The sequence below is a fragment of the Streptomyces sp. NPDC053493 genome, from assembly GCF_044544825.1.
Taxonomy (GTDB): domain Bacteria; phylum Actinomycetota; class Actinomycetes; order Streptomycetales; family Streptomycetaceae; genus Streptomyces.
The window spans coordinates 1-228,047 of record NZ_JBITXS010000001.1 but is presented as its reverse complement, the minus strand read 5'-3'; the positions used below and the strand labels follow the sequence as shown (position 1 = coordinate 228,047).

Here is a 228,047-nt window from a genome sequence, read left to right as displayed (position 1 = left end):
TTGTTGCACCGGCTCGCCCCGAAAACGAGTCAAACCCTCCTGAAACGCCTCGCACACCGCCTCGCACCACACCTCGCCAAACCCTCTGCTTCGAGAAGAGAACGCTGATGACCGAGCAGGCCACCGGGCACCATCCGCAGCCGCGCACCCGTGGCGGAGCACAGCCCGCCTCCCCCGTCGAGCACGTCACGGGTGCGCAGTCCCTCATTCGCTCTCTCGAGGAAGTGGGGGCCGACACCGTCTTCGGCATCCCGGGCGGCGCCATCCTCCCGGCGTACGACCCGATGATGGACTCGAAGCGGGTGCGCCACGTCCTGGTCCGCCACGAGCAGGGCGCGGGCCACGCCGCCACCGGCTACGCGCAGGCCACCGGCAAGGTCGGCGTCTGCATGGCGACCTCCGGTCCCGGTGCCACCAACCTGGTCACGCCGATCGCCGACGCCCACATGGACTCGGTCCCGCTCGTCGCGATCACCGGTCAGGTCGCCTCCAAGGCGATCGGCACGGACGCCTTCCAGGAGGCGGACATCTGCGGCATCACGATGCCGATCACCAAGCACAACTTCCTGGTCACCAAGGCCGAGGACATCCCGCGGACGATCGCCGAGGCCTTCCACATCGCCTCCACCGGCCGCCCCGGCCCGGTCCTGGTCGACATCGCCAAGGACGCCCTCCAGGCGAAGACCACGTTCAGCTGGCCGCCGCAGACCGACCTGCCCGGCTACCGCCCGGTCACCAAGCCGCACGCCAAGCAGATCCGCGAGGCCGCCAAGCTGATCACCTCCGCCCGGCGCCCCGTCCTGTACGTCGGCGGCGGCGTCCTGAAGGCCGGCGCCACCGCCGAGCTGAAGGTCCTCGCGGAGCTCACCGGCGCCCCGGTCACCACCACCCTGATGGCCCTGGGCGCGTTCCCCGACAGCCACCCGCTGCACGTGGGAATGCCGGGCATGCACGGTGCGGTCACCGCCGTCACCGCGCTGCAGAAGGCCGACCTGATCGTCGCCCTCGGAGCCCGCTTCGACGACCGCGTCACCGGCAAGCTGGACAGCTTCGCCCCGTTCGCCAAGATCGTCCACGCCGACATCGACCCGGCCGAGATCGGCAAGAACCGCGCCGCCGACGTCCCGATCGTCGGTGACGCCCGCGAGGTCATCGCCGACCTGGTCCAGGCCGTCCAGGCCGAGCACAGCGAGGGCCACAAGGGCGACTACACCGCCTGGTGGAGCGACCTCAACCGCTGGCGCGAGACCTACCCGCTCGGCTACGACCTGCCGGAGGACGGCAGCCTCTCGCCGCAGCAGGTCATCGAGCGGATCGGCAAGCTCGCGCCCGAGGGCACGATCTTCGCCGCCGGCGTCGGCCAGCACCAGATGTGGGCCGCCCACTTCGTCGACTACGAGAAGCCGCGCACCTGGCTCAACTCCGGCGGCGCCGGGACGATGGGCTACGCGGTCCCGGCCGCCATGGGCGCCAAGGCCGGCGAGCCGGACCGCACGGTCTGGGCGATCGACGGCGACGGCTGCTTCCAGATGACGAACCAGGAGCTCGTCACCTGCGCCCTGAACAACATCCCGATCAAGGTCGCCATCATCAACAACGGCGCCCTCGGCATGGTCCGTCAGTGGCAGACCCTGTTCTACAACCAGCGCTACTCCAACACCGTGCTGCACTCCGGCCCGGACGACGTCAACCCGGAGGCGCGGGGCACCCGCATCCCGGACTTCGTCAAGCTGTCCGAGGCCATGGGCTGTGTCGCGCTGCGCTGTGAGGACCCGGCCGACCTCGACAAGGTCATCGAGCAGGCCAACGCCATCAACGACCGCCCGGTCGTGATCGACTTCATCGTCCACGAGGACGCCCAGGTCTGGCCGATGGTCGCCGCCGGCACCTCCAACGACGAGGTCATGGCCGCGCGGGGCGTCCGCCCCGACTTCGGCGACGGCGAAGACGACTGAAGCGCAGAGCGAAGGAAGAGACCCACACCATGTCCACCAAGCACACGCTCTCCGTCCTGGTCGAGAACACGCCCGGCATCCTCGCCCGGATCGCCGCCCTGTTCTCCCGCCGCGGCTTCAACATCGACTCGCTCGCCGTCGGTGTCACCGAGCACTCCGACATCTCCCGCATCACCATCGTGGTCAGTGTCGAGGACCTGCCGCTGGAGCAGGTGACCAAGCAGCTCAACAAGCTGGTCAACGTCCTGAAGATCGTCGAACTCGAGCCCAGCGCCGCGATCCAGCGCGAGCTCGTCCTGGTGAAGGTCCGCGCCGACAACGAGACCCGCTCCCAGATCGTCGAGATCGTCCAGCTGTTCCGCGCCAAGACCGTGGACGTCTCGCCCGAGGCGGTCACCATCGAGGCCACCGGTTCGAGTGACAAGCTGGAGGCGATGCTCAAGATGCTCGAGCAGTTCGGCATCAAGGAGCTCGTCCAGTCCGGCACGATCGCCATAGGGCGTGGCGCCCGGTCCATCACGGACCGGTCCCTGCGGGCCCTCGACCGCAGCGCCTGACGGATCCCGGCGATCCGTCCGTCGAGCCTGGCGGTGCCTCCGGTCCAACCGGCGGTCCGCCTGGCGAGACCCGAAATCCTTCCTCCCGCACCCCGCCGTACGGTGGGAGCAACACCAGCACCTCAAGGAGATTCCCAGTGGCCGAGCTGTTCTACGACGACGACGCCGACCTGTCCATCATCCAGGGCCGCAAGGTCGCGGTGATCGGTTACGGCAGCCAGGGCCACGCCCACGCGCTGTCGCTCCGTGACTCGGGTGTCGACGTCCGCGTCGGTCTGCACGAGGGCTCCAAGTCCAAGGCCAAGGCCGAGGAGCAGGGCCTGCGCGTGGTGACCCCGGCCGAGGCCGCCGCCGAGGCCGACGTCATCATGATCCTGATCCCGGACCCGATCCAGGCCCAGGTCTACGAGGCGTCCATCGCCCCGAACCTGAAGGACGGCGACGCGCTGTTCTTCGCGCACGGCTTCAACGTCCGCTTCGGCTTCATCAAGCCCCCGGCCGGCGTGGACGTCGCCCTGGTCGCCCCGAAGGGCCCGGGCCACCTGGTCCGCCGCCAGTACGAGGAGGGCCGCGGCGTCCCCGCGATCGCCGCGGTCGAGCAGGACGCCACCGGCAACGCGTTCGCCCTGGCCCTGTCCTACGCCAAGGCCATCGGCGGCACCCGCGCCGGCGTCATCAAGACGACCTTCACCGAGGAGACCGAGACCGACCTCTTCGGCGAGCAGGCCGTTCTCTGCGGCGGCGCCTCCGCGCTCGTCAAGGCGGGCTTCGAGACCCTGGTCGAGGCCGGCTACCAGCCGGAGATCGCCTACTTCGAGTGCCTCCACGAGCTGAAGCTCATCGTCGACCTCATGTACGAGGGCGGCCTGGAGAAGATGCGCTGGTCCGTCTCCGAGACGGCCGAGTGGGGCGACTACATCACCGGCCCGCGCATCATCACGGACGCCACCAAGGCCGAGATGAAGAAGGTCCTCACCGACATCCAGGACGGCACCTTCGCCAAGAACTGGATGGACGAGTACCACGGCGGTCTGAAGAAGTACAACGAGTACAAGACCCAGGACGAGAAGCACCTCCTGGAGACCACCGGCAAGGAGCTGCGCAAGCTCATGAGCTGGGTGAACGACGAGGAGGCGTAAGCCTCTCGGCACGGGGCCGGACAGTCCGTCCGGCCCCGTGTCACATCCTTGGACAGCCCGTCCAACCACGGACGGGTGATCCTTCCATCGAGGCGTACGAGGTGCACGGACGCACCACTACACTTCTCAACAACATCGCGTCTGGCCCACAGCGTCGTGCGCTTCCACGCGGCAAGCCCCTCCACCGCCTGCGGCCGTCGGGACGGCCGTCCGCACTGCCCTTGTGAGGACTCACGTGAGCTCGAAACCCGTCGTACTCATCGCTGAAGAGCTGTCGCCCGCCACCGTCGACGCCCTGGGACCGGACTTCGAGATCCGGCACTGCAACGGCGCCGACCGCGCCGAGCTCCTTCCCGCGATCGCCGATGTCGACGCCATCCTGATCCGCTCCGCGACCAAGGTCGACGCGGAGGCCATCGCCGCCGCCAGGAAGCTCCGGGTCGTCGCCCGCGCCGGTGTCGGTCTCGACAACGTGGACGTGTCCGCCGCCACCAAGGCCGGCGTGATGGTCGTGAACGCCCCGACCTCCAACATCGTCACCGCCGCCGAGCTCGCCTGCGGTCTGCTCGTCGCCACCGCGCGCAACATCCCGCAGGCCAACGCCGCGCTCAAGAACGGCGAGTGGAAGCGTTCGAAGTACACGGGCGTCGAGCTCAGCGAGAAGACCCTCGGCGTCGTCGGTCTCGGCCGCATCGGTGTCCTGGTCGCCCAGCGGATGTCCGCGTTCGGCATGAAGATCGTCGCCTACGACCCCTACGTGCAGCCGGCCCGCGCCGCCCAGATGGGGGTGAAGCTGCTGGCCCTGGACGAGCTCCTGGAGGTCGCCGACTTCATCACCGTCCACCTGCCCAAGACCCCGGAGACCCTCGGTCTCATCGGCGACGAGGCGCTGCACAAGGTCAAGCCGTCCGTCCGGATCGTCAACGCGGCCCGCGGCGGGATCGTCGACGAGGCGGCGCTGTACTCGGCGCTGAAGGAGGGCCGGGTCGCCGGCGCGGGCCTCGACGTGTACGCGAAGGAGCCCTGCACGGACTCCCCGCTCTTCGAGCTCGACCAGGTCGTCTGCACCCCGCACCTGGGCGCCTCGACGGACGAGGCGCAGGAGAAGGCCGGTATCGCGGTGGCCCGTTCGGTGCGCCTGGCGCTCGCCGGCGAGCTGGTCCCGGACGCGGTCAACGTCCAGGGCGGTGTCATCGCCGAGGACGTGAAGCCGGGTCTGCCGCTGGCCGAGAAGCTCGGCCGCATCTTCACCGCGCTCGCGGGCGAGGTCGCGGCCCGTCTCGACGTCGAGGTGTACGGCGAGATCACCCAGCACGACGTCAAGGTGCTCGAACTCTCCGCGCTCAAGGGCGTGTTCGAGGACGTGGTCGACGAGACCGTGTCCTACGTCAACGCGCCGCTGTTCGCGCAGGAGCGCGGTGTCGAGGTGCGTCTGACGACCAGCTCCGAGTCGCCCGACCACCGGAACATGGTCACCGTGCGCGGCACGCTCGCGGGCGGCCAGGAGGTCTCGGTCTCCGGCACGCTGGCGGGCCCGAAGCACCTGCAGAAGATCGTCGCGGTCGGCGAGTACGACGTGGACCTGTCGCTGGCCGACCACATGGTGGTGCTGCGCTACGAGGACCGTCCCGGTGTGGTCGGCACGGTCGGCCGGATCCTCGGCGAGGCCGGTCTGAACATCGCGGGCATGCAGGTCTCCCGTACGGAGGAGGGCGGCGAGGCGCTGGTCGTCCTCACCGTCGACGACACCGTCCCGGCGAACGTGCTCGCGGAGATCGCGACGGAGATCGGCGCGGCCTCGGCCCGCTCGGTCAACCTGGTCTGACGCACCGCCCTCCCGAGGGCCCGTACCCGGCCGCTATACGGATGTCTTAGACAGTCGTCTAGCCGCCGGGTACAGTGCTGTCCATGGGACACAAGGAAGACCTGCTCGAAGGCGCCAAGCGCTGCCTCCTGGAGAAGGGCTACGCCCGCACCACGGCCCGTGACGTCGTGGCCGCCTCCGGCACCAACCTCGCCTCCATCGGCTACCACTACGGCTCCAAGGACGCCCTGCTCCAGCAGGCCTTCCTCGCCCTCACCGAGGAGTGGGGCGAGGCCGCCGGAGCCGCGGGCGCCGAAGGCCGCAAGGCCCTGCCGGCCGACCCGTACGAACGCTTCCGCGCCGTCTGGGAGCAGGTCATCGCCGGCGCCGCCGCGGCCCGCCCGGTCTGGAAGCTCCAGACCGAGGTCGTCACCCGCATCGACGACGACGACACGCTCCTCGAAGCCATCAAGGAACCCCAGCGCGAGGGCCGCCTCGGCATGGCCCAGACCTTCCTCGGCATCGACCCGGACCAGGATCCCGAGAAGGCCCGCGTGGCCGGCCTGCTCTGCCAGGCCCTCGCCACCGGCGTGATGATCCAGTGGCTGGTGGACCCGGAGACGGCGCCCAGCGCGGACGACCTGACGGCAGGTCTCAAGGTGCTGATGGGCGAGGACTAGAGCCGCGCCGCTTTCAGGGCCATGTGGAGCAGCAGCCGGTCCTCGCCCGCGTCCAGGTCGAGGCCGGTGAGCTGTTCGACGCGGGAGAGGCGGTAGTAGAGGGTCTGGCGGTGGATGCCGAGGGCGCTCGCCGTGCGGCCCGCCTGGCCCGCGTGGTCGAGGAACACCTCGGCGGTGCGCGCCAGTTCGGCGTGGGCCGGGGCGAGCAGGGCGCGGACCGCCGGATCGGGTTCGGCCGGCGGGAGGGCGGTCAGCATCCGGTACGGGCCGATGGCGGACCATTCCGCGAGCGGGCCCAGATGCGGCTGGGCCGTGGCCGCGCGGGCGGCCGAGGCCGCCTCCCGCCAGGCGACGTCCAGGTCCGCGAGCCCGCGGCGGGGACCGGCGATGCCGGCCACGGCCGCCGGGCCCGCCGTGCCGCGCAGGCGGTCGGCGGCGGTGGCGGCGGGGGAGAGGTTGTCGGCCGACCGCAGCCGTACGAGCGCGGCGAGCGCACGGGCCGAGCCCGGGTCGTACGGCCCCGCCCCGGGCCCGGTCCCCGGATCCGGAGCGGCGCCGGCCGCGCCGCGGCCCGTCACGGACTCCTGGCCCGGGCCCGCGCCCGCGGCCCCGCCCGGAGGCGCCGTGGACGCGCTCCGGCCGGCGCTCCCGGCCGGCTGCCGCGCCGCGCCCCGGCCCGCACCGCTCCGGCCCGCCGCGCCCCGGCTCGTACCGCCCCGGCCGCCGCCGCCCGGCTCCGGTGCCGAGGGCGTCGGCGGCGCTCCCGCCGGTGGCCGCCACGGCACCGTGCACAGGGCCGCCGCGCCCGGCACCGTACGCGGCGACGGGGTGTCCTCGCCGGGCCAGGGCGCCAGGCAGACCAGGGCGTGCAGGCCCTCCGCGTCCGGGCCGAGGGCGGTGCGCAGGGCGGTGACGGCCATGTCGTACTGCCAGCCGCGTTCCGCCGTCAGGGTGGCCCGCAGTTCGCGGGAGAGGTCCGCGCCGGCCCGTTCCTCGTCGGCCAGCAGGTCGCCGATCCGCGCGGCGACCTCCATCGCGGCGCCGAGCCGTTCGTGCGACGGGCCCGGCTCGGCGTCGAGCAGCCAGACGTATCCGAGGACGACACCCCGATGGCGTACCGGCAGACAGATCCGGTCCCGGAAGACGCCCGCGTCCGGCGCGGCCGGGATGCGCACCGGACCGGTCGCCCGGGTGATGCCGAAGCCCTCGAACCAGGCCCGGACCGCCGGCGTCGACTTCCGCGTGAGGATCGAGCGGGTGCGCACCGGGTCCATGGCGCTGTCGTCCTCGCTGTCGTGCGCGCCGAAGGCGATCAGGCCGAAGTCCCGGTTCTCCAGGGTCGCCGGGGCGCCGAGCAGCGCCGAGATCTCGTCCACCAGGTCCTGGTAATCGCCCTTCACAGCGCCCATTCTCGCACCGCCGGATCGATCCTTCAGACAGATGTCTGAGGCCGGGACCACGGATGCGTGACAGCTGTAGATGGCGGACGATCGGAGCGATCCTTAGGTTTCACGGTGGTTATCCGTGCTGTTCCCGGTTCCTTACGGAACACGGTGTAACGGCACCTTTCGTCACCCTGCCCTCTGGAGGTCCCCCGTGCTGGGTCCCGTGATCCTCGCCGCGTCGCGCAGCGACAAGATGCGCCGTTTCGTGTCGGCCGCCCCCGGGACCAAGCAGGTCGTGGCTCGCTTCATCGCCGGCGAGACGGTGAACGACGTGGTCCCGATCGTGCAGGACCTGACCGCCCGCGGCCTGGAGGTCACCCTCGACGTGGTCGGTGAGGACATCACCACCGTCGAGCAGTCCTACGCCGCCCGCGACGCCTATCTCGAGCTGATCGGCCGCCTCAAGGAGCTGGGCCTGGGCGCCCGCGCCGAGATGTCCGTCAAGCTCTCGATGTTCGGCCAGTCGCTGGAGAACGGCCACGAGCTGGCCCTCGCGAACGTCCGCCCGGTCGTCGCGGCCGCCGCCGAGATCGGCACCACCGTCACCCTCGACGCCGAGGACCACACCACCCTCGACTCGATGTTCGCCATCCACGAGGAGCTGCGGAAGGACTTCCCGCAGACCGGCTGCGTCATCCAGGCGTACCTCTTCCGCACCGAGGACGACGCCCGCCGCCTCGCCGCCAACGGCTCGCGCGTGCGGATCGTGAAGGGCGCCTACAAGGAGCCCGCCTCCGTCGCCATCCAGGACAAGCCCGAGATCGACAAGGCGTACGTCCGGATCATGAAGATCCTGATGGAGGGCGAGGGCTACCCGATGATCGGGTCCCACGACCCGCGCCTCATCTCCGTCGGCCAGGAGCTCGCCCGCCGCGCCGGGCGCAAACTGGACGAGTACGAGTTCCAGATGCTCTACGGCATCCGCAGCGAGGAGCAGAACCGGCTCGCGGCCGAAGGGCACCGGATGCGCGTCTACACGGCGTACGGCACCGACTGGTACGGCTACTTCATGCGCCGCCTCGCGGAGAAGCCGGCCAACCTCCTCTTCTTCGTCCGCTCCATCCTCACCAAGGGCTGAGCCCCACACCCCTCCGAAGGAGTTCCGAGACTCATGGACGCTGTGACCCAGGTCCCCACTCCCGTCAACGAGCCGGTGCACGGCTACGCCCCCGGCTCCGCCGAGCGCACCCGTCTGGAGGCCAAGCTCAAGGAGCTGGCCGACAACCCGCGCGAGCTGCCGATGACCATCGGCGGCGTGAAGCGCATGGGCGGCGGCGAGCGCGTCGACGTCGTGCAGCCGCACAACCACAAGTCCGTCATCGGCACCTTCGCCGGCGCCACCGAGGCGGACGCCCAGGACGCCATCGACGCCGCCCTGGCCGCCGCCCCGGCCTGGCGCGCGATGTCCTTCGACGACCGCGCGGCGATCATCCTGCGCGCCGCCGAGCTGCTGGCCGGCCCGTGGCGCGAGACGCTGGCCGCGTCCACCATGCTCGGCCAGTCCAAGACCGCGCAGCAGGCCGAGATCGACACCCCGTGCGAGCTCGTCGACTTCTGGCGCTTCAACGTCGCCTACGCCCGCCAGATCCTGGCCGAGCAGCCGCCGGCCAACTCCCCGGGCGTGTGGAACCGTCTGGACCACCGCCCGCTGGAGGGCTTCGTCTACGCGATCACGCCGTTCAACTTCACGGCCATCGCGGGCAACCTGCCGACCGCTCCCGCCCTCATGGGCAACGTGGTCGTCTGGAAGCCGTCCCCGACCCAGACCCACTCCGCCGTGCTCCTCATGGAGCTCCTGGAGGAGGCCGGTCTGCCGAAGGGCGTCATCAACCTGGTGACCGGCGACGGCATCGCCGTCTCCGAGGTGGCCCTGAACCACCCCGACCTGGCCGGCATCCACTTCACCGGCTCGACCAAGACCTTCCAGCACCTGTGGAAGACGGTCGGCAACAACATCGAGAAGTACCGCTCCTACCCGCGGATCGTCGGCGAGACCGGCGGCAAGGACTTCGTCGTCGCCCACCCGAGCGCCGACCGCGCCGTCCTGAAGACCGCGCTGACCCGCGGCTCCTTCGAGTTCCAGGGCCAGAAGTGCTCCGCGTCCTCGCGTGCGTACATCCCGGCGTCCATCTGGAACGACGGCTTCAAGGAGGAGTTCGCGGCCGAGGTCGACGGCATCAAGATGGGTGACGTCACCGACCTGTCGAACTTCATCGGCGCCGTCATCGACGACCGTGCCTTCGCCAAGAACAAGGCCGCGATCGACCGCGCCAAGGCCGACGCCTCGTGCACGATCGTCGCCGGCGGCACGTACGACGACTCCGAGGGCTACTTCGTCCGCCCGACGGTCATCGAGTGCACCGACCCGGCCAACGAGGTCTTCACGACCGAGTACTTCGGCCCGATCCTCGCGGTGTACGTCTACGACGACGCGAAGTACGACGAGATGCTGGCCCAGATGGAGTCGGTCTCCGACTACGCCCTCACCGGCTCGGTCATCGCGAACGACCGCGCGGCCGCCGCGTACACCATGGAGAAGCTGCGCTTCGCGGCCGGCAACTTCTACATCAACGACAAGTCGACCGGCGCCGTCGTCGGCCAGCAGCCCTTCGGCGGCGGCCGCGCCTCCGGCACCAACGACAAGGCCGGCGCCCCGCAGAACCTGATGCGCTGGACCCTGACCCGGGCCATCAAGGAGACCCTGGTCCCGCCGACCGACTACACCTACCCCCACATGGGCTGACGCCCTCCGCCTCCGCCTCCGGAGGCCTCTGGTCACCGCCCCCCTCCTCGGTCCCCCAACTGAGGACGGGGGCGGTTCTCATGCGGGGGCGGATCGTCCGGGGCGGGCTTAGGCTGCTGGGAAGGGGGCCGGCGAGGAGGTAGGGCATGCCTGGTTCGACGACCCTCGGTCCCGGGCACGGGGTCGACGCGATCGAGCACACCGACGCGCAGCGGATGACCGGGGTGATGCGGGAGCTGCACCGGCTGCTCACCGCCACCGGACCCGAGCGGATCACGGACGCGCAGGCCGCCGCCCTGTGCGGGGGCGAGGCGGGCGCGCGCGGAGAGCTCACCGCCTGGGTGGAGCGGGTGACCCGCGAGCTGGAGCGGGCCACGGCCTGACCGGGACCTGCCGGGCTACGGCCTGGCCGGACCCATGGGGCTGCGGCCTGGCCGAACCGTCCCGGGCTACGGCCTGGCCGGGACCCGCCGGGCCAGGAAGTCGCCGATGAGGTCGGCGATGGCCGGGGCGTGGGTCTCCAGGGCGAAGTGCCCGGTCGGCAGGAGGTGGACCTCGGCGTCCGGGAGGTCGCGGCGGAAGGCCTCGGCGCCGGCGGGGACGAAGACCTGGTCGCCTTCGCCCCAGACGGCGAGGAGCGGGACCCGGGTGGTGCGGAAGTACTCCTGGAAGGCCGGGTAGAGGGCGAAGTTGGAGCCGTAGTCGGCGATCAGGCCGAGCTGGATCTCGTCCTGGCCCTCGCGGGCCATCAGGGCGGCGTCCTGGTGCCAGGCGTCCGGGTCGAGCAGGTCGCGGAACTCGGGCGGGACGCCCGTCTCGTACTGCCAGCGGATGCCGTCGAGGGAGCGGATGGCGCGGACCGGGGCCTCGGTCCTCGGGCTGCGGTCGGCGATCAGGGCGAGGACGGGGGCCCAGGCGTCGGCGCCGAGGCCCTCCTCGTAGGCGTTGCCGTTCTGGCTGACGATCGCGGTGACGCGCTCGGGGTGGGCGAGGGCGAGGCGCAGGCCGATGGGGGCGCCGTAGTCCTGGATGTAGAGCGCGAACCGGTCGAGGCCGAGCGCCTCGGTGAACTCCGAGGTCAGCGAGGCGAGTTCGGCGAAGGTGTAGGAGAAGTCGGCCGCGGCGGGCGCCGCGCTGCGGCCGAAGCCCAGGTGGTCGGGCGCGATCAGGCGGTAGCGGTCGGCGAGCCGCGGGATGAGGTCGCGGAACATGCGCGAGCTGGTGGGGAAACCGTGCAGCAGGAGCAGGACGGGTGCGTCGGCGGGGCCCGCCTCCCGGTAGAAGATCTCGTGGCCGCGGACGGTGACGGTGCGGTGGTGGATCGGCAGAACGGACATCTTCTCTAACCCCTCATGCGGCAAATGGTGGTTACGGAAGGAGTCAACCGCGCAGACGCCTAACCTGTCAATGACGTGAAGGTGGTTAGATGGAAGACTGGGGCGATGGAGATGCTCACCGCGCCCACGCACGAGCTCGGAGCCGGCCGGCTCCGCGCCGTACGCCGTCTGCTCGACGCCGCCTTCGACGGGGACTTCTCGGACGAGGACTGGGACCACACCCTCGGCGGCGTCCACGCCTGGGCCGAGGACGAACGCGGCCTCGCCGCCCACGGCGCCGTCGTGCTGCGGCGGGTGCTGTACCGGCGGCGCTCGTACCGCATCGGTTACGTCGAAGGAGTCGCCGTACGCGCCGATCTGCGGCGGCAGGGCCTCGGCGGGCGGATCATGGGCGAGCTGGAGCGGGTCATCGACGACGGGATGTACGCGTTCGGGGCGCTCAGCGCCTCCGACGACGGGGCCGCGCTCTACACGAGCCGCGGCTGGCGGCTCTGGCGCGGCAGGATCGAGGCCCTCGGCCCGGACGGGATCGTGCGGCTGCCCGACGAGGAGGGCGGTGCCTATCTGTGGCCCGCCGCCGGGCGGGCGCTGCCGGAACCCGCCGCGCCGCTCGTCTTCGACTGGCGGGACGGCGACGTCATGTGACGCGACGTCGCGGAGTCAGGCGTCGTCGCGAGCCGCCTTCTCCTTCTCCCTTTCCTTCTCCTTCTCCTTCTCCTTCTCCTTCTTCTCTTTCTCCTTCGTCGTCTCCAGCTGTGAGGTCCACACCGCCGACACCAGCCCGCCCGTCGCGCACAGCACCGCCAGCCCCGGCAGGCCGAGCGCCACGTACGCCGCCGCCATGCCCAGCGCCCACACCGCGAGCAGCACCTTGGCCCGACGGCTCAGGAACAGCCACCGGCCCGGCGCCGCAGGCGGCTCGGCCAGGGTGCCGGCCGGGCCCGCGGTCGCCGCCTTCGGACGCTTGAAGTAGCCGTACACCAGCCACTCACCGCACAGCTCCCAGCCCTCCGGCGAGAGCTCGTCGAGCACCCGGGCCTTCCGCCGGCCGCCGCCGAGCACCTCGCGGCGGTACTCCCAGAGCAGCGCCGAGCCCGGCGACCGCCGGCAGACGAACCGGCCGAGCGCGTCCAGCGACTCGACCTCCCAGCCCTGGTCGCCGTGGACGGCCAGCATCCGCCGGTCGTTGAAGAGGTCCGCCGTCCACGTCCAGTGCTCCGCCGCCGCGTCCGGCTCGCCCGGCTCGGGAGCCAGGCCGCCCAGCTGCGCCGCGAACCGGTCGGCCGGCCCGAACTCCGCCTCAGGAGCCGTGCCGGTCTCCGCCACGTGCCCGCGCAGATCGGCCACGGTGGCCGCGATCTGCTCCTCCGGCACACCGGAGCCGCGCAGAGCGGCGGACAGCTCGTCGAAGTAGTCGGTCATGATGTGCTTCCCCCTGCGTGCAGCTTGCCTTCCACGGCGCGGTGGAACTCGGTCCAGGCCGCGCTCTCGGCCGCGAGATGCGTGCGGCCCCCGTCGGTCAGCCGGTAGTAACGCCGCCCGGGTCCGCGCTCGGCGGCCCGGAACTCGGCCTCGACCAGTCCCGCCTCCTCCAGGCGGTTCAGTACGGGATAGAGCGTCCCGCCCTTGATCTCGCCGAGGCCCGCCTCGGCCAGGGACCGGGCGATCTCGTACCCGTAACTCTCCTCGTCGGTCAGGCAGGAGAGGACGAGTAGGTCGAGAACTCCCTTGAGCCAGCTGGATCTGCGGTCTACGGCCATGACCGCATTCCATCACTACCTAGGTAGGAAAGCAATCTAGCTAGCGGAGCAGGCAAGGGTCGGGCGCCGGATGATCGCCGTCTCAGATAGTAGGAAGTCCGAGTAATTGTGGAGACAGATGCGGCGCCCTGCCCTAGCTTTGTAGAAGCCGAACGTCCCGCTCCATCGAGCGCAGGGCGGTCGAGAGCGCGACGCCCCGAGCAGGCAATCCCTGCGGCGGCGCTCCCCGCCCCTTCCGGCGCCTTCGATCACCACTGATCTCCGCACGTCCGGATCACCACTGATCTCAAGGAGTCGATCCCTCATGGCCGCTCAGACCGCCCGCCGCGTCCGCCACTCCTCCTCCCGTCCCAGCGACGACGCCCGCAAGGCCGCCGCCGCGGCCCTCCAGCGCGCCCTCGACCGCCGCGACAACGGCGGCGCCACCGGCCACTGACGGGCCCTACCGCGGCCACGGCCACCGGCCGTCGACCGCCGGCCGTCGACCGCCGGCCGTCGACCGCCGGCCGTCGCCCATCGGCCGTCGCCCATCGGCCATCGACCGGCGGTCCCGCTCCGGTCAGGCCCGGGCGGGCTACGCCTCCGCCGTGTGCTCCGGCTTGCGCGCCTCGATCAGCGTGCGTGCCGAGTGCGCCACGAACGGGCCCCGCTCGCGGATCTGCGCGTCCAGCTCGCGCAGCCGCGGCAGCTGCCCGGCCACCGTGAAGCCGGGCACGATCCAGATGACCTTGCGCAGGAACCAGACCACGGCGCCGACGTCGTGGAACTCCATGCGCAGCCGCTCGGAGCGCAGGTCCACGACCTCCAGGCCGGCGGCGCGGGCCGCCGCGGCCTCGTCGTCGGGATGCCGCAGCCGGGCCGCCTCCGGCTGCGGGCCCAGGAAGTACTCGACCAGCTCCCACACGCTCGCCGGGCCCACGTGCTGCGCCAGGTACGTGCCGCCGGGCCGCAGCACCCGGGCGATCTCCGCCCACCACACCGTGGCCGGATGCCGGCTGGTGACCAGGTCGAAGGCCGCGTCGCCGAACGGCAGCGGCGGCTCGTCCGGGTCCGCCACCACCACGACCCCGCGCGGGTGCAGCAGCTCGGTGGCACGTGCGACGTTCGGCGGCCAGGACTCGGTGGCCGCCGCCGTCGCCGGCAGCGCCGGCACGCCCGCGAGCACCTCGCCGCCGCCGGTCTGGACGTCCAGCGACGCCGAGGCGCGGGCGAGCCGCTCGCCGATCAGCCGCTGATAGCCCCAGGACGGCCGCCGCTCGGTCGCCCGCCCGTCCAGCCAGGAGAAGTCCCAGCCGTCCACGGACGCCTGCGACGCCTCCGCCACGAGTTCCTCGAAGGTCCGGGAGTTTCCCACCGTGTGCGTCATGGCTCCATCATCGGCGGCGCGCCTCCTCGCGAGCAGGAGGATCGTCCGCATCCTGGACGTGATGTGTCAGACGATGGGACGAAGAGTAGGGTGCCGACATGTCTCACAGCATCGATCTCGCAGTCATCCCCGGCGACGGCATCGGCCAGGAGGTCGTGGCCCAGGGCCTCAAGGTCCTCGCGGCCGCCCTTCCCCAGGATGTGAAGCTGGAGACGAAGGAGTACGACTTCGGCGCCAAGCGCTACCACGCGACCGGTGAGACCCTCACCGACGCCGACCTCGACGCCCTCAAGCAGCACGACGCGATCCTGCTCGGCGCGATCGGCGACCCGTCGGTCCCGTCCGGCGTCCTGGAGCGGGGCTTCCTGCTGAAGCTGCGCTTCGCCTTCGACCACCACGTCAACCTGCGCCCCTCCAAGCTGCTCCCCGGCGTCGCGACCCCGCTCGCCGGCCAGCCCGAGATCGACTTCGTCGTCGTCCGCGAGGGCACCGAGGGCCCGTACACGGGCAACGGCGGCACCATCCGCAAGGGCACCGAGCACGAGGTCGCCACCGAGGTGTCCGTGAACACGGCCTACGGTGTCGAGCGCGTGGTCCGGGACGCCTTCGCCCGCGCCCAGGCCCGGCCCCGCAAGAAGCTGACGCTGGTCCACAAGAACAACGTCCTGACCTTCGCGGGCCACCTGTGGACCAACATCTTCAACAAGGTCGCGGCCGAGTTCCCCGAGGTCACGACCGACTACCTGCACGTCGACGCCGCGACGATCTTCCTCGTCACCGACCCGGCCCGCTTCGACGTCATCGTCACCGACAACCTCTTCGGTGACATCATCACTGACCTCGCCGCGGCCGTCTCCGGCGGCATCGGCGTCGCCGCCTCCGGCAACATCAACCCGAGCGGCGAGTTCCCGTCCATGTTCGAGCCGGTCCACGGTTCCGCGCCGGACATCGCGGGTCAGGGCAAGGCCGACCCGACGGCCACCGTGCTCTCGGTCGCCCTCCTGCTGCGCCACCTCGGCTACGAGACCGAGGCCGCCCGGATCGAGGCGGCCGTCGCCGCCGACCTCACCGAGCGTGGCGACACGGTCCGCACCACGGACGAGATCGGCGACGCGCTCGCGGTACGAGTAGCGAGCTGACCCGCCGCTGAGCATCTCCACCCAGCCGCCGGGTCGCACACCGCACCCGGCGGCTGTACCTATGCGGTCGCCGGGTGTCACCATCGAACCCTTGGACCGCGCACACACCGTTTCCCGCACCGGTCCCCACGCGCGATAATCGAACGTGGGGCCGCGGCATGCGGGAAAGCTCGGACGTCCTAGCAGTAGTGCCTAGCGGCGTGAGCGCGGTCCGACACACACAACCGGTGAAGGACAAGCACTCATGACGACGCCCACCATCGAGCTCAAGCCCTCCTCCAGCCCGCTGTCCGACGCGGAGCGCGAGGCGATCCTGGCCAACCCGGGATTCGGCCGGCACTTCACCGACCACATGGTCACCATCCGCTGGACGGAGGGCCGCGGCTGGCACGACGGCCAGCTCGTGCCGTACGGCCCGCTCTCGCTCGACCCGGCCACCAACGTCCTGCACTACGCCCAGGAGATCTTCGAGGGCCTGAAGGCCTACCGCCGGCCCGACGGTTCGGTCGCCACCTTCCGCCCCGACGCCAACGCCCGCCGTTTCCAGGCCTCCGCGCACCGGCTCGGCATGCCCGAGCTGCCGGTCGAGACCTTCGTCGAGGCCTGTGACGTCCTGGTCCGGCAGGACGAGCGGTGGGTCCCGGAGCACGGCGGCGAGGCCTCGCTCTACCTGCGTCCGTTCATGATCGCCACCGAGGTCGGGCTCGGTGTCCGCCCGGCGAACGAGTACCTGTTCGTGGTCATCGCCTCGCCGGCCGGCCCGTACTTCCCCGGCGGCGTCAAGCCGGTCTCCATCTGGGCCTCCGAGGACCGCGTCCGCGCCGTCCCCGGCGGCATGGGCGACGCCAAGACCGGCGGCAACTACGCGGCCTCCCTGCTCGCGCAGGCCGAGGCGGCGGCCAAGGGCTGCGACCAGGTCTGCTACCTCGACGCGGTCGAGCACAAGTGGGTCGAGGAACTCGGCGGCATGAACCTGTACTTCGTGTACGGGAACAAGATCGTCACCCCGACGCTCACCGGTTCGCTGCTCGCCGGCATCACCCGCGACTCGCTCCTCAAGGTCGCCCGCGACCTCGGTTACGAGTCCGAGGAGGCCCGCGTCTCCATCGACCAGTGGCAGGCCGACACCGAGAACGGCACCCTCACCGAGGTCTTCGCCTGCGGCACCGCCGCCGTCATCACCCCGGTCGGCACGGTCAAGTCCGCCCGGGGCGAGTGGCAGCAGTCGGGCGGACAGCCGGGCGAGGTCACGATGAAGCTGCGCGAGGCGCTGCTCGCCATCCAGACCGGCAAGGCCGAGGACGTCCACGGCTGGATGCACGAGCTGGGCGGAGCCAAGTAAGGCTTCGGGTTACGACTCCGAGTCCACCAGGGCGCCCGGGACGGCCACCGTCCCGGGCGCCTGCGCGTCCGGGCCCGGCTCCGTCTTCGTCTCCGCGTCCGCTTCGGGGCCGGCGTCCGTGCCCGCGTCCGTGCCCGCGTCCGGCACCGGGACCAGGAGCGTCGGCCGGGCCGGCGTCAGCACCGCGTACAGCAGACCGCCCACGATGCCCGAGAAGACGAAGCTGCAGTCGATCCCGCCGGTCAGCGAGAGCAGCGGGCCCTCGTAGAGCGGGGTCGACACGGCGGCCAGACCGACGGCCGCGCCGATCGCCCAGGAGGCGGTGGCGCGCGGGTGCCAGCCGGCCGCGTACCAGTAGACGCCGCCGCGCGAGCGCCGGTTGTAGACCTGGAGCGCCTCCGCGTCGTACGTACCGCGGCAACGGCGGTGTCCGATCAGCGTGATGACCGCCCACGGCGTGCCGATGGCGGTGAGCAGCAGCACGAACGAGGTCATCGCGGACTGCGCGTCCGAGGCGAAGTGGCCCAGGAAGACGAAGGCGGTGGCGACGCCGGCGACGACGAGGGTCGCCCGGGCGCGGGTGGCCTTCGGCAGGATCGCGTCGAGGTCGAGGCCCATCGAGTAGAGCATCAGTCCGGCGTTGCCGACCGAGCCGGCGGTGGCGGCGATCAGCAGCGGCACCAGGTACCAGACGGGCGAGGCGGCGACGAGCGGTCCGGCGTAGTCGAGGCCGCCGCGGGCGGCGAGCGCCGTGTACGTGCCGAAGAGCTGCGGGACCAGCAGGCCGACGACCAGGCCGAGACAGGTGGCGCGCCAGACCTTCTTCGGGTTGTGCCGGGCGGGCGAGATGTAGCGGGTGTAGTCGCCGAGCAGCGTGATGAACGCCACCGGGCCGCTGAGCCCGGCCGCGACGGCGGAGAGCAGCCAGGTCGGCCAGAAGGAGCCGAGCAGATACGGCGTGTCGGCCACCGGCGCGGTGGTGAAGTCGCCGGCGTAGGCGACGATCCCGATGGCGAGCAGCACGGTCATGCCGACCGCGAGCGCCTTGCTCAGCTTGAGCAGCAGCCGGTAGCCGTAGACGGCGCCGACCACGGTCAGGGCGGCGAGCAGCGCGTAGACGGTGGCGTGCGCCGCGCCGCCGGTGGGCAGGCCGACCAGGCGCTCCAGGGTGCCGACCATCACGTCGCCGCCGATCCACAGGGTCAGCGCGGTGTAGCCGAGCGAGAGCAGCAGGCCGACCACCGAGCCGACGAGCCGGCCGCGGACGCCGAAGAAGGCGCCGGAGGAGGTCGAGAGGTTGGTGGCGGTGCGCAGCGAGACCAGTGCGAGCGGCGCGGTGACGGCGACACCGACGAGCGTGCCGGTGACGACGGAGGTCACCGAGGCCCACAGGCCCAGGCCGAAGGAGACCGGGAGCCAGCCGAAGACGATCACGCCCAGGCAGAGGTTGGAGCCGAGCAGGATCGAGACGAGGTCGCGGGGACCGCTGGTGCGTTCCGCCTCGGGGATCGTGTCGACTCCGCGCTGTTCTATCGCCATGGGGACTCCCGGGGGATGGGGGACGGGGCAGGGGAGTGGGGGGTTCGGGGGCTGAGCGCCGTGGGGACGGGTTTTAGAGTGGCGCTCAAGGTCTTCCAATGTGACCCAGGTGTGTCAGTCACGTCAATGCTTGGAAGATGTGGACGCAACATTTAGAGTGGCACTCAAACAGGAGGTGTACGGAAGTGCGACTGACCCCCACGGAACGCGACCGGCTGCTGCTCTTCGGCGCAGCTGAGCTCGCCCGCGCCCGCCGGGCCCGGGGCCTGCGGCTCAATGTGCCCGAGGCGACCGCCCTTGTCGCGGACACGGTCTGCGAGGCGGCCCGCGACGGCAAGCGACTCGCCGAGGCGATCGAGGCGGCCCGCTCCGTGCTCGGCCCCGACGACGTCCTGCCCGGCGTCGCCGACGTCGTCACCGAGGTCCACGTCGAGGCGGTCTTCGACGACGGCTCACGGCTCGCCGTCGTCTCCGACCCCATCGGCGGAGGCACCCTCGGCGCCGGGGCGCCGGGTGCGCTGCTGCCCGGGCCGGAGTCCGAGGAGGCCGAGCCGGCGCTCACGCTTGCGGTGCGCAACACGGCGACCGTTCCGGTCAGCGTCACCTCGCACTTCCACTTCTTCGAGGCCAATCCGCGTCTGGTCTTCGACCGTGCGGCCGCCTACGGCATGCGGCTGGCCATTCCGGCCGGTGCGTCGTTCCGCTTCGATCCGGGCGGCGAGGCCGAGGTCGGCCTGGTGCCGATCGGCGGCGCGCGGGTCGCGATCGGTTTCGCGGGTCTGGTCGACGGGCCGCTGGACGCGCCCGGCGCGAAGGAGGAGGCCCTGCGCAGGGCCGCGGCCTGCGGCTACCTGGGCGCGGAGCCCGACAAGGAGGAGAACTGATGGATCCCTACGAGTACGCCTCCGTGCACGGCCCGCGGGCCGGCGACCGGGTGGTCCTCGGCGACTCCGGCCTCGTCGTGCGCGTCGAGTCCGACTCCCAGAAGCCCGGCGACGAGTTCCTGGCCGGCTTCGGCAAGACCGCCCGCGACGGACTCCACCTCAAGGCCGCCGCCGTCCGCGAGACCTGCGACGTCGTGATCAGCAACGTCCTCGTCATCGACGCCGTCCAGGGCATCCGCAAGGTGTCGATCGGCATCCGCGAGGGCCGCATCCACGCCATCGGCCGGGCCGGCAACCCCGACACCCTCGACGGCGTCGACGTCGTCGTCGGCACCGGCACCTCGATCGTCTCCGGCGAGGGCCTCATCGCCACCGCCGGCGCCGTCGACACCCATGTCCACCTGCTCTCGCCCCGGATCATGGAGGCCTCGCTCGCCAGCGGCGTCACCACGATCATCGGCCAGGAGTTCGGCCCCGTCTGGGGCGTCGGCGTCAACTCGCCCTGGGCCCTCAAGCACGCCTTCAACGCCTTCGACGCCTGGCCGGTCAACATCGGCTTCCTCGGCCGCGGCTCCTCCTCCGACCCCGCCCCGCTGGTCGAGGCCCTCGCCGAGGGCGGCGCGTCCGGATTCAAGGTCCACGAGGACATGGGCGCCCACACCCGCGCCCTGGACACCGCCCTGCGCGTCGCCGAGGAGCACGACGTCCAGGTCGCGCTGCACTCGGACGGCCTCAACGAGTGCCTGTCCGTGGAGGACACCCTCAGCGTCCTGGACGGCCGCACCATCCACGCCTTCCACATCGAGGGCTGCGGCGGCGGACACGTACCCAACGTCCTGAAGATGGCGGGCGTGCCGAACGTCATCGGCTCCTCCACCAACCCCACGCTCCCCTTCGGCCGTGACGCCGTCGCGGAGCACTACGGAATGATCGTCTCCGTCCACGACCTGAAGACCGACCTGCCCGGCGACGCCGCGATGGCGCGCGACCGGATCCGGGCCGGCACGATGGGCGCGGAGGACGTCCTGCACGACCTCGGCGCGATCGGCATCACGTCGTCGGACGCGCAGGGAATGGGAAGGGCCGGCGAGACCGTACGCCGGACCTTCGCCATGGCCGGGAAGATGAAGGCCGAGCTCGGACCCATGGAGGGCGACGGCGCGCACGACGACAACGCGCGCGTCCTGCGCTACATGGCCAAGCTCACCGTCAACCCGGCGATCGCCCACGGCCTCGCACACGAGATCGGCTCGATCGAGGTCGGCAAGCTCGCCGACATCGTGCTGTGGCGGCCCGAGTACTTCGGCGCCAAGCCCCAACTGGTGCTGAAGTCCGGCTTCCCCGCGTGGGGGGTCGTGGGCGATCCGAACGCGGCCACCGACACCTGCGAACCGCTCGTCCTCGGCCCGCTGTTCGGCGCCCACGGAGCGACCGCGGCCGACATCTCGGTCGCCTTCGTCGCCCGGGCGGCGATCGACCTCGGCGGCGACCGGCTGCCCACCCGCCGCCGCCGGGTCGCCGTGCGCGGCACACGCGGCATCGGGCCCGCGGACCTGCTGCTCAACTCGCGCATCGGAGACGTCCAGGTCGACGGCCGCACCGGCCTCGTCTCGCTCGACGGCTCGCCGATCCGCTCCGAGGCGGCCGAGTCCGTCTCCCTCAACCGCCTCTACTTCCTCTGAACCCGCTTAGGACTCTTCGCCATGACGTACCGCATGCCCGCCGAGTGGACCCCGCACGAGCGCACCTGGATGGCCTGGCCCAGCCCGAACCCCACCTTCACCAACGAGGAGGAGCTGGCCGAGGCCCGCGAGGCCTGGGCGTCGGTGGCCCGCGCCGTGCGCCGCTTCGAGCCGGTCACCGTGGTGGTGGCCCCCGGCGACGGGAACTCCGCCCGCGCCCTGCTCGGTGACGACGTCGAGCTGCTGGAGCGGGAGCTCGACGACGCGTGGATGCGCGACATCGGCCCCACCTTCGTCAAGGACGAGGAGGGCCGGCTCGCCGCCGTGGACTGGGTCTTCAACGGCTGGGGCGCGCAGGACTGGGCCCGCTGGGAGCACGACTCGAAGATCGCCCGCCACGTCGCCGACGCGGCCGGCGTGCCGGTGCTGAGCAGCCCCCTTGTGAACGAGGGCGGCGCCATCCACGTCGACGGCGAGGGCACCGTGCTCCTCACCGACACCGTCCAGCTCGGCGCGGGCCGCAACCCCGAGTGGTCCCGCCAGGAGGTGGAGGCCGAGATCCACGCGAAGCTCGGCACCACCAAGGCGATCTGGCTGCCGCACGGCCTGGCCGGCGACTACGGCCTCTACGGCACCCAGGGCCACGTCGACATCGTCGCCGCCTTCGCCCGGCCGGGCACCGTCCTGGTCCACAGCCAGCAGGACCCGAACCACCCCGACTACGAGCGCTCCCGCCTCTACGTCAACCTGCTGCGCGGCCAGACCGACGCCCAGGGCCGTCCGCTGGAGGTCATCGAGGTCCCGGCCCCGACCGTCCTGAAGGACGAGGAGGGCGACTGGGTCGACTACTCGTACATCAACCACTACCTCTGCAACGGCGGTGTGGTGCTGTGCGGCTTCGACGACCCGCACGACGAGGTCGCGGCCGAGATCTTCCGCCGTCTCTTCCCGGAGCGCGAGGTCGTCCTCGTCGACGCCCGCCCGATCTTCGCGGGCGGCGGCGGCATCCACTGCATCACCCAGCAGCAGCCGGCGGTCTGACCGTCCGGCCGGCCGGACACCGGTTTTCCCCGGACACCGGTTTTCCGGGGCGCCGTACGCTCCCCGGAAAACCGGTGTCCACGGCCGGCGGGCCCATAGCACCATCACCCGGTGGACATGCTGATCTGCGCCGCGTGCGCGCGACCCCTCACCGAAGCCGTGCGGCTCCTGGACACGGTGCCCGAGCGGCCCGGATACGACGGACTGCCCGGACCCGACGGACGGCGGCGCCCGCCCGCGACGATGCCGCGGGCACGGTACGCGGTCGAGCCGGAGCACCGGGGCGCCCCGTTCGTCGCGTGCGAGGACGAGGACGCGTACGACGGGACGTATCCCGGCGGACCCTGGCGGTCGGACGAGCGGGGACTCCTCGTCTCGGCCGGGCTCCGCGGCCAGTACGTGCTGCACCCGGACGACGTCCTGCCGCTCGGCTTCCACCCGGAGATCAGGCGCCTGGTCGGCTGCTGCGGGCCCGCCGGCGACGACGGCGTCAACCGGGTCTGCGCCTGCGGCGCGGAGGTCGCCACCGCGTACGCCGACTGCTGCGGCCCCTACGAGACCCTGTTCGTGCCCGACGCCGTCCGCGTCGTCCCCGCCCCGGAGGCACCCGCGTGACCCGCCCGCATGCCGATGTGACGGCCGCCGCCTTCGGGCGTGGGCCCGACGGCCGGATCCTGTAGAACGTACGAGTGAGTCAGAGCAGCAACCCGACCTCCCACCCCGCGCCCCGCCGGCGCAACCAGTCCGCCCCGCCCCGCGAGGACGTGCTGGCCGCCGCCATGGGCACCATCGCCGAGCGCGGGCTCGAGGGGCTGACCATGGCCGGGCTCGGCCGCCAGGTCGGGATGAGCAGCGGACACCTGCTCTACTACTTCCGCACCAAGGACGAGCTGCTGCTGCAGACGCTCGAGTGGAGCGAGGGCCGGCTCGGGGCCGAGCGCAGCGCGCTGCTCTCGCGGCCCGGCACCGCGCGCGATCGGCTCGACGGATACGTGGACGTGTACGTGCCCGACGGGCCGCGCGACCCGCACTGGACGCTCTGGCTGGAGGTCTGGAACCGCTCGCAGAACGCCGACGACGACGCCCGCGCCCGGCAGGCCGCCATCGAGGGAGCCTGGCACCGCGACCTCGTCGCGATCCTCGCCGAGGGCGTCTCCCGCGGCGAGTTCCGGCCCGTCGACCCGGACCGCTTCGCACACCGGATGCGGGCCCTGCTCGACGGCTTCAGCGTCCATGTCGCGGTCGGCATCCCGGGCACCGGACGCGACCAAGTCATCGCCCACGTCAGGGAGTTCATCGCCGAAACCCTGCTTCCGTGATCTTTAGGCACGTAAGTACTCCCGATCGTTGCCCGGTGCGCCCTTGTCGTCGCGCGGCTGTCTCCGGCACGGTTCGGGGCCATGGGACGAGAGCACTGGAAGAAGATCTGGGTCGGCTCGGCCGGCAACATGGTCGAGTGGTTCGACTGGTTCGTCTACGCGAGCTTCGCGACCTACTTCGCGGGAGCGTTCTTCCCCGAGGGGAACGACACCGCCAAGCTCATGAACACCGCCGGCATCTTCGCCGTCGGCTTCTTCATGCGCCCGGTCGGCGGCTGGCTGCTCGGCCGGGTCGGTGACCGCAAGGGCCGCAAGGCGGCCCTCACCCTCACCGTGACGCTGATGTCGGCCTCCGCGGTGCTCATCGCCGTCGCGCCGACCTACGCCGTCGCCGGCTACGGCGGCGCCGCCGTCCTCCTCGTCGCCCGCCTGCTGCAGGGACTGTCCGTCGGCGGCGAGTACGCCGCCAGCGCCACCTACCTCACCGAGGCCTCCGCGCCGCGCCACCGCGGCTTCGCCTCCAGCTTCCAGTACGTGTCGATGACCGCCGGCCAGATCGTCGGCCTCGGCCTGCAGATCGTCCTCCAGCGGACCATGTCCGCCGAGGCCCTGCACAGCTGGGGCTGGCGCATCCCGTTCGTCGTCGGCGCGCTAGGCGCGGCCGTGGTCTTCTACCTGCGCCGCACCATGCTGGAGACGGAGGTGTACGAGGAGAGCGCCGACACCGGCGTCGGCAGCGGCGAGAAGGGCACCCTCAAGGCGCTGTGGGCGCACCGGCGCGAGGCCTTCCTCGTCGTCGCGCTCACCATGGGCGGCACGGTGGCCTACTACACGTACACCACCTACCTCACCAAGTACCTGTCCAACTCCGCGGGCCTGCCCAAGCAGACCGCGACCCTGGTGTCCTTCTGCGCGCTGATCGTCTTCGCCTGTCTGCAGCCGCTGGCCGGGCGGCTCTCCGACCGGATCGGCCGCCGCCCGCTGCTGATCACCTTCGCCGTCGGCTCCACCCTCCTCACCGTGCCGATCATGACGATGCTGAAGCACGCGGGCTCCTTCTGGCCGGCCCTCGGCCTCGCCCTGCTCGCGCTCGTCGTCGTCACCGGCTACACCTCGATCAACGCCTGCGTGAAGGCCGAGCTCTTCCCGACCGGCGTCCGGGCCCTCGGCGTCGCCCTGCCCTACGCCGTCGCCAACGCCCTCTTCGGCGGCACCGCCGAATACGTGGCCCTGTGGTTCAAGAACGCCGGCGCCGAGTCGGGCTACTACTGGTACGTGGCGGGCTGCGCGGCCGTCTCGCTGGTCGTGTACGTGACGATGCGCGAGACCCGCGACATCGACCTGGGCCGGGTCGGACGCTCCGCGGACGGCGCCGTCGGCGCGGCCGTACCCGCCAGGACGGCGGCCGATTCCGCATCGTGAGATTCGCGTCCGCCGCCGCGCGCGGGTGTGGCAGACTGCCGACGTGCTCGCTACCACCATGATTATCGGCAGCAGCGCGCCGGTCCGCAGTGACCGCTGAACCGTGGGACTTAACCCCCACGGCAGCGGCCACCGTGCCCCAGACCCGCGCGCAGACCTCTCGCACCCGCGAGGGGTTTTTTCGTTTTCCGGCCCCACCACCGCCGGAAACGGACGGCGCGTGAGAATGGGGGCAAGTGGATCCAGACCTTCCGGAGCCACATCCGACAGGAGCCATCACAGTCATGACCACGGAGAACGGCGAGAGCCCGCGCCTCGACGACAGCCATGTCGACGACAGTTTCCACGTCTTCGACACCACGCTGCGCGACGGCGCGCAGCGCGAGGGCATCAACCTCACCGTCGCGGACAAGCTGACCATCGCGCGGCACCTCGACGACTTCGGCGTCGGCTTCATCGAGGGCGGCTGGCCCGGCGCCAATCCCCGCGACACCGAGTTCTTCGCCCGCGCCCGGCAGGAGATCGCGTTCAGGAACGCGCAGCTCGTCGCCTTCGGCGCCACCCGCCGGGCCGGCGGCAACGCCGCCGAGGACCCGCAGGTCAAGGCGCTGCTCGACTCCGGTGCCCCGGTGATCACCCTGGTCGCCAAGTCCCACGACCGGCACGTCGAGCTGGCGCTGCGCACCACCCTCGACGAGAACCTGGAGATGGTCCGCGACACCGTCTCCTACCTGCGCTCCCAGGGCCGCCGGGTCTTCGTCGACTGCGAGCACTTCTTCGACGGCTACAAGGAGAACCCCGGCTACGCCAAGGCCGTGGTCCGCGCCGCGCACGAGGCCGGCGCCGACGTCGTCGTCCTGTGCGACACCAACGGCGGCATGCTGCCCGCCCAGGTCCAGGCCGTCGTCGCCACCGTCCTCGCCGACACCGGCGCACGCCTCGGCATCCACGCCCAGGACGACACCGGCTGCGCGGTCGCCAACACCCTCGCCGCCGTCGACGCGGGCGCCACCCACGTCCAGTGCACCGCCAACGGCTACGGCGAGCGGGTCGGCAACGCCAACCTGTTCCCCGTCGTCGCCGCCCTGGAACTCAAGTACGGCAAGAAGGTGCTGCCCGACGGCGCGCTCGCCGAGATGACCCGGATCTCCCACGCGATCGCCGAGGTCGTCAACCTCACGCCGTCCACCCACCAGCCCTACGTGGGCGTCTCCGCCTTCGCGCACAAGGCGGGCCTGCACGCCTCCGCCATCAAGGTGGACCCGGACCTCTACCAGCACATCGACCCCGAGCTGGTCGGCAACACCATGCGGATGCTGGTCTCCGACATGGCCGGCCGGGCGTCCATCGAGCTCAAGGGCAAGGAGCTCGGCGTCGACCTGGGCGGCGACCGGGCGCTGGTCGCCCGCGTGGTCGAGCGGGTCAAGGAGCGCGAGCTCAAGGGCTACACCTACGAGGCCGCCGACGCCTCCTTCGAGCTGCTGCTGCGCGAGGAGGCCGAGGGTCGGCCGCGCCGCTACTTCCGCACGGAGTCCTGGCGCGCGATCGTCGAGGACCGGCCGGACGGCACCCACGCCAACGAGGCCACCGTGAAGCTGTGGGCGAAGGGCGAGCGGATCGTCGCCACCGCCGAGGGCAACGGCCCCGTCAACGCCCTCGACCGCGCGATGCGCACCGCCCTGGAGCGGTTCTACCCGCCGCTGGCCAAGTTCGAGCTGGTCGACTACAAGGTCCGCATCCTGGAGGGCCGCCACGGCACCGAGTCCACCACCCGCGTCCTGATCACCACCAGCGACGGCAACGGCGAGTGGTCGACCGTCGGCGTCGGCGAGAACGTCATCGCCGCCTCCTGGCAGGCCCTGGAGGACGCCTTCACCTACGGGCTGCTGCGGGCGGGCATCGAACCTGCCGAATAGAGCACCCGGCGGATGGTCCGCTATGTCCTGTTCGATGCCGTTCGGGTAGCGTCGAATCATGAGGACCAGGGCGATATCCGTGTGGTCGGCCCTCGCCGGGCTGACGCTGATGCTGCTGATGGTCCTGGCGCCCTCCGCGGGTGCCAGGGCCACCGGGATACCCGACGCGGCCGCCGCCCTGAAACAGGGCCCGGTGTACGTCGATCCCGGCGCCGCGGGCCAGCTGTCCAAGGGCGACGCGGACGCCCTCGCGAAGAAGATCAAGGACGCCGACAAGCCGCTCTTCGTGGCCGTGCTCCCGGCGAACGCGCAGTTCCCGCCCCAGGACCTGCTGCGGAACCTGCGCACCCAGACCGGGATCACCGGGCTCTACGCCGTGCGCCTCGGCAACGGCTTCGACGCGGGCGCCGACCGGACCGTGATGTCCCGCGACGCCGTCGACAACCTCGTCACCTCCGTACGGCAGCCCGGCGTGGACGCCAAGACCGAGCTGAACAACTTCGTCGACCAGGCCCTGCCGGGCATGCGCGGCTCCGCACCCGGCTCCTGGGGCTCGGTCGGCAAGGACTCCGGAGTGCCGGTCGGCGGGCTCGTCACCCTCGGCGCGGTCGTCGTGGCCGGCGGCGCCGGCGCCTACGCGGTCGTCCGCCGCAACCGGCTCCGCAAGGAGGCCGAGGAGCGCGCCGCCCTCGACCGGCTGCGGGTCGTCGTCGACGAGGACATCACCGCCTTCGGCGAGGAGCTGGAGCGGCTCGACTTCCACCCGGCCGAGGCGGGCGCCGACGACGCCATGCGCGGCGACTACGAACGGGCGCTCGACTCCTACGACCGGGCGAAGTCCCTGATGGGCTCGGTCAGCCGGCCGCACGAGGTGCGCGCGGTCACCGAGGCCCTGGAGGACGGCCGCTACTCGCTCGCCGTGCTGGCCGCCCGCCGCGAGCACCGGCCGCTGCCGGAGCGGCGCGCGCCCTGCTTCTTCGACCCGCGCCACGGCCCGTCCGTCGAGGACCGCACCTGGACCCCGGCCGGCGGCGCCCCGCGCGAGGTCCCGGTCTGCGCCGCCGACGCGGCCCGCCTGGAGGACGGCCTCGACCCGCAGGCCCGCACCGTCGACACCGACGGCGGCCGCCGCCCCTACTGGGAGGCGGGCCCGGCGTACGGCCCGTGGGCGGGCGGCTACTTCGGCGGCGGCATGCTGCCCGGCCTGCTCGTGGGCACCCTGCTCGGCTCGATGCTCTCCACCCCGGCCTACGCCGCCGAGTACGGCGGCGGCGACTTCCAGGACTTCCAGGGCGGCGACTTCTCCGGGGCCGACTTCAGCCCCGGCGACTTCGGGTCGAACGACTTCGGCGGCTTCGACGGCGGTGGTGGCTTCGACGGCGGCGGCGGCTTCTAGAGGGCGACCCCCTAGACCAGCGGCTTCACCGACATCAGCAGATGGCGGTGGGTGCCGGCGCCGCGCTCGCCGTGCTCCCCGTCCTCGCCGGCGTCGGTGATCAGCGCCCGCTGGCCCGGCCCGAGCAGCCGGAGCCGCAGTTCGGGCGCCTCGAAGGAGCCGAGCGCGTCCAGCAGATAGCCCGGGTTGAAGGCGACCGTCACCGCCGCGGCGCCGGTCAGCGCGGCCGGCAGCCGCTGCGAGGCCACGTCGTCCTCGTAACCGGCCTGGAGCAGCACCGTCGTGCCGTCGAACGCGAGCTGTACGGGGCTGTCGCCCTCCGCCACCACCGCGACCCGCTTCACGGCCTCGACCAGCGGCGCCCGCGCCGTGACGGCCACCGCGTGCTCGCCGAGCGCGAAGAGCTTGTCGTGCCGGGGCAGCCGTCCGTCGATGAGACGGGTGGTGGTGCTCATCCCGGCGCTCTCGAAGCCGAGGGTGCCGCCGTCCAGGGCGAGCCGGACCGTCCCGGCGCCGGCGAGCGAGCGGGCGAGCTCGGTGAGCCGGCGGGCCGGCACCACGACGTCCAGGGCCGCTGCGGAGGAGTCCGCCGCGGGCTTCCACTCCAGGGTGCGCACCGCGTACCGGTAACGGTCGGTCGCGGCCAGCGTCATCGTCGTGCCGTCCAGGCCGAGCCGTATGCCCGTGAGCACCGGCAGCGCGTCGTCCCGGCCGGCGGCCACCGCCACCTGTCCGACGGCCGCCGCGAAGGCGTCCGCGTCCACGGTGCCGCGCGGCGCGGGCAGGGCCGGGCGGTCCGGGCAGTCGTCCAGGGGCAGCAGCGAGAGCCCGAAGCGGGCGTCGCCGCCGGTGACCGCGAGCCGGGCGCCGTCGACCGCGCACTCCACGGGGCCCTGGGGGAGCACCTTGCAGATGTCGAGGAGTCTGCGGCCGAGCACCAGTGCCCGTCCTGCCCGCGCCACCTCGGCGTCCACCTCGATGCGCGCCGAGGCCTCGTGGTCGAGGCCGGAGACGCGCAGCCGCCCGTCCTCGCCGGCCTCCAGGAGCAGGCCGCCGAGGACGGGCAGGGGCGAGCGGGCCGGAAGCACGCGGGCGGCCCAGGCCACCGCCTCGGTCAACGCGCCGCTGTCGATACGGAGTTCCATGCCGCCGACGCTAGCGACCGCCACTGACAATCGCGTCGACCAGCAGTTCCAGGCGTCCCGCGGCGAGCTCGGGGCGCAGGCGGCCGCTGCCGTCGAGGGTGGCGAGGCCGTGCAGGGTGCTCCAGGTCAGCTCGGCGAGCGTGTCGGTGTCGCGGTCGCCGGCGAGCGGACCCACCGTCAGGAGGAACTCGGCGAAGGCGGCCTTGAGGATCTCCGGCGAGTCGTCGGTGGCGAACTCGAGCGCGGTGCGCTGCACGAACATCGCCTCGTAGAGGGCGGGATGGGCGCGGGCGAAGTCGAGATAGGTCGTGGCGAGGGCGGTGAGCGCGGCGACGGGCCCGTCGGCGCCGGTGCGGGCGGCGCGCAGGGCGCCGGTCAGTTCCTCGATGCCGTCGGCGGCGACGGCGGTGACGATCGCGTCCTTGCCGGCGAAGTGGCTGTAGAGGACGGGCTGGCTGTAGGCGACGGCCTCGGAGAGCCGGCGGGTGGTGACGGCGGCCCAGCCCTCGGTCTCGGCCAGCTCGCGGGCGGCCCTGACGATCAGCCGGTGGCGGTCGGCTCGTTCGCGCTCTCGGCGCTGCTGCGGTGTGGACATGAAGAAGACGCTAGCACCGCTAGACAATCGAGCGCAGCTAGGGCTAGCGTTGCTATCAGTCCTAGCGCCGCTAGGACGACGAGTGTCCCGTCTCCCAGGGGGTTTCCATGTCCAGCACGTCCACCGTGTCCACCCTGTCCACGGCCTCCCGCCGGTCCTTCGCCCACCGCGCCGGCACCGTCCTGTCCGTCCTCCTCGGCCTCGCCTGCCTCTGGTTCGGCATCAACTTCTCGCTGTTCCCCGAGGCCGCCGCCTCCGGCTTCGGCATCCCGTCCTGGCCCGACGGGCAGGCGGCCGGCTACTTCGGCGTCAAGGCGGCCCGCGACCTCGCCAACGGCGCCGTCGTCCTCACCCTCCTCGCACTCGGCCGGCGCCGCTCGCTCGCCTGGGTGATGCTGCTCCTGGCGATCGTCCCCTTCGGCGACGCGCTCGCCGTGCTCGGCCACGGCGGCACCTACGCCGCCGCCCTCGGCATCCACGCGGCCACCGGAGTCGTCGTCGTCCTGACCGCCGTGCTCCTCTTCGCCACCAGCCGCGCGTCCGGCCGGGAATCCGGACGCGTCCTTGATCGTTCCGCTCTCTGAAGGCAGCGCGCGACGACCAGGGGGAAGGTGCGCATGAGCGAGGTCCACGGCACGGTGGAGCCCGGATTCGAGTCCGTACGGGAGCGGTTCGCCAGCGTCGTCGCCCGGGAGGCCGGTGACGGCGGCGCCCAGCTCGCGGTCTACCACCGGGGCCGGCTCGTGGTCGACCTGTGGGGCGGCGACGGAGTGGACGGCGACGCGCTGCTCGCCCTGTACTCCTCCGCCAAGGGCGCCACCGCCCTGGTCGTCGCCCTCCTCGTGCAGGACGGCGCACTCGACCTGGACCGCACGGTGGCGTCCTGGTGGCCCGAGTTCGCCGCCGAGGGCAAGGGCGGCACCACGCTCCGGGCGCTGCTCGCGCACCGGTCCGGCGCGATCGGCGTCGACGGCGGCTTCAGCCTCGACGAGCTCACCGACGACCGGCTCGTCGCGGCCCGCGTCGCCGCCCACCGCCCGTACTGGGAGCCGGACACGGGCCACGGCTATCACGCGCTGAGCTTCGGCGCCCTGGTCGGCGAGGTGGTCCTGCGGGCCACCGGCCGCACGGTCCAGGAGCACTACGAGGAGCGGATCCGCGTCCCGTACGGCGTGGACTACCACCTCGGCCTGCCCGAGGAGCTGGAGCCCCGCTTCCGCCCGGCGCTGCCGCTGCGGCCCACCGCGGCCCAGCAGGCCTTCCTGGACGCGCGGCCGGCCGCTCCCGGCAGCCTCCTGGCCGTCGCCTTCGACCTGGACGCCGACCCGCCCTTCGACGCCGTCGCGTACGGCAACTCCCGTGCCGTGCACGCCGCGTGCCCGCTCTCCGCCGGCGGCGTCGGCAGCGCGCGGGGCCTCGCCCGGATGTACGCGGCGGTCGCGGGCGAGCTCGACGGGCTGCCGCCGCTGCTGAAGCCCGAGACCCTCGACGAGGTCTCCCGCGTCCACTCCTCGGGCAGGGACCTGGTCACCGGCGAGAAGAACGCCTTCGCCCTCGGCTTCGTCCCGCTCGCCACCCGCCATCCCGAACTGGGCCCGACCGCCGTCGGCCACAGCGGCGTCACCGGTTCCCAGTCCTTCGCCGATCCCTCCCGTGCCCTCTCCTACAGCTACGCCCGCCGCCGCTTCGCCTTCCTCGGCGGCCCGGGCGCCCTGGAGAACGGCCGGCTGATCCGTACGGTGGTGGCGGCCGCGGACGCGCGGTCCGGCGACTGACACGGCGAGCGGACACACGGAGCGCGAACGCCGAGCGGGACCGACGAGCGGGACCGACGAGCAGGAACAGCGCGAACGCCGAGCGCCCGCCTTCCGCGGGGAACGGAGAGGCGGGCGCGCTCAGGAGGGGCCGGGGCGGGCCCCGACGGTCGTCAGGCGGCGTTCTTGACGGCGGAGATGTCGAAGTTCAGCTTGACCTTGTCGCTGACCATGACACCGCCGGTCTCCAGGGCCGCGTTCCAGGTCAGGCCCCACTCGGAGCGCAGGATCTCGGCGTAGCCCTCGAAGCCGACCCGCTCGTTGCCGTAGACGTCGGTGGCGGTGCCGTTGAACTCCAGGTCGATGGAGAGCGGCTTGGTGACGTCCTTGATGGTCAGGTCGCCGGTGACGCGGTACTTGTCGCCGCCCAGGTGCGCGGCCTCGGTGGACCGGAAGGTCATCAGCGGGAACTGCTCGGCGTCGAAGAAGTCGCCGCTGCGCAGGTGACCGTCGCGGTCGGCGATGCCGGTGTCCACGGAGGCGATCTTCACGTCGATGGAGGCGCTGGAGGCGGCCGGGTCGGAGCCGTTCAGCGTCAGCGTGCCCTCGTGCTCGGCGAAGGAGCCGCGCACGTTGGTGACCATCGCGTGACGGACGGTGAAACCGATGCTGCTGTGCGCCGGGTCGATGGCGTACTCGCCGGTCAGGGCGGCGAGCGCCGGGTCGACGGGGAGGGTGGCGACGGCGGTGGCGACGGCGGACTCGTTGTTCTTGCGGCTGAAGAGACCCATGACTGCTCCTTGGGGACGGTGCGCGGGGGAGGCGCTGGCGGGCGCCGGGGTGGCGCTTTGTTGAACCTTCAACGAGATCGACCATAACCCTATTCCGTTCAATTTTCAACATCTCTTCCGGAGAGTCTCTCGAAGTTCACCCGCGCGGCCCCGAGGCCCTCTGGCGGACGCGCGTAGAGCTGCGGCACCATCTCCCTGCGCCATCAGCACCACCTGCACAGCCGTCCCCATCGACACGGTCCACCGCAGGAGGCATCCCCGATGAAGCTCCGCTCGGTCCTCACCGCACTCGCCCTGGTCCTCGGCGCGCTCTTCGCGCCCGGCTTCGGCGTGCTGTCCACCGCCACCGACGCCCACGCCGTCACCAAGATCAGCCACGCCACCGCGACCTCGATGTTCCGCGAGGTCGGCATCACCTGGTCCTCGTCCGGCGGCTGCTCCGACCGCTACAACTCCACCTGTACGTCCTTCGAGCAGCTCAACCTCGCCACCGCCCAGGGCGCCCAGACCCTCAAGCGCGCCAGCGGCTGCGCCCTCAACATCACCGGCGGCACCGAGACCGGCCACGCCAGCGGCACCTACTCGCACTGGAACGGCTACAAGCTCGACTTCAGCAAGTACACCTGCGTCGGCAACTACATCAAGAACACCTTCACCTACATCGGCCTGCGCGGCGACGGCGCGCCGCAGTGGAAGTCCGGCTCGGGCAACGTCTACGCCGACGAGGGCAGCCACTGGGACGTGACCTACTACAACTGCGGCGGCTGCTGAGGCACTTGGACTAACCGGAAGGGGTTGTTGGACTGGAGAGGGCATGCGCGGGCCATCTCGTTGACGGTGCTCCGTCACGCGGGCCAACTAGTGCGCATGTCCCTCGCCACCACACCCCGATTCCGTGCGGCCTGCGCGCTGGCGGCCGCCTCGGCCACCGTGTACGCGCTGGCCGGACCGGCCCTCGCGGCGGGCCCCAGGACCGCCGCCACCGCGACCGCCACCGCCACCGCGGCGTCCGCCGGAGCGGCCGCCACGACCTCCGCCGACTCCGTGGTCATCGGCTCCGACCAGCTCACGGTCGCCGTCGCCGAGGACTTCCCGCGCGTCCTGTCCTACACCGACCGCGCCTCCGGCGCCCGGCTGCTCGGCTCCACCGCCCCGGTCACCCAGGTCGTCCTCAACGGCACCGGCTACGCCGTCCGGCCGAAGGCCGCGCCCGTCGTGACCGCCGACTCCGCCGCGTACACCCTCGTCTTCCCGGCCCTGCCCGGCGTCGAGATCGACGCCCGGATCGGCGTCGGCGGCCGCGCCACCACCTTCAAGGTCACCGCCGTCCGCGACACCGAGACCTTCCGGGTCGGCACGATCGACATCCCCGGCCACGACCTGGTCTCCGTCGGCTCCGGCGACGCCGGGGCCGCCACCGCCTTCACCCGGCTCGACCCCGACTCCACCCGCACCGCCGACGTCTTCACCCCGATCACCGCCGCCACCCCGGCCGAGGCCGCCGCCTCCGGCGCCAGCTACGCGATCGTCAACACCGGCCGGCTCGCCGCCGCCGTCGAGTCCAACTCCTCCTACGACAAGCCCTCCGGCGCCTCGGCCCGCGACGGCGCCCGCTTCTGGCACCAGGCCCGCACCCGCACCACCGACACCGGCGCCACCGAGACCCGGGTCGGCGTCTGGTCCGGCCAGTGGACCTACCGCGGCGCCGGCGCCCCGCAGCCCGAGAGCGGTGACCACCTGCCCTGGGCCAAGGTCGTCGTCAGCCCCGACGCCAACGGCGACGGGACCGTCGACTGGCAGGACGGCGCCGTCGCCTTCCGCACCATCGGCATCAAGGCCCCGGGCAGCGACCAGACCCCGGACCGGGTCATCGCCCACATCCCGTTCAACTTCGCCTCGAACGCCACCCACCCCTTCCTGCGCACCCTCGACGACGTCAAGCGGGTCTCGCTCGCCACCGACGGACTCGGCCAGTTCGCGCTGCTCAAGGGATACGCCTCCGAGGGCCACGACTCCGCCCACCCCGACTACGGCGGCAACTACAACAAGCGCGCCGGAGGACTCGCCGACCTCAACACCCTGCTCAGGGAAGGCAGGAAGTGGGGCGCCGGCTTCGGCGTCCACGTCAACGCCACCGAGGCCTACCCGGAGGCCAGGAACTTCAGCGAGACCCTGGTCGACAAGACCAAGCCCGGCTGGAACTGGCTCAACCAGAGCTACTACATCGACCAGCGCCGGGACGTGAACAGCGGCGACCTCGCCCGCCGCTTCCAGCAGCTGCGCGACGAGACCGACCCCAACCTCTCCACGCTCTACATCGACGTCTACTACACGCACGGCTGGATCGCCGACAAGACGATGCAGGCCGTGCAGGCCCAGGGCTGGAACGTCGCCACCGAGTGGTCCGAGAAGTTCGAGCGCGCCTCGCTGTGGTCCCACTGGGCCAACGACCTCGACTACGGCGGCGCCACCAACAAGGGCCTCAACTCGCAGATCATCCGCTTCATCCGCAACGGCGAGAAGGACGTCTGGAACGACCACCCGGTCCTCGGCCAGAGCGCGCTCGTCGACTTCGAGGGCTGGACCGGCGAGACCGACCACACCGCCTTCACCGCCAACATCTGGCAGCGCGACCTGCCCGCCAAGTACCTCCAGCACCAGCGGATCACCCGCTGGAACGGCAACGACATCACCTTCACCGGCGGCGTCCGCGGCACCCTCGAGAACGGTCGCCGCACCTTCTACGAGGGCGGCCGCAAGGTCCTCGACGGCGACGCCTACCTGCTGCCCTGGGCCGGCGGCACGAAGCTCTACCACTACAACAAGACCGGCGGGAAGACCAGTTGGGCGGTGCCCGCGGGCACCGGCTCCTACACCGTCTACCAGCTCACCGACAACGGCCGCGTAAAGACCGCCACCGTCCGGCCCGCCGGCGGCCGGGTCACCCTCGACGCCGTCGCCGGGCAGCCCTACGTCCTCTACCCGAACCAGGCGCCCGCGCAGCCCGACCCGCGCTGGGGCGAGGGCACCCTCGTCAAGGACCCCGGCTTCAACGACGCCCGGCTCGGCTCCTGGACCAAGGCCGGCACCGTCGTCCGCGACACCGACGCCCAGGGCCGCAACAGCGCGAAGCTCACCGGCTCCGCCACCGCCTCCGTACGCCGGCAGATCACCGGCCTCACACCGGGCGCGCCCTACACCGCCTCCGTCCTCGTCGAGGTCGAACCCGGCAAGACCCGGCCGACCACCCTGTCGATCGGCGGCCGGTCCGTCACCGTCGCCCGCTCCCCACTGGAGGACCGGGTCGCCGCCTCCGACTGGAACGGCACCCGCTTCCAGCGCGCCAAGGTCACCTTCACCGCTCCCGCCACCGGCAGCACGCCGCTGACGATCGAGGCCGCGGGCGGCTTCGCGGCCCAGGTCCGCCTCGACGACGTCCGCATCGTCGCCGGCGGCCCGGCGACCACGGCCGGAGCAGTGGTCCACGAGGACTTCGAGACCGTCGACCAGGGCTGGGGCCCGTTCCTCAAGGGCGACGCCGGCGGCACCACCGACCCGCGCACCCACATCGCCCAGCTCCACGCCCCGTACACCCAGGCCGGCTGGAACGGCAAGGCGGTCGACGACGTCCTCGACGGCGCCGAGTCCCTCAAGTCCCACGACGAGAACAGCGGCCTGGTCTACCGCACCGCGCCCTGGACCGTCCCGATGACGGACGGCCACACCTACCGCGTGGAGTACGACTACCAGTCCAGCCACGCCGGCGCCTACGAGTGGGTCACCGGCTACGACCGTACGACCGGACAGGGCGCGCCCGTCGAGACCCGCCGCACCCCGATCGGGCAGCAGCGCACCACCGCGCACTTCGCGCAGACCGTGACCGCCGGCTGCGGCGACACCTGGACCGGCCTGCGCAAGCGCGCCGACGCACCCGACGGCGCCGACTTCGTCCTCGACCGCTTCACCGTCACCGACCTCGGCCCGGCCGCCGAGCGCGCCGCCTGCGGCACGCTCACCGTGACCGCGCCCGAGACGCTGGAGCCCGGCCGGGCCAACACCGTCACCGCCACCTTCACCAACGACGAGGCCGCCGCCGTCTCCGGCGCCCAGGCGTCGCTGACCCTGCCGGAGGGCTGGATCGCCGAACCGGCCGGGCCCGTCGCCCTCGACCCGGTCGCCGCGGGCGGCACCACCACCGCCGGCTGGCGGGTCACTCCGCCCGTGGACGCCGTCTACCGGCCCTACGACCTGGGCGCCACCGTCACGTACGGCGTCGGCGGCACGCCCCGGAAGCTGACCGCCGCCACCACCGTCCGCACCCTGCCGCCGCCGCCCACCGCCGACGCCTGGGCGAGCGACCTCGACTGGACCTCGGCCGCCAACGGCTGGGGCCCGGTGGAGCGGGACCTGTCCAACGGAGAGACCGGCACCGGCGACGGCGGCCCGCTGCGGATCGGCGGCGTGACCTACGCCAAGGGCCTGGGCACCCACGCACCGGCCAGGGTCCGCTACTACCTGGGCGGCCGGTGCACCTCCTTCACCGCCGAGGTCGGCGTGGACGACGTCCAGACGACCCGGGGCACCGTGCGGTTCGGCGTCCTCGCCGACGGCGTGGAGAAGACCGCGTCGCCGGTCCTCAAGGCCGCCGACTCCGCCTGGTCGCTCACCGCGGACGTCAGCGGCGCCTCGTACGTCGAGCTCGTCGCGGGCGACGGCGGGGACGGCAACGGCAACGACCACGCGGACTGGGGGAACGCGCGCTTCCACTGCGGCGGCTGAGCAAGGGGGACGGGGCAGAAAGCGCTTGTCGTGCTCATTGATTGCGTCGGACGACGGGTGTTACACCGGGCGCCAACCGGTCCCCACCACCTTCCCGGGAGGCTCCCGTGCCCGTCCCCGTCCCCGAGCCCGCGCCCGTGCCCGTCCCCGTCCCCGAGCCCGCCGTCCCCTTCTGGTCCCGCCGCACCTTCCTGACGGCCACCACCGCCGCCGCGGCCGCCCTCGCGCTCGCACCCCCCGCCCACGCCGCCGACGGCGCAGCCGAGGACGAGTTCGAGACGCTGCGGCGGCGCTGGCTCGACCTCCAGCTCGGCTCCGGCTACGACGCCGGGGCCGAGCCCTACGCCTCCCGGCTCGCCGAGACCGGCACCCTCGCCCGCGGCTTCCGGGCCACCATGGCGCCCACCGCCACCTCCCTGTGGCCCGGCTACGCCTTCGACCCGCCGGCCGGCATCACCCAGAGCTACGCCCGGCTGTGGACCATGACCCAGGCCTACGTCCAGGAGGGCACCGGCCTCACCGGCGACGCCGCCCTCCTCGCCGACGTCCTGCGCGGCCTCGACCACCTCTCCGAGCGGATCTACAAGGTGGGCGTTCAGCGCTACGGCAACTGGTGGGAGTGGCAGATAGGTTCGCCACGGCTGCTCATGGACATCGTCGCCGCGCTCCACCCGCTGCTCGGCGCCGACCGGATCGCCGCCGCCTGCGCCGCCGTCGACCACTTCGTGCCCGACAGCGTGCTCGGCTCCTACACCGGCACCTCCACCGGCGCCAACCGCGTCGACCTGTGCCGCTCGGTCGCCCTGCGCGGCGTCCTGGGAGCGAATCCAGCCAAGATCGCGCTCGCCCGCGACGCCCTCTCGCCCGTCTTCCCGTACGTCACCAAGGGCGACGGCCTCTACGCCGACGGCTCCTTCGTCCAGCACACCTGGGTCGCCTACTCCGGCACCTACGGCCAGGTCATGCTCGACGGCCTCGGCCGGCTCTTCACCCTGCTCGCCGGGTCCAGCTGGCAGGTCACCGACCCGAACCGGCAGATCGTCCTCGACAGCGTCGAGCACGCCTACGCGCCGCTCATCTACGACGGCCTGATGATGGACAGCGTCAACGGCCGCGCGATCAGCCGCGGTTACCTGAAGAACGACGAGCGGCAGGTCATGCGCTCCGACCACTTCCACGGCCAGGGCGTCATCGCCGCCGTCGCGCTGCTCGCCGGCGGTGCGAGCCCGGCCGAGCGCGACCGCTGGCACGCCCGGGTGAAGGGCTGGATCGAGCGCGACACCGTCTCCCCGATCCTCGCCGCCCGCCAGTTCGGCGTCGCCGACCTCGCCCGCCTGCACGCCGTGGCCGCCTCGCCCGTCCCGGCCGCGCCCGAACCCACCGGGCACCGGCTGTTCACCGCCATGGACCGGGCCGTGCACCGCCGTCCCGGCTGGGCCGCCAACATCGCCATGGCCTCCGACCGGATCACCCACTACGAGTGCGGCAACGGCGAGAACCCGCGCGGCTGGCACACCGGCAGCGGAATGCTCTCCTGGTGGACCAAGGGCCAGGGCGGCCAGTACACCGACTGGTTCTGGCCGACCGTCGACCCGTACCGGCTGCCCGGCACCACCGTCTCCACCAAGCGGCTCGCCGACCGGGCCGGCGGCGAGTGGGGCGCGCCGCGGCCGGCCGTGAAGTGGGTCGGCGGCACCACCGACGGCGAGTTCGCGGCGGTCGGCCAGCACCTCAAGGGCCTCGGCTCCACCCTGGAGGCCCGCAAGTCCTGGTTCTGCGCCGCCGACACCGTCATCTGCCTGGGCGCCGGGATCACCGCCTCGGACGGCGTGCCCGTCGAGACGGTCGTCGACAACCGCTGCCTCGGCGAGAACGGCACGGCGGCGTTCACCTCCGGGCCCGGCTGGGCGCACCTCGCCGGCCACGGCGGCTGGGTCTTCCCGGCCGGCACCGGAAACCTGCGCACCCTGCGCGAGGAACGCACCGGCGCCTGGAGCGACATCAACACCACCAGCTCCACCGAGCGCCGCACCCGCCGCTACCAGACCCTGTGGTTCGACCACGGTACGGACCCGGTGGACGCCTCCTACGCCTATCTGCTGATGCCGGGCGCCTCGCCGCGCACCCTGGCCGCCCGCGCCGCCGACCCGGGCTGGCTGCGGATCCTCGCCAACGGCGCCGACCGGCAGGCGGTGTCCGTCCCGTCCCTCGGGCTGACGGCGGCCAACTTCTGGCGGGCCGGTACGGTGGACCGGCTCACCGTCTCCGCGCCCGCGAGCGTCCTGCTGCGGCGCACCGGGACCGCGGCGGCGCTGCGGATCAGCGACCCGGCCCGGGCGGGAGCGCCCTTCGAGCTGGTCTGGGACCGGCCGGTGCGGGCCGTGCGCTCCCACGACGCCTCGGTGGAGGTGCTCGGCGCCGGCACGGCGGGCCTGCGGCTGCGGATCACGCCCGGTACCGCGGGCGCCACCCACCGTTGCGAGCTGCTGATGTAGAAACCCTACAATCACATGGGGTGTCTGGCTGTTGACTCGGCCTGGTGGGGCGACGGTTCTGTGAGGCCCCACCAGGAATCGACACGCGAGACTGTACGGAGTGGACGGCGGGGTTTTCTTGCTCGGCTTCGTAGGGTCGGTACATGACCGTTGTGGACCAGATCCCGAGCGAGCCCGCCGACGCCCGAGGCCGGGTGGCCGAGCTGCACGAGCTGCGTGAGCAGGCTCGGCGCGGCCCGAGTGACCGGGCGACCGAGGCCCAGCACGCCAAGGGCAAGCTGACCGCTCGCGAGCGCATCGAGTTGCTGCTCGACGCCGGTTCCTTCCAGGAGGTCGAGCAGCTGCGCCGGCACCGCGCCAGCGGCTTCGGCCTCGAGGCCAAGAAGCCGTACACCGACGGTGTCATCACCGGCTGGGGCACGGTCGAGGGCCGCACGGTCTTCGTCTACGCCCACGACTTCCGGATCTTCGGCGGCGCCCTCGGCGAGGCCCACGCCACCAAGATCCACAAGATCATGGACATGGCCATCGCGGCCGGTGCCCCGCTGGTCTCCCTGAACGACGGCGCCGGCGCCCGCATCCAGGAGGGCGTCTCCGCCCTCGCCGGCTACGGCGGCATCTTCCAGCGCAACACCCGGGCCTCCGGCGTCATCCCGCAGATCAGCGTGATGCTCGGCCCGTGCGCCGGCGGCGCGGCCTACAGCCCCGCCCTCACCGACTTCGTCTTCATGGTCCGCGAGACCTCGCAGATGTTCATCACCGGCCCGGACGTCGTCAAGGCGGTCACCGGCGAGGAGATCACCCAGAACGGCCTCGGCGGCGCCGACGTGCACGCCGAGACCAGCGGCGTCGCGCACTTCGCGTACGACGACGAGGAGACCTGCATCGCCGAGGTGCGCTACCTCCTGTCGATGCTCCCGCAGAACAACCGCGAGAACCCGCCGACCGTCGCCTCCGAGGACCCGGCCGACCGCCGCTCGGACGTGCTGCTCGACCTCGTGCCCGCCGACGGCAACCGCCCGTACGATATGCACAAGGTCATCGAGGAGCTCGTCGACGACGGCGACTACCTGGAGATCCACGAGCGCTGGGCCCGCAACATCATCTGCGCGCTCGCCCGGCTCGACGGCCAGGTCGTCGGCATCGTCGCCAACCAGCCCCAGTCGCTGGCCGGCGTGCTCGACATCGAGGCCTCCGAGAAGGCCGCGCGCTTCGTCCAGATGTGCGACGCCTTCAACATCCCGATCATCACCCTTCTGGACGTACCCGGCTTCCTGCCCGGCGTCGACCAGGAGCACGGTGGAATCATCCGCCACGGCGCGAAGCTGCTGTACGCGTACTGCAACGCGACCGTGCCCCGGATCTCGCTGATCCTGCGCAAGGCGTACGGCGGCGCGTACATCGTCATGGACTCCCAGTCCATCGGCGCCGACCTGACGTACGCCTGGCCCACCAACGAAATCGCGGTCATGGGCGCCGAAGGCGCCGCCAACGTCATCTTCCGCAAGCAGATCGCGGAGGCCGAGGACCCGGAGGCCATGCGGGCCCGCATGGTCAAGGAGTACAAGGCCGAGCTGATGCACCCCTACTACGCCGCGGAGCGCGGCCTGGTCGACGACGTCATCGACCCGGCCGAGACCCGCGAGGTGCTGATCAAGTCCCTCGCCATGCTCCGCACCAAGCACGCCGACCTGCCGTCCCGCAAGCACGGCAACCCGCCTCAGTAAGAGGAGCCCACCGAAGTGACCACGCCTGCCACAGCCAACCTTCTCCGCGTCGAGAAGGGCCACGCCGATCCCGAGGAGCTCGCCGCCATCACCGCGGTCCTCCTCGCCCGCGCCGCCGCCCAGCCGGCCGAGTCCGCCCACCGCGGCCGCTCCACCGCCCGCTGGCGCCGCCTCGAGCGCGAGAACGGCTTCCGCGCCCCGCACAGCTGGCGCTGACGCCAGGGACGCACGAAGGCCCCCGCCGCCCTCCCGGGCGCGGGGGCCTTCGCCGTGTCCCGGCACGCCGCCGTCCGGTGCCCCGGGCACGGGAAAGGGGCCCCGCACCATCCCGGTGCGGGGCCCCTTTCCCGTACACGTAGCCCGTCAGGGACTACCGCAGGCGGGCCATGAGGGCGTGCTCGACGAGGGTGATGAGCGCGCTCTTGGCGTCCGCGCGGTGGCGGGCGTCGGTGGTGATGATCGGGGTGTCGGGGCCGATCTGGAGGGCCTCGCGGACCTCCTCGGGAGCGTACGGCTGGTGGCCGTCGAAGCCGTTGAGGGCGATGACGAAGGGCAGGCCGGAGTTCTCGAAGTAGTCGACCGCCGGGAAGCAGTCGGCGAGACGGCGGGTGTCCACGAGCACCACGGCGCCGATCGCGCCGCGGACCAGGTCGTCCCACATGAACCAGAAGCGGTCCTGACCGGGCGTACCGAAGAGGTACAGGATCAGGTCCTGGTCCAGGGTGATGCGGCCGAAGTCCATGGCGACGGTCGTCGTCGTCTTGTCGCCCGTGTGGGTGAGGTCGTCGATGCCCGCGGAGGCGGAGGTCATCACGGCTTCGGTTCGCAGCGGGTTGATCTCCGAGACCGCGCCGACGAACGTGGTCTTGCCCACGCCGAAGCCACCCGCCACCACGATCTTCGCGCTGGTGGTTGAACGGGCCGCGCCGCCGTTAGAGCTTGCGAAGTCCACTGAGCACCCTTTCGAGCAGTGTCACGTCTGGCTGACCGCCGGCGGCCTCGTCGCCGCCGGGCTGGTGGATGGCGACGAGTCCGGCCTCGGCCAGGTCGGCGACGAGAATCCGGGCAACGCCGAGGGGAATGGAGAGAAGAGCCGAGATCTCCGCGACCGACTTGATCTCGAAGCACAGCCGGCAGATCCGCTGGTGCTCGGGCAACTGCCCCTGCAGCCGGGCCGGATCGGCCGTCGTGCTGACCAGCGCCTCGATGGCGAGCTGGTAACGCGGCCGGGTCCGGCCGCCGGTCATCGCGTAGGGACGCACGAGCGGGTTGTGCCCGCCCGAACCGCCCTGACCGCCCTGCCGGCCGGCCGGTGCGGCGGGCGCACTCGGCGAACCTGCGGGCGTGGGCTGGGTGTGCGGCTGCCGATAGGGCTGCGACATGCCCTGTCTGCTCGGGGCGGAGGGAAAGTTGTAGCGGTTCTGCGCGGTGTCGCCCAGCGGCGCCTGATGCGCGTCGAATCCGTTGTAAGGGCTTCCGCCCGGGGGTGTGCCCACGTCTCCTCCTCCGACTGCCTCGCGGCCCCATGTCCCTTGGAACCGCGCCACCGCACCCTACGGTGCGGTGGCGTGAAACGCACTGTCTGTCTGTTAGTTGAGAAGACTTCCCTGAAGCTCGGCCCGGAGGTCGGGCGTCAGGACGCTTCCCGCGCGGTCGACGAGCAGTGCCATCTCGTAGCCCACGAGACCGATGTCGGACTCGGGGTGGGCGAGCACGGCCAGCGAGGAGCCGTCCGAGATCGACATGATGAAGAGGAAGCCGCGCTCCATCTCCACCACGGTCTGGTTGACCGCACCGCCCTCGAAGATCCGGGACGCGCCCGCGGTCAGCGAGGTCAGTCCGGAGGCGACGGCGGCAAGCTGGTCGGCGCGGTCACGGGGGAAACCCTCGGACATCGCCAGCAGGAGTCCGTCGGCGGAGACCACCACGGTGTGGGACACCCCGGGGGTGTTGTCCACGAAGTTGGTGATCAACCAGTTCAGATTCTGCGCCGCCTGGCTCATCGGGCTCACACTAACGCTCCTGGTTGTAGGTACTACCCGGGCCGAGGCCCGATCCGTTCGTGTCCGTCCCCGCACTGCGTCCCTGCTGGACACCGCGGCGCAGGTTGCTCAACCTGCCCCGGACGTCCTCCGGTGCGCGGGAGACCTGGGGGCCGCCCTGCGGGGTCTGCTCCGCGGCTCCCTCGACCAGATTGGCCTTGGGGACCCGTCGCGGAAGACCGGAGGGGGTGACCCCGCCCGCCTTCGGGTCGCGGAGCTTCTCGGCCCGGGACCAGCGCTCGTCGTTGGCGGAGCGCCATTCCCCGGTGCCGTCGGGTTCGTTGCCGACCGGCCCCGCGGACTGGGCCGGCGGCGCGGACTGCCGCGGCGCCTGCGGGCTCTGCGGCGCCTGCGGGGCGACGCTGCCGCGGCGCGGCAGACCGGCGTCGGTCAGCGCGTGGCCGGTGTCCGGGGTGGGGGTCGGCGTGGCACCCGGACGGTCGAAGCCTACGCGCTCGCGCTCCGCTGCGGGAGCGGCCTGGACGGATTCCGATTCCGTTCCGAACTGCTGCGCGTAGCCGTCGCCGTAGCCGGCCTGCTGCTGCCACTCACCCTGGTGGGGCTGGGTTTCGTAGCTGTTCTCGTATCCCTGCCGGGCGCCGGCGCCGTGGTCGTACGAGGCTTCCGCATACGCCTGGTCGCGGTAGCCGTCGGCGGGCTGCTCGTAGGTCTCGTAGCCCTGCTGCGGGTACTCCTGGGCGTACGCCTGCTGCGGGTAGTCCTGGCCGGCCTGGCCGTAGTCCTGCGCGTAGCCGTCCGCGTACTCCTGCTGATAGGCCTGGCCGTAGTCCTGCTCGTGCTCCTGCTGTACGTGCGTCTGCTCGAGCTCCGCGGGACCGCCGTGGACCTGGGCCTCCAGGGCCGCCCGGCGCTCCTCGCGCATCAGGGAGCGGTTGACCGGGTCGAGCTGGCGCTCGTCGCCCGGCAGCTCGTAGCGGGAGTCGTCGAAGCCGAGCTCGGCCGCGGTGCGCATCGGCTGGGCCTGCGGCTCGAACGGGGTCTGCGCCGACTGCTGCGGGATCATCTGCGAGACGGTGAAGTCGTCCTGCATCGGCTGCTCGCCGCCACCGCCGTGCGTGATCGCGTCCGGCAGCATGACCAGCGAGGTGGTGCCGGCCTGCTCGCCCGAGGGGCGCAGCTGCACGCGGATGCCGTGCCGGTCGGCGAGCCGGCCGACCACGAACAGGCCCATGCGCTGGGAGACGGCGGCGTCCACGGTCGGCGGGTTGGCCAGCTTGTGGTTGATGTCCGCGAAGTCCTCGGCGGTGAGGCCGATGCCCTTGTCGTGGATCTCGACCATGACCCGGCCGTCGGGCAGCCGGGTCGCGGTGACGCGGACCTTGGTCTGCGGGGAGGAGAACGTGGTGGCGTTCTCCAGGAGCTCGGCGAGCAGGTGCACGAGGTCGGTCACGGCCTGGCCGTGGATCTCGGCGTCCGGGACGCCGGCGATCTCGATGCGCTCGTACTGCTCCACCTCGGAGGAGGCGGCGCGCATGACGTCGACCAGCGGGACCGGCTGGTCCCAGCGGCGGCCGGGCTCCTCGCCGGCGAGGACCAGGAGGTTCTCGCCGTTGCGGCGCATACGGGTGGCCAGGTGGTCCAGCTTGAAGAGGTTCTCGAGCTGGTCCGGGTCGGCCTCGTTGTTCTCCAGGTCGGTGATGAGGGTCAGCTGGCCCTCGATCAGGGACTGGTTGCGGCGCGAGAGGTTGGTGAAGATCGCGTTGACGTTGCCCCGGAGCATGGCCTGCTCGGCGGCGAGCCGGACGGCCTCGCGGTGCACCTGGTCGAAGGCGCGGGCGACCTCGCCGATCTCGTCCTGGGAGTCGATCGGGATGGGCTGCACCCGGGTGTCGACCCGGCCGGGCTCGGTACGGGACAGCTGGTCGACCAGCATCGGCAGGCGCTGCTCGGCGATGCCGAAGGCGGCGGTGCGCAGCTCGCGCATCGAGCGGCTCATCTGGCGCGCCATCATCCCGGCGAGGATGAAGGCGGCGAGCAGCGCGACGACGACCACGGCGCCGTTGACCCAGGCGTCGGTCTTGGCCTCGTCGGAGATGTCGGCGGCCTCGGTCACGGCCTTCTCGACGAGCTCCTTCTCGACCTCGGTGTAGCCGTCGAACTTGGCGGTGGCGACACCCATCCAGGTCTCCGCCGTGATGCCCTGCTTCTTCAGGTCGGCGACCGCGTCGGCGTCCTTGGCGGAGCCGATGGCCTGGGCCACGCCGGCGTACACCGACGGGTCCTTGCCGCTGCCCTTGGGCAGCTCGATGCCCAGCGCGGCCAGCTTCTTGGAGCCCTCGGCGGCCTTGCCCGCCATGACCTCCTTCAGGCGGTCCACGTCTTCCTGGGTGCCGCCGGACTGGTACTCACCGAGGGCGATCTGCTCCAGGTAGTTGTACGAGTTGAAGGCGACCGACTGCTGGGCGAAGACCTCGTCCTTCTTGCTGGGCCGCACCAGCAGCTGGGTGCCGATGGAGCGCTGGAGCGACTCGGCGGCCTTCGCCAGCTGGATCGCGTAGACGGTGCGGCCGTAGCTGGTGATGTTGCCGGTGCCCAGACCGAGCTCGTTGGAGAACTCCATCAGGTAGTGCTGGACCTCGGTGTACCCGAGCTGGGTGTTCACCGGGTCGAGGGAGCGGGTGTAGGCGACCTTGCGCAGGTCCTGGAGCTTGGGCTCGGCGTTGCGGAAGAGGCCGAGGCGGCGCTCCATGCCCTGCCCGCTCGGCATGTTCTTGACGGCCTCGTCGAACTTGAGCTTGGCGGCGTCGGTGGCGGCGTAGGCCTGGGTGATCTCGTCGCTCTGGCGGTCGTCGGCGGTCTTGGCCCGCAGGAGGGGAGCGGCGGTGAGGTCACGCTCGTCGAGCAGCGCCTGGCCGTACTCCGAGGCGGCGCGCACGATGAGCGCCGTCTTCTCGGCGTCCTGCGCCTCCTGCCAGGTGTCGATGGCTCCCTTCACCTGGAAGCCGCCCATGACCAGACCGACGAGCACGGGTATGAGGAGGATCGCGTTCAGCCTCGTGGGCACGCGCCAGTTGCGCGGGGACAGCTTGCTGGTGCTGCCCTTGCGGACCGGGGCCGGCGGCGTCACGGGCTCGTCCACGGGCGACATCGTCGCGCGCGACGGCGGCGTGAAGTTGCCCCGCGTCTGCTGCTCCGCGGAGCTTTCCTTGCTTCGCCTCACTCGACCAACAACCTCTCGGCGTCGGCACCTACGTTGTGCCGGGTGTTTCGTTCAGGGCCGTACTACTCGGGAGTTCATGAATTGCAGCACGTGAAGGGGGTCCCCTCCAAACAGTGCGGAGCAGCCGGTTTTTGCGGCGCCCATGAGAGATAAAACGGGCATAAAGAGCGAGCCCCGCCAAAAAGCGGGGCTCATGTGAGCGCAGCGGCACCGCTTGGATGCATCGGGTGTCCGAGGCGCCCCGATTCTCTGTCGAAACGTTATGAACCGGGGGACCGCTCGGGGGCGGCCGTGTCCAAAGACACAGACCGCCCCCAAAATCTCTACGACAACTTCCGTATATCGACTTCTACTTGATGTGTACTACTTCAGCCGCGCCATGAGGGCGTGCTCGACGAGGGTGATGAGCGCGCTCTTCGCGTCCGCGCGGTGGCGGGCGTCGGTGGTGATGATCGGCGTGTCCGGACCGATCTGCAGCGCCTCACGGACCTCGTCCGGCGCGTACGGCTGGTGCCCGTCGAAGCCGTTGAGGGCGATCACGAAAGGAAGGCCCGAGTTCTCGAAGTAGTCGACCGCCGGGAAGCAGTCGGCGAGACGGCGGGTGTCCACGAGCACGACCGCGCCGATCGCGCCGCGGACCAGGTCGTCCCACATGAACCAGAAGCGGTCCTGACCGGGCGTACCGAAGAGGTACAGGATCAGGTCCTGGTCCAGGGTGATGCGGCCGAAGTCCATGGCCACCGTGGTGGTCGTCTTCCCGCCGGTGTGGGTCAGGTCGTCGATGCCGGCGGACGCGGAGGTCATCACGGCCTCGGTCCGCAGCGGGTTGATCTCGGAGACCGCGCCGACGAACGTGGTCTTGCCCACGCCGAAGCCACCCGCCACCACGATCTTCGCGCTGGTGGTGGAACGGGCGGCGCCGCCGCTAGAGCTTGCGAAGTCCACTGAGCACCCTTTCGAGCAGTGTCACGTCCGGCGTGCCGCCGGCCTCTCCGTTGCCCGGCTGGTGGATGGCCACCATGCCCGCCTCGGCCAGGTCGGCCACGAGGATGCGGGCGACGCCGAGCGGCATCGACAGGAGCGCCGAGACCTCGGCCACCGACTTCACCTCACGGCACAGGTGGCAGATCCGCTGGTGCTCGGGGAGCAGGGTGGCCAGGTGCGCCGGGTCGGCCGTGGTGCTGACCAGGGCCTCGATGGCGAGCTGGTAGCGCGGCCGGGTCCGGCCGCCGGTCATCGCGTACGGACGGACCAGCGGCTGGTCGCCTTCCGGGCCGTACGGATCGTCTGTGGAGACGCCGTACGGATCGTGAGAGGCGGGGGGCGGGGTCATGAATCCTCCGGGCGTGACAGCAGAACCTCTGCCGTCTGATGGGGCCGGTGGGGGGCCGGGTGGGGCGGCCGGACGGTGAACGGTCCGAGGCGGTACGGAGGGGCGCACCGCCGCGGGCTTGTCGTTACGGGTACGGATACGAGCTCGGGTACGCGACGCGGCTAGTGCAGCAGGCTCCCCTGGAGCTCCGCCCGCAGGTCCGGGGTGAGCACACTGCCCGCCCGGTCCACGAGCAGAGCCATCTCGTAGCCCACGAGGCCGATGTCGCACTCGGGGTGCGCCAGCACGGCCAGCGAGGAGCCGTCGGAGACGGACATCAGGAAGAGGAAGCCGCGCTCCATCTCCACGACCGTCTGGGCCACGGGGCCGCCCTCGAAGATCCGGGACGCGCCCGCGGTCAGCGAGGTCAGTCCGGACGCGACCGCCGCGAGCTGGTCGGCGCGGTCGCGGGGGAACCCTTCGGACATGGCAAGGAGCAGACCGTCGGCGGAGACCACCACCGTGTGGGACACCCCGGGGGTGTTGTCCACGAAGTTGGTGATCAACCAGTTCAGATTCTGCGCCGCCTGGCTCATCGCGCTCAACTAACGCTCCTGCTGCTGGGTCGGACCGAGATTGAAGGAACCCGTGGTGGAGTTGCCCGCCTGACGGCCCTGCTGGATACCGCGGCGCAGATTGGTGAGCCGGCCGCGGACGTCGTCGGGTGCGCGGGAGACCTGGGGGCCGGCCGAGTGGGCCTGCTCCTGGGCGGTCCCGGGCACGAGGTTGGCCCGCGGCACGCGCCGCGGGAGCCCGGAGGTGGTGACACCGCCGGCGGCGGGCTTGCGCACCCGCTCGGCCTGGCGCACCAGTTCGTCGTTGGGCGAGGTCCGCCACGACGCGTTGCCGTTCGGCCGGGCGCCCGCCTCGGGCCGCTGCGGCGCCGACGTGCCGGGACGCTGCGGGACCACCGGGGTCTGCATGGTCCGCTCGACGTCCGGCACCGACGGGGCCGACGGCTGCGCCGGGGCGGCCGGGGCCTGGTTCTGCGCCGGAGCCGCGCCCTGCGCCTGCTCCTGGCGGAACCAGTTGGTCTCCAGCGTGTCGTACAGCGGCGTACGGCCGTCGCCGGAGGCCGGCGCGGGCGGCAGGGCCTCCGGCTGACGCGGCTGCTGGAGCTGCGGCTGCTGGTAGGGCTGCTGCTGGTTCGGCTGCTGGGGCTGCTGCGGCTGGTTGGCCGGGCCCCGGCCCTGCGGCTGCTGGGGCTGCTGCGGGACCTGGGCCTGCGGGACGAACGGCTGCTGGCCGTACGCCTGCTGCTGGGGCTGCTGCGGCTGCTGCTGCGGGGCACCGAAGTCCGGGCGCGGGAACTGCGTCGTGGACGCCGGGTCCTGGGCGCCGCCCTGGTAGCCCTGCGGGGCCTGCTGCGGCGCGCCGAAGTCGGGACGCGGGAACTGGCCGGTGGAACCGGGGCCTTCGGGCTGCGCGTAACGGCCCGTGGTCTCCGGCTCCTCGTGACCGCGCGGCGCGTCCAGCGGCGTCATGTCCTGCTGCGGCCTGCGGACCGGCTGGGCCTGGTCGTTGCCCCAGCTCGTGGCCTGCGGGCGCTGCGGGTGCTGCGGCTGCGGATTGCCGCCGGGCAGCTCGGCGCGCGGGAAGCCGTTCTGCGCCGGGCGCTGCTCCTGCGGCTGCTGGGCCTGCGGCTGCTGGGCCTGGGGCTGCGGGGCCTGCGGGGCCTGGGCGCCCTGGCCGCCCCACACGTCCGTACGCGACGGGATGGCGCTCTGCGCGCCGCCCACGAAGCCGCCGGGCGCGCCGGCACCGAGGCCGGGACGCTGCGGCTCCTGCGGAACGGGCGGAAGCTGCGCGGTCTGCGGACCGCGGTCCAGGTCCTCGGCCTGCGCCGGGGCCGGAGACTGCGGCCGCTCCTGGAACAGGTTCGGACCGCCCTGGCCCTGCGCACCGTTCGGGCGCGGCGCGCCGTCCCGTCCGGGCAGCGCGGTACGGGCCGCGCCGGCGCCGAGCCGGCCGCCGGGAGCGGACGGGGCACCGCCCGGACGCCCGCCGCCGGGGCCGCCGGTGAGCCGGCCGCCCGGAGCGCCCTGGCCCTGCGGCACGGCACCCTGGCCGCCGCCGGGACCGGCCTTCGGCGCGGGCTTCTTGCCGCCGTGGGCGACGTCGACCGGGAGCATGACGAGCGCGGTGGTGCCGCCCGAGTCGGACGGGCGCAGCTGGATCCGGATGCCGTGCCGCAGGGACAGGCGGCCGACCACGAACAGACCCATGCGGCGGGAGACCGAGACGTCCACGGTGGGCGGCGAGGCGAGCCGCTCGTTGATCGCGGCGAGGTCCTCGGGGGAGAGGCCGATGCCGGTGTCGTGGATCTCGACGAGCACCCGGCCGTCGGGCAGGGCGTGACCGGTGACGCGGACCTTGGTCTGCGGCGAGGAGAAGGAGGTGGCGTTCTCGAGCAGCTCGGCGAGCAGGTGCACGAGGTCGTTGACGACCCGGCCGGCGACCTCGGTCGCCGGGACCGCGGCCAGCTCGATGCGCTCGTACTGCTCCACCTCGGACGCGGCGGCGCGCAGGACGTCGACCAGCGGGACGGGGCGGGTCCAGCGGCGGCCCGGCTCCTCGCCGGCGAGGACGAGGAGGTTCTCGCCGTTCCGGCGCATACGGGTGGCGAGGTGGTCGAGCTTGAACAGCGAGGACAGCTGGTCCGGGTCGGCCTCGCGGGACTCCAGCTCGGAGATGAGCGAGAGCTGACGCTGGATGAGGCCCTGGGAACGGCGCGACAGGTTGGTGAACATCGCGTTGACGTTGCCCCGCAGGAGGGCCTGCTCGGCGGCCAGACGGACCGCCTCGCGGTGCACCTCGTCGAAGGCCGCGGCCACCTGGCCGATCTCGTCGCGGGAGTGCACACCGACGGACTCGACGGAGGTGTCGACGTCCTGCGGGTCGGACTCGGAGAGCTGCTTGACCAGCTCGGGCAGGCGTTCCTGGGAGACCTTGGTCGCGGTGTCCTGGAGCCGGCGCAGCGACCGGATCATGGACCGGGCCACGACGAAGGCGCCGACGAGCGAGACGCCGAGGACGAGGAGGATCAGGGCACCGTTGATGATGGCGTCGCGCTGCGACTCCTGGCGCAGCTCACGGGCCTTGGTCTCCATCTCGCCGAGCAGCGTCGCCTCGATGGTGTTCATGGCCCGGATCTTCGTGCCGTACTCGTCGGTGAAGTTCAGGTGACCGCGCTTGACGTCGGGCAGTCCGTGGTCGGACTTCAGCATCCGCTGCGCGTAGTTGTCGGCGGCCTCGATGGAGGGGTTGCCGTTGGTCAGCGAGGCGGTGAGCTCCTCGGCGTCGCCGCCGGTCGACTCGTAGATCGACTTGAAGGACTTGAGCTCGACGGCCTCACTGGTGAGCGCGGCGTCGCCGTAGAGGCGGTCACCGAGCTGGATGCTGCCGGCGCGGCTGTCGTTCGGCGGCAGCGCGGAGGCGATGATCGCCTGCTGGATGGAGGCGTACTCCTTGGCGGACGAGAACGCGGCGAGCGCGCGGGTCCGCTTGATCATCTCCGGGTTGCTGGTGGCCTGCGCCATGTCCTGGGACAGGCTGAGCAGCGAGCGGATGAGGCGGCTGTAGGCCTCGACCGTCACCGAGTGGGCGATGTTCTTCTCGTACGCGGTGCTGCGGATCGAGCCCAGCTGGCTGACCTGCGAGGCGATCTGGCTGACGTTCTGCCGGATGCTGCGCAGCGACTCGTCGTCCTCGGTCGCCGGGATGTCGCTGGTCGCCTCGAGGAAGGCCTTGTACGCGCGGTCGGTGTTCTTGCGCGGGTTGGCGACCTGGTAGTCGCTGGACGGCTTGCTGTTGGCGAGCGGGCCGGCCGACAGGTCGCGCTCGGCCTGGAGGGCCTCCGCGAAGTTGGTGGCCTCCTTGGTCAGCTTGGTGAGCAGCTGCATGTGATCCAGCTGCTCCATGTCCTTCAAGGACTCGCTGATACGGATGCCACCGAGGCTGGTCGCCGCGACCACGGGGAGGGTCAGCAGGGCGACCAGGCGGGTGGAGATGCGCCAGTTGCGCAGGGCTATTCGGGGACCGACCTGGCTGTCGGACTGCAGCTTGGGCAGCGGCGCCTGCTCGGCGGCGGCGTCGGCGGCCGTACCGGCGGTGGCGGACGTGCCGCCGCGCGCGCCGGAGTCGCCTCCGTCGCCCTTGCCGGCGGTCTGGGGGTGCGGGGCCGGGGAACCGTGATGGGTCCCGGCACGCGGCTCCTGCTCCGCCGGAGCTTCCCCTCGGCCCTTTCGGGCCTGGGAAGAGCCCGTGCCATCCCTCTTGAAACGTCCCTGCACTAGCGTCGCAACCTCTGGACCAGGCGTCCTTCCGGGTGAACGGAGAGGACGGTGTCGGCGTCTAGGGGCGCAGGTGCGCCCCAGTGGTGGTCGTCGGTGACCGGCGCAGATCCCCCCTGTCCCCGCCACTCGGCCGGCGCTGCGTTGCGCCCCCTGCGCGCCGGCTTGAACCCGCAGCGGTGCGTGGAATTCCAGCACAGTGCCGGATCTCCAACAAGGGCCGTGTGGGCGCGTCGCCCGGGGGTGACAACGTGTGAGCGAGAGGTCACCCCACGTAGAAGATGATCACGGAGGAATCGGGCGTATCGCAACGAACAGGCGAGCGGGTGGCGTTGTCCCAGTCGCCATGATCAGGAGCGGAATGACGCCTTCAGTGGCGTAATGTCCCTTTCGGTGACGTCGGATGGCCGTGCGTAATGCCTGGTTTGTCCGTGCGGTGGTGAGCAAACTCACACGTAGTTCGTTGGGTCCGCCATGCAATCGAAGGGAATTGCATGTTTAGCCTGACGCTTTACAGAATGGGAACCCCGTACACCGCGCCCGCGTGGGCGCGCCCCACCGCAGACAAGGGTCCGACACCGCGATGAAGACGACGCCCGTACTCCAGACCACGGCCAACCCCCGCCGCAGCACCCTCGCCCACCTCGCGGACGCCGCGCAGCTGGGCCGCGGCGCCCAGCCCGAGTACGCCGCCGAGCTCCCGGACCGCACCGCCAACCCGCGCCGCACCGTCCTCATGACGCCGCCCGCCCCCTACCGCCCGGCCTACCTCGTCACCCAGTAGGCCTCCGCCTCGCAATAAGCGGGCCGCTCCCTCCCGCCGCGTTAGCCTGGAGCGTCAGACTCCAGCCAGTAGCAAGTGAGGGGCGACAGCACGCGTGCGCATCGCCAGATTCTCCATCGACGGAAACGTCGCCTTCGGCGCGGTCGAGGGCGAGGGGACGGTCGAGTCCGGCGGCCTGGTCCTCGACATCATCAAGGGCATCCCGTACACCGACTTCGAGCTCAGCGGCACCAAGGTCCCGCTGAGCAAGGTCCGGCTGCTGCCGCCGGTGCTGCCCAACAAGGTCGTGGCCATCGGCCGCAACTACGCGGAGCACGCCCGGGAGCTCGGCAACGAGGTCCCGGAGGTCCCCGTGACCTTCTTCAAGCCGACCACCTCGGTGATCGGCCCCGGCGACGCCATCGAGTACCCCTCCTTCTCCCACGAGCTGCACCACGAGGCGGAACTGGCCGTGGTCATCGGCCGCATGTGCCGCGAGGTGCCCCGCGAGCGCGTCAAGGACGTCGTCTTCGGCTACACCTGCGCCAACGACGTCACCGCCCGCGACGTCCAGCAGCGCGAGCCCCAGTGGGCCCGCGCCAAGGGCTTCGACACCTCCTGCCCGCTGGGGCCGTGGGTGGAGACCGACCTCGATCCGGGCGACCTGACCATCCAGGCCACGGTCAACGGCGAACAGCGCCAGCTCGGTCGTACGAGCGACATGATCCGCTCCGTCGAGGACCTGGTCGTCCACATCTCCGAGGCCATGACGCTGCTCCCGGGCGACGTCATCCTCACCGGCACCCCGGCCGGGGTCGGCCCCCTCAACGTCGGCGACGAGGTCGCCGTCACCATCGAAGGCATCGGCACTCTCACCAACAAGGTGATCAAGCGTGGCTAACGCGAACATCCGCGTCCGTTTCTGTCCCTCGCCGACCGGCAACCCCCACGTGGGCCTGGTCCGCACCGCCCTCTTCAACTGGGCCTTCGCCCGGCACAACCAGGGCACCATGGTCTTCCGCATCGAGGACACCGACGCGGCCCGCGACTCCGAGGAGTCGTACCAGCAGCTGCTCGACTCGCTGCGCTGGCTCGGCCTCGACTGGGACGAGGGCCCCGAGACCGGCGGCCCGCACGAGCCCTACCGGCAGTCGCAGCGGATGGACATCTACCGGGACGTCGCCGGGAAGCTGCTCGCCGGCGGCTACGCGTACCACTGCTACTGCACCGTCACCGAGCTGGACGAGCGCCGTGAGGCCGCCCGCGCCGCCGGCCGGCCCTCCGGCTACGACGGCCACTGCCGTGAGCTGTCCGCCGAGCAGGTCGAGGTCTACAAGGCCGAGGGCCGCGAGGCGATCGTCCGCTTCCGGATGCCGGACGAGCCGATCACCTTCACCGACCTCGTCCGCGGCGAACTCACCTTCACGCCGGACAACGTCCCGGACTACGGCATCGTGCGCGCCAACGGCGCCCCGCTGTACACCCTGGTCAACCCGGTCGACGACGCCCTGATGGAGATCACCCACGTCCTGCGCGGCGAGGACCTGCTCTCCTCCACCCCGCGGCAGATCGCGCTCTACAAGGCGCTGATCGAGCTGGGCGTCGCCAAGGAGATCCCGTCCTTCGGCCACCTGCCGTACGTCATGGGCGAGGGCAACAAGAAGCTCTCCAAGCGCGACCCGCAGGCCTCGCTCAACCTCTACCGGGAGCGCGGCTTCCTGCCCGAGGGCCTGCTCAACTACCTCTCGCTCCTCGGCTGGTCCTTCTCCGCCGACCAGGACCTCTTCACCATCCCCGAGATGGTCGAGAAGTTCGACATCGCGGACGTCAACGCCAACCCGGCGCGCTTCGACCTCAAGAAGGCCGAGTCCATCAACGCGGACCACATCCGCATGCTGGACGTGAAGGACTTCGCCGCGGCCTGCGAGCCGTGGCTGCGGGCGCCGCACGCGAACTGGGCGCCGGAGGACTTCGACCGCGCCGCCTGGGAGGCCGTCGCGCCCTACGCCCAGACCCGCGTGACCGTCCTGTCGGACATCACGGCCAACGTGGACTTCCTGTTCCTCAAGGAGCCGGTCGAGGACGAGGCCAGCTGGACCAAGGCGATGAAGGAGGGCTCCGACGCCCTGCTCGTCACCGCCCGCGAGCGGCTCTCGCAGGCCGACTGGAACGACCCGGAGTCCCTGAAGAACGCCGTCCTGGCCGCCGGCGAGGCCCACGGCCTCAAGCTCGGCAAGGCCCAGGCCCCGGTCCGGGTCGCCGTCACCGGCCGCACGGTCGGCCTGCCGCTCTTCGAGTCCCTCCAGATCCTGGGCAAGGACAAGACCCTCGCCCGCATCGACGCGGCCCTGGCGAAGCTCACCGCCTGAGCCCCGCGCCTGTGCGCCCGTACCCCCGTCCCGCATCCCGGGACGGGGGTACCGTCGTCTCCATGGCCATCCGCGCGGTGCTCTGGGACATCGACGACACGCTCTTCGACTACGCGAGCGCCGACCGCGCCGGCATGCGCGCCCATCTCGCGGCCGAGGGGCTGCTGGGCGCGCACGGGACGGTGGAGGAGGCCCTGCGGCGCTGGAAGGAGCTCACCGAGCTGCACTGGCGGCGCTTCGAGACCGAGGGCGGCGACTTCCGGGACCAGCGGCGCGGACGGGTGCGGGACTTCCTCGCAGCGCCGGAGCTGACCGCCGCCGAGGCCGACGACTGGTTCGACCGGTACGTGGTCCACTACGAGGCCGCCTGGGAGCTCTTCCCGGACACCCTGCCCGTCCTGGACCTGCTGGCCCGGGACTACCGCCACGGGATCCTGTCCAACTCCAGCATCCACAACCAGGACCACAAGCTCCGCGCCCTCGGCGTACGCGACCGTTTCGAGGCCGTCGTGTGCGCCGCCGAGCTCGGCGTGGCCAAGCCCGCCGTCGCGGCCTTCCACGCCGCCTGCGCGGCCCTGGGGCTGCCGCCGGAGCAGGTGGCGTACGTCGGGGACCAGCCGGACACCGACGCCCGCGGGGCCGTCGAGGCGGGCCTGCTCGGGGTCTGGCTGGACCGCGCGGGGACCGGCGGGAGGCCCGAGCTGACCCGCATCACCGACCTGAGCCAGCTGCCCGCGCTGCTGCGTGCGGATACGCGTTTTGGAGCACCGTCCACCTTCGGGTAATGTTCTTCCTGCGCCGAGGGGAACGGGCCGAAAGGCCGGAAAGCCCCGGAAGCGCAAGCCGAGCAGGATCCCTTCTCGAAGTGATCACGTTCCGGTGGCCTATGGTGTAATTGGCAGCACGACTGATTCTGGTTCAGTTAGTCTTGGTTCGAGTCCAGGTAGGCCAGCTCGCAGAGCTCATCTGCACCCGTGGATGGCATCCACAAAGCCCCCGTTGTGTAGCGGCCTAGCACGCCGCCCTCTCAAGGCGGTAGCGCCGGTTCGAATCCGGTCGGGGGTACAGATCCTTCCCGCGGGATCACTTGGGTAGCTCCCGGTGAACCCGATGCAGGATCGCTAGGGCCCCCGTTGTGTAGCGGCCTAGCACGCCGCCCTCTCAAGGCGGTAGCGCCGGTTCGAATCCGGTCGGGGGTACCAACTGGTCTAAACCACCAGTGGCCTATGGTGTAATTGGCAGCACGACTGATTCTGGTTCAGTTAGTCTTGGTTCGAGTCCAGGTAGGCCAGCGGATCTCTCCAGATCTTGCCCCCGTTGTGTAGCGGCCTAGCACGCCGCCCTCTCAAGGCGGTAGCGCCGGTTCGAATCCGGTCGGGGGTACCACACGAAGAAGCCCTTCCCTTCGGGGAAGGGCTTCTTCGCCGTTTCGGGGCGCGGTGCCCGGCGTCGGACACAACTCCGGCCCACCGCTGCGGCGTTGGAGCGGTGGGCCGGACACGTACAGGTGAAGAGGGAAGGACGGTCAGCCGTTGCGGCGCAGCGCCTCGGTCAGGCGGGCGGCCGCGTCGATGACCGCCTGGGCGTGCATACGGCCCGGGTGGCGGGTCAGGCGCTCGATCGGGCCGGAGACCGACACGGCGGCCACCACGCGGTTCGAGGGGCCGCGTACGGGCGCGGAGACGGACGCGACGCCCGGCTCCCGCTCGCCGATCGACTGGGCCCAGCCGCGGCGCCGTACGCCCGACAGGGCCGTCGCCGTGAAGCGGGCGCCCTGGAGACCGCGGTGCAGCCGCTCCGGCTCCTCCCAGGCCATGAGGATCTGCGCGGACGAGCCGGCCTTCATGGTCAGCGTGGAGCCCACCGGGACGGTGTCCCGGAGTCCGGACAGCCGCTCGGCCGCCGCCACGCAGATGCGCATGTCGCCCTGGCGCCGGTAGAGCTGGGCGCTCTCGCCGGTCACGTCGCGCAGATGCGTCAGCACCGGCCCGGCGGTCGCGAGCAGGCGGTCCTCGCCGGCCGCGGCGGCGAGCTCGGCCAGCCGCGGTCCGAGGATGAACCGGCCCTGCATGTCGCGGGCCACCATCCGGTGGTGTTCCAATGCCACGGCCAGTCGGTGTGCCGTGGGTCGTGCGAGTCCCGTCGCCGCGACCAGACCTGCGAGGGTGGCCGGACCGGACTCCAGGGCGCTCAGGACAAGGGCTGCCTTGTCGAGAACGCCTACGCCGCTAGAGTTGTCCATGCAACGATATTCACGTCTCACTCTGTGAAACGCAAGTTCAATTTTCCGAGGATCTTGTCACTCTGGTGAGGCGGCCGCCGGTCCGGGCCGCACAACAAGATCTCTAGTGGTGTCGGCGCAACCCGCCGGCCGGAGGGAAAGCGATGGGTAGGACACTCGCGGAGAAGGTCTGGGACGATCACGTCGTCCGGCGCGCCGAGGGCGAGCCCGATCTCCTCTTCATCGATCTGCACCTGCTGCACGAGGTGACCAGCCCGCAGGCGTTCGACGGGCTCCGCCAGAACGGCCGGCAGGTGCGGCGCCTCGACCTCACCATCGCCACCGAGGACCACAACACCCCGACCCTCGACATCGACAAGCCGATCGCCGACCCGGTCTCCCGCGCCCAGCTGGAGACCCTGCGCAAGAACTGCGCCGAGTTCGGCGTCCGGCTGCACCCGCTGGGCGACGTCGAGCAGGGCGTCGTCCACGTCGTGGGACCGCAGCTGGGACTGACCCAGCCCGGCACCACCGTGGTCTGCGGCGACTCGCACACCTCCACGCACGGCGCCTTCGGCGCGCTGGCGTTCGGCATCGGCACCAGCCAGGTCGAGCACGTCCTGGCCACCCAGACGCTGCCCATGGCCCGCCCGAAGACCATGGCCATCACGGTCGACGGCGAGCTGCCCGCGGACGTCACCGCCAAGGACCTGATCCTGGCGATCATCGCCAAGATCGGCACCGGCGGCGGCCAGGGCTACGTCCTGGAGTACCGCGGCTCCGCCATCGAGAAGCTCTCGATGGAGGCCCGGATGACCATCTGCAACATGTCGATCGAGGCCGGCGCCCGCGCGGGCATGATCGCTCCCGACGAGACCACCTTCGCCTACCTCAAGGGCCGCGCCCACGCGCCCGAGGGCGAGGACTGGGACGCCGCCGTCGCGTACTGGAAGACGCTGCGCACGGACGAGGACGCGGTCTTCGACGCCGAGGTCGTCATCGACGCGGCCTCGCTGGCGCCGTTCGTCACCTGGGGCACCAACCCCGGCCAGGGCGCGCCGCTTTCCGCGAACGTCCCCGACCCGGCTTCGTACGAAGACGCTTCGGAGCGCCTGGCCGCCGAAAAGGCCCTGGAGTACATGGGGTTGACCGCCGGACAGCCGCTGCGCGACATCAAGGTCGACACCGTCTTCGTAGGCTCCTGCACCAACGGCCGCATCGAGGACCTGCGCAACGCGGCCTCGCTGCTGGAGGGCCGCAAGGTCGCCGACGGCGTCCGCATGCTGGTCGTCCCGGGCTCGGTGCGGGTCGCCCTGCAGGCCGTCGAGGAGGGCCTGGACAAGGTCTTCAAGGAGGCCGGCGCCGAATGGCGGCACGCGGGCTGCTCGATGTGTCTGGGCATGAACCCCGACCAACTGGCCCCCGGTGAGCGCTCCGCGTCCACCTCCAACCGCAACTTCGAGGGCCGGCAGGGCAAGGGCGGCCGCACCCACCTGGTCTCTCCCCAGGTCGCCGCCGCCACCGCCGTCCTCGGCCACCTGGCCTCCCCGGCCGATCTGTCCGACGTCGCCACCACCGCGGGGGTCTGAGGAACCATGGAAGCTTTCACCACGCACACCGGCCGCGCCGTTCCGCTGCGCCGCAGCAACGTCGACACCGACCAGATCATCCCGGCGCACTGGCTCAAGAAGGTCACCCGCGACGGCTTCGAGGACGGCCTGTTCGAGGCCTGGCGCAAGGACGAGCAGTTCGTCCTCAACCGCCCCGAGCGACAGGGCGCCACGGTCCTGGTCGCCGGCCCCGACTTCGGCACCGGCTCCTCCCGTGAGCACGCCGTCTGGGCGCTGCAGAACTACGGCTTCAAGACCGTCATCTCCTCCCGCTTCGCCGACATCTTCCGCGGCAACTCGCTGAAGAACGGCCTGCTGACCGTCGTCCTGCCGCAGGAGACCGTCGACGCGCTGTGGGAGCTGACCGAGGCCGACCCGACCGCCGAGGTGACCGTCGACCTGGAGGCCCGCAAGGTCCTCGCGGCCGGGATCGACGCCGACTTCGAGCTCGACGAGAACGCCCGCTGGCGGCTGCTGAACGGTCTGGACGACATCAGCCTCACCCTTCAGAACGAAGCGGACATCGCCGCCTACGAGGCCGCACGCCCGTCCTTCAAGCCCCGTACAATTACGGCCTGAGCAGCGCTTTTCCAGGACTGCGCCCCCCACCGTCCGGTGGGGGGCGCAGTCGCTTGTTGAGACCCCGTCGGGCGACAACTCGCCCTAGATGGCACAATCGGTGCATGGAACGCGACAGCCAACTCGAGCTCTACGAGGCAGTCGCCGCCCGATTGAAGGAAGCGCACAGCAGGGTGCGCGCACTGCAAGTCCCGGAGGGCGTAAGGATGGCGCTGTCCCGGAAGCTGCTGGTCGTCACGGCCGCGGCGAAGCACGATCTCCCGGACGCGGCAGCGCGTCTGGACCGGTTGATGAAGGACCTCGACGAGGGCCGATTCCCTGAAGGCGACTGACACCAGGAACTCCGCAACGGCACTTCCGCGTTGCGGCACTAGGGTGATTAGCCCGTTTCGTGTTTGATTTGCGGTATATACATGCCTAACGTGCGAAAAAGCTTGAACACTTTCGTTCCGGCAATGTCTCCGAAGGGGAAGACGTGAACAAGGCGCAGCTCGTAGAAGCGATTGCCGACAAGATGGGCGGTCGCCAGCAGGCCGCCGACGCCGTCGACCACGTGCTCGACGCCATCGTGCGCGCCGTGGTCGGCGGGGACCGGGTCTCGGTCACCGGCTTCGGCTCGTTCGAGAAGGTCGACCGGCCCGCCCGCTACGCCCGCAACCCGCAGACGGGTGAGCGCGTGCGGGTCAAGAAGACCTCCGTTCCGCGCTTCCGTGCGGGCCAGGGCTTCAAGGACCTGGTCAGCGGCTCGAAGAAGCTCCCCAAGGGCGGCGAGGTCTCCGTCAAGAAGGCCCCGAAGGGCAGCCTCACCGGTGGCGCCGCCGCCGCGACGGTCAAGAAGGCCGCCGCGAAGAAGGCCACCACCGCCAAGAAGGCCGCCGCGAAGAAGGCGACCCCGGCGAAGAAGACCACCACGGCCGCCGCGAAGAAGGCGACCCCGGCGAAGAAGACCACCACGGCCGCCGCCAAGAAGACGACCGCCAAGAAGACCACGGCCGCCGCCAAGAAGGCGACCCCGGCGAAGAAGACCACCACGCCCGCCGCCAAGAAGACGACCGCCAAGAAGACCGCGCCGGCGAAGAAGGCCACCGCGAAGAAGGCGCCCGCCAAGAAGACGACGGCGCGCAAGACCACCGCGAAGAAGACCGCGGCGAAGAAGTAACAGCTCCGCAGGTGCTCACACGCCGGGCCGGGCTCCCCCGAGGGGAGCCCGGCCCGCGGCGCGTGTCCCTCAAGAGCCCCTAGAACGTCTGCAGCGTCACCAGTGTGATCCGCAGGCCGGAACCCGAACCCTCCGTCTCGATCCGCACCCGCTGCCCCGGACGCAGCAACCGCAGCCCGCCCGCCTCGAAGGCCTCGGCCCCGAACTCCACCGGGGTGCCGTCGTCGAGCAGCACACTGCCGCTGCGGGTCTCGGGATCGTACGTGTACGCGGTCGCCTGCATGAGCCGCAGCCTATCCGGCCGCCCGCGGCCGGCGCGCCGCCGTCCGCGGCCCCACGCCCAGGGCCACCGCGGCCGCCAGATCCTCACCGGTGTCCACGTCCCGGCGCACGGAATCCACCCCGGTCAGCCGGATTTCCACGGCGCCCGACGACAAATGCCGACGCCGTGAAGCCCCTCCGAAAGCCGGTTCCAATTCCACGCCCGGCGCGGCCGAAAGGAATGTCGTACCTATTTCGGCGGCATCCGCGAGAAATGCCCGCGGGAATTGCGCCGCCACCGCCAGGACCCGGGCCAGCTCGGCCGGGCGCAGCGCCGGCAGGTCCGCGTTCAACGCCGCCACCCGCGCCCCGGGCCGCAGCGCCCGCACCGCCCGCGCCCCGTGCGCGAGGGCTCCGTTGAGCCCCGCGCGCGGCACGTCGGGCACGATCCGCGCGCCCAGCGCCGAGAGCGCCGCCGCCGCGGCCGGATCGTCCGTGACGACCGCCACATCCCGCACCCGCGGGCAGGCCAGGGCCGCCGCCACGGTGTCCTCGGCGAAGGCCAGCGCCAGCCGCCCGCGCAGCGGTCCGCCGACCGCCGGGGCCAGTCTGCTCTTGGCCCGCGCCAACGGTTTCAGGGGAACGACCAGGGACCAGCCCTCGCCGGCGGTGTCGCCGGCGGCGCCGGCGGCGTATCTCTCCATCGCGCCTCATTCTGTCCCGCCCGCGCGATCAGCCCGAGCCCCGGGGCGTACGGTGTCCTCGACAGGCCAGGAGCGGGGGGCGAGACTTGACCCCTCGCGAACCAGTCCGGAGAAAGGTGTCCGAGTGTCCCGCCGCAGAATCGGCTTCTGGTACCGCCTGGCGGCGGTCATCGCCAAACCCCCGCTGGTGGTGCTGTTCAAGCGGGACTGGCGCGGAACGGAGCACATCCCGGCCGAAGGCGGCTTCATCACCGCGGTGAACCACAACTCGTACCTGGACCCGCTGTCGTACGCGCACTACCAGTACAACACCGGCCGCGTCCCGCGCTTCCTGGCCAAGGCCGCCCTCTTCAAGGGCTCGTTCGTGGGCGCCATCCTGCGCGGCACCGGCCAGATCCCGGTCTACCGCGAGACCACCGACGCGCTCGACGCCTTCCGCTCCGCCGTCGACGCCATCGAGCGCGGCGAGTGCGTCGCCTTCTATCCCGAGGGCACCCTCACCCGCGACCCCGACATGTGGCCCATGGCCGGCAAGACCGGCGCCGCCCGCGTCGCGCTGCTCACCAAGGTGCCCGTCATCCCGGTCGCCCAGTGGGGCGCGAACCTGGCCATGCCGCCGTACGCCAAGGAGAACAAGCTCCGGCTGTGGCCGCGCAAGACGCTGATCGTGCAGGCCGGTCCGCCGGTCGACCTCTCCCGCTTCCACGACGTCGAGCCCACGCCCGACGTGCTGCGCCAGGCCACCGAGGAGATCATGGCGGCCATCACCCGCCTCCTGGAGGAGGTCCGCGGCGAGAAGGCGCCCGCCGAGCCGTACGACCACCGCAAGGCCCGCCTGGAGCAGCGGCGCAAGGCCGCGGCCCAGGGCAAGGCGGGGCAGAGCGCGACCGGCCAGGGCGACGCCGGCCCGAGCGCGACCGGCCGGAGCACGACAGGAGAGGGCACGACCGGAGAGGCCACGACGTGACCAAGGCAGCCGTCTTCGGCAACGGATCCTGGGGCACCGCCTTCGCCATGGTGCTCGCCGACGCGGGCTGCGAGGTCAGCCTCTGGGGCCGCCGCGCCGAACTCGCCGAGGCGATCAACACCACCGGCACCAACCCCGACTACCTCCCCGGCGTCGAACTCCCCAAGGCCGTCACGGCCACCGCCGACCCGGCCGAGGCCGCCCGCGACGCCGAGTTCACCGTCCTCGTCGTGCCCTCCCAGACGCTGCGCGCCAACCTCGCCGACTGGGCGCCGAAGCTCGCCGCCGACACCGTCCTCGTCTCCCTGATGAAGGGCATCGAACTCGGCACCGCCAAGCGGATGAGCGAGGTGATCCGCGAGGTCGCCGACGTGCCCGCCGAGCGCGTCGCCGTCCTCACCGGCCCCAACCTGGCCAAGGAGATCGCGGCCCGGCAGCCCGCCGCCGCCGTCGCCGCCTGCGCCGACGAGACGGTCGCCCAGCGCCTCCAGACCGCCTGCCTGACGCCGTACTTCCGCCCGTACACCAACACCGACGTCGTCGGCTGCGAACTCGGCGGAGCGGTCAAGAACGTCATCGGCCTCGCCGTCGGCATCGCCGACGGCATGGGCCTCGGCGACAACTCCAAGGCCACCCTCATCACCCGCGGCCTCGCCGAGACCACCCGCCTCGGCCTCGCCATGGGCGCCGACCCGCTCACCTTCTCCGGCCTCGCGGGCCTCGGCGACCTCGTCGCCACCTGCTCCTCGCCGCTCTCCCGGAACCACACCTTCGGCACCAACCTGGGCCGCGGCATGACGCTCCAGGAGACGATCGCGGCCACCAAGCAGACCGCCGAGGGCGTCAAGTCCTGCCAGTCCGTGCTCGATCTGGCCCGCCGGCACGACGTCGACATGCCCATCACCGAGACCGTCGTCTCGATCGTCCACGAGGGCAAGCCGCCGATCGTCGCGCTCAAGGAGCTGATGTCGCGCAGCGCCAAGCCGGAGCGCCGCTGACACGCGAGGCGGGGCGCTCAACCGTTCGGACCTCGCAAGGTACGCTCATCGCGATATGAGCGAGAACACCCAGAGCCCCCGCAAGCCGCGCGTCGCCGTCGTCTTCGGCGGACGCAGCTCCGAGCACGCCATCTCCGTCGTCACCGCCGGTGCCGTCCTCAGCGCCATCGACCGGACCAAGTACGACGTGCTGCCCATCGGCATCACCCGCGAGGGGCGCTGGGCGCTGACCGCCGACGCGCCCGAGCGGATGGCGATCGCCGACCGCGCCCTGCCCGACGTCGCCGAGCTCGCCGAGTCCGCGAACGGCGGCGTGGTCCTGCCCGTCGACCCGGCCAGCCGCGAGGTCGTCCTCAGCGAGCCCGGCTCCCTGCCGAAGGCCCTCGGCGAGGTCGACGTGGTCTTCCCGATGCTCCACGGCCCCTACGGCGAGGACGGCACCCTTCAGGGCCTCCTGGAGCTCTCCGGCATCCCGTACGTCGGCGCGGGCGTCCTCGCCTCCGCCGTCGGCCAGGACAAGGAGTACATGAAGCGGGTCTTCGTCTCCTTCGGCCTGCCCGTCGGCCCCTACGTCGTGGTCCGCCCGCGCGAGTGGGAGCAGAACCCGGCCGAGGCCCGCAAGAAGATCGTGGAGTTCGCCGCCGACCACGGCTGGCCGCTCTTCGTGAAGCCGGCCCGCGGCGGCTCGTCCGTCGGCATCACCAAGGTCGACGACCTCTCCGGCCTCGACGAGGCGATCGAGGAGGCCCGCCGCTTCGACCCGAAGATCATCGTCGAGGCGCTGGTCCGCGGCCGCGAGATCGAGTGCGGCGTGCTGGAGTTCGAGGACGGCCCGCGCGCCAGCGTGCCCGCCGAGATCCCGCCGGTCACCGACCACGACTTCTACGACTTCGAGGCCAAGTACATCGACTCGGCCTCCGGCCTGGTGCCCGCGCCCATCGGCGACGAGGCCACCGCCGAGGTCCAGCGCCTCGCCGTCGCCGCCTACGAGGCGGTCTCCTGCGAGGGCCTGGTGCGCGCCGACTTCTTCCTCACCGAGGACGGCGACTTCGTCATCAACGAGATCAACACCATGCCCGGCTTCACGCCCATCTCCATGTACCCGCGGATGTGGCAGGAGAGCGGCGTGAGCTACCCGGAGCTCGTCGACCGGCTCATCCAGGCCGCGCTGAACCGCTCCACGGGCCTGCGCTAGCGGACCCACGGGGCCGCCGGACCGCCCGGCCGCCGGGTCACAGACTCGGCGGCACGGCCTTCTTCACGGCGGCGGCGAGACCCACGAGCGGGCCCACGTCATGCGCGTAGCGCTTGTCCAGCGTCACCTCGACGTACGTCCTGCGGTACGTCGTGGTGAAGCGGGGCCCGTCGCCCTCGCGCGGCTCGAACAGCCAGTTCACGCCGTCCGCGTCCACGCCCTGGGCCTGGGGATCGTTCATCTTTTCGGGCCTGGGAACGCCGCAGCGCAGTACGATCGCCGCATCCCCCCACGCGGCGGTCAGTTCGGACTCCGGCTCGGTGCCGGACCGCTCCAGACCCGCCACGGTGCCGGGCAGCTCCTTCGCGAGCGCACGGCAGAGGGCGGCCTCGGCCGCCGGAGGGCGGGGCACCGGGACAGACGCCTTCGCGTCCGAAGAGGAACAGCCCGCGACGGCCAGCAGCAGCACGGCCGCGGCGGCGGAAGCGGGCAGGCCGAAGGGCCGGTGGGAAGACATCACCGGCCAAGGGTAGACGGGGGCTAGATATGCACGACCGGGCAGGTGAGGGTGCGCGTGATGCCTTCCACTTGCTGGACCTTGGCGACCACCATGCGGCCCAGCGCGTCCACGGTGTCGGCCTCTGCGCGAACGATCACGTCGTAGGGACCGGTCACGTCCTCGGCCTGGATCACCCCCGGGATCTTGGCGATGGTCTCGGCGACGGTCGACGCCTTGCCCACCTCGGTCTGAATAAGGATGTACGCCTGTACCACGGAACCTCCAGGGCGGCCACGAGGATCTTGTGGGAGAAAGAGACGCCACGGTACCGCGTCGCCGCGGGCCACGGGGAGACCTCCGAGCTCGGAGGCGCCCGCGGTGTGGCGTACGCGCATGAGAAGTTGACGGTCTACTTGACGGTATCCGGCACGGTGACGGCCCGCGACCCGCACGGCGAGGAGCGGCGGAGCGGCGCGGCGGCCGGCACGACGACACGAGGTGAATCGCGGTGAAGGGCACAGTCGGAGAGCTGGGCGAGTTCGGGCTCATCAGGGAGCTCACCTCCCGGCTCACCTCCACCCCCGCGGTGCGGATCGGGCCCGGCGACGACGCCGCGGTCGTCTCCGCCCCCGACCGGCGGGTGGTGGCCAGCACGGACATCCTGCTCGAAGGACGTCACTTCCGCCGCGACTGGTCGACGGCCTACGACGTCGGCCGCAAGGCCGCGGCGCAGAACCTCGCCGACATCGCCGCCATGGGCGCCGTACCCACCGCCCTGCTCCTCGGCCTCGTCGTCCCCGCCGAACTCCCGGTCACCTGGCCCACCGAACTCATGGACGGACTGCGCGACGAATGTCAGGTCGCGGGCGCCGCGGTGGTCGGCGGCGACGTCGTCCGCGGCGACACGATCATGGTCTCCATCACCGCCCTCGGCGACCTGCGCAACCACGACCCGGTCACCCGCGGCGGCGCCCAGCCCGGCGACGTCGTCGCCTACACCGGCTGGCTCGGCTGGTCCGCCGCCGGCTACGCGGTGCTCTCCCGCGGCTTCCGCTCCCCGCGCGCCTTCGTCGAGGCCCACCGCCGCCCCGAGCCGCCGTACCACGCGGGCCCCGCGGCCGCCGGACTCGGCGCCACCGCCATGTGCGACGTCAGCGACGGCCTGATCGCCGACCTCGGACACATCGCCGAGGCCAGCAAGGTCCGCATCGACCTGCGCTCCGGCCTCATCGACATCCCGACCCAGATGAACGACATCGGCCAGGCCGTCGGCGTCGACCCGCTCCAGTGGGTCCTCACCGGCGGCGAGGACCACGCGATCGTCGCCACCTTCCCGCCCGACGTGAAGCTCCCCGCCCGCTGGAAGGTCATCGGCGAGGTCCTCAACCCCTCCGCGCTGCCCCAGGTGACCGTCGACGGCGCGCCCTGGCACAGCAAGGGCGGCTGGGACCACTTCGGGGAGACCGAGTGACCTCCCGGCCCCCGCTCGTGCTGACCGTCGCCGGGTCCGACTCCGGCGGCGGCGCGGGCGTCCAGGCCGACCTCAAGACGATGCTCGCCCTCGGCGTCCACGGCATGAGCGTGATCACCGCCGTCACCGCCCAGAACTCCCTGGGCGTCCAGGGAGCCTGGGAACTGCCCGTGGAGGCCGTACGGGCGCAGTACCGGGCCGTCGTCGACGACATCGGCGTCCAGGCCGTCAAGACCGGCATGCTGGCCTCCGCCGCCCTCGTCGAGACGGTGGCCGAACTGCTCGCCGGCACCAGCGGCGTCCCGGTGGTCGTCGACCCGGTCGGCGTCTCCAAGCACGGCGACCCGCTGCTCGCCGCCTCCGCCCTCGACTCCGTCCGTACGAAGCTGCTGCCGGTCGCGACCGTCGCCACGCCCAACCTCGACGAGGTGACGCAGCTCACGGGCGTCGTCGTCGAGGACGAGGCCGGGATGCGACGGGCGGCCGACGCGGTCCTCGCGTACGGGCCGCGCTGGGCGCTCATCAAGGGCGGCCACCTCGCCGCCTCCGCCGACCAGGCCGTGGACCTGCTGACGGACGGCTCCGAGGAGCACTGGCTGCGCGCCCCGCGGCACGACAACCGCCACACCCACGGCACGGGCTGCACGCTCGCCTCGGCAGTCGCCTCCGGGCTCGCCAAGGGCCTCGACGTGCCCCGGGCGGTCGAGGAGGCGAAGACGTACGTGACGGGAGCGATCGCGGCCGGCTTCGCCCTGGGCGGCGGCATCGGCCCGGTGGACCACGGCTGGCGCTTCCGCACGTCCTAGGGCTCGTCTCGCGGCTCCCGCACCCGGACATGGCAAAAGGCCGGTTCACCGAGGTGAACCGGCCTTCAAGGCAACCGCAGGGGCTGCGCTACGACGAAACGTCGGCGGGGCTATCCCCGCTTCCGCGGGGGGAGCACCAATTAGCGCGAGACCTTGCCGGCCTTGATGCACGAGGTGCAGACGTTGAGCCGCTTCGGCGTCCGACCGACCACGGCACGCACACGCTGGATGTTCGGGTTCCAGCGACGAGACGTACGGCGGTGCGAGTGCGAAATGTTGTTGCCGAAGCCCGGCCCCTTGCCGCAGACGTCGCAGTTGGCAGCCACGGGTCACTCCAAAGACTTCAGATTTACAGTGAAATCCGGCGCACCGGAATCGGATCAGGGATCTGAAGTGGCTTGCCGGGGAATGGCCCGACGTGTGCCGGGCAACCGAAGCAGCATACAACGGCTGCTCCCGTGGAACGAAACTACCATGTTCCGTCCGGCCCCCGCCCCGGGCCCCGGGCCGGTGCGGGTCTACCCTGCGGTGAACCCACGGCAGAGCACAGGAGGACCACCCGTTGCCGCGAGCCCCGCAGACCCTCGACGCCGAAGCGGTCCGATCCTGGTGCGCAGGGGCGCTGGCGGCGCTCGGCAGGGAGCGCGAGGAGATCGACGCCATCAACGTCTATCCCGTCGCGGACGGCGACACCGGCACGAACCTCTATCTCACCGTGGAATCCGCGGCCCGCGCGGTCGACGAGGCCTTCGCCGCCGCGCCCGCCGACGGCGGACCGGACGTGACCGAGGCCATACGGGCCATGGCGCACGGCGCGCTGATCGGCGCCCGCGGCAACTCCGGAACGATCCTCTCCCAGCTGCTGCGCGGCATGGTCGGAGGCCTCGCCCCGGGCAGCGGGGGCGCTGACCTCTCCACGGCCCTGGCGAGCGCCGCCCACGCCGCCCGCCAGGCCGTCGCCCACCCCGTCGAGGGCACCCTCCTCACCGTCGCCGACGCGGCCGCCGCCGCCTGCGCGGGCGGCACGGACCTCGCGACGGTGGCCAGGAGCGCCTACGAAGGGGCGCGGACGGCCCTGGAGGCGACGCCCGGCCAACTGGACGTGCTCGGACGCGCGGGCGTCGTGGACGCCGGAGGACGCGGTCTGGTCGCGGTCCTCGGAGCGCTCGTCGAGGCCGTCACCGGCGAGGCGCCCGTCCGCCCCGCCGACGCGCCGCACGGGCCGGTGCTCGCCTCGGCCGCCGCCGCGGCCTGCGAGGGCGGGACCGGACCCGCGTACGAGGTGATCTACCTCCTCGACGCCGAGGAGTCCGCCGTCGAGCGGCTGCGCGCCCGGCTCGACGAGCTGGGGGAGTCCCTGGTGGTCGTGGGCGGCGACCGGCTGTGGAACGTGCACGTCCACGTCGACGACGCCGGCGCGGCCGTCGAGGCCGGCGTGGAGGCGGGACGCCCGTACCGAATCCGCATCACCCACTTCGAGACCCGTTCCGAACCCTCCGGACGCGCGGTCGTCGCCGTCCTGCCCGGCGAGGGCCTCGCGGGCCTGTGCGCCGAGGCCGGCGCCACCACCCTGCTCGCCCGGCCCGGCCGGACGCCGTCCGCCGCGGAGCTGGCCGAGGCGATCCGCCGGGCGCACGCCCGCGAGGTCGTCCTGCTGCCCAACGACACCGAGCTGCGCCAGGTCGCCGCCGCGGCCGCCGGACAGGCCAGGGCCGAGGGCATCCGGGTCGCCCTCATCCCGACCCGCGCCGCCGTCCAGGGCCTCGCCGCGCTCGCCGTCCACGAACCGGACCGCCGCTTCGACGAGGACGTCGTCGCGATGACGGCCGCGGCGGGCGCCACCCGCTACGCCGAACTCGCCGTCGCCGAACGCCAGTCCTTCACCTCGGCCGGCGTCTGCCAGGCCGGCGACGTCCTCGGCCTGATCGAGGGCGACGTCGCCGTCATCGGCCAGGACCTCACCGTCACCGCCCGCACGGTCCTCGACCGCATGCTCTCGGCCGGCGGCGAACTTGTCACCCTCGTCGTCGCCGCCGACACCCCGCCCGACCTCGCGCCCACCCTCGAACAGCACGTCCGCACCACCTACTTGGCCGTCGACACCACCGTCTACCACGCCGGCGACGGCGCCCCGCCGCTGCTGATCGGCGTGGAGTAGGCCGCACGGCACGGGAGCCTTCCCGCCGGTGGTGGCGACGCATGTCAGTGGTGTGGTGTGCAATGGATCGCGTGCCTGCGCTCGACGAACCACTGAAGAAGCTGCTCGGCGCCGCCACCGCCAAGGTGATGGCCGAGCACATGGACCTGCACACGGTCGGCGACCTGCTCCACCACTACCCGCGGCGGTACGCGGAGCGCGGTGAGCTGACCACGCTCGCCGACCTGCCGCTGGACGAGCACGTCACCGTCGTCGCCCAGGTCGCCGACGCGCGGCTGCACACCTTCAACAAGGGCGGCCGCGGCAAGGGCCAGCGCCTCGAGGTGACCGTCACCGACGGCAGCGGGCGGATGCAGCTGGTCTTCTTCGGCCGCACCGTCCACTTCCACCAGCGCGAGCTGCTGCCCGGCCGGCGCGCCCTGTTCGCCGGCAAGGTCGGCGTCTTCAACCGCCGGCTCCAGCTCGCCCACCCCGAGTACAAGCTCCTCGACGCCGACAGCGGCACCGAGACCGCCAAGGCCTTCGCGAACGAGCTGCTGCCCATCTACCCGGCCTGCAAGCAGCTGGAGTCCTGGACCATCGAGCAGTCCGTCGGCATCGCGCTCGACTCGATGGCGGCCACCGGCTGGGCCGGCCTCGTCGACCCGCTGCCGCCCGCCCTGCGCGAGGGCCGCGGGCTCACCGACCTGCCCGACGCGCTCACCCGGATCCACCGGCCCCGCACCAAGGCCGACATCGCCGACGCCCGCGACCGCCTCAAGTGGGACGAGGCCTTCGTCCTCCAGGTCGCCCTCGCCCGCCGCCGGCACGCCGAGACCCAGCTGCCCGCCGCAGCCCGCCGCCCCACGCCCGGCGGCCTGCTCGACGCCTTCGACGCCAAGCTGCCCTTCACCCTCACCGAGGGCCAGCGCAAGGTCTCCCAGGAGATCTTCGACGACCTCGCCACCGAACACCCCATGCACCGCCTCCTCCAGGGCGAGGTCGGCTCGGGAAAGACCATGGTGGCGCTGCGCGCCATGCTCGCCGTCGTCGACGCCGGCGGACAGGCCGCGATGCTCGCGCCCACCGAGGTCCTCGCCCAGCAGCACCACCGCTCGGTCACCGAGATGATGGGCGAGCTCGCCGAGGGCGGGATGCTCGGCGGGGCCGAGCACGCCACCAAGGTGGTGCTGCTCACCGGATCCATGGGCGCCGCCGCCCGCCGGCAGGCCCTGCTCGACCTGGTCACCGGCGAGGCCGGCGTCGTCATCGGCACGCACGCGCTGATCGAGGACAAGGTGCAGTTCCACGACCTCGGCCTGGTCGTCGTCGACGAGCAGCACCGCTTCGGCGTCGAGCAGCGCGACGCGCTGCGGGGCAAGGGGCACTCCCAGGGGGAGAAGCGGACGCCGCACCTGCTCGTCATGACCGCCACGCCCATTCCCCGTACGGTCGCGATGACCGTCTTCGGCGACCTGGAGACCTCCGTCCTCGACCAGCTGCCCGCCGGCCGCTCGCCGATCGCCAGCCATGTCGTCCCGGCCGCCGACAAGCCGCACTTCCTCGCCCGCGCCTGGGAGCGGGTCCGCGAGGAGGTCGAGGCCGGACACCAGGCGTACGTGGTGTGTCCGCGCATCGGCGACGAGGAGGACCGGAAGCAGAGCGCCCGGCGGAAGGCCTCGCCCGAGGACGAGGCCGAGAAGCGGCCGCCGCTCGCCGTCCTCGACGTCGCCGAGCAGCTGCGGGCCGGCCCGCTCGCCGGGCTGCGCGTGGAGGTCCTGCACGGCCGGATGCATCCCGACGACAAGGACGACGTCATGCGCCGCTTCGCCGCCGGCGAGGTGGACGTGCTCGTCGCCACCACCGTCATCGAGGTCGGCGTCAACGTCCCCAACGCCACCGCCATGGTGATCATGGACGCCGACCGTTTCGGCGTCTCCCAGCTCCACCAGCTCCGCGGCCGCGTCGGCCGTGGCTCCGCCGCCGGCCTCTGCCTGCTGGTCACCGAGATGCCCGAGGCCAGCCCCGCCCGTCAGCGGCTCGCCGCCGTCGCCTCCACCCTCGACGGCTTCGAACTGTCCCGTATCGACCTCGAGCAGCGCCGCGAGGGCGACGTCCTCGGCCAGGCCCAGTCCGGCGTCCGCTCCTCGCTGCGGATGCTCGCCGTCATCGAGGACGAGGAGGTCATCGCCGCCGCCCGCGAGGAGGCCACCGCCCTCGTCCTCGCCGACCCCGACCTCACCGCCCACCCCGAGCTGCGCACCGCCCTCGACGCGCTGCTCGACAAGGAGCGCGAGGAATATCTGGACAAGGGCTGAGGAGCATCCGGAAGGGCTGACCGCCGCACGACCGTCTCCCTCCCGCCCGGGCCGCCCTAAGCTGTTGCTTACGCACTGGCTATGGATGACGAGGACCCCAGATGACCCGCGTGATCGCCGGCACCGCCGGCGGACGCCGAATCGCCGTGCCGCCGGGCAACGGCACCCGCCCCACCTCCGACCGGGCGCGGGAAGGGCTCTTCTCCACCTGGGAGTCGTTCCACGGCCTGGCGGGCGCCCGCGTCGCCGACCTGTACGCGGGCTCCGGCGCCGTCGGTCTGGAGGCGCTGTCCCGCGGCGCGGCCCACGCCCTGCTCGTCGAGGCCGACCCGCGCGCGGCCAGGACCGTACGGGAGAACATCCGCTCCCTCGGCCTGCCCGGCGCCGAACTGCGCACCGGCAAGGCCGAGCAGATCGTCACCGGACCGGCCCCGGCCGAGCCGTACGACCTGCTCTTCCTCGACCCGCCCTACGCCGTCTCCGACGACGATCTTCGCGAGATCCTCCTCACACTGCGCGCGGGGGGCTGGATCGGCGAGGATGCCCTCGTCACCGTGGAGCGCAGCACCCGAGGCGGCGCCTTCGGCTGGCCGGACGGCTTCGAACCGATGCGGTCCCGTCGCTACGGCGAGGGAACGTTTTGGTACGGTCGCGCCGCCTCTACGTGCGAAGACGCACGATGACCGGACCGGAGAGCGAGGGAACCAAGTTGCGCCGCGCCGTCTGTCCGGGGTCGTTCGACCCCATCACCAATGGACACCTCGACATCATCGCCCGCGCCTCCAAGCTGTACGACGTCGTGCACGTCGCGGTGATGATCAACCAGTCCAAGCAGGGCCTGTTCACGGTCGACGAGCGGATCGAGCTCATCCGCGAGGTCACCGCCGACTTCGGCAACGTCGAGGTCGAGTCCTTCCACGGCCTGCTCGTCGACTTCTGCAAGCAGCGCGACATCCCGGCCATCGTCAAGGGCCTCCGGGCGGTCAGCGACTTCGACTACGAGCTGCAGATGGCGCAGATGAACAACGGGCTCTCGGGCGTCGAGACCCTCTTCGTGCCCACCAACCCGACCTACAGCTTCCTGTCGTCCTCGCTGGTCAAGGAGGTCGCGGCCTGGGGCGGCGACGTCTCCCACTTGGTGCCGCCGCAGGTGCTCGACCGCCTCACCGAACGGCTGCGCCGGTCGTGACCCGCGGCCACCGGTCCTGACGCTCCGTCACCAGGTCCCGGACGGGCCCCGACTGGCCTTACAGTCGTCCCGTCCGTCTCCATCCAGCTGTAGAGAGTGGCGAGCACCGGTGGACGTGCAGAAGAAGCTCGACGAGATCGTCACGACGGTCCAAAGCGCCCGCTCCATGCCCATGTCGGCGTCCTGTGTGATCAACCGGGCCGAGCTGCTTGCCCTGCTCGACGAGGTCCGCGAGGCCCTGCCGGGCTCCCTCGCGCAGGCGCGCGAGCTGCTCGGCGGACGCGAGCAGATGGTCGAGCAGGCCCGTCAGGAGGCCGAGCGGATCATCGAGGCCGCCCACGCCGAGCGCGGCTCGCTGATCTCCGACACCCAGGTCGCCCGCCAGTCCCAGGACGAGGCCGACCGGATCCTCGCCGAGGCCCGCCGGGAGGCGGAGGAGATCCGCGCCGAGGCCGACGACTACGTCGACTCCAAGCTGGCCAACTTCGAGGTCGTCCTCAACAAGACCATCGCCGCCGTCGACCGCGGCCGCGAGAAGCTGCTCGGCCGCGGCCCGGGCCTCGACGAGCAGGGTTACGCGGACGAGGACGCGCCCGAGTACAGCGCCGACCCGCAGACCCTGATCCAGCGGGCCGACGCCTACGTCGACACCAAGCTGGGCGCCTTCGAGGCGGTCCTGAGCAAGACCCTGGAGGCGGTCGGCCGCGGTCGGCAGAAGCTGCACGGTCGGATCGCCAGCGACGCCCTCGGCGAGCACATGGCCGCCCAGGACGCGGCCGGCGCCTCGGTGCACACCAGCGACGCCGACTACCTGGCCGGCCTCGCGGAGCTGGCCGACCCCGAGCCCGTACAGATCCCGGCGCAGGCGCAGGCCGCCCCGCAGCAGCACCACCAGCACCAGCCGCCGCAGCCGCCGTCCGACCCGTACGGCTACCAGCAGCCGCAGCAGGCCGACCCCTACGGCTACCAGCAGCCGGCCCTGGACCCGTACGGCTATCAGCAGCAGGATCCGTACGCCTACCAGCAGCCGCAGCAGACCGACGCCTACGGCTACCCGCAGCACCAGGCGCAGCCCCAGGCCCAGCCGCAGCAGGCCGCCTCGCTCGACGAGACCAGCTTCTTCGACACCGGCATGATCGACCTGGAGCAGCTGCGCCGCTACGAACAGGGCCACTGAGCTGGGGCGGGGCCCGGATTGGGCCCTGAGCGAAGCGTCCAGTATCCTGGCTCTTCGGTCGCGCGTATGATCCGCGATCCATGCTGCCCACGTCTGGCAGCCCCTCACGTCGTGAACGATCCGAAAGCAGGAAGAACCCTGAGCACGCGCCTCGACCACCGCAACCCCCTCGTGTTCGACACGCACGAGCTGGGGCGGCGTCCTGGTGCCATGCAGCGGATCTCCCGCACGGTCGACGCCCCCAGGGACCTGGGGATCGCGGGGGTCATCGGAGTGCCCGAGGGCGAGCCGGTGGAGATCGAGCTCCGTCTCGAGTCGGTCATGGAAGGGGTGCTTGTCACAGGCACCGCCCGTGCATCGGCCGAGGGTGAGTGCGTAAGGTGTCTGGAGCCCGTCGAGCTGGAGCTCGACGCGGACTTCCAGGAGATGTTCTCGTACCCCGACTCCGACGACCGGGGCCGCTCCAAGGCGGTCGCGGACGACGAAGCCGAGGACGACGAGGGCATGATCCCCCTCGAGGACGGCATGTTCGACCTCGAGCCCGTGCTGCGCGATGCGGTGGTGCTCGCACTGCCGATGCAGCCGGTGTGCCGGGAGGACTGTGAGGGTCTGTGTTCCGAGTGCGGAATCAACCTGAACGAGAACCCGGACCACCACCATGACGCCGTCGACATGCGTTGGGCGGCACTGCAGGGACTCGCCGGTTCGCTGGGAACCGATGAGAAGGACAACATGAGCGATGCCGCATCCGGTGTCGACGAGAAGCAGGAGAAGTAGCCGTGGCTGTTCCGAAGCGGAAGATGTCGCGCAGCAACACGCGCCACCGCCGGTCGCAGTGGAAGGCTGCGGTCCCCACCCTGGTTTCGTGTGAGCGTTGCCAGGAGCCGAAGCAGCAGCACATCGCGTGCCCGAGCTGTGGCACCTACAACAAGCGCCAGGTCCTCTCGGTCTGAGGGGCTGGTGAGAGGCACGATGTCTGACCACATCACTTCGGCCTCGTCCCACACGCTTCTGGAAGGGCGGCTCGGGTATCAGCTCGAGTCCGCCCTTCTGGTGCGTGCGCTGACCCACCGTTCCTACGCGTACGAGAACGGCGGTCTGCCCACCAACGAGCGTCTGGAGTTCCTCGGGGACTCCGTGCTCGGTCTGGTGGTCACGGACACGCTCTACCGCACCCACCCCGACCTGCCCGAAGGCCAGCTGGCCAAGCTGCGGGCCGCGGTGGTCAACTCGCGCGCACTGGCGGAGGTGGGCCGCGGCCTCGACCTCGGCTCCTTCATCCGGCTCGGCCGGGGCGAGGAAGGCACGGGCGGCCGGGACAAGGCGTCCATCCTCGCCGACACCCTCGAAGCGGTGATCGGCGCGGTCTATCTCGACCAGGGCCTCGACGCGGCGTCCGAGCTGGTGCACCGGCTCTTCGACCCGCTGATCGAGAAGTCCTCCAACCTCGGCGCCGGCCTGGACTGGAAGACCAGTCTCCAGGAGCTGACCGCGGCGGAGGGCCTGGGTGTGCCGGAGTACCTCGTCAGCGAGGAGGGTCCGGACCACGAGAAGGTCTTCACGGCTGCCGCCCGCGTCGGTGGTGTCTCGTACGGCACCGGCACCGGCCGCAGCAAGAAGGAAGCGGAACAGCAGGCGGCGGAGTCCGCGTGGCGCGCGATCCGCGCCGCCGCGGACGAGCGCGCGGCGGCGGCGAAGGCCGCGGCCGAGAGCGGTGCGGAAGAGGCCGCCGACCCCTCTTCCACCAAGGACCAGGCCTCGGCCTGATTCACGCTTCCCGATGCCCTCGTCCCCGCCCGGGGACGGGGGCGTCGTCATGCCGGGGCGGTTGTAGGCTGCGAGCACCGGTCGCACCGGTCGCACCGGCCCGAGCGGCCGCACCAGCAGCACCGGCCGCGCCGGTCGCACCAGCCGCACCGGCCCGAGCGGCCGTCGAGTGAACGTCTACGGAGGAGTGCCGTGCCCGAGTTGCCCGAGGTCGAGGTCGTACGACGCGGTCTTGAGCGCTGGGTCGCGGGGCGGACCGTCGCCGAGGTCGAGGTCCTGCACCCGCGGGCGGTGCGGCGCCATCTCGGCGGCGGCGAGGACTTCGCCGCCCGGCTGACGGGGCAGCGCTTCGGCGTCCCGCAGCGGCGCGGCAAGTACCTGTGGCTGCCGCTCGCCGACGCCGGCGCCTCGGTGCTCGGCCATCTCGGCATGAGCGGCCAGCTGCTCGTGCAGCCCGAGGACGCGGCGGACGAGAAGCACCTGCGGATCCGGATCCGGTTCGCCGACGGCGACCGGACCGAGCTGCGCTTCGTCGACCAGCGGACCTTCGGCGGCCTCTCGCTGCACGACACCGCCCCGGACAGCACCGACGGGCTGCCGGACGTCATCGCGCACATCGCGCGCGATCCGCTCGACCCGGCCTTCGACGACGCCGCCTTCCAGGCCGCGCTGCGGCTGCGGCGTACGACGATCAAGCGGGCGCTGCTCGACCAGTCGCTGATCAGCGGCGTCGGCAACATCTACGCCGACGAGGCGCTGTGGCGGGCGAAGCTGCACTACGACCGGCCGACCGCGACGCTCACCCGGGCCAAGAGCGCGGAACTGCTCGGCCATGTGCGGGACGTGATGAACGCGGCGCTCGCGGTGGGCGGCACCAGCTTCGACTCGCTGTACGTCAACGTGAACGGCGAGTCCGGCTACTTCGACCGGTCGCTCGACGCCTACGGGCGGGAGGGCGAGCCCTGCCGCCGCTGCGGTACGCCGATGCGCCGGCGGCCCTGGATGAACCGGTCCAGCTACTACTGCCCGCGCTGTCAGCGCCCGCCGCGGGTGAGCCGCACCGGCGGCGTGGGCGGTCTGGGCGCCCTCGGCGGCGTCACGGCGTGACGTGCGGGGCGCCCGTCAGGGTGTGACGAGGGCGGCGCGCTCCGCGTCGTACGCCTCGCGGGCGGCGAGCACCTGCGGCATGCGGCCCTCGACCAGGTGGATCAGGGCGAGCAGCTGCTCGGCGACCTCGGTGCCCAGCGGCGTGAGCCGGTAGTCGACCCGCGGCGGGTTGGTGGGCTGGGCCTCGCGGTGCACGAGTCCGTCGCGCTCCAGCGCGTGCAGGGTCTGCGACAGCATCTTCTCGCTGACGCCGTCCACCCGTCGCCGCAGCTCGTTGAAGCGGAAACCGCCCTCGTGGAGCGCGCCCAGGGTGAGGCTGCCCCAGCGGCCGGTCACGTGCTCCAGCGTGCCGCGTGAAGGGCAGGCCCTGGCGAATACGTCGAACACGTCGCAGGCGTCGGCGCCCGCGTCGGTACAGGTGGGCTGGTCCCGGTCGTCGGTCATCTCTCTACCATACTCCCGCACAGCGCTGTCTATCGGGTAGCGCTGTGCCCTTGCTTGCGCTTTCCAAAAGTTAGTGCTCTACTTCTTGGCGTTCGCCCCGCCGTTCCCGCACCGCCGAGGAGCCTTCTTCATGACCACGCCCGTCGTCTCCATCGCCTACCACTCGGGCTTCGGCCACACCGCCGTCCTCGCCGAGGCCGTGCGCGCCGGCGCCGCCGACGCCGGCGCCACCGTGCACCTGATCAAGGTCGACGAGATCACCGACGCCCAGTGGGAGCTGCTCGACGCCTCCGACGCCATCGTCTTCGGCTCGCCGACCTACATGGGCACCGCGTCCGGCGCCTTCCACCAGTTCGCCGAGGACACCTCCAAGCGCTGGTTCACCGACGCCTGGCGCGACAAGCTGGCCGCCGGCTTCACCAACTCCGGCTCGAAGAGCGGCGACAAGCTGCACACCCTGCAGTTCTTCCAGACGCTCGCCGGCCAGCACGGCATGACCTGGGTCAACCTCGGCCTCAAGCCCGGCTGGAACACCAGCGAGGCCTCCGAGCACGACATCAACCGTCTCGGCTTCTTCTCCGGCGCCGCCGCGCAGACCCCGAACGACCTCGGCCCGGACGCGGTCCACAAGGCCGACATCGCCACCGCCGAGCACCTCGGCCGCCGGGTCGCGACGACCGCCCGCACCTTCGCCCTCGGCAAGGCCGCGGTCTGACCGCGGGACCGACCGGGCCCACCAGGGCCCACCGGCCCACCGGCCCATAGGAAAGGGCCCCGTCACCGTGAAGGTGACGGGGCCCTTTCCCGTACGGCGTGGGAGGCGTGCGGACCTGCGGTCGCCGAGGCTTCCGGCGCGTCGGTCAGAAGCCGAAGTCCTGCGTCCACCAGGGGCCGCCGGCGCCGAAGTGCACGCCGACGCCCAGGGCCGTGTAGGAGCAGTTCAGGATGTTCGCGCGGTGGCCCTCGCTCGCCATCCACGACCGCATCACCGCGGCCGCGTCGACCTGGCCCTGGGCGATGTTCTCGCCACCGAGGCTGGTGATGCCGGCCTTCGCGGCGCGGGACCAGGGCGTCGCGCCGTCGGGGTCGGTGTGGTCGAAGAAGTTCCGGGCGGCCATGTCCGCGCTGAAGGCGCCGGCCAGTGAGGCGAGCCCGGCGTCGGAGCGGACGGGGGAGCAGCCGACGGTGGCGCGCTCGACGTTCACCAGCCGGAGGACCTCCGCCTCCGCGGCGGCCTCCCGGGCGCTCACCGAACGCAGGGTGGGCTGCGGAGCGGGCTTCGGCGCCTGGGTCGTCGGCGCGGGCTTCGGCGCCTGCGTCGGGCGGACCGTCCTCGCCGGCTTCGGCGAGGCGGCCTTGGCGGGAGCCTTGGTGGTCCTGGTGACCTCGGGAGCCGGGGTCTTGGCGGGGGACCGGGTGGTCTTCGGGCCGGCGGTGGTCTGCGTGACGGACGGCTTCGGGGACGGGGCCGCGCTGCGGGAGGCGGCCCTGCCGTTCCCGGCGGGCGCGGTCGTGCCCGGGCTCTCCGGCTTCACCGAGGAGCCGCCCTGGGTGTTCAGGCTCGGGGCCTGCTGGGCCTCCACGCGCTGCTCGGCCGCCGGCGTGCCGCCGACCGTGAACGTGTCGCCGCCGGGCAGCAGGCCCGCGGCGACGGCCGTCGCGCCGACCGCGACGGCGGCGGAGACACCGAGAAGTCCGGTGCGTACGGGTGCGCCGCGTCGTGCGCCGCGATGGCGTCCCATCTCCTCGTCCTCCCTGACGGTCCGAGCCCGGTCCGAACTGCTGATCTGAACTGCGATCTTTGCTGCGATTTGCTTTCGCGGGCACTGCCGGTCGAGGCCCCGCCGAACGGGTGAGGCCCGTTCCGTCGGGACTGTACGCCATGACACGCCGGGCTGACGTGCTCCTTCCGTAATCCGCCGGTTAGCGTGCAGCCATGGATGACGACGTACGGATGACCGCCTGGGTGCGCGGCCGGGTACAGGGAGTGGGCTTCCGCTGGTTCACCAGGGCAAACGCGCTGGAGATCGGAGGCCTCGTCGGCTTCGCCCTGAACCTCGACGACGGCCGGGTGCAGGTGGTGGCCGAGGGCCCGAGTGAGAATTGCCACCGTCTGCTCGACTGGCTCCGCTCCGACGACACGCCCGGACGCGTGGACGGAGTCACTGAGATCTGGGACACCCCGCGCGGCATCTACGACACCTTCGCCATCCGCTGAGAACACCCGACGATCTTGATTCCGGCACCCCGTCCGAGGGCCCGCGAGGCCCTCGGGCGGACGTTCGACGAACAGTCCGGGAAGCGGAAATGACCTGGTGATTGCCAAGAAGCACTTGCCGTGCCAGGCTGCGCGAGGAAGGATGATCCCCAAGCCCCCAGGGCACCGAGTTGCGAGGCGCCGCCGCATGCTGTGCGGCCGTGGACCCCCCGGTGATCCCTTGATGCGGGGCGTGATCGTGTTGACCGTCAAACTTTTTGGTGAGACTCTGGAAGTCCCCGCGCACCTCAGCTGTTCGACCGTGAGAACGGGCACGACAAAAGCACGGTCGGGCACCGCGGGTGCGAATCCCTCACGACCCACACCGATTCGGTCGGTCACTCAGTGTGGAGGACCATCCATCATGGCAAAGGCGCTTCTCGGTTACGTCGGCGGCTCCGACCCGCGACTCCTCGCCGAGATGCGACGGCTTCAGCAGCGCGTCCAGGACCTCGAGTCCGAGCTTGTTCGGATCCAGTCCGAGAACGACGCGCTCACCGCTGCCGCCGCTCACCAGGGAGAGTCGCTGCTGGACAGCATCGATCTCGACGTCACCAAGGCGGAGCCTGCGCTCACCTGAGGTCCCAGCCCCGAGGGGCCAGGTGAGAAACACCTCTCGCCAGCACAGCTGGACATGCAAGGGGCGCCTGAAGGCGTCCCTTCTTTCTTGCCTCTCTCCCGCCCGGTTCCGGGCCGGCCGTCGCGCGGCTCTTCCGAATCCCTGGCGTCCCCTGCCCCCGTCGTCCCCCGTCCCACTCTTCTTGGGTGAGGGTGTGCCCTGCACCTTCAGGGGCGAAACCCGCCACCCCGGGTAGAGTCCGCAGGCGTGCATCTCAAGGCCCTCACGCTCCGCGGTTTCAAGTCGTTCGCATCCGCCACCACCCTGCGGTTCGAACCGGGAATCACCTGCGTCGTGGGGCCCAACGGGTCCGGCAAGTCCAACGTCGTCGACGCGCTGTCCTGGGTCATGGGCGAACAGGGCGCGAAGTCGCTGCGCGGCGGCAAGATGGAGGACGTCATCTTCGCCGGCACGACCGGGCGGCCTCCGCTCGGGCGCGCCGAGGTCTCGCTGACCATCGACAACTCCGACGGCGCGCTGCCCATCGACTACGCCGAAGTCACCATCACCCGGATCATGTTCCGCGGCGGCAGCAGCGAGTACCAGATCAACGGCGACACCTGCCGGCTGCTGGACATCCAGGACCTGCTGTCCGACTCCGGCATCGGCCGCGAGATGCACGTCATCGTCGGCCAGGGCCAGCTCGACTCCGTCCTGCACGCCGACCCGATGGGCCGGCGCGCCTTCATCGAGGAGGCGGCGGGCGTCCTCAAGCACCGCAAGCGCAAGGAGAAGGCGCTGCGGAAGCTCGACGCGATGCAGGCCAACCTCGCCCGCGTCCAGGACCTCACCGACGAACTGCGCCGCCAGCTCAAGCCGCTCGGCCGGCAGGCCGCGGTCGCCCGGCGCGCCGCCGTCATCCAGGCCGACCTGCGCGACGCCCGGCTGCGGCTGCTCGCCGACGACCTCGTACGCCTCAAGGAGGCGCTCAAGGCCGAGGTCGCCGACGAGGCCGCGCTGCTCGCCCGCAAGGAGGCGACCGAGACCTCGCTCAAGGCGGCGCTCGCCCGCGAGGCGCGGCTGGAGGAGGAGGTGCGCGCGCTGACGCCCCGGCTCCAGCGGGCGCAGCAGACCTGGTACGAGCTGTCGCAGCTGGCCGAGCGGGTCCGCGGCACGGTCTCGCTCGCCGACGCCCGCGTCAAGAGCGCCGTCGACCGGCCCACCGAGGAGCGGCGCGGCCGCGGCCCCGAGGACATGGAACGCGAGGCCGCCCGGATCCGCGAGCAGGAGGCCGAGCTGGAGGCGGCGCTCGAGGCCGCCGAGCGGGCCCTGGAGGACACCGTCGCCCACCGCGCCGAGCTGGAGCGGGCGCTCGCCGTCGAGGAGCGCCGCCTCAAGGACGTGGCCCGCGCGATCGCCGACCGGCGCGAGGGCCTGGCCCGGCTGCACGGCCAGGTCAACGCGGCCCGCTCGCGCGCCGCGTCCGCCCAGGCGGAGATCGACCGGCTGGCCGCCGCGCGCGACGAGGCGCGGGAGCGGGCGGTGGCCGCGCAGGAGGAGTACGAGCAGCTGAAGGCGGAGGTCGACGGGCTCGACGCGGGGGACACGGAGCTGGGGGAGCGGTACGAGACGGCCCGGAGCGAGCTGGCCGACGCGGAGACCGCGCTCACCGCCGCCCGCGAGGCGGCCGCGGCCGCCGACCGCTCGCGCGCCGCGACCCGCGCCCGCCACGACGCCCTCGCCCTGGGCCTGCGCCGCAAGGACGGCACCGGCGCCCTCCTCGCCGCGGACCTCACCGGCCTCCTCGGCCCGGCGGCCGAGCTCCTGACGGTCGCTCCCGGCCACGAACTGCCGATCGCCACCGCCCTCGGTGCCGCCGCCGACGCCCTCGCCGTCACGGGCCCCACCGCCGCGGCCGAAGCCCTCCGCCACCTCCGCAAACAGGACGCGGGCCGCGCGTCCCTCCTCCTGGCGGGCCCGGGCCCGGACGCCGCCGAGGACTCGACGGCCGATGCCGGCCTCTCGGCCCGGCCCGGTGGGGCCGGCCTCCCCGAGCGGCCGTCCACGGCCGGGGACTCCGTCCCGGCTTGCGGTCCGGCGTCGGCCGGCGGGGCCCCAGGCCCCGAGGCCGCGGCGGCCGACCCGACCGCTCCCGACCCGACCGCTCCCGACCCGACCGCTCCCGACCCGACCGCTCCCGGCGCGACCGCTCCCGGCGCGACCGCTCCTGACCCGACCGTCACCGACGCCACCGCCACCGCAGTCCCGGTGCCGGCCGCCTCCGCGGCGCATCGTGGGATCGTCGCGGCGCGGCTCGTCTCCGGGCCCGAGGAACTCATGGGGGCCGTGCGGCGGTTGCTCAGGGACGTCGTCGTGGTCGACGGGCTCGACGAGGCCGTCGAGGTGGTGCGGGCGCGGCCGGAGCTGGTGGCGGTGACCGCGGAGGGCGATCTGCTCGGCGCGCACTTCGCGCAGGGCGGGGCCGGCGGGGCGCCCAGTCTGCTGGAGGTGCAGGCGTCGGTCGACGAGGCGGCGGCGGAGCTGGCCGAGCTGGAGGTGCGGTGCCGGGAGCTGGCCGCCGCGCAGGAGGCGGCCGGCGAGCGCAGGCGGGAGGCGGCCCGGCTGGTGGAGGAGCTGACCGAGCGGCGCCGGTCGGCCGACCGGGAGAAGTCGGCGGTCGCCCAGCGGCTCGGCGGGCTCGCCGGGCAGGCCCGGGGCGCCGCCGGGGAGGCCGAGCGCGCCGCCGCGGCGGCCGCCCGCGCCCAGGAGGCCCTGGAGAAGGCACTCGTCGAGGCGGAGGAGCTGACCGAGCGGCTGCTCGTGGCCGAGGAGGCCCCGGCGGAGGAGGAGCCCGACACCTCCACCCGCGACCGCCTCGCGATCGACGGCTCCAACGCGCGCCAGACCGAGATGGAGGCCCGGCTCCAGGTCCGTACCCACGAGGAGCGGGTCAAGGCGCTCGCCGGCCGCGCCGACTCGCTGGACCGGGCGGCCCGGGCCGAGCGCGAGGCCCGGGTCCGTGCCGAGCAGCGCCGGGCCCGGCTGCGCCACGAGGCGGAGGTGGCCGCCGCGGTCGCGTCCGCCGCCCGTCAGCTGCTCGCCCACGTCGAGGTCTCGCTCGTCCGCGCCGAGCGGGAACGCGCCCTCGCCGAGGCCGCGAAGGCCGCCCGCGAGGAGGACCTCGCCGCCGCCCGCGCCGAGGGCCGGGACCTCAAGGCGGAGCTGGACAAGCTCACCGACTCGGTCCACCGCGGCGAGGTCCTCGGCGCCGAGAAGCGGTTGCGGATCGAGCAGCTGGAGGCCCGTTCGCTGGAGGAGCTGGGCGTCGAGCCGGCCGTGCTCGTCGACGAGTACGGCCCGCACCAGCCCGTACCGCCGTCGCCGCCCGCCGAGGGCGAGGAGCTGCCCGAGGACCCGGACCATCCGCGCAACCAGCCGCGCCCGTTCGTCCGTTCGGAGCAGGACAAGCGCCTGCGGGCCGCCGAACGGGCGTACCAGCAGCTCGGCAAGGTCAACCCGCTCGCCCTGGAGGAGTTCGCCGCGCTGGAGGAACGCCACCAGTTCCTCTCCGAGCAGCTGGAGGACCTGAAGAAGACCAGGGCCGACCTCCTTCAGGTCGTGAAGGAGGTGGACCTGCGGGTCGAGCAGGTTTTCACCGAGGCCTACCGGGACACGGCCCGCGAGTTCGAAGGCGTCTTCGGCCGGCTCTTCCCGGGCGGCGAGGGCCGGCTGATCCTCACCGATCCCGACAACATGCTCACCACCGGCGTCGACGTCGAGGCCCGCCCGCCGGGCAAGAAGGTCAAGCGGCTGTCGCTGCTCTCCGGCGGCGAGCGCTCGCTGACGGCGGTGGCGCTGCTGGTGTCCATCTTCAAGGCGCGGCCGAGCCCGTTCTACGTGATGGACGAGGTCGAGGCGGCGCTCGACGACACCAACCTGCAGCGGCTGATCCGGATCATGCAGGAGCTCCAGGAGTCCTCGCAGCTGATCGTGATCACGCACCAGAAGCGGACGATGGAGGTCGCCGACGCGCTCTACGGGGTGTCGATGCAGGGCGACGGGGTATCGAAAGTCATCAGCCAAAGGCTCCGCTGAGAGACAGAACTTCAACTTGTGAACACAGGTCGCCGTGAGGTGCGTTTCAAGTCATACGACATGACCTCTTGACTTCGAAACATGAAGGCATAGTCTCTGCAACGTTGCTTTTACCTTCAAGTGGTGGGCGGCGAGAAGTTGTGCGCCACTTGAAGGGCTCGCCCCCCACCGCACCGGCGACGCTGCCGGAGCCCCGAGGAGTCCCCGTGACCAGCACCGCGCAGGCGCCCACACCGCCTTCGTCCGAGGGCCGTTCGGCCCATCCGGAACACATCGGACACGTCATCTTCATCACGGCCTCGGCCGCGATGGGCGGCTTCCTCTTCGGTTACGACAGCTCCGTCATCAACGGTGCCGTCGAGGCCATCCGCGACCGCTACGACATCGGCTCCGCGGCCCTCGCCCAGGTCATCGCCATCGCCCTGATCGGCTGCGCCATCGGCGCCGCCACCGCCGGCCGGATCGCCGACCGCATCGGCCGGATCCGCTGCATGCAGATCGCGGCCGTCCTCTTCTCCGTCAGCGCCGTCGGCTCCGCGCTGCCCTTCGCCCTCTGGGACCTGGCCTTCTGGCGCATCATCGGCGGCTTCGCCATCGGCATGGCCTCCGTGATCGGCCCCGCCTACATCGCCGAGGTCGCGCCCGCCGCCTACCGCGGCCGGCTCGGCTCCTTCCAGCAGGCCGCGATCGTCATCGGCATCGCCATCTCCCAGCTGGTCAACTACGGCATCCTCCAGCTCGCCGACGGCGAGCAGCGCGGCGAGATCGGCGGCCTCGAGGCCTGGCAGTGGATGCTCGGCGTGATGGTCGTGCCCGCGCTCCTCTACGGCCTGCTGTCCTTCGCCATCCCCGAGTCCCCGCGCTTCCTCATCTCCGCCGGCCGCGTCGACAAGGCCAAGGAGGTGCTCGCCGAGGTCGAGGGCCGCGGCGTCGACCTGGACCGCCGGGTCGCCGAGATCGACCGGGCCATGCGCAGCGAGCACCGGTCCACCTTCAAGGACCTGCTGGTCCGCGGCAGCTCCTTCAAGCTGCTGCCCATCGTCTGGGTCGGCATCGGCCTGTCCGTCTTCCAGCAGCTCGTCGGCATCAACGTCGCCTTCTACTACTCCGCGACGCTCTGGCAGTCCGTCGGCATCGACCCGTCGAGCTCCTTCCTCTACTCCTTCACCACGTCGATCATCAACATCATCGGCACCGTGATCGCGATGGTCCTGGTCGACCGGATCGGCCGCCGCCCGCTCGCCCTCATCGGCTCCGCCGGCATGGCCGTCGCCCTCGCCTTCGAGGCCTGGGCCTTCTCCGCCGACCTCGTCGACGGCAAGCTGCCGAACACCCAGGGCGTCGTCGCGCTCGTCGCCGCCCATGTCTTCGTGCTCTTCTTCGCCCTCTCGTGGGGCGTGGTCGTCTGGGTCTTCCTCGGCGAGATGTTCCCCAACCGCATCCGCGCCGCCGCGCTCGGCGTCGCCGCCTCCGCGCAGTGGATCGCCAACTGGGCCATCACCGCCAGCTTCCCGTCCCTCGCCGACTGGAACCTGTCCGGCACCTACGTCATCTACACGGTCTTCGCCGTGCTCTCCATCCCCTTCGTGCTCAGGTACGTCAAGGAGACCAAGGGCAAGGCGTTGGAGGAGATGGGCTAAACCCCGCTGCCCCGCTCCTCTCGCACGACACTGCCCCGGCCCGAGGCCCTATGCCCCGAGCCGGGGCAGTACGTCGTCGCAGAACAGGCGCAGGCTCCGCCAGCCCTCCTCGACCGGCATCCCGCCGCACAGCGGATGCAGCACCAGACTGTCCAGCTCACGGCCGAGCGCCACGCACTCCTCGGGCGTCACCACCCGGTAGACGCCCTCCGCGCGCAGCTCCGCCACCGTGCCCGCGGCCGACCGCACCGCCGAGCGGATCTCCTTCGACTGCCAGGAGGCGTAGGTCCGCGCCTCGTGCAGGAAGTGCCCGCCGAACTCCGCCCAGGTCCGGTCCGGATCCTCCGACACGTGCAGCAGCGGCGTCTCGCGCGCCGGCATCATGGTCCAGCCCTCCGTCCCGTACGCGGCGCACTGTTCCCGGTAGTACGTCTCGAGCTCCGGCAGGTGCGCACTCGGGAAGAGCGGAAGCCCGAGCCGGGCCGCCCGCCGCGCCGCCGCCTTCGACGAGCCGCCGACCAGCAGCATCGGGTGAGGCTGGGTCAGCGGCCGCGGAGTGACCCGAACCGTACGGCCCTGGTAGCTGAAGGGCTCACCGGACCAGGCCGCGAGCAGGGTCTCCAGGAGCAGGTCCTGGAGCTTGCCGCGGCGGCCCCAGTCCACGCCGCGCTCCTCGTACTCCTCCGGCCGGTAGCCGATCCCGGCGACCGTGACCAGCCGGCCGCCGCTGAGCAGGTCGAGGACGGCGATCTCCTCGGCGAGCCGCAGCGGGTCGTGCAGCGGCCCGATGATCGCCGAGACCGTGACGGCGATCCTCCGGGTGGCCCCGAAGACGGCGCCGGCGAAGGCGAAGGGAGAGGGCAGCCAGTTGTTGGCGGCGCCGTGGTGCTCCTCGGTCTGCACGGTGTCGACGCCGTGCTCGTCGGCATGGGCGGCCATCCGCACGGCGGCCCGGTAGCGGGCCGAGAGGGAGACCGGATCGGCCTGCGGATCGACGAGGTTGAACCGTACGACTGTGAAGGGCATGGGAAGTCCCCCTCCGCGCGTGGGATACCGGCGAAGGGGGACGCTATCTGACGTGACGTCAGATGGAAACGGTCTCGCGGACCCGTTCCGGCTCCGCCGCGGCCTCGGCGGCGGTGCGCGGCAGCACCGCGTACAGCACGCCCGCCACCACGATCGTCGCCGCCCAGCCGAGCCCGTTGCGCCCGATCCACGACGAGGCCAGCGGACCGGAGAACCAGTCGACCTTCGTGAACAGCAGACCCGCGGCCAGGGCCACGCCCCACGCCGTCATCGCCTGCCAGGCGAAACCGCCGCGGTACCAGTACGCACTGGTGCGGGTGGTGTCCATCAGCGCCTCCGCGTCGTACGTACGACGGCGCAGCATGTCCACGCCGAAGACGCCGATCCACGCCGAGAACGCCACCGCCAGCAGCGTGAGGAAGGAGATGAACGAGCCGATGAAGCTGGTCGCCACCACCATCAGCAGGACGCCGAAGACCAGGCTGATCGCCGCGTTCACGCTGACCGCCGCCGCCCGCGGCACCTTGATGCCGAGCGTCTGCGCCGTGAAGCCGGCCGAGTACATCGACATCGAGTTGATCAGCAGCATGCCGAGCAGCGCGATCAGCAGGTACGGCACCGAGATCCAGGCCGGCAGCAGCTCACCGATGAAGGAGACCGGGTCCTGCGCCGAGGCCAGGTCCGGCGTCGACACCGCCATCACCGCGCCCATCAGCACCATCGGCAGCACCACGATGCCGGCGCCGCCGACCGTCGAGCCGACGACACCCTTCGAGGACGCCGTACGCGGCAGATAGCGGGTGAAGTCCGGACCCGACGGCACCCAGCTGATGCCGCCGGCCGCGATCGTGCCGATGCCCGCGACCAGCATCGCCGTCGAGCCGGCGGGCTTGGCGAAGACCGCCGACCAGTCGGTGTTCGCCACCAGGTAGACCAGGACCAGGACGGAGAAGGCGCCGAAGAGGTACGTCGACCACTTGCTGCACACGCGCAGCGCGTTGATGCCGAGGCCGGAGACCAGGAAGGTGCAGGAGACGAAGGCCAGCAGCGTCAGCACGATCAGGAAGGTGTTCGACCTCACACCGAAGAGCAGGTCGAGCACGGTGAGCACGGCGTAGGCGCCGGTGACCGCGTTGATGGTCTCCCAGCCCCAGCGGGCCACCCAGATCAGCGCCCCGGGAAAAAGGTTTCCGCGCTGGCCGAACACGGCCCGCGACAGCGCCATGCCCGGCGCGCCGCCCCGCTTGCCGGCGATCGAGATCAGGCCCACGATCCCGTACGAGAGGACCGGCGCGGCCACCGCCACCAGCAGGACCTGCCAGAAGTTCAGGCCGTTGAACACGATCAGACCGGCGCCCATCGTGAGCAGCAGCACACTGATGTTGGCCGCGACCCAGGTCGGGAACAGCTCGCCGACCCGGCCGGTCCGCTCGGCGTCGGGCACGGGTTCGAGGCCGCGGCTCTCCAGCGTGCCGCCGCTCTGCGCGCCTTCGGTCTCGGAGGCGTGGGACATAGGGGTACTCCGTTGTACAGATGGGGGGAAGCACCCACTTTACGTGTTACGTGCAACGTCTTCGCCGCCCCCCGCGACGTTCTCCGTGCCCCGGGCCCTTCGTGGCCGATACTGGGTGACGTTATGGAACTCATCCTTGCTGTAGTCATCGCTCTGGTCGTCGCGGTCGCCGTGACCAGCGGGCTCGTGATCAGCGGTCGCAAGAAGAAGCAGCTGCCGCCGGCCGAGCCGCCGTCCACCACGCCGACCATCACCGCTCCGCCCGCCGAACCGCACGTCGGCGACGAGGCGGAGACACCGCGGGAAGAACCACGCCGCACCGTCCAAGAGGTCGAGCTCCCCACGGCCGAGGAGGCCGTGGAGACGCCCGCCGCGGTCGAGGACCCGGTCGTCGAGGCGCCGCCCGCGCCCGCGATCGAGGTGCCCGAGCCCACCGCCGGCCGTCTCGTCCGGCTCCGGGCCCGCCTCGCCCGCTCCCAGAACTCGCTCGGCAAGGGACTGCTCACGCTGCTGTCCCGCGAGCACCTCGACGAGGACACCTGGGAGGAGATCGAGGAGACCCTTCTCACCGCCGACGTCGGCGTCGCGCCCACCCAGGAGCTGGTCGACCGGCTGCGCGAGCGCGTCAAGGTGCTCGGCACCCGCACTCCCGACGAGCTGCGCGGTCTGCTGCGCGAGGAGCTGATCGCGCTCCTCGGCGCCGACCTCGACCGCACCGTCAGGACCGAGAGCCCCGAGGACGTCCCGGGCGTCGTCATGGTCGTCGGCGTCAACGGCACCGGCAAGACCACCACCACCGGCAAGCTGGCCCGTGTCCTGGTCGCCGACGGCAAGTCCGTCGTCCTCGGCGCCGCCGACACCTTCCGCGCCGCCGCCGCCGACCAGCTCCAGACCTGGGGCGAGCGGGTCGGCGCGCGCACCGTGCGCGGCCCGGAGGGCGGCGACCCGGCGTCGATCGCCTACGACGCGGTCAAGGAGGGCATCGCCGAGAAGGCCGACGTCGTCCTCATCGACACCGCAGGCCGGCTGCACACCAAGACCGGCCTCATGGACGAGCTCGGCAAGGTCAAGCGCGTCGTCGAGAAGCACGGCCCGCTGGACGAGGTGCTGCTCGTCCTCGACGCCACCACCGGCCAGAACGGCCTCATCCAGGCCCGGGTCTTCGCCGAGGTGGTCGACATCACCGGCATCGTCCTGACCAAGCTCGACGGCACCGCCAAGGGCGGCATCGTCGTGGCCGTCCAGCGCGAGCTGGGCGTCCCGGTGAAGCTGGTCGGCCTGGGCGAGGGCCCGGACGACCTGGCGCCCTTCGAGCCGGGCGCCTTCGTCGACGCCCTCATCGGCGACTGACCGGACCTCCAGTCACACCCGCGCGTACGAGAAGGGCCCCTGCCGCAGCTCAACGGCAGGGGCCCTTCCGCGTGACCGGGTCCGGGGCCTCAGGACACCCGGGTCCCGAGGGGCCGGGTCCCGGTGTGGTCCGGGGCCTGAGGTTCCAGGTCCCGAGGGTCCGGGTCCCGGTGTGGTCCGGGTCCCGAGGGTCCGGGTCCGGTCAGTAGTGCGTCCGGTGGCAGATGTACGCCAGGGTGCCGAGCAGCAGGCGGGCCTGGGGCGGCGCGCCGGCCGTGTCCAGGGTCGGCGGGCGCAGCCAGCGGACCGGGCCGAGGCCGCCCAGGTCGGACGGCGGGGCGGTGACATGGGCGCCCGGGCCCAGGCACCGCAGGTCCAGATCGGCGTCGTCCCAGCCCATCCGGTAGAGCAGCCGCGGCAGCTCGGCCGCCGCGCCCGGCGCCACGAAGAACTGCGCCCGGCCCGTCGGCGTCGCGCACACCGGCCCCAGCGGCAGCCCCATGCGCTCCAGCCGGACCAGCGCCCGGCGGCCCGCCGCCTCGGCGACCTCCAGCACGTCGAAGGCCCGGCCGACCGGCAGCAGGATCGCCGCTCCGGGATACCGCGACCACGCCTTGGTCGCGTCGTCGAGACCCGCGCCCGCCGCGACCGGCTCGGCGAAGCCGAGCGGATGCGCGCCCGGAGCCGTACAGACGGGATCGCCGCAGGAGCAGCGGCCGGCGACCGCCCGCGCGCCCGGGACCACGTCCCAGCCCCACAGTCCGGTGTACTCGGCCACCGCTGTGCACTCCGTGGTGCGTACGCGGCGACGTGAGCCGGACCGCATCTCACGAATGCCGCCGATCGTGAAGCCCATGCCCCCTCCAACGGGTCGGACGCGCCGGTGGTTACGGACCGGAGATCGGCCGTCACGCTCCGCCGCAACAGAGGCGTACGGGAGCGTGGACGGGTGGTGCGGACCGCCGCGCGCGCCTCCTCGCGCTCCGGTACGCCGACCCTGGTCCGTCGCATGTCAAGTGAATCGCGTTCCGTGCGCGGCGAGTTCATTCGAAGGGGTGGCGAATGGTGGCGTTTCTTGAAACGCCATGCCCGGACGGGTGATCGTAGGATTACCTTCGGTACACGAACCCCGGGGCCGAGAGCCGCGCACGGGTATGCCGGAGGCAACCCGGTTTTCCGTTCGAAGGAGCACAAACGCCGGACGGGCACCGCGAGAAGCGGCATGCTGGCAGGGGATCGCAGGACGACATCAGGTGGATGGAGGCGTTCCAGTGGGCGGCAACGGCGCAGACGGTACGACTGCCGGCAAGCGCCCGAACGAGCAGTTGGGCTCGTGGTTCGTGCGCAGCGGCTGGTCCAAGGGCGAGCTGGCGCGCCAGGTGAACCGCAGGGCACGCCAGATGGGCGCGCACCACATCTCCACCGACACCTCCCGGGTGCGCCGCTGGCTCGACGGCGAGCAGCCCCGCGAACCCATCCCGCGGATCCTGTCCGAGCTGTTCTCCGAGCGCTTCGGCTCCGTCGTCGCCGTCGAGGACCTGGGCCTGCGCACCGCCCACCAGTCGCCCTCCGTCTCCGGAGTCGACCTGCCCTGGGCCGGGCCCCAAACCGTCGCCCTGCTCAGCGAGTTCTCCCGCAGCGACCTGATGCTCGCCCGCCGCGGCTTCCTCGGCACCTCGCTCCAGCTCGCCGCCGGGCCCGCGCTCATCGAACCCATGCAGCGCTGGCTGGTGCCCACCCCGGCCGGCGAGCCCGAGCGGCCCGGGGCGGGCGAGGAACGGCGCGCCCACCGGCTCTCACCGGTCGAGCTCGACCTGCTCGAGTCCACCACCGTGATGTTCCGTCAGTGGGACGCCCAGTGCGGCGGCGGGCTGCGCCGCAAGGCGGTCGTCGGCCAACTCCACGAGGTCACCGACCTGCTCCAGGAGCCACAGCCCTCCGCCACCGCCCAGCGGCTCTTCCGCTGCGCCGCCGAACTCGCCGAACTCGCCGGCTGGATGAGCTACGACGTCGGCCTCCAGCCCACCGCCCAGAAGTACTTCGTGCTCGCCCTGCACGCCGCCAAGGAGGCCGGCGACAAGCCCCTCGGCTCGTACATCCTGTCCTCGATGAGCCGCCAGATGATCCACCTCGGCCGGCCCGACGACGCCCTCGAGCTCATCCACCTCGCCCAGTACGGCAGTCGCGACTGCGCCACCCCGCGCACCCAGGCCATGCTGTATGCGATGGAGGCCCGCGCCTACGCCAACATGGGCCAGCCCTCCAAGTGCAAGCGGGCCGTGCGGATGGCCGAGGACACCTTCGCCGACGTCGGCCTCGACGGCGAGCCCGAGCCCGACTGGATCCGCTTCTTCTCCGAGGCCGAGCTCAACGGCGAGAACTCCCACTCCTACCGCGACCTCGCCTATGTCGCCGGCCGCTCGCCGACCTACGCCTCGCTCGCCGAACCCGTCATGGAACGGGCCGTCGACCTCTTCGAGAAGGACCCCGAGCACCAGCGCAGCTACGCCCTCAACCTCATCGGCATGGCCACCGTCCACCTCCTCAAGCGCGAGCCCGAGCAGTCGGTCGTCCTCGCCGAGAAGGCCCTCGGCGTCGCCCGCAAGGTCCGCTCCGAGCGGGTCAACACCCGGCTGCGCAAGACCGTCGACACCGCCGCGCGCGACTTCGGCGACGTCGCCGAGGTCGTCCAGCTCACCGACCGGCTCACCGCCCTGCTCCCCGAGACCGCGGAGGCCGTCTGAGGCCCGCGGAGCACGGCTCCCCCAAACCCCGGCCGCGCCGGCCGTCCCGTAACGCCCGCATCGGCTCCCCCGCCGCACGGACCCACGGACGGCCGACGCGGCCGGTTCCGTACCGGCGCTCTGCACGGCTTCGGGGACAGGCTTCGGGAGGCGGCTTCGGGAGGCGGCTTCGGGGCCCCGGGGTGGCGCTCCGGACGGGCTTCGGGGCCCGGCCCTGGGCCGGGGCGCCGGGCAGGCCCCGGGCAGGCCCTGGACGGGCTTAGGACGGGCTCTGGATGGGCTGCGGACCGGCTTCGGGATGGTACGCCCGTTACCGCGCCGTGACCCCGGCGTTCACGGCCGCGTAACACGCCCCGCCCCTTCGTCACTGCGGCGAAACATCGAGCGGCATCGGCCGAAACCGCGCTGCGCGAATCTCTGGCGCATAACCGGCCACCCTCACGGCCGGCCAGCCCCTCGGCCCCGCCCCGCACGGCCGCATTCGACGACGAGGAGACGCCGATGGCAGCAGCCATCACGACCCTGGCAGCAGGCGAGCCCACGCTGTCCGCCGCCAACACAGGGTTCATGCTCATCTGCTCCGCCCTGGTCATGCTGATGACCCCGGCGCTCGCCTTCTTCTACGGAGGCATGGTCCGGGTGAAGTCCACCCTCAACATGCTGATGATGAGCTTCATCAGCCTCGGGATCGTCACGATCCTGTGGGTGCTCTACGGCTTCAGCATCGCCTTCGGCACCGACTCGGCCTCGCTCTTCGGCTGGTCCTCCGACTACGTCGGCCTCAGCGGCATCGGCCTCACCGAGCTGTGGGACGGCTACACCGTCCCGGTGTACGTCTTCGCCGTCTTCCAGCTGATGTTCGCGATCATCACCCCGGCCCTCATCAGCGGCGCGCTCGCCGACCGCGTCAAGTTCACCGCCTGGGCCCTCTTCATCACCCTGTGGGCCACCGTCGTGTACTTCCCGGTCGCCCACTGGGTCTGGGGCACCGGCGGCTGGCTGTTCGACATGGGCGTCATCGACTTCGCCGGCGGCACCGCCGTCCACATCAACGCCGGCGCGGCCGCCCTCGGCGTGATCCTCGTCATCGGCAAGCGGGTCGGCTTCAAGAAGGACCCGATGCGCCCGCACAGCCTCCCGCTGGTCATGCTCGGGGCCGGTCTGCTCTGGTTCGGCTGGTTCGGCTTCAACGCCGGCTCCTGGCTCGGCAACGACGACGGCGTCGGCGCGGTGATGTTCGTCAACACCCAGGTCGCCACCGCCGCCGCCATGCTCGCCTGGCTCGCGTACGAGAAGCTCCGCCACGGCTCCTTCACCACCCTCGGCGCCGCCTCCGGCGCGGTCGCCGGCCTCGTCGCCATCACGCCCTCCGGCGGCTCCTGCTCCCCGCTCGGCGCGATCGCCATCGGCGCCGTCGCCGGACTGGTCTGCGCCATGGCCGTCGGCCTGAAGTACAAGTTCGGCTACGACGACTCCCTCGACGTCGTCGGCGTCCACCTCGTCGGCGGTGTCATCGGCTCCCTCCTCGTCGGCTTCTTCGCCACCGGCGGCGTCCAGTCGAAGGCCAAGGGCCTCTTCTACGGCGGCGGCTTCGAGCAGCTCGGCAAGCAGGCGGTCGGCGTCTTCTCCGTCCTCGCCTACTCTCTGCTCGTCTCCGCGCTCCTCGCCCTGATCATCGACAGGACCATGGGCATGCGGGTCAGCGAGGACGACGAGATCTCCGGCATCGACCAGGTCGAGCACGCCGAGACCGCGTACGACTTCAGCGGGGCGGGCGGCGGCATCGCCGGACGCACCGCCGCGGCCGGCTCCGTCCTCGCCCCCGCCCCGACGCAGAACACGAAGGTGGACGCATGAAGCTCATCACCGCGGTCGTGAAGCCGCACCGGCTCGACGAGATCAAGGAGGCGCTGCAGGCCTTCGGGGTCCACGGGCTCACCGTCACCGAGGCCAGCGGATACGGCCGCCAGCGCGGCCACACCGAGGTCTACCGGGGCGCCGAGTACACCGTCGACCTCGTGCCGAAGATCCGCATCGAGGTGCTGGTGGAGGACGACGACGCCGAACAGCTCATCGAGGTCGTCGTGAAGGCCGCCCGCACCGGCAAGATCGGTGACGGAAAGGTGTGGAGCGTGCCGGTCGAGACCGCCGTACGGGTCCGCACCGGCGAACGCGGACCGGACGCGCTCTAGGACCGAAGGGCCTGCGGGGGCCGGACGCTCCAGGACCCGAAAGGCCTCAAGGGCTCCAACGCTCCAGGACCCGATCGGCCTCCAGGACCCGAACGAACAGGGGAACCGCTGGTGACGAGCCTCGACGTGACGACGGAAACGGAAGATTCGGGACCCGGCGGCTACGCGGCGGCCCGGCTGCGCCTTCTCACCGAGAAGGCGCGGTCCGGGCCGCCGCGCCGTACCGAGCTGGCCCGCCTCACCGACGACTGGCTGGCCGGCCTCTTCCAGGCCGCCGGGCCACCTCCCGGCACCGCGCTCGTCGCCGTCGGCGGCTACGGGCGCGGCGAGCTCTCCCCGCGCAGCGACCTCGACCTGCTGCTCCTGCACGACGGCAGCGCGGACGCCTCCGCCGTCGCCGCCCTCGCCGACCGCCTCTGGTACCCGGTGTGGGACCTCGGCCTCGACCTCGACCACTCCGTCCGCACCGCCGCCGAGGCCCGCAGGACCGCCGGGGACGACCTCAAGGTCCAGCTCGGCCTCCTCGACGCCCGGCCCGTCGCCGGCGACACCGGCCTCGTCGCCGCCCTGCGCACCGCCGTCCTCGCCGACTGGCGCAACCAGGCCCCGCGCCGGCTCCCCGAGCTCGACGCCCTGTGCCGCGAACGCGCCGAACGCTCCGGCGAACTGCAGTACCTCCTCGAACCCGACCTCAAGGAGGCCCGCGGCGGACTCCGCGACGCCCAGGTGCTGCGCGCCGTCGCCGCCTCCTGGCTCGCCGACGCGCCCCGCGAAGGACTCGACGAGGCCCGCCGCGTCCTCCTCGACGCCCGCGACGCGCTCCACCTCGCCACCGGCCGCGCCACCGACCGGCTCGCCCTGCAGGAACAGGACGCCGTCGCCGCCGAACTCGGCCTCCTCGACGCCGACACCCTGCTGCGCCAGGTCTACGAGGCCGCGCGCACCGTCTCGTACGCCTCCGACGTCACCTGGCGCGAGGTCAACCGGGTTCTCGCCGCCCGCTCCGCCCGTCCCCGCCTCCGCGGCCTGCTCGGCGGCCGCGGCGGCCGCTCAGGCGGCGCCAAACCGCCCGTCGCGCGCACCCCGCTCGCCGAGGGCGTCGTCGAGATGGCCGGCGAGGTCGTGCTCGCGCTCAGCGCCCGCCCAGAACGCGACCCGGTCCTGCCGCTGCGGGCCGCCGCTGCCGCCGCCCAGGCCGGCCTGCCGCTCTCGCTGCACGCCGTACGCCGGCTCGCCGCCACCGCCGCTCCGCTGCCCGTGCCCTGGCCGGCCGAGGCTCGCGAGGAACTCGTCACCCTGCTCGGCGCCGGCGAGCCGACCGTCCCCGTCTGGGAGGCCCTGGAGGCCGAAGGGCTCGTCACCCGGCTGCTGCCCGACTGGGAACGCGTCCGCTGCCGCCCGCAGCGCAACCCCGTCCACACCTGGACCGTCGACCGGCACCTGGTCGAGACCGCCGTCCGCGCCGCCGCCCTCACCCGCCGCGTCCACCGGCCCGACCTGCTGCTCGTCGCCGCGCTCCTGCACGACATCGGCAAGGGCTGGCCCGGCGACCACTCCGTCGCCGGCGAGACCATCGCCCGCGACGTCGCCGCCCGGATCGGCTTCGACCGGACCGACGTCGCCGTCGTCGCCACCGTCGTCCGCCACCACCTGCTGCTCGTCGAGACCGCCACCCGCCGCGACCTCGACGACCCCGCCACCGTCCAGTCCGTCGCCGCCGCCGTCGGCACCCTCGGCGCCCTGGAGCTCCTGCACGCCCTCACCGAGGCCGACGCCCTCGCCACGGGACCCGCCGCCTGGTCCGCCTGGCGCGCCTCCCTGGTGGCCGACCTCGTCAAACGGGTCGCCGGCGTCCTCGCGGGCGAGGAACCGCCCGACCCGGAGGCAGCCGCGCCCAGCGCCGAACAGGAACGGCTCGCGATCGAGGCGCTCAGGACCGGCGAACCGGTGCTCGCCCTGCACACCGAGCCGGTCGACTCCGACGACACCGGGGAACCCGAGCCCGAGCCGGAACCGGTGGGCGTCGAACTGCTGGTCGCCGTGCCCGAGCGGCCCGGCGTGCTGCCGGCCGTCGCCGGAGTCCTCGCCCTGCACCGCCTCACCGTCCGCGCCGCCGACCTGCGCGCCGTCGCCCTGCCCCCGGAGCTCGGCGACGGGCCCGTCCTCCTCCTCGACTGGCGCGTCGCCGCCGAGTACGGCTCGCTGCCCGAGGCCCACCGGCTGCGCGCCGACCTGGTCCGCGCCCTCGACGGCTCGCTCGACGTGCCGGCCCGCCTCGCCGAACGCGACGCCGCCTACCCGAGGCGGCGCGGCGTGACGGCCCCGCCGCCCCGCGTCACCGTCGCCGCCGCCGGCTCCCTGCTCGCCACCGTCCTCGAGGTCCGCGCCCAGGACGCCCCGGGCCTCCTGCACCGCATCGGCCGCGCCCTGGAGGGCGCCGACGTCCGCGTCCGCAGCGCCCACGTCTCCACGCTCGGCGCCAACGCGGTCGACACCCTGTACGTGACGAGGCTGGACGGCTCGCTCCTCGGGTCCGAGGAGGCGGCGGGCCTGGCGAAGACACTGGAGGACGCGTTGCGCTGAGGTCCCGGGCGCCCCGAGCCGCAAGGCCAGGGCGCCCGCGTCCACGGGCCGGATACCCTTGGGTGACTGCCCACCCCGACCCGAGGAATCGCGACCACCGTGTTCGATACGCTTTCCGACCGCCTCAGCGCGACTTTCAAGTCCCTCCGGGGTAAAGGCCGCCTCTCCGAGCAGGACATCGACAGCGCGGCCCGGGAAATCCGTATCGCGCTGCTCGAGGCCGATGTCGCCCTCCCGGTGGTCCGCGCGTTCATCTCCCGCGTCAAGGAGCGGGCGCTCGGCGCCGAGGTCTCCAAGGCGCTGAACCCCTCGCAGCAGGTCATCAAGATCGTCAACGAGGAGCTCATCGGCATCCTCGGCGGCGAGACCCGCCGTCTGCGGTTCGCCAAGACCCCGCCGACCGTGATCATGCTCGCCGGTCTCCAGGGTGCCGGTAAGACCACCCTCGCCGGAAAGCTCGGTCTCTGGCTCAAGGGCCAGGGCCACACCCCGCTGCTCGTCGCCTGTGACCTCCAGCGTCCCAACGCCGTCACCCAGCTCGGCGTCGTCGCCGAGCGCGCCGGCGTCGGCTTCTACGGTCCGCAGCCGGGCAACGGCGTCGGCGACCCGGTCCAGGTCGCGAAGGACTCGATCGAGCACGCCCGCTCGAAGATGTTCGACGTCGTCATCGTCGACACCGCCGGCCGCCTCGGCATCGACCAGGAGCTGATGCAGCAGGCCGCGGACATCCGCGACGCCGTCAGCCCCGACGAGGTCCTCTTCGTCGTCGACGCCATGATCGGTCAGGACGCCGTCAACACCGCGGAGGCCTTCCGCGACGGCGTCGGCTTCGACGGCGTGGTGCTCTCCAAGCTCGACGGCGACGCCCGCGGCGGTGCCGCGCTCTCCATCGCGCACGTCACCGGCAAGCAGATCATGTTCGCCTCCAACGGCGAGAAGCTGGACGACTTCGACGCGTTCCACCCGGACCGCATGGCGTCCCGCATCCTCGGCATGGGCGACGTGCTCTCGCTCATCGAGAAGGCCGAGCAGACCTTCAGCCAGGAAGAGGCCGCCAAGATGGCCTCCAAGCTGGCGTCCAAGAAGGGCCAGGACTTCACGCTCGACGACTTCCTGGCGCAGATGGAGCAGGTCCGCAAGATGGGCTCCATCTCCAAGCTGCTCGGCATGCTGCCCGGCATGGCGCAGATGAAGGACCAGATCAACAACATCGACGAGCGTGAGGTCGACCGCGTCGGCGCCATCATCAAGTCGATGACGCCGGCCGAGCGCCAGGACCCGACGATCATCAACGGCTCGCGCCGTGCCCGTATCGCCCGTGGTTCCGGCGTCGAGGTCAGCGCCGTCAAGGGCCTGGTCGAGCGCTTCTTCGAGGCGCGCAAGATGATGTCGCGGATGGCCCAGGGCGGCGGCATGCCGGGCATGCCGGGGATCCCGGGCATGGGCGGCGGCCCCGGCCGCCAGAAGAAGCAGCTCAAGCAGGCCAAGGGCAAGCGCAAGAGCGGCAACCCGATGAAGCGGAAGGCCGAGGAGCAGGCCGCCCAGGCGAAGCGGGAGCAGGCGCAGGCCGGCGGCGCGTTCGGGCTGCCGGCGGCGGGCCAGGGCCCGGGCGAGTTCGAGCTCCCGGACGAGTTCAAGAAGTTCATGGGCTGACATTTCACGGGCTGAAAGTTCACGGGCTGACGTCACCGCACGACGTCGTACGAAGGGGCCCGCGGCGGTACGAAACCGCCGCGGGCCCCTTTTCGTTCGCCCGGCCCATCCGTAATGCCGGGTCGGTCCCGCTCTTCGATACTGAGGCCACTGCCGCCGTGCCCCGAGGAGAGCCCGTGGCCAACGCCGTGCCCCCGCGCGACCGGACCGACCAGCCCTGGCGCTCGGAAGGGGCCCCGCCGCCTCCGCCGTCCAGGAGGAAGATGCCGGGAGGCTGGGGCGGCCTCGTCCTCACCGCGCTCGTCGTCTATCTGATCGCCAACCTCGTGCTGTCCTTCTTCAACGAGAAGGACGGCCCGACCATCTCCTACACCGAGTTCGACAAGCAGGTCGCCGCCGGCAACGTCACCAAGATCTACTCCAAGGGCGACGCCATCCAGGGCCAGCTGAAGAACAAGCAGCCCGTCCCGAACGGCGACGGCGACTACACCAAGTTCACCACCCAGCGCCCCGCCTTCGCCGACGACGACCTGTGGGCCCAGCTCACCAGGAACAACGTCGTCGTCACCGCCGAACCCGTCGTCCAGGAGCGCAGCTTCCTCGCCAACCTGCTGATCTCGCTCGCCCCGATGGTGCTGCTCGTCCTGCTGTGGGTGTTCATCGCCCGACGGATGAGTTCCGGTCTCGGCGGCGCGGGCGGCATGCTCGGCCGCAAGGCCCCGCCCAAGCCGGTCCAGCTGGAGGCGGGCAGGCGCACCACGTTCGAGGACGTCGCCGGCATCGACGAGGTCGAGGGCGAGCTCAACGACGTCGTCGACTTCCTGAAGAACCCCGACTCCTACCGGGCCATGGGCGCCAAGATGCCGCGCGGCGTGCTGCTCGCCGGGCCGCCCGGAACCGGCAAGACGCTGCTCGCCCGGGCGGTCGCCGGCGAGGCGGGCGTGCCGTTCTTCTCGGCCTCCGCCTCCGAGTTCATCGAGATGATCGTCGGCGTCGGCGCCTCCCGCGTGCGCGAGCTGTTCGCCGAGGCCCGCAAGGTCGCGCCAGCGATCATCTTCATCGACGAGATCGACACCATCGGCCGGGCCCGCGGCGCCGGCGCCGGCATGGGCGGTCACGACGAGCGCGAGCAGACCCTCAACCAGATCCTCACCGAGATGGACGGCTTCACCGGGTCCGAGGGCGTCATCGTCATCGCCGCCACCAACCGGGCCGACGTCCTCGACCCCGCCCTGACCCGCCCCGGCCGCTTCGACCGGATCGTCCACGTCAACCCGCCCGACCGAGGCGGGCGCGAGGCCATCCTGCGGATCCACACCCGGGAGATCCCGCTCGCCCAGGGCGTCGACCTCGAACACGTCGCCAAGACCACGCCCGGCATGACCGGCGCCGAACTCGCCAACCTGGCCAACGAGGCCGCCCTGCTCGCCGTGAAGCGCCGACAGAAGACCGTGACCCAGTCCGACCTGTCCGACGCGCTGGAGAAGGTCCAGCTCGGTGCGGAACGACCGCTCGTCATGCCGCTGGAGGAGCGCCGCCGCACCGCCTACCACGAGAGCGGTCACGCGCTGCTCGGCATGCTTCAGCCCGGCGCCGACCCGGTCCGCAAGATCACCATCGTGCCGCGCGGCCGGGCGCTCGGCGTCACGCTGTCCACGCCCGAGGCCGACAAGTACGCCTACACCGAGGAGTACCTGCGCGGCCGGATCATCGGCGCGCTCGGCGGCATGGCGGCCGAGCAGGTCGTCTTCGGCGTCATCACCACCGGCGCCGAGAGCGACCTGGAACAGGTCACCAACATCGCCCGCGGCATGGCGGGCCGCTGGGGCATGAGCGAGCGCGTCGGGCGCCTGACCGCCATTCCCGGCGACGCCCAGCAGGCCTACGGGCTGTCCGCCGCGCCCGCCACCCTCGACACCGTCGACGCGGAGATGCGCCGCATCGTCGACGAGTGCTACGAGAGCGCCGTACGCCAGCTCCGTGACCACCGCGACCGCCTCGACGCCCTCGCCGAGGCCCTGCTCGCCAACGAGACCCTGGAGGAGGACGCGGCCTACCGGGCGGCCGGCATCGCCCGGCTGCGGAAGGAGGACGGGGCGGAGGGCGCGGGGGAGGGCGGGGCGGAGGAGCGGGCGCAGGGTGGGGCCGAGGGCCCGGCGGATGGTCCGGGCGCGGGTCCGACGGGTGGTCCGGGCGCGGGTCCTGCGGGCGGTCCGGCCGAAGGCCCGACGGGCGGTCCGGGCGCGGGTCCGGCGGGTGGGCCGGCGGCGGGTTGAGGCCGGGGCGCGGCGCCTCTCAGGGGCAGCGCGCGATCACGTAACGGAAGACGTTCGGCATCCAGACCGTGCCGTCGGGCCGGGCGTACGGTTCCAGTGCCTCCAGGAGCTCCTTCTCGACCTGGTCCTGGTCCGTGGCACCGACCGCCGCGTCGAACGCGCCCGTCGACATCAGGCCCCTGACCGCACTGTCCCGGTCCGCGTAGCCGAAGGGGCACGCCACCTGGCCCGAGGACTCCGCCCGCAGCCCCGCCGCGGCCGCCGCGTCCTCCAGGTCACGCGGACGGGCCGGCCGGTCCGGCCGGCGGCGCCAGCCCGTCAGCCGCGCCGCGACCCGCAGCACGGAGGTCGTCGCGCACCGGTTCGCCGGGCCCCAGCCGGCCAGCACGAAAGCCGCGCCCCGTTCGGCCGAACGGGTGATGGCAGCCGGCTCCTCACCGAGCCCCGCGGCCGCGTGGAAGGCCGTGATCACGTCGTACGGACCGCCCTCCGGCACCTCCGTCGTACTCAGCGACGCCTCCGGCAGCCGCTCCCTGGCCAGCGCCACGCGCGCGTGGTCCCGGTCGAGCCCCGCCACGTGCGCCCCGCGCCCCGCCGCCATCAGCAGCGCGAGGCCGGAGCCGCAGCCGAGGCCGAGCACCCGCGATCCGGGGCCCACGTCGAGCCGTTCGTACACCGCCTCGTAGAGCGGGACGAGCATCCGTTCCTGGATCTCGGCCCAGTCGCGCGCGGGGTGGTGCGGGACGAGCGTAGGTGTCATGGAAAGCGCCCCTATCCGTACCTGGACGACAACCCCCCGTAGCCAGGGAACTGCGCATCCCGGCGCCCGTCCAGTGCTCGCACCGGACGACTTCTGGCGGTGCGGGAGCCGGCGTACGCGGGGGAGGGGGCCGGTGCCCGAGTTCGGGCAGACACCCGGTACTGTCCCTTCCACCACCGTCCCGGCGCGCGTGACACGCCCGCGCGCCGGGGCGTATGCGCCGCTACGCACCAGCCCCCATGGATCCGTACCGACTGACGGGTACGTGCAAAATATTTGAGTTGCCCCGGAATGGAACCCGGAGGGGATCCGGCTCGTTGTACCCGACGTGAGCACGACACCACCTGTTCTCGCCGCAGAGCTGGCACAGGCGTGGGCCGACATTCAGCGGCACCACCCCGAGCTGCCCGACCTTGCCGCGCCCGAGTCCCTGATCGGAGAGTCCTCGTCCGCCTGCGGCGCCGAGCTCTCCTTCGAGCGACTGCTCCACGAGGCAGTCCACGGCATCGCCGCCGCCCGAGGTGTCCGCGACACCTCCCGCGCCGGCCGCTACCACAACCGCAGATTCCTCGCGATCGCCGAGGAGCTGGGCCTCGACCACCCCGAGGAACCGCACGCCAGCAGCGGCTTCTCCCTGGTCACCCTCAACCCGGAGGCCCGGCGGCGCTATCGGCCCACCATCGAGCGGCTCCAGCGCGCCCTCAAGGCCCACACCGTCGCGACCGCCGCCGACACCAAGCGCTCCTTCCGCGGACCGGCCGCCCGGCACGGCTCCTCGGGCGGCGGCGTGCGCGTCAAGGCCGTCTGCGACTGCGGGCGCAACGTGCGCGTGGTGCCGTCCGTGCTCGCCCAGGCGCCGATCGTCTGCGGCGGCTGCGGCAAGCCCTTCCGGATCCCGGAGACGGTGGGCGCCGCCAGCTGAGCTCGCCGTGTGTGGCACAATGGCTAGCTGTACTCGACAGTCGCACAGGACCCCTCTCTCCTCCGGCTGACGCGTCCATCGGGCACCCGAGTACCGCAACCCCACGTGGCATCTCAAGTGCCCCACCACGTCAAGACCAGGAGACACCACTCCAGTGGCAGTCAAGATCAAGCTCAAGCGCCTCGGCAAGATCCGCCAGCCGCACTACCGCATCGTCGTCGCCGACTCCCGCACCCGCCGGGACGGTCGTGCGATCGAGGAGATCGGCCTCTACCACCCGACGTACAACCCGTCGCGTATCGAGGTCGACTCCGAGCGTGCGCAGTACTGGCTGTCCGTCGGCGCCCAGCCGACCGAGCCGGTTCTCGCCATCCTGAAGCTCACCGGCGACTGGCAGAAGCACAAGGGCCTCCCGGCCCCGGAGAAGCCGCTGCTCGCCCCGGCGACCAAGGACGAGAAGCGCGCCTCCTTCGACGAGTTCGCCAAGACTCTCGAGGGCGACGACAACAAGGGTGAGGCCATCACCCCGAAGGCCAAGAAGGCCGACAAGAAGGCGGACGAGGCCGAGGCCGAGTCCACCGAGTCGACCGAGGCCTGACCATGCTCGAGGAGGCTCTCGAGCACCTCGTGAAGGGCATCGTCGACAACCCCGACGACGTGCAGGTCGCCTCTCGCAACCTGCGCCGCGGTCGCGTGCTCGAGGTCCGGGTCCACCCGGACGACCTCGGCAAGGTGATCGGCCGCAACGGCCGCACCGCGCGTGCGCTGCGGACCGTCGTGGGCGCCATCGGCGGCCGTGGCATCCGTGTCGACCTCGTCGACGTGGACCAGGTCCGCTGAAGTTTGACACCGGCACGGGCCGGGGAGGGCTGACCGCCCGCCCCGGCCCGTTGCCGTACGACAGGAGAGTTCACCAGTGCAGTTGGTAGTCGCGCGGATCGGCCGCGCCCACGGCATCAAGGGCGAGGTCACCGTCGAGGTGCGGACCGACGAGCCCGAGCTGCGGCTCGGACCCGGCGCCGTCCTGCACACCGACCCGGCATCGGCCGGGCCGCTCACCATCGAGGCCGGCCGGGTGCACAGCGGCCGGCTGCTGTTGCGCTTCGCGGGCGTGGCCGACCGCAACGCCGCCGAGGCGCTGCGCAACACCCTCCTCATCGCCGACGTCGATCCCGACGAGCTGCCCGAGGACGAGGACGAGTACTACGACCACCAGCTGGTCGACCTCGACGTCGTCCTCGCCGACGGCACCGAGATCGGCGTGATCTCCGAGATCTCCCACCTGCCGTCCCAGGACCTCTTCATCGTGGAGCGGCCCGACGGCAGCGAGGTGATGATCCCGTTCGTCAGCGAGATCGTCACCGAGATCGACCTGGAGAACCAGCGCGCCGTGATCGTCCCGCCGCCGGGCCTGATCGACGACAGCGAGGCGGTCGTCGCCTCCGCGCGCGACGCCGAGGCGGACGCCGAGGAGGAGTCCGAGGCGAAGCCGGGAGCGGCGGCGTCGCCGGCGGAGCGCGAGGCGGAGACCGGGGCGGAGACCGAGGCGGAGGCCTCCGGTGGTGACGCCGAGAAGGGCGCCTCCTGATGCGCCTCGACGTCGTCACGATCTTCCCCGAGTACCTCGAACCGCTGAACGTCTCACTGGTCGGCAAGGCCCGTGCCCGCGGCCGGCTCGACGTGCACGTCCACGACCTGCGCGACTGGACCTACGACCGGCACAACACGGTCGACGACACTCCGTACGGCGGCGGACCCGGCATGGTCATGAAGACCGGGCCCTGGGGCGACGCCCTCGACCAGGCCCTCGCCGACGGCTACGAGGCCGGCGCCCACGGCCCGGCCCTCGTCGTCCCGACGCCGAGCGGCCGGCCCTTCACGCAGGAGCTCGCCGTCGAGCTCTCCGAGCGGCCCTGGCTGATCTTCACGCCCGCCCGCTACGAGGGCATCGACCGGCGCGTGATGGACGAGTACGCCACCCGGATGCCGGTCTACGAGGTCTCCATCGGCGACTACGTCCTGGCCGGCGGCGAGGCCGCCGTCCTCGTCGTCACCGAGGCCGTCGCCCGGCTCCTGCCCGGCGTCCTCGGCAACGCCGAGTCGCACCAGGACGACTCCTTCGCGCCCGGCGCCATGGCCAACCTCCTGGAGGGCCCCGTCTACACCAAGCCGCCGGAGTGGCGCGGCCGTGGCATTCCCGACGTGCTCCTCAGCGGGCACCACGGGAAGATCGCCCGCTGGCGGCGCGACGAGGCCTTCCGGCGCACCGCCGCCAACCGGCCCGACCTCATCGAGCGCACGGACCCCGCCGCCTTCGACAAGAAGGACCGGGAGATCCTCTCCATGCTGGGCTGGGCGCCCGAGCCCGGCGGCCGATTTTGGCGGCGGCCCCAGGACGTGGAAGAATAGGCCGCTGCCGTGCGTCCGGCGCGCGCCCCTGCCACAGGGGGAAGACGCCCGCCAGGGACGGACGGCGATCACCAACCATTCGTACGTACCGCTGATGACCTGTGGCATCAGCGAGGAAAGAGACCTCCATGGCCTCCCTGCTCGACCAGGTCAACGCCGGTTCGCTGCGCTCCGACGTCCCGGCCTTCCGCCCCGGCGACACCGTGAACGTCCACGTTCGCGTCATCGAGGGCAACCGCTCCCGTATCCAGCAGTTCAAGGGTGTCGTCATCCGCCGTCAGGGCTCGGGCGTCTCCGAGACCTTCACGGTCCGCAAGGTCTCGTTCTCCGTCGGCGTCGAGCGCACCTTCCCGGTGCACAGCCCGATCTTCGAGAAGATCGAGCTCGTCTCCCGTGGTGACGTCCGTCGCGCCAAGCTCTACTACCTCCGTGAGCTGCGCGGCAAGGCTGCCAAGATCAAGGAGAAGCGCGACAACTGAGCTACGGCCCACAGGGTGGCCGGATAAGCTCAGCCACCGATGGACACCGAAGCACAGCACACGGAGCGCGATCGCTCCTCCGGCAAGGAGGAGCGGTCGCGCTCCGCGCGCGTTTGCGGCGACAGCGCCGATCCCGCGGCGCCCGCCGGCTCCGCGGCCTTCGCCGGCTCCGCGGGCCCTGCCGAGTCCGCCGATTCCGCCGATTCCGCAGAGGAGTCGGACGACGGGGCCTCCGGCGAGTCCTCGGGCGGCTCCTCCGGCCTCCTGACCTGGCGGCGTACGGGACTGATCGGCGTCGCCTGCGTGGTCTTCCTGCTCCTGCTCAGCCACTTCGTGCTGCAGCCCTTCCTGGTGCCCAGCGGCTCGATGGAGCCCACCCTCCAGGTCGGCGACCGGATCCTGGTCAACAAGCTGGCGTACCGTTTCGGCGAGCAGCCGCGCCGCGGCGACGTGGTCGTCTTCGACGGCACCGGCTCCTTTGTCCAGGAGGAGCCCGCCGGAAACCCGGTCACCGGTCTGCTGCACGACGCCGCGGCCGCCCTCGGCCTCGCCGAGCCCGACGAGACCGACTTCGTGAAGCGCGTCGTCGGCACCGGCGGCGACCGGGTGGTCTGCTGCGACAAGGACGGCCGGATCACCGTCAACGGCGTGCCGGTGCGCGAGCGGTACGTGATGCTCGGCGACCAGCCGTCCTCCGTACCGTTCGACATCGTGGTCCCCGACGGCACCCTGTGGGTGATGGGCGACCACCGCAGCCAGTCCAGCGACTCCCGCGACCACCTCGGGCAGCCCGGCGGCGGCGTCGTGCCGGTCGACAAGGTCATCGGGCGCGCCGACTGGATCGGCTGGCCGGTCGGCCGCTGGTCCACCGTGCCCCGTACCGACGCCTTCGACGCCGTACCGCAGTGGACGACGGGCGGCGGGCACGGCCATGGGTAGGCGCGGCAGGGCACCGTCCGGCCGGCACGGCGCCGTCGGACCGGACGGCGAGCTCCCCGCCCCGGCCGGACGGGCCGAGCGGCGCAGGCTCGCCCGTAAGGTCAAGCGCCGACGGCAGCGTTCCGCGGCCAAGGAGATCCCGCTCCTCGGCGTCGTCGCCGTCCTCATCGCCCTGGTCCTGAAGACCTTTCTGGTGCAGGCCTTCGTGATCCCGTCCGGCTCGATGGAGCAGACGATCCGGATCGACGACCGGGTGCTCGTCGACAAGCTCACGCCCTGGTTCGGCGCCGAGCCGCAGCGCGGCGACGTCGTCGTCTTCCGGGACCCGGGCAACTGGCTCCAGCAGGAGACCGCGCCGGCCGCCGACGACCCGGTGGGCGTCAGACAGCTCAAGCAGGCCCTCACCTTCATCGGCCTGCTGCCCTCGGCCGACGAGCAGGACCTGATCAAACGGGTCGTGGCGGTCGGCGGGGACACCGTGAAGTGCTGCGGCGCGGACGGGCGGCTCACCGTCAACGGCGTAGCGTTGGATGAACCGTATCTGCACCCGGGGAACGCGCCTTCGAAGATTCCCTTCGAGGTGAAGGTCCCGCAAGGGAGGGTGTTCGTGATGGGCGACCACCGCTCCGATTCCGCCGACTCGCGCTATCACCTCGACGAAAAGGATCACGGCACGGTCTCCGAGGATCAGATCGTGGGCCGGGCCGTCGTCATCGCCTGGCCGGTCGGTCACTGGCGGCGCCTTGAGGAACGGTCCGTCTTCGCTTCGGTGCCCGACGCCGGTGCGCCGGGCGGGGCCGAAGCCCAGGCTGTGTCGCATAGTGTGTCCCAGCGGAATCTGAACGGATTGCCCTGGCTCCCGACCCCTGCGGAACTTCTGCTCGTTATGGGAGTGGTGGGCCTGTCCCTGTTCCGGGACGGGCGATCGCACGGACTGAGGAGTGGATGTGGGGGATTTGGCCGTCGGCGCACGATCCGGACACGGCGAGCCCGAGAAAAGGCCCGAGCGGCCCGCCCCGTCGGCGGCGGCCATGACCGATGACGCCTCGGGCGGCCGGCCCGACCCCGATCCGCGCGTCGACCAGCGCCCGGACCAGGACACCGCGCCGGGCACCGGCCCGGCGGGCGGCACCGCGGCCGAGGGCGGCGGCACCGGCGACGGGGCGGAGGAGCGCACCGACCGCGGTGACCGCGGCCCGAAGAAGCCGCGTTCCTTCTGGAAGGAACTGCCGCTGCTCATCGGCATCGCGCTGGTGCTCGCGCTGCTGATCAAGACCTTCCTGGTGCAGGCGTTCTCGATCCCCTCGGACTCGATGATGAACACGCTGCAGCGCGGCGACCGGGTCCTCGTCGACAAGCTCACCCCGTGGTTCGGCTCGGAGCCGGAGCGCGGAGAGGTCGTCGTCTTCCACGACCCGGGCGGCTGGCTCGAGGAGGGCAAGACGCCCGAGCCGAACGTGGTGCAAAAGGTCCTCAGCTTCATCGGCCTCATGCCGTCCGCGGAGGAGAAGGACCTGATCAAGCGGGTCATCGCGGTCGGCGGCGACACGGTCTCCTGCAAGGAGGGCGGCAAGGTCGTCGTCAACGGCAAGGAGCTGGACGAGAGCGCCTACCTCTACCCGGGCTCGATGCCCTGCAACCCGGCCTTCGGCCCGGTCAAGGTCCCCGACGGCCGCATCTGGGTCATGGGCGACAACCGGCAGAACTCGCTCGACTCCCGCTTCCACATGGAGCTCGCGGGCGGCGGCACCGTCTCCAACGACGAGGTCGTCGGCCGGGCCGTCGTCGTCGCCTGGCCGGTCACCCGCTGGTCCACCCTGCCGGTCCCGGACACCTTCGACCAGCCCGGCCTGAGCCAGGCCCTGGCCGTCGCCCCGGGAGCCGCCGGCTTCGCCGGAGCGATTCCGCTGGTGCTGTGGCGGCGCAAGAAGCGCGCCGCCGCCCATACCGCTCGGTAGCGACCCGCGGGTAGGGTGCCGTCCCGGACCGTCGCACGGACGGCCGGCGGATCTCCCGAGGTGCCCATGAGCGTCAAACCGCGTACGAAGGACGGCCACGGCCGCCTCGGCAGTGTTCTGTCGGGGCTGGCCGTGGCCGTCGGCTGTGTGCTGTTCCTCGGCGGCTTCGTCGTCGGGGCGGTGCTCTACCAGCCGTACACGGTGCCGACCGACTCGATGACCCCGACGCTCGACGTCGGATCGAAGGTGCTCGCCGAACGCGTCGACGGCGCGGACGTGAAGCGCGGCGACGTGGTCGTCTTCCAGGACTCGCTCTGGGGCGACGTGACCATGGTCAAGCGGGTCGTGGGCGTCGGCGGCGACACCGTCGTCTGCTGCGACGCCGACGGCCGCCTCACGATCAACGGCAAGGCCGTCGAGGAACCGTACCTGCCGGCCGGGAAGGCCGCCTCCGGGCAGGAGTTCTCCGCGACCGTGCCCGCCGGGAACCTCTTCCTGCTCGGCGACGAGCGGCACACCTCCATGGACTCCCGCGCGCACCTCCAGGAGGCCGGCCACGGTTCCGTGCCGCGCTCCGCCGTCACCGCCCGCGTCGACGCCGTGGCCTGGCCCGCCAAGGGCGTCCTGGAGCGGCCCGCGAGCTTCGCCGCCCTGCCCGGCGGCGTCTCGAGCCCCGGCCCCGTGCGGCCGCTCCTCTACGCGATCGTCGGCGGATGCGTGCTGATCCTCGCGGGCGCGGCGTACGGGCCGCTGGCGCGGGCATTCGGTCCGAAGAAGCCCGCACGGGCGGCGAAGAGGTCCGGGAACACGGTGAGCGCGTGACGGAGAGGGACGTGAGCGAGGCGGACGTGGGCGTGAAGGGCGCGGACGACAAGGGCACGGTCGACGCGGGCGCGGCCGGCAACCGTGCCGCGGCCGACGCGGGCACGGTCCACGCGGGCACGGTCCACGCGGCCGCCGCCGGCGCCGGTGTGGCCGGCAGTGGTGCCGCGGCCGACGCGGGCACGGTCCACGCGGCCGCCGCCGTCGAGGTCCGGCAGGTCGCGCGGGTCGTCCTGCTCGACCCCGAGGACCGCATCCTGCTGCTGCACGGCTACGAGCCCGACGATCCCGCCACCACCTGGTGGTTCACCCCGGGCGGCGGCCTGGAGGGCGACGAGACCCGGGAAGAGGCGGCGCTGCGCGAGCTCGCGGAGGAGACCGGCGTCACCGACGTACGGCTCGGGCCGGTGCTCTGGCAGCGCCACTGCTCCTTCCCGTTCGACGGCCGGCGCTGGACCCAGGACGAGTGGTACTACCTGGCCCGCACCACGCAGACCGCCACCGTCCCGGGCGGGCTCACCGAGCTGGAGGAGCGCAGTGTGGCGGGCCTGAGATGGTGGACCTCCGCCGAACTGTCGGCGACGCGTGAGACGGTGTACCCCAACAGACTCGCCGAGCTGCTGCGCACACTGCTCGACGAAGGACCCCCGAGCACGCCGATCGTTCTCGCCCCGGAAATCGTTTAGGGGTACGGACGACTGGCGCACAATAGGGGGACGCACGGCTGAAGGGGAACATGCCATGAGCGCCGAGGACCTCGAGAAGTACGAGACCGAGATGGAGCTGAAGCTCTACCGGGAGTACCGCGACGTCGTCGGTCTGTTCAAATACGTGATCGAAACCGAGCGTCGCTTCTACCTCACCAACGACTACGAGATGCAGGTGCACTCGGTCCAGGGCGAGGTGTTCTTCGAGGTCTCCATGGCCGACGCCTGGGTCTGGGACATGTACCGGCCGGCGCGCTTCGTCAAGCAGGTCCGTGTGCTCACGTTCAAGGACGTGAACATCGAGGAGCTCAACAAGAGCGACCTGGAGCTTCCCGGCAGCTGAAACCACCCGTGAGGGTGGCGCGGTTATCCACAACGGGCCGCCCGTCCACAGCCCCGCACACGCCCCGTGCGCGATGCGTCACAGTCGGTGCCGGAGGTGGTACCGAATGAACGCAACCCGAGCACTCGGGCGGTACGGAGAAGAACTCGCCGTCCGCCGGCTCGTCGCAACCGGCCTGCACGTCCTCGCCAGGAACTGGCGCTGCGGCCGCACCGGAGAGATCGACATCGTCGCCCGCGACGGCGACACCCTCGTCGTCTGCGAGGTCAAGACCCGCCGCGACGGCGCCTACGAACACCCCATGGCCGCCGTCACCCCACGCAAGGCCGACCGACTGCGCCGCCTCGCCGCCTGCTGGATCGACCGGCACGGCGGACCACCCGCCGGCGGCGGCGTCCGCATCGACCTCGTCGGCGTCGTCCTGCCCCGCCGCGGCGCCCCCGTCGTCACCCACGCACAGGGGGTGGCGTGATGGGATTCGCCCGCACCTGCTCCGTCGCCCTCGTCGGCGTCGAAGGCGTCGTCGTCGAAGTCCAGGCCGACCTCGAAGCCGGCGTCGCCGCCTTCACCCTCGTCGGCCTCCCCGACAAAAGCCTCACCGAAAGCCGCGACCGCGTCCGCGCCGCCATCGTCAACTCCGACGCCGAATGGCCCCAGAAGAAACTCACCGTCGGCCTCAGCCCCGCCTCCGTCCCCAAGAGCGGCTCCGGCTTCGACCTCGCCGTCGCCGCCGCCATCCTCGGCGCCGCCGAACGCATCGACCCACGCACCATCGCCGACCTCGTCCTCATCGGCGAACTCGGCCTCGACGGCCGCGTCCGACCCGTCCGCGGCGTCCTGCCCGCCGTACTCGCCGCCGCCGACGCCGGCTACCACCACGTCGTCGTCCCCGAACAGACCGCGGGCGAAGCCGCCCTCGTCCCCGGCGTCTCCGTCCTCGGCGTCCGCACCCTGCGCCAGCTCATCGCCGTCCTCGGCGACGAACCCGTCCCCCAGGACGAACCCCACGAAGAAGGCCGGCCCGACCCCATGCTCGCCGGACTCCTCGTCCCCGGCGCCGGCATCGGCACCGGACTCGCCGCCCCACCCGGCGACGGACCCGACCTCGCCGACGTCGCCGGCCAGCACACCGCCCGCCGCGCCCTCGAGATCGCCGCCGCCGGCAGCCACCACCTGCTGCTCTCCGGACCACCCGGCGCCGGAAAAACCATGCTCGCCGAACGACTCCCCGGCATCCTCCCGCCCCTCACCCGACAGGAATCCCTCGAAGTCACCGCCGTCCACTCGGTCGCCGGCATCCTGCCGCCCGGCGAACCCCTCGTCCACCGCCCGCCCTACTGCGCACCCCACCACTCCGCCACCATGCAGTCCCTCGTCGGCGGCGGAAACGGACTGCCCCGCCCCGGCGCCGTCTCCCTCGCCCACCGAGGCGTCCTCTTCCTCGACGAAGCACCGGAGTTCTCCACCAAATCCCTCGACGCCCTGCGCCAGCCCCTCGAATCCGGACACGTCGTCGTCGCCCGCGCCGCCGGAGTCGTCCGCCTCCCCGCCCGCTTCCTGCTCACCCTCGCCGCCAACCCCTGCCCCTGCGGACGCCACACCCTCCACGGCGCCGGCTGCGAATGTCCCGCCTCCCTCATCCGCCGCTACCAGGCCCGACTCTCCGGACCCCTCCTCGACCGCGTCGACCTCCGCGTCGAAGTCGAGCCCGTCACCCGCTCCGACCTCCTCGGCCACAGCGGCCGCGGCGAAACCAGCACCGCCGTCGCCGACCGCGTCCGCGAAGCCCGAGCCCGCGCCACCACCCGCCTCACCGGCACACCCTGGACCGTCAACAGCGAAATCCCCGGCCACGAACTGCGCACCCGGTTCCTCGCCGCGCCCGGCGCCCTCGCCGCCGCCGAACGCGACATCGAACGCGGCCTGCTCACCGCCCGCGGCCTCGACCGCGTCCTCCGCGTCGCCTGGACCGTCGCCGACCTCGCCGGACACGACCGGCCCGGCGCCGACGACCTCGCCCTCGCCCTCGAACTGCGCACCGGCATCGCCCGAGGCGTCCCCACCACCGCGGGAGACCGGACATGACCGCACCCGCCCAGGAACCCACCGCCGAACGCCTCGCCCGCGCCGCCCTCACCCACATCCTCGAACCCGGCGACGAACACGCAGGCCGCGCCCTCCGCCGCCACGGCGCCGTCGACTTCCTCCGCCACCTCCACGAGACCGACGACCCGGCCCAACCGGGCCTCTGGAAGCCCGACCCACCCGACGAGGACCGCCCCGCACCCCGTACCACCGACACCACGGGACCCTTCCCCGGCACCGGCGAGAAACGGATCGCGAGCTGGCGCCGCCGAGCCCGCACCGCCACACCCGAACACGACCTCGACCTCGTCGCACGCCTCGGCGGACGCTTCCTCATCCCCGGCGACGCCGAATGGCCCCACCAACTCGACGACCTCGGCGACGCCCGCCCCGTCGGCCTCTGGGTCCGCGGCCCCGCCTCCCTCCGCGCCTGGGCCCTGCGCTCCGTCGCCCTCGTCGGCGCCCGCGCCTGCACGCCCTACGGAGCCCACACCGCCGCCACACTCGCCGCCGACCTCGCCGAACGCGGCTGGGTCGTCGTCTCCGGAGCCGCCTTCGGCATCGACGGCGCCGCCCACCGCGGAGCCCTCGGCTCCGGCGGCGCCACCGTCGCCGTCCTCGCCTGCGGAGTCGACGCCGCCTACCCACCCGGCCACGCCGGCCTCATCCGCCGCATCGCCGCCCAAGGCCTCGTCATCGGCGAACTCCCACCCGGCGGCCACCCCACCCGCAGCCGCTTCGTCCTGCGCAACCGCGTCATCGCCGCCCTCACCCGCGGCACCGTCGTCGTCGAAGCCGAATACCGCAGCGGCTCCCTCGTCACCGCCCGCGCCGCGGCCAGACTCGGCCGCCACACCATGGGCGTCCCCGGACCCGTCACCAGCAGCCTGTCCGCCGGAGTCCACGAACTGCTCCGCGGCGAAGCCACCCTCGTCACCGACGCCACCGAGATCATCGAACTCGTCGGCGCCATCGGCCAGCTCGCCCCACCACGCCGCGGCCCCGTCCTGCCCCGCGACCTCCTCGCCCCCGACACCGCCCGCATCCTCGAAGCCCTGCCCGGCCACGGCCCCGCACCGCTCACCACCATCGCCGCCCACGCCGGCACCCACCCCGACCACACCCTCGCCAAGCTGTACGAACTCCACTCCCTCGGGTTCGTCGAACGCCACCAGGACGACTGGAGGTTGACGAACAGACGCACAGATCCGTCGAACGCCCGGCATGGCGGTACTTGACCCGGAGCATTCGGGTGAAAAGGTGAGCCCGATGAGCAATCGAGTTCCCTCTGCCACACCGGAGGGGCCGACCCCCGCCCCGGCCCCCGTTCGAAGACGCGGGCGACGCCGGCCACCCGGACCGGCGCGATCCCTCGCCGTTCGCGCACCGCGACAGTCCACTCACGCTACGCTCACGAGAATCCCCACCCCGACGACCGGAACGACTCCTTCGCACCCGACAGCAGAACGGCTCAAGGCAACGCATGCCCCAGCACACCTCCGGGTCTGACCGCGCTGCGGTGCCCCCAGCAGCCCGGGGCACCGTGCGACCACCCGCACCGACCTCGCTCGACGAGCTGTGGCGCTCGTACAAGGACACCGGCGACGAGCGGCTGCGGGAACAGCTGATCCTGCACTACTCGCCCCTCGTCAAATACGTCGCCGGACGCGTGAGCGTCGGCCTCCCGTCCAACGTGGAACAGGCCGACTTCGTCTCCTCCGGCGTCTTCGGACTCATCGACGCCATCGAGAAGTTCGACGTCGAGCGGGCCATCAAGTTCGAGACCTACGCCATCACCCGCATCCGCGGCGCGATGATCGACGAACTCCGCGCCCTCGACTGGATCCCCCGCTCCGTCCGCCAGAAGGCCCGCAACGTCGAACGCGCCTACGCCACCCTCGAAGCGCAACTCAGACGCACTCCCACCGAGCCCGAGGTCGCCGAGGAGATGGGCGTCACCCTCGAGGAACTCCACTCCGTCTTCAGCCAGTTGTCCCTCGCCAACGTGGTCGCCCTCGAAGAGCTGCTGCACGTCGGCGGCGAAGGCGGCGACCGGCTCTCCCTCATGGACACCCTCGAGGACACCGCGGCCGACAACCCCGTCGAGGTCGCCGAGGACCGCGAGCTGCGCCGACTCCTCGCCCGGGCCATCAACACCCTCCCCGAGCGGGAGAAGACCGTCGTCACGCTCTACTACTACGAGGGCCTCACCCTCGCCGAGATCGGCCACGTCCTCGGCGTCACCGAGAGCCGGGTCAGCCAGATCCACACCAAGTCCGTGCTCCAGCTGCGCGCCAAACTGGCCGACGTAGGCCGCTGACCACACCGGGCCCCCTCGCCGTAGAGTGGAGCCGTGCCAAGGATTCGAGCGGCCTCCGTGGCCGAGCACCGGACGATGCAGCGCGGCGCCCTGCTGGACGCCGCGCGAACCCTGCTGTCCGAAGGCGGAACGGAGGCGCTGACCTTCCCCGCCCTCGCCGAGCGCACGGGCCTCGCCCGCTCGTCCGTCTACGAGTACTTCCGCTCCCGCGCCGCCGTCGTCGAGGAACTCTGCGCCGTCGACTTCCCCGTCTGGGCCGCCGAGGTCGAGGCCGCCATGGCCGCCGCCGAGACCGCCGAGGGCAAGGTCGAGGCGTACGTCCGCGCCCAGCTGGACCTCGTCGGCGACCGCCGGCACCGCGCCGTCGTCGCGATCTCCGCGAGCGAACTCGACGACGGCGCCCGCGAGAAGATCCGCGCCGCCCACGGCGGCCTGGTCACCATGATCGCCGACGCCCTCGCCGCCCTCGGCCGTCCCCAGCCCCGCCTGGAGGCGATGCTCCTCCAGGGCATCGTCGACGCGGCCGTCCGCCGCATCGAGCTCGGCGCCGCCGAGGACCCGAGGACCGTCGCCGACGCCGCCGTGTCCATGGCGCTGAGCGGCGTCCGCGGCACCTGACCCGCCCTGACCTGACGTTCCTCTGGGGGCCTCCCCCCCGCCCCCCCGCCCCCCCGCCCCCCCGCCCCCCCGCCCCCCCGCCCCCCCACCCCACGCCCCTCGTGTCAGGACGGCGCCGGCCCTTCCGCCAGGTGGCCGCGGGTCACTCGCGGGGCACGGTCGTCACCGGGAGCAGGCGGGACGGGCCGCGGCGGATCAGGGTCAGCGGGTTCAGATAGGTGTCGCCCCGCAGCAGGCCCCAGTGCAGGCAGGACGTGGGGCAGTGGCCGCCGGGGGCGACGCGGGCCACGACGTCGCCGGGTTCGACGGGTGCGCCGGGCCGGACCAGGGGTTCCACCGGGCCGTAGGTGGTGCGCAGCGGCGGGAGGCCGGTGCCGGTCAGGGTGAGGGTGAGGACTCCGTGGCCGCCGACCGGGCCCGCGAAGGTGACGGTGCCGGCGGCGGGTGCCAGGACCGCGGTGCCCGGCGGGGCCGCGAGGTCGACGCCGCGGTGGCCGGCCGCGTACGGTCCCGGCGGTGGTTCCCAGCCGCGCAGGACGTCGGGCCGGGGCGGGCCGACCGGCCAGACGGCCGTGACCAGGGTGAGGAAGAGCGCCGACAGCGGCGTCGCGGAGAAGGTCATGGGGGCAGCGTGCCCGGCGGGCCGTGGTCGTGACCGGCGGCAGCGGAATCTGTGGACAACCGCCCGGTTGTGGACAGCGCCGTCACCCGCGGCCTTCGGGTTCCCGTACACTTTCCCTGGCGACCCGGGTCACCGGGTCGACTTCGCACGCCCCGCCACCGGTCTCCTCGGCGGGTGGCAGCGCCTTTCGGTCCCTCGTGGCACGGCGCGTCGGGGCGTCAGGAAAACAACCGAGAAACCCAAGGAGATACGGCCATGGCCGTCGTCACGATGCGGGAGCTGCTGGAGAGCGGCGTCCACTTCGGTCACCAGACCCGTCGCTGGAACCCGAAGATGAAGCGCTTCATCTTCACCGAGCGCAACGGCATCTACATCATCGACCTGCTCCAGTCGCTGTCGTACATCGACCGCGCCTACGAGTTCGTCAAGGAGACCGTCGCGCACGGCGGCTCCATCATGTTCGTCGGTACGAAGAAGCAGGCCCAGGAGGCCATCGCCGAGCAGGCGACCCGCGTCGGCATGCCGTACGTCAACCAGCGCTGGCTGGGTGGCATGCTCACCAACTTCTCGACCGTCTACAAGCGTCTGCAGCGCCTCAAGGAGCTCGAGCAGATCGACTTCGAGGACGTGGCCGCCTCCGGCCTCACCAAGAAGGAGCTCCTGGTCCTCTCCCGCGAGAAGGCCAAGCTGGAGAAGACCCTCGGTGGTATCCGCGAGATGCAGAAGGTGCCGAGCGCCGTCTGGATCGTCGACACCAAGAAGGAGCACATCGCCGTCGGTGAGGCGCGCAAGCTCCACATCCCGGTCGTCGCGATCCTCGACACCAACTGCGACCCCGACGAGGTCGACTACAAGATCCCGGGCAACGACGACGCGATCCGCTCCGTCACCCTGCTCACCCGCGTGATCGCCGACGCCGTCGCCGAGGGCCTCATCGCCCGCTCCGGCGCCGCGACCGGCGACTCGAAGCCGGGCGAGAAGGCCGCCGGCGAGCCGCTCGCCGAGTGGGAGCGCGACCTGCTCGAGGGTGAGAAGAAGGCCGACGAGGCCCCGGCCGCCGAGGCCGAGAAGCCGGCCGAGGCCGCTGCCGAGACCGCTGCCGAGGCTCCGGCCGCGGACGCCGAGCAGGCCTGACCCTTCCGCACCCCGGAAACCTTCGGACGAGACGGCGGGGGCCCATGAAGCCTCCGCCGTCCGTTCGCAGATCTTCGTCGATCTTTCAGACTTCGAGAGAGAAACAGACTCATGGCGAACTACACCGCCGCTGACGTCAAGAAGCTCCGCGAGCTCACCGGCGCCGGCATGATGGACTGCAAGAAGGCCCTGGACGAGGCCGAGGGCGATGTCGACAAGGCCGTCGAGGCCCTGCGCATCAAGGGCCAGAAGGGTGTCGCCAAGCGCGAGGGCCGCTCCGCCGAGAACGGCGCCGTGGTCTCCCTCATCGCCGACGACAACACCTCCGGTGTCCTGGTCGAGCTGAAGTGCGAGACGGACTTCGTCGCCAAGGGCGAGAAGTTCCTGGCCGTCGCCAACGCGCTCGCCGCGCACGTCGCCGCCACCTCCCCGGCCGGCATCGAGGCCCTGCTCGCCTCCGAGATCGAGGCCGGCAAGACCGTCCAGGCGTACGTCGACGAGGCCAACGCCAACCTCGGCGAGAAGATCGTCCTCGACCGCTTCGCGCAGTACAACGACGGTTTCGTCGCCGCGTACATGCACCGCACGATGCCTGACCTGCCGCCGCAGATCGGTGTCCTCGTCGAGCTCGACAAGGAGAACGCCGAGGTCGCCAAGGGCGTCGCGCAGCACATCGCCGCGTTCGCCCCGAAGTACCTCGACAAGGACGACGTCCCGGCCGAGGTCGTCGAGTCCGAGCGTCGCATCGCCGAGGAGACCACCCGCGCCGAGGGCAAGCCCGAGGCCGCGATCGCCAAGATCGTCGAGGGTCGCGTCAACGGCTTCTTCAAGGACGCCACGCTGCTCGGCCAGCCGTACGCCCTTGACAACAAGAAGACCGTCAAGCAGATCCTTGACGAGGCCGGTGTCACCCTGAAGCGCTTCACCCGCATCAAGGTCGGCATCTGAGTCCGTACGCAACGGACACCGGACCCCGGTAGGGTCTGAAGCAGTCGCCCGCGTTCGCGCCGGGTGGCCGCAGATCTGACGAGGAGGCCATTGCCGTACGGGAAACCGCAAGGACCCCAGGGCAATGGCCTTCTTCGTATGTGCACGAGGAGATCTCCATGAATCAGGGCGCCGCACAGGGCGACGACAACAACGGCAAAAAGGCCGGCCGCTACATGCTGAAGCTGTCCGGAGAAGCCTTCTCCGGCGGTACCGGCCTCGGGGTCGACCCGGACGTCGTGCACGCCATCGCGCGCGAGATCGCCGCCGTCGTCCGCGACGGCGCGGAGATCGCGGTCGTGATCGGAGGCGGCAACTTCTTCCGCGGCGCCGAGCTCCAGCAGCGCGGCATGGACCGGGCCCGCTCCGACTACATGGGCATGCTCGGCACCGTGATGAACTGCCTCGCCCTCCAGGACTTCCTGGAGAAGGAGGGCATCGACTCCCGCGTCCAGACCGCCATCACGATGGGCCAGGTCGCCGAGCCGTACATCCCGCTGCGCGCCGTGCGCCACCTGGAGAAGGGCCGTGTGGTCATCTTCGGCGCCGGTATGGGCATGCCGTACTTCTCCACCGACACCACCGCCGCTCAGCGTGCCCTCGAGATCGACGCCGAGGCCCTGCTCATGGGCAAGAACGGCGTCGACGGGGTCTACGACTCCGACCCGAAGACCAACCCGGACGCGGTGAAGTTCGACGCGCTGGAGTACGGCGAGGTGCTGTCCCGCGACCTCAAGGTCGCCGACGCCACCGCCATCACCCTGTGCCGCGACAACAACCTGCCGATCCTCGTCTTCGAACTGCTCGCCGAGGGCAATATCGCGCGCGCCGTGAAGGGTGAGAAGATCGGCACGCTCGTGAGCGACCAGGGCACCCGGGCCTGACCCGAACCGGGAACCGCCCCGCGAGGGGGATGGACAGAGCCCTGCCGGTCGTACACCGTGCAGGACACAACGCGACGACACGCAGGAGCAAGTGGTGATCGAAGAGACCCTCCTCGAGGCCGAGGAGAAGATGGAGAAGGCCGTCGTGGTCGCCAAGGAGGACTTCGCCGCGATCCGCACCGGCCGTGCGCACCCGGCGATGTTCAACAAGATCGTGGCCGACTACTACGGTGCCCTCACCCCGATCAATCAGCTGGCGTCGTTCTCGGTGCCGGAGCCGCGCATGGCCGTGGTGACCCCGTTCGACAAGAGCGCGCTGCGCAACATCGAGCAGGCCATCCGCGACTCGGACCTCGGCGTCAACCCGAGCAACGACGGCAACATCATCCGAGTGACGTTCCCGGAGCTCACCGAGGAGCGCCGCCGCGACTACATCAAGGTCGCCAAGGGCAAGGCCGAGGACTCCAAGATCTCGATCCGCTCCGTGCGCCGCAAGGCCAAGGAGACCATCGACAAGCTCGTCAAGGACGGCGAGGTCGGCGAGGACGAGGGCCGCCGCGCCGAGAAGGAGCTCGACGACACCACCGCGAAGTACGTCGCGCAGGTGGACGAGCTGCTCAAGCACAAGGAAGCCGAGCTGCTCGAGGTCTGATGAACGACTCTTCCTGGCGGGCCCCGGCCGGTTCCGGCTTCGGGGGACCCGACCAGGGGCCTGCCCCGGCGGGTCCCGCCTACGATGGGCGGCAGGCGGCGCAGACTCGGCCCATGCCCATCGCGTCCGACGTTCCCGCCGGCGACAACCAGGACGATCACGACCGGGGGGCCGCTCAGCCGAGCGGTCCCCTGTTCCGTGACGAGACGCCGCACGAGCATCCGCAGGAGCCCATGTCCAGCCCGTCCCAGCCCGCGCCGGCGCCCCGGCAGCAGCCGCGGCAGAAGAAGAGCGCGGGCCGTGACCTGGGCGCGGCCATAGGAGTCGGGGTCGGGCTCGGCGCGGTCATCATCGCGTCGCTGTTCATCTGGAAGCCGGCGTTCGTCGGCGTGATAGCGGTCGCCGTGGTGGTGGGCCTGTGGGAGCTCACGTCCCGCCTCCAGGAGCGCAAGGGCATCAAGGCGCCGCTGGTCCCGCTGGCGGTGGGCGGCGCGGCGATGGTCGTCGCCGGTTACGTGCGGGGAGCGGAGGGCGCGTGGGTCGCGATGGCCCTGACGGCGCTCGCGGTGCTCGTGTGGCGGATGACGGAGCCGCCCGAGGGCTATCTGAAGGACGTCACGGCGGGTGTCTTCGCCGCGTTCTACGTGCCGTTCCTGGCGACGTTCGTGGCGATGATGCTGACGGCCGACGACGGTCCGCGGCGGGTGCTGACCTTCCTGCTGCTCACCGTGGTCAGCGACACCGGCGCGTACGCGGTGGGCTGGCGCTTCGGCAAGCACAAGCTGGCTCCGCGCATCAGTCCCGGCAAGACCCGCGAGGGCCTGGTCGGTGCGGTCGCCTTCGCGATGGCGGCGGGCGCGCTGTGCATGGAGTTCCTGATCGACGGCGGCGCGTGGTGGCAGGGCCTGCTCCTCGGCCTGGCGGTCGCGGCGAGCGCGACCCTGGGTGACCTGGGCGAGTCGATGATCAAGCGGGATCTGGGCATCAAGGACATGGGCACCCTGCTCCCGGGCCACGGCGGCATCATGGACCGTCTGGACTCGCTGCTGCCGACGGCGCCGGTGGTGTGGCTGCTGCTGGTCCTGTTCGTGGGCAGCGGCTGAGCGGCGCCTTCGGCGTACGACGCCTGCCAGAAGGGCCCCTGCCCGGCACCCGAGGTGCCGGGCAGGGGCCCTTCTCGTGGGCCGTCCCACGGGACGGAGCCGGTCGCGGATTCCGTCTGCGACACTGGTAGGACCATGCCCAAGCCCGGAGAACTCACTTTCGTCGCCCCGCGCGGAGCCAAGCAGCCCCCGCGGCACCTCGCCGACCTCACGCCCGCAGAGCGCAAGGAGGCGGTCGCCGCGATCGGCGAGAAGCCGTTTCGCGCCAAGCAGCTGTCCACGCACTACTTCGCGCGGTACGCGCACGACCCGGCGGAGTGGACCGACATTCCCGCCGGTGCGCGCGAGAAGCTGGCGGGGGAGCTGCTGCCCGATCTGATGTCGGTGGTGCGGCACGTCTCGTGCGACGACGACACCACCCGTAAGACGCTGTGGCGGCTGCACGACGGCACGCTCGTGGAGTCGGTGCTCATGCGCTACCCGGACCGGGTGACGATGTGCATCTCCTCGCAGGCCGGCTGCGGCATGAACTGTCCGTTCTGCGCGACCGGGCAGGCCGGTCTGGACCGGAACCTGTCGACGGCCGAGATCGTGCACCAGATCGTCGACGGCATGCGCGCGCTGCGCGACGGCGAGGTGCCCGGTGGGCCCGCGCGGCTGTCGAACATCGTGTTCATGGGCATGGGCGAGCCGCTCGCCAACTACAAGCGGGTGGTCGGCGCGATCCGCCGGCTGACGGATCCCGAGCCGGACGGGCTCGGCCTGTCGCAGCGCGGGATCACCGTCTCGACCGTCGGTCTGGTGCCGGCGATGCTGCGGTTCGCCGACGAGGGCTTCAAGTGCCGGCTCGCGGTCTCGCTGCACGCGCCCGACGACGAGCTGCGCGACACGCTGGTGCCGGTCAACACCCGCTGGAAGGTCCGCGAGGTCCTGGACGCGGCCTGGGAGTACGCGGAGAAGTCCGGCCGCCGGATCTCCATCGAGTACGCGCTGATCCGCGACATCAACGACCAGGCCTGGCGCGGTGACCTGCTGGGCCGGCTGCTCAAGGGCAAGCGGGTGCACGTCAACCTCATTCCGCTGAACCCGACGCCCGGCTCGAAGTGGACCGCGTCGCGTCCCGAGGACGAGAAGGCGTTCATCGAGGCGATCGCCGCCCACGGCGTGCCGGTGACCGTCCGCGACACCCGCGGTCAGGAGATCGACGGTGCCTGTGGACAGCTCGCCGCCGCCGAACGCTGACCTTGTACTCTGAGCTCGAACACATCTGCATATTCCGACAGGGGAGCGCCACAGCGCTGAGAGTGCGGTGACCGTCAGACCGCAGACCCTCTGAACCTCGCCCAGGTCATTCTGGGTAGGAAGTTCGGTCGTAACTCGAGCTGTTGCGCCCTGCCCGCGCCCGGTGTTCCCGGTCGCGGGCAGGGCCGCGTCTCTTCCTGGTCACACCCAGGAGGAAAACCAGTGAGCACCACCAAGGTGGGCACCAAGAAGGCCGCCGCCGCCGCGCTCGTCGCGGCGCTCGGCGTCACCACCCTCGCCGCGTGCGGCGGCGGGGACGGCGGCAAGGACAAGGGCGCCGGCACTCCCGCGCCCAAGACCGTCACCCTCGTCAGCCACGACTCCTTCAACGCCTCCAAGGAGGTGCTGGCGGAGTTCACGAAGAAGACCGGCTTCACGGTCAAGGTCCTCAAGAGCGGTGACGCCGGCGAGGCCGTCAACAAGGAGATCCTGACCAAGGGCTCGCCGCAGGGCGACGTCTTCTTCGGCGTCGACAACACGCTGCTGTCCCGCGCCCTCGACAACGGCATCTTCACCTCGTACGAGGCGAAGGGCCTGGACCGGATCCCGGCCGCGCTGCAGCTCGACAAGGAGCAGCACCGGGTCACGCCGATCGACTCCGGCGACATCTGCGTCAACTACGACAAGCAGTACTTCGCCGGCAGGAAGCTCACGCCGCCGCAGACCTTCGACGACCTGGCCAAGCCGGAGTACAAGGACCTCCTCGTCGTCGAGAACCCCGAGCGCTCCTCCCCGGGCCTCGGCTTCCTGCTGGGCACCGCCGCGAAGTACGGCGACGCGGGCTGGCCGGACTACTGGAAGAAGCTCAAGGCCAACGGCGTGAAGACCGTCGACAGCTGGGAGCTGGCCTACAACCAGGAGTTCTCCGGCTCGGCCGGCGGCAAGAAGGCCAAGGGCGACCGTCCGCTGGTCGTCTCCTACGCCTCCTCCCCGCCGGTCGAGGTGCTGTACGCCGACCCGCAGCCGAAGGTGGCGCCGACCGGCGTGTCCACGGGCACCTGCTTCCGGCAGACCGAGTTCGCCGGTCTGCTGAACGGGGCGAAGAACCCGGAGGGCGGCAAGGCGCTGATCGACTTCCTGATCTCCAAGAGGTTCCAGGACGACATGCCGCTGCAGATGTTCGTCAACCCCGTCACGAACGACGCGACGCTGCCCGCGCTCTTCACCCAGCACGGCGTGGTGATCGACAAGCCGGAGACCCTGGAGCCGAAGAAGATCGCCGACCACCGTGACCAGTGGATCCAGCAGTGGACCTCGCTCGTCCTGAAGTAGCCCGGAATCCCGGCGAGGGGCCCGCCGAGGGCCCCGGCCGGGAGTCCGTCCGCGCGGGCCGCGTCAGGGGAAGCGCGGCGCGGCTCGCGCTGATGGTGCTGCCCGTCGCGTTCTTCGCGGTCTTCTTCGCCTGGCCCGTCGTCTCGATCGTCGAGCGCGGGCTGAGGCCGGAGGGGCGGTGGGAGTTCGGCCGGTTCGGCGAGACGCTCGCCCGGCCGGAGATCCTGGACGTCCTGTGGTTCACGCTGTGGCAGGCGCTCGCCTCCACCGCGCTGACGCTGCTCGTCGCGCTGCCCGGCGCGTACGTCTTCGCCCGCCTCGACTTCCCCGGCAAACAGCTCCTGCGGGCGGTCGTCACGGTGCCGTTCGTGCTGCCCACCGTCATGGTCGGCACCGCGTTCCTCGCCCTGGTGGGCCGCCGGGGCCTGCTCGACGAGCTGTGGGGCGTGCGGCTCGACACCACGGTGTGGGCGATCCTGCTCGCCCATGTCTTCTTCAACTACGCGGTCGTCGTCCGCACCGTCGGCGGCCTGTGGTCGCAGCTCGACCCGCGCCAGGAGGAGGCCGCCCGGGTCCTGGGCGCCTCCCGGTGGCGGGCCTGGCGGACGGTGACGCTGCCGGCGCTCGGCCCGGCGGTCGCCGCCGCCGCGCTGATGGTCTTCCTGTTCACCGCGAGCTCCTTCGGCATCGTGCAGATCCTCGGCGGTCCGGCGTACTCCACGCTGGAGACCGAGATCTACCGGCAGACCGCCGACCGGCTCCAGCTGTCGACGGCCGCCGTGCTCACGATGGTGCAGTTCGTCGCCGTCGGTGTGGTCCTCGCCGTGCACGCCCGGACGGTACGGCGCCGGGAGACGGCGCTGAAGCTGCTCCCGCCGGAGCGCACCGCGCGCCGGCCGCGCGGCGCGGGCCAGTGGGCGCTGCTCGGCGCCGTCCTGCTGTCGGTGGCGCTGCTGATCCTCGCCCCGCTCGGCGTCCTCGTCGAGCGTTCCCTCGCCACGCCCGCCGGCTACGGCCTCGACTACTACCGGGCGCTGGGATCGGTCGACGAGAACGGCACCTTCCTGGTGCCGATGACCGACACCGTCGTCAACTCGCTGCGGTACGCGCTCGCCGCGACCGGCATCGCCGTCCTCGTCGGCGGGCTCGCGGCGGCCGCGCTCACCCGGCGGGCGGGCCGCCTGGTCCGCGGCTTCGACGCGCTGCTGATGCTGCCGCTCGGCGTGTCCGCCGTCACCGTCGGCTTCGGCTTCCTCATCACCCTCGACGAGCCGCCGCTCGACCTGCGCGCCAGCTGGATCCTGGTGCCGCTGGCCCAAGCCCTGGTCGGCGTGCCCTTCGTCGTACGGACCATGCTGCCCGTGCTGCGGGCGGTCGACGAACGGCTGCGGGAGGCCGCCGCGGTGCTCGGGGCCTCGCCGTGGCGGGCGTGGCGGGAGGTCGACCTGCCGCTCGTACGGCGGGCGCTGCTGATCGCCGCCGGTTTCGCCTTCGCGGTCTCGCTCGGCGAGTTCGGCGCGACCGTCTTCATCGCCCGTCCCGACAACCCGACCCTGCCGGTCGCCGTGGCCCGGCTCCTGAACCGGCCCGGCGAGCTCAACTACGGCCAGGCCATGGCCCTTTCGACGATTCTGATGGTGGTGTGCGCGGTGTCCCTGCTGCTCCTCGAACGGCTCCGCACCGACCGGACCTCGGGAGAGTTCTGATGCTGACGCTCACGGACGCGACCGTACGCTTCGGGGAGCGGGCCGTCCTCGACGGCGTGGACCTCGACGTCGCCGACCACGAGATCGTGTGCGTGCTCGGGCCGAGCGGCAGCGGCAAGTCGACCCTGCTGCGGGCCGTCGCCGGCCTCCAGCCGCTGGACGGCGGGCGGGTCCTCCTCGACGGCGCCGACCAGAGCGGTGTGCCCGTGCACCGGCGCGGCGTCGGCCTGATGTTCCAGGACCACCAGCTCTTCCCGCAGCGGGACGTGGCGGGCAACGTCGCCTTCGGGCTGCGGATGCGTGGTGTGTCGAAGGCCGAACGGGCCGCCCGTGTCGAGGAGTTGCTGGCCCTGGTGGGTCTGCCCGGAGCGGGGCGGCGGGCCGTGTCCGCGCTGTCGGGCGGCGAGCAGCAGCGGGTCGCCCTCGCGAGGGCGCTCGCGCCGCGGCCCCGGCTGCTGATGCTGGACGAGCCGCTCGGTCAGCTCGACCGCGGTCTGCGCGAGCGGCTCGTGGTCGAACTGCGGCAGTTGTTCGGCCGGTTGGGGACCACCGTGCTGGCCGTCACCCACGACCAGGGCGAGGCGTTCGCCCTCGCCGACCGGGTGGTGGTGATGAACGACGGGCGGATCGCGCAGTCGGGCACTCCGCTGGAGGTGTGGCGGCGGCCCGCCTCGGAGTTCGTGGCCCGTTTCCTCGGCTTCGACAACGTCGTGCCCGCCACCGTCACCGGCGCCGCCGCCGACACCGTATGGGGCAAGATCCCGGTCCCCGACGGCTCCCCGCAGGGCGAGCGCCGGCTCCTCGTCCGCCCGGCCGGCGTCCGGGTCGTCGAGCCCGGCGAGGGCCTGGCCTGCCGTGTCACGTCCCGCACCTTCCGCGGCAGCCATGTCGCCGTCACCCTCCGCCCGGCCGAAGGCCCCTCGCTGGAGGCCGAGTTCGCGCCGCGCGACGCCCCGGACGAGGGCGCGGAGGTCGACGTCGACTTCCGCGCCGAGGACGTGGTGGTCCTTCAGGACGCGGCCGGGCCGCGGGGCGAGGGCTCGTCCTGACCCCGGCCGGCCCGGCGACGCCCGCCCGCACGCCGCGGGCCGGGCGAGACCTGGCCTAGGTCGTTTCTTTCGGATCAGGCCGGATCAGCGAGCGGCGTCCGGTGTCGTGCATCGCAAGGCGGAGGAGGGAAGCGATGCGGTGGGGGCACCGCCCAGCGGTAGCTGGGGGACATCGGCGACCGACGACAACGCGGCGAGGTGCGGCGCCGGGCGTCGAGAGCCCGGCAAGATCCGGAAGAGACGGCCTAGCAGCGCTCGTACAGGGCGCGCAGCCATGGCAGGCGGACCTCCGGCATCCGGGCCAGCGTGCGCAGGGTGGCGCGGCGGTCGGGGCGGAAGAGCTCCCACGGATGGTCCGGCAGCGGATAGTCGTCGCGCAGCACGCCGTGCGGCAGCGTCCCGGACGCCGGGACCGGCGAGGTCTCCGCGGGCCCGGCCAGATACGCCCATACGCTCGCGGGAAGCGGCACCGTCGCCGGTCCGCCCGGCGGCCGCCACGGCTCGCAGGTCGCGGGGTCGTACGGGACGAGGGCGATGTCGAGGCCGTCGCCGGGCAGTCCGGGACCGGCCAGTCCCGCCCTCTTCGCCGGTCCTCCGGCCGGCAGCAGTCTTCGCAGCGCGCGGCCGAACACGTCGCCGACGGCGCCGTCGGGCAGCGCCACCGGCCCGCCCCCGGAGGCGCGCAGCAGAGGGGCGAGGGCCGCGCCGGCGGCCGCCTCCAGGCGCGGGTTCCACCAGCCGTCGGGCAGGACGGGCGGCACCGGTCCGGACGGCCGGGCGGGAGCCGGGGCGGTGGCGGGCATCCGGCGCACCGCGTCCGGTTCGTACCACACCGCCTGCCACAGACCGCAGTCGTCCACGCGGGACGCCACCAGCAGTCCGCACGCCGCGCACGCCATGGTGGGCAGCGCGCCGGCGCAGACGCCCCGACAGGAGTCGCCGCCGTGCTCGGGGATCAGCACCGTGCCACGGGAGTCGCCCGGTGCGACGACGATCCGGCCGGACTTGCCGAAGGACAGCGGCCAGACGGGCGCGAACAGCCCGCGGGCCTCGGCCTCGGCCTCACTCAGATCCTCGAAGGCGCCGTACGGCGGTCCCGACGGCTCGGGATCGACCGCGTAGGTCCCCGGCTCCATCAGCGGCGGGAGCCACCCGTGCCCGTACGTGAGATGTGTCTCAGGAGGCAGCGGCACCCGCGCCACCGGCGCCGTCAGCTCCGCACCGCATCCCGCGCACCCGTACACACAGACGTCCATCGCCCCGGATTGTCACTCGGGCGGCCTCAGCAGCGCACGCAGATTTTCCGGGTCGCCCGCTGGTGGGCGAACGTCGCCCGGCCCAGGGCCAGACCGAACAGACAGAAGCCGCCGTAGGCGACGGCCACCACCCAGGGCGCGTGGTCCGCCGGGCCGCCGCCGGCGATGCCCGTCCACCACAGCGCTCCGACCACCGTCAGGAACACGCCGAATGGCGTCAGCGCGCCCGCGCCCGCCCAACCGAGGGCGAGCAGCAGCGGGCGGGGCAGCCGCCGGCCCCAGGGCCGGGTCAGGGCGAGGGCGAGGAGCATGCCGAGTCCGGCGAGGACGGCGGTGACGTCCACGCCGTGGTCGTACAGCCACAGGCCCAGGTCGCTGGTGTACTCCGGGTCGGCGCCGGGCCGGCCCTCGCCGGTGTAGCCCACGGTGAGGCCGAGCGCCCAGGCGGTCTTCAGGGCGGTGTACGGGACGAGCGCGGCGACCGCGACGAGTCCGGCCCGGCGGGCGTCCACGGCCTCGGCCGGCGGGCGGTCCCCGCAGTACGGGCAGGTGCCGAGCCGGCGGCGCCGGTGCGCGAGCGCCGCACAGCCCCACAGCACGGCGCCGAGCACCGCGCACGCCTGGTTCGCGAGAGCCGCCCCGTCCACCGGCGGCTGATGACGCGAGAGGAAGAACAGCAGGTGCAGCGGGCTCAGGAGGAAGCCGAAGCCCGAGACCAGGCACAGCCCGACGACGCCCCAGGCCGCCGCCGGCAGCCGTCGGCGCCCGGGCCCGCGGAGCATCGCGTACGCGAGGACGGCGGCCGCCCCGTACAGCAGCGCCGCCGCGCTCTCGTACGGCGTTCCCGTTCCCTTGCCCAGCAGGGTGTAGCCGAAGGCGGGTGGTGTGGCGGCGGCGAGGGCCGCGCCCGACGCGTACAGCAGGGACCAGACGAGGGCGGCGGGTCCCGCCCGGACGGGCCAGTTCTTCGTGGTCATGCCACGAGGCTCGCGGACGGGCGCCACCGCGGCGTCAGCCCACGGTCGCCACCTCCTCCGCCGCCCGGCGGAGAGGCCGGCAACGTGTCGCTACCCGCCCGGCCGGGACAGCCGGGCCAGTGCCTGCGGAGCCTCGTCGACCGAGTCCACCAGGGCGATCCGGGCCGCCATCGGGCGGTCCGCGGCCAGCGCCTGGAGCAGCGGCCAGACCGGCAGTTGCCCGGTCCAGTGGGCGCGGTCCACCAGGACCATCGGAGTGGGCGCGCCGCGCGAGGCGTAGTAGTTCGGGGTGGCGTTGTCGAAGATCTCCTGGACGGTGCCGGCGGCGCCCGGCAGGAACACCACGCCCGCGTTCGAGCGGGCGAGCAGGCCGTCCTCGCGGGTCGCGTTGGCGAAGTACTTCCCGATGCGGGCCGCGAACGGGTTCGGCGGCTCGTGGCCGTAGAACCAGGTCGGGATGCCGACGGAGTCGCCGCCGCCCGGCAGGCGCGCCCGCACCTCGAAGGCGGCGCGCGCCCAGTCGGTCACCGACGGGACGAAGGACGGCGCCTTGGCGAGTAGCTCCAGGGCCTCGTCGAGGGCGTCGTCGGCGAGCGGCGCGGTGTAGGCGCCCAGGTTCGCCGCCTCCATGGCGCCGGGCCCGCCGCCCGTCGCCACCGTGAGGCCCGCGCGGCTCAGCGACCGGCCGAGCCGGGCCGCTCCCGCGTAGGCGGCGCCGCCTCGGCTCATGGCGTGGCCGCCCATCACGCCCACCACCCGCGCGCCCGCCAGGTGCTCGTCCAGGGCGTCGGTGATCGCGTCGTCGTGCAGGGAGCGGAGCATCGAGGAGAAGATGTCGCCGTCGGCGCGGGTGGTCTGGAACCAGGCGTGCGCGAGGGCGTCCGGGGTCCGCTCGTACGGCTGCTCGGCGAGGCCTTCGTACAGGTCGTCGGGGGAGTAGAGGCGGGCCCGGTACGGGTCGAACGGCAGGTCCGGCACCGGTGGGAACACCAGCGCGCCGTCCGCCCTGATCTTGGCGGCGGCCTCCGGCTGGACCGCGCAGCCGAGGAACACGGCGTCGGCGGTGGAGACGGACAGCAGCGCGAAGGTGCGGTCCGTGAGGTCCACGGACTGCACCCGGCAGCCGCGCAGCGAGCCGCGTGCGGCGAGCGCCGCGTCGAACTCGTCGAGCGAGTGGATCTCGCGCTCATGACCGTGTGCGCGCGGCGGCCTCGGGGAGCCGTTCCCGGCGGGGTACGTCATGGGGCCCACGATAGGCGCGCGGGCGAAGGCGCGGCTCGGCCCGCGGGCCGACGGCGCCGGCCGCGCCGAGCCCCCGTCAGCCCGGTCAGCCCGGTCAGCCCGGTCAGCCGCGCAGGGGCAGGGCCGCCAGGGTGCCCACGGTCCAGGTCAGCGGGACGAAGACGGCGAGCAGGACGCCGGCGCGCAGGAGGGCGGTGGTGCGCAGGACGGTGGGCGGGGCGCCGAGCCGCAGGAGGGCCTCGGTGGTGCGGGCGCGGGACTGCTTGGACTCGAGGGCCGAGGTCAGCAGGGTCGCCGTGGTGCAGCCGACGACGAGCACCGCACCCAGCCAGGAGAGCGGGCCGACGCCCTTGCCGCCGTACAGCGACAGCGCCGCCACCGCGCCGGAGCCGACCGCGCAGACCACGCCGAGCGGGCGGCCGATGCGGCGGGCGTCGTTCATCAGGACCCGGCCGGCGAGCAGCCGGACCGCGCCGGGCCGCACCGTCTGGAGGAGCCGGCCGCAGCCGTGGGTGAGGCCGGGGCCCATCATGGCGAGGCCGACGGCGGTGAGGACCCAGCCGGCGAGGACACCGCCGCCGTCGCCGCGTGCCGCGTACGTCTCCACGGCGAGGCCGGCGGCGAGCAGTGCCACGCCCCAGGGCAGCGCGGACGGGGTGGCGGAGAGCACTCCGGCGGAGCCGCCGGGGCTGCCGGCGGCTCCCGCGCCGGTGTCGGCGGCGGGCCGGCCCGGACGCAGGGCGAGGGCGGCCGCCGTGGCCGCGGTGACCGGGACGACCGCGAGCAGGGTGAGGGCCGCGGCCAGCGGGACCGGCTGGTCGGCGGCGAGCAGCTCGGCCGCCGCGCCGTCGAACGGGAGGCCGGTGAGGTCGCCGCGCAGGTGCAGGTAGAACAGCAGGGCCAGCGCGGAGCCGAGTGTGCAGGAGACGGCCGTGGAGGCGGCCGCGACGGCGGTGAGCCGGGCCGGCCCGAGGCCGATCGCGGACAGGCCGGGGCGCGGCCGGGTGCTCGGGTCGGTCCGCGCGACCGCGACGGCGAACTGCACCGTCGCGGCGAGCGGGAGCACGCACCACAGCAGGCGCAGCACGGAGGCGGAGGGGTCCGTGGGGTGGCCGACGGCGTAGCCGAGGGCGCACAGCAGCAGGAAGCCCACTCCGGCGGCGGCCGCGGCGACGGCGAGCCGGCGGAGCTGGACGACCGGGTGGGTCCCGCGGACTAGACGGAGAGCGAGCACGCGGTGACGCCCTCCGCCCCGGTCGCCGGCGGTACGGAGCCGACGCGGCGTCCGTCGAGGAGCGCGACCGTGCGGTCGGCGAGCGCGGCGACCTCGGGATCGTGGGTCGCCAGCAGCACGGTGATGCCGTGCGAGCGGGCCGCGGCGGTCAGGGTGCGCAGCACCTGGGCGCCGTCGGCGCGGTGCAGGGTCGCGATGGGCTCGTCGGCGAAGAGCACGGAGGGTGTGGTGACGAGGGCCCGGGCGATGGCGATCCGCTGCCGCTGGGACTGGGTGAGGGCGTGCGGGCGCTGCCGGGCGCAGGCGCCGATGTCGAGGCGCTCCAGCCATTCGCCGGCGGTGGTCCTGGCGGTCCGGTGCGAGACGCCGCGCAGCAGCAGCGGGAGGGCGGTGTTCTCCCAGCCGGTGAGTTCGGGGACGAGTCCGGGCTCGGGGTCGATCCAGGCGAAGCGCTCGCGGCGGAGCCGTTCGCGCCGGCTCGCGCTGAGGGTGTGGACCGGCGCGCTGTTGAACCAGACCTCGCCCTGCTGGGCGAGGATCTGCCCGGACAGGCAGCGCAGGAGGGTGGTCTTGCCGCTGCCGCGGGGCCCGACGACGGCGAGGATCTCGCCCTCGCGGACGCCGACGGAGACGCCGGTCAGCACGTCCGTGCCGCCCAGGGCGCAGTGCAGTGAACGCGCCCAGAGCACGTCGTTGTCCGGTGGGGCCATCGCGTACACCTCGATGTCGAAGCCGAGTCGGAGCCGAGCAGTGTCCGTTCCCCCGGACGGGGGAACGACGGGACCGGGCTGTCGGTCACTGGGGTTCTCCCCGGCACCGTAAGGATTCACATCGGTTTGTACGGACAGCACACGGCCCGGGCCGCCGCCATCCACTCGGATGGCGGCATGCCCGGGCCGGGGTCACGCCGTGAGGGCGGCGTGAGGCTCGCCGAACCGGTCGGGGACCGGTCAGGGAACGATCAGAGCTTCGTCCACGCCTCGGTGAGCACCGTGCGCAGGATGCCTTCGATCTCGTCGAAGGTGCCCTGGTCGGCGGTCAGCGGCGGGGCGAGCTGGATGACCGGGTCGCCACGGTCGTCGGCACGGCAGTACAGACCGTTGTCGAACAGCGCCTTGGACAGGAAGCCGTACAGGACGCGCTCGGTCTCCTCGTCCGTGAAGGACTCCTTGGTGACCTTGTCCTTGACGAGCTCGATGCCGTAGAAGTAGCCGTTGCCGCGGACGTCGCCGACGATCGGCAGGTCGTGCAGCTTCTGCAGCGTCGAGAAGAAGGCGCCCTCGTTGTCCAGCACGTGCTGGTTGAGGCCTTCCTTGTCGAAGATGTCCAGGTTGGCGATCGCGACCGCCGAGGACACCGGGTGGCCACCGAAGGTGTAGCCGTGCAGGAAGGTGTTGTCGCCCTTGTAGAACGGCTCGGCGATGCGGTCCGAGACGATGCAGGCACCGATCGGGGAGTAGCCCGAGGTCATGCCCTTGGCGCAGGTGATCATGTCCGGCACGTAGCCGAACTTGTCACAGGCGAACATCGTGCCGAGGCGGCCGAAGGCGCAGATCGTCTCGTCCGAGACGAGGAGCACGTCGTACTGGTCGCAGATCTCGCGGACGCGCTGGAAGTAGCCGGGCGGCGGCGGGAAGCAGCCACCGGCGTTCTGCACCGGCTCCAGGAAGACGGCGGCGACGGTGTCCGGGCCCTCGAAGAGGATCTGCTGCTCGATCTGGTCGGCGGCCCAGCGGCCGAAGGCCTCCGGGTCGTCGGCGTGGATCGGGGCGCGGTAGATGTTGGTGTTCGGCACCTTGTGCGCGCCGGGGACCAGCGGCTCGAAGGGGGCCTTCAGGCCCGGCAGGCCGGTGATCGACAGGGCGCCCTGCGGGGTGCCGTGGTAGGCGACCGCACGCGAGATGACCTTGTACTTGGTGTGCTTGCCCTGCAGCTTGAAGTACTGCTTGGCGAGCTTCCAGGCGGTCTCGACGGCCTCGCCGCCACCGGTGGTGAAGAAGACCTTGTTCAGGTCGCCCGGGGCGTAGTTCGCGAGGCGCTCGGCGAGCTCGACGGCCTTGGGGTGCGCGTACGACCACACGGGGAAGAACGCGAGCTCCTGGGCCTGCTTGTACGCGACCTCGGCCAGCTCCTGGCGGCCGTGGCCCGCGTTGACCACGAAGAGACCGGCGAGACCGTCGAGGTAGCGCTTGCCCTTGTCGTCGAAGATGTAGGTGCCCTCACCACGCACGATGGTGGGGACGGGGTTGTTCTCGTACGACGACATGCGGGTGAAGTGCATCCACAGGTGGTCGTAGGCGGTCTTGGAGAGGTCCTGGCTCACGGCTATCGGGTTCCCCACATATAGGTCTGCTTCTTGAGCTTCAGGTAGACGAAGCTCTCGGTGGAGCGCACCCCGGGGAGGGTGCGGATGCGCTTGTTGATCACATCCAGGAGGTGGTCGTCGTCCTCGCAGACGATTTCCACCATCAGGTCGAACGAGCCCGCGGTCATCACCACGTACTCGCACTCGGCCATGGCCGTCAGGGCGTCCGCGACCGGATCCAGGTCACCCTCGACGTTGATGCCGACCATCGCCTGGCGCCGGAGGCCCACGGTGAGCGGGTCGGTGACGGCGACGATCTGCATGACGCCCTGGTCGAGCAGCTTCTGGACGCGCTGCCGTACGGCTGCTTCGGACAGGCCGACGGCCTTGCCGATGGCGGCGTACGGACGGCGGCCGTCCTCCTGGAGCTGTTCGATGATCGCCAGGGAGACGGCATCGATCGTCGGGGACGAACCGGTTCCGGTTCTGGAGTGGGTGCTTTGACTGGCCACGTCTTCACTGTGCACCGAACCTCGTCCGTCTTGCAACCCCAGAGTGATGAAATTCGTTGTTCAGGGCACTTGATCTCACTGAATCCGAAGTTGAGGGGGGTCGGGCCTGTTGAAAGCGTCGGTGGACCGATTACCCTGGGGTGTCTCGCCCATCGGGACACCGCACGAAGAAGTGCGGAGACAGAACGTGACAGGAGGGGTGGCAAGTGACCACCGAGCTGCGCCGGCTGCGCAACTACATCAACGGGGAGTTCCGGGACGCGGCCGACGGCCGCACGATCGACGTGATCAACCCGGCCACCGGTGAGGTGTACGCCACCTCCCCGCTGTCCGGCCAGGCCGACGTCGACGCCGCCATGGAGGCCGCCGCGGCCGCCTTCCCCGCATGGCGCGACACCACGCCCGCCGAGCGTCAGAAGGTCCTCCTGAAGATCGCGGACGCCTTCGAGGAGCGCGCCGAGGACCTGATCGCCGCCGAGGTCGAGAACACCGGCAAGCCGGTCGCCCTCACCGCGAGCGAGGAGATCCCGCCGATGGTGGACCAGATCCGCTTCTTCGCGGGTGCCGCCCGGCTGCTCGAGGGCCGTTCGGCCGGCGAGTACATGGAGGGCATGACCTCGATCATCCGCCGCGAGCCGGTGGGTGTCTGCGCCCAGGTCGCGCCGTGGAACTACCCGATGATGATGGCCGTGTGGAAGTTCGCCCCGGCCCTCGCCGCGGGCAACACGGTCGTCCTCAAGCCCTCGGACACGACGCCCGCGTCGACCGTCCTGATGGCGGAGATCATCGGCCAGATCGTCCCCAAGGGCGTCTTCAACGTCGTCTGCGGCGACCGCGAGACCGGCAAGGCGATGGTCGAGCACCCGACCCCGGCGATGGCCTCCATCACCGGCTCGGTCCGGGCCGGCATGCAGGTCGCCGAGTCCGCGTCCAAGGACGTCAAGCGCGTCCACCTGGAGCTGGGCGGCAAGGCCCCGGTCGTGGTCTTCGAGGACACCGACATCGACAAGGCCGTCGAGGACATCTCCGTCGCCGGCTTCTTCAACGCGGGCCAGGACTGTACGGCCGCCACCCGCGTGCTCGTCCACGAGTCCATCCACGACGAGTTCGTGGCCGCGCTCGCCAAGGCCGCGGCCGAGACCAAGACCGGTCAGCCGGACGACGAGGACGTGCTCTACGGCCCGCTGAACAACGCCAACCAGCTGGGCCAGGTCGCCGGCTTCATCGACCGCCTCCCGGCGCACGCCAAGGTCGAGGCCGGCGGCCACCGGGTCGGCGACAAGGGCTACTTCTACGCCCCGACCGTCGTCTCGGGCCTCAAGCAGGACGACGAGATCATCCAGAACGAGGTCTTCGGCCCGGTCATCACGGTCCAGTCCTTCACGGACGAGGCCCAGGCCCTGGAGTTCGCCAACGGCGTCGAGTACGCCCTGGCCTCCTCCGTCTGGACCAAGGACCACCAGCGCGCCATGCGCATGTCCAAGTCGCTCGACTTCGGCTGTGTGTGGATCAACACCCACATCCCGCTGGTCGCCGAGATGCCGCACGGCGGCTTCAAGAAGTCCGGCTACGGCAAGGACCTTTCGGCGTACGGCTTCGAGGACTACACGCGCATCAAGCACGTGATGACCTCCCTGGGCTGACCCTTCCCGGCCCCGTGACACGGCCCCGGCACCTTGATCGACTCGGTCGACAGGGTGTCGGGGCCGTGCCCGTGGAGTCGACGGAGCGTCCATTGCCGCCCCGATGGATGTAACGGGAAGCTGTCCGGGTGACAGCGACCACCAGGAAGAACGTCTCCCGCCGCGCCCTGCTGCGCGGGACGGCCGGCGCCGGCGCCGCCGCCCTCCTCGCGGGCTGCGGAGTCCCCGCCGCGTACGTCGACCCGAAGGACCGGGCCGGCCGCGACCTCTCCGCGCGCGACCGGGTGCTGCACTTCGCCAACTGGCCGCTCTACATCGACACCGACGACGACACCTCCAAGCGGCCCACCCTCGACGCCTTCGGCCGGCGCACCGGGATCTCCGTCCGCTACACCGAGGAGATCAACGACAACGACGAGTTCTTCGGCAAGATCAGCCCGGCCCTGATGAACCACCAGGAGACCGGCCGGGACCTCGTCGTCATCAGCGACTGGATGGCCGCGCGTTTCGTCCGGCTCGGCTGGGTCCAGGAAATGGACCGGAAGAAGCAGCCCCACGTCGCCGCCCACCTGGACCCGCTGCTGCGCGCGCCCGCCTTCGACCCGGGCCGGCTCCACTCGGTGCCCTGGCAGTCCGGCATCACCGGCATCGCCTACAACCGCCGCAAGCTCGGCCGGGAGATCCGCTCCACCAAGGACCTGTGGGCGCCCGACCTGCGCGGCAAGGTGACCCTGCTGTCCGGGCTCGACGAGTCCTTCGCGCTGCTCCTGCAGGGCAACGGCGTCGACGTGACGCGGTGGACGGCCGACGACTTCCACGACCTGTGCGAGCAGATCGAAGGACTCGTACGGAAGAAGCACATCCGGCGCTTCACCGGCAACGACTACATCAAGGACCTGTCCACCGGCGACGTGCTCGCCTGCCAGGCGTACTCGGGCGACGTCATCCAGCTCCAGGCCGACAACCCGGACATCGAGTTCGTCGTGCCCGAGGAGGGCGCCGAACTGTGGGCCGAGTCCCTGATGATCCCCAACCTGGCGCAGCACAAGACCAGCGCCGAACAGCTCGTCGACTACTACTACGAGCCCGAGGTCGCCGCCGAACTGGCCGCCTGGGTCAACTACGTCTGCCCCGTCCCGGCCGCGCGGGACGTGCTCGCCGACTCCGGCGACGAGGAGCGGGCGGCGCTCGCCGAGGACCCGCTGATCTTCCCCGACGACGCGATGCGCCGGCGGCTGGCGATCGCCCGGGACATCACCTCCGAGGAACGCACCGAGTTCGCCAGGCGCTGGAACTCGATCGTCGGGCTGTGAGGCGGGCCGGTCGCACGGGCGGTCGAGGAGTCGTGATAGGCCGTCCTCATGACCGATACGGGGATCAACACAGCTGTCACCTATGGCCTGTTCGCCGCCTGGGCGGTGCACGACACCGAGGAGGTGCTGTACGGGCCGCGCTGGATACGGGAGAACCTGCCGGGGCTGCGGGAGCGCTTCCCGGACGTGCCCGAGGCGGTCTGGAAGGCGGCCGGTTCGGTCGACGACCGTGAATTCCGGGCCGCCGTCGGGGTGATGGCCCTGATCGTCGGCGCGGCCGCCGGCGCCGGACAGCGCTCCGGCGGCCGGTCCGCCTTCTACCAGGGCGCGCTGAACGGCTTCGGGCTGCACGGCCTGGTGCATCTCGCGCAGGCCGCCGCCGTCCGCCGGGTGACGCCCGGCTCGGTGACCTCGCCGCTGGTCGTCGTCCCCTTCACGCTGTGGGCGCGCGGCCGGCTGCGCCGGGCCGGGGTGCTGCGGCCCGCGCGGGCGCGGGACGTGCTGACCGGACTCGTGGTCGCGGGCGGGGCGACGGTGCTCGCGCACACGGTGGGACGACGCCTGGCCGGAAAGACCGCACCCCGTTTTTGAACACGTTCATGAGAGGCGTACGCTTCCCTCATGAGCGACACGAACGGGCCCAGAGCCCTCCTCAAGCGCATCCGCGTCTGGCTGGTCGTCTTCATCGTCTGCCTGGTGCTCAGCGGGGCCACCGCGTTCCCGCTGGTCACCGAACTCCGCCTGCTCGACGAGGCGTTGGGCTCCTGGGCGGCGCCGCTCGCCGACGCCTTCCCGGGTCTGACCGAATGGATCACCCGGGTGCGCGGCGGCGTCGAGGCCGCCGACGCACAGGCCCCGTACCTCCTCTACGGCACCGACTGGCTGGCCTTCGCCCACCTCGTCATCGCCGTCGCCTTCTACGGGCCCTACCGCGACCCCGTCCGCAACATCTGGGTCGTCGAGTTCGGCATGATCGCCTGCGCCGGCATCGTCCCGCTCGCCCTGATCTGCGGGCCCGTCCGCGGCATCCCCTTCGGATGGTCGCTCGTCGACATGGCCTTCGGGGTCTTCGGCGTCCTGCCGCTGCTCGCCGTCCGCCGGCTCGTCAAGCGCCTCGAAGCCCTCGGGCCCGTGCCGGCGGTCACTCCGACGGCGGGCCGTACGTCGCCAGCATGACGTCCAGCGCCACCTTGTTCATGTCCTGGCCCTTCGCGTCGGTCGAGTTGACGCCGTAGACCAGCGTCCGCTCGCCGCCGCGGGTCGAGGCGATGGCCGCGTTGTAGCCCCAGCGGCCGCCCGTCTTGCCCCACACCTCGCGCCCGCCCAGCTTCTTCATCGACAGACCCACCGCGTACGCGGCCGGCTCGCCGGTCTTCAGGTCCGTGACCTTCGGCAGCGTGAACATCTCCTCCAGGAGCGGCCCGCGCACCACCCGGCCCGCGAACAGGGCCCGCGTGAACCGCTCCAGGTCGGCGGTCGTGGAGATCAGGTCCCCGGCCGCCCAGCCGTCCGTCGCGCCCCACACCGACACGTCCCGCAGGCCGGTCGTCCCGTCGTCGAGCCGCATCCGCTGGTAGCCGTGGTTGTACGGGCCCTCGATCGCCGGGTCCGCGCCCGGGAAGTACGTGTCGCGCAGCCCGAGCGGCCGCAGCACCCGCACCGCCACCTGGTGCTCGTAGGTGTCACCCGTCACCCGCTCGACGAGCAGACCGGCGATCGTGTAGCCGATGTTCAGATAGTGCTGCCGGCTCCCGGGCGCGAACTCCCGCGGCTGCGACGTCGCCGAGCGCACCATCGCGCGCGGGTCGTGCACGTCGAAGCGGTGCGCGTACCACTCCTCGACCGTCTCGCCCGGCATCCTCGCCGCCGGGATGCCGTGCGTGTGGTTGAGCAGCTGGCGAACCGTCACCCGGCCGTAGCGGGCGGGGATCAGGTCCGGGAGGTACGAGCGGGCCGAGCGGTCCAGGTCGATCCGGCCCTCGGCGGCCAGCCGCAGCACCGTCGCCGCCGTGAACACCTTCGTCACCGAACCGACCCGGAAGCGCGCGCCCGCCTCCGCCGGGCGGCCCGACTCCAGGTCGTGCACGCCGGAGCTGCCCCGCCAGGAACCCTCGCTGCCGCCGATCCGCACCAGCGCCGCCGTCGCGTCCGCGTTCGGCAGGCCCGCGATCACCGCGCTCAGGTCCGGGCTCCGGTCCGGGCCCGGGGCCGGCGCCGAGGCCACGGCCGCCGGGTCCGCGGCGAACGCCGGGCTGAGCGCCGGACCGGCGGCGACGCCCAGGACCAGGGCGGCGGCCAGCAGGGCGCGGGTGGACTTCTTCATGGTCAACTCCGTGGGTGTGAGCCGTCGTTCTCGACGACTCCATCCTGCTGACCGGCGGCGATCCGCGAATCGCCCGCACCGGCGGTCCCCGGCCGGTCAGTTCCTCCCCGGCGCGGGGGAGAGCGCGGGGCCGGCACCTCGCCCGGGCGGGGGAGAACCCGCCGCGACCAGGCCCGACTCGTACGCGCAGATCACCGCCTGGATCCGGTCCCGCAGCCCCAGCTTCGCCAGCACATGGCCCACGTGCGTCTTCACCGTGTGGTCGCTGACCACCAGCTCCGCCGCGATCTCCGCGTTCGACAGGCCGCGCGCGAGCAGCAGCAGCGTCTCGCGCTCCCGCCCGGTCAGGACGTCCAGCCGGGGATCGGGCCTGCGCGGCCGGCCCGCCGTGTACTGCTCCACCACCCGCCGCGCCACCGACGGCGCCAGCAGCGCCTCGCCCGCCGCCACCACCCGCACCGCGTGCACCAGGTCGTCCCGCCGTACGTCCTTCAGGAGGAAGCCGCTGGCTCCCGCGTGCAGCGCCTCGTACACGTACTCGTCCGAGTCGAACGTCGTCAGCATCACCGTCCGGCACGCCGACTCGGCGCAGATCGTCCGGCAGGCCTCGATCCCGTCCGTCCTCGGCATCCGGACGTCCAGGAGCGCCACGTCGGGACGCAGCCGGCGCACCGCCTCCACCGCCGCCGCGCCGTCACCGACCTCCGCGACCACCTCGATGTCCTCCTGGACGTCCAGGATCAGCGCGAAACCGCTGCGCACCAGCTCCTGGTCGTCCGCCACCACCACCCGGATCGTCATCCCCGCACCTCTCCCGCCCCGGTCAGCGGCAGCACCGCCCGCAGTTCGAAACCCCGCCCGCCCGGTCCCGGCCCGGCCGACGCCATCCCGCCGTGCGCCGCCACCCGCTCGCGCACCCCGGCCAGCCCGTGGCCGCCCGGACCGCCGGCCCGCGGCCCGCGCCCGTCGTCCGTCACCCGGACCTCCACCTCGTCCCGCCCGTATCCGAGGCGCACCGACACGGAGTGCGCCTCCGCGTGCTTCACCACGTTCGTCAGCGCCTCCTGCACGATCCGGAACACCGTCGCGCCCGTCGCCTCCGGCAGCCCGCGCCCGTCGCCCTCCGTCGCGTACCGCACGTCGAGCCCGCCGCCCCGCACCCGGGCCAGCAGCTCCGGCAGCTCGCCGACGCCCGGCTGCGGAGCGCGCGGCGCGGCCGTGGCCTCCTCGTCCCGCAGCACACCGAGCATCCGGCGCAGCTGCGTCATCGCGTCCCGGCCGGTCGCCGAGATCGCCTCGAACGCGGCCTCCGCCCGCTCCGGCGCGGCCCGCACCGCCACCGGCCCCGCCTCGGCCTGCACCACCATCAGGCTCACCGCGTGCGACAGGATGTCGTGCATCTCCCGGGCGATCCTGGCCCGTTCGCGGGCCGCGGCCCGCTCCGCCTCCACCCGGTGGGCCCGCTGCCGGGCGTCGGTGAGGCGTCCGAAGGCGTAGGCGGCGCCGAACACGAAGAGCGAGAAGGTCAGTTCGCGCGCCGACTGGGTGTTGAGCCACACCGACACCGGCACCGCCACCACCAGCAGCGCCGCCGTCACCAGCCGCTTCCACGGCGGCGACAGCACGGCGATCGTGTAGACGCTGACCAGACCGGTGTACGGCAGCGGCTGCCCCGGTCCCTCCAGCGCCAGCCGGTACAGCCCGCTCGTCGCCACGATCGCGAGGAGCACCGCCATCGGCGCCCGCCGCCGCCACACCAGCGGGACCACGGTGAGCGTCGTCAGCCCGTACGCCGGCCAGGTCGCCGGCTCCAGCTCGGGCCCGCGCGGCACCACGAACGGCATGGTCATCGCCGCCTGCACGAGCAGCGCGAGGCCGATGTCCACGGCCCACGGATTGGCCGCGCCCCACTCCCGCAGCCGCTGTATCCCCCCGGATCGCATTACGGCTTGCGGCCCACCGCGCCGAACTGCGCGACCTCGGCCGCCTCCGGGGCGCGCCAGCGCGCGCAGGACACGATGCCCGGTTCGAGCAGGTCGAGCCCGTCCAGGAAGGAGGCGAAGTCGGCGCGGCCGCGCGCCGTGATCGGCGGCGTGGCGTGGGCGTTCCAGAACTCCATCGCCGCCACGTTCGCCTCGCCGCCGAGCTCCGGCTCGAAGGTCGGGTGGGTCAGGACGAGGTGACTGCCCGACGGGACGGCCGCCATCAGCGTCCGTACGATCGACCGGGCCTCGTCGGTGTCCAGGACGAAGTTGAGGATGCCCAGCATCAGGACCGCCACCGGCCGGGAGAGGTCCAGCGTGCCGGCCGCCGCCGCGAGGATCCGCTCCGGGTCCCGGGCGTCCGCGTCCACATAGGCGGTCTCGCCCTTCGGCGAGCCGGTCAGCAGCGCCCGGGCGTGGGTCAGGACGATCGGGTCGTTGTCGACGTAGACGATCCGGGACTCCGGCGCGACGCGCTGGGCCACCTCGTGGGTGTTGTCGGCGGTGGGCAGGCCGGTGCCGATGTCCAGGAACTGGCGGATGCCCGCCTCGGCGGCCAGATGGGTCACCGCCCGGCCCAGGAAGGCCCGGTCGGCGCGGGCCACGGCGCCGATGCTCGGATGGAAGGAGGTCACCTGGTCGCCGACCGCCCGGTCCACCGGGTAGTAGTCCTTGCCGCCCAGCCAGTAGTTCCACACGCGGGCGTTGTGCGCGATGTCGGTCCGGATCCGGTCGAGGCCACCGGGCGCGCCGGCCGGGGCGGTCGGGGTGGCCGGGTCGGCCGGGGTGGCCGGGTCGTTCGGGGCGGTCGGGTCGTCGTTCGGATGGTGCGGGTCGGTCCGATCGGTCGGGTCGGTCCGGTCGTTCATGCACGGCCCTTTCGCAGGACGTCGGCCAGTGCGTCGACGCGGTTGGTCGTGATCGAGTCGACGCCGTTGCGGATCAGCTTACGCATCGTCCGCTTCGTGTCGGCCGTCCACACCGAGACCAGCAGACCGTCCCGGTGCACCCGCTCCACCAGCTCCCGACCGGCAAGCCCGAAGCGGTAGTTGAGCCACTTCGGGCGCACCGCGTCGAGCAGCACCCGGCGCGGCGGCGCGAGCGAGTTCCAGGTCAGCGCGATCTCCGCGCCCGGGTCGGCGGCCCGGACCTGGAGCATCGCCGTACCGCCCGCGCAGTACAGGACGCGCTCGCCCGCCCCGCACTCGCGGACCGTGCCGACCACCGTGCGCACCGACGCCTCGTCACCGCCCGGCAGGTCCAGCATCAGCCGGTGCGGCCCGGCCGCGATCAGTGCCTCGCGCAGCGTCGGCACGCCGTCCTCGGTCACCTCCCGCAGCTCGTCGAGCGTCATGGTGCCGAGCGGCCGGTCGAATCCCCAGAGCCGCTTGAGGTTGTCGTCGTGCAGCAGGACGGGCATGCCGTCCTCGGTGAGGCGGACGTCGACCTCCACCACGTCCGCGCCCCGGTCGAACGCCGAGACGATCGAGGGGACGGTGTTCTCGCGGACGCGGTAGGGGTCGCCGCGGTGGCCTACGACAGTGACGGGGTCCATGACCCCATTCTCCCGACGCTCAGGCCGCCAGCCACCGCTCGGTGTACGTGTCGATCTCCTCGACGATCCGCGCCTTGCCGGCCTCGTCGAGGAACGACGCCTCCACCGCGTTCTTCGCGAGGGCCGCGATCCCGCGCTCGTCCAGACCGAGGAGACGGGCCGCGACCGCGTACTCGTTGTTCAGGTCGGTGCCGAACATCGGCGGGTCGTCGCTGTTGATCGTGACGAGCACGCCGGCCTCGACCATCCGCTTGATCGGGTGGTCCTCCAGGCGCTCCACCGCGCGGGTCGCGATGTTCGAGGTCGGGCACACCTCCAGGGCGATCCGGTGCTCGGCCAGGTAGGCGAGCAGCTCCGGGTCCTGGACCGAGCTGGTGCCGTGGCCGATGCGCTCGGCGCCCAGCTCGCGCAGCGCGTCCCACACCGTCTGCGGGCCGGTGGTCTCGCCGGCGTGCGGGACCGAGCGCAGACCGGCCGCCCGGGCCCGGTCGAAGTACGGCTTGAACTGCGGGCGCGGCACGCCGATCTCCGGGCCGCCGAGACCGAACGCCACCAGGCCCTCCGGACGCAGGTCGACCGCGAGCCGCGCGGTCTCCTCCGCCGCCTCGAGACCCGCCTCGCCGGGGATGTCGAAGCACCAGCGCAGGATCACGCCGAGCTCCGCCTCTGCCGCCTTGCGGGCGTCCTCGATCGCCGCCATGAAGGCGCGCTCGTCGATGCCGCGGCGGGTCGAGCTGTACGGAGTGATCGTCAGCTCCGCGTAGCGGATGTTCTGCCGGGCCATGTCCCGGGCGACCTCGTAGGTGAGGAGGCGGACGTCCTCGGGCGTGCGGACCAGGTCCACGACCGACAGGTACACCTCGATGAAGTGGGCGAAGTCGGTGAACGTGAAGTAGTCGGCGAGGGCGTCGGGGTCGGTCGGCACCTTGGAGTCCGGGTGGCGGGCGGCCAGCTCGGACACGATCCGCGGCGAGGCGGAGCCCACGTGGTGGACGTGCAGCTCGGCCTTCGGCAGCCCGGCGATGAAGGAGTGCAGGGCGCTGTGGTGGGTCAGGTCGGTCATCAGGTCATCGTAGGCCGGGCCGTTCCCCCAGAAGGGCGAGGTCGTAGCATGGCGTGACCACGATGGGGGAGGCCCATGTCCGAGAACAACGACCAGCCGGTGGACCCGTGGGCTCCGCCGAACCAGGACGGCGTCGAGCTGAGCAAGCCCGCCGCCGCCGGGCCGGGCGCGGGGACGCCGGGCGCCGGGACGCCGGGCGCGCCCACGTCGCCGGCGCACGACCCGGTGCACGACCAGCAGACCGTGGCCGGAATGCCGGGAGTCGAGCTCCCGCCGCCGCCGGTCGCGCCGGGCGGCTCCTTCGGCTACCCGACCGCTCCCGCCCCGGCGCAGCCCACCGGCTACGGCTATCCGGCGCCGCCGATGTATCCCGGCTACGGCCAGCCGGGCTGGGGCGGACCGGCGCCGGCGAACGGGCTCGGCACGGCGGCCATGATCGTCGGCATCTGCGCCGTCGCGCTCGCGTTCTGCTCGTACGGCATCCTCGGGCTGATCCTGGGCGCCGTCGCGCTCGGTCTCGGGATCGCCGCCCGCAAGCGGGTCCAGCGGGGCGAGGCCACCAACAACGGCATGGTCACGGCCGGCATCACCCTCGGTTCGATCGGCCTGGTGCTCGGCGTCGCCGGTATCGCGCTGATCGTCTTCCTGGTCACCCACGCCGACGAGTGGGACACCAGTGACGACGACCCCTTCTCCACGAGCCTGGTGGTCGACGCGCGCGGCTGACGTCCGGCCCGCGGGCGTGACGCGGGGGCCGTTCCCGGGAACGGCCCCCGCCGCCGTTCGCCCTCAGTGCCCTCGGCCCCTCGCCGCCGCCGGCTCTCCGCCGTCCTCGGCCCCTCGCCGCGCGCCCGGTCACCGCAGGCGGTCGCGCGCCTCCATCAGCGCGAAGCCCAGCAGGTTCAGGCCCCGCCAGCGCGCCGGATCCATGGCGCGCGGGTCGTCCGCCGCCAGGCCGATGCCCCAGACGCGGTCCAGCGGGCTGGCCTCGACCAGGACGCGGGAGCCCGTACCGACGAGGAAGGCGCGCAGCGCCTCGTCCGCGCCGAACTTGTGGACGCTGCCGGCCACGACGATGCCGAAGCGCTCCCGCTCCCACACCGTCTCGTCGAAGCCGCGGACCAGGCGCCCGGTGTTCTTCGCCTCGGCCGGCGTCCGGGCGGCGAGCACGGCCCGCTCCGCCTCGGCGTCGCCGAAGAGCCGCGCCTTCGCGGCCATCATCCAGTGCTCCGCGGTCGCGTAGCGCACGCCGTCCACCACGAACGGCGACGGCCACCACTGGCTCAGGCAGCTCGCCGAGAGCCGGCCGTCCGGGTGCGGACGGTGGCCCCAGAAGTGCAGCCACCCGACCCGCTCGCCGCCCGCCTTCGCCGCTCTGACCTGCTCCTTCAGCACCTCAAGATCACTCATGCACGCCACCCTGCCACTCGCCACGGACACTCCGTACGGCAATTTCCCGCCACCCTCGACACATGGTCGACCGATTCCGTCGCGTAACCAAAAGGCAACAACGGAATCACTTGTTGCACCTTTGCCCCTCTGTCAGGATCGGCACTCAACTCGAGCTGGAACAACGGAGAGCGTCATGGGCAACCGCTTCCAGGTGTCGGATCGCTTCGCGGACGGCGCGCAGTACATCGGGGGGCGGCTCCGCCCCGGAACCTCGGAGCACGAGCACAGCGTCGTCGACCCGTCGACCGGCGAGAGCGTCCTCAGCTACGCGCTCGCCTCCACCGGCGACGTGGACGACGCCGTGGCCGCGGCGAAGAGCGCCTTCCCGGAGTGGGCCGGTGCGACGCCCGGCGAGCGGTCGGAGGCCCTGCACCGGTTCGCCGGGGTGCTGGCCGAGCGGGCGGAGGACTTCGCCCGCGTCGAGTCGCTCCAGTGCGGCAAGCCGATCAAGCTGACGACCGAGTTCGACGTGCCGGGCACGGTCGACAACACGGTCTTCTTCGCGGGCGCGGCCCGGCACCTCCAGGGCCAGTCGGCCGGTGAGTACAGCGGCGACCACACCTCCTACGTCCGCCGTGAGGCGATCGGCGTCGTGGGCTCCATCGCGCCCTGGAACTATCCGCTGCAGATGGCCGCCTGGAAGGTCCTGCCGGCGATCGCCGCGGGCAACACGATCGTCCTGAAGCCGGCCGAGCTGACGCCGCTGACCTCGCTGATGTTCGCCGAGGCCGCGAGCGCCGCCGGCATCCCGGACGGCGTCGTCAACGTCGTCACCGGAGCGGGCCGGGTCGCCGGCGAGCACCTGGTCGGACACCCGGACGTGGCCATGACCTCGTTCACCGGCTCCACGCCGGTCGGCAAGCGCGTCGCCGAGATCGCGACGGCCACCGTCAAGCGGCTCCACCTGGAGCTCGGCGGCAAGGCCCCGTTCGTCGTCTTCGACGACGCCGACCTGGAGGCCGCCGCCCAGGGCGCCGTCGCCGCCTCGCTCATCAACAGCGGCCAGGACTGCACCGCCGCCACCCGCGCCTACGTCCAGCGGCCGCTGTTCGACGCCTTCACGGCAAGGGTCGCCGAGCTGATGGAGACGGTGCGCCTCGGCGACCCGTTCGACCCGTCCACCGACCTCGGACCGCTCATCAGCCACGCCCAGCGCGACCGCGTGGCCGGCTTCGTGGAGCGGGCCCGGGCCTACGCGACGGTCGTCACCGGCGGCGAAGCCCCTGGTGGCGAGCTCAAGAACGGCGCATACTACCGTCCCACCCTGATCACCGGCGCCGCGCAGGACAGCGAGGTCGTGCAGTCGGAGATCTTCGGACCGGTCCTGGTGGCCCTGCCCTTCGACGGCGACGACGAGGGCATCCGGCTCGCCAACGACACCGCGTACGGCCTCGCCGCCTCCGCCTGGAGCCGCGACGTCTACCGGGCGAACAGGGCCACCCGCGAGATCAAGGCCGGCTGTGTCTGGGTCAACGACCACATCCCGATCATCAGCGAGATGCCTCACGGCGGCTTCAAGGCCTCGGGCTTCGGAAAGGACATGTCGGCGTACTCGTTCGAGGAGTACACGCAGGTCAAGCACGTGATGTACGACAACACGGCGGTCGCCGCGAAGGACTGGCACCGCACGATCTTCGGGGACCGATAACAGCCGGCCGTCGACCAGCGGCGAAACCATCCCGAAAGGGCACAGCGCATGGAGCAGTACCAGCCCGACAGCCTCTCGGCCGCGCAGGTGGCCGCGATTCGGCGCAGTCTGACGAGCGGCCGGGGCGCCCTCACCCGCCGCTCGATGCTGCGCGCCGGAGGCGTCGGCGCGCTCACCGTCGGCGGCTTCGCGTCGTTGAGCGCCTGCGGCATCCCGCCCGCCAAGCGGGAGGGCCAGGGTCCGGCGTCCACGGACTTCTCGGACAAGGAGAAGACCGTGAACTTCTCCAACTGGACCGAGTACATGGACGTCAGCGAGGACGAGAAGTCCCGCCCGACCCTGGAGGCCTTCGCCAAACGCACCGGGATCAAGGTCAAGTACACCGAGGACATCAACGACAACGTCGAGTTCTTCGGCAAGATCAAGCCGCAGCTCGCGGCCGGCCAGGACACCGGCCGCGACCTGATCTGCGTCACCGACTGGCTGGCCGCGCGCATCATCCGCCTCGGCTGGGCGCAGAAGCTGGACGCCTCCCACCTGCCCACCGCGTACGCGAACCTGTCCGCCCAGTTCCGCCGCCCCGACTGGGACCCGGGCCGGGCCTACTCCTACCCGTGGACCGGCATCTCCACCGTCATCGCCTACAACAGCAAGGCGACCGGCGGGAAGAAGGTCGACTCGGTCACCCAGCTGCTCGACGACCCCTCCCTCAAGGGCCGGGTCGGCTTCCTCACCGAGATGCGCGACTCCGTCGGCATGACCCTGCTCGACATGGGCAAGGACCCGGGCAGCTTCACCGACGCCGACTTCGACGCGGCCCTCGGCCGGCTCCAGAAGGGCGTCGACAAGAAGCAGATCCGGCGCTTCACCGGCAACGACTACACCTCGGACCTCGACAAGGGCGACCTCGCGGCCTGTCTCGCCTGGGCCGGTGACGTCATCCAGCTCCAGGCCGACAACCCGGACATCAAGTTCGCCATCCCGTCGGCCGGCTACATCACCTCCAGCGACAACCTGCTCGTCCCGGCCAACGCCCGGCACAAGACGAACGCCGAGAAGCTCATCGACTACTACTACGAGCTCCCGGTGGCCGCGCAGCTCGCCGCGTACATCAACTACGTGTGCCCGGTCGACGGCGTGAAGGACGAGCTCGCCAAGATCGACCCCGAGCTCGCGGGCAACACGCTGATCGTCCCCGACAAGGCGATGGCCCGGAAGTCGCACGCCTTCCGCTCGCTCAGCAGCGCGGAGGAGACCGCGTACGAGGAGAAGTTCGCCAAGCTCATCGGTGCCTGACCGCCCCGCGCCCCCTTACGAACCGACCCCGGGACCTCACCCCATGACTGACAAGAACACCGGCGGCGGCGACGTCCGTCTCTCCGGCATCAGCAAGTCCTACGGCTCCTTCACCGCCGTCCACCCGCTCGACCTGACGATCCCGCAGGGCTCCTTCTTCGCCCTGCTCGGCGCGTCCGGCTGCGGCAAGACGACCACGCTGCGCATGATCGCCGGCCTGGAGGACCCGACGACGGGCACCGTCTTCCTCGGCGACCGGGACGTCACCGACCTCCCGCCGTACAAGCGGCCGGTGAACACCGTCTTCCAGTCCTACGCGCTCTTCCCGCACATGAACATCTTCGAGAACATCGCCTTCGGTCTGCGCCGGCGCGGCATCAAATCGGTCAAGCCGCAGGTGGACGAGATGATCGACCTGGTCCAGCTCGGCGAGCACGCCCACAAGAAGCCGCACCAGCTCTCCGGCGGCCAGCAGCAGCGCGTGGCCGTGGCCCGCGCGCTCATCAACCACCCGCAGGTGCTGCTGCTCGACGAGCCGCTCGGCGCGCTCGACCTGAAGCTGCGCCGGCAGATGCAGCTGGAGCTCAAGCGCATCCAGACCGAGGTGGGCATCACCTTCGTGCACGTCACCCACGACCAGGAGGAGGCCATGACCATGGCCGACCAGGTCGCGGTGATGAACGGCGGCCGGGTCGAGCAGCTCGGCGCGCCCGCCGACCTGTACGAGAACCCGCAGACCACCTTCGTCGCCAACTTCCTCGGCACCTCCAACCTGATCGAGGCCGAGGTCGCCGAGACCGGCGGCGACGTCGTCGTCACCGCCGGCGGCGGCAAGCTCAAGGTGCCCGGCGAGCGCTGTACGCAGGCCGCCCGGGTGGGCGGCAAGGTGCTGGTCGGCGTCCGGCCGGAGAAGATCTCGCTGGCGCACGCCGACGACGCCGGACAGATCGCCGACGGCCGCAACCGGGTCACCGGCCGGATCGTCGACTCCTCCTTCATCGGCGTCTCCACGCAGTACGTGGTGAACTCGCCGGCCGGCGCGGAGCTCCAGGTCTACGAGCAGAACATCGAGCGCGACGCCCGTCTGGTGCCGGGCGCCGAGGTCGTCCTGCACTGGAACCCGGCCCACACCTTCGGCCTCGACGGGACCCAGGACATCGACGCGGGCGTGGAGACGGTGGAGGACTCGCTGTGAGCGACGCGCGCGAGGCCACCGGCCCGCAGCCGACGACGACTGCCGCACCTCTGCGCCTCGCGGGCGGAGAAGCGAACGAAGGAGGTCACGCATGAGCGCCACCCTCGTGAAGGAGGCGCCGCCGGCACCGGAGCCGGTGCTGCGCAGGCCCTCCGTCCGCCGGCGGCTCGTGCCGTACTGGCTGCTGCTGCCCGGCATCGTCTGGCTGCTGGTGTTCTTCGCGCTGCCGATGGTCTACCAGGCCTCCACCTCGGTCCAGACCGGCTCCCTGGAGAAGGGCTTCGAGGTCACCTGGCACTTCCAGACCTACTGGGACGCCTTCCAGGAGTACTGGCCGCAGTTCGTCCGCTCGCTGCTCTACGCGGGCACGGCGACCCTGCTGTGCCTGCTGCTCGGCTACCCGCTGGCGTATCTGATCGCCTTCAAGGCCGGGCGCTGGCGCAATCTGCTCCTGGTGCTCGTCATCGCCCCGTTCTTCACCAGCTTCCTCATCCGGACGCTGGCCTGGAAGACGATCCTCGCGGACGACAGCCTGGTCGTCGACGCGCTCAACGCGCTGCACGTCCTCGACGTGACGAGCTGGCTCGGCTGGACCGAGGGCGACCGGGTGCTCGCCACCCCGATGGCGGTGGTGTGCGGCCTCACGTACAACTTCCTGCCCTTCATGATCCTGCCGCTCTACACCTCCCTGGAGCGGATCGACGGCCGGCTGCACGAGGCCGCGCAGGACCTGTACGCCTCGCCGGCGACCACCTTCCGCAAGGTGACGTTCCCGCTGTCCATGCCGGGCGTCGTCTCCGGCACGCTGCTCACCTTCATCCCGGCGAGCGGCGACTACGTCAACGCCGAGCTCCTCGGCTCCACCGACACCAAGATGGTCGGCAACGTCATCCAGTCGCAGTTCCTGCGGGTCCTGGACTATCCGACGGCCGCCGCCCTGTCCTTCATCCTCATGGCGATCGTGCTGCTCATGGTCACCGTCTACATCCGCCGGGCGGGAACGGAGGACCTGGTCTGATGCGCTGGATCCGACAGCACCTCGTCGTCATCGCGGGCCTGCTCACGCTCGCGTACATGATCCTGCCGAACGTCGTGGTCATGGCGTTCTCGTTCAACAAGCCGAACGGGCGCTTCAACTACGCCTGGCAGCAGTTCTCCCTGGACGCCTGGAAGGACCCCTGCGGCGTCGCCGACATGTGCGAGTCGCTCACGCTCTCGCTCCAGCTCGCCGCCTGGGCGACGGTCGGCGCGGTCGTCCTCGGCACGATGATCGCCTTCGCGCTCGTCCGCTACCGCTTCCGGGCGCGCGGCGCGATCAACTCGCTGATCTTCCTGCCGATGGCGATGCCCGAGGTCGTCATGGCCGCCTCGCTGCTCACGCTGTTCCTCAACATGGGCGCGGAGCTGGGCTTCTGGACGGTCCTGATCGCCCACATCATGTTCTGTCTGTCGTTCGTCGTGACCGCGGTCAAGGCGCGGGTGATGTCGATGGACCCGCGTCTGGAGGAGGCCGCGCGCGACCTCTACGCGGGGCCGGTGCAGACCTTCCTGCGGGTCACGCTGCCGATCGCGGCGCCCGGCATCGCGGCCGGCGCGCTGCTCGCCTTCGCGCTCTCGTTCGACGACTTCATCATCACCAACTTCAACGCGGGCTCCACCGTGACCTTCCCCATGTTCGTCTGGGGCTCGGCGCAGCGCGGAACCCCCGTTCAGATCAACGTCATCGGCACCGCGATGTTCGTCCTCGCGGTACTGGTGGTCGTGGCCGGGCAGCTCCTCGCGAACCGGCGCAAGAAAACAGCAACGGCCTGACCGACAGCCGGTCAGGCACCGAAGGAGTTGGAAACCATGGCCCCAGTCGCCATGCGTCTCGCTGCACAATCTCTCTCCGACGCCCAGCCCGTCCCCTTCTGGCTGGAAGACCCCGGCAAGCCCGGTGCCCTGCCCGCCCTCACCGGCTCCGAGCGGTGCGACCTGCTCGTGGTGGGCGGCGGCTACAGCGGACTGTGGACCGCGCTCCTCGCCAAGGAGCGCGACCCGTCCCGGGACGTCGTGCTGATCGAAGGCCGCGAGGTGGGCTGGGCCGCCTCGGGCCGCAACGGAGGCTTCTGCGCCGCCTCCCTCACCCACGGCTTCGGCAACGGCCTCGCCCGCTGGCCGGGCGAGCTGGCCACGCTCGAGCGGATGGGCGAGCGCAACCTCGACGCCATCGAGGAGACCGTCGCCCGCTACGGCCTGGACTGCGACTTCGAGCGCACCGGTGAGATCGACGTGGCCACCGAGGCCTACCAGGTCGACGAGCTGCACGAGTGGTACGAGGAGGCCGACCGGCTCGGTCTGGCCGGCGGCCTGGAGCTCCTGGACCGTGACGCGGTCCGGGCCGAGGTCGACTCGCCGACCTTCCAGGGCGGCCTGTGGGACCGGCGCGGTGTCGCCATGCTGCACCCGGCCAAGCTCGCCTGGGGCCTCAAGCGGGCCTGTCAGGACCTGGGCGTGCGGATCTTCGAGAACACCCCGGCGCTCGACCTGGTCTCGGCGGGCGGCGCGGGCGGCGGCATGGCCGTGCGCACCCCGTACGGCCGGGTCGCGGCCCGCCGGGTGGCGCTCGGCACGAACGTCTTCCCGTCGCTGGTCAAGCGGGTGCGGCACTACACCGTCCCGGTGTACGACTACGCGCTGATGACCGAGCCGCTGAGCGAGGAACAGCTGGCCGCGATCGGCTGGAAGAACCGGCAGGGCCTCGGCGACTCCGCCAACCAGTTCCACTACTTCCGGCTCAGCCGCGACAACCGCATCCTGTGGGGCGGTTACGACGCGGTCTACCGTTTCGGCGGCAAGGTGGCCGCGGAGATGGACCACCGCCCGGAGACGTATCTGAAGTTGGCCCAGCACTTCTTCACCTGTTTCCCGCAGCTGGAGGGCCTGCGCTTCAGCCACGCCTGGGGCGGTGCGATCGACACCTGCTCGCGCTTCTCGGCCTTCTTCGGCACGGCGCACCAGGGCAAGGTGGCGTACGCGGCGGGATTCACCGGCCTCGGCGTGGGCGCGACGCGCTTCGGCGCGGACGTGATGCTGGACCTGCTGGCGGGGGAGCGGACCGAGCGGACGCGGCTGGAGATGGTCCGCTCCAAGCCGCTGCCGTTCCCGCCGGAGCCGATCGCGTGGGCGGGCATCGGGCTCACCAAGTGGTCGCTGGCCCGGGCCGACGAGAACGGCGGCCGGCGCAACCTGTGGCTGAAGGCGATGGACCGGCTGGGCCTCGGTTTCGACAGCTGATCCTCCGTCGGGTGTGACGCACCTCACATCTGACAGGTGGAGAACCCGCGTCATAGGCGCGGGGGCGCGCCCTCTCTCCGTGTGGAGCCCGCGACCGGCGGGTCCCCACGGAGAGGAGAGCGCTGCGATGACCGCGTCGGAGGAAGTGAAGGCCGCCGTCGAATGGCTGGCCTCGGTCGCGCCCGACCCCGAGGCCTGCCGCTTCGAGTGGGAGCGCAATCCGCACGGGGTGGCGCTGCTGCCCGCGGGGCGGCGCTGGGACGTGCTGATCCTGCCGGCCGGGCTCGGCCGGCCCACCCTCGACGTCCTGACCCGGCTGGTGGACCGGCCGGGCCCGGTCCTGGCCGGTTCGGGCGACGCCCGGACCGGCTTCTTCGTGCCGGCCGGCACCGCCTCGCGCTGGCTCGGCAGCGGGGTGCGCGGCGCGGGCGCCGGGACCTGGATCGTCGTGCCGTATCCGGGACGGGCGACCGGGCGGGTGCGCTGGCTGGTCACGCCCGACGCGGCGGGCACGCTCACGGACGCCGCGCTGCTCGAACGGGCGATGCACGAGGCGGCCGGCCGGCTGGCCCGTGGGGAAGGGTGACGCGGTCGCGTCCAGAGGTCTTGACCACTTGATTGGTCTGGACCATGCTGTGGCGCGCGCCCCCTCGATTCCCCCACGCCCGGAGGCAGTTGTGGACCGCTCCAGACCTCTCGCCCTCGCCCTGGCCGGTGCACTCGCCGCCGGCGGACTCCTGGCGCTCACACCGCCGGCCCACGCCGCCGACACCGAACTCGCCCGCAACGGAGGCTTCGAGTCCGGCCTGGACGGCTGGAGCTGTACGGCGGGCAGCGGGACCGCCGTCACCGCACCCGTGCACGGCGGGACCAAGGCCCTGCAGGCCACCCCGGTCGGCGCCGACAACGCCCGGTGCTCCCAGACCGTCACCGTCAGGCCCAACTCCACCTACACGCTCAGCGGCTGGGTCCGCGGCGCCTACGTCTACCTCGGCGCCTCCGGCACCGGCACGAGCGACGTCTCCACCTGGACCCAGTCCGCGCCCGACTGGCAGCGGCTCGCCACCACCTTCACCACCGGCGCCTCGACGACCTCCGTCACGATCTGGACCCACGGCTGGTACGGCACCGGCGCCTACACCGCCGACGACCTGTCGCTCCTCGGGCCGGGCGGCGACCCCGTCGGCGTCCCCGCGACCCCGACCGGACTCTCCGCCGGTGCCGCGACCGCCACCACCGTGACGCTCACCTGGCCCGCCGTGCCCGGCGCCACCTCGTACAAGGTCCACAAGGGGGGCGCTCCGCTCGCGACGGTCACCGGGACCTCGTACACGGCGACCGGCCTGACGCCCGCCACCTCCTACGGCTTCCAGCTCTCGGCCGCCAACAGCGCCGGCGAGTCGGCGAAGTCCGCCGTCGTCACCGCCACCACCACCTCCTCCGGCGGCGGCAACCCGGGCGGCCAGCTGCCCGCCCACGCCCTCGTCGGCTACCTCCACGCCAGCTTCGCCAACGGCTCCGGCTACACCCGCATGGCCGACGTGCCCGACTCCTGGGACGTCATCAACCTCGCCTTCGGCGAGCCCACCTCGGTCACCTCCGGCGACATCCGCTTCAGCCTCTGCCCGGCCACCGCATGCCCGAACGCCGAGTCCGCCGCCGAGTTCAAGGCCGCCGTCAAGGCCAAGCAGGCCGCCGGCAAGAAGGTCCTCATCTCCATCGGCGGCCAGAACGGCCAGGTCCAGCTGTCCACCACCGCCGCCCGCGACACCTTCGTCTCCTCCGTCTCGAAGATCATCGACGAGTACGGCCTCGACGGCCTCGACATCGACTTCGAAGGCCACTCCCTGTCGCTCCAGACCGGCGACACCGACTTCCGCAACCCGACCAGCCCGGTCGTCGTCAACCTGATCTCCGCCGTCAAGTCGCTCAAGGCCAGGTACGGCCCGTCCTTCGTCCTGACCATGGCCCCGGAGATCTTCTTCGTCCAGCTCGGCTACCAGTACTACGGCTCCGGCCCCTGGGGCGGCCAGGACCCGCGCGCCGGCGCCTACCTCCCGGTCATCCACGCCCTGCGCGACGACCTCACCCTGCTGCACGTCCAGGACTACAACTCGGGCTCGATCATGGGCCTCGACAACCAGTACCACTCCATGGGCGGCGCCGACTTCCACATCGCCATGACCGACATGCTGCTCACCGGCTTCCCGGTCGCCGGCAACACCGACCGCGTCTTCCCGGCCCTGCGCCCCGACCAGGTCGCCATCGGCCTGCCCGCCTCCACCCAGGCCGGCAACGGCCACACCACCCCGGCCGAGGTCGCCAAGGCCCTCAACTGCCTCACCCGGAAGACCGACTGCGGCACCTACCAGCCCCACGGCACCTGGCCCGCCCTGCGCGGCCTGATGACGTGGTCGATCAACTGGGACCGCTACAACGGCTGGGAGTTCAGCCGCGCCTTCGACGCCTACGCCTGGAGCTGACCGGCCGCCGCGACCTGACCGCCCAGCCCCGTCCGCCGCAGCGCCCGGACCATCGCCGGCAGGTCCGGGTCGCCGCGGTCCTCCGCCACGACGTGCGCCGCCAGCAGCTCCGGCGTCAGCCGGCGCTCCTCGGCGGCCGCCATGAGCAGCTCCGCCGCGCCGCCGTCGTACGCCACGTGGTCCGCCAGCAGCCCCAGCGCCTCGGCGCGCTCGGCGAACCGGCTCATCCCGCAGTCGAGGCCGTCGTCGGCCAGGTCCCCGGGATACGCGGCGCGGGCCCAGGCCCCGTCCTCGTACCAGTAGACACAGCCCAGCTCGTAGCCGGACAGCCGGTCGCGCAACTCCTCGTACGGGAGCCAGCCGGGGCCGCCCGCCAGCATGTCGACCGGCGGCTCGTGCCACTTGCAGCCGCTCGACTCGTCCTCGCCGTACAGCACGTAACGGCCCTCGGTGATCCGGGAGAACGTCCACCAGGTGCAGCCGCAGTCGTCCAGGTGCAGGCCCTCGTCGTCGCTCCAGACGCCGGTCCGGTGGCCGCCGCGGTCCTCCTCCGCGGTCGTCGCCCGCACCACGGCGTTCAGGGCCCAGCGCGCCCACAGGAGTTCGGGATCGGGCAGATCGCCGGGCAGTCCCGGCCGGTGGATCGTCATGGGTGCTCCGGTGCGTCGGGTCGTGGACGGCCGACGTGACCGTACCGCGCCGCCACGGCGGGCCAGCGCAGGAGGGGCAGGCAGAGGGCGAGGGAGGCCAGGACGTCCAGGGGCCAGTGGAAGCCGCGCAGGATCAGGCCGGTGGCGGTGACCGCTGTCAGGAGGGCGGCGAGAGGGAGCAGGCGGGGCGAGACGAGGAGGGCCGCGCCGCAGTACGCGACCATCGCCGTGGCCGTGTGGCCGGACGGGTAGTAGCCGTGGGCCCAGGGCTCCAGCGGGCCGGGGCGGGCCGTCCACTCCTTCAGGGGGACGACCAGGAGGGGGACGGCGGCCATCGCGAGGGCCGCGTACAGGGCCGCGCGCCGACGGCCGCGCCACACCGCGTACGCCAGGGCGCAGCCGAGGACGGGGAGGGCGACGGTCATGCCGCCGAGGTCGGAGGCGGCTTCGGAGAGACCGCGCGGGACGGTGTCCACCAGGGCGCGGGAGAGGCGTTCGTCCAGCCGGGCGAGAGGGCCGTGGACCAGGACCTGCCAGGTGATGACGGCGAGGGCGACGATCGCCCAGAAGACAGCCGACCGCCCCGGAACAGGGGGGGTGGTTCCGGGGCGGTCGCCTGGACCGGTTTGCCGCGCGCCCCGGGGGGTGTGGGGCGGGCGGCCATCCGATCGGTGAGGAGTTCCGGAGCCCAGGGCTCCAGCGGTGTGCGCGACGGCACGGTGTGGGCGGGGCTGGGGAGGCTCCGCCCGGGGTGTTTCTCTCATCTGCAGAAACCGTACGGCACGGGCGAGGGGACCGACAGCGGGAACTCCATCCCGCCATCGGCCCCCCACAGCTTCTTCACACGGGGTGTCGCAAGCCGCTGCCGTTCCGTCAGATCTGGGCGAGCGCCGCCTCGATCACGTCCAGGCCCTCGTTCAGCAGGTCCTCGCCGATGACCAGCGGCGGCAGGAAGCGCAGCACGTTGCCGTAGGTGCCGCAGGTGAGGACGAGGACGCCCTCGGCGTGGCAGTACTTGGCCAGCGCGGCGGCGGCCTCCGGGGCCGGCTCCTTCGTCGCCTGGTCCTTGACCAGCTCGATGGCGATCATGGCGCCGCGGCCACGGATGTCGCCGATGAGCGGGAACTTCTCCTGCATGGCGGTGAGGCGGCCCTTCATGACCTCCTCGATGCGCTTGGCCTTGCCGTTGAGGTCGAGCTCCTTCATGGTCTCGATGGCGCCCAGCGCACCGGCGCACGCGACCGGGTTGCCGCCGTAGGTGCCGCCGAGGCCGCCACCGTGCACGGAGTCCATGATCTCGGCGCGGCCGGTCACGGCGGCGAGCGGCAGACCGCCCGCGATGCCCTTGGCGGTGGTGATGAGGTCCGGGACGATGCCCTCGTCCTCGCAGGCGAACCACTGGCCGGTGCGGCAGAAGCCGGCCTGGATCTCGTCCGCGACGAAGACGATGCCGTTGTCGTTGGCGAACTTCACGATCGCCGGCAGGAAGCCCTTGGCCGGCTCGATGAAACCGCCCTCGCCGAGCACCGGCTCGATGACGATCGCGGCGACGTTCTCGGCGCCGATCTGCTTGGTGATGTTGTCGATGGCCTGCGCGGCGGCCTCGGGGCCGCAGTTCTCGGCACCGGTGGGCCAGCGGTAGCCGTAGGCGACCGGCACGCGGTAGACCTCGGGCGCGAACGGGCCGAAGCCCTGCTTGTACGGCATGTTCTTCGCCGTCATGCCCATGGTGAGGTTGGTGCGGCCGTGGTAGCCGTGGTCGAAGACGACGACGGCCTGGCGCTTGGTGTACGAGCGGGCGATCTTGACCGCGTTCTCGACGGCCTCGGCGCCCGAGTTGAACAGCGCGGACTTCTTGGCGTGGTCGCCCGGGGTCAGCTCGGCCAGCGCCTCGCAGACCTCCACGTAACCCTCGTACGGCGTCACCATGAAACAGGTGTGGGTGAAGTCCTGCAGCTGCGCGGAGGCGCGGCGCACGACGGCCTCGGCGGAGGCGCCGACGGAGGTCACGGCGATGCCGGAACCGAAGTCGATCAGCAGGTTGCCGTCGACGTCCTCGATGATGCCGCCGCCGGCCCGCTTGGTGAAGACGGGCAGCGTGGAGCCCACGCCACCGGCCACCGTGTCGAGGCGGCGGGCCTGAAGCTCCTGCGACTTCGGGCCGGGAATGGCGGTGACGACGCGCCGCTCCTGCGGGACAGCGTTCATGCGGGGCTCCTGGGGGTGATCTGGACGCACTTGCGGGTTTCCTCCGCAGGCTAGGCGTGGGGGAGGGGCCGCGGCATGCGCCGATCGGGAGTGATCGCGGGTGTGTCGTTGTCCGAGATGGACATGGCGGGTGGTTTTCCGCACCTCGACGGCCATGACCCGTACGGGTGGCCGAATCCCCTCCCGGGCGGCCCGGGCCCACTAGATTGACGGTGGCACAGTGGTGGCGACCTGGCTGGTCAGGGGGCAGGGGTTCATGGAGAGCGACGGCACGTACGAGTCGGGCGACACCTCCGGTGGGGGGCCGGCGTCTCCCGCGAAGGGGCGCCCGTCGCCGGTCCCGCGCCCCGCGGCGCCGCCCGGCGAAGGCCCGCACCGCGAGCAGCGGCCGTCCGCGTCCGCGTCCCCGTCCCGCGACCTGCCGCCGGTGCCGCCGGTGCCGCCCGTGCCCGCGGTGCCGCCGGTGCCCGCCGTGCCGCTGGTGCCGCCCGCTCCGGCGTACGGGCCGGGGCAGGGCCCCGGGCAGGGGCCGGGCTCCGCGAAGGAGCACGGATCAGGGGCCGGGGACGCGCCGGGCCGCGCGCCCGCGCAGACGGTACGGGCCGTGAGCCCCGTCGCGGAGTGGCTGGACGCGCCGCGGCCCGACGACGCTGGCCTCGGCGTCTGGCGCCTGCGGCACACCCCGCCGCCGCCCGACGGGCCCTCCCGCATGGCGCCCGTGACCGTCCTCGGCATGCTGATCCCGCTCGCCGTCGGGCTCCTCCTCTGGTCGGCCTGGCGCAGCGGCGTCTTCCCCTACAAGGACGCCCTGCTGCGGCTGCTCACCCCGGCCGACTGGTGGTACTACTCCTTCACCACCTCCCCGAAGGACTGGCGCGGCTACGCGGCCCACCAGGTCTTCAACGGACTGTTCTTCGTCGCCCTCGTGTGCGCGATCGGCTTCCTCGGCTCCTGGGGCCGGATCACCCGCCACTACCTCGGCCGCTTCCGCCCGCCCGTCCGCGCCGCCCTCGCCGCCGTGATGGCGCTGGCCGCGCTCGCCCTCGTCTGGCCCGAGGCCTTCGGCCTCGGCTGGGACCCGCTGCCTCTCGTGTCCACCGTGCTCTCGCTGGTCGCCCTGCTCACCGGCGGATACGAGGTCTTCAGCTCGCCCTTCGTCGTCTACACCCTCTACGCGCTGGTCACGGCCCTCGTCGTCTGGCCCTTCGCCCGGGTCGGCGACTGGCGTGGCCTCCTCCGCGCCGTCCGCACGGCCCGGCCCGCCGCCGCCTCCGATCCCGCCGTTCCCGCCGCGCCCGTCGTGCCCCGCTCCCGGTGGCCACGGCTGCGCGAGGCCGGCGAGCCCGGCGCGGCCGACGTGCTGACCGCCGAGGTGGCCGGCGGGCGCATGAACGACGTCGACGTCGCGCGGGTGCGCCGCTCCTGGGACGACACCGAGCGCGACGCCGTGCGCCGCGCCGCCCTCGTCCGCGCGCTCCTCACGGAAGGCGGCGCCGCCGGCACGCATCCCTCCGGCGCCCGCGACCTGCCCGGCCGCGCCGCCACCCACGACCTGCTCCTCGGCCAGGTCCGCGTCGGCCGCTACACGGCCGCCGAACGCACGCCCCGCCCGTACCACGGCGCCGGCGTCGCGCTCGATCCCGGACTCCTCGGCACCTCCCTGCTCGCCGTCGGCCCGTCCGGCTCCGGCAAGAGCCGCCTCCTCGTCGCGCCGGTCACCGAGTCGCTCACCCTCCAGGCCCTCGCCGGCGTCTGCTCCGTCGTCGCCGTCGGCGCGGCCGGGGCGCCGCTCGGGCCGGCCGAGGCGTACGACGTCGTGATCCGGCTCGGCGACCCGGCCTCCCCGCACGACCTCGACCTCTACGCCGGAGCCGGCGACCCGGACGAGGCCGCGGCCTTCCTCGCCGAAGGACTCGTCGGCGACATGGCGGGCGTCGAGACCCGGCGCGCCGCCACCGTCCTCGCCCAGCTCATCGGCCCCTACCGCGCCGCGCACGGCCGCTTCCCGACCGTGCCCGTCCTGCGCGAGCTGCTCGAGTCCCGGCCCGAGACGCTGCGGGCCCTGCTCGACCTGCTGCCCGAGGACGCGGCGCCGGCCATGCGCCGCGAGCTGGACTCGCGGATCCGGCAGGTCGGCACCGCCACCGACCTCGGACCCGTGCTCGCCGACCGGCTCGCCGCGCTGGACCGGCCGGTCTTCGCCGACTTCTTCGGCGGCGGCGGTGACGAGGCGCGGCCGTTCTCGCTGCGGGCCGTCGCCCAGCACCCCGTACGGGTCCGGATCAGCCTGCCCGAAGGCGCCCACGAGGAGGCGTCCCGCCTGCTCAACCGGCTGCTGCTCGCCCAGTTCCAGAGCGTGGTCCGCGACCGGTCCACGGCCGCCCGCGGGCACTTCGCCTGCCTCGTGCTGGACGACGCGGCGGGCGCGCTCACGCCCGGCACCGTACGGGCCCTGCAGCGGCTGCGCCCGCAGAACGCGGGCGTCGTCCTCGCGCTGCGCACCCTCGCCGAGGTGCCGGAGGCACTGCACGGGCCGCTCCTGGCGGTCGTCGGCTGCCGGATGGCCTTCGCCGGCATCCCCACCTGGGACGGCCGGGCCTTCGCGGAGGCGTGGGGCACCGAACGGGTGGAGACGAAGGAGGTGGCCCACCACACCGTCTTCGCCGACCAGCCGATGACCCGGGCCTTCCACGCCCTGCGCAAGCTGGTCACGGGCAAGGCGGTCACCACCGAGGCGGTCACCGTCCGCGAGGTCGAACGCGCCCGCTGGTCGCCCTCCGACCTCGCCCACGCCGTCCCGCCCGGCCACGCCGTCCTCTCCCTCACCCACGTCGGCGGCGAGCACACCCCGCCGCTCCTGGTGGACCTGCGCGGCTGAGCACACGGCCGCGCGGCGGCCGCGGGACGGCGTCGACCTGCGCGGCCGCCGCCCGGCTGCCAGGCTGGGGGTGAGCCCCGGAAGGGGCTGGCACAATCGGGGGACGCGGCGCCCGACGGGCGGCGCACCTCCCCTCCCCTTAAGGTCCGACGGTCCCCAATGCCGCCCACCCTCGCCTCGCTCGTCCAGCACTCGGCGCTCAAACTCACCGTCCGCGCCGGTGAGGACCGCCTCGACACTCCCGTGCGCTGGGCGCACGTCAGCGAGCTCGCCGACCCCGTCCCGTACATGGAGGGCGGCGAGCTGCTGCTCACCACCGCGCTCACGCTCGACGCCGAGGACCCCGAGGCGATGGGGCGCTACGTGCGGCGGCTGCTCGGCGCCGGCGTCGTCGGCCTCGGATTCGCCGTCGGCGTCAACTACGACGACATCCCGGCGGCGCTGCTCGACGCCGCCCGCGAGGAGCACCTGCCGCTCCTCGCCGTGCCCCGCCGCACGCCGTTCCTCGCCATCAGCAAGGCCGTGTCGGCGGCCATCGCCGCCGACCAGTACCGCGCCGTCACCGCCGGCTTCGAGGCGCAGCGCGAGCTCACCAGGGCCGCGCTGGCCGAGGGCCCGGACGCGGTCGTCGCGCGCCTCGCCGCGCACGTCGACGGCTGGGCCGCGCTGTACGACACCTCCGGCACCGTCCTCGCCGTCTCGCCCGACTGGGCGGCGCGCCGGGCCGCCCGGCTCACGCCCGACGTGGAGCGGCTGCGGGAGCGGCCCGCGCCCGCCAGCGCCGTCGTCGGCGGCACCGACGACCGGGTCGAGCTGCAGTCGCTCGGCACCGGGCGGCGGGTGCGCGGCGCGCTCGCCGTCGGCACCGGGGCACCGCTCGGCACGGCCGAGCGGTACGCCGTGCACTCCGCCATCGCCCTGCTCACCCTCACCACCGAACGCTCCCGCTCGCTCCAGGCCGCCGAGCAGCGCCTCGGCGCCGCGGTGCTGCGGATGCTGCTCGCCGGGCAGCCGGACCACGCCCGCGCGGTGGCGGGCGACCTGTACGGCGGGCTGCTCGACGCGCCCTTCCGGCTGCTCATCGCCGAGCCGGTGCCGGCCGCCGCCGAGGCGAACGACGGCGAGACGCCGCTCGCGGCGCTGGCCGAGAACCTGGAGGCGGCCGCCGCCCGGGCCGGCGAGTCGGTGCTCACCGTGCCCGAGGGCCCGGAGGGCGGCGAACGGCTCGTCGTCCTCGCCGGCGACGGGGGCGCGGTGGTCACCGCCTGCGAGGCGTACACGACGAGGGAGGCCGAGGAGGCCGGGCTCGTGGTGGGGCTCTCCGCCCCGACCGGGCCGATCGCCGCGGCCGCCGCCTACAAGCAGGCCGAGCAGGCGCTGTCGGTGGCCCGGCGGCGCGGCCGGGCGCTGGTCGAGCACGAGGAGCTGGCGGCCGGCTCCGTCCTGCCGCTCCTCGCCGACGACGCCGTACGCGCCTTCGCCGACGGCCTGCTCCGCGCCCTGTACGAGCACGACGCCACCGGCCGCGGCGACCTGGTGGCCTCCCTGCGAGCCTGGCTCTCCCGCCACGGCCAGTGGGACGCCGCCGCCGCCGACCTGGGCGTCCACCGCCACACGCTGCGCTACCGGATGCGCCGCGTCGAGGAGATCCTCGGCCGCTCCCTCGACGACCCGGACGTCCGCATGGAGCTCTGGCTCGCCCTCAAGACCACCGCCGGACCCACCGCGCCGGCCTCCACCACCGACTGACCTCTCAGGGGCCGCTCGCGTCTCGCGCGCGCCCGCGTCTCGCGCGCGCCCGCGTCTCGCGCGCGCTCGGGTCCGGCGCGCCCGGCCCCTCGACCGCCCGGCCGTTCGGCCGCACGGGTTCGGCGCGCTCGGGCCCCACGCGCCCGGCGCGCCCGGCCGCCCGCGCCCGACGCGCTCGGGGAGCGGGTGTGCGGGCGCCGGTGACGCCCCTCGGTGCCGATCCTGCCCGATCGCGGGCAGGATTCTTGGCCCCGGCACCTATCCCTGCCTACGCTCCTGAGCATGACAACCCCCGCCGTCGATTCGGCCTCCGCCGTCCAGCCGCCCGCGCCCGCCTCCGAGAACCGGCGCATTCCCGTCGCCGTATGGGCGGCGCTCGCGATCGTGTACGTCGTGTGGGGATCCACGTACCTCGGCATCCGGATCGTCGTCGAGACGCTGCCGCCGTTCCTCTCCGCCGGCGTCCGCTTCGTCACCGCCGGCCTCGCCCTCGCCGCGCTCATCGCCTGGCGCCAGGGACCGTCGGCCCTCAAGGTCAGCGGGAAGCAGCTCGCCTCCGCCGCCGTCGTCGGCCTGATGCTGCTGCTCGGCGGCAACGGCCTCGTCGTGCTCGCCGAGACCTCGATCCCCTCCGGGCTCGCCGCGCTGCTCATCGCCGTCGTCCCGGCCTGGGTCGTCATCCTCAAGGCCGCCTTCGGCGAGCGGCCCAGCCTCGGCGGCGTCCTCGGCGTGCTGCTCGGCCTCGGCGGGCTCGCGGTGCTCACGCTGCCCGGCTTCAGCGGCGACGTCGCCGTGGGCGGCGTGGTCCTGGTGGTCGTCGGCACCCTGCTCTGGTCGGCGGGATCCTTCTCGTCCTCCCGCATCCCGATGCCCGCGAACCCCTTCACCGCCAGCGTGTACGAGATGCTCGCCGGCGGCGTCGGCTGTCTCGGCCTCGGCCTGGTCCGCGGCGAACAGCACGGCCTCGACCTCGCCGCCGTCTCCGGCCGCTCCTGGGCCGCCCTCGCGTATCTGATCGTCTTCGGCTCGCTGCTCGCCTTCACCGCGTACGCCTGGCTCCTGCAGTCCGCGCCGATCTCGCTCGTCGCGACCTACGCGTACGTCAATCCCGTCATCGCCGTCGGCCTCGGCGCCCTGATCCTGAACGAGGCCCTGAGCTGGCCGATCGTCCTCGGCGGCGCGATCGTCGTGGCCGGCGTGTGCCTGATCGTCTCGACGGAACGGCGCGGATGACGCCCGTGGACGTGCGCGGTCCCGGGCAGGGACCACGCACGACCACGGTCCGCTTCGGCCAAAGCGGACAGAAGGCCCCGGGCACCACTCCACCACGGACAAGCCACGCGCCGCCCGCTTCGCCCTAACGTGGCACAAGAGCGCGAGGGCACCCCCTCGCGACCACCCCGAAACGGAAAGGGCCGGTACGCAATGACGACCACCCACGCCTTCTGGCTCGCCGGCCGCGAGGCCACCGGCGAGGCCACCTTCGACGTCACGAACTCGTACGACGGACGTCTGGTCGGCAAGGTCAGCGTGCCCACCGAGGCCCAGGTCGAGGAGGCCGTCGCGGCCGCCCACGCCGTCGTCGACGAGTTCGCCGCCACCCCGGCGCACGTCCGCGCCGCCGCCCTCGACCACGTGTCGAAGCGGCTCGCCGAGCGCTCCGAGGAGATCGCCCAGCTGATCTCCGCCGAGAACGGCAAGCCGATCAAGTGGGCCCGCGGCGAGGTCGGCCGTGCCGTGTCCGTGTTCCGTTTCGCCGCCGAGGAGGCGCGCCGCTTCAACGGCGGCGAGGCCCAGCGCCTCGACACCGAGGCCGGCGGCGCGGGCCGCCTGGCGCTCACCCGCCGCTTCCCGAAGGGCGTCGTGCTCGGCATCGCGCCGTTCAACTTCCCGCTGAACCTCAGCGCCCACAAGGTCGCCCCGGCCCTCGCCGTCGGCGCCCCGATCATCCTCAAGCCGGCCCCGTCGACCCCGATCTCCTCCCTGGTCCTGGGCGAGATCCTGGCCGAGACCGACCTGCCGGCCGGCTCCTGGTCGATCCTGACCGTGCCGAACGACCGCATGCCCGCCCTCGTCCAGGACGAGCGCCTCCCGGTCATCTCCTTCACCGGCTCCGACACGGTCGGCTACGCCATCCAGCAGTCCGTGCCGCACAAGCACTGCACCCTGGAGCTCGGCGGCAACGCCGCCGCCGTCGTCCTGCCCGACTGGTCCTCCGAGGCCGACCTGGACTGGGCGGCGAGCCGCATCGCCACCTTCTCCAACTACCAGGGCGGCCAGTCCTGCATCTCCGTGCAGCGCGTGATCGCGGACGCCTCCGTCTACGACCGCCTGCTGCCGAAGATCGTCGCGGCCGTCGAGGCCCAGGTCACCGGCGACCCGGCGGACGACGCCACCGACGTCGGCCCGCTCGTCGACGAGAACGCCGCCAAGCGCGTCGAGTCCTGGGTGGACGAGGCCGTCGCGGCCGGCGCCAAGCTGCTCGCCGGCGGCAAGCGCGAGGGCGCCAGCTACGCCCCGACCGTCCTCACCGAGCTCCCGGCCGGTGTCACCCTGGCCCGCGCCGAGGTCTTCGGCCCGGTCCTGACCGTCACCAAGGTCGACGGCGAGGCCGAGGCGTTCGCCGCGGTCAACGACTCCGACTTCGGCCTCCAGGCCGGTGTCTTCACCCACGACGTGCAGGCCGCCTTCCGCGCCCACCGCGCCCTCGAGGTCGGCGGCGTGATCGTCGGCGACGTCCCCTCGTACCGCGCCGACCAGATGCCGTACGGCGGCGCCAAGCGCTCCGGCGTCGGCCGCGAGGGCGTCAAGTACGCGATGGACGACTACACCTACGAGCGGGTCCTGGTCCTCACGGGCCTGGCGCTGTAAGGCGCGACCCCTCCCACCCGTACGGACCACACGTCCGTACCGCAGGACCGACGGCCGGAGCCCACTGTGCGGGGGCTCCGGCCGTCTTCCGTCTCCCGCCGCCTGACCGCCCGCCAGATCGCCCTGTGCGGGGCCGCGGACCCCGCGCGTCACTCCTTCCGCTCCGCCCGTCTTTCCCCACCCGTGGATATCGGGTACGACGGACGAGTAGCCACAAGGCTCCCGACGAGCGGCAGGTGAGCTCCTCATGTCCGCACCCACCCAGCGGCCGCCCAAGGTCACCGAACGCGAGGCCCGGCAGGTCGCCGAGGCGGCCCGCCAGCAGGACTGGCACAAGCCGAGCTTCGCCAAGGAACTCTTCCTCGGCCGTTTCCGGCTCGACCTCATCCATCCGCATCCCATGCCCGCCGACGAGGACGTACGGCGCGGCGAGGCCTTCCTCGCCAAACTGCGCACGTTCTGCGAACAGCACGTGGACGGCGCCCGCATCGAACGCGAGGCCCGCATCCCCGACGAGACCGTCACCGGCCTCAAGGAACTCGGCGCCTTCGGCATGAAGATCGACCCGAAGTACGGCGGCCTCGGCCTCACCCAGCTGTACTACAACCGGGCCCTCGCGCTCGTCGGCTCGGTCAGCCCCGCGCTCGGCGCGCTGCTCTCCGCCCACCAGTCGATCGGCGTCCCGCAGCCGCTGAAGATCTTCGGCACCCAGGAGCAGAAGGACGCCTTCCTGCCCCGGCTCGCCCGCAGCGACATCTCCGCCTTCCTGCTCACCGAGCCCGACGTGGGCTCCGACCCGGCCCGGCTCGCCACCACCGCCGTGCCCGACGGCGACGACGCCTACGTCCTCGACGGCGTGAAGCTGTGGACCACCAACGGCGTCGTCGCCGACCTCCTCGTCGTCATGGCCCGTGTGCCCGCGTCCGAGGGCCACCGGGGCGGCATCACCGCCTTCGTCGTCGAGGGCGACTCGCCCGGCATCACCGTCGAGCACCGCAACGCCTTCATGGGCCTGCGCGGCCTGGAGAACGGCGTCACCCGCTTCCACCAGGTGCGGGTCCCGGCCGCGAACCGCATCGGCCCCGAGGGCGCCGGCCTCAAGATCGCCCTCACCACCCTCAACACCGGCCGGCTCTCGCTGCCCGCCGCCTGCGCGGGCGCCGGCAAGTGGTGCCTGAAGATCGCCCGCGAGTGGGCCGCCGAACGCGAGCAGTGGGGCAAGCCGGTCGCCCGGCACGAGGCCGTCGGCACCAAGATCTCCTTCATTGCCGCCACCGCCTTCGCCCTGGAGGCCGTCGTCGACCTCGCCTCCCAGATGGCCGACGAGGACCGCAACGACATCCGCATCGAGGCCGCGCTCGCCAAGCTGTACGGCTCCGAGATGTCCTGGCGGATGGCCGACGAACTGGTCCAGATCCGCGGCGGCCGCGGCTACGAGACCGCCGCCTCGCTCGCCGCCCGCGGCGAACGCGCCGTCCCCGCCGAGCAGCTGCTGCGGGACCTGCGGATCAACCGGATCTTCGAGGGCTCCACCGAGATCATGCACCTGCTGATCGCCCGCGAGGCCGTCGACGCCCACCTCGCCGTCGCCGGCGACATCATCGACCCCGACAAGGCCCTCGCCGACAAGGCGAAGGCGGGCGCCCGGGCCGGCGGCTTCTACGCCCGCTGGCTGCCGAAGCTCGTCACCGGTCAGGGCCAACTGCCGGGCTCGTACGGTGAGTTCGGCGAGCTCGCGACCCATCTGCGCTATGTCGAGCGCACCTCACGCAAGCTGGCCCGCTCCACCTTCTACGCGATGTCCCGCTGGCAGGCGAAGATGGAGCTCAAGCAGGCGTTCCTCGGCCGGATCGTCGACATCGGCGCCGAGCTGTTCGCGATGAGCGCGGTCTGCGTCCGGGCCGAACACCTGGGCGCGACCGGCGAGCACGGCCGCGAGGCCCGGCAGCTCGCGGACGCGTTCTGCCGCCAGTCCAGGCTGCGGATCGCCGAGCTCTTCGGCCGCCTGTGGGCCAACACCGACGACCTCGACCGCAAGGTCGTGGACGCGGTCCTGGCGGGCTCGTACACCTGGCTGGAGGAGGGCATCCTCGACCCGAGCGACGACGGCCCCTGGATCGCCGAAGCCGCCCCGGGCCCGTCGACCCGGCCGAACGTCCACCGGAAGATCCCCTAGCCAGGCCCGCCAGGTCGTATCCGGTCCGCCAGGCCCGCCAGGTCGGTCCGGCCCGTCCGGCCCCTCCGGCCCCTCCGGCCCGCCAGGCCCGTCCGGCCCCCTCCGGCGCCTCCCGGCCCGTCCGCCGCACCCGCGGCCACGGCGGTTACGGGAGGCGTCGTCCCGCCCGCCCCCGCGGCCACGGCGGCCGCGGGAGGCAGCGCCGTCCACCAGGCGGAACGCGCCGCGACCGCCGCCCGCGGCACGGCAGGATGGCGGCCGTGACCGTCATCGACATCCCCGGCTCCAAGTCCGTCACCGCCCGCGCCCTCTTCCTCGCCGCCGCCGCCGAAGGCACCACCACCCTCCTGCGGCCGCTGCGCTCCGACGACACCGAGGGCTTCGCCGAAGGACTCAAGGCCCTCGGCTACGTCGTACGGCAGGAGCCGGACGCCTGGCACGTCGAGGGCCGGCCCGGCGGACCCGGCGCCGACGAGGCCGACGTCTACTGCCGGGACGGCGCCACCACCGCGCGCTTCCTGCCCGCCCTCGCCGCCGCCGGCCACGGCACCTTCCGCTTCGACGCCTCCGCGCAGATGCGCCGCCGCCCGCTCGGCCCGCTCACCACCGCGCTGCGCGAGCTCGGCGTCCGGCTGGAGCACGGCGAGCGCGAGGGCCACCACCCGCTCACCGTCACCGGACGCGGCATCAAGGGCGGCGCGATCCGGCTCGACGCGGGCCAGTCGTCCCAGTACCTGACCGCCCTGCTGATGCTCGGCCCGCTCACCGCCGAGGGCCTCGCGATCACCGTCACGGACCTGGTCTCCGAGCCGTACGTGGAGATCACCCTCGCGATGATGCGGAGCTTCGGCGCCGAGGTCACCCGTGAGGACGGTCCCGAGGGCCGCACGTACACGATCGCGCCCACCGGCTACCGGGCCACCACCTACGCCGTCGAGCCCGACGCCTCGACCGCCAGTTACTTCTTCGCCGCCGCGGCCCTGACTCCCGGCGCCGCCGTCACCGTCCCCGGCCTCGGCACCGGCGCCCTCCAGGGCGACCTCGCCTTCGTCGACGTCCTGCGCCGCATGGGCGCCGACGTGACCGTCACGGCCGACCGGACCACCGTCCGCTCCACCGGCGTCCTGCGCGGCCTCACCGTCGCCATGCGCGACATCTCCGACACCATGCCGACGCTCGCCGCGATCGCGCCCTTCGCCGACGGGCCGGTCCGCATCGAGGACGTCGCCAACACCCGGGTCAAGGAGTGCGACCGGCTCGACGCCTGCGCCGAGAACCTGCGCCGCCTCGGCGTCCCCGTCGCCACCGGGCCCGACTGGATCGAGATCCGGCCCGGCACCCCGGCCGGCCCCGCCGAGATCGCCACGCACGGCGACCACCGCATCGTGATGTCCTTCGCGGTCACCGCCCTGCGCACGCCCGGCGTCACCTTCGACGACCCCGGCTGCGTACGCAAGACCTTCCCCGACTTCCACCGGGTTTTCGCGGCCTTCGCCCGGGGGCTGTGAAGGGCGCCCGGTCTTTGCGGCGAGAATGGGGGGCATGAGCGACCGCCCCTCTCCTCTCGCCGACCCGCACATCGCCTTCGACGTGTCCGAAGGCCGCCGGGACATCGTCGTCCTCGGCTCCACCGGGTCCATCGGCACCCAGGCCATCGACCTGGTCCTGCGCCACCCCGACCGGTTCCGGGTCACCGCCCTCGCCGCCTCCGGCGGCCGCATCGGGCTGCTCGCCGAGCAGGCGCACCGGCTGCGGGTGGGCGCGGTCGCCGTCGCCCGCGAGGAGGCGCTGCCCGAGCTGCGCGAGGCGCTGACGGCGCTGTACGGCTCCGAGCCGCTGCCCGAGCTGCTCGCCGGCCCCGACGCGGCCACCCAGCTCGCCGCCTCGCCGTGCCACACCGTCCTCAACGGCATCACCGGCTCCATCGGCCTCGCGCCCACTCTCGCCGCCCTGGAGGCCGGCCGGACCCTCGCGCTCGCCAACAAGGAGTCGCTGATCGTCGGCGGCCCGCTGGTCAAGGCGCTCGCCAAGCCCGGCCAGATCATCCCGGTCGACTCCGAGCACGCCGCCCTCTTCCAGGCGCTCGCCGCCGGCACCCGCGCCGACGTCCGCAAGCTGGTCGTCACCGCCTCCGGCGGCCCCTTCCGCGGCCGGACCCGGGCCGAGCTGGAGGGCGTCACCCGCGAGGACGCGCTCGCGCATCCCACCTGGGCCATGGGCCCGGTCATCACGGTCAACAGCGCGACCCTGGTCAACAAGGGCCTGGAGGTGATCGAGGCCCACCTGCTCTACGACATCCCCTTCGACCGGATCGAGGTCGTCGTCCACCCGCAGTCGTACGTCCACTCCATGGTCGAGTTCACCGACGGCTCCACGCTCGCCCAGGCCACCCCGCCCGACATGCGCGGCCCGATCGCCATCGGCATCGGCTGGCCCGAGCGGGTCCCGGACGCGGCTCCCGCCTTCGACTGGTCCAAGGCCTCCACCTGGGAGTTCTTCCCGCTCGACGACGAGGCCTTCCCGTCCGTCGGCCTGGCCCGGCACGTCGGCGGCCTCGGCGGCACCGCGCCCGCCGTCTTCAACGCCGCCAACGAGGAGTGCGTGGACGCCTTCCTCGCCGGAAGGCTGCCGTTCAACGGAATCATGGATACGGTCACCGCAGTCGTCACCGAGCACGGCACTCCCGTCACGGGAACCTCGCTCACGGTGTCGGACGTCCTGGAAGCGGAGACCTGGGCCAGGGCCCGGGCCCGGGAACTCGCGGCGAAGGCAATCGCGGAGGCGCGCGCATGACCGTACTTCTGACAGTCCTCGGCATCGTCCTGTTCGCCGTCGGGCTGCTCATCTCCATCGCCTGGCACGAGCTCGGCCACCTGTCGACGGCCAAGCTCTTCGGCATCCGTGTGCCCCAGTACATGGTCGGCTTCGGCCCCACCGTCTGGTCACGCAGGAAGGGCGAGACGGAGTACGGCATCAAGGCCATCCCGGCCGGCGGCTACATCCGCATGATCGGCATGTTCCCGCCGGGCAAGGACGGCCGGATCGAGGCCCGCTCCACCTCGCCGTGGCGGTCCATGATCGAGGACGCCCGCGAGGCCTCCTTCGAGGAGCTCCAGCCCGGCGACGAGGACCGGCTCTTCTACACGCGCAAGCCGTGGAAGCGCGTCATCGTCATGTTCGCCGGCCCCTTCATGAACCTGGTGCTCGCCGTCGTGCTGTTCTTCGGCAGCGCCATGGCCATCGGCTTCGAGACCCAGACGACCAAGGTCGCCGGCGTCCAGAAGTGCGTCATCGCGGCCGACAGCAAGCGCGAGAAGTGCCAGGCCGGCGACCCGGTCTCACCCGCGTACGCCGCCGGGCTGAAGGCCGGCGACAAGATCGTCGCCTTCAACGGCACCCCGGTCGCCGACTGGAACACGCTCTCCGACCACATCCGCGACACCATCGGCCCCGCCACCGTGACCGTCGAGCGCGGCGGACAGCGCCTCGACCTCCACCCCACCCTCATCAAGAACGAGGTCTACAAGAAGGACGCCGACGGCCGGCTCGTCCAGCCGCTGCAGACCGTGCCCGCCGGCTACCTCGGCTTCGCCTCCAAGTCCGAGGTGCTGCCGCTCACCTTCGGCCAGTCCGCGGACCGGATGACCGAACAGATGAAGGCCGGCGTCGAGTCCGTCCTCGCCCTGCCCGGCAAGATCCCCGACCTGTGGAACGCCGCCTTCGGCGACGGCGAGCGCAAGAAGGACTCGCCCGTCGGCGTCGTCGGCGCCGCCCGCCTCAGCGGCGAGCTGATGACCCTGGACGCGCCGCCCCAGACGATCCTCGTCTGGTTCATGAACCTGCTGGTCATGTTCAACGTGTCGCTGTTCCTGTTCAACATGCTCCCGCTGCTCCCGCTCGACGGCGGCCACATCGCCGGCGCCCTGTGGGAGTCGGTCCGCCGCCACGTCGCCCGCGTCTTCAAGCGGCCCGACCCGGGCCCGTTCGACGTGGCCAAGCTGATGCCGGCCGCGTACGTGGTGGCGGGCGTCTTCGTCTGCTTCACCCTGCTCGTCCTCGTCGCCGACATCGTCAACCCGGTGAAGCTGACCTAGGCCGCGTCCGACACGACCTGGCGACCCGTGGCCGGACACCCCCGCGGTGTCCGGCCGCCCGCCCGCGGGGCGGTAATCTCGAAGACCTGAGCCCGATGAACCACACCTTGGGGTTGTACAGCTGATGACCGCGATCTCTCTCGGTATCCCGACCGTTCCGACCAAGCTCGCCGAACGGCGCAAGAGCCGTCAGATCCAGGTCGGATCGGTGGCCGTCGGCGGCGACGCCCCCGTGTCGGTGCAGTCGATGACCACCACCCGCACCTCCGACATCGGCGCCACGCTCCAGCAGATCGCCGAGCTCACCGCCTCCGGCTGCCAGATCGTGCGCGTGGCCTGCCCCACCCAGGACGACGCCGACGCCCTCGCCACCATCGCGAAGAAGTCGCAGATCCCGGTCATCGCCGACATCCACTTCCAGCCGAAGTACGTCTTCGCCGCCATCGACGCCGGCTGCGCCGCGGTCCGCGTCAACCCGGGCAACATCAAGCAGTTCGACGACAAGGTCAAGGAGATCGCCCGGGCGGCCTCCGCGGCCGGCACCCCGATCCGTATCGGCGTCAACGCCGGCTCGCTCGACGCCCGCCTCCTCGCCAAGTACGGCAAGGCCACGCCCGAGGCCCTCGTCGAGTCCGCCCTGTGGGAGGCGTCCCTCTTCGAGGAGCACGGCTTCCACGACATCAAGATCTCGGTCAAGCACAACGACCCAGTCGTGATGGTCAACGCCTACCGCCAGCTCGCCGCCCAGTGCGACTACCCGCTGCACCTCGGCGTCACCGAGGCCGGCCCCGCCTTCCAGGGCACCATCAAGTCCGCCGTCGCCTTCGGCGCCCTGCTCTCCGAGGGCATCGGCGACACCATCCGGGTCTCCCTCTCCGCCCCGCCGGCCGAGGAGATCAAGGTCGGCATCCAGATCCTCGAGTCGCTGAACCTGCGCCAGCGCCGCCTGGAGATCGTCTCCTGCCCGTCCTGCGGCCGCGCCCAGGTCGACGTCTACAAGCTCGCCGAGGAGGTCACCGCCGGCCTGGAGGGCATGGAGGTCCCGCTGCGCGTCGCCGTCATGGGCTGCGTCGTCAACGGCCCCGGCGAGGCCCGCGAGGCCGACCTCGGCGTCGCCTCCGGCAACGGCAAGGGCCAGATCTTCGTCAAGGGCGAGGTCATCAAGACCGTCCCCGAGTCGAAGATCGTCGAGACCCTCATCGAGGAGGCGATGAAGATCGCCGAGCAGATGGAGAAGGACGGCGTCATGTCCGGCGAGCCGACGGTCTCCGTCGCCGGCTGATCCGCGCCCCGCACCACGACAGGCCCCTCCACCCGCACGGGAGGAGGGGCCTTCGCACACCCCCGCGCCGGCGGGAACGGGGGTAAAGTGCCAAGACCAGCAGAACCGTACGGTGAGGCCCCACGTGTTGACGCAATCATCGACGCGGGTCCTCGAACCCGCGGACCTCGGCGCCGCGCTCGCCGTCCTCGACAGCGCACCCGTCGAGAACGCCTTCGTCACCGCCCGCGTCCAGATCGCCGGGCTCGACCCGTGGCGACTGGGCGGCGAGATGTGGGGCTGGTACCAGGACGGACACCTCACCTCGCTGTGCTACTCCGGCGCCAACCTCGTCCCCATCTGCGCCACCCCCGAGGCCGTCCGCGCCTTCGCCGACCGGGCCCGCCGGGTCGGCCGCCGCTGCTCCTCCATCGTCGGCCCCGCCGAACCCACCGCCCGGCTCTGGCAGCTCCTCGAACCCAGCTGGGGCCCCGCCCGCGACGTCCGCGCCCGGCAGCCGCTGATGGTCGCCGAAGCGCCCTCCGACACCGTCGAGGCCGACCCGCTGGTGCGCCGGGTCCGCAAGGACGAGATGGAGGTGATCATGCCCGCCTGCGTGGCCATGTTCACCGAGGAGGTCGGCGTCTCCCCGACGGCCGGCGACGGCGGACTGCTCTACCAGGCCCGCGTCGCCGAACTCGTCGGCACCGGCCGCTCCTTCGCCCGCATCGAGGACGGCAAGGTCGTCTTCAAGGCCGAGATCGGCGCCGCCACCCGCCAGGCCTGCCAGATCCAGGGCGTCTGGGTCGCCCCCGAACACCGCGGCAAGGGCCTCTCCGAGACCGGCATGGCCGCCGTCCTGCGCTACGCGCTCGCCGAGATCGCCCCCGTCGTCAGCCTCTACGTCAACGACTACAACGCTCCCGCGCGCGCCGCCTACCGCCGCGTCGGCTTCCAGGAGGTCGGCGCCTTCATGAGCGTGCTGTTCTGACCGGCTTGTAGGGTGCGGCGCATGGATGACACCGAGGTCGTGATCGCACCGGTCAATCTCGCCGCCAAGGTCGACGAGGCACTCGCCGTGCAGGCCGTCGCCTTCGGCCTGGACGAGGCCGAGATCGCCGTACGCCGCCACATCGTGCTGCGCCACCTCCTCAGCCCGGGCGCCCTCGCGTACGGCGCCATGACGCCCGACGGACGGCTCGTCGGCTTCGTCTACGGCATGCCCAACGACCGCTCCCACTGGTGGTCCACCATCGTCGAGCCCTATCTGCGCGCCACCGGCAGCGAGGGCTGGCTCGACGGCTCCTTCGTCATCACCGAGCTCCACGTCCACCCCGCCCACCAGGGCAAGGGCCTGGGCCGCGGCCTCATCACCACCATCACCGACCGCTCCGGCCTGGCCCGCTCCATCCTGTCCGCCATCGACACCGAGAGCCCCGCCCGCGGCCTCTACCGCTCGCTCGGCTACACCGACCTCGCCCGGCAGGTCCTCTTCCCCAGCGCGCCCCGCCCGTACGCGGTCATGGGCGCCCCGCTCCCGCTGTCCCGACGGGAGAACTGATTTCACCGACCCGGGCCCGCCCGGCTAACCTCCATGCCATCACCGATTACCCGGCAGGAGTACGAGAACCATGGCCAACGCACCGGTCCAGCGCATGTCCCAGTTGATGGCGAAGACGCTGCGCGACGACCCGGCGGACGCCGAGGTCCTCAGCCACAAGCTCCTCGTCCGCGCCGGCTACGTCCGCCGCACCGCCGCCGGCATCTGGAGCTGGCTGCCCCTGGGCAAGAAGGTCCTCGCCAACGTCGAGCGGATCGTCCGCGAGGAGATGGACGCCATCGGCGCCCAGGAGGTCTCCCTGCCGGCCCTGCTGCCCCGCGAGCCCTACGAGGCGACCGGCCGCTGGGACGAGTACGGCGCCGAGCTCTTCCGCCTCCACGACCGCAAGGGCGGCGACTACCTCCTCGGCCCCACCCACGAGGAGATCTTCACCCTCCTGGTCAAGGACCAGTGCTCGTCCTACAAGGACCTGCCGGTCACCCTCTACCAGATCCAGACGAAGTTCCGCGACGAGGCCCGCCCGCGGGCCGGCATCCTGCGCGGCCGCGAGTTCCTCATGAAGGACTCGTACTCCTTCGACCTGGAGGACGAGGGCCTCGCCCACTCCTACGCCCTGCACCGCGCCGCCTACCAGCGCGTCTTCGAGCGGCTCGGCCTCGACTACCGCATCTGCGCCGCCACCGCCGGCGCGATGGGCGGCTCCAAGTCCGAGGAGTTCCTCGCCCCGGCCGAGGCCGGCGAGGACACCTTCGCCGACTGCCCGAACTGCGACTTCGCCGCGAACACCGAGGCGATCTCCTACGAGCTGAAGGCGGTGGACGGCTCCGCCGTCCCGGCCGCCGAGGAGATCCCCACGCCCGACACGCCCACCATCGAGACCCTCGCCGCCTCCCTCGGCGTGCCGGCCTCCGCCACGCTGAAGAACCTCCTCGTGAAGGTCGACGGCGAGATCGTCGCCGTGGGCGTGCCCGGCGACCGCGAGGTCGACATGGACAAGGTGGAGGCGCACTTCGCCCCCGCGACCGTCGAGATGGTCACCGAGACGGACTTCGCCGAGCGCCACGACCTGGTACGCGGCTACGTCGGCCCGCAGGGCCTCGACAAGGTCACCTACATCGCCGACCCGCGCGTCGCGCCCGGCACGGCCTGGATCACCGGCGCCAACAAGGAGGGCACGCACACGAAGAACGTCGTCGCGGGCCGCGACTTCGAGGTCGACGCGTACGTGGACGTCGTCGTGGTGCAGGAGGGCGACCCGTGCCCCAAGTGCGGCACCGGCCTGAAGCTGGACCGCGCCATCGAGATCGGCCACATCTTCCAGCTGGGCCGCAAGTACGCCGACGCGCTGAAGCTCGACGTCCTCGGCCAGAACGGCAAGCCGGTCCGCGTCACCATGGGCTCGTACGGCATCGGCGTCTCCCGCGCGGTGGCGGCCCTGGCCGAGCAGACCGCCGACGACAAGGGCCTGTGCTGGCCCGCCGAGGTCGCCCCGGCCGACGTCCACGTGGTCGCCGCCGGCAAGGCCCTCCAGACCGAGCTGGCCCTCGAGGTCTCCGACAAGCTGTCCGCGGCGGGCCTGCGCGTCCTCGTCGACGACCGCGCCGGCGTCTCGCCGGGCGTCAAGTTCACCGACTCCGAGCTCATGGGCGTCCCGAAGATCCTGGTGGCGGGCCGTCGGGCGGCCGAGGGTGTCGTCGAACTGAAGGACCGCCGGACGGGTGAGCGCGAAGAACTCACCGTCGCCGAGGCCCTCACCCGCCTCACCGCCTGACCCGTTCCCCCGGTGCCGGCCCACCCAGTGGGCTAACGCCCCGCTGGGCCTGCGCCCCCCGCAGGGGCGGCGCCCGGCCCGCCACCCCCCGTTGTGGGCATTCGTTCCGCTGGGGCGGAACGGGTGGGCACAACGGACGGCGCCCTTTGCCGGGCCTAGGCTCCCGGGCCTTGACCCGCACCCGGAGTGCGGCGTGCTGGTGGTGCGGGTTCAGGCGCAGGTGCGGAAAGCGCCCGCAAGGGCGCCGTCCCGTGTGCCCACCCGTCCCGCCCCAGCGGGACGAATGCCCACACGGAGGTGGGCCGGGGCGCCGCGCAAGCGGGCGCAGCCCGCACGGGGCGGGGGCGAAGGCCCCGGAGGGTGGGCACCGCCCCAGCGGGACGAATGCCCGCACGGAGGTGGACCAGAGGCGCCGCGCGGGCGGGGCGGCGGGGGCGTCAGCCGCCGTTTTCGTGGGGGGCGGGTTCCACGGAGGTGCCGGTGAGGTCCTCGATCGCGTCCTGGGCATCCGCCCGGCCCGCCAGATACGCGTCGCCCAGCGGCGGCACCACCGGCGCCGGCGTCTGCGCGTGCGGATGCGCGTGCGGGTGCTGCTCCGGCGCCGCCCGCTCCAGGAAGCGCAGCAGCTCCACCGGGATCGGCAGCACCAGCGTCGAGTTCTTCTCGGCCGCGACGGCCATCACCGTCTGCAGCAGCCGCAGCTGCAACGCCGACGGCGTGTCCGCCATCTGCCGCGCCGCCTCCGCCAGCTTCTTCGACGCCTGCAGCTCCGCGTCCGCGTTGATGAGCCGCGCCCGCCGCTCCCGGTCGGCCTCCGCCTGCCGGGCCATGGACCGTTTCATCGTCTCCGGCAGCGAGACGTCCTTGATCTCCACCCGGTCGATCTGCACGCCCCACCCGATCGCCGGCGAGTCCAGCATCAGTTCGAGGCCCTGGTTGAGCTTCTCCCGGTTCGACAGGAGGTCGTCGAGGTCGCTCTTGCCGATGATGGACCGCAGCGAGGTCTGCGCCATCTGCGAGACCGCGAACTTGTAGTCCTCCACGCTCACCAGCGCCTCGGCCGCGTCGACCACCTTGAAGTAGACGACCGCGTCGACCCGGACCGTCACGTTGTCGCGGGTGATGCCCTCCTGGGCCGGCACGGGCATGGTGACGATCTGCATGTTCACCTTGTGGAGGCGCTCCACGCCGGGGACGATCATGGTGAATCCGGGCTTGCGGACCTCGCCGCGCAGCCGCCCGAAGCGGAACACCACGCCGCGTTCGTACTGCTTGACCACCCGCGCCGCCGCGCCCGCGTACACGGCCGTCGCCGCGGCCGCGCCGGCGGCGGCCATCAACAGCTCCTGGATCATCACGGCCCCCTAGCGGTCGAGCCGAGCCGAGCGTTACAGGTACAGCAAGGGTATTCCCCTACAGCCAGCCCGCGAACTCGAGCAGCAGCTCCGCGTCCGCCCGCCGGCCCGCCGTCAGCGCCCGGGTGCCGGACTCGACGGCGCGGAAGAGCGTCCAGCCGCGCAGCCGCTCCCGGTCGACCTCCAGGGAGTCGGCCAGCTTGTTGACCCGGCGCCGGGCGGCCGACGCGCCGGCCGAGGCCGCGACCAGGTCCTCGACCCGGTCCCGTACGAGCCGCGCCAGGTCGTAGGCCCGCTCGCCGACCAGCGCCTCGGGGCCGACCGCGAGCCAGGGCGTCCGGTCGCCGGCCAGGACCTTGCCCTGCCGGAAGTTGCCGTGCAGCAGAAACGTCTCGTCGCTCCCTGCGACCAGTTCCTCGCGGGCGGCGAGCGCCGCGCCGACCAGCTCGCGCAGCTCCTCGTCACCGCCGTACGCGGCCATGCCCTCCGCCTGGCGCGCCGTGCGCTCGGCGACCGACTCGAAACCGTGCCCGGCGGCCGGCTCCACCCACAGCCGCCGCACGGTCCCGGCGGCCTCCAGCAAGGCCTTCGCCTCGGGCAGGGACCGCAGCGACACCTCCGGATGCAGCCGCTCCAGGAGCAGCGCGCCCTCCTCGGTCTCACCGAGGAGCCGGGCCGCGCCCCAGCCGTTCCAGTGCGCGAGCGCGTCCCGCTCCAGGTCCGGCCGGGCGAACGGCGGGGCGATCTTCACGACGGCGTCCGGGACGAGGACGACGAGGCTGCTGCGGCCACCGGGGGCCATGACCCGCTCGGCGGCGAGACCGGCGTGCTCCAGGGTGTCCCGGGCGAGCGCCGGCAGCTTTCCGAGCCACTCGGCCGCCGCGGCGTCCCCGTACGTCTCGCCGAGCGCCCGCACCAGTCGCTGCGGCGGTTCGAAACCCATGCGTGCCTTGTTTCCCTCGGTCGGCGGAAGAGACGGCCTAGGCCCGTTCGGCGAGCCCAGGAAAGGTTACGTCGCTGCCGCGCCAGCGGACCGCCCGCACCGCCGCCTCGCGCAGCGCCGCCGCCGCGTCCCGGCGCAGCGGCCCGTCGGCGGAGCGGACCAGGTCGGAGTAGACGCCCGCGACCCGGTCCTCCAGGACGGCGGCCAGCCGCTCGGCGGCGGCCCGGTCGGGCACGGCGAAGGGCAGCCGGTAGCCGGCGGCCGCGGCGACCGGCTCGCCGCCGAGGTCCCGCACGGTGCGGCGCAGCGCGTCGCGGCGGGCCCGGTGGGCCTCGTAGGCGGCGGTGGCCTCGGCGCGCCGGGCGCCGTCGAGGCGGGCGCCGACGACCCCGTAGCCGTACACGGCGGCGTGCTCGGCGGCCAGCGCCGCCTGGGCCGCGTCGAGCGCGGTCATGCCCGGTCCCCTTCGGTCGGAGCGGTGAGCAGATAGGCGTGCACCGCGCCGGAGGCGGCGACGGAGGCGAGCAGCCGGGCGTACTCGGGCGGGGCGGTCAGCAGCGCGGCCGTGTGGCGGTCGGCGGTGGCCCGTACGGCGCCGGCGAGGTCCTTCAGCGCGGCGGCGGGATCGGCCGGCACCCGGACGAGGGCGAGCGAGCGGGTGGGCGAGGGCGAGGCCGGGCCGGAGGGGCCCGGCGCCGGGGCCGTACCGCCCTCGCCCAGCGCCTTCACGTGCGCCGCGACCGACGCCCGCAGCGGCGCGAGCCGGGCCGCCAGCGCCGGATGGCCGTCGATGACCGCGTCGTAGCGCACCAGCAGGTCACGGCTGGTGGTCGCGGAGCGGCTGCGCAGGGCCGCCTCCGCGGCGGCCGCCCGTTCGGCGGCGGTCGGCTTCCTCGGGCCCTCGGTCCCGTCGGACGCGCAGCCCGCGAGCGTCACGGCCGCGCCCGCCGCGCCCGCCGCCCCCGCCGTCAGGAGCGCGCGTCTGCCCACTGTCGTCACGCTTCGCCTCCCTCGCCTGTTCGAAGATCTTCGAAGATCGCCGCAGGCGAGCGTACCCGCGGCCCCCGGCCCGGTGGACGGCAACACCCTCCGGGACCGGATACCCTTTGATCTGACACGCGACGAACCCACAACAGCACACGCGGCCGAGGAGTCACCCGGATGAGCACCACCCAGAACGAACGGCTGCGCGGTCTTCTGGAGCCGCTCGTTCACGCGAAGGGCCTCGACCTCGAGGAGATCGAGGTGTCCCGGGCCGGTCGCCGCGGACTGCTGAGGGTCGTCGTCGATTCGGACGAGGGCGTCGAGCTCGACGCCTGTGCCGAGCTGAGCCGCGTCATCTCCGAGAAGCTCGACGAGACGGACGCGATGGGCGAGGGCGAGTACGTCCTCGAGGTCAGCTCTCCCGGCGCCGACCGTCCGCTCACCCAGCACCGACACTATGTGCGCGCCACCGGCCGCCTGGTGAAGCTCCAGCTGACGCCCGAGGCGGGCGGCGGCGAGCTGGTCACCCGGATCCTGGCCGTGGACGAGGACGGGCTGGACACCGAGGTGCCGGGCGTGAAGGGCCGCAAGGCCACCGCCCGCCGGGTCGCGTTCGCGGACGTCGCCAAGGCGCGTGTCGAGATCGAGTTCAACCGCAAGGACAAGAAGGAAGAGGAGGCGTAGCCGTGGACATCGACGTGAAGCTCCTTAAGGGCTTGGCGAATGAGAAGGAGATCTCCTTCGACCTCCTGGTCGAGGCGATCGAGTCGGCCCTCCTCATCGCCTACCACCGCACGCCCGACGCCCGCCGCCACGCGCGCGTGGAGCTGAACAAGAACACCGGTCACGTGACGGTGTGGGCGAAGGAAGACCCCTCCGAGCTGGAGGAGGGCCAGCAGCCCAAGGAGTTCGACGACACCCCGTCGGACTTCGGCCGGATCGCGGCGAGCACGGCCCGCCAGGTCATCCAGCAGCGGCTGCGGGACGCCGAGAACGACGTCACCTTTGGCGAGTACGCGCGCCGCGAGGGTGACATCGTGGCGGGCCAGGTGCAGCAGGGCAAGGACCCGAAGAACGTCCTCGTCAAGCTGGACGACAAGCTCGAGGCCATCCTTCCGGTGCAGGAGCAGGTGCCGGGCGAGGACTACACGCACGGTCTGCGGCTGCGTACGTACGTCGTCCGGGTGGCCAAGGGTGTCCGCGGTCCGTCCGTCACCCTGTCGCGCACCCACCCCAATCTGGTGAAGAAGCTGTTCGCCCTGGAGGTGCCCGAGATCGCCGACGGTTCCGTCGAGATCGCGGCCATCGCCCGTGAGGCCGGCCACCGCACCAAGATCGCCGTCCGTTCCACCCGTTCGGGCCTGAACGCCAAGGGCGCCTGCATCGGCCCCATGGGCGGCCGGGTGCGCAACGTGATGGCGGAGCTGCTCGGCGAGAAGATCGACATCGTCGACTGGTCGGACGACCCGGCCGAGATGGTGGCGAACGCGCTCTCCCCGGCCCGGGTCTCCAAGGTCGAGATCGTCGACCTGGCCGCCCGGTCCGCCCGGGTCACGGTGCCCGACTACCAGCTGTCGCTGGCGATCGGCAAGGAGGGCCAGAACGCCCGCCTGGCCGCCCGCCTCACCGGCTGGCGGATCGACATCCGCCCGGACACCGAGCCCTCCGGCCAGGAGGGCTGAGCGGCTCCGCCGTCAAGGCGGAGATCGTTTTTGGCCAACGACTGTTCGATTTTTGCCCCAAACGGGTGAGGTCGGTACGGGGAGGTAGACTTAAGCGTGTCTGGCCGGACGCAGGCCCGCCCGCGCCCTGAGCGAACCTGTGTGGGATGCCGGGAGCGAGCGGCCAAGAGCGATCTGTTGCGGATCGTGGTGAATAAGGACGAGTGCGTTCCCGATCATCGCGGTACGCTGCCCGGCCGGGGTGCGTATCTGCACCCCGCCTCGGTCTGTCTCGACCTGGCGGTGCGCCGCCGGGCGTTCCCGAGGGCCTTCAAGGTCCAGGGTCCGCTCGACACCGCGGCGCTGCGCGCACATGTCGAGCAGGCGGCACCGTAGAGATGTACGGCACGAAGATGTACGGCACGGAACCCCGTGCGGTCAGGTACCTCGCGAGTTGGAAGTAGGTCGAGATTGCGATGAGCACTCGATGAGTACGCGATGAGTACGCCCATGAAGTAGCGACGGTCCGGCGGTAACCGGACCTCAAAGGAGCGATGTGGCTAAGGTCCGGGTATACGAACTCGCCAAGGAGTTCGGTGTGGAGAGCAAGGTCGTCATGGCCAAGCTCCAAGAACTCGGTGAATTCGTCCGTTCGGCGTCCTCGACGATCGAGGCGCCGGTCGTGCGCAAGTTGACTGACGCTTTGCAGGGTCCCGGCGGTGGCGCCGGCAAGACCGCTGCCAAGCCCGGCGCGCCCCGCAAGGCGACGCCCGCCCCCAAGCCGGCCCCGGCGCCCTCCCCGGCGCAGGCCGCACGTCCGGCTGCCCCGAAGCCTGGCGCGCCCACCCCGGCGCCCAAGCCCGCGGCCGCCGAGAAGCCCGCCGCGGCGCCCGCCGCGCCGGGCACCCGTCCGACCCCGGGTCCGAAGCCCGCGGCTCCCGCGCCCAAGCCGGCGCCCGCCGCCCCGGCTCCGACCACCCCGGAGTTCACCGCGCCTCCGTCGGCCCCGGCCGCCGGTCCGCGCCCCGGTGCCGGTGCCCCCGGCCCGCGTCCGACCGGCGCACGTCCGGGCCAGCAGGCCCCGCGTCCCGGTCAGCAGGCCCCGCGCCCCGGCCAGCAGGCCCCGCGCCCGGGTGCCCGTCCGGCCGGTCCCCGTCCGGGCAACAACCCCTTCACCTCCGGTGGCTCCACCGGCATGGCGCGCCCGCAGGCGCCCCGCCCGCAGGGCGGCGCCCCGCGTCCCGGCGGCCCCGGTGCCCCGGGTGCCCCGCGTCCGCAGGGTCCGGGTTCCGTCCCGGGCGCCCCGCGTCCCCAGGGCGGCGCTCCGCGTCCGACCCCGGGTGGCATGCCTCGTCCGCAGGCTCCCCGTCCGGGCGGCGCGCCCGGCGGTAACCGTCCGAACCCGGGCATGATGCCGCAGCGTCCCGCTGCCGGCCCGCGTCCGGGCCCCGGCGGCCGTGGCCCGGGTGGCCCCGGCGGCCGTCCCGGCGGCGGTGGCGGCGGTCGTCCCGGATTCGCCGGCCGTCCGGCCGGTCCCGGCGGCGGTGGCGGCGGCTTCGCCGGCCGTCCCGGCGGTCCCGGTGGCGGTGGCGGCGGTCGTCCGGGTGGTCCCGGCGGCGGTGGCGGCGGCTTCGGCGGTCGTCCCGGCGGCTTCGGCGGCCGTCCCGGCGGTCCGGGTGGCCGTGGTGGCACGCAGGGCGCCTTCGGTCGTCCCGGCGGTCCCGCGCGTCGCGGTCGCAAGTCGAAGCGTCAGAGGCGCCAGGAGTACGAGGCCATGCAGGCCCCGTCCGTGGGCGGCGTGATGCTGCCTCGCGGCAACGGCGAGACCATTCGCCTGTCGCGCGGTGCGTCCCTCACCGACTTCGCGGAGAAGATCAACGCCAACCCGGCGTCGCTCGTCGCGGTCATGATGAACCTCGGCGAGATGGTCACGGCCACGCAGTCCGTCTCCGACGAGACGCTGCAGCTCCTCGGCGACGAGATGAACTACGCGGTTCAGATCGTCTCGCCGGAGGAGGAGGACCGTGAGCTGCTCGAGTCCTTCGACATCGAGTTCGGCGAGGACGAGGGCGGCGAAGAGGCCCTGGTCTCCCGTCCGCCGGTCGTGACCGTCATGGGTCACGTCGACCACGGTAAGACCCGTCTCCTCGACGCGATCCGCAAGACCAACGTGGTCGCGGGCGAGGCCGGTGGCATCACCCAGCACATCGGTGCCTACCAGGTCACGACCCAGGTCAACGACGAGGACCGCAAGATCACCTTCATCGACACCCCGGGTCACGAGGCGTTCACCGCCATGCGTGCCCGTGGTGCGAAGTCGACCGACATCGCGATCCTCGTGGTGGCGGCCAACGACGGTGTGATGCCCCAGACGATCGAGGCGCTGAACCACGCCAAGGCGGCCGACGTGCCGATCGTGGTCGCGGTCAACAAGATCGACGTCGAGGGCGCGGACCCGGTCAAGGTCCGTGGTCAGCTGACCGAGTTCGGTCTGGTGGCCGAGGAGTACGGCGGCGACACCATGTTCGTCGACATCTCCGCCAAGCAGGGTCTGCACATCGACTCCCTGCTGGAGGCCGTGGTCCTCACCGCCGACGCCTCGCTCGACCTGCGGGCCAACCCCGACCAGGACGCGCAGGGCATCGCGATCGAGTCCCACCTCGACCGCGGCCGTGGTGCCGTCTCGACCGTCCTCGTCCAGCGCGGAACGCTGCGCATCGGCGACACGATGGTCGTCGGCGACGCGTACGGCCGTGTCCGGGCGATGCTCGACGACAAGGGCAACAACGTCGAGGAGGCGACCCCGTCGACTCCCGTCCTGGTGCTCGGTCTCACCAACGTTCCGGGCGCCGGCGACAACTTCCTGGTCGTCGACGAGGACCGTACGGCCCGCCAGATCGCCGAGAAGCGCGCCGCGCGTGAGCGCAACGCCGCCTTCGCCAAGCGCGTCCGCCGGGTGTCCCTCGAGGACCTCGACAAGGTGCTCAAGGCCGGTCAGGTCCAGGAACTCAACCTCATCATCAAGGGCGACGCGTCCGGTGCGGTCGAGGCTCTCGAGTCCTCGCTGCTCCAGCTCGACGTCGGTGAAGAGGTCGACATCCGCGTCCTGCACCGCGGTGTGGGTGCGGTCACCGAGTCCGACATCGACCTGGCCATGGGCTCCGACGCCATCGTCATCGGCTACAACGTCCGTGCGGCCGGCCGTGCCGCGCAGATGGCGGAGCGCGAGGGCGTCGACGTCCGGTACTACTCGGTCATCTACCAGGCGATCGAGGAGATCGAGGCCGCGCTCAAGGGCCTGCTCAAGCCGGAGTACGAAGAGGTCGAGCTCGGTACGGCGGAGATCCGCGAGGTCTTCCGCTCGTCCAAGCTGGGCAACATCGCCGGTGTCCTCATCCGCTCGGGCGAGGTCAAGCGCAACACCAAGGCGCGCCTCATCCGCGACGGCAAGGTCGTGGCGGAGAACCTCAACATCGAGGGTCTGCGCCGCTTCAAGGACGACGTCACCGAGATCCGCGAGGGCTTCGAGGGTGGTATCAACCTCGGAAACTTCAACGACATCAAGATCGACGACGTCATCGCGACCTACGAGATGCGCGAGAAGCCGCGCGCGTAAGGCACAGCGCTGAGACCGGGGCCGGTCGGCGGAAGTATTTCCGTCGATCGGCCCCGGCCGTTGCGTGTACGGTTTTGATGTTCCTGCCGGGCGACGGCCCGGCAGGCCGTCGAACCCGAACCGGCGGGACATCCGGCACCGCATGTACGTGGGGACTCTGTCCTTCGATCTGCTCCTCGGCGACGTTCACTCGCTGAAGGAGAAACGCTCCGTCGTCCGGCCCATCGTCGCGGAACTCCAGCGCAAGTTCTCCGTGAGCGCGGCGGAAGTGGGCGACCAGGACCTCCATCGCAGAGCCCGGCTGGGCGTCGCGCTGGTGTCCGGGGACGCCGGGTTCGTGTCGGACGTGCTCGACCGCTGCGAGCGGCTGGTCGCGGCCCGGCCCGAAGTGGAACTGCTGTCGGTGCGACGCAGGCTCCACACTGATGAAGACTGAATGCAAGGCAAAGAAGGAGAAGGACCAGTGGCCGACAACGCGCGGGCGAAGAAGCTGGCAGACCTCATCCGGGAGGTGGTCGCCGAGAAGCTGCAGCGCGGCATCAAGGACCCGCGCCTGGGTACGCACGTGACCATCACGGACACCCGCGTCACCGGTGACCTGCGGGAGGCCACGGTCTTCTACACGGTCTACGGCGACGAGGAGGAGCGCGCGAGCGCCGCCGCCGGCCTGGAGAGCGCCAAGGGCATCCTGCGCTCGGCCGTCGGCCGGGCCGCGGGCACCAAGTTCACCCCGACGCTCACCTTCGTGGCCGACGCCCTCCCGGAGACCGCCCGCAACATCGAGGACCTCCTCGACCGGGCGCGCGCCTCGGACGCCAAGGTCCGCGAGGCGTCCTCCGGCGCGACGTTCGCCGGTGAGGCCGACCCCTACAAGAAGCCGGGCGAGGACGAAGCCGCCGAATGAGCACCTCAGGGAAGACGCCCGACGGCCTTGTCATCGTCGACAAGCCGTCGGGCTTCACTTCGCACGACGTCGTGGCCAAGATGCGCGGGATCGCCAGGACCCGCCGGGTCGGCCACGCCGGCACGCTCGACCCCATGGCCACGGGCGTCCTCGTCCTCGGCGTGGAGCGGGCGACCAAGCTGCTCGGTCACCTCGCGCTGACCGAGAAGGAGTACCTGGGCACCATCCGCCTGGGCCAGACCACGATCACGGACGACGCCGAGGGCGAGATCACGGCGTCGGTCGACGCGTCGAAGGTCACCCGCGAGCAGATCGACGCGGGCGTGGCCGAGCTGACCGGCGACATCATGCAGGTGCCGTCGAAGGTCTCCGCCATCAAGATCGACGGCAAGCGGTCCTACGCGCGGGTGCGCGGCGGCGAGGAGTTCGAGATCCCGGCCCGGCCGGTCACCGTCTCCTCCTTCCAGGTGTACGACGTGCGCGAGGCGACCGCCGAGGACGGCACGCCCGTCGTCGACCTGGTCGTCTCGGTGGTCTGCTCCTCCGGCACCTACATCCGGGCGCTCGCCCGCGACCTGGGCGCCGGGCTCGGCGTGGGCGGTCACCTGACCGCGCTGCGCCGCACCCGCGTCGGCCCGTACAAGCTGGACGCGGCCCGCACCCTCGACCAGCTCCAGGAGGAGCTCACGGTCATGCCGGTCGCCGAGGCGGCCGAGGCGGCGTTCCCGCGCTGGGACGTCGACGAGAAGCGGGCCAGGCTGCTGCTCAACGGCGTACGCCTGGAGATGCCGGACTATCCGGGCGGCCCGGTCGCCGTCTTCGGCCCGGGCGGGCGGCTGCTCGCGCTGGTCGAGGCGCAGCGCGGCAAGGCGAAGAGCCTGGCGGTCTTCGGCTGAGCCGAGCCGTACGCCCGCGCCGCGTGGCGTGCGGCAGGCCGGGACGGGGCGGGGCACGTACGCGTGTCCCGCCCCGACGCGTATCCGGGGCCTGACGTGGGTCCGCGGCCTGACGCGTATCCAGGGCCCGGCGCCGGGCCCTTCCGGGTGGTTCACCCTTTCGGGCAGGCGCTCGATGTGAACCGGGGGAGTGCGAGGGGGCGCGTTCGCGGGTGCGCTTCACTCGGTGATCACCGCGACCTACCGTCGAACCATGGGGAGCGGGGACCTGCCGACACTGGTACGGATCGAGGATCCGGCCGGCCGGCCGGTCGGCACCGGATTCCTCGCCGACCACCACGGCACCGTGCTCACCGGACACGAGGTCGTCGCCGGACTCGACGGCCTCCGGCTGCGGGTGCCCGGCGGCCCGCCCCGCCCTGCCGGCCCCGACGCCGTCACCGCGCTGCCCGGAGCCGGACTCGCGCTCGTCCGCACCGAGGGCCTCGCCGGCCGGCCCCTGCCGCTCGCGGCCCGGCACGGCTTCGAACCGGGCACGTACGTACGGATCGCCGCGCACGGCTGGCGCGAGGCCCGGGTGCTCGGCGCCACCGCGGGACCCGCCCTCGAACTCGCCATCGGCACCGAGGGCGCCGAGGCCCTCCACGGCGGCGAACCGGCCGCCGGAGGCCCCGTCCTCGACCCGGTCACCGGCGCTGTCGTCGCCGTCCTCGGCACCGCGGCGCACGGCGACCGGCGCGCCGCCGGTCACGCCCTGCCCATCCCGCCCGACGGCCCGCTCACCGCGCTGCTGCGCCGCAACGCCGCCACCGTGCCCTGCTACGGCCGCGACCTCAACCTCGCCGGCGTCCTCGAACTCACCGCCACCACCACCGCCGGCGCGCCCGAGGACCTGCCCGCCGCGCGGGTCCGCGACGACGGCACCGCCCGCGTCCTCGCCGTCGTCGGCCCGCCCGGCACCGGCCGCACCACCGCCCTCGCCGGGCTCGCCGCCGCCCGGACGCGCGGCCCGGCACCCGCGCCCACCGTCTGGCTGCGCGGCGCCGACCTGCGCGCCGGCGACCGGTCCGTCGCCGACGCCGTCGGCCGCGCCCTGCGCCGCGCCGGACGCGTCGCCGCCGCCTCCGGCACGCCCGGCGACCCCGCCTCCGTCACGCCCGAGCAGGCCGCCGCGCACGGGCCGCTGCTGATCCTCCTCGACGGCCCCGAGGAGATGCCGCCGCAGCTCGCCCACGCCCTCGGGCCGTGGACCGCCGCGACGGAGGAGTGGCTGACCAACCACGGCGCCCGCCTGGCCCTCGCCTGCCGGCCCGAGCACTGGGAGCAGGCGAGCGGGCTGTACGGGACGGAGCCGGCGACCGTCGTCCTCGGCGACCTCACCGAGGCGGAGGCGGCCCAGGCACGGCGGCGGCACGGCGTCCCCGACGACGGCATCGCCGAGGCCGACGCCCGCCACCCGCTGGCGCTCCGGCTCCTCGGGGAGATCCGGGCGGCCGCCCGCGGTGACCTGCCCGGCCGGCCGGACCGGCACGAGATCTTCCAGGCCCACCTGGACCTGATGTGCCTGCGCGTCGCCGTGCGGATCGCGGCCGCCGCCCGCCCGGTGCCGCGCGGCACCGCCGTCCGCCGCCTCGCCGCCCGCGTCGGCGGCCACGTCCACGAGGCCGCCCGCCGCTGCCTCGGCCCCGGGCAGGGCGAACTGGACCGCGCGTCCTTCGAGGAACTCTTCCCCTGGCGCACGGGCTGGGCCTCCGCCGTCCTCACCGAGGCCCTCCTCGTCCCGGCGGGCGCCGGCTACCGCTTCGCCCACGAGGAGCTCGCCGACTGGCTCCAGGGCGCCCACCTCGACATCGACCGCGCCCTCACCACCCTCGTCCACACCCCGGCCCCTCTTCCCGTGCCCCGCCACCGCATCGGGCCCGTCCTCCAGTCCCTCCACCACCTCCAGCACGACCATGGCCCGGAGGCCCTGATCCCGCGCCTCACCTCCCTGACGGAGGCGCTGGCCGGCTTCGCGGAGAAGGGACCGGGGGAGGCCGGGGAAGGGGTCTGGTGGGCTTCCCGGCTGCTCGTCGGGGCGCTGGCCGGGCTGCGGGACCCGCGGGCCTGCCTGCCGGTGCTGCGGCGGCTCGCGGACCGGATCGGGGAGCGGGCGGGCGGGGACATCGGGGAGCGGGCGGGCCGGGACGAGGTGTACGCGTCGTTCGGGCAGGAGTTCTGGGGCGCGGTGGGGGTGGCCGAGGACGAGCGGATGGATCTGCTGCGGCGGCTGGTGGCCGGCGACCCGGCCGCCGGGCCGCGGTTCCTCGACGTGGCCGCCGCCCGGCTGACGGCCGACCCGCGAGGCGTGCAGCCGATGCTGTGCCGGTGGTTCGCGGACGAGCGGCCGCTGGCCTCGGCGCCCGGCGCGACCGTCGGCAACGCCGCGCAGGCGCTCCTGCACACCCACCGCGGGCTCGCCGTGGACGACCTCTGCGAGGCCCTGGTCGCCACCGCCCATCCGCTCGCCGAAGGGCTCCTCGCCGCGCTCGCCGAGGACGAGCCCGCCGCCGTCTGCCGGGCCGTGGACCGGTGGGCGCACGACGACGGGCGCCCGGAACGGCGCGCCGCCGCCGCCGCGTACGGACAGCTCGTCGCCCCGTACGCGACCGCCGCCGCCGACCGCGACACCCTGCGCTACGCCGCCCTCGCCCTGCTGGCCCGCCCCGAGGACCGCCCGCACCACGGCGCCGCCCTCGGGCTGCTGCTGCGCGATCCCGGCACCCGCGCCCGGTTCCTGCCGCGCGCGCTCGCCGACCCGGCCGTTCCCGTCGACGCGCTCGCCGCCGGGCTGCCCGCCGACCCCGACCCCGAGCCCGTCCTCGACGCCCTCCGCGCCCGGCTCCACGGCGCCGAGCCCGCCGCCGTCCTGCGCGCCCTCGCCGCCCTCGACCCGCCGCGCCTCGCCCGCCGCGCCGCCGCGCTCGCCGCCGCCTACGCGGAGCGGCATCCCGAGGGCGCCCCGCTCGTCGCCCGCTTCGTCGACGCCCGGCTCGAACAGGGCCCGGCCGTGCGCTGCGTGCTGCGGCCCCTCGTCGTACGGCTGCTCGCCCTGCCCGCCGCCCGGACCGCCCTCGCGCCCGTCCTCGCCGCGCCCGGCACCGGCGCCTCCCGGTTCCTGCGCCGCGAGTTCCGAGACATGGCCAACACCATGCCGATGCCGACGCAGCCGCATGCTCATGGCAGTCTTAGACCTGCGCCAACAGGCGTACACGCGGACTTGGGTACAGGCGGACGAGGAGCGGTCACAGTGCAGCGCTGGCGTGGCTTGGAGGACATCCCCGAGGACTGGGGGCGCAGCGTCGTCACCATCGGCTCCTACGACGGGGTCCACCGCGGGCACCAGCTGATCATCGGGCGGGCCGTGGAGCGGGCCCGCGAGCTCGGCGTCCCGTCGGTCGTCGTCACCTTCGACCCGCACCCGTCCGAGGTCGTCCGCCCCGGCAGCCACCCGCCGCTGCTCGCCCCGCACCACCGCCGCGCCGAGCTGATGGCGGAGCTGGGCGTGGACGCGGTCCTGATCCTGCCCTTCACGGCCGAGTTCTCGCAGCTGTCGCCGGCGGACTTCATCGTGAAGGTGCTGGTCGACAAGCTGCACGCGAAGCGCGTGATCGAGGGCCCGAACTTCCGCTTCGGCCACCGCGCCGCCGGCGACGTCGGCTTCCTGGCCGAGCTGGGCGCGACGTACGACTACGAGGTCGAGGTCATCGACCTGCGGGTGCGCGGTGCCGCGGGCGGCGGCGAGCCGTTCTCCTCGACGCTGGCCCGCCGGCTGGTCGCCGAGGGCGACATGGTGGGCGCGGCCGAGATCCTGGGCCGTCCGCACCGCGTCGAGGGCGTGGTCGTACGCGGCGCGCAGCGCGGCCGCGAGCTGGGCTTCCCGACGGCCAACGTCGAGACCCTCCCGCACACCGCGATCCCGGCCGACGGCGTCTACGCGGGCTGGCTGACGGCCGCGGGCGAGCGGATGCCCGCGGCGATCTCGGTGGGCACCAACCCGCAGTTCGACGGCACGGAGCGGACGGTGGAGGCGTACGCGATCGACCGCGAGGGCCTGGACCTGTACGGCCTCCACGTGACCGTCGACTTCCTCGCGTACGTGCGCGGCATGCTCAAGTTCGACACGCTCGACGACCTGCTCGTGGCGATGGCCGACGACGTCAAGAAGGCCCGCGAACTGACCGCCGCCTACGACGCCGCCTGACCGGCCGCCCCAGCGGCCCGGGTCCCACCGGCCCGGGTCCCAGCGGCCCGGGTCCCGTCCCCGGGCCCGGCGGCCCGCCTCAGCCCGTCCCCGGGCCCGTGCCGCCGTCCGCCGCCCAGTGGCACGCCGCCGCCGGCTCTCCGCCGCCCGCCAGGACCGGGAGGTCCTCCGTGCGGCAGCGGGTCGACACGTCGCCGGCCCGGCCCGCGGCGAGGACGTGGCAACGGGCGTGGAAGCGGCAGCCGGGCGGGATGCGGGACGGGTCCGGCGGCTCACCGGTGAGCACGACGGGCGGCACCTCGGACTCCGGAAGCACCGACAACAGCGCCTGCGTGTACGGGTGCTGAGGATTCGTCAGCACGGACTCCACCGGGCCGGTCTCCACGATCCGGCCCAGGTACATGACCGCCACCCGGTCCGCGATGTTCCACGCGAGACCCAGGTCATGGGTCACGACCAGCGCCGACAGGCCCAGTTCGTCGCGCAGGCGCAGCAGCAGGGCCAGGATCTCGCCGCGGACGGACGCGTCCAGGGAGGCCACCGGCTCGTCGGCGACGATCAGTTCGGGCCGCAGGACCAGCGCGCCCGCGATGACCACCCGCTGGCGCTGGCCGCCGGACAGCTCGTGCGGATAGCGCAGGAAGAACCGCTCCGGCGGCCGCAGCCCGGCCCGGGACAGCGCCTCCGCGACCGCCGCCCGCTCGTCCCCGTCGTACCCGTGGATCCGCAGGCCCTCCGCCACCGCGTCGTATACCGTGTGCCGCGGGTTCAGCGAACCGCTCGGGTCCTGGAGGACCAGCTGCGCCCGCCTGCGGTAGCCCTTCAGGGACCTTCCCGTGTACGAGAGCGGCGCGCCCGCGAAGCGGACCTCGCCCGCGGTCGGCCGCACCAGGCCCAACAGCGAGCGCGCCAGCGTCGTCTTGCCGCAGCCCGACTCGCCGACCAGGGCCACGATCTCGCCCGCGCCGATGTCCAGGTCCACGCCGTCGACCGCCCGCGCGGCCGGCGCGCCCCGCCGGCCCGGGAACACCACCCGCAGGCCCTCGGCCGACAACAGCGGCGCCGCAGCGCTCATGACGTGCTCCCCACGTGTACGCAGGCCGCCCGGCGCCCCGCGCCCGCGTCCCGCAGCTCCTGGTCCTGCTCCGCGCACCGCTCCTGCGCCACCGGGCAGCGCGGATGGAAGGTGCAGCCGCCCGGCAGGTCCGCCGGGTCCGGCGGGTCGCCCGGCAGGCCGCGCGGCGCCCGCCGCGACGCCGGGTCGCCGATGCGCGGGAACGCCGAGGACAGCGCCCGCCCGTAAGGGTGCGCGGCCGCCTCGTACACCGCCTTCGCCGGACCCTCCTCGACCACCCGGCCCGCGTACATCACGGCGAGCCGGTCGCAGGTGTCCGCGAGCACCGCCAGATCGTGGCTGATCATCAGCAGCCCGATGTCCTGCTCGGCGACCAGCTGCTCGATCAGCCGCAGGATCTGCGCCTGGATCATCACGTCCAGCGCCGTCGTCGGCTCGTCCGCCACGATCAGGCGCGGGTCGCAGGCGAGCGCCATCGCGATCATCACGCGCTGACGCTGTCCGCCGGACAGCTCGTGCGGATACGCCGCCGCCCGCGCGGCCGGCAGTCCCACGTGCTCCAGGAGCTCCCCGACCCGGGCGCGGGCCGCGGCCGGCGTGGCCCGGCCGTGCACCAGCAGCGGCTCGGCGATCTGGTCGCCGATCCGCCGCACCGCGTTCAGCGAGTGCATGGCGCCCTGGAAGACGATCGAGGCACCCGCCCACCGCACCGCCCGCAGCCGGCCCCACTTCATGGCGAGGACGTCCTCGCCGTCCAGCAGGATCTGCCCGGTCGTCCGGGCGGAGGCCGGCAGCAGCCGCAGCAGCGCGAGCGCCATCGTGGACTTGCCGCAGCCGGACTCGCCGGCCACGCCCAGCTTCTGCCCGGCGGGCAGGGTGAGGTCGACGCCGCGCACGGCGGGGACGGCGGACGCGCCCGTCCCGTACGTCACGCTCAGGTTCCGCACGTCCAGCAGGCTCACCGCCCCACCCCCAGCTTCGGGTTGAGGACGGACTCGACGGCCCGCCCGCACAGCGTGAACGCCAGCGCCACCAGCGCGATCGCGATCCCGGGCGGCGCCAGATACCACCAGTGCCCGGACGAGACCGCGCCCGCCTCGCGCGCGTCCTGCAGCATCCCGCCCCACGACACCACGGTCGGGTCGCCGAGCCCGAGGAAGGCGAGCGTCGCCTCGGTGAGGATGGCCGTCGAGATGCCGAGCGTCGTCTGGGCCAGCACGAGCGGCATGACGTTCGGCAGCACGTGCCGGGTCATCACGTGCCCGTGGCCGCCGCCGAGCGCGGTGGCCCGCTCGATGTACGGGCGGGACTCGACCGCGATGGTCTGCGCCCGCACCAGCCGGGCGGTCGTCGGCCAGCTGGTCACGCCGATCGCCACGATCACCGTCCACATCGACCGGGACATCACGGTCGCGAGCACGATCGCGAGGACGAGGGCCGGCATCACCAGGAACCAGTCGGTGATCCGCATGACGACCGTGGAGAACCAGCCGCCGTAGTGCCCGGCGACGATGCCCACCAGGGTGCCGATGGCGACGGACAGCGCCGCCGCCAGGAGCCCCACGAGCAGCGAGATCCGCGCGCCCCAGATCAGCAGCCCGAGCAGCGAGCGCCCGAACTGGTCCGTGCCGAGGGGGAATTCGGCGCTCGGCGACTCCAGCGCCGTGCCCGGCGCGTTCGTCACCGACTGCACGTCGGCGCCCACGAGCAGCGGCGCGGCGAGCGCGACCAGCCCGATCAGGGCGAGGGCGAGCAGGCCCCAGAGCCCGGCCCGGTGGGAGCGGTACTGCCGCCAGAACCGGGCGACGGTGCCGCGCCGCCGCTGCCACGCGAGCGAGGACCTGGTCGGTGCGGTGTCCGCCGCCGCGGCCCGCGTCGGTGTGGTCTTCGGGGGAGAGGTCATCGGCCCACCCGGGGATCGAGCAGCGGATAGAGCAGGTCGGCGATCAGGTTCATCACGATCATCGCGCCGGCGAAGACCACGAACAGGCCCTGCACCAGCGGCAGGTCGGGCACGCTGAGCGCCTGGTAGAACAGCCCGCCGAGGCCCGGCCAGGAGAACACCGTCTCGACCAGGATCGAACCGGCCGCCACATGGCCGAGGTTGATGAAGACCATGGTGACCGTCGGCAGCAGCGCGTTCGGTACGGCGTGCCGGCGCCGTACGGCGTCGTCGCGCAGGCCCTTCGCCCGGGCGGTGGTCAGATAGTCGCTGCCCATCTCGTCGAGCAGCGAGGACCGCATGACGAGCAGCGTCTGGGCGTATCCCACGGCGACCAGCGTGAGCACCGGCAGCACCATGTGGTGGGCGACGTCGAGCGCGTAACCGAAGCCCGTCTCGCCGGTGCCGGACTCCATGCCGCCGGTCGGGAAGAGGCCCGGGACCGGGCCGATGCCGACCGAGAAGACGATGATGAGCAGCAGCCCGAGCCAGAACGACGGCACGGACCACAGGGTCAGGGCCACGCCCGTGTTCAGTTTGTCGCCGAGGCTGCCGTGCCGCCAGGCGGAGCGGGTGCCGAGCCACAGGCCGAGCGCCGAGTAGAGCACCACGGCCGTGCCGGTGAGCAGCAGGGTCGCCGGAAGCTTCTGCGCGATCAGCTCGCCGACCGGCGCGCGGAACTGGTAGGAGGTGCCGAGGTCGCCGGTCAGCGCCTTGCCGCAGTAGTCGGTGAACTGCTGCCACAGCGGCAGATCGAGCCCGAACTGGTGCCTCAGCGTGGCCAGTTGTTCGGCGGTGGTCGGCATGCCGTGGGTCATCGTCTTCACCGGGTCGCCCGGGATGATCCGGAACAGGAAGAAGCTGGTGACCAGGACGGCGAGGAGCGAGACGGCCGCGCCGCCCAGCTTCCCCGCCGCGTGCCGCAGATAGGCGGCGGCGGTGCCGGAGCGCCGTGCGCCGCCCTCGGAGGCGCGGACCGTGCCGGCGCCGGCCGCGGTGCCGGCCGCACCGTCGCTCTTCGCCACCGAGGCGGGGGTGCCGGAGCCCGGGGCGCCGGCGCCGGGCAGGTCGGCCCCCGGGGCGCCGGTGCTGGGAGTGCTTGCGCTGGTCACGGGCTACTCACGGTCGTCGGCGGTGGTGCGGCGGCGCAGCGCGAGGAAGATCCCGGCGCCGACGACGACCACGACGGCCGCGCCGATCCCGACGACCACGCCGGTGGACGAGCCGCCGGACTCCTCGCCGGAGGCCCGCGCGGCCGGCACGGCCGACCACCAGCTCCAGTAGCCGTCCTGGCCGTAGAGGTTGCCGGCCGCCGCGGGCATCGTGGTGACGGAGGCGATCTGGTCGGTGCGGTAGGCCTCCAGGGCGTTCGGATAGGCCAGGACGTTCATGTACCCGCTGTCGTAGAGCACCGACTGCATCTGCTTGACGACCTCGGACCGCTTGGCGGCGTCGTACTCGACGGCCTGCTGGGCGTAGAGCGCGTCGAAGCGCGGGTCGCAGATGAAGTTGTCGGTGGCGCCGGTGTCCTTGGGCGTCGCGGGCAGCGTGCCGCAGGTGTGGATGGACAGCACGTAGTCCGGGTCCGGGTTGACCGACCAGCCGTCGAAGGCGAGGTCGTAGTCACCCTTCACCCACGGGTCGGAGACGCTGTCGAGGCACTCGACCTTCAGCCCGATGCCGAGCTCGCCCCACCACTCCTGGAGGTACTTGCCGACCGCCTTGTCGTTGGGGTCCGTGGCGTGGCACAGGATGCGGAAGTCCAGCGGCCTGCCGTCCTTGCCGACGCGCTTGCCCTCCGCGTTCTTCCGGTACCCGGCGGCGTCCAGGATCCGGCCCGCCTCGGCGGGGTCGTAGCCGCGCTTCTGGGCATCGGCCGGCTTCCAGAAGTACGTGCCGAAGCGCGGCGGGATGTAGCCCTCGCCCTCGACGGCGTGGCCCTGGAAGACCTTGTCGACGAGGGTGGAGCGGTCGACGGCGAGGAACAGCGCCTTGCGGACCTGGGGGTCGAGCAGCGCCTTGTGCCCGTTGCCGAAGGTCTTGCCGTCCTTGGCGCGCGCGCCCGGGTTGGTGGCGAGGGCGTAGAAGCGGCGGCCGGGCGCGTCGTTGACCTTGATGCCCTTCTGGCTCTTCAGGGCGGCTGCCTGGGCGGGCGTCAGGTTCGGTACGAACGACACCTCGCCCTTCTGGAGGGCGGCGACGGCCGCGTCACCGTCCTTGTAGTACTTGAAGACGAGTTCGTCGAACTTCGGCGCACCGCGCCAGAAGCTCTTGTTCGGCTTCAGCTTGATGTACTGGTCGACCTTGAAGTCCGTGATGACGAAGGGCCCGTTGCCCACGATCGGGAACTGCCGGTCGTTGTTGAACTTCGAGAAGTCGGAGACGTTCTCCCAGACGTGCTTGGGCACGATCGGCACGTCGAGCGCCGTCATCGTCGCCTGCGGTTTCTTCAGCTCTATGACCAGCGTCCGCGGGTCGGGCGCGGTGACCTTCCTGAAGTTGGCCGTGAAGCTGCCGTTGGCGGTCGCCGCGTTCGGGTCCGACATCATCTTGTTGAAGGTCCAGGCCGCGTCCTCGGCGGTGGCGGGCTTCCCGTCGGACCACTTCGAGTCCTCGCGGATCGTGTACGTCCAGGTGAGCTTGTCCGGCGAGGACTTCCACTCCGTCGCGAGGCCCGGGACGGGGTGCGCGTCCTTCGCGTCGTAGTTCGTCAGGTACTCGTACGCCAGCCGGTGGATGCTGGTGGAGACCAGCTTCTGGGCGAGGAACGGCGAGAGCGAGTCGATGCTCTGCGAGACGGCGACGGTGAGGGTGGTGCCGGAGCCCGTCCTGCCGTCGTCCGCCCGGGCCGGCTGGGCCGTCTGGGCCGTCTTGGCCGTGCCGGCCGCCGGGACGGCCTGGGCCGGCTGCGGTACGGACGCGAGCGAGGCGAGGGTGACGCCCGCCGCGGCCAGGTGGCGGAGGGCTCTGCGGGTGCGTGCCGGACGGGGTGGAACCTTCGTGACCATGACCATGGGACGTGACCTCGCGTCGGGATGCGTGCGTCGGGGGATCTGCCGTGGATCTTGGGCTGACGATGGGTGAAGCGAAGGTTTATCAGCGGTGGTCTGCCGTCGTCAACGATGTCTCAAACCCCTTGTGGTCTGCGGGAATGCAAGGAGGCCCCGTACCGGAACACCGGTGCGGGGCCTCATTGGTCTACTCCTGTGACGCCTTACTGCTGAGGGGCTGGCGGCGCCTGCGGAGGCTGCTGCGGGGGCTGCTGCTGCCAGTTGGGCGGCGGCACCTGTCCCTGCGGGTCCGCGTGCGGCGGAAGCGGCTGCGCCGGAGGCTGCTGCCAGCCCTGCGGCACGCCGGGCTGGCCGGGCTGCGCCCCGTACATCTGTCCGGGTGCGGGCGGTGCTCCGTACGGAGTACCCGGCTGACCCGGCTGGCCGGGCTGACCCGGGGCCGGCTGCGGCGGGTACCCGTACGGCTGCTGCCCCGGGTAGGGCTGCTGGCCGGGCACGCCCGGCGCCTGGCCCTGGCCGGGCATCGGCGGCGCCATGTGCGGCGGCATGGCGCCCTGCCCGTCGGCGGTCCACAGTCCCTGCGCCTGCTGCGCCCGTACGAAGTCCTCGGCGACCATCGCGGACAGGTTGAAGTACGCCTCGCGGGTCTTCGGCCGCATCATGTCCAGGTCGACCTCGGCACCGGCCGCCAGGTGCTCGTCGAACGGCACCACGACCACGCCGCGGCAGCGCGTCTGGAAGTGCTGCACGATGTCCTCGACCTTGATCATCTTGCCGGTCTCGCGGACTCCCGAGATGACCGTGATCGACCGCTGCACCAGCTCGGCGTAGCCGTGCGCCGACAGCCAGTCGAGCGTCGTGGAGGCGCTGGAGGCGCCGTCCACGGACGGCGTCGAGATGATGATCAGCTGATCGGCCAGGTCGAGCACGCCGCGCATCGCGCTGTAGAGCAGACCGGTGCCGGAGTCGGTCAGGATGACCGGGTACTGCTTGCCCAGGACCTCGATCGCCCGCCGGTAGTCCTCGTCGTTGAACGTCGTCGAGACGGCCGGGTCCACGTCGTTGGCGAGGATCTCCAGACCGGACGGCGCCTGCGAGGTGAAGCGGCGGATGTCCATGTACGAGTTGAGGTACGGGATCGCCTGCACCAGGTCACGGATCGTCGCCCCGGTCTCGCGCCGCACGCGGCGGCCGAGCGTGCCGGCGTCCGGGTTGGCGTCGATCGCCAGGATCTTGTCCTGCCGCTCGGTGGCCAGGGTCGCGCCGAGCGCGGTGGTCGTCGTGGTCTTGCCGACACCGCCCTTGAGCGAGATCACCGCGATCCGGTAGCAGGAGAGCACCGGCGTACGGATCAGCTCCAGCTTCCGCTGCCGCTCGGCCTCCTCCTTCTTGCCGCCGAGCTTGAAGCGGGCGGAGGCGCCGGGATTGCGGCTGGACTTCGGCTTCTGCTTGTTGTTGCGCAGCAGCCGGTCGGACGACAGCTCGACCGCCGCGGTGTACCCGAGCGGCGCGCCCGGCACCGACCGCTCCCGCTGATCGTGCGTCACGGCCGACGGCCACGCGGCCCCGGTCCGCGGATCGACGGGCGGCTGGGCCTGCGGCGGCTGGGCCTGCGGCTGACCTGGATGCGGGAAGCCGTAGCCGGCCTGGGGCTGGGGCTGCGGCTGGGCCTGCGGTGGCTGAGCCTGGGGCTGCTGCTGCGGCTGGCCGGGGTGCGGGAAGCCGTAGCCGGGCTGCGGCTGAGGCTGCGGCTGGGCCTGCTGCGGGAAGCCGTAACCGGGCTGGGCCTGCGGCGGCTGCGGCTGGGCCTGCGGCGGCTGGGCGTGGGGCTGCTGGCCGGGGTGCGGGAAGCCGTAACCGCCCTGCGGCGGTACCGGCTGCTGCGGCCAGGCCGCGGGCAGCGGCGCGGCCGGCGGCTGCTCACCCGGCGCGCCCTGGGCGGGCCACTGCGGCGCGGCCGCGGGCGTGGCGGGCTGGAACGACGGCGGCAGCGGCGGCAGTCCGGCTGCCTGCTGCGGCGCGGCGGGCGGCAGCGCCCCGGGCACGGCGTCCTGCGGCCCACCGGGCCCCCACGCGCCTCCGGGAGCCGCACCGGGTGCCGTCGCGCCGGGCAGCGCCGTGCCGGCGTTGCCGTCCGCGCCGAACGGGCCGGGAGCAGCGGCACCAGGGGCCACCGCGCCGGGAGTTGCCGCACCGGCGGCGGGCGCCGCACCGGGTGCCGCCGCGTCGGGCAGCGCGGCGCCGGGCGCGCCGGTGTTGCCGTCCGTGCCGAAGGGGCCGGGAGCAGCGGCAGCGGGCGTCGCTGCACCGGGAGTTGCCGCGCCGGCGGCCGGGTCGGCGGCCGGCGCCGTCGCCTCGGGCAGGGCGGTCCCTGCGTCGCCGTCCGGGTCGGACGGACCGGGAGCAACGGTCCCGGACGGGGCCTCCGTGTCCGCGGTGCCGATGGAGTCGGCCGCACCCGGCGCGGCGGGAGCGCCGGCGCTCTCCGCGCCGGGCACCGCCGTGGCAGCGGGGGCGTCCGGCGCAGCCGATCCGGCCGCCGCGCCCGTGCTCTCCGTGCCGGGCGTCGTCGTGTCAGCGGCCTGGTCGCCGGCCGGTGCCGCCGCTCCGGGCAGCGCGGAACCGGCGCCGTCCGTGCCGGTCGTCGCGCCAGGGCCCTGCGTCGCCGTGTCGGTCGCTGCTCCGGTCGAGGCCGAAGAGGCTTCCTCGGGACCGGTCGCCGCGGCGCCGGAGGCCTCTTCCGCCGCGTCGCCGGAGGCCGGCGCCGTCGTCCCGGCCGGGGCCGGGGCGTTCGCCGGCTCGGCGTCACCGCCCGGCACCGAACTCGCCGCCGGGCCGCCAACCGCCGGGCCGCCAACCGCCGGGCCGCCAACCGCCGGGCCGCCAACCGCCGGGCCGTCGACCGACGCGCCGGCCACGGCCGGGGCCGCACCGGCCGGCGCGGCCTGCTGCGGGACGTCGCCGGAGGCCGCCGCGTTCGTGTCCAGGGGCGCCGGGACGCCGGTCCCGGCGGCAGGAGTCGTCGGCGCGCCGCCGTTCTGCTGCTCGGCCAGCTCGGCCATCTCCCGCTTCAGCGCGGCCGGGGAGAAACGCATCGTGGCGCCGCTCTCCACGTCGCCGCCGCCGAACGGCGCGCTCCCGGCGGGCGCGGGCGCCGGCACGGCCGGCGGTGCCGGCGGCGCGGGCGGCGCGGGCGGGGTCGGGCCCCAGCTCGGTTCGTAGCCGGCGGCCGGCGGAAGGCCGGGGACGGCGATCGGCGCGCCGGTCGGCGGCGGAGGCGTGGGCGCGCCCGCACCGCCGCTCGTGCCGCCGGCGGCCCCCGAACCTCCCGACGCGTTCTGCGTGTACCAGGCCGGCGGGGTGTAGTCGATGGTGAACTCACCCGTCATCTCGGCGGGATCCGCGTCGGACTGATCGTCGACGGGAGGGTTCCAGCCCCCGTGGATCTCGTCCCGATCGCCGTTCACTTTGCCTCCTGGTGTGGTCGCGCACCCTTGTGCCGTCGTGGGCGGGCACCTCCCACCCTAAACGCCAACCGTGTCCGTCCGGCAGGGCCGTCCCGCCGCCGCCGGCCGGTGCGCGGGACCGGCGCGGCCCCCAAGTGACCCGCGCGTACCGGAGAGTGAAACCCCCGGTGCTGCGAACCTGCCCATACACGGACAGGTTCGGCTGTTTCGCCGCGGACCCGTCCGGTCCGGCCCGCCCCTCCGGATCCGTCCGGTCCGGCCGTTCCCGCCGGTCTCAGTCCATCCGCCGGGCGGCGCCCAGCAGTCCGGTCTCGGCGTCCGTGGCCTGTGTCATCACGAACTGCCGGTCTCCGGGAGTGCACCACAGCGTCACGCCGTCGGCCAGCGTCGACAACGCCTCCCACTCGGCCCGCTGCAGGCCCATGATGCGGCCGATCTGCGCGGCCTCGTCCGGCGAGACCCGCTGGACGCCGACCAGCGAGGACTTCTCCAGGAGGCGCGGCGCCACCGGGCTGAGGTAGGGGAGGAGCGTGAGGACCGACTGCCAGGGACCGGACACCACCCGGCCGCGCGGCGGCCGCATGCCGCAGTCGCGGACGACGACCACGGGACTTCCGGCCGACGCGCCCTGCGGCGGCACCCGGCCCACGTCGTGCAGAGTGATGCAGGGCTGGCCGCCGCCGGCCGCCTGGGCCAGCGCCGTCCAGGCCGGCGCGCGGCCGGTCTCGACCGCGACGCGCGCGCCGGTGGCCGCCGCCCGCAGCGCGAGCACCTGCGCGGTCCACAGGCCGCCGATGAGCGTGACGTCGTACGGGCTCGGCTGGTTGATGCCGAGCACCGCCGGGCGGCCCTCGGCGTCCACGCCGACGACCAGTCCGTCGTCGCCCACCGGCAGTGCCAGCGCGCCGAGTTGGTCCACGGGCACGGAGTGGCGGTCGCGGCGCGGCCCGATGAGCCCGAAGCCGAACCGGGGCTTGGTGCCCCGTCCCGTACGCCGTGCGCCGCCGCGGCCGCCGGCCGGGCGGGCCCGCCGTGAGGTGGGCACCCCGCCGGTCACGCCGCCCGTCATCGGCCCGCCGGCGCCCGGTTCCGCCGGACCTCCCGCACCCGCACCCGTCGGCATCGGTGTCGTCATCAGCGCGCACCCCCCAGCGGCAGCGTCGCCAGCATGCCCGGCGCCTGCTCGCGGTCGAGCCGCACCAGACCCGTCTTCACACCGCGTGCCACGCGCTCCAGTTCGTGCCGGGCGGCCACCAGTTCCTCGTCGCTGCGCCCGGTGATCCGTACATGTCCGGTGACCGTCACCTCCTGGCGGTCACCACCGCTCAGCGTCAGGCTGAAGGTCGTCGCCAGCGCCGGCAGCGAGGTCAGCAGCGCCACCAGCTGCGGCATCGAGGCCCCCGCGCCGCCCGCGCCGCCGAGCTGGGGCCAGCGCCCCACCCAGTACGTCGTGTGCCGCCGGTCGTCGACCCGCCAGGTCCGTGCCGTCTCCTGCGTACGCCGTCCCTGCGCCTGCCCGCGGCCCGCCTGCGCTATCGCCAGCGGGCTGGCGCAGGTGGAGGTGGCGAGCGCCGAGACGAGCTCCTGCTCGCTGAGGACCGTGGCCCGGAAACCGGCGCCGGCGAGCCGGCTCGCCAGCTGGTCCGCCGCCCGCACCACGCACTTCTGCGCGCCCTGCATGCCGCCGCCGCGCGCCTCGACCGCCTCCGGGCACAGCTCCGGGTCGAGCTTGAGCGCGACCCAGGTGATCCGGACGGCCGGCGAACCCGTCTGTGCCTGCAGCGGACCGTAGTTGCGGGCCGCCATCGACTGCGCGGGCAGGTGCGGCGCGGGCGCCGGCTGGGTGTGCTGCACGATCTGCGCCGACTCGAGCCGGATGCCGTCCACCGACAGCACGTCCCGGATCAGCCCCACGGGCAGCGGCCGCGCCGCGCGGTCGGGCCGCAGCGCCGAGCCGTCGGACTCGATCCGTACGACCGCGGTGAGGAAGGTGCCGTCACCGATCATCCCGACCGGGCGCCGGTCGCGGTCGCTGTACGCGTAGGTGCGCAGCGCCGGGTCGCACTCGACGACCGGCGCGAGCCCCGGCTCCGTGCCCTCGGGCACGGTGAAGGAGGCGGCCCGGCGGGCGCGGGCGCGCAGCGCGAGGAAGGTGGAGAGCCACTCGGGCAGCGAACGCCGGTGCCGGCGCACCACCGCGAGCAGCACGAGCAGGGCCGCGACCACACCGGCGGGCACGAGCATCAGCTTGTCGACGACCGCGGCGACGACCAGCAGGGCGGCCGCCACCTCGATCAGTACGAGCTGTTGCAATCGGAACGCCCCGAAGTGTCCCGGCCGGGCCTGGAGTCTCGGTGAGACCGAGGACGCGACCGGTGAACCCGGCCCCGGGGCAGGGGAGGTGGAGGGCGCGGAAGAGGACGCGGCCGCAGCGGGCCGCGTCCGCGTCGCGGAAGCCATGATGGAGAATCCCCCTCAATTCGTCCCGATCACCGTGGCCCGCCAGGCCTTTGGCGGCCGGATCACCCTACCCGGCCCACAAGCGTCTGCGGACAGCAGGCATAGTAGGGGGCCGGTCGACAAGGCGGGGGCCCGGGCGCCATGCTCCCCGGACTCGCCGCGGGATGACTGCGCCTGACGAAAATGGGGACTCATGGCATCACGGCGGGACGAGCTCAACGCGTACACCTTTGCGAAGAAGCGCACGGTCGCGGCATTCCTCCAACCCTCTCCCTCGGGTACGGAGGAGGGAGCGCCCAGGCCGCTGCGCGCGGTGCTTCCCGGGCTGATCGTCGGCGCGCTGGTGATGGCGGGCTTCGGCGCCTGGGGCATGTTCAAGCCCACCGCGCCCAAGGACTGGGACAAGCCGGGCACCAAGGTGATCGTCGGCAAGCAGTCCACCACCCGTTACGTGGTCCTCACCACCGGCAAGGGCAAGAACAAGAAGACCCTGCTCCACCCGGTGCTCAACCTGGCCTCCGCCCGCCTCCTGCTGAGCCCCGACGACTTCCAGGTCATCCAGGTCGACGACAAGACCCTGGACGAGGGCAAGCCGCCGCGCGGCCCGATCCTCGGCATCCCCTACGCGCCCGACCGCCTGCCCGCGCCCGCGGACGCGGGTGACGCCAAGCGCTGGGCCGTGTGCGAGCAGCCCGGCGGCGGCCACGGCGGCAGCGTGCAGAAGGCCACCTTCCTCTTCGCCAAGCGCGACTTCGGCCGCACCGACGACCGCAACAGGCTGAAGGACGGTCAGATCCTGTACGTGAAGGGGCAGAAGGACGGCGCCCAGTTCCTGGTCGACCACACGGGCACGAAGTACCGGATCGACGAGAAGACGCCCAACCTCGTCACCACGCTCTTCGGCGTCAACCGGCAGCCCCAGCAGGTCACCGACGACTGGCTGGCCACCCTGAAGACCGGCGAGCCCGTCGACTTCCCGCACATCCCCGGCCAGGTCGGCACCACCGCGGGCGCCGGCGGCACGCTCACCGGCACCGAGGACCGGATCGGCATGGTGCTGCTCGCGCAGACCGGCTCCGGGCCCCAGCACTACGTGGTGCTCCAGGGCAAGGTCCAGCCGGTCTCGCCGTTCACCGCCTGGCTGCTCATCAACTCCCCGCAGACCGTCGGACTCGGCATGAAGGGCCAGGCGAGTCCGGTCGACGCGGCCTCCCTCACGCCCGACTCCGAGGTGTTCGAGGGCCGCCGCCACTGGCCCCAGCGCCGGTCCGACCAGATCAACACCGTCGGCGGCGCGGGCGCCCGCGACACCATCTGCTCGGTCCTGCGCAGCGTCGACGAGAAGGGCAACACCACCCTGTCGACCTGGGCGGGCACCGCCTATCCCGCCGACATCACGGCCGGCGGCACCAGCACCTACGTCACGCCCGGCACCGGACTGCTCTACACCCAGATCCAGGGCAACCAGTCCAAGCCCGACGGCTCGCTCTTCCTCGTCACCGACACCGGTCTGCGCTACGCCGTCCAGGCCAACGGCGACAGCGACTCCGGCCGCTCCGACATCGGCGCGCCGCAGCAGCCGCAGAGCGACGGGCGCCCGGAACCCAGCGACGCGCAGAGGCGTCTCGGCTACGAGAGGGTCACTCCGGTGCTCGTGCCGATGGAGTGGTCGGAATTCCTGTCGAAGGGACCGCGCCTGGACACCAACAGCGCGCGGCAGCCGCAGGGTTCGTGAGGAGGAAGGCAACGTGACGACCACCCGTACCACCACGCGTACGGCACGGGGCGCGCGCGGCGCGCGGACGGCGGCGCTGCTCGCCGCGACGACCCTCACGGGCCTCCTGGCCGCGCCTCCGGCCGCGTACGCGCAGAACGCGCCCGCGCAGAACCCGACCGCCCGGGACGGGCACGCGCGGGACACGCACGCGCCGGACCGCCCGCGTCTCGACGGCAGCGGCGAGTGCACCTTCCCGATGAAGAAGCAGATCGAGGGCATTCCCTGGTCGCTCCAGCGGGTGCTGCTCGACGAGCTGTGGCAGGACACCAAGGGCAAGGGCGTCCGGGTCGCCGTCATCGACACCGGCGTCGACGACGTCAACCCGCAGCTGAAGCGGGCCGTCGACGCCAAGGCCGGCAAGGACTTCCTCAAGCCCGACAAGAACAACCCGGGCATCGGCGACGAGCAGCGCGGCAAGACCGACGGCACCGTCGACGAGGTCGGCCACGGCACCAAGGTCGCCGGCATCATCGCCGCCCGGCCCGCCGACGGCACCGGCTTCGTCGGCCTCGCGCCCGAGGCGACGATCATCCCGATCCGGCAGAACGACGAGAAGAACAGCGGCAAGACCGACACGATGGCGCTGGCCATCGAGCACGCCCTGGCCAAGGGCGCCCAGGTCATCAACATCTCCCAGGACACCACCCAGCCGCTCAGCCCCGACTCGACCCTGGGCAGGGCGGTGGCCAAGGCCGTGGCCAAGGGCGTGGTCGTCGTCGCGTCCGCCGGCAACGACGGCATGGACGGCAGGCTCAAGAACACCTATCCCGCCGCCTTCCCCGGAGTCCTCGCGGTCGCCTCCTCCGACCGCAACAACGAACGCGCCGTCTTCTCGCAGGCCGGCACGTTCGTCGGAGTCGCCGCGCCCGGCGTCGACATCGTCTCCACCGTGCCCGGCGGAGGTCAGTGCGTCGACAACGGAACCAGCTTCTCCGCGCCGTACGTCTCAGGTGTCGCGGCCCTGCTGCGCGCCAAGTACCCGAAGTGGACCGGCGCACAGATCGTGACCCGGATCGAGCAGACGGCCGTCCGCTCGGTCAAGGGCCACGACAACTACGTCGGCTGGGGAGTCGTCGATCCCGTCCGGGCACTCGCCGACGGCCCCGAACCGCCGGAGACCGGTCCCACCCCGGACCCCGGCCCGCCCAGACCACCGGCTCCCGAACCGGCGCACCTGGCGCTGTCGGAGACCCCTCAGGAGCGCTCCGAACGCCTCGCCACGTACGCGTTGGGGATCGCCGCGGTCCTGGTGTCGGTCGTCGCCGGCACCGCCGCGGTGATCCGCGACAGCCGCCGCCGAAGGGCAGCCCGGTAAGCACGCCGACGAGCCAAGTATCCGTTGGGTACTTTGCAGTTGGAACTGCCGTCGCCAATGGCTAGAGTGGCCGTGGGGGGCACGGCAGTGCGATCCCAGCACGGGGGCGGCATCACGAGATACCCGTCCGCATCGCGATCGGAAGGCTTGGCGGCCCGACCGCCGCAGCCACCGAAGGAAGAAGGGGCAAGATGTCGAAAGACCTGAACGTAACCAGTGCCGAACAAGTCAAGCTCGCCGGCCGGATCCAGGACTTCCACGACGAGCTCCAGTCCCGCATCACCTCGCTCAACGGCGTGGTGGACCGCATCCAGGCGGGCTGGCAGGGCGCTGCGAGCAAGGAGTACGACCGGGTCCAGAACGACCTGAACCTGCGTCTGCGCAACATGCGCGTCGAGCTCATCAAGCTCGAAGAGGTCATGCGCATGAGCGCCGACGGCTTCACGCGCGAGGAGGAGGACCGCATCCGGTCCTTCCGCAAGATGGACGACACCGCGGGCGGCCAGAGCGCCATCCTCGGCATGGCCTGAGCCAGGCCCTCCACCACCTCCTCGGCGCACCTCACACTTCAGGAGCCACGAACATGACTACTGCGGTCAATTACGACACCGTGACGCAGGCGGCATCGGACGTCCGCACCACCTCCAGCCAGCTCAGCCAGAAGCTCGGCGACCTCATGGCCGAGGTCAACCGCGTCGCCTCCAACTGGGAGGGCGAGGCGAAGACCGCGTACCGCGAGAGCCAGGACCGCCTCACGAAGGACATGGCCGGCATGAACCAGGACCTGGCGCAGATCGCCCGGCTCCTGGACGAGTCCGTGGTCGGCTACCAGGACACCGACAAGGGCAACGCGGCCCGCTTCCGCATGCTCATGGGCTGACGTCCGCGCCCCGACGCCGAGGGGGGTGGCCCGTTCCACGGGCCACCCCCCTCGCGTCGTTCCGGCCGGCGGTCAGGTGAGGTCGAACTCGCCGTCCCGCGCGCCGAGGACGAACGCGTCCCACTCGGCCTTCGTGTACCGCAGCACGGTGTCCCGGTCCAGCGAGGACCGCATCGCGACGCCACCGCCCGGCAGATGCGCGATCTCCACCCGCTCCTCGTCCGGACTGGTCCCCGGAGCTCCCTGCCACTCGACACCGGAGATGTCGAGCGCGTAGAGCTCTTCCTTCACACGTTCCCTGTCCTGGGCGTCAGCCATGAGCGCGGTCCTTGTCTGTGCCGATCAGCTGTGAACGAGCCTGCGGGTCACCCTACTGGCCGCCCTGCCCGGCCCGGGCCCGTACGTCCGAAACGGGCACCCGTACGGACACCGCCCCGCCCGGATTCACCTTCAGCACCAGCTCGGCGGGCAGCACCCGCGCCAGCTGCGCGCCCGTGACGGCCCGCAGACCGGGCACGTTCGCCGGGGCATGGCTCGGGTCCGTCAGGACCGGCACGAACCGCCCCTGCTCGTCCTCGTAGACGGAGACGTCGCCCGTGCCCTCGTCGGGCACGTACACGGTCGCCCGCGCCAGCGCGTCCGCCACCGCCTCCTCCGGACCGTGCCCGGTCGCCGCCAGCTGCACGGCGGCGTCCACCGGGTCGGTGGGCCGGGCGAGCCCCAGACTCATGGGGGAGGGGCGGTAGTCGGGATTGCGCCGGAAGGCGCCGGGATTCCCGCTCCCGTCCACCGGCCAGGCCCCGACGACCGCGAACGGCGGCACGTTCCCGGCCGGGTCGTACATCGGGTCGATCGAGTAGAGCCAGGTGCCCGGCTGGTACGGAGGAGGCGGCAGCGGCGGGTCCTGCGGGCCCTGCGCCGCCGCGGGCGGGTCCTGCGGGCCCTGCGCCGGGCCGGGCGGCTGCTGTCGGCCCTCCGGCGCCGCGGGCGGCTCCTCGGGCTTCTGAGGCGCCTTCAGGATGCGGTCGTACGCGGCGTCCTGGGCCTCGACGGTCAGCGCGTCCGCGACCGGCGCGTCCTCGAAGAGCCCGACCATCCGCTCCGGATCGGCCGGCTCACCGGGCACCAGGACGTACGCCCGGTCGCTCCCGCTGCCCATCAGCATCCCGCTCTGCCGCACGTCACCGCGCGCCCCGGCGACCGCCAGCAGCCAGCCGTGGCCCTCCAGCGCCTGCCGCACCTCACGCAGCGCGCTCCACAGATTCCGCCCGAGCACCCGCTCCGTGCCCCACGGGCCGGTCGCCTCGACGCCGTAGGGCCGCCCGGACTCGCCGGTCGTCCACCACCGCAGCCCACAGCTCACACGCTCGTCGCCCCGCACGGCGGTGACGTCGTTCCTGCTGCCGAGCAGCCTTTCGCTCATTGGGTCCATCCAGGAGGTAGCAGCGGTGAGGGAGGCGGGGCCGGAGCCGCGCCGGCCGCCGGGGCGTGCGGGTTGTAGTGCGGATTGGGAATGTAGTTCTTCGAGCCGTCCGGCATGTTCTCCCAGACGCCCTTGATGTTCTCCGAGCGCACACCGCCCGGGAAGGCGATCTCCTGCTCGTTCTTGAACGGGTTGTCGAGGACGGACTTGTTGACGTCGATGCCGCCGGGCGCGTCGATGTCGTAGACGTAGCGCTTGTCCCACTTCAGGTCCGCGTCGCGGGTGGTTCCCACGTAGACCGACTCGTTGTTGTGCTTGACGTAACCGTCGAGGTCGGTGTTGTGGTTGTTCCAGGGCTTGAAGCCGTCCCGGAAGATCTCGTCGGGCCCGCGCGAGTCGTTGCGGTACAGCGGCTCGTTCGTCGTCCGCCACTCCACGTTGTCCGGCAGCTTCGACACGTCCACGGACCGGTCGGCCGCCACGGCCAGCCGGTCGTGCACCGTCGGCGGGTAGGCCGGCGGCTCCGGCACCCGCTGCCGCGGCACGTCGTCCACGCTCTTGCGGGCGGCGTTCTCCAGGGCCGACTCGGCGCCCTCGCGGAGGCCGACCCGGATGCCGGTCCTGACGCCGCCGAAGCCCTTCGTGCCGAGCAGCTCCGGCAGCAGCCGGCCCAGGCCCTCGCTCGGGTCCTTCTTGAAGGAGTCGATCAGGGCGCCCGGGATGCGCTCGGGGTGGGCGGCGGTGGAGACGACACCGGCCAGCGTCATGTTGACGTTCTGGAGGTACTCGGCCGGGTGGGTCAGGTTGTACGGGTCCGTCGGGTTGAGGCCGCGGACGAAGTTGAGCAGGCCCGCGGTGCCCTTGACGACGCCGCCCACCACATGGGCGCCCTCGATGTTCAGCGCCCCGTACGCGTCGAACGCCGTCATCGCCAGGCGGTCCGTCGCCGGCGGCTCCTGCGGGGCGTGGGCCATCGCCTTGTCGACGGCGCTCTGGGCCGCCGAGCCCGCCTCGTCACGCTGCCGGCGGGCCTCCTGCAGCAGGTCCCGGGCGTGCTGGCGGTCCGCCTCGCCCGGATCGCTGAAGTCGGCCGGCTCGGGGCCGGGATCGCGGCCGTCGCGGACGGCGGCCTTGTAGGTCTCGACCGTCGTCCGGTAGGCCGCTGCCGCCTTCTCGGACGACTCCTTGCCGCGGCGGTAGAGCTCGATCGCCTCCTTCGCCTGCCCCTGCGCCCAGACCACCGTCTCCGCGAACCGCCCGAGCGCCGCGGCCGCCGTCTCGCAGGCGTCCGCCGCCTCCAGCCACTTGGCCGGCTGCATGTCCAGCTTCTCGCGGAAGGCGTCGCCCGCGACGCCCTTCCACTGCCCCGAGTCCAGCCGCCGCAGTCCCTGCCCCACCCGGTCGAACGCGGCGTGGAAGTCGCTCAGGTGCTTCGCGACCTCGCGGATGCGGTCCGGCTTGCCGTGGACGAGCTCGTTCGCCTCCTCGGTCTGGCCCAGCTGCTGTTCGCCGACCCGGGCGCCGAGGGACGACGCGGTGTCGTCGCCCCAGTCGGTCACCTTGTCGGCGAGGTCTTCCGCGCCGACCCGGTCCAGGCCCTCGCCGATGAGGTCGGTGCCCTTGTCGATGCCGGTACCGAGGACCCGCTTGCCCGCGTCGATGCCGTCCTCGACGACGTCGAGTCCCCTGTCGACGAGGTGCTTTCCGCCGCTGACCAGGTCGCCGAGACCACCCAGGCTCACCATCAGCGACCACCGCCCTGCTGCTCGGCCTGCGGGCCTTCCTGGCCGGGCTGCTGGCGCGGGCCGAGCGTCTGCTCCAGCCGGTCGTTCAGGTCGTCGCGCAGGCCGGCGGCGTCGATGATCCCGTTGGTCATGACCATCGGGGAGTCCGAGACGTCCCAGGCGGTGTTCTTCCAGGCCTGCTCGATGTTGTCGCCGGCCCGGTCGAAGGACTCCTGGCTGTAGTCGGCGTCCCGGATGTGCGTGAACGTGTTGCTGGACAGCACGTCGCCCCAGTCCTTCTTGGTGATCTCGTCCTCCGAGGCGTAAGGATTGCCCATCGCGGAGTTCGTCAGCACCTTGAACGCGCCCCCGATGTACTGCTCCTGCTCGTGGAACGTGCCCGCCGACAGGCCGGTCAGCTTCGCGTACAGCGAGCCCTTCTGCACGAGCGAGCGGACGCCCCACTCCCAGCGCTCGCAGTACGTCTTCAGCGAGGAGCTGAGCCCGTCGTGCCCCGTCTCCATGCCGGTGAGCCCCAGGTCGGAGAAGCCGCGCCCCATGCCGGCCTCGCCCACCATGCCGAGCTCCTTCAGCTCGGCGAGCACTCCCGTCAGGCCCGTCGCGATCTGGTTCAGCGCCTCCTTGGACGCCGCGAGATCGGGTTCGCCACCCGTCATGACCTCTCACCCCCGTTGTCGGTACCTTCGCCGTCGACCGCCGCGCGGTCCGGCACGATGCCCTTCACCGGCGGGAACAGCGTCCCGCCGGGACTGCCCGCGTCCAGGGCCACCCCGCAGACGAAGCCGGCCGCGGGCACCACGTCGTCCAGCAGCCGGGAGCCGAGCACCCGGCGGTAGTCCCATTCCACGGACTCCTCACCGCGCGCCTCGGCGAACCGGGCGAGCGCGGCCTCGTCGGTGAAGGCGCAGATCCAGCCCACTCCGCCGAAGTCCGCGGTCCACAGCCCGCCCGCCGCGTCCATGGGCACCAGGACCGCGCGCGAACGGAAGTCCGCCAGACGCTCCAGCACGGCCTCCCGCGCCTCCGCCACCGCCGCGGCGTCCATGCCCGTGCCCGTGCCCGTGCCCGCGCCCGTGCCCGGCTCCGTGCCGGCGTCCGCGGCCGCCCTCGCCGCGGACGGGCCCGGCGGGCCCGACGCGGCCCCGTCCACGACCCGTTCCGTCGCCGCGGCCCGTACCTCGCCCCACAGTTCGTCGAAGCCCATGTCCCCTAACTCCTGTCCGGCAGCCAGCCCAGCTGCACCAGCGGTGTGCCGCGCTTGCGGGAGACGAAGGTGCCACGGCCGGGCGGCATGGGCCTGGCGCGCAGGTTACCGAGGATGTCGCCCTCGCCCGGGTCGCCGGACAGCAGGACGCCCTGCGCGCCGAGTTCCTTCGCGCGCTGCATGAAGGGCTCGTACATGGCACGGGAGGCGCCGGCCGCGCTGCGGGCGACGATGAAGCGGATGCCGACGTCGCGGGCGAAGGGCAGGTTCTCCACCAGCACCTGGAGCGGGTTCGCGGAGTTCGTCGCGACCAGCTCGTAGTCGTCGATCAGGACGTAGAGCTGCGGGCCCGTCCACCAGCTGCGGTCGCGCAGCTGCTGCGGGGTGATGTCGGGCTTCGGGGCCCGCTTCGTCATCACCGTGTTGATGGCCTCCATGTGCATCTGCATGGCGGACGCCATCGGCGCGTACTCGAGCAGGTGCGAGGGCGCGACCGCCTCCAGCATCGTGCGCCGGTAGTCGCCGACCACGATCCGCGCCTGCTCCGGGGTGTAGCGCTCGCACAGCTGCTTGGCGATCAGCCGCAGCAGCGCCGTCTTGCCGGACTCGCTCTCACCGAAGATCAGGAAGAACGGGTCGGTCTCGAAGTCGACGAACACCGGCTCCAGGTTCGTCTCGTCGATGCCGATCGCGATGCCGTGCTGCGGGTACTCGAAGCCCTTCGGCAGCTGCTCGGCGAGCAGCCGGCGCGGCAGCAGCCGCACCGCCGGGGCCGGCGCGCCGGTCCACGCGGCCTTCACCGCCTGGACGAACGCGGCCTGACCGTCCGACAGGTCCGCGGCCGAGCTCGACCCGTCGATCCGCGGGATCGCGCCCATGAAGTGCAGCTTCTCCGGCACCTGACCGCGCCCGGGCACGCCCGTCGGCACGTTCGCCGCGACCTTGCGGTCGAACTCGGAGTCCATGACGTCACCGAGCCGCAGCTCCAGACGGCCCAGCATCTGGTCCTTGAGCGCCGCGCGCACCTCCATGTAGCGGGCCGCGGTGATCACCACGTGGACGCCGTAACCCAGACCGCGCGCGGCGATGTCGGAGACGATCGGCTCCATCATCTCGTACTCGTTGCGGAAGCCGCCCCAGCCGTCGACCACCAGGAACACGTCGCCCCAGGCCTCGCCGGGCAGCTCGCCGGCCGCCCGCTTGCGCCGGTAGGTGGTCATGGAGTCGATGCCGTTCGAGCGGAAGAACTCCTCCCGCCGGTTGAGCACACCGAGCACCTCGGCGACCGTGCGCCGCACCCGCTCCGGGTCGAGCCGGGACGCCACACCACCGACGTGCGGCAGCTCGGCCAGCGACATCATGCCGCCGCCACCGAAGTCCAGGCAGTAGAACTGCACCTCGGCCGGGGTGTGGGTGAGCGCGAACGACGAGATCAGCGTCCGCATCAGCGTCGACTTGCCCGACTGCGGGCCGCCGACCACCATCATGTGGCCCGCCGCGCCCGAGAAGTCCCGGTACAGCACCTCACGCCGCTGCTCGAACGGCTTGTCGATGAGACCCAGCGGCACCGTGAGCCCGCCCGGCCGGGTGTACTCCGTCGCCGTCAGACCACGGTCCGCGGTCTGCGCGAGCCCCGGCAGCAGCTGGTCGAGCGACGGCGCCTGGTCCAGCGGCGGCAGCCACACCTGATGCGCCGGCACGCCCTGGCCCTCCAGACGGCGCACGATCACGTCGAGCACCGTGTCCGCGAGCGCCTCGTCCTCCTCCGCCCGCTGCGCCGTCAGATACGCCGGGTCCGGCGCCGCGTACACCACCGGCACCTGCGAGGCCGTGAAGAGCGCCGGCCGCCGCTCGATCGGCATGTTCCCGGCCTCCAGGCGCGGCCCGCCCGTACGGTACGTGCCCGAGACGTACGCCGCCTTGAAGCGCGTCATCTCGTCCGTACCGAACTTCAGATAGCCCGAACCGGGCACCGACGGCAGGTGGTACGCGTCCGGCACACCGATCGCCGTGCGCGACTCGGCCGCCGAGAAGGTCCGCAGACCGATCCGGTACGACAGATACGTGTCCAGGCCGCGCAGCTTGCCCTCCTCCAGGCGCTGCGAGGCGAGCAGCAGATGCACACCCAGCGAACGGCCGATGCGGCCGATCTGGATGAACATGTCGATGAAGTCCGGCTTGGCGGTGAGGAGTTCGGAGAACTCGTCGATGACAAGGACCAGCGAGGCCAGCGGCTCCAGCGGCGCACCGGCCGCCCGCGCCTTCTCGTAGTCGTGGATGTTCGCGTAGTTGCCCGCCGACCGCAGCAGCTCCTGGCGCCGCTGCAGCTCACCGCGGATCGCGTCACCCATGCGGTCGACCAGCGTCAGGTCGTCGGCCAGGTTGGTGATGACGGCCGCCACGTGCGGCATCTGCGACATGCCCGCGAAGGTCGCGCCGCCCTTGAAGTCCGCGAGGACGAAGTTCAGCGTCTCCGAGGAGTGCGTCACCGCCAGACCGAGCACCAGCGTGCGCAGCAGCTCCGACTTGCCGGAACCCGTCGCGCCCACGCACAGACCGTGCGGGCCCATGCCCTCCTGCGCGGCCTCCTTCAGGTCGAGCATGACCGGCTGCCCGTCCTCGCCGACACCGATCGGCACCCGCAGCCGCTCCGCGACCGACCGCGGCCGCCAGGTGCGCGCCACGTCCACCGCGGCCGCGTCGCCCAGGTTCAGCAGATCCGTGAAGTCCAGGTTGGCCAGCAGCGGCTCGTCGTCGTCCCCGCCGCCCATCCGCAGCGGCGCCAGCTGCCGGGCCAGCGCCTCCGCGGCCGGCAGCGACATCTGGTCCGGCACGCCCTCGTACGCGAAACCGCCGCCCGACTCCAGCCGCAGCCGCCCCGGCCGCACGACCACGGACAGACCGCCGCGCGGCTCGTCCAGCTCGCCCGAGACCACCTCGACGATCGTCACGCCCTGCAGACCCTCGGCCGCCGCGAGCAGCGAGTCCGGCGGCACCATCCCGCCGTCGAGGACCACCACCACATGCGGCTGGTCGAGCACCGGCTGGTTCTCCCGGCTGAACCGCGGCCGCCCGTCGAGCCGCGAACGGATCAGCCCCTCCAGCTCGCCCAGGTCGTCGCCGAACAGCCGCCGCGTGCCCGCCCCGTCGACCGTGCCCGGCACCTGCGTGTGCGGCAGCCACTTCGTCCAGTCCCAGCGCTCCTGCGCGCCCCGCGCCGCCACCACGGCCAGCATCAGGTCGTCGGGGGAGTGCAGGGTCACCAGCTGCGCCACCAGACCGCGCGCGGCGGACTGCGCCGACTCCGGGTCACCGGACACCGTCACGTGGTAGAAGGCCCGCATCGAGACCGCCATCGGCAGCCCGTCCAACGTGCCGTGCACCGCCAGGAACTGCTGCATCGCACCCGCGCACAGCGGCTCCAGCTCGTCCACCGGCGCCGTGTCCGGCGCCACCAGCGGAGTCGCCAACTGCTGGGCGCCGAGCCCGATCCGGGCCTGCGCGAAGTCGTGGTCGCCGACCCGCCGCTCCCACACCCGCGAACCCTCGGCCACCACCGACCACAACTGCTCGGGCGCCGGGTGCAGATACAGCTGCGCGTCACGCTGCCGGCGCGCCGTGCGCCGTACCGTACGCCGGGTCTGCGCGAGGTATTTGAGGTAGTCGCGCCGCACATCGGCCATTTGCCCCTGCGCACCGCGACGGAATCTCACGAACTGGGCGATCGCCATACCGACCGTCGACACCAGCATCAGGGTGCCCATGATCCGCATGATCGGCGACGGCGTCATGAAGAAGAACACCACGGACGAACCCATGCCGAGCATCGGCAGGAGCTGCATCAGCGCCGACTCCTGCTGACCCCGCGGGAGTTCCGGCGGAGACTCCAGGACCAGTTCCTCACCGGGTACTTCCGGAGGAAGGGACCTCGGCGGGCGTTTGACGACGATCTGGCTCACCGGCGCATCAATCCCTCGTTACGGGCGGGCTCGTGGAGGAGCTTCCGCGCCGGCGCCCCGTTCGCGACGGCCTCCCCCTGCGAGGGAAGGATCCTACTTGCAGCCACCGCCCCCGGTCCCCGGTAGGGTGGCGCAGCACTGTGCGCAACCGCGAATCAGGGGGTCCAGAAACGTGAGTACGACCGCAGCGACCGGCTTCTGCCGTGTCACCGTCGTGGCGCCGGACAGCCGCATCGACGTCGCACTCCCCGAGGACATCGCCGTCGCCGACGTCTACCCGGAGATCCTCCGGCTCACCGGCCAGACCCAGCCGGCCGGCGCCCCCACCGGCTACCACCTCGTCCGCCGCGACGGCTCCGTCCTCGACGGCGCCCGGACCCTGGCCGCCCAGCAGGTCCTCGACGGCGAGGTCCTCTCGCTGCGCCCGTTCGCACAGTCGCTGCCGCCCGCCGTCTTCGACGACGTCTCCGACGCCGTCGCCTCCGCCGTCACCCGCGACCGCCACCTGTGGAGCGACGACCTGCTGCGCGGCGCCGGACTCGTCGGCGGCGTGCTGCTGCTCGTCCTCATGGGCTTCGTGCTCTGGTTCGCCGACCCGGTCCGCCACGACATGCACAGCCTGCCCGGCGTCATCGCCGGCGCCGCCGGCGTACTGCTCACCGCCTTCGCCGGCGTCCGCGCCCGGGTGTACGGCGACCGGGCCACCGCCGTCGCCCTCGGCCTCGGCGCGCTGCCGCTGCTGCTGATCGCCGGCTCCGGGATCATCGCCGCCGACCCGGGCCAGGGCCCCGGCCGGCTCCAGTTCCTGCTCGGCTGCGTCACCGTCCTGGTCGCCGCCGTCGTCCTCGTCGCGCTCACGCCGAGCGGCGACGCGCCGTTCGTCGCCGCGACCTTCCTCGCCACCGTCGGCACCCTCGCGACCTTCGTCGCCATCCTCGCCGAGGCCTCCGCCACCCAGGCCGCCGCCGTGTGCGTCCCGGTCGCCATCGGCCTGGTCGCCTTCCTGCCCGGCCTGTCGGCCCGCTTCGCCCGCCTCCCCATCGGCTACGCCTCGCCGCGCAGCGCCACCGAGGACGAGTTCCTCGCCGAGCCGCACCAGCCGGGCCCCGAGGAGGCGCAGCCGGTCGACGCCGAGCGCATCGCCCTCCAGGCCCGCCGCGGCCACGAGATGCTGCTCGGCCTGGTCGGCGGCTGCGCGGCGGTCGTCGTCGGCTCCTGCGCGGTGCTCGGCTTCGCCGGGAACATGTGGGGCCAGCTCCTCGCCCTGGCCGCCGGCCTCGCGATGCTGCTGCGCGCCCGGCTCTTCCGCTACACCTCGCAGGTCACCTGCGTGCTGGTGGCCGGCCTGGCCGCCATCGCCCTGCTGGTCCTCGGCCTCTCCCTGAACCCGCCGGTCGACCTGGTCAAGGACCTGCTGATGTACGGCGACCGCGGCGGCCTGGACATCCGTACGATCTGGCTGACCGCGGCCGTGGCCGCCGGCGCCGCCCTGGTCACCGCGATCGGCCTGATCATCCCGAGGAAGGGCCTCTCGCCCTTCTGGGGCCGGCTGCTCGACCTCGCCGAGGGCTTCGTCCTGCTGTCGCTGGTGCCGCTGTGCCTCGCCGTCCTCGACGTCTTCATGCGCGCCCGCTCGTTGACCGGCTGACCGGCTGCCCGCAGGCGCCCGGACGCCCGGCCGGCCGGCCAGGCGTCCACCAGGCCCCCGGGCCGTAGCGCCGAGCTGGTACGCTGTGTGACGGCCGTTTGTGTACGCGCTCCCGGAAGCCCTCGAGCATCCGCTCGGAACATCGGGGAGCAGCGCTCATCGGACCTTCGCTCCCGAGTCACGGAAGCTTCCCCTGAGACCAAGACCAGGGGCACTCGTGGGCGCACGAACACCAAGAGGAGATCCGCGTGGCTCTCGACGCCGCAGTCAAGAAGCAGATCATGGCCGAGTTCGGCACCAAGGAGGGCGACACCGGCTCCCCCGAGGTCCAGGTCGCGATGCTGTCCCGCCGCATCTCGGACCTGACCGAGCACCTCAAGACCCACAAGCACGACCACCACTCCCGTCGTGGTCTGCTGATCCTGGTCGGTCAGCGCCGCCGCCTGCTGCAGTACCTGGCCAAGAAGGACATCCAGCGCTTCCGTACGCTGGTCGACCGCCTCGGCATCCGCCGCGGCGCCGCCGGCGCCAAGTAAGACGCTGTGAAGGGAGCGGTTCCCACTTTCAGGGGGCCGCTCCCTTTGCTGTACGTGCGCGATGTACCCACCGGCACTTAGTCTGGTCACACAACGCCACATCACCGCGTGAGAAGCAGCCGGCACGCCGCCGGTCCTCGGTAGTGGCCCCCGGACCCTCATCGTCCCCGGGAGCTTCGATCGAAGACCGGCCCGCCACGACACCGCTTCTCCCGCACCGTTCCGTGCCACACGGGCACGCGGACGCAAAGACGAAAACGTAGGAGAAACCGCTAGTGGAGAACGAGACCCACTACGCCGAGGCCGTCATCGACAACGGCTCCTTCGGCACCCGCACCATCCGCTTCGAGACCGGCCGCCTCGCCAAGCAGGCCGCCGGCTCCGCCGTCGCCTACCTGGACGACGACACCATGGTCCTCTCGGCGACCACCGCCTCGAAGAAGCCCAAGGACCAGCTGGACTTCTTCCCGCTGACGGTCGACGTCGAGGAGCGGATGTACGCGGCCGGCAAGATCCCCGGCTCCTTCTTCCGCCGGGAAGGCCGCCCCTCCGAGGACGCGATCCTCACCTGCCGCCTGATCGACCGCCCGCTGCGCCCGTCCTTCAAGAAGGGCCTGCGCAACGAGATCCAGGTCGTCGCCACGGTCATGGCGCTCAACCCCGACCACCTGTACGACGTCGTCGCGATCAACGCCGCGTCCGCGTCCACCCAGCTGGCCGGCCTGCCCTTCTCCGGCCCGATCGGCGGCGTCCGCGTCGCGCTGATCAAGGGCCAGTGGGTGGCCTTCCCGACGCACACCGAGCTCGAGGAAGCCGTCTTCGACATGGTCGTCGCCGGCCGCGTCCTGGAGGACGGCGACGTCGCGATCATGATGGTCGAGGCCGAGGCCACCGAGAAGACCATCGCCCTCGTCAAGGGCGGCGCCGAGGCGCCGACCGAGGAGGTCGTCGCCGCCGGCCTCGAGGCCGCGAAGCCGTTCATCAAGGTCCTCTGCAAGGCCCAGTCCGACCTGGCCGCCAAGGCCGCGAAGCCCGAGGGCGAGTTCCCGGTCTTCCTGGACTACGAGCAGGACGTCTACGCCGCCCTGGAGCAGGCCGTCCGCGGCGAGCTGGCCCAGGCGCTCACCATCGCGGGCAAGCAGGACCGCGAGGCCGAGCTGGACCGCGTCAAGGAGATCGCCGCCGAGAAGCTCCTCCCGGCCTTCGAGGGCCGCGAGAAGGAGATCTCCGCCGCCTACCGCTCCCTGACCAAGGCCCTGGTGCGCGAGCGCGTCATCAAGGACAAGGTCCGCATCGACGGCCGCGGCATCACGGACATCCGTACCCTCGCCGCCGAGGTCGAGGCCATCCCGCGCGTGCACGGCTCCGCGCTGTTCGAGCGTGGCGAGACCCAGATCCTGGGCGTCACCACCCTCAACATGCTGCGCATGGAGCAGCAGCTGGACACCCTTTCGCCGGTGACCCGCAAGCGCTACATGCACAACTACAACTTCCCGCCGTACTCCGTCGGCGAGACCGGCCGCGTCGGTTCGCCGAAGCGCCGCGAGATCGGCCACGGCGCGCTCGCCGAGCGCGCGATCGTGCCGGTCCTCCCGACCCGCGAGGAGTTCCCGTACGCGATCCGTCAGGTGTCCGAGGCCCTCGGCTCCAACGGCTCGACGTCCATGGGCTCGGTCTGCGCCTCCACCATGTCGCTGCTGAACGCCGGTGTGCCCCTGAAGGCCCCGGTCGCCGGCATCGCCATGGGCCTGATCTCCCAGGAGATCAACGGCGAGACGCACTACGTCGCCCTCACCGACATCCTCGGTGCGGAGGACGCCTTCGGCGACATGGACTTCAAGGTCGCCGGTACGAAGGAGTTCGTCACCGCCCTCCAGCTCGACACCAAGCTGGACGGCATCCCGGCCTCCGTCCTGGCCGCGGCCCTCAAGCAGGCCCGCGACGCCCGCCTCCACATCCTCGACGTGATGATGGAAGCGATCGACACGCCGGACGAGATGTCCCCGAACGCCCCGCGGATCATCACCGTCAAGATCCCCGTGGACAAGATCGGCGAGGTCATCGGCCCCAAGGGCAAGATGATCAACCAGATCCAGGAGGACACCGGCGCCGAGATCACGATCGAGGACGACGGCACCATCTACATCGGTGCCGCCGACGGCCCGGCCGCCGAGGCCGCCCGCGCCACGATCAACGGCATCGCCAACCCGACCATGCCGGAGGTCGGCGAGCGGTACCTGGGCACGGTCGTCAAGACCACCACCTTCGGTGCCTTCGTCTCCCTGCTCCCGGGCAAGGACGGCCTGCTGCACATCTCGCAGATCCGCAAGCTCGCCGGCGGCAAGCGCGTGGAGAACGTCGAGGACGTGCTCGCGATCGGCTCCAAGGTCCAGGTCGAGATCGCCGAGATCGACCAGCGCGGCAAGCTCTCCCTGATCCCCGTGATCGAGGGCGAGGACGAGAAGAAGGACGACACCGACCAGTGACGTCCCGCAGTTCCGCGACGACGGCCCGCCCCTCCACCGAGGGGCGGGCCGTCGCCCGTACCCAAACGCTTCTCCCGGGCAAGGACGGCATCGGCACGGTCCGGCGCACCACCCTCCCCGGCGGCCTCCGCATCGTCACCGAGACCCTGCCCTCGGTGCGCTCCGCCACCTTCGGCATCTGGGCGCACGTCGGCTCCCGGGACGAGACGCCCGCACTCAACGGCGCCACCCACTACCTGGAGCACCTCCTCTTCAAGGGCACCCACAAGCGGTCCGCCCTCGACATCTCCGCCGCGATCGACGCGGTCGGCGGCGAGATGAACGCCTTCACGGCGAAGGAGTACACCTGCTACTACGCCCGGGTCCTCGACACCGACCTGCCGCTGGCGATCGACGTCGTCTGCGACATGCTCACGGGCTCGCTCATCCTCGACTCCGACGTGGACGCCGAGCGCGGCGTCATCCTCGAGGAGATCGCGATGACCGAGGACGACCCCGGCGACGTCGTGCACGACCTGTTCGCGCAGACCATGTTCGGCGACACCCCGCTGGGCCGCCCGGTCCTCGGCACCGTCGACACCATCAACGCGCTCACCCGCGACCAGGTCGCCCGCTTCTACAAGAAGCACTACGACCCGACGCACCTGGTCGTCGCCGCCGCCGGCAACGTCGACCACGCCACGGTGGTACGCCAGGTCCGCCGCGCCTTCGAGAAGGCCGGCGCCCTCGGCCGTACCGACGCCCGCCCCGTCGCCCCGCGCGACGGCCGGCGCACCATCCGCACGGCGGGCCGGGTCGAGCTGCTCGGCCGCAAGACCGAGCAGGCGCACGTGGTCCTCGGCATGCCGGGCCTGGCCCGCACCGACGAGCGCCGCTGGGCGCTCGGCGTGCTCAACACCGCCCTCGGCGGCGGCATGTCCTCCCGCCTCTTCCAGGAGGTACGGGAGAAGCGCGGCCTCGCCTACAGCGTGTACTCGTACACCTCCGGGTTCGCCGACTGCGGCCTGTTCGGCGTGTACGCGGGCTGCCGGCCCAGCCAGATCCACGACGTGCTCAAGATCTGCCGGGACGAGCTCGACAAGGTCGCCTCCGACGGGCTCACCGACGACGAGATCGCCCGCGCCATCGGCCAGCTGTCCGGCTCCACCGTGCTCGGCCTCGAGGACACCGGTGCGCTGATGAACCGCATCGGCAAGAGCGAGCTGTGCTGGGGCGCCCAGATGTCGGTCGACGAGATGCTGGCCCGGATCGCCGCCGTCACCCCTGACGACGTGCGCGAGGTGGCCCGCGATGTACTGGACCAGCGGCCCTCGCTCTCGGTGATCGGCCCGCTGAAGGACAAGCAGGCGGACCGCCTCCACCACGCGGTCGCCTGAGCACCCCTTTCACGCCCCTAAGGAATCAGATGAGCAAGCTGCGTGTGGCGGTCCTCGGAGCCCAGGGCCGGATCGGCTCCGAGGCGGTCAGGGCCGTCGAGGCCGCCGAGGACATGGAACTGGTCGCGGCCCTCGGCCGCGGCGACAAGCTGGAGTCGCTCGTCGAGGCGGACGCCCAGGTCGCCGTCGAGCTGACCACGCCCGCCTCGGTCATGGGCAACCTCGACTTCTGCGTGCGCCACGGCATCCACGCGGTCGTGGGCACCACCGGCTGGACCGAGGAGCGCCTCGCGCAGCTGGGAGCCTGGCTCGACCAGTCCCCGCAGACCGGTGTCCTGATCGCGCCGAACTTCTCCATCGGCGCGGTCCTCACCATGAAGTTCGCGCAGATCGCGGCCCCGTACTTCGAGTCCGTCGAGGTCGTCGAGCTGCACCACCCGCACAAGGTGGACGCGCCCTCGGGCACCGCCACCCGCACGGCCCAGCTCATCGCCAAGGCCCGGGCCGAGGCCGGCCTGGGCGCCCAGCCGGACGCCACCACGACCGGGGTGGACGGGGCGCGCGGCGCCGACATCGACGGCGTCCGGGTCCACGCCGTACGCCTGGCGGGCCTCCTGGCCCACCAGGAGGTGCTGCTCGGCGGCGAGGGCGAGACCCTCACGATCCGCCACGACTCGCTGCACCACTCCAGCTTCATGCCGGGCATCCTGCTGGGCGCCCGCCGCGTGGTGACCACCCCGGGCCTCACCTTCGGCCTGGAACACTTCCTGGACCTGGGCTGACGGTCATGGGCGGAAAGATCACGTACGTCTTCCTCTCCACCGTCCTCGTCCTCGTCTTCGGCGTGGTGGGCATGGAGGGCGTCCTGCTCCTGCTGACCGGCGAGCCCGCGGCGATGGGCATGGGCGCGGTGGCGTTCCTGCTGCCGCTGGTCGGCGGCTGGTTCCTGTGGAAGAACACCCGCTTCGCGCGCCGGGCCAACCGGCTGGCCGCGGAGCTGGAGGCGGAGGGCGGCCTGCCCGTCGACGAGCTGCGGCGCACCGAGGGCGGCCGCATCGACCGCGACTCGGCCGACGAGGTCTTCGCCCGGCGCAAAGCCGAGACGGAGGACTCCCCGGACGACTGGCGCTGCTGGTTCCGCCTCGCGGTGGCCTACCACGACGCGCGGGACACCCCGCGCGCCCGCAAGGCCATGCAGCGCGCGATCGCGCTGCACGAGGCGGCGTAGCAGCGGCGCACGGCCCGGCACAGGCGAACGGCCCCGGCACGCTCTCGTGCCGGGGCCGTTCGTGCTTCTCGGTGCCGCTCAGGGGGCGGCGTACTCCGCGTTCCAGGCCTCGATCGTGTCCGCCGCGCGGTCGAAGGCCTCGACGCGCGACAGGAAGTCTGCGTTGTGGTCGGTGAGCAGCGGAGCCTGCTCACCACCGCGGCGTACGAGGACGAGGGCCTGGCCCTGGACGGTGCGGGGCAGTCCCAGCCAGCGCACCGGCTGCTGCACCGTGCGCACCGCGGAGGTCTGCGCCCACGGCACGGTCCGGGTCGAGAAGAACGACACGTGCCGCAGTCCGGCCCGGCTCACCCAGACGCCCATCCGCAGCGCGCGCAGCGCGACGGCGATGATCAGCGCGGCGAAGCCGAAGGTGCCCAGGGCGCCGGCGGTCGCGCCCGCGGCGGCGATGACGACGGACGCGAGCAGGACGAAGGAGGCGAGCAGCAGGGCGAGCGCGGCCGCGCCCACGCGCCACGGCCCCGGGCGGTACGGACGACGCCACACGTCGTGGTCGTCGAACGGCAGCGCGACGTCCTCGGTCGCGTCAAATGCGCGGTCGGCCGTCAGAAAGGGCAGGGGCACGACAGGTCCTCACTCACAAGCACGTTCGGTGGCTGTGCCCGGTGAGGCTACCTCAGCGGCCGTCGGAAGCCTCGGACCGCTGTCGGTGCCCGCCCGCGTCCCCGGAGTCGAGGGACGGCATCCCGAGGATCAGCGAGCCGACGAGGCCGGCGACGACGGTCAGCCCGATCAGCGTACGACCCAGGAGCTGGGAGGCGGTGGGACGCTGCCGGGGTGGCGGAGTGACGTTACTGCGGAAGCGGTCGGACTCCGCGACGAACGCGAACGGGACGGCCTCTCGCATGGGTGGTCACTCTCCTTGGGAATCGGCGCCAGGGGGCGCTCTCGCTGCTGTCACAGGTACAGACGATCGAACCGGCGCTTTGGTGCCGTTTTTTCATCAAAGCGGCCTAATCTCATTCTTGAGAAGGACCGGCGTCGGTGGACGGTCGCACGAGCCCCGGAAAGACCGCCGCCGGCCGCGCCGCCTGCGGCAGGAAGGGTCCTGTGGTGCCGTTGTTCCGGCTCGTGACGCACATAAGTACGAAGTTCTCGTGCGAAGTGTCCGTATTGCGACGTTTCGTGAAGTTCATCTAGGCTGATCAAACGGACCCGGCACTGCTTGAACCCCCGAGCAGGCAGTGCCGGGCTCCCCTTATCGCGTCCCCCTAGGGGACACCCGGCGCTGAGCAGCGAGTAGCGTGTTACCCATGGCTCCGATCTCCACTCCGCAGACCCCCTTCGGGCGGGTCCTCACCGCCATGGTCACGCCCTTCACGGCGGACGGCGCACTCGACCTCGACGGCGCCCAGCGACTGGCCACCCACCTCGTGGACGCCGGCAACGACGGCCTGGTCGTCAACGGCACCACCGGCGAGTCCCCCACCACCACCGACGCGGAGAAATCGCAGCTCGTACGGGCCGTACTGGAGGCGGTCGGCGACCGCGCCCACGTCGTCGCCGGCATCGGAACCAACGACACCCACCACACCCTCGAGCTCGCCCGCGCCGCCGAACGCGACGGCGCACACGGCCTGCTCGCCGTCACGCCGTACTACAACAAGCCCCCGCAAGAGGGCCTGTACCGGCACTTCTCGGCCATCGCCGACGCCACCGAGCTCCCTGTGATGCTCTACGACATCCCGGGCCGCAGCGGCGTCCCGATCGACACCGAGACGATCGTCCGCCTCGCCGAGCACCCGCGGATCGTGGCCAACAAGGACGCCAAGGGCGACCTCGGCCGCGCCAGCTGGGCCATCGCCCGCTCGGGCCTCGCCTGGTACTCCGGCGACGACATGCTCAACCTGCCGCTGCTCTCCGTGGGCGCCTGCGGCTTCGTCTCCGTCGTCGGCCACGTCGTCAGCCCGGAACTCCGCCTCCTCCTGGAGGCGCACCTGTCCGGCGACGTCCAGAAGGCCACCGAGATCCACCAGCGGCTCCTGCCGGTCTTCACCGGCATGTTCCGCACCCAGGGCGTCATCACCACCAAGGCCGCCCTCGCCCTCCAGGGCCTCCCGGCCGGCCCGCTGCGCCTGCCGCTCGTCGAGCTCTCCGAGCAGGAGACCGCACAGCTCAAGGTGGACCTGGCCGCCGGCGGGGTACAGCTCTGACAACAGACTTCACAACTGAACAGCCGTAACTGAAAACAACAGCAAGTGCACGAATGTCATGCGCGCCACGTGCCCGAGCCGGCACGTGGCGCGTGTGGTGAGGAGAGACTTTTGAGCCATCCGCATCCTGAACTCGGCGCCCCGCCGAAGCTGCCCAAGGGCGGCCTGCGCGTCACCCCGCTCGGCGGCCTCGGTGAGATCGGCCGGAACATGACGGTCTTCGAGTTCGACGGCCGTCTGCTGATCGTCGACTGCGGCGTCCTCTTCCCCGAGGAGGAGCAGCCGGGCGTCGACCTGATCCTGCCCGACTTCACCACCATCCAGGACCGCCTCGACGACGTCGTCGGCATCGTCCTGACCCACGGCCACGAGGACCACATCGGTGGTGTGCCGTACCTGCTCCGCATGAAGCAGGACATCCCGCTCATCGGCTCCAAGCTGACCCTCGCCCTCATCGAGGCCAAGCTCCAGGAGCACCGCATCCGCCCCTACACCCTCGAGGTGGCCGAGGGGCACCGTGAGCGGTTCGGCCCCTTCGACTGCGAGTTCGTCGCCGTCAACCACTCCATCCCCGACGCCCTGGCCGTCGCCATCCGCACTCCCGCGGGCATGGTCGTCCACACCGGCGACTTCAAGATGGACCAGCTCCCGCTGGACAACCGCCTCACCGACCTCCACGCCTTCGCGCGGCTGAGCGAGGAGGGCATCGACCTCCTCCTCACCGACTCCACGAACGCCGAGGTCCCGGGCTTCACCCCGCACGAGCGGGACATCTCCAACGTCCTGCGCAACGTCTTCGCCAACGCCCAGAAGCGCATCATCGTGGCCAGCTTCGCCAGCCACGTGCACCGCATCCAGCAGATCCTGGACGCCGCCCACGAGTACGGCCGCAGGGTCGCCTTCGTCGGCCGCTCCATGGTCCGCAACATGGGCATCGCCCGCGACCTCGGCTACCTCCGGGTGCCCGCCGGCCTGGTCGTGGACGTGAAGACCCTCGACGACCTCCCGGACGACGAGGTCGTGCTGGTCTGCACGGGCTCCCAGGGCGAGCCGATGGCGGCCCTGTCCCGGATGGCGAACCGCGACCACCAGATCCGGATCGTCCCCGGCGACACCGTGATCCTGGCGTCCTCGCTCATCCCGGGCAACGAGAACGCGGTCTACCGAGTGATCAACGGCCTGACCCGCTGGGGCGCGAACGTCGTCCACAAGGGCAACGCCAAGGTCCACGTCTCGGGCCACGCCTCCGCCGGCGAGCTGCTGTACTTCTACAACATCTGCCGGCCGAAGAACCTGATGCCGGTCCACGGCGAATGGCGCCACCTGCGCGCCAATGCCGAGCTCGGCGCGATGACGGGCATCCCCAAGGACCACATCGTCATCGCCGAGGACGGCGTCGTCGTCGACCTGGTCGACGGCCGCGCCCGCATCACCGGCAAGGTCCAGGCCGGCTACGTGTACGTCGACGGCCTCTCGGTCGGCGACGTCACCGAGACGTCCCTCAAGGACCGTCGCATCCTCGGCGAGGAGGGCATCATCTCGGTCTTCGTCGTCGTCGACTCGACGACCGGCAAGATCGTCGGCGGCCCGAACGTCCACGCCCGCGGCTCCGGCATCGAGGACTCCGCGTTCGACGCGGTGCTCCCGAAGATCGACCAGGCCCTGAACAAGTCCGCCCAGGACGGCGTGGTCGAACCGCACCAGCTCCAGCAGCTGATCCGCCGCACGGTCGGCAAGTGGGTCTCCGACACCTACCGCCGCCGCCCGATGATCCTCCCGGTGGTCGTGGAGGTCTGACGGTCACGGACACAACGGGACAGACCAGGAGCGGGGCGCCTCGATTTGCATCGGGGCGCCCCGCTCCAGTACGTTTACGGCTCCGCCAGATGGGAAGCCCCGGCGCCGACGTGCGCCAGGAGGACGAACGGGAAGGCGGGAAATCCGACTCAGAACTTCTGATAAAGTCGGAACGCGCCGGAAGGCCTCGGAAAAGACGAAAGTCGAATTCGGGACCGGAAAGCACCGAGGAAATCGGATCGGAAAGATCTGATAGAGTCGGAAACGAAGGAAGCGCCCGGAGGAAAGCCCGCGAGGGTGAGTACAAAGGAAGCGTCCGCACCTTGAGAACTCAACAGCGTGCCAAAAATCAACGCCAGATTAGTTGATACCCCGTCCATCTTCGGATGGTCGAGGTTCCTTTGAAAAAGTCCACCTACGGGTGGCACACAGCGAGGACGCTGTGAACCGGGAAGACTATTCCTCTTCCTGGTTCCGCTCAACGCGAGTGTAGAACCGGATTACCGGTAAACATTCACGGAGAGTTTGATCCTGGCTCAGGACGAACGCTGGCGGCGTGCTTAACACATGCAAGTCGAACGATGAAGC

The 228,047-nt window shown here is 72.3% G+C and carries 199 protein-coding genes, 5 tRNA genes, 1 rRNA gene and 1 riboswitch; of the genes, 138 read left to right on the top strand and 67 right to left on the bottom strand.

Going from position 1 to position 228,047, the window contains the following annotated elements:
- Positions 1-107: 107 nt before the first annotated feature.
- The 5 genes from ACIGO8_RS01025 (at position 108) to ACIGO8_RS01005 (ending at position 6,135) form a co-directional block, all read left to right on the top strand.
- Positions 108-1,955 carry an acetolactate synthase large subunit gene (locus ACIGO8_RS01025; RefSeq protein ID WP_399722448.1) on the top strand — a complete coding sequence of 616 codons (1,848 nt, stop codon included), beginning with the start codon at positions 108-110 and terminating at the stop codon, positions 1,953-1,955.
- A 29-nt stretch (positions 1,956-1,984) separates the two neighbouring features.
- On the top strand, positions 1,985-2,512 hold the full coding sequence (ilvN, locus tag ACIGO8_RS01020; protein ID WP_399722446.1) for an acetolactate synthase small subunit: 528 nt from the start codon (positions 1,985-1,987) through the stop codon (positions 2,510-2,512).
- A 137-nt stretch (positions 2,513-2,649) separates the two neighbouring features.
- Positions 2,650-3,651, top strand: coding sequence for a ketol-acid reductoisomerase (ilvC, locus tag ACIGO8_RS01015; protein WP_365338012.1), 1,002 nt, complete (start codon positions 2,650-2,652; stop codon positions 3,649-3,651).
- A gap of 235 nt (positions 3,652-3,886) precedes the next feature.
- On the top strand, positions 3,887-5,476 hold the full coding sequence (gene serA, locus ACIGO8_RS01010) for a phosphoglycerate dehydrogenase (protein ID WP_399722443.1): 1,590 nt from the start codon (positions 3,887-3,889) through the stop codon (positions 5,474-5,476).
- Between the two features lie 83 nt (positions 5,477-5,559).
- Complete coding sequence (locus tag ACIGO8_RS01005; RefSeq protein WP_399722440.1) at positions 5,560-6,135, top strand: TetR/AcrR family transcriptional regulator; 576 nt, start codon at positions 5,560-5,562, stop codon at positions 6,133-6,135.
- Here the strand turns inward: ACIGO8_RS01005 and ACIGO8_RS01000 are convergent.
- A complete protein-coding gene (locus ACIGO8_RS01000; RefSeq protein WP_399722437.1) occupies positions 6,132-7,535 on the bottom strand; it encodes a helix-turn-helix domain-containing protein in 1,404 nt (467 codons plus the stop codon). The two genes, ACIGO8_RS01005 and ACIGO8_RS01000, sit on opposite strands and share 4 nt — an antisense overlap.
- Before the next feature lie 196 nt (positions 7,536-7,731).
- On the opposite strand from ACIGO8_RS01000, the gene ACIGO8_RS00995 reads away from it, so the two are divergent.
- From ACIGO8_RS00995 to ACIGO8_RS00985, 3 genes are all read left to right on the top strand, one after another.
- On the top strand, positions 7,732-8,658 hold the full coding sequence (locus tag ACIGO8_RS00995; RefSeq protein WP_399722434.1) for a proline dehydrogenase family protein: 927 nt from the start codon (positions 7,732-7,734) through the stop codon (positions 8,656-8,658).
- A gap of 33 nt (positions 8,659-8,691) precedes the next feature.
- Entirely contained in the window at positions 8,692-10,323 is a 1,632-nt protein-coding gene (gene pruA / locus ACIGO8_RS00990) for an L-glutamate gamma-semialdehyde dehydrogenase (protein ID WP_399722431.1), read from the top strand.
- A 146-nt stretch (positions 10,324-10,469) separates the two neighbouring features.
- Complete coding sequence (locus tag ACIGO8_RS00985; RefSeq protein WP_399722429.1) at positions 10,470-10,706, top strand: hypothetical protein; 237 nt, start codon at positions 10,470-10,472, stop codon at positions 10,704-10,706.
- Between the two features lie 66 nt (positions 10,707-10,772).
- Here ACIGO8_RS00985 and ACIGO8_RS00980 read toward each other — a convergent pair whose 3' ends face one another.
- The gene (locus ACIGO8_RS00980; protein ID WP_399722426.1) at positions 10,773-11,660 is read right to left on the bottom strand and encodes an alpha/beta fold hydrolase; all 888 of its coding nucleotides are present in this window, start codon (positions 11,658-11,660) and stop codon (positions 10,773-10,775) included.
- A 105-nt stretch (positions 11,661-11,765) separates the two neighbouring features.
- Here ACIGO8_RS00980 and ACIGO8_RS00975 point away from each other — a divergent pair, with 105 nt between their 5' ends.
- Entirely contained in the window at positions 11,766-12,305 is a 540-nt protein-coding gene (locus ACIGO8_RS00975) for a GNAT family N-acetyltransferase (RefSeq protein WP_399722423.1), read from the top strand.
- Between the two features lie 15 nt (positions 12,306-12,320).
- Here the strand turns inward: ACIGO8_RS00975 and ACIGO8_RS00970 are convergent, their stop codons facing one another.
- Both ACIGO8_RS00970 and ACIGO8_RS00965 read right to left on the bottom strand, forming a co-directional pair.
- Positions 12,321-13,082 (bottom strand): hypothetical protein, encoded by a 762-nt coding sequence (locus ACIGO8_RS00970; protein ID WP_399722420.1) that lies wholly within the window; start codon positions 13,080-13,082, stop codon positions 12,321-12,323.
- Positions 13,079-13,420 (bottom strand): PadR family transcriptional regulator, encoded by a 342-nt coding sequence (locus tag ACIGO8_RS00965; RefSeq protein ID WP_399722417.1) that lies wholly within the window; start codon positions 13,418-13,420, stop codon positions 13,079-13,081. Before ACIGO8_RS00965 ends, ACIGO8_RS00970 begins: the two co-directional genes overlap by 4 nt.
- 304 nt (positions 13,421-13,724) lie before the next feature.
- Here ACIGO8_RS00965 and ACIGO8_RS00960 point away from each other — a divergent pair, with 304 nt between their 5' ends.
- A complete protein-coding gene (locus ACIGO8_RS00960) occupies positions 13,725-13,856 on the top strand; it encodes a hypothetical protein (protein ID WP_399722415.1) in 132 nt (43 codons plus the stop codon).
- Positions 13,857-13,994: 138 nt separating this feature from the next.
- Here ACIGO8_RS00960 and ACIGO8_RS00955 read toward each other — a convergent pair whose 3' ends face one another.
- The gene (locus ACIGO8_RS00955; protein ID WP_399722412.1) at positions 13,995-14,786 is read right to left on the bottom strand and encodes a class I SAM-dependent methyltransferase; all 792 of its coding nucleotides are present in this window, start codon (positions 14,784-14,786) and stop codon (positions 13,995-13,997) included.
- Between the two features lie 98 nt (positions 14,787-14,884).
- On the opposite strand from ACIGO8_RS00955, the gene ACIGO8_RS00950 reads away from it, so the two are divergent.
- Positions 14,885-15,925, top strand: a complete 1,041-nt coding sequence (locus ACIGO8_RS00950; protein ID WP_399722410.1) for a 3-isopropylmalate dehydrogenase — start codon at positions 14,885-14,887, stop codon at positions 15,923-15,925.
- Between the two features lie 244 nt (positions 15,926-16,169).
- Complete coding sequence (locus tag ACIGO8_RS00945; RefSeq protein ID WP_399722407.1) at positions 16,170-17,267, top strand: branched-chain amino acid aminotransferase; 1,098 nt, start codon at positions 16,170-16,172, stop codon at positions 17,265-17,267.
- 9 nt (positions 17,268-17,276) lie between these two features.
- On the opposite strand, the gene ACIGO8_RS00940 is transcribed toward ACIGO8_RS00945, so the two are convergent.
- Positions 17,277-18,806, bottom strand: a complete 1,530-nt coding sequence (locus ACIGO8_RS00940) for a cytosine permease (protein ID WP_399722404.1) — start codon at positions 18,804-18,806, stop codon at positions 17,277-17,279.
- A gap of 185 nt (positions 18,807-18,991) precedes the next feature.
- Here ACIGO8_RS00940 and ureA point away from each other — a divergent pair, with 185 nt between their 5' ends.
- From ureA to ACIGO8_RS00900, 8 genes are all read left to right on the top strand, one after another.
- Positions 18,992-19,690 carry an urease subunit gamma gene (gene ureA / locus ACIGO8_RS00935; RefSeq protein ID WP_399722401.1) on the top strand — a complete coding sequence of 233 codons (699 nt, stop codon included), beginning with the start codon at positions 18,992-18,994 and terminating at the stop codon, positions 19,688-19,690.
- A complete protein-coding gene (locus tag ACIGO8_RS00930) occupies positions 19,690-21,372 on the top strand; it encodes an urease subunit alpha (RefSeq protein WP_399722399.1) in 1,683 nt (560 codons plus the stop codon). Before ureA ends, ACIGO8_RS00930 begins: the two co-directional genes overlap by 1 nt.
- A 21-nt stretch (positions 21,373-21,393) precedes the next feature.
- Complete coding sequence (locus tag ACIGO8_RS00925; protein WP_399722396.1) at positions 21,394-22,413, top strand: agmatine/peptidylarginine deiminase; 1,020 nt, start codon at positions 21,394-21,396, stop codon at positions 22,411-22,413.
- Between the two features lie 111 nt (positions 22,414-22,524).
- Entirely contained in the window at positions 22,525-23,028 is a 504-nt protein-coding gene (locus ACIGO8_RS00920) for a hypothetical protein (RefSeq protein ID WP_399722393.1), read from the top strand.
- Between the two features lie 164 nt (positions 23,029-23,192).
- Complete coding sequence (locus ACIGO8_RS00915; protein ID WP_399724221.1) at positions 23,193-23,732, top strand: TetR/AcrR family transcriptional regulator; 540 nt, start codon at positions 23,193-23,195, stop codon at positions 23,730-23,732.
- A gap of 81 nt (positions 23,733-23,813) precedes the next feature.
- Positions 23,814-25,154 (top strand): MFS transporter, encoded by a 1,341-nt coding sequence (locus ACIGO8_RS00910; protein WP_399722390.1) that lies wholly within the window; start codon positions 23,814-23,816, stop codon positions 25,152-25,154.
- A gap of 284 nt (positions 25,155-25,438) precedes the next feature.
- Positions 25,439-27,070, top strand: a complete 1,632-nt coding sequence (gene cimA, locus ACIGO8_RS00905; protein WP_399722388.1) for a citramalate synthase — start codon at positions 25,439-25,441, stop codon at positions 27,068-27,070.
- Positions 27,071-27,128: 58 nt separating this feature from the next.
- Positions 27,129-28,466 (top strand): hypothetical protein, encoded by a 1,338-nt coding sequence (locus ACIGO8_RS00900; RefSeq protein WP_399722385.1) that lies wholly within the window; start codon positions 27,129-27,131, stop codon positions 28,464-28,466.
- 11 nt (positions 28,467-28,477) lie between these two features.
- On the opposite strand, the gene dnaN is transcribed toward ACIGO8_RS00900, so the two are convergent.
- Positions 28,478-29,611, bottom strand: a complete 1,134-nt coding sequence (dnaN, locus tag ACIGO8_RS00895; RefSeq protein ID WP_399722381.1) for a DNA polymerase III subunit beta — start codon at positions 29,609-29,611, stop codon at positions 28,478-28,480.
- Between the two features lie 10 nt (positions 29,612-29,621).
- The gene (locus ACIGO8_RS00890) at positions 29,622-30,206 is read right to left on the bottom strand and encodes a TetR/AcrR family transcriptional regulator (protein ID WP_399722378.1); all 585 of its coding nucleotides are present in this window, start codon (positions 30,204-30,206) and stop codon (positions 29,622-29,624) included.
- Between the two features lie 107 nt (positions 30,207-30,313).
- Between ACIGO8_RS00890 and ACIGO8_RS00885 the strand changes: the two genes are divergently transcribed.
- Positions 30,314-30,790 (top strand): DUF4267 domain-containing protein, encoded by a 477-nt coding sequence (locus ACIGO8_RS00885; RefSeq protein ID WP_399722377.1) that lies wholly within the window; start codon positions 30,314-30,316, stop codon positions 30,788-30,790.
- Positions 30,791-30,823: 33 nt separating this feature from the next.
- Positions 30,824-31,981 (top strand): serine hydrolase domain-containing protein, encoded by a 1,158-nt coding sequence (locus ACIGO8_RS00880; RefSeq protein ID WP_399722374.1) that lies wholly within the window; start codon positions 30,824-30,826, stop codon positions 31,979-31,981.
- Positions 31,982-32,133: 152 nt separating this feature from the next.
- Here ACIGO8_RS00880 and ACIGO8_RS00875 read toward each other — a convergent pair whose 3' ends face one another.
- Positions 32,134-32,751: a YceI family protein gene (locus tag ACIGO8_RS00875; protein ID WP_399722371.1), complete on the bottom strand. Its 618-nt coding sequence runs from the start codon at positions 32,749-32,751 to the stop codon at positions 32,134-32,136.
- A gap of 261 nt (positions 32,752-33,012) precedes the next feature.
- On the opposite strand from ACIGO8_RS00875, the gene ACIGO8_RS00870 reads away from it, so the two are divergent.
- The 5 genes from ACIGO8_RS00870 to ACIGO8_RS00850 all read left to right on the top strand — a co-directional run bounded on the left by ACIGO8_RS00870 (position 33,013) and on the right by ACIGO8_RS00850 (position 41,968).
- Entirely contained in the window at positions 33,013-33,522 is a 510-nt protein-coding gene (locus tag ACIGO8_RS00870) for a hypothetical protein (RefSeq protein ID WP_399722368.1), read from the top strand.
- A 96-nt stretch (positions 33,523-33,618) separates the two neighbouring features.
- On the top strand, positions 33,619-37,530 hold the full coding sequence (locus ACIGO8_RS00865; RefSeq protein ID WP_399722365.1) for an endo-alpha-N-acetylgalactosaminidase family protein: 3,912 nt from the start codon (positions 33,619-33,621) through the stop codon (positions 37,528-37,530).
- A gap of 137 nt (positions 37,531-37,667) precedes the next feature.
- Positions 37,668-40,025: a polysaccharide lyase 8 family protein gene (locus ACIGO8_RS00860; RefSeq protein WP_399724218.1), complete on the top strand. Its 2,358-nt coding sequence runs from the start codon at positions 37,668-37,670 to the stop codon at positions 40,023-40,025.
- A gap of 143 nt (positions 40,026-40,168) precedes the next feature.
- Positions 40,169-41,752 carry an acyl-CoA carboxylase subunit beta gene (locus tag ACIGO8_RS00855; RefSeq protein WP_399722362.1) on the top strand — a complete coding sequence of 528 codons (1,584 nt, stop codon included), beginning with the start codon at positions 40,169-40,171 and terminating at the stop codon, positions 41,750-41,752.
- A gap of 15 nt (positions 41,753-41,767) precedes the next feature.
- A complete protein-coding gene (locus ACIGO8_RS00850; RefSeq protein WP_399722359.1) occupies positions 41,768-41,968 on the top strand; it encodes an acyl-CoA carboxylase subunit epsilon in 201 nt (66 codons plus the stop codon).
- A 154-nt stretch (positions 41,969-42,122) separates the two neighbouring features.
- Here ACIGO8_RS00850 and ACIGO8_RS00845 read toward each other — a convergent pair whose 3' ends face one another.
- The 8 genes from ACIGO8_RS00845 to ACIGO8_RS00810 form a co-directional block, all read right to left on the bottom strand.
- On the bottom strand, positions 42,123-42,704 hold the full coding sequence (locus ACIGO8_RS00845; protein WP_399722357.1) for a GTP-binding protein: 582 nt from the start codon (positions 42,702-42,704) through the stop codon (positions 42,123-42,125).
- Positions 42,685-43,248: a DUF742 domain-containing protein gene (locus ACIGO8_RS00840; protein WP_399722354.1), complete on the bottom strand. Its 564-nt coding sequence runs from the start codon at positions 43,246-43,248 to the stop codon at positions 42,685-42,687. The genes ACIGO8_RS00845 and ACIGO8_RS00840 overlap by 20 nt, the downstream gene beginning before the upstream one ends.
- A 93-nt stretch (positions 43,249-43,341) precedes the next feature.
- Complete coding sequence (locus tag ACIGO8_RS00835) at positions 43,342-43,755, bottom strand: roadblock/LC7 domain-containing protein (RefSeq protein WP_128978734.1); 414 nt, start codon at positions 43,753-43,755, stop codon at positions 43,342-43,344.
- Positions 43,756-43,765: 10 nt separating this feature from the next.
- Complete coding sequence (locus ACIGO8_RS00830; RefSeq protein WP_399722351.1) at positions 43,766-46,975, bottom strand: nitrate- and nitrite sensing domain-containing protein; 3,210 nt, start codon at positions 46,973-46,975, stop codon at positions 43,766-43,768.
- A 363-nt stretch (positions 46,976-47,338) separates the two neighbouring features.
- A complete protein-coding gene (locus ACIGO8_RS00825; protein WP_399722348.1) occupies positions 47,339-47,920 on the bottom strand; it encodes a GTP-binding protein in 582 nt (193 codons plus the stop codon).
- Positions 47,901-48,308, bottom strand: a complete 408-nt coding sequence (locus tag ACIGO8_RS00820; protein ID WP_399722346.1) for a DUF742 domain-containing protein — start codon at positions 48,306-48,308, stop codon at positions 47,901-47,903. The genes ACIGO8_RS00825 and ACIGO8_RS00820 overlap by 20 nt, the downstream gene beginning before the upstream one ends.
- 161 nt (positions 48,309-48,469) lie before the next feature.
- Positions 48,470-48,883 carry a roadblock/LC7 domain-containing protein gene (locus ACIGO8_RS00815; RefSeq protein WP_030496942.1) on the bottom strand — a complete coding sequence of 138 codons (414 nt, stop codon included), beginning with the start codon at positions 48,881-48,883 and terminating at the stop codon, positions 48,470-48,472.
- A 9-nt stretch (positions 48,884-48,892) separates the two neighbouring features.
- Positions 48,893-52,639, bottom strand: a complete 3,747-nt coding sequence (locus ACIGO8_RS00810; RefSeq protein ID WP_399722343.1) for a nitrate- and nitrite sensing domain-containing protein — start codon at positions 52,637-52,639, stop codon at positions 48,893-48,895.
- Positions 52,640-53,222: 583 nt separating this feature from the next.
- On the opposite strand from ACIGO8_RS00810, the gene ACIGO8_RS00805 reads away from it, so the two are divergent.
- From ACIGO8_RS00805 to ACIGO8_RS00765, 9 genes are all read left to right on the top strand, one after another.
- Complete coding sequence (locus ACIGO8_RS00805; protein WP_399722340.1) at positions 53,223-53,423, top strand: hypothetical protein; 201 nt, start codon at positions 53,223-53,225, stop codon at positions 53,421-53,423.
- 94 nt (positions 53,424-53,517) lie between these two features.
- Positions 53,518-54,303 carry a fumarylacetoacetate hydrolase family protein gene (locus ACIGO8_RS00800; protein WP_399722337.1) on the top strand — a complete coding sequence of 262 codons (786 nt, stop codon included), beginning with the start codon at positions 53,518-53,520 and terminating at the stop codon, positions 54,301-54,303.
- Complete coding sequence (gene gltX / locus ACIGO8_RS00795; protein WP_399722334.1) at positions 54,296-55,771, top strand: glutamate--tRNA ligase; 1,476 nt, start codon at positions 54,296-54,298, stop codon at positions 55,769-55,771. Before ACIGO8_RS00800 ends, gltX begins: the two co-directional genes overlap by 8 nt.
- 62 nt (positions 55,772-55,833) lie before the next feature.
- Positions 55,834-56,556 carry an HAD family hydrolase gene (locus ACIGO8_RS00790; RefSeq protein ID WP_399722333.1) on the top strand — a complete coding sequence of 241 codons (723 nt, stop codon included), beginning with the start codon at positions 55,834-55,836 and terminating at the stop codon, positions 56,554-56,556.
- 95 nt (positions 56,557-56,651) lie between these two features.
- Positions 56,652-56,723: transfer RNA gene (locus ACIGO8_RS00785), tRNA-Gln, on the top strand.
- A 40-nt stretch (positions 56,724-56,763) separates the two neighbouring features.
- Positions 56,764-56,836: transfer RNA gene (locus ACIGO8_RS00780), tRNA-Glu, on the top strand.
- A gap of 61 nt (positions 56,837-56,897) precedes the next feature.
- Positions 56,898-56,973, top strand: a tRNA-Glu gene (locus tag ACIGO8_RS00775).
- An 18-nt stretch (positions 56,974-56,991) separates the two neighbouring features.
- Positions 56,992-57,063 (top strand) — tRNA-Gln (locus tag ACIGO8_RS00770).
- An 18-nt stretch (positions 57,064-57,081) separates the two neighbouring features.
- Positions 57,082-57,157, top strand: a tRNA-Glu gene (locus tag ACIGO8_RS00765).
- A 139-nt stretch (positions 57,158-57,296) separates the two neighbouring features.
- Here ACIGO8_RS00765 and ndgR read toward each other — a convergent pair.
- The gene (gene ndgR / locus ACIGO8_RS00760; RefSeq protein ID WP_128977462.1) at positions 57,297-58,013 is read right to left on the bottom strand and encodes an IclR family transcriptional regulator NdgR; all 717 of its coding nucleotides are present in this window, start codon (positions 58,011-58,013) and stop codon (positions 57,297-57,299) included.
- Positions 58,014-58,156: 143 nt separating this feature from the next.
- Between ndgR and leuC the strand changes: the two genes are divergently transcribed.
- From leuC to ACIGO8_RS00740, 4 genes are all read left to right on the top strand, one after another.
- Complete coding sequence (gene leuC, locus ACIGO8_RS00755; RefSeq protein WP_399722331.1) at positions 58,157-59,581, top strand: 3-isopropylmalate dehydratase large subunit; 1,425 nt, start codon at positions 58,157-58,159, stop codon at positions 59,579-59,581.
- 6 nt (positions 59,582-59,587) lie between these two features.
- A complete protein-coding gene (leuD, locus tag ACIGO8_RS00750) occupies positions 59,588-60,181 on the top strand; it encodes a 3-isopropylmalate dehydratase small subunit (protein ID WP_399722330.1) in 594 nt (197 codons plus the stop codon).
- 104 nt (positions 60,182-60,285) lie between these two features.
- The gene (locus ACIGO8_RS00745; protein WP_399722328.1) at positions 60,286-60,513 is read left to right on the top strand and encodes a hypothetical protein; all 228 of its coding nucleotides are present in this window, start codon (positions 60,286-60,288) and stop codon (positions 60,511-60,513) included.
- A gap of 143 nt (positions 60,514-60,656) precedes the next feature.
- A complete protein-coding gene (locus tag ACIGO8_RS00740; RefSeq protein ID WP_399722326.1) occupies positions 60,657-61,340 on the top strand; it encodes an HU family DNA-binding protein in 684 nt (227 codons plus the stop codon).
- Positions 61,341-61,419: 79 nt separating this feature from the next.
- Here ACIGO8_RS00740 and ACIGO8_RS00735 read toward each other — a convergent pair whose 3' ends face one another.
- Both ACIGO8_RS00735 and cofC read right to left on the bottom strand, forming a co-directional pair.
- Complete coding sequence (locus tag ACIGO8_RS00735; RefSeq protein ID WP_399722324.1) at positions 61,420-61,623, bottom strand: hypothetical protein; 204 nt, start codon at positions 61,621-61,623, stop codon at positions 61,420-61,422.
- Positions 61,624-61,633: 10 nt separating this feature from the next.
- Entirely contained in the window at positions 61,634-62,305 is a 672-nt protein-coding gene (cofC, locus tag ACIGO8_RS00730) for a 2-phospho-L-lactate guanylyltransferase (protein WP_399722323.1), read from the bottom strand.
- A gap of 124 nt (positions 62,306-62,429) precedes the next feature.
- On the opposite strand from cofC, the gene ACIGO8_RS00725 reads away from it, so the two are divergent.
- From ACIGO8_RS00725 to ACIGO8_RS00715, 3 genes are read left to right on the top strand one after another with little or no spacing between them, the layout of a single operon-like run.
- Positions 62,430-63,272: a lysophospholipid acyltransferase family protein gene (locus ACIGO8_RS00725; RefSeq protein ID WP_399722322.1), complete on the top strand. Its 843-nt coding sequence runs from the start codon at positions 62,430-62,432 to the stop codon at positions 63,270-63,272.
- A gap of 47 nt (positions 63,273-63,319) precedes the next feature.
- Positions 63,320-64,270 carry an NAD(P)H-dependent glycerol-3-phosphate dehydrogenase gene (locus tag ACIGO8_RS00720; protein ID WP_399724214.1) on the top strand — a complete coding sequence of 317 codons (951 nt, stop codon included), beginning with the start codon at positions 63,320-63,322 and terminating at the stop codon, positions 64,268-64,270.
- Between the two features lie 55 nt (positions 64,271-64,325).
- Complete coding sequence (locus ACIGO8_RS00715) at positions 64,326-65,465, top strand: D-alanine--D-alanine ligase family protein (RefSeq protein ID WP_399722320.1); 1,140 nt, start codon at positions 64,326-64,328, stop codon at positions 65,463-65,465.
- A 37-nt stretch (positions 65,466-65,502) separates the two neighbouring features.
- On the opposite strand, the gene ACIGO8_RS00710 is transcribed toward ACIGO8_RS00715, so the two are convergent.
- Positions 65,503-65,982, bottom strand: a complete 480-nt coding sequence (locus ACIGO8_RS00710) for a DUF3515 domain-containing protein (RefSeq protein WP_399724209.1) — start codon at positions 65,980-65,982, stop codon at positions 65,503-65,505.
- Positions 65,983-66,005: 23 nt separating this feature from the next.
- The gene (locus tag ACIGO8_RS00705; protein WP_046905450.1) at positions 66,006-66,239 is read right to left on the bottom strand and encodes an Lrp/AsnC family transcriptional regulator; all 234 of its coding nucleotides are present in this window, start codon (positions 66,237-66,239) and stop codon (positions 66,006-66,008) included.
- A gap of 233 nt (positions 66,240-66,472) precedes the next feature.
- On the opposite strand from ACIGO8_RS00705, the gene ACIGO8_RS00700 reads away from it, so the two are divergent.
- Together ACIGO8_RS00700 and thiD are read left to right on the top strand one after the other, a co-directional pair.
- On the top strand, positions 66,473-67,435 hold the full coding sequence (locus tag ACIGO8_RS00700) for a thiamine-phosphate kinase (RefSeq protein ID WP_399722318.1): 963 nt from the start codon (positions 66,473-66,475) through the stop codon (positions 67,433-67,435).
- The gene (gene thiD / locus ACIGO8_RS00695) at positions 67,432-68,241 is read left to right on the top strand and encodes a bifunctional hydroxymethylpyrimidine kinase/phosphomethylpyrimidine kinase (RefSeq protein WP_399722316.1); all 810 of its coding nucleotides are present in this window, start codon (positions 67,432-67,434) and stop codon (positions 68,239-68,241) included. The genes ACIGO8_RS00700 and thiD overlap by 4 nt, the downstream gene beginning before the upstream one ends.
- A gap of 140 nt (positions 68,242-68,381) precedes the next feature.
- On the opposite strand, the gene rpmB is transcribed toward thiD, so the two are convergent.
- Positions 68,382-68,567: a 50S ribosomal protein L28 gene (gene rpmB, locus ACIGO8_RS00690; protein WP_003957616.1), complete on the bottom strand. Its 186-nt coding sequence runs from the start codon at positions 68,565-68,567 to the stop codon at positions 68,382-68,384.
- 236 nt (positions 68,568-68,803) lie between these two features.
- Here rpmB and ACIGO8_RS00685 point away from each other — a divergent pair, with 236 nt between their 5' ends.
- The 9 genes from ACIGO8_RS00685 to mutM all read left to right on the top strand — a co-directional run bounded on the left by ACIGO8_RS00685 (position 68,804) and on the right by mutM (position 77,936).
- Positions 68,804-70,399 carry a DAK2 domain-containing protein gene (locus ACIGO8_RS00685; RefSeq protein ID WP_399722314.1) on the top strand — a complete coding sequence of 532 codons (1,596 nt, stop codon included), beginning with the start codon at positions 68,804-68,806 and terminating at the stop codon, positions 70,397-70,399.
- A gap of 62 nt (positions 70,400-70,461) precedes the next feature.
- Positions 70,462-72,696 carry an ATP-dependent DNA helicase RecG gene (gene recG, locus ACIGO8_RS00680; protein WP_399722312.1) on the top strand — a complete coding sequence of 745 codons (2,235 nt, stop codon included), beginning with the start codon at positions 70,462-70,464 and terminating at the stop codon, positions 72,694-72,696.
- Between the two features lie 101 nt (positions 72,697-72,797).
- Positions 72,798-73,379 (top strand): 16S rRNA (guanine(966)-N(2))-methyltransferase RsmD, encoded by a 582-nt coding sequence (rsmD, locus tag ACIGO8_RS00675; RefSeq protein ID WP_399722310.1) that lies wholly within the window; start codon positions 72,798-72,800, stop codon positions 73,377-73,379.
- A 26-nt stretch (positions 73,380-73,405) separates the two neighbouring features.
- Positions 73,406-73,885: a pantetheine-phosphate adenylyltransferase gene (gene coaD, locus ACIGO8_RS00670; RefSeq protein ID WP_399724207.1), complete on the top strand. Its 480-nt coding sequence runs from the start codon at positions 73,406-73,408 to the stop codon at positions 73,883-73,885.
- Positions 73,886-73,994: 109 nt separating this feature from the next.
- Positions 73,995-75,062 carry an ATP synthase F0 subunit B gene (locus ACIGO8_RS00665; RefSeq protein WP_399722308.1) on the top strand — a complete coding sequence of 356 codons (1,068 nt, stop codon included), beginning with the start codon at positions 73,995-73,997 and terminating at the stop codon, positions 75,060-75,062.
- A gap of 171 nt (positions 75,063-75,233) precedes the next feature.
- Positions 75,234-75,839, top strand: coding sequence for a YceD family protein (locus tag ACIGO8_RS00660; protein WP_399724204.1), 606 nt, complete (start codon positions 75,234-75,236; stop codon positions 75,837-75,839).
- A gap of 2 nt (positions 75,840-75,841) precedes the next feature.
- Entirely contained in the window at positions 75,842-76,015 is a 174-nt protein-coding gene (rpmF, locus tag ACIGO8_RS00655; protein WP_030496967.1) for a 50S ribosomal protein L32, read from the top strand.
- A gap of 19 nt (positions 76,016-76,034) precedes the next feature.
- Entirely contained in the window at positions 76,035-76,829 is a 795-nt protein-coding gene (gene rnc, locus ACIGO8_RS00650) for a ribonuclease III (protein ID WP_399722306.1), read from the top strand.
- A gap of 192 nt (positions 76,830-77,021) precedes the next feature.
- Positions 77,022-77,936, top strand: coding sequence for a bifunctional DNA-formamidopyrimidine glycosylase/DNA-(apurinic or apyrimidinic site) lyase (gene mutM / locus ACIGO8_RS00645; protein ID WP_399722304.1), 915 nt, complete (start codon positions 77,022-77,024; stop codon positions 77,934-77,936).
- A gap of 15 nt (positions 77,937-77,951) precedes the next feature.
- Here mutM and ACIGO8_RS00640 read toward each other — a convergent pair whose 3' ends face one another.
- Positions 77,952-78,380, bottom strand: a complete 429-nt coding sequence (locus ACIGO8_RS00640; protein ID WP_399722302.1) for a winged helix-turn-helix transcriptional regulator — start codon at positions 78,378-78,380, stop codon at positions 77,952-77,954.
- A 130-nt stretch (positions 78,381-78,510) separates the two neighbouring features.
- Here ACIGO8_RS00640 and ACIGO8_RS00635 point away from each other — a divergent pair, with 130 nt between their 5' ends.
- The gene (locus ACIGO8_RS00635) at positions 78,511-79,095 is read left to right on the top strand and encodes a flavodoxin family protein (RefSeq protein ID WP_399722300.1); all 585 of its coding nucleotides are present in this window, start codon (positions 78,511-78,513) and stop codon (positions 79,093-79,095) included.
- A gap of 145 nt (positions 79,096-79,240) precedes the next feature.
- Here the strand turns inward: ACIGO8_RS00635 and ACIGO8_RS00630 are convergent, their stop codons facing one another.
- Complete coding sequence (locus ACIGO8_RS00630; RefSeq protein ID WP_399722298.1) at positions 79,241-80,122, bottom strand: CAP domain-containing protein; 882 nt, start codon at positions 80,120-80,122, stop codon at positions 79,241-79,243.
- Between the two features lie 194 nt (positions 80,123-80,316).
- Between ACIGO8_RS00630 and ACIGO8_RS00625 the strand changes: the two genes are divergently transcribed.
- The 4 genes from ACIGO8_RS00625 to ACIGO8_RS00610 all read left to right on the top strand — a co-directional run bounded on the left by ACIGO8_RS00625 (position 80,317) and on the right by ACIGO8_RS00610 (position 86,931).
- Positions 80,317-80,598 (top strand): acylphosphatase, encoded by a 282-nt coding sequence (locus tag ACIGO8_RS00625; RefSeq protein WP_399722296.1) that lies wholly within the window; start codon positions 80,317-80,319, stop codon positions 80,596-80,598.
- A gap of 403 nt (positions 80,599-81,001) precedes the next feature.
- Complete coding sequence (locus ACIGO8_RS00620) at positions 81,002-81,217, top strand: hypothetical protein (RefSeq protein WP_399722294.1); 216 nt, start codon at positions 81,002-81,004, stop codon at positions 81,215-81,217.
- 246 nt (positions 81,218-81,463) lie between these two features.
- Entirely contained in the window at positions 81,464-85,291 is a 3,828-nt protein-coding gene (locus ACIGO8_RS00615) for an AAA family ATPase (protein WP_399722292.1), read from the top strand.
- Positions 85,292-85,497: 206 nt separating this feature from the next.
- Positions 85,498-86,931: a sugar porter family MFS transporter gene (locus tag ACIGO8_RS00610; RefSeq protein WP_399722290.1), complete on the top strand. Its 1,434-nt coding sequence runs from the start codon at positions 85,498-85,500 to the stop codon at positions 86,929-86,931.
- Between the two features lie 48 nt (positions 86,932-86,979).
- On the opposite strand, the gene ACIGO8_RS00605 is transcribed toward ACIGO8_RS00610, so the two are convergent.
- Both ACIGO8_RS00605 and ACIGO8_RS00600 read right to left on the bottom strand, forming a co-directional pair.
- On the bottom strand, positions 86,980-87,957 hold the full coding sequence (locus ACIGO8_RS00605; protein ID WP_399722288.1) for an LLM class flavin-dependent oxidoreductase: 978 nt from the start codon (positions 87,955-87,957) through the stop codon (positions 86,980-86,982).
- Between the two features lie 58 nt (positions 87,958-88,015).
- Positions 88,016-89,470, bottom strand: a complete 1,455-nt coding sequence (locus tag ACIGO8_RS00600; protein ID WP_399722286.1) for a cytosine permease — start codon at positions 89,468-89,470, stop codon at positions 88,016-88,018.
- A 123-nt stretch (positions 89,471-89,593) separates the two neighbouring features.
- On the opposite strand from ACIGO8_RS00600, the gene ftsY reads away from it, so the two are divergent.
- Positions 89,594-90,820, top strand: coding sequence for a signal recognition particle-docking protein FtsY (gene ftsY, locus ACIGO8_RS00595; protein WP_399722284.1), 1,227 nt, complete (start codon positions 89,594-89,596; stop codon positions 90,818-90,820).
- Between the two features lie 202 nt (positions 90,821-91,022).
- On the opposite strand, the gene ACIGO8_RS00590 is transcribed toward ftsY, so the two are convergent.
- Entirely contained in the window at positions 91,023-91,676 is a 654-nt protein-coding gene (locus ACIGO8_RS00590; protein ID WP_399722282.1) for a bifunctional DNA primase/polymerase, read from the bottom strand.
- 415 nt (positions 91,677-92,091) lie between these two features.
- Here ACIGO8_RS00590 and ACIGO8_RS00585 point away from each other — a divergent pair, with 415 nt between their 5' ends.
- The 6 genes from ACIGO8_RS00585 to ftsH all read left to right on the top strand — a co-directional run bounded on the left by ACIGO8_RS00585 (position 92,092) and on the right by ftsH (position 102,268).
- Positions 92,092-93,564, top strand: a complete 1,473-nt coding sequence (locus ACIGO8_RS00585; protein WP_399722281.1) for a hypothetical protein — start codon at positions 92,092-92,094, stop codon at positions 93,562-93,564.
- A gap of 501 nt (positions 93,565-94,065) precedes the next feature.
- A complete protein-coding gene (locus ACIGO8_RS00580) occupies positions 94,066-95,421 on the top strand; it encodes an ammonium transporter (protein ID WP_399722279.1) in 1,356 nt (451 codons plus the stop codon).
- Positions 95,418-95,756 (top strand): P-II family nitrogen regulator, encoded by a 339-nt coding sequence (locus ACIGO8_RS00575; RefSeq protein WP_128977495.1) that lies wholly within the window; start codon positions 95,418-95,420, stop codon positions 95,754-95,756. Before ACIGO8_RS00580 ends, ACIGO8_RS00575 begins: the two co-directional genes overlap by 4 nt.
- Before the next feature lie 111 nt (positions 95,757-95,867).
- Positions 95,868-98,339: a [protein-PII] uridylyltransferase gene (locus tag ACIGO8_RS00570; RefSeq protein WP_399722276.1), complete on the top strand. Its 2,472-nt coding sequence runs from the start codon at positions 95,868-95,870 to the stop codon at positions 98,337-98,339.
- A 99-nt stretch (positions 98,340-98,438) separates the two neighbouring features.
- On the top strand, positions 98,439-99,992 hold the full coding sequence (gene ffh / locus ACIGO8_RS00565) for a signal recognition particle protein (RefSeq protein WP_399722274.1): 1,554 nt from the start codon (positions 98,439-98,441) through the stop codon (positions 99,990-99,992).
- A 176-nt stretch (positions 99,993-100,168) separates the two neighbouring features.
- Positions 100,169-102,268, top strand: a complete 2,100-nt coding sequence (ftsH, locus tag ACIGO8_RS00560) for an ATP-dependent zinc metalloprotease FtsH (RefSeq protein ID WP_399722272.1) — start codon at positions 100,169-100,171, stop codon at positions 102,266-102,268.
- A 19-nt stretch (positions 102,269-102,287) separates the two neighbouring features.
- Here ftsH and ACIGO8_RS00555 read toward each other — a convergent pair whose 3' ends face one another.
- Positions 102,288-103,028, bottom strand: a complete 741-nt coding sequence (locus tag ACIGO8_RS00555) for an SAM-dependent methyltransferase (protein WP_399722270.1) — start codon at positions 103,026-103,028, stop codon at positions 102,288-102,290.
- 328 nt (positions 103,029-103,356) lie between these two features.
- On the opposite strand from ACIGO8_RS00555, the gene ACIGO8_RS00550 reads away from it, so the two are divergent.
- The 17 genes from ACIGO8_RS00550 to ACIGO8_RS00470 all read left to right on the top strand — a co-directional run bounded on the left by ACIGO8_RS00550 (position 103,357) and on the right by ACIGO8_RS00470 (position 116,630).
- Positions 103,357-103,950, top strand: coding sequence for a hypothetical protein (locus tag ACIGO8_RS00550; RefSeq protein ID WP_384421813.1), 594 nt, complete (start codon positions 103,357-103,359; stop codon positions 103,948-103,950).
- 154 nt (positions 103,951-104,104) lie between these two features.
- Complete coding sequence (gene rpsP, locus ACIGO8_RS00545; RefSeq protein WP_399722268.1) at positions 104,105-104,548, top strand: 30S ribosomal protein S16; 444 nt, start codon at positions 104,105-104,107, stop codon at positions 104,546-104,548.
- 2 nt (positions 104,549-104,550) lie between these two features.
- Positions 104,551-104,790: an RNA-binding protein gene (locus ACIGO8_RS00540; RefSeq protein WP_005311361.1), complete on the top strand. Its 240-nt coding sequence runs from the start codon at positions 104,551-104,553 to the stop codon at positions 104,788-104,790.
- A gap of 76 nt (positions 104,791-104,866) precedes the next feature.
- Positions 104,867-105,538, top strand: a complete 672-nt coding sequence (rimM, locus tag ACIGO8_RS00535) for a ribosome maturation factor RimM (RefSeq protein ID WP_399722265.1) — start codon at positions 104,867-104,869, stop codon at positions 105,536-105,538.
- On the top strand, positions 105,538-106,359 hold the full coding sequence (gene trmD, locus ACIGO8_RS00530; RefSeq protein WP_399722263.1) for a tRNA (guanosine(37)-N1)-methyltransferase TrmD: 822 nt from the start codon (positions 105,538-105,540) through the stop codon (positions 106,357-106,359). The genes rimM and trmD overlap by 1 nt, the downstream gene beginning before the upstream one ends.
- A 128-nt stretch (positions 106,360-106,487) precedes the next feature.
- Complete coding sequence (rplS, locus tag ACIGO8_RS00525) at positions 106,488-106,838, top strand: 50S ribosomal protein L19 (protein WP_362533729.1); 351 nt, start codon at positions 106,488-106,490, stop codon at positions 106,836-106,838.
- Between the two features lie 39 nt (positions 106,839-106,877).
- Positions 106,878-107,777 (top strand): signal peptidase I, encoded by a 900-nt coding sequence (gene lepB / locus ACIGO8_RS00520; RefSeq protein ID WP_399722260.1) that lies wholly within the window; start codon positions 106,878-106,880, stop codon positions 107,775-107,777.
- Positions 107,770-108,819, top strand: coding sequence for a signal peptidase I (gene lepB, locus ACIGO8_RS00515; RefSeq protein WP_399722258.1), 1,050 nt, complete (start codon positions 107,770-107,772; stop codon positions 108,817-108,819). Before lepB (ACIGO8_RS00520) ends, lepB (ACIGO8_RS00515) begins: the two co-directional genes overlap by 8 nt.
- The gene (gene lepB, locus ACIGO8_RS00510; RefSeq protein WP_399724201.1) at positions 108,734-109,735 is read left to right on the top strand and encodes a signal peptidase I; all 1,002 of its coding nucleotides are present in this window, start codon (positions 108,734-108,736) and stop codon (positions 109,733-109,735) included. Before lepB (ACIGO8_RS00515) ends, lepB (ACIGO8_RS00510) begins: the two co-directional genes overlap by 86 nt.
- Positions 109,736-109,801: 66 nt before the next feature.
- Positions 109,802-110,557, top strand: coding sequence for a signal peptidase I (gene lepB / locus ACIGO8_RS00505; protein WP_399722256.1), 756 nt, complete (start codon positions 109,802-109,804; stop codon positions 110,555-110,557).
- A gap of 233 nt (positions 110,558-110,790) precedes the next feature.
- On the top strand, positions 110,791-111,243 hold the full coding sequence (locus ACIGO8_RS00500) for an NUDIX hydrolase (protein ID WP_399724198.1): 453 nt from the start codon (positions 110,791-110,793) through the stop codon (positions 111,241-111,243).
- A 55-nt stretch (positions 111,244-111,298) separates the two neighbouring features.
- The gene (locus ACIGO8_RS00495) at positions 111,299-111,607 is read left to right on the top strand and encodes a DUF2469 domain-containing protein (RefSeq protein ID WP_005311352.1); all 309 of its coding nucleotides are present in this window, start codon (positions 111,299-111,301) and stop codon (positions 111,605-111,607) included.
- Between the two features lie 106 nt (positions 111,608-111,713).
- A complete protein-coding gene (locus ACIGO8_RS00490; RefSeq protein ID WP_399722254.1) occupies positions 111,714-112,079 on the top strand; it encodes a YraN family protein in 366 nt (121 codons plus the stop codon).
- Entirely contained in the window at positions 112,079-113,692 is a 1,614-nt protein-coding gene (locus tag ACIGO8_RS00485) for a YifB family Mg chelatase-like AAA ATPase (RefSeq protein WP_399722252.1), read from the top strand. The genes ACIGO8_RS00490 and ACIGO8_RS00485 overlap by 1 nt, the downstream gene beginning before the upstream one ends.
- Complete coding sequence (dprA, locus tag ACIGO8_RS00480) at positions 113,689-114,930, top strand: DNA-processing protein DprA (protein WP_399722250.1); 1,242 nt, start codon at positions 113,689-113,691, stop codon at positions 114,928-114,930. The genes ACIGO8_RS00485 and dprA overlap by 4 nt, the downstream gene beginning before the upstream one ends.
- A 245-nt stretch (positions 114,931-115,175) precedes the next feature.
- On the top strand, positions 115,176-116,012 hold the full coding sequence (gene whiG / locus ACIGO8_RS00475) for an RNA polymerase sigma factor WhiG (protein WP_399722248.1): 837 nt from the start codon (positions 115,176-115,178) through the stop codon (positions 116,010-116,012).
- A 57-nt stretch (positions 116,013-116,069) separates the two neighbouring features.
- Complete coding sequence (locus tag ACIGO8_RS00470) at positions 116,070-116,630, top strand: TetR/AcrR family transcriptional regulator (protein WP_399724195.1); 561 nt, start codon at positions 116,070-116,072, stop codon at positions 116,628-116,630.
- 142 nt (positions 116,631-116,772) lie between these two features.
- Here the strand turns inward: ACIGO8_RS00470 and ACIGO8_RS00465 are convergent, their stop codons facing one another.
- The gene (locus tag ACIGO8_RS00465) at positions 116,773-117,252 is read right to left on the bottom strand and encodes a M23 family metallopeptidase (protein ID WP_399722246.1); all 480 of its coding nucleotides are present in this window, start codon (positions 117,250-117,252) and stop codon (positions 116,773-116,775) included.
- 255 nt (positions 117,253-117,507) lie between these two features.
- Between ACIGO8_RS00465 and rpsB the strand changes: the two genes are divergently transcribed.
- The 9 genes from rpsB (at position 117,508) to ACIGO8_RS00420 (ending at position 127,341) form a co-directional block, all read left to right on the top strand.
- Entirely contained in the window at positions 117,508-118,386 is an 879-nt protein-coding gene (gene rpsB, locus ACIGO8_RS00460; RefSeq protein ID WP_399722244.1) for a 30S ribosomal protein S2, read from the top strand.
- Between the two features lie 111 nt (positions 118,387-118,497).
- Complete coding sequence (tsf, locus tag ACIGO8_RS00455) at positions 118,498-119,334, top strand: translation elongation factor Ts (protein WP_399722242.1); 837 nt, start codon at positions 118,498-118,500, stop codon at positions 119,332-119,334.
- 158 nt (positions 119,335-119,492) lie between these two features.
- On the top strand, positions 119,493-120,257 hold the full coding sequence (gene pyrH / locus ACIGO8_RS00450) for a UMP kinase (RefSeq protein ID WP_399722240.1): 765 nt from the start codon (positions 119,493-119,495) through the stop codon (positions 120,255-120,257).
- A 94-nt stretch (positions 120,258-120,351) separates the two neighbouring features.
- A complete protein-coding gene (gene frr / locus ACIGO8_RS00445) occupies positions 120,352-120,909 on the top strand; it encodes a ribosome recycling factor (RefSeq protein WP_031008629.1) in 558 nt (185 codons plus the stop codon).
- Positions 120,909-122,012, top strand: a complete 1,104-nt coding sequence (locus tag ACIGO8_RS00440; RefSeq protein ID WP_399722238.1) for a phosphatidate cytidylyltransferase — start codon at positions 120,909-120,911, stop codon at positions 122,010-122,012. The genes frr and ACIGO8_RS00440 overlap by 1 nt, the downstream gene beginning before the upstream one ends.
- Positions 122,013-122,147: 135 nt before the next feature.
- A complete protein-coding gene (gene rlmN / locus ACIGO8_RS00435) occupies positions 122,148-123,254 on the top strand; it encodes a 23S rRNA (adenine(2503)-C(2))-methyltransferase RlmN (RefSeq protein WP_399722236.1) in 1,107 nt (368 codons plus the stop codon).
- 29 nt (positions 123,255-123,283) lie between these two features.
- Positions 123,284-123,394: riboswitch (TPP riboswitch) on the top strand.
- Positions 123,395-123,491: 97 nt separating this feature from the next.
- Positions 123,492-124,586 carry a thiamine ABC transporter substrate binding subunit gene (locus tag ACIGO8_RS00430; RefSeq protein ID WP_399724191.1) on the top strand — a complete coding sequence of 365 codons (1,095 nt, stop codon included), beginning with the start codon at positions 123,492-123,494 and terminating at the stop codon, positions 124,584-124,586.
- Between the two features lie 92 nt (positions 124,587-124,678).
- A complete protein-coding gene (locus tag ACIGO8_RS00425; protein ID WP_399724189.1) occupies positions 124,679-126,292 on the top strand; it encodes an ABC transporter permease in 1,614 nt (537 codons plus the stop codon).
- On the top strand, positions 126,292-127,341 hold the full coding sequence (locus ACIGO8_RS00420; protein WP_399722234.1) for an ABC transporter ATP-binding protein: 1,050 nt from the start codon (positions 126,292-126,294) through the stop codon (positions 127,339-127,341). The genes ACIGO8_RS00425 and ACIGO8_RS00420 overlap by 1 nt, the downstream gene beginning before the upstream one ends.
- Before the next feature lie 245 nt (positions 127,342-127,586).
- Here ACIGO8_RS00420 and ACIGO8_RS00415 read toward each other — a convergent pair whose 3' ends face one another.
- The 7 genes from ACIGO8_RS00415 to ACIGO8_RS00385 form a co-directional block, all read right to left on the bottom strand.
- Positions 127,587-128,597, bottom strand: coding sequence for a hypothetical protein (locus ACIGO8_RS00415; protein WP_399722232.1), 1,011 nt, complete (start codon positions 128,595-128,597; stop codon positions 127,587-127,589).
- A 26-nt stretch (positions 128,598-128,623) separates the two neighbouring features.
- A complete protein-coding gene (locus ACIGO8_RS00410; RefSeq protein ID WP_399722230.1) occupies positions 128,624-129,574 on the bottom strand; it encodes a hypothetical protein in 951 nt (316 codons plus the stop codon).
- Positions 129,575-129,664: 90 nt separating this feature from the next.
- The gene (locus ACIGO8_RS00405) at positions 129,665-130,816 is read right to left on the bottom strand and encodes an LOG family protein (RefSeq protein WP_399722228.1); all 1,152 of its coding nucleotides are present in this window, start codon (positions 130,814-130,816) and stop codon (positions 129,665-129,667) included.
- Positions 130,817-130,919: 103 nt separating this feature from the next.
- Entirely contained in the window at positions 130,920-132,050 is a 1,131-nt protein-coding gene (locus ACIGO8_RS00400; RefSeq protein WP_399722227.1) for a hypothetical protein, read from the bottom strand.
- Positions 132,032-132,760 carry an ABC transporter ATP-binding protein gene (locus ACIGO8_RS00395; RefSeq protein ID WP_399722225.1) on the bottom strand — a complete coding sequence of 243 codons (729 nt, stop codon included), beginning with the start codon at positions 132,758-132,760 and terminating at the stop codon, positions 132,032-132,034. The genes ACIGO8_RS00400 and ACIGO8_RS00395 overlap by 19 nt, the downstream gene beginning before the upstream one ends.
- A gap of 251 nt (positions 132,761-133,011) precedes the next feature.
- The gene (locus ACIGO8_RS00390) at positions 133,012-134,391 is read right to left on the bottom strand and encodes an aspartate aminotransferase family protein (RefSeq protein WP_399722223.1); all 1,380 of its coding nucleotides are present in this window, start codon (positions 134,389-134,391) and stop codon (positions 133,012-133,014) included.
- Entirely contained in the window at positions 134,376-134,882 is a 507-nt protein-coding gene (locus ACIGO8_RS00385; RefSeq protein WP_399722221.1) for an Lrp/AsnC family transcriptional regulator, read from the bottom strand. Before ACIGO8_RS00385 ends, ACIGO8_RS00390 begins: the two co-directional genes overlap by 16 nt.
- Positions 134,883-135,073: 191 nt before the next feature.
- On the opposite strand from ACIGO8_RS00385, the gene ACIGO8_RS00380 reads away from it, so the two are divergent.
- From ACIGO8_RS00380 to ACIGO8_RS00365, 4 genes are all read left to right on the top strand, one after another.
- Complete coding sequence (locus ACIGO8_RS00380; protein ID WP_399722219.1) at positions 135,074-136,510, top strand: gamma-aminobutyraldehyde dehydrogenase; 1,437 nt, start codon at positions 135,074-135,076, stop codon at positions 136,508-136,510.
- Between the two features lie 128 nt (positions 136,511-136,638).
- On the top strand, positions 136,639-137,823 hold the full coding sequence (locus ACIGO8_RS00375) for a spermidine/putrescine ABC transporter substrate-binding protein (protein WP_399722217.1): 1,185 nt from the start codon (positions 136,639-136,641) through the stop codon (positions 137,821-137,823).
- Between the two features lie 48 nt (positions 137,824-137,871).
- Positions 137,872-138,414: an HXXEE domain-containing protein gene (locus ACIGO8_RS00370; RefSeq protein ID WP_399722215.1), complete on the top strand. Its 543-nt coding sequence runs from the start codon at positions 137,872-137,874 to the stop codon at positions 138,412-138,414.
- A 30-nt stretch (positions 138,415-138,444) separates the two neighbouring features.
- Positions 138,445-138,999: a hypothetical protein gene (locus ACIGO8_RS00365; RefSeq protein ID WP_399722213.1), complete on the top strand. Its 555-nt coding sequence runs from the start codon at positions 138,445-138,447 to the stop codon at positions 138,997-138,999.
- On the opposite strand, the gene ACIGO8_RS00360 is transcribed toward ACIGO8_RS00365, so the two are convergent.
- The 6 genes from ACIGO8_RS00360 to ACIGO8_RS00335 all read right to left on the bottom strand — a co-directional run bounded on the left by ACIGO8_RS00360 (position 138,965) and on the right by ACIGO8_RS00335 (position 144,746).
- Entirely contained in the window at positions 138,965-140,146 is a 1,182-nt protein-coding gene (locus ACIGO8_RS00360; protein ID WP_399722211.1) for a serine hydrolase domain-containing protein, read from the bottom strand. The genes ACIGO8_RS00365 and ACIGO8_RS00360 overlap by 35 nt on opposite strands.
- A 96-nt stretch (positions 140,147-140,242) precedes the next feature.
- Positions 140,243-140,947, bottom strand: coding sequence for a response regulator (locus tag ACIGO8_RS00355; RefSeq protein WP_399722209.1), 705 nt, complete (start codon positions 140,945-140,947; stop codon positions 140,243-140,245).
- Positions 140,944-142,089, bottom strand: a complete 1,146-nt coding sequence (locus ACIGO8_RS00350; protein ID WP_399722207.1) for a sensor histidine kinase — start codon at positions 142,087-142,089, stop codon at positions 140,944-140,946. Before ACIGO8_RS00350 ends, ACIGO8_RS00355 begins: the two co-directional genes overlap by 4 nt.
- On the bottom strand, positions 142,089-142,997 hold the full coding sequence (locus ACIGO8_RS00345; protein WP_399722205.1) for an SAM-dependent methyltransferase: 909 nt from the start codon (positions 142,995-142,997) through the stop codon (positions 142,089-142,091). Before ACIGO8_RS00345 ends, ACIGO8_RS00350 begins: the two co-directional genes overlap by 1 nt.
- Positions 142,994-143,683 (bottom strand): glycerophosphodiester phosphodiesterase, encoded by a 690-nt coding sequence (locus tag ACIGO8_RS00340; RefSeq protein WP_399722203.1) that lies wholly within the window; start codon positions 143,681-143,683, stop codon positions 142,994-142,996. The genes ACIGO8_RS00345 and ACIGO8_RS00340 overlap by 4 nt, the downstream gene beginning before the upstream one ends.
- 19 nt (positions 143,684-143,702) lie before the next feature.
- Positions 143,703-144,746 (bottom strand): adenosine deaminase, encoded by a 1,044-nt coding sequence (locus ACIGO8_RS00335; RefSeq protein WP_399722201.1) that lies wholly within the window; start codon positions 144,744-144,746, stop codon positions 143,703-143,705.
- A 75-nt stretch (positions 144,747-144,821) separates the two neighbouring features.
- Between ACIGO8_RS00335 and ACIGO8_RS00330 the strand changes: the two genes are divergently transcribed.
- Positions 144,822-145,472, top strand: coding sequence for a hypothetical protein (locus ACIGO8_RS00330; protein ID WP_399722199.1), 651 nt, complete (start codon positions 144,822-144,824; stop codon positions 145,470-145,472).
- A 129-nt stretch (positions 145,473-145,601) separates the two neighbouring features.
- Here ACIGO8_RS00330 and ACIGO8_RS00325 read toward each other — a convergent pair whose 3' ends face one another.
- Positions 145,602-146,156, bottom strand: a complete 555-nt coding sequence (locus ACIGO8_RS00325) for an NADAR family protein (RefSeq protein ID WP_399722197.1) — start codon at positions 146,154-146,156, stop codon at positions 145,602-145,604.
- A gap of 175 nt (positions 146,157-146,331) precedes the next feature.
- Between ACIGO8_RS00325 and ACIGO8_RS00320 the strand changes: the two genes are divergently transcribed.
- The 8 genes from ACIGO8_RS00320 to ACIGO8_RS00285 all read left to right on the top strand — a co-directional run bounded on the left by ACIGO8_RS00320 (position 146,332) and on the right by ACIGO8_RS00285 (position 156,096).
- A complete protein-coding gene (locus tag ACIGO8_RS00320; RefSeq protein ID WP_399722195.1) occupies positions 146,332-147,846 on the top strand; it encodes a gamma-aminobutyraldehyde dehydrogenase in 1,515 nt (504 codons plus the stop codon).
- A 48-nt stretch (positions 147,847-147,894) separates the two neighbouring features.
- Positions 147,895-149,142 carry a PotD/PotF family extracellular solute-binding protein gene (locus tag ACIGO8_RS00315; RefSeq protein ID WP_399722193.1) on the top strand — a complete coding sequence of 416 codons (1,248 nt, stop codon included), beginning with the start codon at positions 147,895-147,897 and terminating at the stop codon, positions 149,140-149,142.
- A 43-nt stretch (positions 149,143-149,185) separates the two neighbouring features.
- Positions 149,186-150,337 carry an ABC transporter ATP-binding protein gene (locus tag ACIGO8_RS00310; protein ID WP_399722191.1) on the top strand — a complete coding sequence of 384 codons (1,152 nt, stop codon included), beginning with the start codon at positions 149,186-149,188 and terminating at the stop codon, positions 150,335-150,337.
- A 91-nt stretch (positions 150,338-150,428) separates the two neighbouring features.
- Positions 150,429-151,355: an ABC transporter permease gene (locus tag ACIGO8_RS00305; RefSeq protein WP_399722188.1), complete on the top strand. Its 927-nt coding sequence runs from the start codon at positions 150,429-150,431 to the stop codon at positions 151,353-151,355.
- A complete protein-coding gene (locus tag ACIGO8_RS00300; protein WP_399722186.1) occupies positions 151,355-152,149 on the top strand; it encodes an ABC transporter permease in 795 nt (264 codons plus the stop codon). Before ACIGO8_RS00305 ends, ACIGO8_RS00300 begins: the two co-directional genes overlap by 1 nt.
- Before the next feature lie 36 nt (positions 152,150-152,185).
- On the top strand, positions 152,186-153,613 hold the full coding sequence (locus ACIGO8_RS00295) for an NAD(P)/FAD-dependent oxidoreductase (protein ID WP_399722184.1): 1,428 nt from the start codon (positions 152,186-152,188) through the stop codon (positions 153,611-153,613).
- A 127-nt stretch (positions 153,614-153,740) separates the two neighbouring features.
- Complete coding sequence (locus tag ACIGO8_RS00290; protein WP_399722182.1) at positions 153,741-154,199, top strand: hypothetical protein; 459 nt, start codon at positions 153,741-153,743, stop codon at positions 154,197-154,199.
- Between the two features lie 91 nt (positions 154,200-154,290).
- Positions 154,291-156,096: a chitinase gene (locus ACIGO8_RS00285; protein ID WP_399722180.1), complete on the top strand. Its 1,806-nt coding sequence runs from the start codon at positions 154,291-154,293 to the stop codon at positions 156,094-156,096.
- On the opposite strand, the gene ACIGO8_RS00280 is transcribed toward ACIGO8_RS00285, so the two are convergent.
- The 3 genes from ACIGO8_RS00280 to gabT all read right to left on the bottom strand — a co-directional run bounded on the left by ACIGO8_RS00280 (position 156,081) and on the right by gabT (position 158,954).
- Positions 156,081-156,746 (bottom strand): hypothetical protein, encoded by a 666-nt coding sequence (locus tag ACIGO8_RS00280; protein WP_399722179.1) that lies wholly within the window; start codon positions 156,744-156,746, stop codon positions 156,081-156,083. The genes ACIGO8_RS00285 and ACIGO8_RS00280 overlap by 16 nt on opposite strands.
- Complete coding sequence (locus ACIGO8_RS00275; protein WP_399722178.1) at positions 156,743-157,222, bottom strand: phosphatase PAP2 family protein; 480 nt, start codon at positions 157,220-157,222, stop codon at positions 156,743-156,745. The genes ACIGO8_RS00280 and ACIGO8_RS00275 overlap by 4 nt, the downstream gene beginning before the upstream one ends.
- A gap of 397 nt (positions 157,223-157,619) precedes the next feature.
- The gene (gabT, locus tag ACIGO8_RS00270) at positions 157,620-158,954 is read right to left on the bottom strand and encodes a 4-aminobutyrate--2-oxoglutarate transaminase (RefSeq protein WP_399722176.1); all 1,335 of its coding nucleotides are present in this window, start codon (positions 158,952-158,954) and stop codon (positions 157,620-157,622) included.
- 256 nt (positions 158,955-159,210) lie between these two features.
- Here gabT and ACIGO8_RS00265 point away from each other — a divergent pair, with 256 nt between their 5' ends.
- From ACIGO8_RS00265 to ACIGO8_RS00210, 12 genes are all read left to right on the top strand, one after another.
- Positions 159,211-161,832 (top strand): ATP/GTP-binding protein, encoded by a 2,622-nt coding sequence (locus ACIGO8_RS00265; protein WP_399722175.1) that lies wholly within the window; start codon positions 159,211-159,213, stop codon positions 161,830-161,832.
- Positions 161,833-161,991: 159 nt separating this feature from the next.
- A complete protein-coding gene (locus tag ACIGO8_RS00260; RefSeq protein ID WP_399722173.1) occupies positions 161,992-163,581 on the top strand; it encodes a PucR family transcriptional regulator in 1,590 nt (529 codons plus the stop codon).
- A gap of 282 nt (positions 163,582-163,863) precedes the next feature.
- The gene (locus ACIGO8_RS00255) at positions 163,864-164,814 is read left to right on the top strand and encodes an EamA family transporter (protein ID WP_399722171.1); all 951 of its coding nucleotides are present in this window, start codon (positions 163,864-163,866) and stop codon (positions 164,812-164,814) included.
- A 192-nt stretch (positions 164,815-165,006) separates the two neighbouring features.
- The gene (locus tag ACIGO8_RS00250) at positions 165,007-166,452 is read left to right on the top strand and encodes an aldehyde dehydrogenase family protein (RefSeq protein WP_399722170.1); all 1,446 of its coding nucleotides are present in this window, start codon (positions 165,007-165,009) and stop codon (positions 166,450-166,452) included.
- A gap of 247 nt (positions 166,453-166,699) precedes the next feature.
- Complete coding sequence (locus ACIGO8_RS00245) at positions 166,700-168,628, top strand: acyl-CoA dehydrogenase family protein (RefSeq protein ID WP_399722168.1); 1,929 nt, start codon at positions 166,700-166,702, stop codon at positions 168,626-168,628.
- Between the two features lie 260 nt (positions 168,629-168,888).
- The gene (aroA, locus tag ACIGO8_RS00240; protein WP_399722167.1) at positions 168,889-170,136 is read left to right on the top strand and encodes a 3-phosphoshikimate 1-carboxyvinyltransferase; all 1,248 of its coding nucleotides are present in this window, start codon (positions 168,889-168,891) and stop codon (positions 170,134-170,136) included.
- Between the two features lie 34 nt (positions 170,137-170,170).
- Complete coding sequence (dxr, locus tag ACIGO8_RS00235; RefSeq protein WP_399722165.1) at positions 170,171-171,421, top strand: 1-deoxy-D-xylulose-5-phosphate reductoisomerase; 1,251 nt, start codon at positions 170,171-170,173, stop codon at positions 171,419-171,421.
- Positions 171,418-172,722 carry a M50 family metallopeptidase gene (locus ACIGO8_RS00230; protein ID WP_399722163.1) on the top strand — a complete coding sequence of 435 codons (1,305 nt, stop codon included), beginning with the start codon at positions 171,418-171,420 and terminating at the stop codon, positions 172,720-172,722. The genes dxr and ACIGO8_RS00230 overlap by 4 nt, the downstream gene beginning before the upstream one ends.
- Before the next feature lie 124 nt (positions 172,723-172,846).
- Positions 172,847-174,004: a flavodoxin-dependent (E)-4-hydroxy-3-methylbut-2-enyl-diphosphate synthase gene (gene ispG, locus ACIGO8_RS00225; protein ID WP_399722161.1), complete on the top strand. Its 1,158-nt coding sequence runs from the start codon at positions 172,847-172,849 to the stop codon at positions 174,002-174,004.
- Between the two features lie 124 nt (positions 174,005-174,128).
- Positions 174,129-174,974: a GNAT family N-acetyltransferase gene (locus ACIGO8_RS00220; protein ID WP_399722160.1), complete on the top strand. Its 846-nt coding sequence runs from the start codon at positions 174,129-174,131 to the stop codon at positions 174,972-174,974.
- Between the two features lie 21 nt (positions 174,975-174,995).
- Positions 174,996-175,544, top strand: a complete 549-nt coding sequence (locus tag ACIGO8_RS00215) for a GNAT family N-acetyltransferase (protein WP_399722158.1) — start codon at positions 174,996-174,998, stop codon at positions 175,542-175,544.
- Positions 175,545-175,614: 70 nt separating this feature from the next.
- Complete coding sequence (locus tag ACIGO8_RS00210) at positions 175,615-177,315, top strand: proline--tRNA ligase (protein WP_399722157.1); 1,701 nt, start codon at positions 175,615-175,617, stop codon at positions 177,313-177,315.
- 437 nt (positions 177,316-177,752) lie between these two features.
- Here ACIGO8_RS00210 and ACIGO8_RS00205 read toward each other — a convergent pair whose 3' ends face one another.
- From ACIGO8_RS00205 to ACIGO8_RS00190, 4 genes are read right to left on the bottom strand one after another with little or no spacing between them, the layout of a single operon-like run.
- A complete protein-coding gene (locus ACIGO8_RS00205) occupies positions 177,753-178,670 on the bottom strand; it encodes a slipin family protein (RefSeq protein ID WP_399722155.1) in 918 nt (305 codons plus the stop codon).
- Between the two features lie 58 nt (positions 178,671-178,728).
- Positions 178,729-179,613: an aminoglycoside phosphotransferase family protein gene (locus ACIGO8_RS00200; RefSeq protein WP_399722153.1), complete on the bottom strand. Its 885-nt coding sequence runs from the start codon at positions 179,611-179,613 to the stop codon at positions 178,729-178,731.
- 37 nt (positions 179,614-179,650) lie between these two features.
- Positions 179,651-180,067, bottom strand: coding sequence for a ferritin-like domain-containing protein (locus ACIGO8_RS00195; RefSeq protein ID WP_399722151.1), 417 nt, complete (start codon positions 180,065-180,067; stop codon positions 179,651-179,653).
- The gene (locus ACIGO8_RS00190) at positions 180,064-180,612 is read right to left on the bottom strand and encodes a hypothetical protein (RefSeq protein ID WP_399722150.1); all 549 of its coding nucleotides are present in this window, start codon (positions 180,610-180,612) and stop codon (positions 180,064-180,066) included. Before ACIGO8_RS00190 ends, ACIGO8_RS00195 begins: the two co-directional genes overlap by 4 nt.
- 162 nt (positions 180,613-180,774) lie before the next feature.
- Between ACIGO8_RS00190 and rimP the strand changes: the two genes are divergently transcribed.
- The 8 genes from rimP to ACIGO8_RS00150 all read left to right on the top strand — a co-directional run bounded on the left by rimP (position 180,775) and on the right by ACIGO8_RS00150 (position 191,917).
- A complete protein-coding gene (gene rimP / locus ACIGO8_RS00185; protein WP_399722149.1) occupies positions 180,775-181,281 on the top strand; it encodes a ribosome maturation factor RimP in 507 nt (168 codons plus the stop codon).
- A 2-nt stretch (positions 181,282-181,283) separates the two neighbouring features.
- Positions 181,284-182,279, top strand: coding sequence for a transcription termination factor NusA (nusA, locus tag ACIGO8_RS00180; RefSeq protein WP_399722148.1), 996 nt, complete (start codon positions 181,284-181,286; stop codon positions 182,277-182,279).
- Positions 182,280-182,375: 96 nt separating this feature from the next.
- Positions 182,376-182,654: a YlxR family protein gene (locus tag ACIGO8_RS00175; protein WP_399722146.1), complete on the top strand. Its 279-nt coding sequence runs from the start codon at positions 182,376-182,378 to the stop codon at positions 182,652-182,654.
- A 160-nt stretch (positions 182,655-182,814) separates the two neighbouring features.
- A complete protein-coding gene (gene infB, locus ACIGO8_RS00170; protein ID WP_399722144.1) occupies positions 182,815-185,874 on the top strand; it encodes a translation initiation factor IF-2 in 3,060 nt (1,019 codons plus the stop codon).
- 142 nt (positions 185,875-186,016) lie between these two features.
- Entirely contained in the window at positions 186,017-186,310 is a 294-nt protein-coding gene (locus ACIGO8_RS00165; protein WP_116158557.1) for a DUF503 domain-containing protein, read from the top strand.
- 27 nt (positions 186,311-186,337) lie between these two features.
- Positions 186,338-186,778 (top strand): 30S ribosome-binding factor RbfA, encoded by a 441-nt coding sequence (gene rbfA, locus ACIGO8_RS00160; protein WP_399722142.1) that lies wholly within the window; start codon positions 186,338-186,340, stop codon positions 186,776-186,778.
- Positions 186,775-187,674, top strand: a complete 900-nt coding sequence (truB, locus tag ACIGO8_RS00155; protein WP_399722141.1) for a tRNA pseudouridine(55) synthase TruB — start codon at positions 186,775-186,777, stop codon at positions 187,672-187,674. Before rbfA ends, truB begins: the two co-directional genes overlap by 4 nt.
- A 3,289-nt stretch (positions 187,675-190,963) precedes the next feature.
- Entirely contained in the window at positions 190,964-191,917 is a 954-nt protein-coding gene (locus tag ACIGO8_RS00150; RefSeq protein ID WP_399724186.1) for a bifunctional riboflavin kinase/FAD synthetase, read from the top strand.
- A 79-nt stretch (positions 191,918-191,996) separates the two neighbouring features.
- Here the strand turns inward: ACIGO8_RS00150 and ACIGO8_RS00145 are convergent, their stop codons facing one another.
- The 8 genes from ACIGO8_RS00145 to eccE form a co-directional block, all read right to left on the bottom strand.
- On the bottom strand, positions 191,997-192,992 hold the full coding sequence (locus ACIGO8_RS00145) for an oligopeptide/dipeptide ABC transporter ATP-binding protein (protein ID WP_399722139.1): 996 nt from the start codon (positions 192,990-192,992) through the stop codon (positions 191,997-191,999).
- On the bottom strand, positions 192,989-193,954 hold the full coding sequence (locus ACIGO8_RS00140; RefSeq protein WP_399722138.1) for an ABC transporter ATP-binding protein: 966 nt from the start codon (positions 193,952-193,954) through the stop codon (positions 192,989-192,991). The genes ACIGO8_RS00145 and ACIGO8_RS00140 overlap by 4 nt, the downstream gene beginning before the upstream one ends.
- Positions 193,951-194,895, bottom strand: coding sequence for an ABC transporter permease (locus tag ACIGO8_RS00135; RefSeq protein WP_399722136.1), 945 nt, complete (start codon positions 194,893-194,895; stop codon positions 193,951-193,953). The genes ACIGO8_RS00140 and ACIGO8_RS00135 overlap by 4 nt, the downstream gene beginning before the upstream one ends.
- Positions 194,892-196,001, bottom strand: a complete 1,110-nt coding sequence (locus tag ACIGO8_RS00130) for an ABC transporter permease (RefSeq protein WP_399724184.1) — start codon at positions 195,999-196,001, stop codon at positions 194,892-194,894. The genes ACIGO8_RS00135 and ACIGO8_RS00130 overlap by 4 nt, the downstream gene beginning before the upstream one ends.
- A 48-nt stretch (positions 196,002-196,049) precedes the next feature.
- The gene (locus tag ACIGO8_RS00125) at positions 196,050-197,948 is read right to left on the bottom strand and encodes an ABC transporter substrate-binding protein (protein ID WP_399722135.1); all 1,899 of its coding nucleotides are present in this window, start codon (positions 197,946-197,948) and stop codon (positions 196,050-196,052) included.
- A 200-nt stretch (positions 197,949-198,148) separates the two neighbouring features.
- Positions 198,149-201,412 carry an SCO5717 family growth-regulating ATPase gene (locus tag ACIGO8_RS00120; RefSeq protein WP_399722133.1) on the bottom strand — a complete coding sequence of 1,088 codons (3,264 nt, stop codon included), beginning with the start codon at positions 201,410-201,412 and terminating at the stop codon, positions 198,149-198,151.
- Between the two features lie 274 nt (positions 201,413-201,686).
- The gene (locus ACIGO8_RS00115) at positions 201,687-202,547 is read right to left on the bottom strand and encodes a hypothetical protein (RefSeq protein ID WP_399722131.1); all 861 of its coding nucleotides are present in this window, start codon (positions 202,545-202,547) and stop codon (positions 201,687-201,689) included.
- Entirely contained in the window at positions 202,547-203,872 is a 1,326-nt protein-coding gene (eccE, locus tag ACIGO8_RS00110; RefSeq protein ID WP_399722129.1) for a type VII secretion protein EccE, read from the bottom strand. The genes ACIGO8_RS00115 and eccE overlap by 1 nt, the downstream gene beginning before the upstream one ends.
- Before the next feature lie 193 nt (positions 203,873-204,065).
- On the opposite strand from eccE, the gene eccB reads away from it, so the two are divergent.
- From eccB to ACIGO8_RS00090, 4 genes are all read left to right on the top strand, one after another.
- On the top strand, positions 204,066-205,607 hold the full coding sequence (gene eccB, locus ACIGO8_RS00105) for a type VII secretion protein EccB (protein ID WP_399722127.1): 1,542 nt from the start codon (positions 204,066-204,068) through the stop codon (positions 205,605-205,607).
- A gap of 13 nt (positions 205,608-205,620) precedes the next feature.
- Complete coding sequence (gene mycP / locus ACIGO8_RS00100) at positions 205,621-206,964, top strand: type VII secretion-associated serine protease mycosin (RefSeq protein WP_399722125.1); 1,344 nt, start codon at positions 205,621-205,623, stop codon at positions 206,962-206,964.
- 191 nt (positions 206,965-207,155) lie between these two features.
- Positions 207,156-207,494 carry a WXG100 family type VII secretion target gene (locus ACIGO8_RS00095; protein WP_399722123.1) on the top strand — a complete coding sequence of 113 codons (339 nt, stop codon included), beginning with the start codon at positions 207,156-207,158 and terminating at the stop codon, positions 207,492-207,494.
- A gap of 53 nt (positions 207,495-207,547) precedes the next feature.
- Positions 207,548-207,844 carry a WXG100 family type VII secretion target gene (locus tag ACIGO8_RS00090; RefSeq protein WP_399722121.1) on the top strand — a complete coding sequence of 99 codons (297 nt, stop codon included), beginning with the start codon at positions 207,548-207,550 and terminating at the stop codon, positions 207,842-207,844.
- A gap of 72 nt (positions 207,845-207,916) precedes the next feature.
- On the opposite strand, the gene ACIGO8_RS00085 is transcribed toward ACIGO8_RS00090, so the two are convergent.
- Genes ACIGO8_RS00085 through eccCa form a run of 6 tightly spaced genes read right to left on the bottom strand, consistent with a single transcriptional unit; the run spans position 207,917 to position 216,175 of the window.
- The gene (locus ACIGO8_RS00085) at positions 207,917-208,162 is read right to left on the bottom strand and encodes a DUF397 domain-containing protein (protein ID WP_399722119.1); all 246 of its coding nucleotides are present in this window, start codon (positions 208,160-208,162) and stop codon (positions 207,917-207,919) included.
- Positions 208,163-208,214: 52 nt separating this feature from the next.
- A complete protein-coding gene (locus ACIGO8_RS00080) occupies positions 208,215-209,267 on the bottom strand; it encodes a type VII secretion system-associated protein (RefSeq protein WP_399722117.1) in 1,053 nt (350 codons plus the stop codon).
- Positions 209,264-211,012 (bottom strand): putative T7SS-secreted protein, encoded by a 1,749-nt coding sequence (locus tag ACIGO8_RS00075; RefSeq protein WP_399722115.1) that lies wholly within the window; start codon positions 211,010-211,012, stop codon positions 209,264-209,266. The genes ACIGO8_RS00080 and ACIGO8_RS00075 overlap by 4 nt, the downstream gene beginning before the upstream one ends.
- The gene (locus tag ACIGO8_RS00070; protein WP_399722113.1) at positions 211,012-211,668 is read right to left on the bottom strand and encodes a hypothetical protein; all 657 of its coding nucleotides are present in this window, start codon (positions 211,666-211,668) and stop codon (positions 211,012-211,014) included. Before ACIGO8_RS00070 ends, ACIGO8_RS00075 begins: the two co-directional genes overlap by 1 nt.
- Entirely contained in the window at positions 211,665-212,216 is a 552-nt protein-coding gene (locus ACIGO8_RS00065; protein WP_399722111.1) for a hypothetical protein, read from the bottom strand. The genes ACIGO8_RS00070 and ACIGO8_RS00065 overlap by 4 nt, the downstream gene beginning before the upstream one ends.
- Positions 212,217-212,221: 5 nt before the next feature.
- A complete protein-coding gene (eccCa, locus tag ACIGO8_RS00060; RefSeq protein ID WP_399722109.1) occupies positions 212,222-216,175 on the bottom strand; it encodes a type VII secretion protein EccCa in 3,954 nt (1,317 codons plus the stop codon).
- Between the two features lie 172 nt (positions 216,176-216,347).
- On the opposite strand from eccCa, the gene eccD reads away from it, so the two are divergent.
- The 6 genes from eccD to ACIGO8_RS00030 all read left to right on the top strand — a co-directional run bounded on the left by eccD (position 216,348) and on the right by ACIGO8_RS00030 (position 223,449).
- On the top strand, positions 216,348-217,823 hold the full coding sequence (eccD, locus tag ACIGO8_RS00055) for a type VII secretion integral membrane protein EccD (RefSeq protein WP_399722107.1): 1,476 nt from the start codon (positions 216,348-216,350) through the stop codon (positions 217,821-217,823).
- Positions 217,824-218,071: 248 nt separating this feature from the next.
- Positions 218,072-218,359: a 30S ribosomal protein S15 gene (gene rpsO, locus ACIGO8_RS00050; protein WP_030496547.1), complete on the top strand. Its 288-nt coding sequence runs from the start codon at positions 218,072-218,074 to the stop codon at positions 218,357-218,359.
- A gap of 275 nt (positions 218,360-218,634) precedes the next feature.
- Entirely contained in the window at positions 218,635-220,845 is a 2,211-nt protein-coding gene (locus ACIGO8_RS00045; RefSeq protein WP_399722104.1) for a polyribonucleotide nucleotidyltransferase, read from the top strand.
- A complete protein-coding gene (locus ACIGO8_RS00040) occupies positions 220,842-222,221 on the top strand; it encodes a M16 family metallopeptidase (protein ID WP_399722102.1) in 1,380 nt (459 codons plus the stop codon). Before ACIGO8_RS00045 ends, ACIGO8_RS00040 begins: the two co-directional genes overlap by 4 nt.
- A gap of 29 nt (positions 222,222-222,250) precedes the next feature.
- Positions 222,251-223,003 carry a 4-hydroxy-tetrahydrodipicolinate reductase gene (gene dapB, locus ACIGO8_RS00035; protein ID WP_399722100.1) on the top strand — a complete coding sequence of 251 codons (753 nt, stop codon included), beginning with the start codon at positions 222,251-222,253 and terminating at the stop codon, positions 223,001-223,003.
- 5 nt (positions 223,004-223,008) lie between these two features.
- Positions 223,009-223,449 (top strand): hypothetical protein, encoded by a 441-nt coding sequence (locus ACIGO8_RS00030; RefSeq protein WP_399722098.1) that lies wholly within the window; start codon positions 223,009-223,011, stop codon positions 223,447-223,449.
- Between the two features lie 78 nt (positions 223,450-223,527).
- Here the strand turns inward: ACIGO8_RS00030 and ACIGO8_RS00025 are convergent, their stop codons facing one another.
- Together ACIGO8_RS00025 and ACIGO8_RS00020 are read right to left on the bottom strand one after the other, a co-directional pair.
- Positions 223,528-224,073, bottom strand: coding sequence for a hypothetical protein (locus tag ACIGO8_RS00025; protein ID WP_399722096.1), 546 nt, complete (start codon positions 224,071-224,073; stop codon positions 223,528-223,530).
- 52 nt (positions 224,074-224,125) lie between these two features.
- On the bottom strand, positions 224,126-224,356 hold the full coding sequence (locus ACIGO8_RS00020; RefSeq protein ID WP_399722094.1) for a hypothetical protein: 231 nt from the start codon (positions 224,354-224,356) through the stop codon (positions 224,126-224,128).
- Positions 224,357-224,762: 406 nt separating this feature from the next.
- Here ACIGO8_RS00020 and dapA point away from each other — a divergent pair, with 406 nt between their 5' ends.
- The 3 genes from dapA to ACIGO8_RS00005 all read left to right on the top strand — a co-directional run.
- Positions 224,763-225,662 (top strand): 4-hydroxy-tetrahydrodipicolinate synthase, encoded by a 900-nt coding sequence (gene dapA / locus ACIGO8_RS00015; RefSeq protein WP_399722092.1) that lies wholly within the window; start codon positions 224,763-224,765, stop codon positions 225,660-225,662.
- Positions 225,663-225,773: 111 nt separating this feature from the next.
- Complete coding sequence (locus ACIGO8_RS00010; RefSeq protein ID WP_399722090.1) at positions 225,774-227,459, top strand: ribonuclease J; 1,686 nt, start codon at positions 225,774-225,776, stop codon at positions 227,457-227,459.
- Positions 227,460-227,972: 513 nt separating this feature from the next.
- A 16S ribosomal RNA gene (locus tag ACIGO8_RS00005) occupies positions 227,973-228,047 on the top strand; the annotation flags it as partial.

Excerpts from the sequence above, each read along its gene's own strand:
- whiG (WP_399722248.1), top strand. The coding sequence starts at position 115,176 with ATGCCCCAGCACACCTCCGGGTCTGACCGCGCTGCGGTGCCCCCAGCA.
- ACIGO8_RS00365 (WP_399722213.1), top strand. The coding sequence starts at position 138,445 with ATGAGCGACACGAACGGGCCCAGAGCCCTCCTCAAGCGCATCCGCGTC.
- ACIGO8_RS00940 (WP_399722404.1), bottom strand. The coding sequence starts at position 18,806 with ATGGCGATAGAACAGCGCGGAGTCGACACGATCCCCGAGGCGGAACGC.
- ACIGO8_RS00490 (WP_399722254.1), top strand. The coding sequence starts at position 111,714 with ATGAACGCAACCCGAGCACTCGGGCGGTACGGAGAAGAACTCGCCGTC.
- ACIGO8_RS00640 (WP_399722302.1), bottom strand. The coding sequence starts at position 78,380 with ATGACCGACGACCGGGACCAGCCCACCTGTACCGACGCGGGCGCCGAC.
- ACIGO8_RS00320 (WP_399722195.1), top strand. The coding sequence starts at position 146,332 with ATGGGCAACCGCTTCCAGGTGTCGGATCGCTTCGCGGACGGCGCGCAG.
- ilvN (WP_399722446.1), top strand. The coding sequence starts at position 1,985 with ATGTCCACCAAGCACACGCTCTCCGTCCTGGTCGAGAACACGCCCGGC.
- dnaN (WP_399722381.1), bottom strand. The coding sequence starts at position 29,611 with ATGGAACTCCGTATCGACAGCGGCGCGTTGACCGAGGCGGTGGCCTGG.
- lepB (WP_399722260.1), top strand. The coding sequence starts at position 106,878 with ATGGACACCGAAGCACAGCACACGGAGCGCGATCGCTCCTCCGGCAAG.
- rlmN (WP_399722236.1), top strand. The coding sequence starts at position 122,148 with ATGCCCAAGCCCGGAGAACTCACTTTCGTCGCCCCGCGCGGAGCCAAG.
- ACIGO8_RS00820 (WP_399722346.1), bottom strand. The coding sequence starts at position 48,308 with ATGACCCCGCCCCCCGCCTCTCACGATCCGTACGGCGTCTCCACAGAC.
- ACIGO8_RS00635 (WP_399722300.1), top strand. The coding sequence starts at position 78,511 with ATGACCACGCCCGTCGTCTCCATCGCCTACCACTCGGGCTTCGGCCAC.
- ACIGO8_RS00115 (WP_399722131.1), bottom strand. The coding sequence starts at position 202,547 with ATGACGACACCGATGCCGACGGGTGCGGGTGCGGGAGGTCCGGCGGAA.
- cimA (WP_399722388.1), top strand. The coding sequence starts at position 25,439 with ATGACCACGGAGAACGGCGAGAGCCCGCGCCTCGACGACAGCCATGTC.
- tsf (WP_399722242.1), top strand. The coding sequence starts at position 118,498 with ATGGCGAACTACACCGCCGCTGACGTCAAGAAGCTCCGCGAGCTCACC.
- ACIGO8_RS00250 (WP_399722170.1), top strand. The coding sequence starts at position 165,007 with ATGACGACCACCCACGCCTTCTGGCTCGCCGGCCGCGAGGCCACCGGC.
- pyrH (WP_399722240.1), top strand. The coding sequence starts at position 119,493 with ATGAATCAGGGCGCCGCACAGGGCGACGACAACAACGGCAAAAAGGCC.
- ACIGO8_RS01005 (WP_399722440.1), top strand. The coding sequence starts at position 5,560 with ATGGGACACAAGGAAGACCTGCTCGAAGGCGCCAAGCGCTGCCTCCTG.
- ACIGO8_RS00280 (WP_399722179.1), bottom strand. The coding sequence starts at position 156,746 with ATGACGATCCACCGGCCGGGACTGCCCGGCGATCTGCCCGATCCCGAA.
- ACIGO8_RS00710 (WP_399724209.1), bottom strand. The coding sequence starts at position 65,982 with ATGTCTTCCCACCGGCCCTTCGGCCTGCCCGCTTCCGCCGCCGCGGCC.
- ACIGO8_RS00020 (WP_399722094.1), bottom strand. The coding sequence starts at position 224,356 with ATGCGAGAGGCCGTCCCGTTCGCGTTCGTCGCGGAGTCCGACCGCTTC.
- rpsB (WP_399722244.1), top strand. The coding sequence starts at position 117,508 with ATGGCCGTCGTCACGATGCGGGAGCTGCTGGAGAGCGGCGTCCACTTC.
- ACIGO8_RS00465 (WP_399722246.1), bottom strand. The coding sequence starts at position 117,252 with ATGACCTTCTCCGCGACGCCGCTGTCGGCGCTCTTCCTCACCCTGGTC.
- ACIGO8_RS00945 (WP_399722407.1), top strand. The coding sequence starts at position 16,170 with ATGACGACGCCCACCATCGAGCTCAAGCCCTCCTCCAGCCCGCTGTCC.
- ACIGO8_RS00340 (WP_399722203.1), bottom strand. The coding sequence starts at position 143,683 with ATGGACCCCGTCACTGTCGTAGGCCACCGCGGCGACCCCTACCGCGTC.
- rsmD (WP_399722310.1), top strand. The coding sequence starts at position 72,798 with ATGACCCGCGTGATCGCCGGCACCGCCGGCGGACGCCGAATCGCCGTG.
- ACIGO8_RS00960 (WP_399722415.1), top strand. The coding sequence starts at position 13,725 with ATGGCCGCTCAGACCGCCCGCCGCGTCCGCCACTCCTCCTCCCGTCCC.
- ACIGO8_RS00345 (WP_399722205.1), bottom strand. The coding sequence starts at position 142,997 with ATGAACGACCGGACCGACCCGACCGATCGGACCGACCCGCACCATCCG.
- ACIGO8_RS00290 (WP_399722182.1), top strand. The coding sequence starts at position 153,741 with ATGACCGCGTCGGAGGAAGTGAAGGCCGCCGTCGAATGGCTGGCCTCG.
- ACIGO8_RS00395 (WP_399722225.1), bottom strand. The coding sequence starts at position 132,760 with ATGGCCCCACCGGACAACGACGTGCTCTGGGCGCGTTCACTGCACTGC.
- ACIGO8_RS00205 (WP_399722155.1), bottom strand. The coding sequence starts at position 178,670 with ATGATCCAGGAGCTGTTGATGGCCGCCGCCGGCGCGGCCGCGGCGACG.
- ACIGO8_RS00555 (WP_399722270.1), bottom strand. The coding sequence starts at position 103,028 with ATGACACCTACGCTCGTCCCGCACCACCCCGCGCGCGACTGGGCCGAG.
- lepB (WP_399722256.1), top strand. The coding sequence starts at position 109,802 with ATGAGCGTCAAACCGCGTACGAAGGACGGCCACGGCCGCCTCGGCAGT.
- dprA (WP_399722250.1), top strand. The coding sequence starts at position 113,689 with ATGACCGCACCCGCCCAGGAACCCACCGCCGAACGCCTCGCCCGCGCC.
- ACIGO8_RS00415 (WP_399722232.1), bottom strand. The coding sequence starts at position 128,597 with ATGGACGTCTGTGTGTACGGGTGCGCGGGATGCGGTGCGGAGCTGACG.
- ACIGO8_RS00630 (WP_399722298.1), bottom strand. The coding sequence starts at position 80,122 with ATGGGACGCCATCGCGGCGCACGACGCGGCGCACCCGTACGCACCGGA.
- ACIGO8_RS00805 (WP_399722340.1), top strand. The coding sequence starts at position 53,223 with ATGAAGACGACGCCCGTACTCCAGACCACGGCCAACCCCCGCCGCAGC.
- ACIGO8_RS00485 (WP_399722252.1), top strand. The coding sequence starts at position 112,079 with ATGGGATTCGCCCGCACCTGCTCCGTCGCCCTCGTCGGCGTCGAAGGC.
- ACIGO8_RS00420 (WP_399722234.1), top strand. The coding sequence starts at position 126,292 with ATGCTGACGCTCACGGACGCGACCGTACGCTTCGGGGAGCGGGCCGTC.
- ACIGO8_RS00370 (WP_399722215.1), top strand. The coding sequence starts at position 137,872 with ATGACCGATACGGGGATCAACACAGCTGTCACCTATGGCCTGTTCGCC.
- ACIGO8_RS00965 (WP_399722417.1), bottom strand. The coding sequence starts at position 13,420 with ATGGCCGTAGACCGCAGATCCAGCTGGCTCAAGGGAGTTCTCGACCTA.
- ACIGO8_RS00165 (WP_116158557.1), top strand. The coding sequence starts at position 186,017 with ATGTACGTGGGGACTCTGTCCTTCGATCTGCTCCTCGGCGACGTTCAC.
- ACIGO8_RS00125 (WP_399722135.1), bottom strand. The coding sequence starts at position 197,948 with ATGGTCATGGTCACGAAGGTTCCACCCCGTCCGGCACGCACCCGCAGA.
- ACIGO8_RS00410 (WP_399722230.1), bottom strand. The coding sequence starts at position 129,574 with ATGACCACGAAGAACTGGCCCGTCCGGGCGGGACCCGCCGCCCTCGTC.
- lepB (WP_399722258.1), top strand. The coding sequence starts at position 107,770 with ATGGGTAGGCGCGGCAGGGCACCGTCCGGCCGGCACGGCGCCGTCGGA.
- ACIGO8_RS00065 (WP_399722111.1), bottom strand. The coding sequence starts at position 212,216 with ATGGGCTTCGACGAACTGTGGGGCGAGGTACGGGCCGCGGCGACGGAA.
- gabT (WP_399722176.1), bottom strand. The coding sequence starts at position 158,954 with ATGAACGCTGTCCCGCAGGAGCGGCGCGTCGTCACCGCCATTCCCGGC.
- ACIGO8_RS00215 (WP_399722158.1), top strand. The coding sequence starts at position 174,996 with ATGGATGACACCGAGGTCGTGATCGCACCGGTCAATCTCGCCGCCAAG.
- ACIGO8_RS00080 (WP_399722117.1), bottom strand. The coding sequence starts at position 209,267 with ATGAGCGAAAGGCTGCTCGGCAGCAGGAACGACGTCACCGCCGTGCGG.
- ACIGO8_RS00200 (WP_399722153.1), bottom strand. The coding sequence starts at position 179,613 with ATGGGTTTCGAACCGCCGCAGCGACTGGTGCGGGCGCTCGGCGAGACG.
- recG (WP_399722312.1), top strand. The coding sequence starts at position 70,462 with ATGGATCGCGTGCCTGCGCTCGACGAACCACTGAAGAAGCTGCTCGGC.
- ACIGO8_RS00145 (WP_399722139.1), bottom strand. The coding sequence starts at position 192,992 with ATGAGCGCTGCGGCGCCGCTGTTGTCGGCCGAGGGCCTGCGGGTGGTG.
- ACIGO8_RS00735 (WP_399722324.1), bottom strand. The coding sequence starts at position 61,623 with ATGCAGGCGACCGCGTACACGTACGATCCCGAGACCCGCAGCGGCAGT.
- ACIGO8_RS00085 (WP_399722119.1), bottom strand. The coding sequence starts at position 208,162 with ATGGCTGACGCCCAGGACAGGGAACGTGTGAAGGAAGAGCTCTACGCG.
- dapB (WP_399722100.1), top strand. The coding sequence starts at position 222,251 with ATGAGCAAGCTGCGTGTGGCGGTCCTCGGAGCCCAGGGCCGGATCGGC.
- ACIGO8_RS00575 (WP_128977495.1), top strand. The coding sequence starts at position 95,418 with ATGAAGCTCATCACCGCGGTCGTGAAGCCGCACCGGCTCGACGAGATC.
- ispG (WP_399722161.1), top strand. The coding sequence starts at position 172,847 with ATGACCGCGATCTCTCTCGGTATCCCGACCGTTCCGACCAAGCTCGCC.
- ACIGO8_RS00745 (WP_399722328.1), top strand. The coding sequence starts at position 60,286 with ATGGAACGCGACAGCCAACTCGAGCTCTACGAGGCAGTCGCCGCCCGA.
- ACIGO8_RS00195 (WP_399722151.1), bottom strand. The coding sequence starts at position 180,067 with ATGACCGCGCTCGACGCGGCCCAGGCGGCGCTGGCCGCCGAGCACGCC.
- ACIGO8_RS00975 (WP_399722423.1), top strand. The coding sequence starts at position 11,766 with ATGGAGATGCTCACCGCGCCCACGCACGAGCTCGGAGCCGGCCGGCTC.
- ACIGO8_RS00440 (WP_399722238.1), top strand. The coding sequence starts at position 120,909 with ATGAACGACTCTTCCTGGCGGGCCCCGGCCGGTTCCGGCTTCGGGGGA.
- ACIGO8_RS00405 (WP_399722228.1), bottom strand. The coding sequence starts at position 130,816 with ATGACGTACCCCGCCGGGAACGGCTCCCCGAGGCCGCCGCGCGCACAC.
- ftsY (WP_399722284.1), top strand. The coding sequence starts at position 89,594 with ATGGAACTCATCCTTGCTGTAGTCATCGCTCTGGTCGTCGCGGTCGCC.
- ACIGO8_RS00325 (WP_399722197.1), bottom strand. The coding sequence starts at position 146,156 with ATGAGTGATCTTGAGGTGCTGAAGGAGCAGGTCAGAGCGGCGAAGGCG.
- ACIGO8_RS00350 (WP_399722207.1), bottom strand. The coding sequence starts at position 142,089 with ATGCGATCCGGGGGGATACAGCGGCTGCGGGAGTGGGGCGCGGCCAAT.
- truB (WP_399722141.1), top strand. The coding sequence starts at position 186,775 with ATGAGCACCTCAGGGAAGACGCCCGACGGCCTTGTCATCGTCGACAAG.
- ACIGO8_RS00865 (WP_399722365.1), top strand. The coding sequence starts at position 33,619 with ATGTCCCTCGCCACCACACCCCGATTCCGTGCGGCCTGCGCGCTGGCG.
- ACIGO8_RS00890 (WP_399722378.1), bottom strand. The coding sequence starts at position 30,206 with ATGTCCACACCGCAGCAGCGCCGAGAGCGCGAACGAGCCGACCGCCAC.
- ACIGO8_RS00915 (WP_399724221.1), top strand. The coding sequence starts at position 23,193 with ATGGGCACCATCGCCGAGCGCGGGCTCGAGGGGCTGACCATGGCCGGG.
- ACIGO8_RS00885 (WP_399722377.1), top strand. The coding sequence starts at position 30,314 with ATGTCCAGCACGTCCACCGTGTCCACCCTGTCCACGGCCTCCCGCCGG.
- ACIGO8_RS00930 (WP_399722399.1), top strand. The coding sequence starts at position 19,690 with ATGGATCCCTACGAGTACGCCTCCGTGCACGGCCCGCGGGCCGGCGAC.
- ACIGO8_RS00590 (WP_399722282.1), bottom strand. The coding sequence starts at position 91,676 with ATGGGCTTCACGATCGGCGGCATTCGTGAGATGCGGTCCGGCTCACGT.
- ACIGO8_RS00210 (WP_399722157.1), top strand. The coding sequence starts at position 175,615 with ATGGCCAACGCACCGGTCCAGCGCATGTCCCAGTTGATGGCGAAGACG.
- rnc (WP_399722306.1), top strand. The coding sequence starts at position 76,035 with ATGTCTGACCACATCACTTCGGCCTCGTCCCACACGCTTCTGGAAGGG.
- ACIGO8_RS00880 (WP_399722374.1), top strand. The coding sequence starts at position 30,824 with ATGAGCGAGGTCCACGGCACGGTGGAGCCCGGATTCGAGTCCGTACGG.
- trmD (WP_399722263.1), top strand. The coding sequence starts at position 105,538 with ATGCGCCTCGACGTCGTCACGATCTTCCCCGAGTACCTCGAACCGCTG.
- ACIGO8_RS00855 (WP_399722362.1), top strand. The coding sequence starts at position 40,169 with ATGACCGTTGTGGACCAGATCCCGAGCGAGCCCGCCGACGCCCGAGGC.
- ACIGO8_RS00495 (WP_005311352.1), top strand. The coding sequence starts at position 111,299 with ATGAGCGCCGAGGACCTCGAGAAGTACGAGACCGAGATGGAGCTGAAG.
- ACIGO8_RS00070 (WP_399722113.1), bottom strand. The coding sequence starts at position 211,668 with ATGACGGGTGGCGAACCCGATCTCGCGGCGTCCAAGGAGGCGCTGAAC.
- ACIGO8_RS00355 (WP_399722209.1), bottom strand. The coding sequence starts at position 140,947 with ATGACGATCCGGGTGGTGGTGGCGGACGACCAGGAGCTGGTGCGCAGC.
- ACIGO8_RS00625 (WP_399722296.1), top strand. The coding sequence starts at position 80,317 with ATGGATGACGACGTACGGATGACCGCCTGGGTGCGCGGCCGGGTACAG.
- eccE (WP_399722129.1), bottom strand. The coding sequence starts at position 203,872 with ATGGCTTCCGCGACGCGGACGCGGCCCGCTGCGGCCGCGTCCTCTTCC.
- ACIGO8_RS00955 (WP_399722412.1), bottom strand. The coding sequence starts at position 14,786 with ATGACGCACACGGTGGGAAACTCCCGGACCTTCGAGGAACTCGTGGCG.
- dxr (WP_399722165.1), top strand. The coding sequence starts at position 170,171 with ATGAGCGACCGCCCCTCTCCTCTCGCCGACCCGCACATCGCCTTCGAC.
- ACIGO8_RS01025 (WP_399722448.1), top strand. The coding sequence starts at position 108 with ATGACCGAGCAGGCCACCGGGCACCATCCGCAGCCGCGCACCCGTGGC.
- ACIGO8_RS00335 (WP_399722201.1), bottom strand. The coding sequence starts at position 144,746 with ATGACCGACCTGACCCACCACAGCGCCCTGCACTCCTTCATCGCCGGG.
- ACIGO8_RS00230 (WP_399722163.1), top strand. The coding sequence starts at position 171,418 with ATGACCGTACTTCTGACAGTCCTCGGCATCGTCCTGTTCGCCGTCGGG.
- ACIGO8_RS00985 (WP_399722429.1), top strand. The coding sequence starts at position 10,470 with ATGCCTGGTTCGACGACCCTCGGTCCCGGGCACGGGGTCGACGCGATC.
- eccB (WP_399722127.1), top strand. The coding sequence starts at position 204,066 with ATGGCATCACGGCGGGACGAGCTCAACGCGTACACCTTTGCGAAGAAG.
- ACIGO8_RS00870 (WP_399722368.1), top strand. The coding sequence starts at position 33,013 with ATGAAGCTCCGCTCGGTCCTCACCGCACTCGCCCTGGTCCTCGGCGCG.
- ACIGO8_RS00360 (WP_399722211.1), bottom strand. The coding sequence starts at position 140,146 with ATGAAGAAGTCCACCCGCGCCCTGCTGGCCGCCGCCCTGGTCCTGGGC.
- ACIGO8_RS00815 (WP_030496942.1), bottom strand. The coding sequence starts at position 48,883 with ATGAGCCAGGCGGCGCAGAATCTGAACTGGTTGATCACCAACTTCGTG.
- ACIGO8_RS00090 (WP_399722121.1), top strand. The coding sequence starts at position 207,548 with ATGACTACTGCGGTCAATTACGACACCGTGACGCAGGCGGCATCGGAC.
- cofC (WP_399722323.1), bottom strand. The coding sequence starts at position 62,305 with ATGGAGAGATACGCCGCCGGCGCCGCCGGCGACACCGCCGGCGAGGGC.
- ACIGO8_RS00255 (WP_399722171.1), top strand. The coding sequence starts at position 163,864 with ATGACAACCCCCGCCGTCGATTCGGCCTCCGCCGTCCAGCCGCCCGCG.
- ACIGO8_RS00980 (WP_399722426.1), bottom strand. The coding sequence starts at position 11,660 with ATGTCCGTTCTGCCGATCCACCACCGCACCGTCACCGTCCGCGGCCAC.
- ACIGO8_RS00265 (WP_399722175.1), top strand. The coding sequence starts at position 159,211 with ATGGAGAGCGACGGCACGTACGAGTCGGGCGACACCTCCGGTGGGGGG.
- ACIGO8_RS00315 (WP_399722193.1), top strand. The coding sequence starts at position 147,895 with ATGGAGCAGTACCAGCCCGACAGCCTCTCGGCCGCGCAGGTGGCCGCG.
- ACIGO8_RS00835 (WP_128978734.1), bottom strand. The coding sequence starts at position 43,755 with ATGAGCCAGGCGGCGCAGAATCTGAACTGGTTGATCACCAACTTCGTG.
- ACIGO8_RS00950 (WP_399722410.1), top strand. The coding sequence starts at position 14,885 with ATGTCTCACAGCATCGATCTCGCAGTCATCCCCGGCGACGGCATCGGC.
- pruA (WP_399722431.1), top strand. The coding sequence starts at position 8,692 with ATGGACGCTGTGACCCAGGTCCCCACTCCCGTCAACGAGCCGGTGCAC.
- ACIGO8_RS00540 (WP_005311361.1), top strand. The coding sequence starts at position 104,551 with ATGCTCGAGGAGGCTCTCGAGCACCTCGTGAAGGGCATCGTCGACAAC.
- rplS (WP_362533729.1), top strand. The coding sequence starts at position 106,488 with ATGGCCTCCCTGCTCGACCAGGTCAACGCCGGTTCGCTGCGCTCCGAC.
- leuD (WP_399722330.1), top strand. The coding sequence starts at position 59,588 with ATGGAAGCTTTCACCACGCACACCGGCCGCGCCGTTCCGCTGCGCCGC.
- ACIGO8_RS00300 (WP_399722186.1), top strand. The coding sequence starts at position 151,355 with ATGCGCTGGATCCGACAGCACCTCGTCGTCATCGCGGGCCTGCTCACG.
- ACIGO8_RS00925 (WP_399722396.1), top strand. The coding sequence starts at position 21,394 with ATGACGTACCGCATGCCCGCCGAGTGGACCCCGCACGAGCGCACCTGG.
- ACIGO8_RS00135 (WP_399722136.1), bottom strand. The coding sequence starts at position 194,895 with ATGACCTCTCCCCCGAAGACCACACCGACGCGGGCCGCGGCGGCGGAC.
- rimP (WP_399722149.1), top strand. The coding sequence starts at position 180,775 with ATGAGCACCACCCAGAACGAACGGCTGCGCGGTCTTCTGGAGCCGCTC.
- ACIGO8_RS00310 (WP_399722191.1), top strand. The coding sequence starts at position 149,186 with ATGACTGACAAGAACACCGGCGGCGGCGACGTCCGTCTCTCCGGCATC.
- ACIGO8_RS00075 (WP_399722115.1), bottom strand. The coding sequence starts at position 211,012 with ATGGTGAGCCTGGGTGGTCTCGGCGACCTGGTCAGCGGCGGAAAGCAC.
- ACIGO8_RS00330 (WP_399722199.1), top strand. The coding sequence starts at position 144,822 with ATGTCCGAGAACAACGACCAGCCGGTGGACCCGTGGGCTCCGCCGAAC.
- ACIGO8_RS00580 (WP_399722279.1), top strand. The coding sequence starts at position 94,066 with ATGGCAGCAGCCATCACGACCCTGGCAGCAGGCGAGCCCACGCTGTCC.
- leuC (WP_399722331.1), top strand. The coding sequence starts at position 58,157 with ATGGGTAGGACACTCGCGGAGAAGGTCTGGGACGATCACGTCGTCCGG.
- ACIGO8_RS00030 (WP_399722098.1), top strand. The coding sequence starts at position 223,009 with ATGGGCGGAAAGATCACGTACGTCTTCCTCTCCACCGTCCTCGTCCTC.
- ACIGO8_RS00620 (WP_399722294.1), top strand. The coding sequence starts at position 81,002 with ATGGCAAAGGCGCTTCTCGGTTACGTCGGCGGCTCCGACCCGCGACTC.
- ACIGO8_RS00715 (WP_399722320.1), top strand. The coding sequence starts at position 64,326 with ATGAGCGAGAACACCCAGAGCCCCCGCAAGCCGCGCGTCGCCGTCGTC.
- ACIGO8_RS00910 (WP_399722390.1), top strand. The coding sequence starts at position 23,814 with ATGGGACGAGAGCACTGGAAGAAGATCTGGGTCGGCTCGGCCGGCAAC.
- ACIGO8_RS00305 (WP_399722188.1), top strand. The coding sequence starts at position 150,429 with ATGAGCGCCACCCTCGTGAAGGAGGCGCCGCCGGCACCGGAGCCGGTG.
- ACIGO8_RS00425 (WP_399724189.1), top strand. The coding sequence starts at position 124,679 with ATGGTGCTGCCCGTCGCGTTCTTCGCGGTCTTCTTCGCCTGGCCCGTC.
- ACIGO8_RS00260 (WP_399722173.1), top strand. The coding sequence starts at position 161,992 with ATGCCGCCCACCCTCGCCTCGCTCGTCCAGCACTCGGCGCTCAAACTC.
- ACIGO8_RS00095 (WP_399722123.1), top strand. The coding sequence starts at position 207,156 with ATGTCGAAAGACCTGAACGTAACCAGTGCCGAACAAGTCAAGCTCGCC.
- ACIGO8_RS00970 (WP_399722420.1), bottom strand. The coding sequence starts at position 13,082 with ATGACCGACTACTTCGACGAGCTGTCCGCCGCTCTGCGCGGCTCCGGT.
- ACIGO8_RS00295 (WP_399722184.1), top strand. The coding sequence starts at position 152,186 with ATGGCCCCAGTCGCCATGCGTCTCGCTGCACAATCTCTCTCCGACGCC.
- dapA (WP_399722092.1), top strand. The coding sequence starts at position 224,763 with ATGGCTCCGATCTCCACTCCGCAGACCCCCTTCGGGCGGGTCCTCACC.
- ndgR (WP_128977462.1), bottom strand. The coding sequence starts at position 58,013 with ATGGACAACTCTAGCGGCGTAGGCGTTCTCGACAAGGCAGCCCTTGTC.
- ACIGO8_RS00875 (WP_399722371.1), bottom strand. The coding sequence starts at position 32,751 with ATGGGTCTCTTCAGCCGCAAGAACAACGAGTCCGCCGTCGCCACCGCC.
- ACIGO8_RS00790 (WP_399722333.1), top strand. The coding sequence starts at position 55,834 with ATGGCCATCCGCGCGGTGCTCTGGGACATCGACGACACGCTCTTCGAC.
- ACIGO8_RS00900 (WP_399722385.1), top strand. The coding sequence starts at position 27,129 with ATGAGGACCAGGGCGATATCCGTGTGGTCGGCCCTCGCCGGGCTGACG.
- ACIGO8_RS00720 (WP_399724214.1), top strand. The coding sequence starts at position 63,320 with ATGGTGCTCGCCGACGCGGGCTGCGAGGTCAGCCTCTGGGGCCGCCGC.
- ACIGO8_RS00600 (WP_399722286.1), bottom strand. The coding sequence starts at position 89,470 with ATGTCCCACGCCTCCGAGACCGAAGGCGCGCAGAGCGGCGGCACGCTG.
- ACIGO8_RS00605 (WP_399722288.1), bottom strand. The coding sequence starts at position 87,957 with ATGCCCTTCACAGTCGTACGGTTCAACCTCGTCGATCCGCAGGCCGAT.
- ACIGO8_RS00245 (WP_399722168.1), top strand. The coding sequence starts at position 166,700 with ATGTCCGCACCCACCCAGCGGCCGCCCAAGGTCACCGAACGCGAGGCC.